This is a genomic window from Photobacterium indicum, assembly GCF_003026215.1.
In the GTDB taxonomy this organism is placed as follows: domain Bacteria; phylum Pseudomonadota; class Gammaproteobacteria; order Enterobacterales; family Vibrionaceae; genus Photobacterium; species Photobacterium indicum.
Map to the genome: position 1 here is coordinate 865070 of NZ_PYOC01000001.1, position 230686 is coordinate 1095755.

Below are 230686 nucleotides of genomic sequence, written 5' to 3' on the forward strand. Positions count from 1 at the left end.
GTCGATTCAGGTAGTGGAAACGTCACTATCGAAAACCACAGAAATGGTTACCAGTGAACAAGCGGATATCGCTATTATTAATCTGCCTATTACAAATTACCCTGCAGAAGCTTTTGGTATTACGACTATGGTTCCAGTGGTTGCGGCACATCATCCGTTAGCGCAAAAGGCCTCTCTTAGCCTTACTGATATGTCTGCAACCAGTCAAATTGTGATCAGGGATTTAGGCAGCGAAACAGACAGAAGCAGCAAGCAAGATGTCGGCTGGCTCAAATCTCGCCAACGTATTACTGTAGATAATTTCGATCATGCTTTTCGTGCCATTGAGCAGGGTGTAGGATTTTGTCGCTTACCAGAGCACATAGTGAAAAGTCGTGCGAACGATAAAATAGTGGTACTTAAGATTGAAAATGCTGAGCGCTACCAAGTACCTCTGCACTTAACCTTACCCAAGGGTGTGAAAACTGGGCTAGCAGCAAAATGTTTTTATAATATGCTGCAAAATGCCGCCAGTAAGAGAATGTAAAATCAGTAATAACTCAAATAGACGGTGAAGAAATGTATAGCTTTGAACAACTTAAAATATTTGTAGCCGTGTGTGAGTGTGGTTCTTTTTCGGCAGCTGCCAGGCAGTTAAAACGCGCACAATCGGGAGTAAGTCAGTCTGTATCTAATCTTGAAATTGCACTTAACCAACAGTTGTTTGACCGTAGCCGTAATGTTCCAGTGCTTACTGCACAAGGCACTGCATTATTGCCAATTGCGAAATCTATTTTGCATCAACAACTTCACTTTGATCAAAAGGTAGCATCGCTCGATCAGCAACATGAGCACGAATTAGTACTCGCCATTGAAGAAAGCTTGGTGGATGCAAAATTGTTAGAAAAGCTAAGTGAACTTGCTGAGCAATTTCCTATCACCAATATTGAGATAGTTTCTGCTTCTACTTTTGATGTTGAAAAAATGGTGAGTGAGGGTTCTGCGCAAGTCGGTATTATTTACGCCGATGGAAAGATGCAAAACGAAATGGACTTTTTCACATTGGGTTATAACCGCTTTATTACGGTTGTGTCACCAGCTCATCCACTATCACGCTTAGAAAGCGTGAAAGATTCTGACTTAAGGAATTATCGTCAGATTGTGCAACGTTCTTCGCAAGGTAAAGAGCTCTGGTTCAGCTATGGAATAAGCATTAAAGCTTGGTATGCGAGTAACCATTTGATGCTACTTCATCTTGCTCAGCAAGGTATTGGATGGGCGGTAATTCCTGAAAGCTTGGCTACTTCAGCTATACGAGAAGGAAAGTTGGTATCGCTAAACCTAGAATATGAACCGAATGGTTGGATCAACACAATAGATTGCATAACCTCGAGAAGGCACCAATCTGGCCCTGTACTTCAAGCGGTGTGCTCAATGCTTAAAACGTACATGAAAGGCGAAATATTTATGTGATTGTTGGCATGATTATGATTGTGACTGTTTTTTTTAATTATTTTTCTGTTCGTTTTTTATTACCATTTTTCTTATAGGTTTAGAGTGATGGATATAACCATCACTTTGATTGTTAACGTTTTACTTCATGAGTCATTCTTCTATTTAATCCTACTCTCAATCCCATACTGTTTTTTTCATGGTTACTACAGGTGATTCTAATATTCCACTATTGTTGCATCTGCAACAAAAAGGAGTACACTTTCCATATCGAAATATTGTTGTATGGGTAACAAAAATGAAAAAAGATAAAATTTATCAATACGCCATCTATGTAGTTCTAAGTATCACCATTGGGTTTTCTGCTTTTCTTATCACTTCTGACAATGTTGCCCCTTTTACGACTCAAGCAAGTATGCAGAAAACGGTTGCAAATATTGCCCCAGAAGTAACTGGCGTTGTCACGCAGGTAAATGTTGAAAATGGTGAAACAGTAAAAACTGGGGATGTATTGTTTTCAATTGATAGTCGCAGTTATGAATTAGCAGTGCGCCAAGCACAGGCTGAGTTGCACCAAGTACAAGAATCGAATTCGGCAAAGTGGCAAGAACTACAAGCGGCTAACCAAACATTAGCACAGCGAAAAATTGAATGGCAGAACGCCAAAACAAAATTGACACGTTACCAATCGCTTTTATCTAAAGGGTTGATTACCCAACAAGAATTTGATGACGTGCAGATGAATGACAGTGTTGCAGAAAGGGTGGTTCAATCTGCGCACGCTGATAGCTTACGTATTCAGGCTGAACTTGCAACAGAAGATAATAATGCTGCAGTTGAATTGGCAAAAGCCAAATTAGCACAAGCTCAGCTGGATTTATCACATGCGGTTGTTGTAGCAAAAATTGATGGCACTGTAAGCAACTTACAGCTTCAAGCGGGTACTTACATGAATAAAGGCACCGTTGCCATGTTTTTGGTTAATGAAGCGAGTAGTTGGTTAAAAGCCGACTTTAATGAAAAAGGCATTTCACACCTAATGGTTGGTACCCCTGTGCTAGTTGCTTTTGATGCGATGCCCGGCCAATTGTTTGAAGGTCAGGTTATCAACCGTGATAGTGCTATATATGACGCATCTAGTCAGAACAGTATGTTATCAGACGTTACCAATGACAGCCGTTGGATTCGAGAGCAGCAAAAAATTCGGACTCGTATTCAGGTTGATGGCGTCGACTCTGCGTTAATTTCAGGTTCTAAGGCAAGCGTTATTGTTAAAAATGGTAATGGCTTGATTGATGCGGTTGGTCATAGCTGGATTCAACTCGTCGCTTATTTTCGCTATATCTATTAATTGTAAAGCGTACGTTTAAGGAGGTGCTATGTCGAAAATAATGACCAGTTTGAGTACTGGTGGTGGCTTTAGTGCTAGCACGAATGAAGCGCTTAGAATCGCCTTTACCATTACTATTTGTATGTTGGCGGGTAAATTGTTGGATTTAGACTCAGCCGTATACTTAGCATTATATCCATCAATAGTAATGACAAAAGCAAAAGACTATTCGCTTAAAGGGCTAGTGAAAATGTTCACGCCCACTTTTCTTGCGGCATCAACAGCGTTACTTGTTGTCGAAGTGTTTCAGGATCATCCTTTTATCGTGTGGACAATAAGCCTCATTTTTATTGACCAATTACGACGTAGAGCAAATACGCCTGCAAAGTTAGGTGGAATGTTAATGCCGACATTTAACTGGATTTTGGTTGTTGTATTTGCACAAACAACGACCATGGATATGCCAGATCGTATCCGAGAAATACTCTTATCCATGATCATTACGATTATCGTGACAAAAGTGATGGTATGGATATTTCCCATGAAAAAAGGCAACAAGCCACCAGTATTTACACCACAATACGTTACGTATCAAAACCGCTTGGTATCAATGGGGTTAATTGGCTGTGGCTTAGGCTTTTTAATGATTGTGGATTTGATCTCTGCCACCTTCTGCATGGTGCCTGTTATTGCCGCTGCCACGCAGTTTTCACGCAGTAAATTCATTGATGTTGTTGAACGTCGTTTCATCACTCAGGTTGGCGGTTGTGCTGTCGCGGTTATTTTCACGCTATTAATGGCTGGGCATCAAAACATCATTGGGTATTACGCATTAGGGTTAGGGTTAACCGTTTTTATTATCGCGAGATTAATGACAACCTCTGAAGGCGTATCAAGAGATATTCATGGTGATGCATTATTGGCCACTATGCTGCCTATTCAGCTGTATATCGGAAATAATACCCTAGGTTTGGAAAGTACCTTCTTACGAGCATGGGAACTTACCGTAACTTTAGGTATATTATTTGTTGTTTATCAGCTTACCAAATCGCGCGTGAATCAAAATGCTTCGTTAGCATAACGTCGCAATATTTATGAAGTATGAGATTACCATGACCAAGCCAATTACAATGATTCCTGAGTTAGAGAACAACACATCTTTTATGCTGGGTTTAGCCTATAAACAGTTTAGAACCATTGCTAACCAAACATTGGCGGTAGAGTGTGATATCACATTGGAAATGTTGGGTGCATTGCGCGTACTGGCGCATTTGGGTGAAGTACCTCAGCAAGCATTAGCAGAAGCATTACGCCGTGAACGCTCGGTAACTAAGCGTTTAGTGGATAATTGCATTAAACGTGGTTTGGTTGAGGTGCATAAGAGTGAGCTGAATAAGAAAGCCCGTTACCTTGTATTAACCCCTAAAGGGGTTGAAGTGAAAGACAAAGCGCACCAGCAACTGAGTGCGCTTGTCGACGATTTTTACTCACCGCTAACAAAGGAAGAACGAGGGTTGATTCTGTCTTTATGTAAGAAGCTTATTCGCGATGATATCTTTTTGACGGGGGAATGACGTTTCCATCGCTTTGGTATAAATTAACCATGAGTTAAAGAAAAGGGGCAATATCCATCTGCCCAATGTGCTTTGTATGAATTAAATCATTAGTATTGCAAAAGCACTAAACATAAATAGAACTCCCAGCATTAAAAGAGCACTATCTACAAAAGAACGTTATTTATAAAGAACGCTATCTATTAAAAGCGTTGGGCTAATTAAAGCGTAATATGCAGGGTACGCCGTATTGATTGGCAACGCTTTTTATCTAAAGGATCATTGAGGTAAATACCTTTATCTTCGGCACTTTTGCGATAAATAAGGGCTTTAGCTCGGTCGCCACTGTCTAAACGGTCATATTCTTTTAATGTGCGAATTTTAAGCAGGTTGTATTTAGAAGAATCGCTAGAGTCGATATTTTTACAATATTCCATTGCACCAGCATTGGCACCTAGTTTTGCAGCATCACTGAATAGGGCTGCTTGAGATGAAAACGAACTTAATAAAAGCGCACTAAGACCAAGAATAGGAATATATTTTTTCATTTGATTCTCCGAAACATTAATTATCAGACAGGTGCAGTTTGCCCAATTCGGTGAACCTTTATTTACCTTTATACGCCATCTTACGAAAGAATAGATCAGTGATTTTGTACTTATCCAGAATAATATTACTCAGCAGGGTATTTTAATTTTAGTGCTCGGCTTACTTTCATTTTTACCGATCGCCAGTGAGTTTTGGGTACTTTGGGGGCGCAATTCAATAAGTGTTGGAATTCTTGTTCTGAAGGTTGTACTTCACCACCATGAGCGAGAATAATGGAATCTGGCTTTAAGGCGATAATTTTATGTAATGAATTACGGTAGCGATTAGGGTAAAAAACGGGGAAGGGTGGAATATAGTTCCCTTTAACTTTTACCATTAAATCAGCAACATAAACACGGTTGCTTGGTACGTGATGTAACGATATATCCCTGTCAGTATGGCCTTGAGTAGCAAGAGCAACCCAGTCAGGAAAGTTTGGTAAGGCATCACCATCATTAAGCTTATAGTCTGTTTTTAGCTTGCTCGAATACCAGATATTGCGTCGCGGTTTCTTCATGCGCTTTGCCACCCATTTGGCAAGTAGCATATCGGTTAAATGCATGAGTACCCCTTCAAACCCCTTATACCATTGACCTGGTACATTCGCTGCTGCAATTTTACAGCCTGTTAAAGTGCGTAATTTATGCGCCGCCCCTGCATGATCAGGGTGCATGTGGGTAACAATGATCAGGTTAAGATCGCTCATTGGCCTTTGTAGTGTTCTGATAATAAAGTGTTTTAAAACAGGTATATCCGCTCGGCTACAGCCATCGAGTAATAGAAGTTTATCCTGGTATTCAACTAAATAAATGGATTGAATATAACCGTCTAATTTATGTAGTTTCATCGTAAAAGGGGCACACTTCAGCTTAATGATTAGTTGAACATTTATAATAGCCCTAAGAATGCATATTGCCCAACTGATCTGACCATTAAGGTTTTAAATAGTATCTGACTGTACTAAAAGACTAAAGACTAAAGACTAAAGACTAAAGAGATAAAGGAAAGAAGGAAGGAGAATAACGCCAACCAGATGGTCAGCGTATTTTGAATATCTTGAGTGCTTAGCGCAATAAGGAAAATCTATCGACGTCGAGGTCCACGTGATCTTTCTTTATGGGCAGAAGCCGCTTTTGCTTGAGAAAGCTCAATCGATTCTACAGTCAACACCATTGGCTCTCGTGGCAAGATGCCTACTGCAAAAGTACGCTTACGAGGCGGTAATGAAAACTCTGCTTCGCTTGCTCTTGGCATACGCTTAAAGCGAGATAAATAAAAGTTTTCTAACTTCTCTCTAGCCCATTCTGTTTTACGAAAGAATTTAACGCAACCTTCTAGGGTTGGGTTGGTGTTAAAGCAGTGAAAACGCATAGCAGTTCCAAGGATCTCCCAGCCATAAAAGTCGATAAGTTCTGTTAGTAAAACCTCTAACTTAAGGCCATGTAACGGGTTGTTTTGTTGTTCTTCTATCATTGCGATTCCTAAAACGGGTATTTATAGCGTGATCTCCGCCTATTATACTGTGTACTTGGGTTGAATGAATACAATTTAATCCACTATTCATCAGCAATCGCTATCCGTACGTTTCACCGCATAAATGCCCGCTACTCGTGCTGCGCTATTACTGACTTATTCAAATCACTAGCTTGCTCAAAAGATAAAATATTCGTATCAAACTCTCGACCCTCTATTTCTTCGTTGGCTGATGGTTATTCTCATAATTCGAGATTTAATGAGGTTAATAACATTTAAATTCTCACTGGGTGGGAATTGTATTTGTGTTTTACTTTAAAGAAGATTAAAAATGTCTGAGAAGACAACATCGAGTAGATATCTCTTGAGCCCAAATCAACGGTTATTACAAATTTTACTGACGATCTCCTCATCTCCTGCGCCACTATCAGCACAGATGATCAGTGAACAGACAGATACGCCGGTTAGCTCGGTATATCGATATATTGCGACGCTGCGTGAATGGAACTTTATTGAAGAACAACCGAGTGGTAAGCGTTATACGGTTGGTCCTGCTGCACTGCAACTCATGCGTAACTTTCACACGTTTTCGCCCTTGTCGGAAGGTGTTAGACCTGTACTAAAGCGCTTACAAGATCAAACTGGCGAGATGTCGGCCTATATGGTGCCGGTTGGCTTTAATGCTTTATGTGTCGAAATGGTAGATAGCCCTTATGCGTTAAGGTGTAGTTACCAGCAAGGCCAAAGCCAGCCGCTTATTTTAGGCGCTTCATCAAAAGTGATATTAGCGCAATTTAATGAGAAGCGATTGCTTAGTACGTTAACGCATTTCGGCATTGCGGATGAGCATGAAAAAGCAAAGTGGTTTAATGAATTGAGGTGTATTAAAAAAGAAGGTTACGCGTTAAGTACGTCTGAATTTGATCTGGGTGTATCCAGTGTGAGTGCCCCAGTGTTTTTGAATAAAAAAGTGGTGGGTGCGATTAGTGTAATGGCACCTACAGAACGCATTAATAATAAAAAAAACAGCATCGTATTTGCTGTATTACAAGCTGCTCGAATGCTGCCTCCTGAATGGTAATGCAATAGTCCGGCTATATTAGGAGGCACAATGTTTTTTAAACAGTTAAATCAGTGGTTTGTTCGAGTTATTCCTAATAGCTACCATAGCTCAACATCTTTCCGTTCTTACACTGAACAGTCTCAGGTTGGGGCGGTGTTATTTGGTGTCGCTTCAGATTTGAGCCTTGGTCGTTTTCGTGGCCGTCTAAGTGACAGTGATGGACCTGAAAGCATCTGCCGGGCGCTAAAGAAAGAGTATAAAGGTTCACCTTCTTTTCCATTGTATGATGCGGGTATAATTGATGAACTAGATGGGCTTGAATTCAATGAATTACAAACTTTGCAATATCAAAAAATAGTCGGTTTTTTCGAGAAAGGGCATTTCCCTGTCGTATTAGGTGGTGGGCATGAAATATCTATTTCTAGTTATCAAGCACTGTCTGATTACGTTAATCAACCAAAACATATTGCACATCAGGTTCATGATAATAATGAAGAGAAAGGGCGTCAGGCTCGAGTAGGTGTTATTAATTTCGATGCACATTTCGAATTACGACCAACATTATCACCAAAAGTCGGATCAGTATTCCATTCTATTGCGAGTTACTGTACAGAACATCATCGTCCTTTTCATTATTTAGGCTTAGGTATATGCAATCGAACTAATTCACAATCATCATTTGAATATGCTGAGCAATTAGGTTGTCATTGGCTATTAGATAAAGAAATGACGATGCGGAATAAAAAGATTGTGCAGAACAAAATTGATCGTTTCTTGAGCGAGGTTGATTATATACATATTAGTTTTGATCTGTCGGTTTTTTCTGCAACTGTCGCTTCAGGTGTTAATTTGTCGCGGGTTCAAGGGGTTGAGTGGTCGATTATTGAGTATGCGCTTAAGCGAATTATCAGCAGCGGAAAAGTGAAAATATTAGACGTTGTTGAATTAAATCCAGAGTTTGATTACGAGGATCAAACAGCACGCATAGCGGCAAAAGTAGTGAGTACAGTTATAAGCAAACAAGCCATGTTGTGATAAATGAAAACTTATGACTTATCTGATTATTAAAAGGTGTAGACGTAGTTTGAGAGTATATTCACCGATACAGCACAATAACACTTCATCGGCATCGGCTGATGAAGTGTATTTGAAAATCGCGATTGCTAGCACACGAGCGGTGAAGGCAAGATCAATCAGCTAATTAGTGCAATTTCATAATTGATAACTTGATTGCCAATATGTACATCGACGTCGTCGTGTAATTCTCGCCCAATTAACGCTTCCCCTAATGGAGACGTAGGGGTAACAACAATAATATCTTTTTCATCAAAGCGAACTTTTAAACCGCCAGCAGATGGAGCAAAAAAGACGTATTTGTTGTTATCATCTTCATCGATAAGTTGTATTAAACACCCTAAAGTGACAACTTTCTTTTCTGTATCATCTGCTATATTAAGCTTCTTGAAGGCAAGAATATCGGCTTCACATTCTGCTACTCGTTGAGCTTGACCATGCGCTAAATACGATGCTTCTAACGCTAATGTGTCATATTGATTTTCAGCCACATTTTCATCATTCGTTGCCGTATTGTAAGCACGCAATGCCGCTTCAACAGCACCTTGATGCGTTTCCTCTAAAGCGGAAATCATCTGTTCGAGTAACAAGGTTTTATCCATACCTACACGTTTAACCATTTTGGATATAAGTAAAGGCTATATCCTAGATAGTCAAACGTGACGAGTAAAGAATAAGCGTATAAATATTACGATGCGGCAACCATTGGAATGAATCGTGAGCGGATAGTGTCATAACACCAATTATACACAATGGCATAAACAAGAAAAAAGATGACCACGCCAGCATCCATTATTAATACCGTCCAAAAATCGAGCTGCAGTACCCACATCATCAGCGGAAAACTAACAAAGACTAAGCCCAATTCGAAACCAAGACCATGACCAATTCGCATCTTTAATCCGCGAGATGCACGGTTTTCACCGAACACACGGTCAAAAATAAGGTTGTAGATATAGTTCCAAGTCATTGCGATCATAGAAAGCCCGATGGCTAAACCAGCAACAGATTTGGTGTCTGCTGTCGTTACAAAAGATGCGGCTACCATGAAACAAAGTAGTGCAATTATTTCGAATAATACACTATGGAAAATACGTTCTTTAAATGACATTTGAAACCTTCTATACATTATGGGTAAATCATGTGGTATATAATCATCAATAAATAAGATGATTGATAGTTAGTTATTATCAGGAAAAGTGATATGTGTAATTTAGAACAGCTAAGAATGTTTGTGGTTACAGCACAGTTGGGTTCATTTTCTGCTTGCGCGCGTAAACTTGGGAAGGTGCAATCAGCAGTTAGCCAAGGAATAGCAACACTAGAAATTGATTTAGATACGCAGCTCTTTGACCGTAGTACCCGCAAGCCATCACTGACGCCTGAGGGGCAACGTTTATTATCATTCGCACAGGCTATTTTGCAGCAAACGAATGAGTTAGAAAATGCGGCAAATGCGTTGAATAAAAACAATGAAACCCAATTAAAATTAGCGGTAGATGATGCATTATTATTGCCTGCGCTATGGAAAATTTTGTCTGACTTTTCGGAGTTATTTCCTGCCACTATCTTAGATTTTTATACTGTTTCTACGCCTGATGTATATGCATTGGTTCATTCGGGTAGGGCAGATATAGGGTTAATGTTCGCAAACAGTGGTTTCCCTCAAGATGTTGATCTTTGTTACGTGGGTAGCTTGCCTTTTCATGGTGTTGTTAGCCCTTCGCACCCTTTAGCTTTGTTAGAAACTGTAAAAGCGGCTGATTTAATCCCTTACCGTCAGTTGTTGATCAAAGGTATTGAGGGGCAAGAATTGTCTCACTTTCCTATGATTTCGGCGCATTTATGGTGGGGGAATACATTTAATGGGGTAAATCAGTTAGTTAAAAATGGTATCGGCTGGGGGTATATTCCAAGCCATATGTCTGATGAGGGAGTTGCAGAGGGGAAGATGGCTCGGTTGAATTTAAGCTTTGATCATAAACCTTGGCGCGTTCCCATTGATCGTGTGATGTCTAAGAAAAAAGCCAAAGGTCCTGCTTTAACGTGGCTAGCCGATGCTCTAACCTGTTTACTTGAAGACTAGAAAAGGCTGACCACCTATTCAATGATCAGCTTTAGCTATCTAGCTTGTTTATAACGCTTTATTGCTGACTGTATGCAATTAAGCTTTCACGATACAGCTTTAAAAGTGCTTGATCGTCAACGGCAATGCCCACGCGTTGATTGGGCATTGATGACCATTCATCATTCATATATTTACGGTTATCAAATTTTTGAATTGTCATGCCTTCAGCAGGTCCATCTGTTACAACTCGTACAGCGCCTTTACGTAATGTAAATAATTCGGGGTTGATGACATACGCGATAGCAGAAGGATCATGAACATGGCAACCATTCAGCCCAACTTTTTGAGAGTAGAAACGCAAATAATAACTGCTTACATCCCAGATAAATTGACCTACTTCGCCGGCATCATCACGTAGTTCATCGAGATATTGACCAGTGAAAAAGCTTTGTTCAGTAACATCTAAACCAATAATAACGACTGGCCATGAGGCGCAAAATACAATATCGGCCGCATGTGGATCATCATGGATATTGGCTTCAGCATACGGAGTAACATTGCCACGGTGATCATTCATTCCAAATGCACCACCCATCACGACAACCTCTTTGACTAAGCCAGCGATCTCGGGTGCAGCTTCAAGTGCTAGGGCAATGTTGGTTAATGGACCCACGGTGACTAATGTAATTTCGCCGGGGTTAGCTTTAACTGTGTCGATTATGTATTGGTAAGCAGGGCGTGGGTCTGCTTGCTCTGTAATGTCATCAGGTGCGGTGAGGTCGCCAAATCCAGTTTCACCGTGTACAACAACGGTTGCGCCAACAGGTGGGCGATGAAGCGGCTTACTTGCCCCTTTTGCGACATCTGCGGTGAAATTGAATTTCTGTTTTAAATAAAGCGCATTACGGGTGGCATTGTCGATAGTTGCATTACCATAAACTGTTGTAATTGCAACTAAATCTAATGCTGGGTGTGCTTCGGCAAATAAGATCGCCATTGCATCATCAATTCCAGGATCGGTATCTAAAATAATTTTTGTTGTCATGTACTTGTTACCTAGCTTTTTACAGAATAACTATTAAAACAAACCTTTTGTTATCAATGGAGATATAACAAAAGTGTCAATAAATGATGTGCCTTATAGTAACGATATTGTGGTGTGTTCCTGTGATTGTTATCACAATCAGTGCAACTCAAATTTTTACGAATACCATCGAGTCTTAGCTAGTTTAGAAGCCCCAATGTCATCGGTGATGTTTGAATACTAGATATTAGGATCTGTGTCTGTCTATTCCTGAGTAAAATAAAGCAGAAAGCCTACCAATGGCAGGCCTTCATTCATGGTGTATCGAATAGCAGTTACGCTAAATCGATTTATGCATTAAGTGCCTGTTCTAAATCAGCAAGAATATCATCGATGTGTTCTATACCTACAGATAGACGGATCATTTCAGGGGATACGCCCGCTTGCTTTTGTTCTTGCTCACTGAGTTGTCTGTGTGTCGTAGATGCAGGGTGACAGGCTAAAGATTTTGCGTCCCCGATGTTGACCAATCGTTTGAAGATATTCAGTGCATCATAAAAACGAACGCCAGCCTCATACCCATCTTTTAATCCAAAGGAGAGGATCGCAGATGGCTGACCTTTCATGTACTTTTTAGCTAAAGAATAATGTTTTGAATCAGGAAGACCCGCATAATTAACCCATTCCACTTTATCGTGCTGATTGAGATATTCAGCGACTCTAAGGGCATTTTCAGTATGTCTTTCCATTCGAAGCGATAAGGTTTCTAAGCCTTGCATTAGCATAAATGCATTCATAGGAGATAGAGCTGATCCGGTATTACGCAATGGTACCGTGCGTGCTCGCCCTATGAAGGCCGCTTCACCAAATGCTTCAGTGTATACCACACCGTGATAAGACGGTTCGGGTTGGTTAAATACAGGGAACCGATCTTTGTGCTCAGCCCAAGGGAATTTGCCTGAGTCGATAATCATGCCGCCGAGTGTTGTTCCGTGGCCCCCGACGTACTTTGTTAAAGAGTGCACAACGATATCAGCACCAAATTCGATAGGCTTACATAGTACGGGGGTTGCGACGGTGTTATCTACAATAACAGGTACACCTTGCGCATGAGCAAGCTCTGCTACTCGCTCTAAATCAATAATGTTACCCGCGGGGTTACCAATACTTTCGCAGAATATCGCTTTTGTTTTTTCATCGATAAGTTCTGCTAAGCTTTCTGGTTTATCGTCTTTCGCGAAGCGTACTTCAATACCTTGATTTGGCAACATATGAGCAAACAAGGTGTAAGAACCACCGTAGAGCTGTGGTGTCGCAACGATATTATCGCCAATTTGTGCCAACGTTAGAATGGCATAATTGATGGCTGCACTACCTGCACTTACCGCTAATCCTGCAATGCCTCCTTCTAGTGCTGCCATGCGCTTTTCCAGCACATCGTTGGTTGGGTTCATAATACGAGTATAAATGTTCCCCGGCACTGCTAGGTTAAAAAGATCAGCACCGTGTTGAGCGTTATCAAACTCATAAGCGACAGTTTGGTAAATTGGCGTTGCGACAGATTTAGTTGTTGGGTCGGTTTCATAACCAAAGTGGATCGAGAGTGTTTCGTCTTTCATTGTTCTTCCTTGAATATATTGAATGGACAATTTTTTATTATGCCAAGTTTTTTAGATAAAAACTGATAGAAAGGGAGTTTTTGCTACTTTAACGAAGAGCAAATTGATTTTCTTAAATAAGCGCCTTGCTAATTACCTCTGTAGATAATACTGCGTGAGATATGCTTACTTGGTTGCTTTGTGTTTTAAGCCACATTTCTTTCAACAAATTACTTCTATACTAATGGATAATCCGACTGAAAAGGGAATGCCGATGCTAAATGAAAGCCATGCCTTTATCTTAGATTTTCCTGAACTTACATCAGATATTGTTCAGCTCAACCACGATGATCCAACATTCAAAGCCGATCTTCAGCAGTATCATCAACTGGATTATGATATCCGCCAGCTGGAGATATCGGGTAGTCCGATTGATGATGACAACATGAACGATCTAAAGCTTAAGCGTGTTGAGTTAAAAGACATGTTATATAAGCAACTAACCAAGCATCATGAGCAAGCAAGTAATTAACCCATTTGAACATACAAACTGTTTGTGTCGTTAAGGCTTGTCTTGATGGCACAATCTTAATCCAGATTAAGGATTTTGCTCTAGAAAAGTGAGATATTGTCGATAATATTTACTATTGCTCATTGCACATAAAAAATGCACAGAAAAGAACAGCCATGCTTATTGTATGGCTGTTCTTTTTTATTTCTTTATAACGCAGATGAATAAGACGAAAAAACGATTTTTAAGAGGATTAGACTTGAGCACTTTGTTTACAGAAACCCGCATTGGCAGCATGGCATTAAAAAACCGTTTTATTAGAAGCGCTACGTGGGAAAATATGGCAACAGAAGATGGCCATATGACGGATAAGCTATACGCTATCTACGAAGAGCTAGCTAAAGGGGAAGTCGGCCTAATTGTGACGGGTTATGCGAATATTGTAGAAGAAGAGAAGCCAAATGCAGGCATGATGGGAATGTACAATGATTCCTTTATCGATGAATACAAAAAACTGACCGAGTTAGTCCACATTAATGATTCTAAAATAGTGATGCAGCTTGCTTATGGTGGCACAAAAACCACGCATAATGTTGGTGAAAGGGTGATCTATGCGCCGAGTGAAGTGTGCGAAAAAGGCACACAAACATTAGGCAAAGCGATGACTAAGGATGAAATAGATTACATTATTCAGGCATTTGCTCAAGCAAGCCGAAGAGCCCAAGAATCAGGTTTTGATGGGGTCGAAATACACGCAGCACATACCTATTTAATTAATCAGTTTTTAAGTCCTTATTACAATCGAAGAGAAGATCAATATGGTGGCAGCCTAGACAATCGAATGAGATTGTTATTAGAGATTTATGCTGAAATAAGAAAGGTTGTCGGTGATGAGTATCCAATATTAGTTAAATTGACGGCATCTGAGTTTTTTGAGGGTGGCTTAACGTTTGATGAAACACGTATTGTTTGTCAAAAATTAGAAGCGATTGGCGTTGATGCAATCATCATCTCAGGTAATATCCATGGTAAAGCTAATACCATGATTGGCGAGGCTTTTGATGGATATACTCTTCAACAAGAAGGCTATTTCCATGAATATGGGCATATTATTAGCGAAGAGGTGAATGTACCCGTTATTACCGTTGGCGGATTAACGGATATTGATGCGATAGAAGAGATTGCGAATAATACCAATATTCAATACTTTGCTCTCTCTCGACCTTTGCTGTCTGAACCGCATTTAATTAAGCGTTGGAAAGAAGGTAACAGAGCGCCAGTTGAGTGTGAAAGGTGTTCAAAATGCCGCACAAAACGTGGCAATTTCTGTGTTGTTAATAAGAAAAGAAAATCGCAATTAGCTCGCTTATAAATAAGCAGTGACACATTTCTGTTTAGAACCGAGTCAGTAATACCAATATTGATAAGTAAATGGTCATAAATTTGTTCAGGAAAAATGGGTAAGAACAAGGCAGAAATTGAAGTAACTAGTGGTTCTAATTATAAAATTTCTAACGACGTTATTAGCTATTTTAACCAACAAGAATGAACAGATACTTATTTAGCTTGGTATAAATCATTGCTGACTCATTCCCGCAAGGTTGAGGTCACGATTTCAACGCTCATTTATCGCTTAAGCTTGTAAAGGTTACCATTATCTGTGCTGAAGAAGATCTCTCCTTCTGGAGATACTTCAATGTCTCTGATACGTTCGCCGAGTTCAGAAAGGATCCGATCTTCAGCAATAGCTTCACCCTCGTTATTAAGGGTGACTATATTAATGTGGGTTAACTTTAGCGCCCCCGATAATAATTTCCCTTTTAACTCGGGAAATTTTTCGCCTCGATACAACACCAAACTGCCAGGAGCGATTGAGGGTATATAAACCTTAATTGGTGATTCGATGTCTTCTTTTTCTGTGGCTTCGCCTACACTGACTGGTCCCCAATATTCTTTACCGTGAGAAGTAATAGGCCAGCCATAATTAGATCCTTTTTTGATTAAGTTAATTTCATCACCTCCACGCGGCCCGTGTTCAATTGACCAAAGTCTCTGGGTTTTAGGGTCAAAGAATAAGCCCTGAGGATTTCGATGCCCGTAGCTCCATATCTCATCCAGAATGGCTTTGTTGTTTACATAGGGGTTGTCTATAGGTGTGCTGCCGTCTGGATTCAAGCGTAAGATTGAGCCTGCATGATTCATGGTGTTCTGACCATTTTCTCGCTCGCCACGGTCACCTATCGAGAAGTAGAGGCTGTTATTATCAAACGTAATTCGACTGCCGAAATGCCTGCTAGTACCGGTTTGGGAGATTGAAACAAAGACATCTTCCCAATCTGAGAGTGTCTCATTACGGTACTTCGCCGATGCAAGCGTTGTGACGCCTTTACCATTGATATTTTTACTATAAGTAACGTATATGTTGTTTTTATCGAAAGGGGAGAGCGCAACGTCAAGAAGCCCACCTTGTCCCTTAGCCCAAACATTTGGAATCTCAGCCAAAGTCTGCTGTTTACCTGTTACTAGATTGATGTGTTTAATTGCTCCATTTCTCTCTGTGATGAGCATAGTGCTGTCGTCAATGTAGGCTAATCCCCATGGTATGTTTAACCCACTGGTCACTTTTTCTGCTTCATATGCATGAGCGGTATTTACAGCCAAAAGGGTAAGTATTAACACACTTATTCGTTGGGGTATTTTCATCGACTTAGCAGCCTTCTTGTATTGGTTTTCTTGAAGCTTAGTGTTTTGATAGCGATGCCGTAGAGAATATTTTCTAAACTGTAATTTAATCGACCACCGAGTCAAAATTGCACAAAAAAACCTTTAAAAAATGCTAAGTAGTTAAATGGAACCGATAAGGTACTGCTTATTTAATCAGGACCAAGATTTTGTTCAGCAATAATTTCCTCTACTTCATGGTAGTTAAGTTTATAAGCAAGGTAATAACGAACAGACCATAGCGTCATTTCTGAAGGAAAGTGCCAGCCTAAAAAGTGTGTGGGGGTGTAGTGGCATAATGATTAAAGTAATGAGTGCTGATGAAGATCATTACACAGCACTCCGTTTGCAGCAAAACCGAGGAGCTTTGCCGATGGTCATTTAACTTCTGTAAATAAGCATGACTTCTTGGTTATTCATGAGCGTCTGTTAAGCATCTTCTTCTTTGCCATTAACGTATTCGAGAATATCTCCGGGTTGGCAATGTAAGTGCTTACAAATAGCATCCAACGTTGTAAGACGGAGTGCTTTAGCACGGCCGTTCTTAAGTACTGACAGGTTCTGCTCGGTGATGCCAATCTTTGCTGCAAGCTCGTTCGAGCGCATTTTTCGCTTTGCTAGCATCACATCTAAATTAATGATAATTGGCATAAAATCGCCTTAGATTGTTAATTCATGATCTTCTTTCATGTCTTTCGCGAGTACCATAACATGTGAAGTTACACGCACCATGAGACCAATGACAAAAATTGTCAACTCAGAATCTGAAAAATAGAGGCCAGTATTCAACTCTTCTTCACCAATGGATAAAACTGCACCTAATAACAGATCGGAAATTGCACTGATAAAGGGTAAAGCAATCATAAAATTGGCGGTTTTCTTTAGACAGGAAACATTATTTAGAGTGAATACACTTCCGGCTCGATAAAGACGGAATAGTTGTATAAGTTGCCAGATCATCGCCATATAAATAACGGTAGGTAAAATGGCGAAAGGATAGCCCATTAACATTTTTGTTGGTGTTAACGGTAAGTTCACTGGGTAGGCGAATGATACGTTGATAACATCGCCTGATTCAACCATCGTGCCGTAAATCCACATAAAGGAATCGTAAAGAGGGGCTGTGATTAATATGGCCCAAAGTAAAATTAGCAGTTTTTTGCTTAGCTTCTGGATGGCGTGTTGGTGATGCATGATTCATTCCCCAAATAAGTTGTGGGCAATAGATTGACATGGCTGATTGTATTTGGCAATAATAAGTTACCTTAAAACGATAATTTATTATTAATAAACAATGAGAAATTTATGTGGAAACGCGCCCTATGTATGGTTACGTTGGCTCAAATGATTGGCTGCTCAAGTATGTCTGTCGAGGAGTGTAAAGCGGCGGATTGGCATGCTGTCGGGGTGATGGATGGTCAAAATGGTGTTCCGGCTACGCGAATAAATGACTATTCGAAAGATTGTAAAGAAGCAGGAATAAGAGTTGATCATGCTGCTTGGTATGCCAGTTATGACTTAGGGTTATCATATTACTGTATGCCTGATAATGGTTATCGTATTGGTCGCTCTGGGGGGAGATACTTTGGTGTTTGCGATAGTTCTTTGTTTGTTGAGCAATACAATCAGGGGCAAAAAGAGTACAGGGTTGAACAACATATAAGGAAAATTGATAACGAGCTGAACTCGATAAAGCGCGAATTAAAACTTTTGGAAAAGCACGATAAATATAATAGTGATGAAGGTAAACGTCTTCGTAGACGTGAAGTCATGCTTCACTCAGAAAGACGTTCATTGATGGTGCCTACCATACAGTACCACTTCACATTTTGAGGTCGTTTTATTACTGTCCTTTCGTTACTACTGGACATCGTGTACGAAGAAACCTGTGGCTTATTCGTGGCGAATGGACGAAACGTATATCAACGGAAAAGACCATAGGTCTGCATGGTCTAACAGAAAAAGTGGTTATTGACGGTAGCCATTCCAAAGCGTTTAAAGGTGCTTTAGTGTAGACACATACTCGTGTGGTATCAGCAGATTATCGCATAATTGGTAGAGATGTTGATTAGTTGACATGTGCCCATATTTGGGAATTTAAGCAGTGCTATAGTTAAAATCCAATCACTAGGGAGGTGTTTATGACTTTCATTCAGTCATTTGGTGCCGCGGAGACGGTTACTGGTTCCTGCCATTTTTTACAACTCAAAAACGGGCCTAATATACTGGTCGATTGCGGCTATTTTCAAGGTGAAAATGAAGAGCAGACCTATGCGCCTTTTGATTTCGATCCTAAAGATGTCGATATTGTTTTACTTACCCATGCTCATTTGGATCATGTAGGACGCGTTCCGAAACTCGTTAAAGAAGGATTTGATGGTAAAGTTGTCGCCTTGCGCGCGACAATGGATTTGGCTGAGGTTATCTTAATGGATAGCGCCAAAATTGCAGAAGAGGATTATAAAACTGCATTGAAAAAAGCCAAAAGAACAGGTAATGAAAAACAGGTTCCTCCACCTATCTATACCAGTGACGATGCGAAAGCGGTGTTTGATTTAATCATTCAATACGCCGACTACAATAAAGCCATTCAGCTTGTGCCTAGCGTTAAGGTTACCTTTAGAAACGCGGGACATATTCTTGGCTCTGCAACTATTCAAATAGAAGTAAGCGAAGAGGGGAACACAAAGTCGCTAGTGTTCAGTGGTGATCTTGGCAGCCGTCGCGATATTATTATGACACCTCCCTCTTTTGTTAAAAAAGCCGATGCACTTTATATTGAATCGACTTATGGCGATCGTGAACATCGTCCTTTAAAAGAGACTATCGATGAGTGTAAAGAGATTATTATCAATACCTTAAGAAATAAAGGTAATGTACTTATCCCTTCCTTTGCGATTGAACGGACGCAGGAGATCCTGCTACTTATTAAGCAGATGTATTACGATAAAGAGCTGCCCATATGTAAAGTGTTTTTAGACTCGCCCATGGCAATACGTGCAACACAGATCTATAACAATTACCACGCAGAATTAAATGCTTCCGCCGACAAACTATTGTTACGCGACGGCACTGTTTTTGACTTTCCTTATCTGCAATATTCATTAAAAGCTAAAGATTCTAAGCTCATTAATAAGGAGGAAAGTGGCTGTATTATTATTGCTGGTAGCGGAATGTGTACTGGTGGGCGTATTTTGCATCACTTTAAACACCGTTTATGGGATGACCGTAACAGTGTTATCTTTGTTGGTTATCAGGTGAAAGGTACGCTGGGGCGGCAAATGATCGACGGAGCCGAGTCCATTCAGCTTTATCATGAAAAAATTAATGTGAATGCCAAAATACACATGCTCAGTGGATTTTCAGCACATGCAGACCAAAGCGATCTGCTAGCTTGGATGAGTGAATTTGAACAGCTAGAGAAAATTTATTTAATACACGGCGAGTCTGACAAGCAGGCTGTGTTTAAAGACGTGATTAAAGAACAGCTGCATAAATCTGTCCATATTGTTAAATATGGCGAGAAAATTTACGTTTAGAACATACAAAATAACCCCATTTTATCATTATAATTTGGGGTTATATTCTATCCCGTAATCTATCGGTAATTTATCCTTTTGCTGAAGTGATGGTTGCTATTTGTTACTGATACCCCAATGATAAGCCTATTAATTGTACCTTTGCTTGCTAATGATTGAGCCAAAGATCCAATTCCAATATTCGTCCCAATTGAAGCGGGCAAAACGAAAGGCGTATCTATGCAAACTCAACCTACGTCAAATGAAACAGTTCAAAGTTCAAGTTCTCAGACAAATGCTAAAGGTAAAAATCTAAGTATTTTATTTGAATTAGTGATGTTTATTCGACCCTATAAAGGGAAAGTCTTGGCTGCACTCGTCGCACTTATTTTTACAGCTTCTTTGACTTTATCTGTAGGGCATGGAGTGCGAATCTTGATTGATGAAGGGTTCATCCAACAGTCGATACACGATCTTGAACGTGCTATTCAATTTATTCTTACAATAACGGTGCTTATTTCAATCGGGACATTCTTTCGGTTCTATTTAGTCTCTTCAGTGGGTGAGCGAGTCAGTGCTGATATAAGGCTCGCGGTGTTCAATCACGTCATTACCTTGCATCCAAGCTATTTTGAAATCAATGGTAGTGGCGACATCATGTCGCGCATCACCACTGATACTACCTTGCTACAGAGCATTATTGGTTCTTCATTTTCGATGGCGATGCGCAGTGCATTAATGTGTGTAGGTGCAATCATCATGTTATTTGCAACCAACATAAAACTAACATTAATTGTATTAACATCGGTGCCATTTATTCTTGTTCCGATACTGGTATACGGACGCCGTGTGAGAGCTTTGTCACGCAAGAGTCAAGATTCGATGGCCGATGTTGGGAGTTATGCGGGTGAAGCGATTGAGCACATTAAGACCGTTCAAAGTTACAGTCACGAAGCGCAAGAAAGAGAGTCGTTCTCTAATGAAGTAGAAAAGGCATTCGAAATTGGACGCCAGCGCGTTAAGCAGCGTGCCATTTTGATCTCAGGCGTGATTGTGATTGTTTTCAGTGCCATCGCAGGCATGCTTTGGGTGGGTGGTAGCGATGTAATCAACGGTACTATGTCGTCTGGTGATTTAGGTGCTTTTGTCTTTTATGCGATCATAGTCGCTTCTTCATTGGCGACTATTTCAGAAGTTTTAGGTGAATTACAACGAGCTGCAGGCGCAACAGAAAGGTTAATTGAAATACTCCAAGTAGAAAGTCATATTGTGGCTCCTAGCCAAAACATCACTTCTCCTCAAGCGCTGTCTGCTGAGGTCGCGTTTGACGATGTCACTTTTCATTATCCTTCAAGGCCAGACCAAGCTTCCGCTGAGCATCTAACTTTGACAGCCAAAGAAGGCAAAGTTCTTGCGCTTGTCGGCCCTTCAGGTGCAGGCAAAACGACACTCTTTGAACTATTGCAACGCTTTTACGATCCTCAATTAGGCAAGGTCACACTAGGTGGTGTCGATATTCGTCAATTTGATCCGCATGAACTACGTAAACAAATGGCACTTGTACCACAACAGCCTGCGCTATTTAGTCATGATGTCTTCCATAATATTCGTTATGGCAACTCACAAGCGACAGATGAACAAGTTATTGAGGCGGCTAAAAAGGCGCATGCACATGAGTTCATCATGAATTTACCTGAAGGGTACAATAGTTTCCTTGGTGAGCGAGGGGTAAGGCTTTCTGGTGGTCAACGTCAGCGTATTGCCATCGCAAGAGCCATTTTAAAAGATCCGAATATATTATTACTTGATGAGGCCACCAGCGCATTAGACAGCGAAAGTGAACATCATGTTCAGCAAGCTTTGAAAGAGTTGATGCGTGGCAGAACAACGTTAATTATTGCTCACCGTCTTTCAACTATTCAACATGCCGACCAAATTGCAGTATTGGATCAAGGGCGTTTGGTTGATGTTGGTGATCATCGAACACTACTGAAAAGCTGTGATTTATACCAGCGCTTGGTAGAACTACAATTCAAACGTATGACTGGTTAACACCGTTACGCATTAATGCGCTGGTGGGGTGCTCTTATTGCGTAAAAGTTTATGGCGTACGCTATAAATAAGGTGTATAAGTAGCATATGCCAATTATGGAGGCTTCATGCCAAGACCGAAAATCCCGAGAAATATTTGTGGTCATCCCGCTGACAGTTGCTTTAAACCCAACAGGATACCAATGAGTCAGCTTGAAAAAGTTCAACTTGCCGATGATGAGTTTGAGGCGTTGCGACTGGTTGATCTATTGAAAATGCAGCAACAAGAAGCAGCTATCGAGATGGGTGTCTCTCGGCAGACTCTGGCCAATATTCTGAAATCAGCCCGTTTTAAAGTAATGGACTGTCTTACTCAGGGCAAGGCTCTCATCATGCACCACGAAGAAGAAAAAGAAGAGTAAAACATGAACAATACGGAAATAAGCATTTTACAGAATGAGATAGATAAATTCGACTTATTCAAGTCAACGTCTCTCTTGGAAAAAGTGAATAAACGAAATAGTCATCAACACTGCATGTTATGTGGCACACAATCAACCTTTGGTTTGAAACTTGATTTTTATAATGATCAAGAGGGTGTTGTTTGGGCAAAGGCTAAAGGGAGTATTCATCAACAAGGTTATCAAGGTATTTTACATGGTGGTTTTATTGCTGCGTTACTCGATGCTGGTATGTGTCACGCGATTTTTAATCAAGGTGTTGAAGCTGTAACCGGTGATATCAATATCCGCTACCTTGCAGAGATTCCACTCACAGCAGATATTATTATTCGAGGGAAAATAAACTCTTCCTATTTAACACTTTATAAAGTTGAAGCTGATATTTATGTTGAGCAACAACTTATGGCAAAAAGTACAGCACGTTTTATGAAACGCTAAATTTGACTGAATATATTGCCAAACACCACGATGGCCGACGATTTATCGCCAACTAAACGAATATCTGTATTTAGTATTCTATTGCTCTATAAAGCTTACCTATAACAGCGTAGGATCAAGCAACTTTAGATAAGACCAGGTTTGCACTCAGGTGCACGAATATAAAAATCATGAAACTAACAGAAAAAGCATCACTTACTAATGCTTTACTTATTTCTATTTGCACACCGCAGTTTAAAGGCGATGAGGCAAAAGACTCACTTGCAGAACTTGCTCGCTTGGTGACTACTCTAGGGTTTAAAGTCGTTGGCACGCAGTCGCAAAAGCAAAGCTCGACCCAAAGAGTGAATGTTTTGGGAGCTGGCAAACTGGCTGAAATTGCACACCTCACTGGTAATCAAGGCTCGGTTGATGACGCAGATACTGAAGATTTCTTTGATGAGACAGAATTTGAGGATATTCCTTCAGAAAACCTGCCATTTGCATGTGCTGATGTGGTGGTATTTGATTGCGATTTAAGCCCATCACAGCTGCGTAATGTGGAGAACCAACTAGGCGTACAAGTGTATGATCGTACGGGGATTATCATTGAAATCTTTAGCCGTCATGCTCGTACCCGAACTGCACGATTACAAGTTGAGATGGCTCGCCTTAATTATGTCGCACCACGACTTAGAGAGTCTACCGTTGGTGATAATGAACGCCAAATGGGTAAAGGCGCAGGTGAAACAAACCTAGAGCTAGACCGCCGTAAAGTACGTGATCAATTAGCTGAATTAAAGCGCGAGCTGGCTAGTGTTCAAGATGAAATGAAAGGTCGACGTACACAACGTTCTGAACTTTTTTGTGTCGCTTTAGTTGGTTATACCAATGCGGGCAAGTCATCAATGATGCGCGCAATTACGGGCAGTGAAGTATTAGTAGAAGACAAGCTTTTTGCAACACTTGATACCACCGTACGTGCGTTGTACCCAATCACTCAGCCTCGAATCTTAGTGTCAGATACCGTCGGTTTCATCAAAAAATTACCTCACGATTTAGTAGCCTCATTTCATTCAACCTTAGCAGAAGCCCATGATGCTTCATTGTTGCTGTATGTGGTTGATGCTTCAGATTCTTCTTTTCGTTCACAACTTGATGTTGTACATGAGGTATTGGAAGAAGTGGGCGTTGAAGGGGCTAAAAAACTGCTTGTACTAAATAAATCAGATCAATTGAGTACTGAGCAACAGCAGGCACTGATGGAAGAATTTCCTGATGCCATGATGACCTCAACCCGTAACCCTCTAGATATCGCTAAACTGCATAAATATATCGTTGGCGTTTCTGAGCACGGAATGATTGAAGATGAAATCATTGTTCCTTATACCGCGAAAGGTATTATCGGTGAAATTCGTTCTAGCATGAGTGTGACTAAGGAAGAGTATGAGTATAGTCATATTAAACTCACCGTACGCTCAAACGAGATTGATTTAGCAAGATTAAAAAAGTTGATGCTGAATTCATAAAGAGAAAAGTGTGAACTGCTACCGCCTTAATATAAAACCTCCCACTTTAGGTCGTTATTTAGCCTTAATTGAGAGGTTCTGATTTATCATTTTGATCCTTTATTCAAATCTTCTTTCATTTGAATAAAGGGATTGATGCTGCTTAATCCAACTATTTTTGTGTCGTTAGCAATATGAACGGTCCATGTTGCACCGTTGCATTCCCAAGTAACGCCACCAGCTTGATCTGCTGTGATCTTTACATAACCTGATTTAAGAAAGCGGAATAAATACAGCGGCATGTTGACCAAATTCGTTGGCCTATTAAAAATCAATGGAACAAGATAACTTTCACGATCGCCAGCACGTAACGCTTTTAATTTTATAAGCTCGACGCCGTGCCCGTCATATAATTTTATAAATAGTAATACGAGAATTACATAACAAGTGAACGTAGCTATAGCATTGAATATACCTAATAATTCTTGCATTTTTCCTCGCTTAGAACCTAACGGTTTGGTGAACTGTCATACCCCTTACTCTCGTATTCTCTACTATCACAAAATTAAAAAAACGCGCAGGTGTCTCATAATATAAAGAAAGTTGCTACCGACGTGCATCTACATCGATGTTGGCAATGTCAGCCTTTCCCACTATGCAAGGTGGCGCTTAAAGATTGCACAACTAGTACGAGTTGACTTATAACTCATCAATAAATGCCTAATAAATTAGACTTTCATCAAGTTGCAGATCAAATCAATTGGTATTATACGGCCTATATTTTGCTACTACGCATGCTGGGCGTACCCGAAGGCGGTAGCGTACCTATACGTTCTATATTATTGACGTTGTTGCGTGCGGTTTAGGTGATTTTTGAAATGGTATATACGATTACAGATCGTAAATCTTGTGCGTATATCTACGGATTTAGTGGGGATATACGAAATCATTTCGTAGAATAAAATGTTAGGCGAATAAAGTGGAGATAAAATAGATGGTAGTGGAATATGTTTCGGGTATCAAAGCTGCTTGGGAAGTAGCTAAAAGTGTAAAAACTGCAACTGATGCAATTGATGATGCTCATTTAAAATTGCAAATGGCAGAACTTATTAGTGCTTTAGCTGATGCAAAAATGGAGGCAGCAGAGAACGCAGAAATTATTGCTGAACTCAAAAGACAAATTAATACTAGGACTTCACTCAAATACATTGATGGAGTATATTTTAAGCCAATAGATGGTGCTGATGATGACGGCCCATTTTGTCCTACTTGCTTTGATTCAAATTCAAAAGATATAAGGCTTAAAGATATCGAGGGGGCTATCGGTGGTGATTGGAAGTGCCTTGTCTGTAGTAACTATTTCCAGTGATACCAATTCGCCTAACAATTGCATCAACACGATTTGCTACACTCGGCATTCTAGGTTTCTTTTGGTTTACCGTGTTAAGTGGTAAATTTGAGCTTAATCTCCATGGTAGCAAACGTGTTATGCAGGCGTTATGCGCTAAGTCTGTAATATTAAATGCGGAGGAGGTTCTATGAATCAAAAGCAGTTTAATCGTTGGGCTAAGATTAAGGAAAAAGGTCAGCTTAGATATGTTGTTGTTCAAAGTTTAATTATGTCGTTAGCAATATTTATTGGACGATTAATTGGGTTTTTCATTATGGATGACAATGTTTGGCCGGGTTCATTTTTCTATGACAATATGAGTAATTTCATTTTTATTATTTTATTTTCACCGTTTATTGTATTAGTTTTCTGGTACATACAGGAATCAAGTTTTAAAAAAGAATTGAAAATTAGAGAGCGCACATCAAAAACATGAAGTTGATGCGTTACACTCCGCGGTTTTGGTGTGAAGTTCGGTGTGCTTGGTAAAGTTGTCGTGGCACACCTTCTGGCTGGCGCTGGGGAATCCCCACAAAATCATGAATGATTACCACCAATTAGGTTTGTTATATCTGTTGATTTACTTGGCTCATGGTATTGATTGTCCGAAGGTTAGTGTAATGTTTGAACATCAAACAACTTGCTTGTGAATTTTTGTATTTGGAGCGAATTCATTAGATTTGTAGACAAGCTTTGTGTCTACTTATTGAACTACAACGGTATTTTGTGGGGATTCGTAAGTACCAAGCGTTAGCCCTAAAAGGTAGTTTTGAGTATGAATGGTAAAATCATTGAGTGGAACGATCAAAAAGGGTATGGATTTATTGCTCCGAATTTTGGCAATGAGCGCTTTTTCTTCCATATAAAATCATTAAAAAACCGTAATGTTCGTCCTAAACTAAATGATGTGGTCAGTTTTGAGGTAACTCAAGATAAGCAAAAACGAATAAATGCAAGTAATGTAGTTCTGACCGACGCAAAGTTGAATGGATTACCATTATCCATCATGTTCTGTTGTTCTTACTTAGTTTTTGTCGCTGGTTCTATTTTTGTTCTAGGTACATCAGTCTTGTTACTGACAGTATATGTTCTGTTGAGTATTTTTACATTCGCTATATATGCTTGGGATAAGAGTGCAGCCAAAAAAGGTGAGTGGAGAACATCAGAAAATACTCTACATTTTTTTGCCTTGATTGGCGGTTGGCCCGGAGCATTAATTGCTCAAAATCAGTTACGTCATAAATCTCAGAAGCAACCGTTTAAGGCAATACTATGGATGACAATTGTTTTAAATTGCTCTGCATTTATTTGGCTGTTAACGCCGGAAGGTGCAGTTTATATAAAAATATTGCTCAATGAAGTAATGAGCATAGTGCATTAATGGGCAAACAAAACATCAAGGTGACGCGTTTTACTCCGCAGTTTTGGCTTGGAGTTGTGTGTGCTTTGTAGGTTAATCGTGGCGTAATTTATAGCAAGCGTTATATTTTCGATGAATTTTAGTGATAGTTTTGGAAGATGTAATGAGTGAATTTAATAAGATGATTTCGGGTGAAATTTACGACCCGAGTGATGATATGTTGTCACAAATGCGTACAAGTGCGAGAGAGATTACTGCTAAATATAATGTAACAAGCAGAGGTCAGAAATCTGAAAGGTATGAATTACTCAAAGGTTTGTTGGGTCGCACGGGTAATAACATTAAAATTGAACCCAATTTCAATTGTGATTATGGGCAAAACATAATTGTCGGTGAAAACTTTTATGTGAATTTTGGTTGCGTAATCTTGGATTGTGCAAAGGTTACAATTGGTAGTAATTGTATGATTGGCCCTCAAGTTGGTATCTATACGGCTTGTCACCCGATTGATCCAATTGAGCGAATAAGTGGAATTGAGTTCGCGAAGCCAATAACTATTGGTGACAACTGTTGGATTGGCGGTCATGCAATTATAAATCCCGGTGTGAAGCTAGGTGATAATGTTGTGGTTGCTTCTGGTTCCGTGGTGACTAAAAATTTTCCAGATAATGTTGTTATCGGTGGGAATCCAGCCCGAGTAATAAAAGAAATATAACAGATAAGGATATGTGTCGCGAAGCCGACACCTATCCGAAGTGTTGAACAAGCCCGAGCTACCTTATATAGGGAAATATTACGAAGAAGTGGAAGGGGGATTATTGATAAGCGGTTATATTGACGCGAACACCTGCCTTGGCTTAAAGCCCATAAACATAATTGACTGATTTAAATGTTTAATTATGGTTATCTCCTCAAATTAAAGCTGAACCATTATCCTTATATAACCCAATCTTATGTCGGTTGAAAGGGGGGCGAAACTTATGGCAAGCGTTATAGCTCTCGAAATCTTATTTTTCATATGCAAGGTGAGTGTATGGGTCATACATCACACTTGGCGTAAATATGATGTGATTAACTTGATTTTTATTAAACCTAATACGATTAATCATGAATAAGAAAGAATTTATAGAGATTTATTTGCGCCAAAAAGGCGCGAGTAGAACAGTAGTGAGGCCTTATCCTTTTTTATGGTACAAGCTATTTAGTTCGAACGCGAAGCCTTGTTTATTTGAATCGCCATGGAAGCTCTTTGTTTGGCAATTAGTTCTGGGAACGGTGACTTGGGGGGGAGGTATGTGGCTAATGGTATGGCGGTTGCAAGAACCAAATATTAGGAATCTATATATATCGCTACTTTTTGGTTTCACTACAGGTTTATGGTTGAGCTTGGAAGTTTTGTACTACTCAAAGAAGCTTAAAATCACATCATGGTCAAAGTGGTTAAGCGATCATTCTTTAGCTGAATAGCCTAAAACATTAAGTTGACACGTTTTTCTCCGTAGTTTTGGTATGGCGTCAGTGCGCTTGGTGAATTAACCGTAGGGCAACTTATGCATGGCGTTATATATTTAGGAGAATTCAACGGCATTTGCCAATTTGGGCACAGATGAGAATAGACGACTAAAAAAATTATGGTGGTGGCCGCAAACAACTAAATCGATATCCATTTCGATTTAACACTCGCTTACGTGTCGATTTACCATGAGTTGTAAGCCTGTATACCGATAAATGATTACAGACTGTGCTTAATTAATAACTAATATAATCCATCATTTGTATGAGCTGAATTCGAATTTCATTACTGGTTTGACTGTGCCAAAAACCACTAGCAAAAGCCAATAATGGTATCCCAAACATAATAATAAATATTACCGTCATTAGCTGCTTACTTGAAAGGTGCCAGCCGTTACGAGTTTTAAAGCCTAATGCTTCTTTTTTAGGGCAAGCCGAAACACAACGCATACAAGCTTGGCATTCATCGGTACGAATTTGTGTTGCAGTATGAATTATGATATTAGAGGGGCAGGCACGAGTACATTTATCACAATTCATATCACCACGTTCATTTAAGCAGTGACTCTTTTCACGACGAATTTTAAAAAGACTGACAAAGCTCGCCAAACCTAAAAGTGCACCATAAGGACAAAAATAGCGACAGAACGCTCGTTTACGCCAAGCAGCCATGAATAACATAATACCTAGCACCACTAACGTGATAGTGCCCGGTGCAACAAATAGCCATGCAGTTTTTACATCTGCAATTTTGTGGTAGTTACCGTTAAGGTAATACGGAATATTAGTAGGGTGCATACCAAGTGAAATGAAGGTGAAAAAGGCTAATAACAGATACTTAATCATTCGCAAAGGCCAATCTAACCATATTGGTGCTAGGTAGGCTTTTTTAATAAATTTTAGCCGCCAGTTATAGATGTATTCACCCACTAAGCCTAAAGGACATATCCAACCACAAAATGCTCGTTTACAAATAATCCCAGTAACTAAGACTGTAAATAACATTACCGCACCAGCTGGATGCGTTTGATCCCAAAAGCCAAGGCTAACAATTGCCTTTATTTCAATGGCGGCGGCGATAGGTAAGAAAGCATCGGTCACATCAGGGCGTAGAAAGCTCGGTGAAATTTGTGCGGTTAATAGTGCCGTATGGATTACATATTGAATGGTGACAAAAAAGAAAGATAACGCCATAGCATGCTGACAAACTACACGAAGAATATTTGGTCTTTGGTTTGCTTGTGCAGTTTCAGGACGAATTTTGTGGAAGCCGGTGATAATAATCACAGCTAAGACTAATGCTAATAATAAGGGCCAATATAATGAGGCTAAAGTTGCGCAGATTACAATGATTGTGACAGCAGCTGCACCCAGCTTTTTGCCACTGGTATAAAGCAGGCTTACGCTATAGATTAAGGCAAGCATTAAAGTCATTGATTCAATAAAAGTCAAAACGGCACCATTCGAAGTTTTAGCCGCATTATATAAAGTTCTTAGCAGCAAATCTGATGGTAAAATCAACTTCTACACTTTCTTTGATACGCATTAAATTTAACGCAAAATAGAGTACTACTTTAGAGCTAAAAAGAACAAATAAAGATTAAGTAGGCTTTGTTTCCTAAACTAGAAATACCGCTAATACATTTTTCACTATTGTGTATATGTGCCACTAATCCGCGGTTAACTAAGGCTTGCCACTCCCAAAGGGCGAGTTTTGTTGGGATCAATGCCGTGTTACAAATGTTCGACTGGAAACACGACCACTACAGCTATTATCGCATTATACCTATTGTCGCTTAGGTTAATGCCTGTAGCGATTCAGTAGAACTATTCACGGCTTTATCTGAAAAATAATTGGCTAAATGGATTCAGTAACGTCGCGAGCCCTGATGTAAAATCCATAATATAATTAAGGGCTATTTAACAAAACTGCAAGATAATATCCCAATAAACGATATTTAAACTGATAATTATTATCATTAGTATTGGCGTCAAATATCTTTATTGTTGTTAAATAACATGAAAAACGCGTTTAAATTACTTTGTCTCTCTTCTGTGCTGTTATCATTCTCATCAATGGCTTCGCAATTTCCCGTCACTGTTACTGATGTTTCTGGTCGTCAGGTTACGATTGAATCACAGCCCGAAAATATCGCTTTATCGACAGGTCGTGTTTTTCCATTACTAGAAATTATTTATCAGCAAGAGGCTGCTGACCATCTTGTTGCTTGGCGTGATGATATGCGCCTTTCTGCCCCGAGCATGTACGCCAATTACATCAAAGATTTCCCACAGCTGAAAGATGTTCCACATATTGGAAAAATTAAATCAGGTGAATTTGATACCGAACGCTTTATTAATATGAAGAACCGACCGGATCTTTTTGTTGTCGATATTTCCAATATAAAACTAGCAGAAGAAAAGGGGCTTATTGCTAAATTAGACAAGTTAGGCATTAAGGTTATTGCCATTGATTTCCGTGAAGACCCTGTAAAAAATACTGTGAAATCTGTGACAACGTTAGCGAAAGCACTGGGTAAAGAAGAGCAGGGCAAAGCATTTGCAGAGTATTATCAACAGCATGTGAAAAGCTTAACGAATATAGTTGCAACGCTACCTGCGTCAGAACGTAATAAGCGTGTATTCATCGAGCGTGCGGCAGGTTATGACGGTTCTTGTTGCCAAACATTCGCGACCGGTAATATGGGCGCATATATCCCTTATTTAAAAGCAACGAACATTGCAGATAAGCCGCTTAAAGGCGCGATTACAGGGCAGATGTCACCAGAAAGTGTGATCAGTGCTCAACCCGATGTATACATCATGCAAACAACGGGTTGGATTGATAAAAAAGGGAATGTAACGAGCGGTGTTCCATTTGGTTATGCTCCTTTAAATCAGGCTGCAATTAGCAAAGCCACAAGTAAATTGATGGACCGTTCATGGTTAAAGGCCATAAATGCGTACCAGAATAAGAACGTGTATTCTATTTATATGCCTTTCTATAACTCACCGTACAATTTAGTGGCAATGGAATATTTTGCTAAATGGGTTCACCCAGAACAGTTTAAAGATCTGAACCCAGAAAAAACATTTGAAGAAATGAACCTGAAGTTTGCGAACCGTAAAGCGACAGGTGTATTTGGTCAAAATAACTTCGAGGCAATGAAGAAGTGAGTTCTATTGCACTTGAGTTAACCGCTCATCGTGCTCGTAACCAGAAAAAGAAGATTGCCTTGGCAGTCTTCTTTGTTATGAGCATTATTTGCTTAGTTGCAGATATTCTTATTGGATCGCAAGGTTTGACCCTTGACCAAGTATTGAATGGTATTTTTCATCCATCGTCGAGTGATATTGCTAGCCGTATCATCATTTGGGATATTCGTATGCCAATGTCATTGATGGCACCTTTAGTGGGTGGGGCTTTAGCATTAGCAGGGGCGCAAATGCAAACCACGTTGAATAATCCACTCGCCGATCCTTATACGTTCGGCGTGTCGGCTGCTGCTGGTTTTGGTGCGTCTTTAGTTATTACTAATGTGATTGCTATTCCATTTATTCCGGTCGAATACCAAGTTGCATTCATGGCGTTCATTATGTGCTTGTTAACGACATTCATGATTGCTGGCGTGTCTTCTATAAAACGCGTGTCGATAGAAGGTGTAATGCTATTTGGTGTGGCAATCATGTTTGCCTACGACAGCATGCTAACTATGATGCAATACATCGCGACAGAGACACAGTTGCAGACATTAGTGTTTTGGCAAATGGGATCATTAGATCGTGGTAGCTGGGAAAAGATTACGGTTCTAGCGATTCTATTACCTATCGTACTTGCCATTATGATGAAAGATTCATGGAAGTTGTCGACACTTAAAATTGGTCAAGAACGTGCAGAATCAATGGGGATCAATGTTAATCGACTACGCGTTAAAACCTTATTATTAGTCTCTGTTATTACATCTCTTTCGGTTTCTTTTGTTGGTGCTGTTGGTTTTGTTGGGCTTGTTGCACCGCATATTGCCCGCATGATATTAGGTGAAGATCAGCGTTATTTCTTACCTGCCTCTTTCTTGCTGGGCGCGGTCTTATTAGAGCTGGCTTCTATTGCCAGTAAATCAATTATGCCGGGTATTATTCTGCCATTAACCGTTGTGATGTCGATGGTGGGTATACCATTCTTTATTTTCTTAATTGTGAAAAAGGGCGGTAAGTTCTAATGGCACTTAAAATTAGTAATCTCTCTGTGTCGTTTGGTGGTAATCGTGTGTTGAATGACCTGACAATTCCAGAAATTCATGCTGGTGAAATGGTCTCGTTAATTGGTAAGAATGGGGCAGGGAAGTCGACGGTGCTTAAACAGATGACCAAGCTGATCCGGTTTAATCCTCACTTGATCACCTTAGCTGGCAAACCGTTGGTTCTTGATGAAATTGGCTATCTGCCGCAAGACCACCGTATTACCGCAAGTATCAGTGTTGTCGAATTACTTATTACGACCATGCATGTTGGATCAAATTCATTATTTACTAAAGCCGATAGTGCAGAAAAAGCATTAGCTTTATTACATAGTATTGGCATTATTCATTTAGCGAATAAAATTTGTACTGAGTTATCAGGAGGTGAAAGCCAAATGGTAGGCTTAGCGCAAGCGGTTATCAATAAACCCAAAGTGTTAATACTGGATGAACCGACGTCAGCACTGGATATGAGTAATCAGCTTAAACTGCTTGAGTATGTAAAATTGTATACGCGCCAGTATTCAGCGTGCGCTTTAATGGTGGTACATGATTTGAATCTCGCTATTCAGTATTCTGATAAAGTGGCAGCATTACACGACGGACGACTTTTTGCGTATGGTGAACCGACGCATATTATTGATGAACAGCTGATCAAAGACTTGTTTAACGTGAAGTCCCAAATCATTCAGCTGGATGACTATCCCGTGGTTGTCGTGCGTTCGTAGTTTTTTGCGATAACACTTAATCAAAAAGAAAAGCCCACATAACTCCATGTTTTAATCGGTTATGTGGGCTTTAGTATTTTTAGCTTTCAAGATTACCGCTAGCGTTGTTGTTCGTTGCTATTGGCTTCGAATTCTAGAATATCACCAGGCTGACATTCTAATACCTCACATAATTTAGCGAGTGTCGAGAAACGGACGGCTTTCGCTTTTCCGTTTTTTAATACAGATAAGTTGGCTTCGGTAATTTCTACCAGCTGGGCTAAGGTCTTTAAGCGCATTTTCCGTTTTGCCATCATCACATCTAAGTTAATACGAATAGTCATTATGACTCCTTAAATCGTGTGGCTGTTTTCATCGGCAAGTGTGTATCCTTCCTTCATCACCCATGAAATGATCAGAACAATAAATCCGAATACTATAGTCAAAAAATCCATACCAACAAAGCTAATTGCTAGCATGCGCTCACCAGGAGGGTTATTAAACGATAAAACTACCGACATTAACGTGCCATATACTACAGAAGCGCCAACCCAATAGAACACGCTGTAACCTAACTTTTGATAGTAGTTGGCATTTTCAAGGGTGAATATTTCGTTTTGTTCGTAGTTGCGAAATAAACGAATTAGTACTTTTAAGGCATACATAATGATACAGCATAGTAATAAGCTAGTGACCATCGCCAAAATTCGCGTTGTGAGTGTGAACGGCAGCTGCGTGTAACTGTCGAAGTCATAACTGAGTTGAATAATACCGCGCGAGGTTAAAAAGTCGTACGGTGTTTCAACGGTTAGCCAGTAGTAACACACCGCAATAGGTGTAAGTGCAAAAAAGAACTGAAATAACAAACGGGCACGGCGACTTTGTTTTTGAATCTTAGACATAACGAACTTCCTGTTAAGTGGATGTGCAAATACTAAGATCATTCCAATCGAAGATCAATGTATAATTATCGTTTATCGATATGAAATTATTGTTTTGGTGTGTTGGAATATTCTGCTTATGACTTTACTCTGTAAGATATCCTCTACTTATTAGTACTGTGTGCTGAGTGAAGTAGTTGATTTATATAAATAATCAATTTGCGTTGAAAAAAGCATTTCAATATGCAAATCATGACATAAAGTTACGACATAGCAGCTGTTAAAACTTGGTACAGAAAATGCTTTATAGTATGCCTTATCTACTAAGGGAATGTTGTATATGAGTTTTATCATCGATAGACAGTTAACTAATAAATTAAAGAACAGTTATGCAAAGCTCATTCAATTCAGGGAAAAGCATCCAGAACTCGAAGAGGTAAATGCTGCTAAAATATTATTAGTTAAAGAAGAACATTTGCTTAAAGCGTTTCTTCAGGCTTATAACGGCGAAATACAAACAAGTAATGATATTAAGCCATTACCAGAAGTTAATATGGGTACAAAAATTCATGAATGCAGAAGCGATCTTTAATTAATTGATTTGTTGATTGCGCCATCGTATGAAGTATGGAAAAATTCAGTAGTAACTTTACCAAAATGATTAAGCTGTTTAGTGCTTGTAATAATTGGTAAAGTTACTTCGTATAACCCCACTTATAGGGTGTGGGGGTCTCTACCAGAATCCGTAAAATTCTGATTACGAAGAGTTGAGTGATTGATCGCTTTTCTCTTTGTATGTCTAAAAACTGCTGAGTAGAAAGGCTGTTAATCTAAACCCCATTAGATTAAGAGTATGATATGAAAGACTTTATTAACGGATTGCCAAAAGTTGAGCTTCACCTTCATATAGAAGGTTCGCTAGAGCCTGAACTTATGTTTGAGTTAGCTAAACGTAATCAGGTACAGATTCCCTTCCAGTCACCACAAGAAGTTCACGACGCGTACCAATTTCATAATCTTCAATCGTTTCTTGATATCTATTATCAGGGGGCAAACGTACTGATTCATGAGCAAGATTTCTTTGATCTTACCTGGGCATATTTACTTCGCTGTAAAGAAGATAACGTCGTACACACCGAAATTTTCTTTGATCCTCAAACTCATACCGATCGTGGTATCGCTTTTGATACAGTAGTAAGCGGAATACACCGTGCCCTTGAAGAGGCTAACAAAGTGCTGGGTATTTCGAGCCAGCTAATTATGTGTTTCCTGCGCCATCTAGATGAAACGGCTGCGTTGGCAACGCTTGAACAAGCTATACCGCACAAAGATAAAATCATCGGTGTGGGTTTGGATTCTTCAGAGCAAGGTCACCCCCCAGAGAAATTCGCGAAGGTGTTCCAAAAGGCATTGAATGAAGGGTTTTTAACAGTGGCTCATGCCGGTGAAGAAGGGCCAGCTCAGAATATTCACGATGCACTTAGTATGTTGGGTATTACGCGTATTGATCACGGCGTTCGCTGTGTCGAAGATCACGCATTAGTTGCAAAGCTGATTGAAGATCGTACGCCATTAACGGTATGCCCATTATCGAACATTAAGTTAAAAGTATTCGATAAAATGGAACAGCACAATATTGTCGATTTATTGCGTAAAGGCATGTGTGTAACAATTAACTCTGATGACCCCGCGTATTTTGGTGGCTATATGAATGCGAATTTTCATGCGGTGGCGGATGCACATTCAATGACAAAGAATGAGATTGCACAGTTTACAAGGAACGGTATCGAAGCAAGTTTCATTTCGGACGATGAAAAAGCCCGTTTAGTTGTGCTGGTAGATACATATATGATGAAAGGGTAAGAAAGAGTGCGCCGTTATTATCTGAAATCGAGGGGATCTATAGGCGCATCCAAATTTGCATATTAATTAATCAACAGCCTATGCTTTTAATTATAAAAACAGATAACACCCGCATTCAAGTTGATATAGAGGTGATTTTTTGTAAAGACAAAGATACTATCATTCACTATATCAATAATCTCGTGCGTCACCATTTGATTTGGGGTGGGTGATACGAGGAATGTAACATTATTTTGAAATACATAATTTAAAGACAAGGGATTATCATGAAAAAGGCAGTTGTGCTATTGGCGCTATTAGCGCTTGTTGGTTGTGATGAAGACGATGTTAAAGACATTCTGAATGGTCAAACAAAAGTGTTTGCTGTTTCTGGTGTACAAGTGGAAAATTCATCAACGGGTTTACCTAATGGTTATTATAAATTAAGTGATCTTAATGATGGCACGAAAGCTTCGCTACCTGATAGTTTACCTGATGGTATTAAAGCCGATCTGACTAACGCAGGCATCACAGTACATGCACAATCATGCGGTCAAATTGTGGTTAGTGATGAAGGTTTGTGTTTTGAAAGTGGAAATAAAGCCTGTGTACCAGATGAAATAAAAAAAGTGGGTTTAGACGTCTACAAAATTGATTTAGATGACATTAAAACAGCGAAAAATTTAGACTTTTACCCGACGTTAGCAGCTGAGTTGGGTGGTTTGTTTGTTCAAATCGATTATGATGATGTTAACTGCGCGACGTTGAAATAACGATAACGAACTAGTATCGTCGAACTTTATAGCCATATCATAATGATGTGGCTTTTTTGTTTTTATGACGTTAAATGAGAGCGACTTATCTTTCTTATTTGTCGATGTAATACCTTTAATGTAAAAGGATGAAGTCAATCGCACTCCAATCTTTCAACTCTCTTTGTATTTTCCTGTTTGTGCTTATATTGCCAAAGTTGTTTATAAACAAGGAAAGTGCGATATGGGCAAGGGAGACTCGGCATTTATCAGAAAGGCGATCAGTGGAAGTCTATTGAGTATGTGTTGCTTGGTAGGCGCTTTCAGTATTCATGCAAGCGAGATCACACCATACGTCGTCGGGGGAACTGATGTACCTGTAGGCGAGCAAAATTGGATGGCGACAATACGGGTAAGCGAACTGAATGACATGCCGATTTGTGGTGCAACGGTCATTAATGAAAATTGGATTTTGACTGCTGCGCATTGTGTTGTGATGAGTTCAGGCTCTTCTATTGATGCTGGAAGTTATTTCGTATTAAAACCGAGTCGAATCAGTATTTCTGCTGGTATTAATGATTTAACCCTGACGGATATAGAACATTTTTATTCGGTTTCACATGTTGTTGTGCATCCTGACTACACCCCCTTCGCGTTTCATGACACTAGCTATGAGTCAGACGGTACTAAAGTGACTGAATTGGTGCATACCGCATTGGATAGTGACTTAGCCTTGCTAAGAGTTAACCGTGTATTTAGTGATATAACACCAGTAGAACTTGCTAATGCGCCGAGTGCTGACGAAATTGACGCAAGATTAAGTGCACAATGGCAAGAGCATTCTCGTCCTAACAATATCAAAGTTTCTGGTTGGGGAGCCACAAACTCAGAAGGGACAGAGCAGTCCAACGTACTTAAAGAAACAACATTATCTTTTTTACCCATGTACGAATGTTATGAACGTTTAGAAAATGGTAACGATACGCCTTTTATTATTGACACCCCTTTTAATAAAACGAAAGTATGTACTTTGCCGTCCGAATTATTAGAGGTTGGTGGCTCTGTTGGTAATGACTCATGTAAAGGTGACAGTGGTGGACCACTAAGGGCGTTAAACAGTAATAATGCGTGGGTTCAGCATGGTATTGTGAGTGGTTCACCTGTTGGTTCGCCGGTGTGTGGCTCGATCAATCGTCCTACCTTTTACACCCGAGTGGGTACTTATTTTGATTGGATTCAATCTTATATGGGCACTGTACCAAACGATTCTATTCAAGAGCCTAATTTTATTAAAGACAGTCGAAAGCAATGCCTTAATGGGGTCGATTCTATTTCGCCAAATAATTGTAATTTGATTGAACATGAAGATAACGGTGGAACGTCATCATGGTTAAGTTTACTGTTGTTAGCGTTAATTACAGCCTTTAGACGTAACGCCAATAGGGTTAAATGCTAAATTAAGCAGAAGTCACATTAAATAAAAAGCCACCATAACTGTTCGGTAGGAAAACCCAATACAATCGGTGGCTTTTATATTCTTTAGTAGTAAAAACTAGCGACGGAAAGTCACACTTTCAGTTTCTTCTAGATTAATACTTGTTACTGCTGGTTGTGTTTCTGCCAGTATTTTGCCATGTCGAATTGAGTAACGAACAGGTACTTGGCGACGAACAGCATCAAAACCATTCTCTGCAGGTAGAATAAGTAAGCTAGCAGCTTTACCTTCATCGAGTCCGTAGGTATCAAGAATGTTTAATGTACGCGCTGATTTAGTACTAATCAGATCGAGTGAATTATTTATTTGATCGTAGCCCATTACTTGGCACACATGCAGACCCATATGTAAAACTTGCAGCATGTTAGCAGTGCCTAAAGGATACCAAGGGTCAAAGACATCATCGTGACCAAAACAAACATTAATATCAGCGGCTAGCATTTCTTTAACGCGTGTAATACCACGGCGTTTTGGGTAATCATCAAAACGGCCTTGAAGATGAATATTCACCAATGGGTTAGCCACAAAGTTAATACCAGACATCTTCAATAGGCGAAACAAGCGAGAAGCATAAGCACCATTGTATGAGTGCATCGCCGTTGTATGACTTGCCGTTACTTTATCGCCCATATCAAACTTATGCGCCAATGCAGCAACAGTTTCGACAAAGCGTGATTGTTCGTCATCAATTTCGTCACAATGCACGTCGATCAAACGGTCATATTTACGGGCAAGCTCAAACACATAATGCAGAGATTCAATACCGTATTCACGGGTAAATTCGAAGTGGGGAATTGCACCAATAACATCGGCACCTAGCTTTACTGCTTCTTCCAGTAACTCTTTACCGTTAGGGTAAGAAAGAATACCTTCTTGCGGGAAAGCAACAATTTGAATATCAACCCATTGTTTCATCTCTTCTTTTACTTCAAGCATGGCTTTTAGTGCAATAAGAGTCGGATCTGAAACATCAATATGCGTACGAACATGTTGTACACCATTGGCGATTTGCCATTTTAGCGTTTGCTTGGCGCGCGTTTTAACATCTTCAATAGAAAGCAGTGATTTACGCTCAGACCAGCGCTCGATACCTTCAAATAAAGTACCTGAGATATTCCAGCTGGGCTCGCCTGCTGTTTGTGTTGTATCTAAATGGATATGAGGTTCACAGAAAGGCGGCACGGCAAGGCCACCTTCACCATCAACAATGGCACTGTCGGCATTAACGGTTAGTTCGTTATCCATTGATGTGATTGTCTTAAAACGTCCATTTTCAATCAGAATTTGATGCAGGCCTTCCGTGCCTTGTAATGTGATGTTTTTAATTAGCATATTCGAAGATTGCATCTTGTTATCCTTATGCGTTTCTCTGACGTTTATAAATACTTCTGATAATCTATTTAAGCTTGTTCTGGTGCTGTTTCAGCAACACGGTTTAAAAGCGGATTCAGAATCAGGTAGCTGATAGCACCACCTAAAACCGCATTTATAGGTACGATTCCTGGTAAGTAGTGACCTGCTGCAATACCAATTGCCACACCCGCAATAGCAGCCCAGTTTACTGTTTTAAATTCAGCATTCGCAAAATCTTTGTAACGATGACGGTTTTTCAAGAAATCTGCAATAATAATGCCGCCAATCGGTGGAATTGCCGCTGATAGGAATGTTAACCAACCAACAAAGTTATTGTATAACCAAAGTGCACATAGTGTACCGACTACACCATTAATCATCGATAAGTACTTACTTGGCAGCCCTGTAATGTTAGAAAAACCTAAACCTGATGCGTAAAGTGCATTGTCATTGGTTGTCCAGATATTCAACCCAAGAACAATGATGGCAGGAATAAGAAGACCTTGTGCAATCATAACTTCTGAAATATCAGACTGGCCCGTTGCAGCAGCGCCAGCAGCACCGAATAAAAACATTAATGAGTTGCCCACAAAGAAAGCAGCCATAGTGACGAAAACTGCGCTTCTTGGTTTCTTGCCAAATCGAACAAAGTCAGCTGTTAATGTACCGGCTGAAATGAATGAGCCCACCACTAAAACTAATGCTGTTGAAAACTCCATCGGTTCTGCTGGTGTAACGGCTCTTAATCCATCGATGCCGCCCACACTATTGACCGCTTCATTGACAGAGTAACCGCCTAGAATAGCGATAGCAGGAACAGCAATTGCTGAAAGAATCATTAGGGCAGAGATGCCGAAGTAAACAGTGGCGGTCATTAGAAGACCAGAAACGAGGATGAGGATGTTGGTGTCAATGCCAGTGGCTTTATGAACGGGGATAGAAAACATTGCGACGCCAACACCAAACCAACCAACTTGTGTGCCGCCGAGAATGAGTGAAGGAAGCCAAGAGCCTTTAGAACCAAAGGAGAATCGAGCGAGAAGGTGAGTAGATAAACCGGATGAAGCGCCAATATAACCGAGACAGGAAGTGTATATACCGAGAATTAAATTACCAATAAGAACAGCGAGGAGGAAATCATCAAAGGAGAGACCAGTACCGAGTGTCCCACCTGTCCACATACTGGCAGAAAAGAACGTTAATCCCAGCATCACCATGGTAAGCGACGCAACGCCTTTTCTTGCTGAGTTAGGAACCGGACCCAGACTATAGTTATTATCGCTAGCCATTTTATACCTCTGCTAAGTAGTTTTCGTAAATATACCCAATTACGAAAATAAAAAGTCAATATTATAGGTGTTGCATACATTGTGAAAATTAAGCGATCACAATATGCATTGTTATTCTTGCTACCTTAATATAGGCAAACGGCGCGTATTGTAGTGGCTAAAATAATGCTGTCAATCTAAGTTTTGTACTTTAGGTGGGGTTTAAGCTTTGTTGTGAATATTAAGTCAATATAAACAATGTATTATGATTTTTATTTTTATTATTTATTTCCCATGAAAACGATTGCTTGTGAGAGTTTAGGGGCCGTAAGTTGATTATTTTATGTCAATATGAGCATTTAGTGGAATAGTTGTGATTTTCCCGTTTTTTGCTTAATCATTGCTGAATAAACACTGTTCAAATAGCATAAGTAAAAAAAACTGTGCATAAGTTTTTAAATGTTCTAAGAAACAAACAGGCTTACACGTTTTGTTTAATAATTATGTTTTTAATACAAAAATAATAAGAAAATGACAAAATAAATAAAGAGAATAACAATAGTTGTAATGGTGTGGGTAACTCTGAGTTATTACGTTATCCACAGAAGTTGTGTATAACTCTGTGGGAAATCCTGCAAGGCTAGAAATGATGCTGGCTCTGACAATGTCAATACATTAAAAGTGAAATAGATATGAAATAATAGTAATTTTGATTTAGTTCAATTCTTGGTAACTATGAGTAAAGTTACGTCATTTATTTAGACCTATAGCCATTTTTTTTCAAGCCAATTTCCAAATTCTAATAGCGTTTTGTGACTGTCACTAAAATGAATCATTAGTGTTCCTATTACGGATGTGATTGATTTTGTTTGATAAGGGTATCCGATAATCACTTTAGAGAAGTGCGCTAGAAGAGGCTCAAATAGAGAGGGGGCCTTAAAGCGAACATACTGGATTGTTCCTTTAATCACAGTGATATCTAGTTCAACTTTCCCCCATGAGAAGTGCCCAATTAATTGGCGGTTAAATTCAGGTGATTGACCATAATTCCAATCCCAGCTTGATATCACATGAAGTTTTTTACCCAGACCAGGCAAATTAGGCAATGGGTTAATATTAAGTCTTTGACCTTTAGTTGAGACATTAAGGTGCTTACAGCATGCATTCATTAATGCTTGCTCTATGGTTTCATGATTAATAAACGGTTTTGAGTCTGATAAATTGCCATATTTTTGTAGCAGTCTATACGGATCTGATTCTTCATATTGTCGATTAGTAAAAAACTCAACCACAGAGATATCTGTGTTTACCCGAATAGTGCAATGTTGAAGGAATTTGTTATCAACAATTGTATCAACACTATTTGATATCTTCTTTTCTGAAATAATGATTTCGTTCTTATTGTTGACCCGACCGATTAGTTTTAATTGCTCAAGAAATAATGTGAGTATTGTATTTACCGTGGTTGAGTTAATCGCTAATTGATTACCCATGATGGAAAAATTTGAGTGGTCTGGATCTTGGTATACGGCACCACCATAAGTTTGTCGCCGAACAATACTTAAGTTGCTCTTATGTACGTTTTGAGTATTACAAACGAGCCATGGATTTTGGTCTTTACCTATATTGATTGATGGGCGGTCTCGCCATATCAGTAAAATAGCTTGATTTTTCTTGAGAGAATTAAACAACACATCTTCAACCGCTTGGTTAAACCAAGGATTGGTCGATAATGATAGGTAAGTCTGCAATTCCATTATCAGTGTCCAGTAATCAATACAGTGAGCGGATTGTACGCATAGGTGTGTATGTTTGAAACATATTTTTATACATAAATTAAATGGTTATGCTTGATGCTGTTTTTAGACTATGTCGTAAGTGTCTGAGAATGAAGACGGTGAAATAGCACAGACCCGAATGAACTTTGTCAAAATCATATTTTCCGCGCAATTATGGGGTTTTATTTAGCTCTTGCGCAAACAGCTGTTACACAGCATTTAGCAACATTTAAAGAGTGGCCACCTGTAACCCCAGCAGAACAAATTGATGGTGTAGGTAATTAGACTGATTCAATATGGCTGGTGACAGCCGTGACCGTGATGTTTTCGATTATCTTGTTCCTGAGCTAGAGAAACGTGATTTAGCTTTTTTACATATTGGCATTTTCGATGATGCTATGGAGTTTGACTATTTAGGTGGTCGAGCTTCAAGTTATGTTCGCAGCATTTATAGCAAGACGTTAGTGGGGGTCGGCAGTTTTACCGCTGAAACAGGTAGTAAAGCAATTTCGGATGATAAATTTGATCTGCTTGCGATTGGTCGACCATTTATTGCCAACCCTGATTATGTAGAGCGTGTTTGTGATGGGAAAGAGTTAGTTGAATATTCAGATGAGATGTTGACGAGTCTGATATAATCCTGAGTATTAGTTTGTTGTTGATAGCGATAAAGAAAAATAGGGTTTTGATAAGGTCAGATACAAAAAAGCCGCTCAATGAGCGGCTTCGTTGTTGTTTGGAGCGTGCAGCGGGAATCGAACCCGCTGCAGAGGTATTTTTACTTTTTATAGATCAAGGTTTTATCCAATAGCATCAATGTGATACAAATTTCATGGTCGCCTTATATCGTCTAGAGTAGCCTCTAAAAAGACCCCATTTTTACCGTATTTTTACCGACATTAAAATTGTCATCCAGTTAGATACGAGCGGATATTGACGAAATAACTAATAGTACAGGCATCAGCAAACTGTTGAACCCTGAAATTTTGGGTATAAAGGTATCTATTCACCAACCACCTCCGTCTTTATATGTATGCTAAGCAAGTTCTTTTCCATATTTTTATAAGAATATCTTTAGTTATTTTTTACAAAACAATCAAAGAAGTTATTCAGTGTTTTCTTACTTTCAGCGTTCAATTTGTGATAATCAATAATAAAGGAAGCTAAGTTTTCATCATTACAATAGAAATAGCATAAAGGTACATCAAATGTTGATGCAATTTTACTCATCACCGCTATAGGCGGCTCATGGGTTGATGTTTCGTATTGAGATATATTTACTCCAGGTGTATTTGCTCCTGGGTGAATATGTGTCCCTAGTTCATTTTGCGTCAGATTGTTTTTTTCTCTAAGATTTTTTATCCTTCTTGCGTACACTTCCATATCACTTCCTTTTAATACATCCACTATTAAGTATTACTTAATAACTATCATTAGATAATTATAGTAAATTTAATAAATTACAACAAAAAAGAATAGTGGTTAATTTTGTTAATTATTCTGGTAGGCAGGATAAAATAAACTGCAATTTTGTTTTAGAGTAAAAAGTTATATTAAAAAAACTTATAAATTATCATGAGGGGGTTTTTATGTATTTCTGTTTTTTTGAAAAATAAGAAAGCTATAAAGGATGGTGCTTAACCATATTTAATTATATAACAATTAAATATATTATTTTTGGTTATAAGTAAATCATTACTAAGTTAACATTTGAACTTCGTGAAAACCATCCCTACATTTAAATCACACGAGATTTGTTGAGGAAATATAAATGAGATGGGTTAGAGCATGTATTGTTTTTAAAGAAATAGGCATTACTAAATATTCATTAGATAAGTGGAGGTATAAAGCAGTTTTTATTGAAGGCGTACATTGGGTAAAAGCCCCTGATAGAAAAATTTATTACAATATGAAGGAGATTCAAACCTGGATTGAATCCTAATATGTGAAAAATTAATAAGTATAAACCCCAATACTTATAATTGTGAGAGGTGTCCTGTGTCTAAAAAATATACTGGGATTGTTCCCAATGAAAATTCAATATCAATGAACTTTACGTACCATTCAAAGTTGACGAAGCGTACATTAAAGATGCGACCAACGGCTGCAAATCTTCTACGCGCATTTTTAATACGATGTGAAATCGTTGCAAGCATAGAGAAGGGAGAGTTTGATTTAGAAGAGTTTGATAGATCTAGGGATACAAATAAGATCCGAAAGGAAACAAAGAAAATTGAAACTGTTAAGTTTTATTTAAAACAGTTTATTTTCTTGGAGTCTCATAAGTTATCTCTAGCTGCAATTAGAGATTATACTTCGCGTGCTAACGGTTTATCAAAAGAGATTGGTGAATTACCTATTCGTAAATTAACCCCATCAAAGGTCAAGGAGTTGTTTTCCGGTAACTATAGTAAATTTAGTAATAAGTATAAAAATCATCATGTAACAGTTATCAGAGGGGCGATTAGAACTGCAAGGGAGTCTGGTGTAGATTTAAAATTTACAGAAGATGATTTCCCTTGTTATAAATTTACGGTTCCTGAACCTAATCCGATGGAATATAAAGATCTTGATAGCTTAATGGAGTTGACGGCTGAAGATGACTATATTATGCATTCGTTTATTTTTGCTAATCTTACCGGTGTTAGGCCTAGTGAGCTTGCTGGACTTGATAGGGGGAGCGTTGATATCGAAAATGGTACTGTAACAATAGATAAAGCAATTACTTTAAAACGTAAATTTAAAGTGCCTAAAAGTAAAAGCTCTGAACGGACTATTTCTTTAAGTGAAACGGCACTGTTTCATGCAAAAATGATATTTGAGTACAGCCCAGAAGTTAAACCTTATGATATTGTTGTAATACAGAGAGATAACAACGAAGAAAAAACAGTGTCTTTTAATCCATTGATTGTTAACTCAAATACGAATAAACATTTTCATGACTTAAGGAAACTTAATATGAAAATTAAGGATAAAATGACCAAGCTGGGTTTTCGATATATCCCTTTGTGTTTTGCTCGACATTCGTTTGCATCTAATGCTCTTTCTCTTGGAGCACCAGCATTTTCTGTTGCAAATGACATGGGGCATAGTAACCCTGCATTGCTTGAAAAACACTATGCAAAATTCATTTCTACCAAGCCATCTGCAGGTGTTATTGATGATTATTTCAGTAAGAAACGTAGAGGTAAAAAATAGTACTTTCTAATGGTTATTTTTAAAGCTGAAGATTTCGTATGATATCTTCAGCTTTTTTTGTATCTTACTGCTCTTGGCTCTTTCATGCTGTTTACGGATAAATCTGTTATTAAAGGAAGTTAGTCTCAGTCACACCACTATACATGGTGATTAAGTTTTTAGTTTAGTTGAACCCTATCACAAAGCCAGCTCTTTCGTGATGTACAGTGACTTTTTTTTACGGGTCACTGCTTTGCAGCACGCTATCAAAATGAATTAACTTAAGCTTCGTTTTATCAAACCCCAAAGTTATTGATGTAAATTAGGAAATAAAGCTATTGACGAAAAGTAATAGATTATAGTAAGTTATATTTACGCGCTGGCGGCGTAGGATCTCCCTCAGATCAAAGTCACTTCAATCTAAATTTTCTATATGATTTGTTTCATTGTAAAGAGATGCATTAATAGTTAAGAGGGCAGTTGGTGCTGGAGATTTTACAATGCTAAACTTATATATGGATAATTTTCATCTTATCGATACAGATCAATTCAAACAGATTATCGTCAACGTCAGAAAAGATCTTATAGATCTTGGAGAGTTGGACAAGCAAGTATCGTTAACAAACTTCAAAGATACCATAGCCATTAAACTTGGAAAAGCAATCGGTGTTGAGTTCAAAAATTATGCACATTTTATTAAACAAATAAATTTGTGCAAAAAATACTCAGAGTATGAAGTATTCAGGACAACAAAGGTTACTAATCCTAGCAATGGTGGTTACCTTATTGCTGTCGTACATCTTTTGATTTGCCGTCAGTTTAAGCTAACACCCAGAATAACCAAAGCTGTTATTGATCGTCACATTGGCAGAACTCAGCGCAAGAATATTTTTGTTGTTTATCAGGGTAATCCTTATTCAGAAGAGAATATAGAGCAATTTCAAAATTCCTATGACTGTACTCAACAAGATATTGCTGTCATATGCCTTGCTCACGATAAAAATGATGCTGTCAGTATTTATAATACTGAACTGGTGAATGGTACCGCTTCTGCAGGCGCTATGAACTTTATTGATACAACTGAAGCTGGGGATGTTTTTGCTTTTGTTCCAGGCCATTTGCTACCAGTGAATGGACTGCAAGTAGATCATGAATTAGATGATAACAAGCAGTTACTATTCCCTAATGAAGCAATTTTCTATCAATTAGAACGCTCGACTCACAAAAATGCAGACAGAATACGTCAGATCTTCATGCAAGCATATACTGATCGTAACTTTAGAATGCGAGTGTACTTGGATGAAATGGCGATGGATCTATTACTTGACGAGAACTTCCCGATAAAGGTTAGATCAAATCATTGCTTTGAACTTTTACTTGAAAATGGTGTAGCGTACGGTGCTGGGAATAGTATCTACAATTATTTTACAAAAGAGGAATGCTCGGAAGCACTTTATGTTGAAGATCTGATTAAGGAGAGTAATCAGCTATCTTCCTATTTGTCAGGTGAAGGGAAAATATTTCAGGTTAATGTCATCGCTCATAATAAGAGCTTTCTTGCTCATGTATTCAGACATAACTTCTACTCTTTGCAGGAAGTTGTATGTATGACCACTGAAGATATAAATCTAGAGAAAATTGAGGATATTTTTGGTATACCAAACATGCGAAAATACCTATCAAAAGAGTTCCAGATAAAATATTCAAAAGACAAAAAACTAAAGTTTATGAAGAAAGAAATAGTTGATTAAACTTATAACTCGAGTGGCCTGAAAGGCCACTCATCATTGTATAATAGTTCACTTCTAATGTGCAGCGCCAGTTCGACAGGCGTGGAATTGCTTAAGATTTTACCAAGTGTCATATAAATCAGTTAATTACCTAGATAGAATTTTACCTCAGCTGTATGCTACCCCTAGCATTTCGACATATTGCATATTTTATTGAGGTAACAAATGGAACCTATCGGTAGTCGTTGGTTTAAAGTCGATTTTCATTGCCATTCTCCAGGCTCTGATGACTATCCAAAACCAGACTCTCAAGATGCTCTGAATGGCTGCTCTCCAGAAGATTGGCTACTTGCTCAAATGGCGCAAGAAATAGATTGTGTTGTGTTGAGTGACCATAACACTGGTCGATGGCTAGAAACAGCCCAAGTGACGTTGCAGCAATTGAAAGATCGACATAATGCAGGTGATCTAGTTGGCTATCGAGATTTACATATAATTCCTGCCGTTGAATTAACAGCAGCAGGTAATTGCCATGTGCTTGGTCTATTTGATGAAACAGCTACTGGAGAAACAATCAGCCACGTTGTTGGAAGCTGTGGTTCAAGGCCAGACCCAGAAAGAGGTAATCACCAAACAATCCTAGGTTCAGGTGTTCCTGAGGTTATATCTAAAATTCACGACGCACATGGTATTGCAATACTCGCTCACGTTGATAAAGCTAAAGGTATTTTTCAAAATACAAACCAAGAAGAAGTTCGGGCTGCGTTTAATGTAGCTCCCGATGCTATCGAACTAATCGGTAGCTATGATGGCCTTGGCGGCTTTGAAAAGGCTCTTGTCAAAGAGCTAGCACAAGTAAAAGGCTCTGACGCCCACTGTCGTGAGCGTATGGGTCACTCATACACTTGGGTGAAAATGGCTACTCCTTCATTCGAAGGAATAAAAGTCGCCTTAGCAGACCCTCAACACTGTATTATCAGAGATGCTGAACCTCCTCGCTCTCCTAACAACAAAATTTCCAAGCTCACGTTAAAAACTCGCATGTGCAAGGATGAGGCTGGCAATGCAATAACTATTAATCTAAGCCCTTGGTACACAGCTATTGTAGGAAGTCGAGGTTCAGGAAAGTCGACTTTAGTTGAAGCAATTCGTCTTGCTTTAAGTCGTGATACACGTGTAAATGAGCCAAAGCTTCCTGCTGATATTGAAAGGCGTCTTGTTGATTTTAAGAATACGGTAGACGGAGCCGTGACTTCAGATTCAAGCATAGATTTAGAATATAACAAGGATGGTTATCAATATAAGCTCAGTTGGACTCCTAATTCATTTGGACTATCAAAGGTTGACTCGGATTCTGGTGAGTGGATTGAGGATCCCACATTCGATATAAGTCGATTTCCAATTTCAATTTATTCTCAAAAAATGCTATTTGACATAGCAACAAAACCAAATGCATTTTTGAAAGTTATTGATGATAGTGAGGTTGTTCAAATATCCGAATGGACAAAGCAAAATGAGCGACTAAAAAGTGATTACAAAGCATTTGGTCAACAAACTAGAGAACTAGATAGGCAACTAAATGAGATTCCTAAACTTCAAGGAAATCTAACAGATGTCGAAAATAAGTTGAAAACATTAGAAACATGCGGTCTATCTGAAAAGCAACAACAGCTTACTTCCTATCAGAAGAAAATGACACAAGCCAGCACCGCGATTAATACACTAAATTCCAACATTACTGATATTAAAAATTTAGTGAATGGATACGATGCAATCTCAGTAACAGAAGAGGATGGCAATCTCAAAGAATGGCAACTATCTGTACATGAGGCTCAAAAAGTATTTGTTACAAACATTTCTGAGCAAGTAAAACAATCCGAGGATGTATTAAGCACTATAATCCAGCAAAAGTTCTTCGTTGAGCTTAGTGCTAATATTACTACCTTAACGGAAGAAATGAAAACAACTCTAGAAGCTTTAGAAGGTGCTGAAATAAGCCCAGATGAACTCGACCAATTACTCATTTCAAAAGAAGAGCTTACCCAAGAAATAGCTAAAGAAGAAGCTCTCCGAAATAGAAGAAATGATATTGCTGAGAAGCGAGATACCGCACTATCAGACCTAATAGCACATCGCTCAGAATTAACAATACAAAGAAAAGCTTTCATTGATAGCCTAGAACTAACAGACCTCCATATTAAAGTACTTCCGTTAGCCTGTAGTGCAGATGACCTAGTTTCTAGCTACCAGAACGCAACAGGCATTGATCGATTTTCCAGCCATATTCTAGACAAAGACCGTCAAGTTGGGCTTTTGCACTTACTTGATGAATTTGAACGTTTCAACCCTCGAATGGAAGAGCGGAGATCTAATGAACTGGAGAAACTAAAGCAATTCCACAGAAAGTGTAAAGGAAATCCAAACTGTGCTGACTACGATATCCACGGTGCATTAAAAACTCGCATAAGCCAACTTTCTGATGAGCAATTAGACAATTTTGATTGTTGGTTCCCTGACGATGGAATTGATATTAAGTTTTCAGATGAAAGTGGAAACAAGCGTCCATTAGATAAAGCATCTCCAGGCCAGAAATCAGCCTCAATGCTGACTTTCTTGATGTCTTATGGAAGTGATCCCTTGGTCTTAGATCAACCAGAGGACGATTTAGACTGTGCAATGTTGGCCCAAACAGTTATTCCTGCAATCTCTCAAAACAAACAGAGAAGACAACTCATAGTCGTGACACATTCGGCACCAATTGTTGTGAACGGTGATGCAGAATATATCGTAGGTATGAAACAAAACCAAATGCGTCTCATATCTCATATTGACGGTGGGATCCAACAACAAGAAGTTAAAGACTTTATCTGTTCCCAAATGGAGGGGGGAGAAAAGGCATTTCGAAGTCGTTTCAAACGAATAGTCGGATAGTCTGCCTGAAAGCTAGGTAGTTAATTTTTGGTGTTTCACATTACCTTCTGAATGAAAGTGTGATGATTTACACAAATTAGACTTATCCCAAACGAACGACTTAGAGTGACTATCTAAGTCGTTCTTGCCCCATTCCTTCTTTCAGGCGATTAACCACTCACTTCACCAAAGCGTCATTTTACTTACTTTTTATAATGCCATTAACCTGTCTATGGAATTGGGGTAACATCAGTTTAGTGGATGTGATATAGCTATTGAAGACTCTGTTACTTCTTTTGTTTCTGTTGGTAGATAGAGAATATGGTCTGATATGAATAATTATAATGGTAAGAAGTTTTCGTGTGAGTTTGTAATTGGTGATTGTAAAGCCTTTGGTGAAATTATCTTTAATGGTATGAATACAAAGGCTGAGATATGGTCTAGTGAGCCAATTATAATTAATAATGTAAGTGACAATATTTATGGTCTTATATATGACGGGATGAAACATATTACACTTATGGACTCCATTTTCCTATCCCAACATGGTACATCGAGTGTCAGACAGGGTGATAAGTATGTCAGTCGGTATAGTTGTGTCATACATCCAAGATTTGTTGTTATCGGTACAGAATGGCTTGAAAACACCGCTAGTATAGAAAAAGTATGGTTCTCTACTGATAAACTTGAGAAGGTCTTTCATGACCATCACGCATTTAGGTCGGTGATTCATGTCGATGAGAGTTTAGTTAATGATTTGATTAAGCAAGACCTAGAGCGTTCAGAGTGTAAATTCGGCTATCAAGCCAATATTAATGATCATACTGTTAAAAAATATCACGATATGGGTACTCCTCCTTCTCTCTATATATACACTGGAAGTAAAGAAATACTCTCGTTCAAAACCAGCTTTGGTGACTTTTCTTTATACCATATTGAAGGTCAAAGCTCGTATGGTGGTAGTGGGATAAAATCTGACATATCAACGCAATTTTATATATCTTTGAATGAATCGGTTAGTGTAGAGAAAATAGTTTATGAGTGTTGGAAGGTTCTTACCTTTATTAATATCCTTAGTGGTAAAGAAGACTATCTATCAAAAATAGACATCAAAACAAAGGGAGATGACAAAGGTGGCTATTTTGAAATCTATGTATCAACCGATTATGTAGAACAATCAGATGAGCACTTTGATTCATTACTTAATACAACAATGGAAAAGGATTATTTAAGCGAAATCTTTCAAGCATGGTTTGATAGGTACGAGGATTGGAATGACTCGAGAAATCAGTTGTGCCTTACATATTCCTCCAATAAATATAATATAGATAGAGTAGTTAGATGCGCTAATGTGTTTGATTTAATTCCAGATAAGTCCAAGGTGGACTTGCCTGAAGATATTAATGAAGCAAAGGCTCAAGCTCGTAAAGTTTTTAGAGCGTTACCTGATAGTTTAGAAAGGAAATCAATCCTGCAAGCTCTCGGTAGATTAGGTACAAAAACACTTAAGCATAAAATTAACGATCGTATAGACATTATTTGCTTAAATAGTGATTTTGCATTCGATGATTTAAGGTTTGTTGCTCATCAAGCTGTAGACTGTAGGAATTATTTTGTTCATGGTGGTAATAAGAAATTTGATTATGAGTTGCATTTTGGCGTGGTCAACTTCTTTATTGACACTTTAGAATTTATATTTGTAGTTTCAGATTTAATAGAATGTGGTTGGAAGTTTGACGATTGGCGTAATCCATATATCCCAAGCCATAAGGTAGGGCTATACTTGACCTCGTATCCTCATTACCTAGCTCAATTACGCTCGATAACATCGAAGTAACTAGATAGTCTTGTATTATGATTTTGGTCTATCTGGCAGGAAGGGTTCAGAGCGGGGGGAGTTACATACAGTTATCCAAGTGCTCGCCCCCTTGACGGGGACTGCGCTAGCCTTAAACCTTATGATTATCCGAATTTCAGTACGAATTGTTAACCGAAGAAGTCGAGTTAACGAACGGTCATCAGTCTCATGATACTCATCCCATTGACTAAGTAATATAGATCAATCTAACCGCCTGAAATTTACCTTAAGCCCCTGATACTTTGTTGCATATTGATACGAAAGACTGCATGATCCATATATGAAAGACGGCTTGCGTTAGGCTTTCCTAATCATGGATACATATAGAGGTAACGATGAACATATTTATTGGTGGTAACCCTCTGACTAAAAAAGAAGATGATACGGTCATCTATACTCAACCGAAGTTCATGCCACCTTTGTCCCAATTAAAGTCATTTCCCAAGCTCAAAAAGTCAGAAGTGCCCAGTTTTGTCGAAAATATTTACTTTTTGACTATGGAGCGAAACGGTTTTTCTTATTTCTATCCAAATACTGAAACGGGTGTGAATTTATGTCGTTTTGAGTGGCACCATGAATACCAAGAAAATCCATATGAACTCCGAATTGGCCTTTCCTTCAAAGTTTTCAAAGGCTCGTTGCAAGACGTTGGTTTTTACATTGTGCCTCATGCACATTATGAGAATCTTGAAGAAAGGGTTAGCTATGAAATTGATAGTGAGGAGTATAGTCGAATAATTGAGTCTATTGACGATATAGTCTTAGAAGCTTTGTCTCGTTCAAAAAGTCAGGAGACTACAACGTTTAATGTATTATATTATGTCGAACTCAGTAGTATTTTTACTGAGGTAATAAAGTTAAATAACAATATCAGTGTGTTACCCTCTAGACTTGTTGAGGGGAAAATCGTATCCGCAATTGTTATTGAAGAAAACGGTCATTCTTATTTGTCTGCGAAACGTTTTTCGGATGAAAAGGTTAACTTCTTATGCGCAATTATGTCACTAGCCTTACATAAAGCAAAAATTACTCATATAGAAAGATTTCCCTCTCATATCACACCAGTTGATAAACCTTTTAGTCTATCGGTGGACAATATCGAAAAGTTTTACCCAGAAACATCCTCTAGTGTTTCAGGGACTAGTAATAAGATAACAAGCGAAGAAGTTGAGTTTATCTCCAGTGTGCTTCTATCAGTCAACTCGCTCTCTTGTGCTAAAAGCAATAGAAAATTAAAAAATATACTGTTCTCGTTTTACTCAGCTAAAGAGACTGAGGGGGTTAACCAAACTGTTGGGTTAGTGAGCTATGTCGCTTGTCTCGATGCAATTGCAAAAGAGATTTCCTCAACTACCAGAGACGAGCATGGTTCAAGAAAAGCTTTGGTTCAAACGATAGTTCAGCTCTTAACAAAGTCACATGAAGAATGTAATGTTGATAAGTGGTCAAAAAGAATCTATAACGACCACCGCTCAAGTTACGTACATGGTGCTAACATAAAATTCGAAGCTTTCTCCCAAAACATGGACGGAAAAAATTTTGCTGGCTTGCCTAACGCTTTGCCTACAGAGTCCAAACCTGTTTCTAAGCAGTATGAATATAACGCAGACTACATAATCTTAAAAAGAGCAACATTAGCGGTATTAATAAAGTACATCGAAACAGTTACAGATAGTTCATTTCCTGATGTATTTTCAATTGATGAAATAGCCTTTAAAATTGAATCAACCCCTGAAGCCCATGTAAGTACGCCAAATAATGGGTGGGTGCGCCTAACTTAAATACAAGCCTAACTAATAAGGGTAAAAGTTGCGTAGCCAACACTTTATCGGGGTCATCTACATCGCTAAGACTGGACGCTCAATTAAGCGACTTTTGCCATACTTCAGTTAATTCATGATTTACTAAATTAGTAAAATCGCAAACTCATTTTTGTCCAACATTGAACTAGCTATTTGTGTCTAGATCGGATCTGACTCATCCTGAGTTGCGATCGTAATAGATCACACTTTATCAAGTTACTGATGGCTTAGGCTTTGCCATACCAGTAAAGTATCTGTTAGTTTCTGGCCTTGGCACTCAATTTGAACATCTTATATTTGGACTAATTTTTCATATTTGACATAGTGTTAGGTAACTGTCTAGCTTGGGGCTGGAAATGCAATTAGACGAAGAAAAAATTGACTCCTAGTGAGGAACTTATGAATAAGCATTCAATGTTATTTGATGCTGCAAAAGCTTATGGAAGAATACTCGCTTCAGAGGTCTGTGTAACTCAAAAAGACAACGTTAATAATCTTATAAAAAGTAAGATTAATCGAAGCCCTAGTTTTTTTTTCGGAGTAATAAAAACTAGACGTGAGTATGACCAAGTAAAAATAAGCGAATTAGTTGAGCATAAAAATTATTTTACAGAATACGAAAAAAAAATAATGTGGGATGGGATTTTTGAATCTATCCAATATAGTACAACAGCAGGTGAAAACATTAATCCTTTTGCAGCCGAAGAAGAAGTACAAAGGTTAGATCCAAAGCCTCTAGTTAGAGATACTTTGGGTAGTCAATATCCATCTCATTTAGGAAGAGGAGGTTTTGGTGTGGTAGAGCGAGTGCAGTTGCAAGATGGAAATTTTGTCGCTCGCAAAACCCTTCAATTAAAAGGTGATCAAAACGAACAAAAGGAATTAAAAAGGCGTTTCAAAAGAGAGGTTAAGTATCAAAGTAGCTTTAAGCACCCAAATATAGTGCAAATTTTAGATTCAGACTTAGACGGAGATCCACCTTCATTTACGATGCCACTTGCAACATGTCACCTAGGGAATGAAAGTAACGCAGGACTAACTTTTGACTTTGATACAAAAGTAAAAGCTTTTTTAAATTCGCTTGATGGCCTAGAGGTATTGCATAACGAAGGCCATGTACACCGCGATATTAAGCCTGGGAATATTTTACGATTTGATGATCCGAATGGATCCTACAAATATGCAGTATCTGATTTTGGGTTAATTTCACCATCTGACAGAAGCAGTACTACTAATATTACGTCTACATATGGTGCTTGGGGATCAGAACCCTATATGCCAAGAGAATGCTATTTGCATGGTTTTAGAGTGGCTAACGCTCAATCTGACATCTACTCATTAGGCGTGCTGCTTCTGTTCTTATTTAGAGAAGACGATGAGTCTCTCGGAGTTCCCTATGATGAAAGGAACTCTGCAGGTGCATTTGGAGACATTATATTTAAATGCACAAAAAAAGAGCCTAAAAATAGATATGACTCAATTGCACAACTTAGGACTGCGTTTAATAAAGTAGTGAGAGGACTGTAAATGGAGCATTATCTTGAATTAGTTGAGGCAGTCGCATTTTCGCACCCTAAGAACTGTATGGAGGAAAATGAAGATGCCGTTTTACCCGCAGTAATAACAAAAAACGCAATATTTATTGCTCTTGCCGATGGAGTTGGTGGTTCTGATGGCGGTAGTACAGCTTCTAATGTAGCAATATCCACTGTAAGAAGAGAAATACTAGACAATCCTGACTGCAACTTAAAAGAATTTTTTCATAAAGTATCCAGTAATATAAATATTGAAGCTGAAAAGCAAACAAATATGAAAAATATGGCGACGACACTAGTTATTTGTAAAATTACTTCCGGTAAGGTGGAAATTGCAAATGTTGGTGACTCAAGAGCTTATGTCATTGAGGGGAAATCAGCAAAAAAACTGACCACTGATCATACTAAAAAGCAAGAGTTAATTGATTCTGGTATTTTCAAAAGTTCTGAATTAAAGGGACATCACTCGGGAAGTTTACTAACTAACTCATTGAGAGCAAACAAAAAATTCAAAATTGATGTTGATACTTACGAATCTAACAGTTGTTCAATTGTGCTTGTGTCAGATGGTGTTTACCAATCTTTTGATGGTACTAGGATAGTTGGAAATAGTGGTGCAGACAACTTACTACAACTTTGTAGCAACCTTAAAAAAAGGGTACTAAACAACGGACCTCACGATGACTTCTCATTGGTCGCTGTACGCTTTAAAAGCGGCTAGCAAGGCAATCAAATCGGATTCGTAACAGTTAGTTTGCTCCGCTTCATTTTAGCCAACTGTTACTCACCGTTTATATCGGCGCTAGCTAAAAGTTCAACCTCGTTTATGTCCAGAGGCGTTCCAGCATGGTGGCTGCTAGCTCGTTTTTGTCCAAATGCCAGCTAGTAGTTCAGTAGCTAGCGCATATAGCGTTAGCTTAATCCCCCTCTTTCATGCATGTGTAATATAGCCATTTCCATCCAGTGCGCTTCAATCTTTCGCTTGATTCGGATTACTTGTAAGCGCCCCATAAACCGCGTATTCAAAAAGAATGATGAGCCTTTTATGACCTTAATTCCGACACATGATCATGGTCAATCTACTCAATCAATTATTGCTAACAAAGTACGATCCCGTCCTGTGACACTGGTGTAGATAAGCTTGTGATTAATCCTTGCCCTAAGAGTTGAGCGTTTTTCAGCCAAACTGATAAAAGATATTGCTCTGGAAAATATCACTTTTCTTTTTATATCCATTTCATTATTATTTACTGGCTTCAGGAATAAGTACCTTACTGTTAAGTAACAAAGTTTCTCAGAGACATTCCATTAGTTACTAGCCATTACATGGCTAATATTTAAACTATTTTTAGTATGGAAGTGTTATGGAACTTTATAAAGACATTAAATTTAATGAAGCTAAAGTAAAACAAATCGTTAAGGCTCTGAAAAAAGAGTTGAAGAATGAATATCCCGAGGCCACCTCTGCTTTTTTACATGAAAGGATGGCAGAATCAAGGGGCTTTGATGAGTGGCGTGATTTTAGACGCTTTATTAAAAAATCAGGGGTTATTCCACGTGAGAAAGTTGAAGCTTTAATCGCTGAAGTTATTAAGTTAAGTGGTATTGAGAAATACTCACTTGATGATCACGAGTTTCGCGAATCTCATCAAATTCTCTTTTTAATTCAGATCTACTTTAATACTCTTTATATAAATAAAGTGTTAGCTCGTGATAACTTTTACGAAGACGGTAGAGAAATAGAGTTAACGATTATTGGAACTGAAGGAATGGCTTGCATTGGTGAGCTGTTTCTAACTGGTTCAGAAGGTTTTGGTGTCAATTACCGTAATGCCTTCTACTTGTTTGAACAAGCAGCCGGTATGGGTGATATAGACTCACATACATACCTTGCCGATATGTACAAAGACGGATTGGGTGTTGAAAAAAACTTAAACACTGCTATAGATCTTTATACTAAAGCTCTTGAACACTCTGATAGTCTCACTCGCTTGAATCATGCAAAATTCCAGGTAGCAAAGCTATCATTAGATTTGCAAGTAGACACTCAAATTGAAGCTTCAATCGCGACTCTTAATAAGCTATCGGCATGTCATGGTGATGCTGCTTTTGAGTTGGCCTCTCATTATTTAACCGGGATTTTTGTCAACCAAAATCCTGAAAAATATGTCGAACTATTAACAAAAGCCGTAAAGTTAGGCTCTCTCGATGCTGAATATGATTTTGCTAAAATATATAGACGTCAGAAAGATTTCTCAATGTCATTATCAATTTTAACGAATCTAGCCGGAAAAGGCTATGTTCAAGCAGCGAGTGATCTGGGTGTGATGTATTTCGATGGCGTTCCTGGCGTTAAACAAAACGTTCATCTGGCAAGAGAGTACTGTAACCAGGCAGCCCTAAAAGGTGATGCTGATGTTCAAAATTTGATGGGCATTTTTTATGAGACAGGTTTAGTTGAAAGGATCGACCATCACCTAGCTTTGTTCTGGTATGAGTTAGCTGCCCAAGGGAATGATAAATATCAGAAGAGTGTTGTTCGACTTACAGATTTGATTCTGAACAAGAACAGACCTTTGACCAAATATGAGCAGGTTCAAGCAAATCAAGACTTAACTCATTGGGACGATTTCTAATAAAAGTGCCTCCTTAATATAAGGGGCTATTTCCCCAACAAGAGAAATAGCCCTATTAATTTCAAATTATGTATCCTTCCCTATATCACAGCAATTACGCGAATAGAACAAGTTGTGAAAGAGCATCACATGATCATATCCATTTGGGCGACTTCTTCTTCGTAATCAGGTGACTTAATCACTGTATGCGCCCGAACCCACGGGGCATTTTAATGGGAGAAGTGCCACGGAAGAAGTGATTCGATATTAGGCGCTGACTTAGCGAGTTCTTTCATGCAGTTAACCAGGTAGTCATACACGATAAGGTCGTTAGCTTTTGCTGTTTCGATGATGCTGTAAAGCATCGCGCTAGCACCCGCACCTTTAGGAGTGTCAGAAAATAACCAGTTTTTCCGCCCAATAACCAGTGGTTTGATCGCACGTTCTGCCCGATTGTTATCGATAGATAAATGCCCATCTTCAGCATAACGTATCAGTTTAGGCCATTGACCCACGGTGTATTTTATTGCCTTACCTAGCTGACTCGACGAGATGACTTTTTGTTTACTGAGCCATTGGGACAACTCATTCAGCAGTGGGATTGCATGTTCTTGTCGCTCAACTAATCGCTCGGCAGCAGTGAAGCCTTTTATTCTCGACTCCAGTGCGTAAAGTTTCTGAATTTTAGCCAGCACAACATCCGCTTTACCTGTTTTTCCTTTCCCTTGAAGCTTCTTGGCATCCATAAATTTACGACGAGCGTGTGCCATGCATCCTAGATTTTCAACATAAGCGAGACCGTCATACGCTTTATAACCATCTGTTTGCAGATAGCCGTTATACTTCTCGAGGAAAGCCTCGGGGCAAGCCCGTGCCCGACTGTTTTGGTAGTCGAACAATACGATATTTTTCACCCCCTCAAGCGAAGCCTTGGGGGAGTCAGCACCCGAGCAGTAAACCCACATATAACATTGCTTATTTTCTTTGAGCACATTGAGTGGTGTTTCGTCGGCCTGAACGACGGTTTGATTCAGTAACGTCTCTTTTAACCGTTGATACAGCGGTGTAAAGCACTCGCTGACCTGCATCACCCAACGCGCCATTGTGGTTCTAGGTAGATCGATACCCGCCTGTGAAAACAGCGTTTCCTGACGATAAAGCGGTAAGGCATATTGGTATTTACCCAGGATAATATTGGCGAGCAAGCTTTCTGTGGCATAGCTTTTCGGGATAAGTGCTGTCGGAGCTGGTTGTTGTTTTATCGCAACGCTTTGTGCATGTTGCTCACATTGCCGACAGCCATATTTAGGGCGAACGTACTCCAGTACTTTCAATACCGCGGGGATGAACTCAAGCTTTTCACTGACATCTTCACCGATTTTGTGTAACTCGCCTTGGCAGCATGCGCAGACTTTCTCTTCCTCGGTGAGATCAAGAACGATGCGTTCGCGAGGGAGATCTTTCGGCAGAGGTTTACGCTTACCACGCACCTTCTTACCTGAAGTGGTTACCACTTCTGTCTGCTCAGGCGCCGTTGCTTCTTGCTCGACTTCATTGAACAAGTCGCCTTGTGCTTCATCATAAGGCTTAAGGGATTCTGCACGTTTAGCGAACTGGCGATCTAAGGCCAGTTTGAACTGCTCAGCAAGAGAACTCTTTTCTGTTTCTAACTGCTTACATTTATCCATGAGAGACTGCACCATCGCTTGAAGCGCAGTGACATCTTGGCTTTGAGGATTAACATCAAGCATCGTTTTTATGGTGTTTATTATACTAAAATCGGCATAAAAACACTCGGCACACCTGTCTTTTATAACGATTAACTCATTGTAAAATCGTGTATTTCAATGGGTTTATGGCCGATAATCGTGAAGCCTGCAAGTAACTGTTCAAGCTCCATTTTGCTTAAGGTAAAGACCTGATTATCCTCTTTGGAAGGCCACTTGAATTTGTTCTTTTCAAGTCGTTTGTACCAAAGCGCGAAGCCTGTTTTATCCCAGTAAAGTATTTTAATTTTGTCGCGTTGTTTGTTGGTAAACAGGAACAAAGCCCCCGTATCAAGCGGCAAATCAGTATCACTTTCAACCAGTGCAGCCAAGCCGTTAATCGATTTACGAAAATCCACAAATGCGCGGTATAGATATATCGCCGGCGGGTTGATAAGCCCATTCATGATCGCAACGCCTCAATAAGTTCAGCTAGGTAAATGGCTGGAGTTCCTTGAGGGATACTCAATTCTATATCACCAATACTCAGTGCCATATTGGCAACAGGAGGTTGTGGCACCTGATATTGCATTGTGCGCTCAGTAATTTGCGCATGAACAAAACCATTGTCTCGACGTTCATCTACGACGTTTAATTGCTGTCGTTTAGTGTAAAAAGCTGAGGTGGCCAGATGATTTTGACGACAGAACTCTTTAATGGTGAGAGAGCTTTCCTCACACTGCTGAAGTAAAGTTTTCCATTCCTGATTGCTACGCCGTGGTGCCATGATCTTGTCTCCGTTTATTGTTGAAGACAAAATTTTAAAGTGTACTGTCAGTTAATTGAAGGCGGGGTTTATGGCTCGCTTACGCTATTTTCGTACACCAATACAGGTGCGAACGCGAGTGCGATTTTATATAGTTTGGTTGAAACAGCAAAAGCGAATAATCTTCTTGTTCATGATTATATCGCAACCTGCTTGCAGCAGATTGCTGAAAAACCGAATAATATTGACGCGTTGCTGCCATGGAATATTAAGCATAGCTAGGTGTCGTTGCCCAGACGCTTACTTTGTAGCCATCCGTTTATAAATAGCCATCCGTTTATAAATAGCCGTCGTAATTACCAAGGAAGCTTTCAAGGCATGCCCTTGAACGGCCATTTTGATAATCGAACAACACGATATTTTCCACGCCTTTTAATGTCGTTTCTGGTGAGTCGGCCCCTGAGCAATATAGCCACATGTAACATTTTAAGCACATTAAGTGGCGTTTCATCGGCCTGAACCACCACTTGCTCTAACAACAGGTGCTTTTGTAGATAAATGAATTACTGATACAACCCTTTTAGCTGTGGTAATGACCAAAAATATGACTCTCTTGATTTTGAATCCTTACCTGCTGCGTTTTGTCGATACTCCGCTCTGACAAGAACACAATACTCTTCAGCCCTTGTAATTCCCACATAATGCAAATTTGTATCTTGAGGTAGGTTGGGATAATGAAGGTCATCCCAAGAGTCACCTTTTTCCATATATGGAAATGACCACTCTTCGAGGTCTAGATGAAAGACATATTTAAACTCTAATCCTTTTGACTTGTGCAGTGTCATGATTTGAACTTCATTATCAGCCTTTGCCATAAACTGCTTAAGAAACGCTTGCTCATGAATTTTTAATTTCAAGGAAGCATCGGTATTTTGTGTTTCCATGATCCCGATAAGGCTTGCTAACTCCCCAAACTTGTATATCAGATCATCTACTGATTGATCGTCTCGTAATCGTTTAATCAAAGACCTTAATTTAGCTATCGTTATCTTCTTAGGTTCAAGCAAGTCAAAGTGTTTATCTATCAAGTCTTGTATTGTAGTGATTGCACCATATCGAAATGAAAGTAAATCAGAGTACAAATCCGTACAATCAGATAAGCTGGATTTCTCCAAAGGATTATCATTGTACAACCGATAATCAATATTCATTCCTAGCGCACAGAGGGCTAAAGACTTCTCTTTTTTTGCAAGTATTGCTACATCTGATGCATTGCCTAGATCACCATCTACTATCAACTTTTTAATGTAAGTTGACAAAACACTGCCGATATCTTTTAGGTTACCTTTCAAATGGAGTCTATGAACTCTGATGTCATTAGCGTCATGTGTTAGGAGAGTAGCACTAGGATCCATTAATCTTGTTGCGTAATTTACAATAGACGGGTGACAACGATGATTTATATCGACAACAAAGTGTTCAAAACCTGGGTTTGTAGCTAATTCATTTAATAACCTGGAGTTTCCGCCTCGAAATTCGTAAATTGACTGCCAGACATCACCGACTGCTGTTGCAATCAAGTCTTGCTCAAACAGATGAAAAAAAAGTTGATGTTGAGCTAATGATGAATCCTGATATTCATCAATAAACACATGTGAATATCTAGCTTTAATGTAGCGTTGAGCTGCTTTTGAGTTTTGTAGAATGTAGAGGGCTAACGCTGCAAAGGAATTCATCCAAAGCATGCCTTCTTCATATAGTTTTTTAAAGCCTTCATCATTATTGATATCTTCGGAAGTAGGGGAAATGTACTTATCTTTTAAGTAATGAACGTAAGGCTCTTGTAACTGTTTGATCGGATTCAATTCTGTTTTTGGTGTACCCCAGATCTTCCCTATGAAAGGGATAATGATCTCTTTTAAACAAAAACTGTCGATTGTTCCGAAAAAACTCTGTTTTGTGTCATGGGCGTTATATGTACACTTTTTTTTGAGTTCACTGCTAGCTTTCTTTGTAAAGGTTATAGCTATTACACCTTTATGAGAAGGTAAGTTAGCTGTTGTTTGTCTAACTTTTTCCTTCATCACAGTTGTCTTTCCACTTCCAGGGCATGCCGTGATAATCATGCTGCCATCATAATCTATGGCAGCTTGTTGTTGAGTTGTTGGTTTAAATATAGTCACGGGTTAACCTTGCTTTTTCAACTAGCTTGTATAGAGGCTTTGCTAAATCACCAGATTCCAGTGACCCTAGTTCATCTTTAATTTTCTTCAATAAAGAGCGCATGCGAAGAGCCTTTTTACCCTGTAAGTATTTGATTGCACTAGCTTCCGTTTTTTTTCCTAGTGCAGTTAGAATTGGTGAAGATAGTTCACTAACAAAGTCAGTTTCTAAGTCAATTTTAGATAAGTAGATACCTTTACAATTAACTGCGTCTGAAATGATTTTCCATGTGCCGTTGTCAAAAGCATCTTTAGGAAGTAACTTTTTATCACTATGATATAAAGTCTTTAAACTCGCAGCTCGAAGACAGCGGTTAGCCCCAGCGTATTGCCACAGTTCTTTATCTTTGATTTTTGAAATATCATTATCTGTGCGCATTACCCAAGGAATCTCTAGGGCATCTAGAATATTTACGTATACTGCAAACGAAATACCATCAACTGACAAAATCGAAAGATTTTCAAAGTCTAGGTCTATGTCTACTCGCTTCGCTAACTCTTGATAGAAAAGCATTTCTGACGGCCCCTCAACTAAAAAGACACCATTAGAGAAAAAGGTTTCCGCAGGTAGAATACTCATACGGTAACTCATGTTTTCCCAGCCTTCTACAATACACTGGGAGCAGCCGTTACCCGCAGCTACAGTCGATTTATTTTTTGATAGTAAACGAATGATAGAATCAGGCGAAAAATTGGAAGCTATTTGAGGGGAGTGGGACGAAATTATTGTCTGACCTGGTAACTCGTCCACTAGATAACTAGCGAGTTTACGTTGTTGATGTGGATGAAGGTGAGCTTCAGGCTCTTCAATTACATAAAAAATCACTTCGTGCTCAGTATCCTGTTCGATGACACTTTTAGCTTTCCATAGAGCTAGCAAGATCTGATTGTTACGCCCATCACCACCAAGCATTACACTTGACCCGTTAGTCATGGCACCAAGCTGGAGCTTGTCTATAAAGTCGTTAACTTCAATAGCTCCCGTATCTAACTGTACTGAGTAATCTGCATTGTGGTGAGCTAATTTTTTTAACTCAGTGTTAATGTCATGAGTAGCTGAGCTAACGTACTTTAATTGTGAGATCTTACTATTTAATTGTGATAAATCCTGCCCAATTTCGGTGAGCAAAGCTTCATCTTCTACGGCATCATCTTCGCTTAAAAGTTGCTGTGCAATACGAAGTAGCTGTTTTTTCTCTCTTCCTATAAAACGTTCAAGATCACGTTGTGACTGGATATACTTTAGATTAAGGTACTTTAGGTAAAAACGGCTAGAAACCTCTTGTAATTCATCTAGTGCGTGTCCAATCCAAATCTTGTAACTAAGATCTGATTTGCTCGCTGTGTATCTGATGATCGTTTCACCGTGATCACTCACATTACCTTTTAATATTGAGAGAACTGCATCTTCCTTTATATCCTTAAAGAAAATAGTTACCTCTGCCTGATCAGCAACTCCTTCTTGACCGATATGAAAATCTAACTCAGAAGGCTCTATATCCGCATCTGAAAGCGTTTTATCAAGTAATATACGAAGAGCATGAAGCATGTTGCTCTTACCAATATCGTTTGCTCCGATAACTAGAGTGCTTGTGTTAAAGTTGATCAAAGCATCTTCAAAATTGCGATAGCCTTTTAGATGAAGAGAAGATATTTCCAATGGACTTTCCTTTGTTAACTAGCAGTTAAGAAATTATTGGTGTTCGTGTGGGGCTCCACAGAACCTGTATTTGGGAATCTAGCTGCAATACGGCTTACAGTTCTAGCAAGAATGCCAAGAGAGTAATAGCATTTTACACGATAATAAAACTTCATCAATTCAATTTGTTAGAGGGTTAATATGCTTAATATGGAATATTCTTGTCAGGGTGTATTCTCGGGTGAGGGGGAAGTCTTGCTTTGTAGATTCTAGTGACACTCCTTCTATTTCACCGTGGTGCTAATACCAAAAAAGGTGAAATGCTTCCCCCACAAAATCGGTTCTTCTCCGTTTAGTTGAGCTTGATATTTGGGTAAAAAGTAGAGTGAGTACCAGGAACAGATGTTTGCCTAATCTTAAGTTGAAGTATTCCGTATCTCTCACTCCACGAGCACTTCGTCTAAGTAAATAAAGAGAGACATTTCCTGCTTCAACTCGAGCGTTGGTTAACTTGTATTTGGCGTAGTTACAGACACCAACTTTTCTGTCTAGCAGCGCGTCGGCGAAACATCGAGTCTTGTGTTTAAACGTTTTCACTTCATCGACATAGCTACGTCATAGATAGTAGCGTGACTAGTGAGGCAAATGATAACGGAAACCCTAGGACAATATACCCGCTGATACTTGCTCTCTCGGCTCTTCCTGAAGCCAACGCCCCTACGATTAACATTGCATGCAACAATGTTGTTGCAAATACAACCGCTGATATAAATATTCCCCAATTAATCATTCTTATTACCGTTCGATCTTTGCCTGCAAACTTTGTGCCTGAAGTACAGCTCTGCTTTAAATATGTCTCGACGCCACTTAGCTAGTTTTTGCGTGTCTAGAATGGCTTGGATATGCTCAGTAGGCAGCTCTCTCAATGCGCTGATTTTGCGCCTACCTTCACCTCTACTAATCCAGAAGAAGCCCTCCCTGACATCCTCATGAGGCGCATCATCATAAAGCGAAAGATGAGCATCGTTCGTATGTGAGCGATATAGAGCTTCTGTGCCGCCACCAACTGCGTAAATAAACCCATCAGCTTGAGTATGTCTCACGTGCTCGTGTGAATAGCGACTCGTTAGTATGTTGTTGTCAGGCGTGCGTATCCTGTTGAGAATAATGTGCTGGTTTTCATCATCTTCCATGTTAGGTTCTTATTTTAACTGGCTAACACTGCTGAGAATTGTACTTGGTATTGAGTACGATTTCGTAGAAACGTAACCTCAACTGAATACATTGTTGCTCGGATGTACGCGTTATCAATGATGAGTAATGCATAGTTTTAGTGTGTTGCACGATACATCTCTAAAAAGGTGAATCGAATGTTGCGATAACCCTTTCCCTGAACAGACCAAGAAGCTCAAGCGAATGGTTTACCGTACTCTCTAAAGATACTATGCTGTCATCTATATTATTCTGTTCAATCATTGTGATGTCTGGTTGCGGTTCATCATCAGTAGGTTCAATTAATCTAGAGGTTGTTTTTCTTGGTTTATGCTTTTCTGGCTGGTTTGGGGCTTCTTCAAAGCATTCGCTCTCTTTAATAATTACGGGAATATCAGGTAAATCTTCGCTTATTCTGTTTGCAAACTCTGTTAATTGACATTCAGCGAAAGTAAACAACCAAGCATCTTGATTTGGCGCATCACTGAATCGCAGAATACGACCTAAGACTTGCCGAAAGTATAGCTCGGTTTTGATTCGACTAAGATGACAACAGACTTGAAGTCTGGGGATGTCAGTTCCTTCACTGACCATTCCAACACTTACGATCCACTCTGTTTCACTATGGCGAAATTCATTAATAACCATATTGGGTGAATTTTCTTGGTAAGTAGCTATCACGGCAGACTGGTGAAATTCATTACAAAGAATATGACGAATTTCTAAAGCATGCTTTACTGATGAGGCAACAACTAACCCTCCAGAAGTTGGATTCTGTCGACGAATATCAGCGAGCTTTCTACATCCTAGTGACAAGATGTGACGAATCGCTTTATCATTGGTAATTAGTGATTGGTAAGTAATCATTGATTCTTTTAGGAGTTCAGAAATACTTCCGAAGGTATCGGTTTGATTGCCTTCATCTGTTACCGAAATTTTTTCATTATCAACGAGAACTATCTTGGGTTTACGACAGACATTGTCCGAAATTGCTTTTTTCAAGCCATAGATATAGTTACATCTAATTTTGTTATTCGGTTCAAGATACTCGGACAGAACAATAGGGGCCTTATCTGAGCGCCAAGGTGTACCAGTTAGCGCTAACGTATAAGTTGCCAATGATTTTATGTTAACAAGAATCTCTTCACCCCATGCATTCGCATTTTCTAATGTTGTGCCAGCACAGTGATGAATCTCATCAAAAATGACAAACACTCGATAATTTTTCAGAAGTTGCCAAAAATCATCTTTAAAATAGAGCATGTTCTGGTAAGTATATGAGCTTCCTGCTGCACCAATAACGCCATCAAATCGTTGATTAAACCTGCGAGAGAAGGTGCTCTGGATGCTCTCAGAGATAGAAATTGATGGTGAAAAGCACAATATGAAATCAATTTTATCGTCCGTATACAGACTAGCTGCCACTTCAGCTGCCATTATTGTTTTACCGGCACCTGGTGTCGCAAGACACAAAAAGTTTTTATTGATATCACGATAGTGATTAAGCACTAACTCGACACACTCAACTTGCCAACTTCTTAACTTCATCTAATTACGACTTCTTATAATGGGACTGAATTGTTTTAATTGCTTTAATTTGCCCAAGTAGCTTTGAGCTACGTTCACGAGCTTGATGGTATTGCATTTCTAAATGACTTTTCATTTCAGGTAAGGTTTCATACAAGCGCATATATTCTTCTGATTCTCCGATGCTGGCGAGTAAATCGACCTGGTATTGTTTAAGCTTTTTTTCAAGTTCATGAATAATGCTTTGAGTCTCGATCACCGGTTCTGGCTCTATAGAGTTAGGTATTGCTTTTACTTGTTCAGGTTCTGTTCTTTTTATTCGTGGCTGCAGTTCAGCTTTGTAAAACAATACTGTCTTTGTGTAAGTTGGTTTCTTTAAATTCTCAGTTTCATTTTTGTCCAATAAACCCAAGTTCCATAATCGTAAAACCTGCCTGTAAACAACCTTACGAGCCTCTACTATGTTGTTTGTTGTCTCTTGGCAAGAAAGGTAAGTATCCCTTAGCTGTAAAACTGTAAAGTTATCAAACTGCTCATCCATTAGGATGTTACAGATATGCTCATTGATTACGACAGACACATTTGACATCACGTTTACCAAAGTAAGATCCGCTTAAAAAAGGGTCGGCATTAACGAAATAGTATGCCAACCCCAAGAAAAGAGGATTATAATCCGTTGTTTTGTGCCGCGCAACTACGGATAGTTCTCGTCTTAAGGAGAGAGACGAGAAATGAAAGACTTAGCGATCAAATTAGGTATAAAAATTAAAGAAAGACGGAAAATATTGAAGATCTCGCAAGATAAACTTGCTCTATTGACAGATATTGATAGAAGTTACGTTGGGCGTATAGAGCGTGGAGAGGTCAATGTGACCTTAGAAAAGGTCTATCAGATAGCTGAGATTTTGGAGTGTAATGCCAAGGATTTATTGCCCTAGACTTATTTTTAGTCGTTACATTGAAGTACTATCGCTAAACTAGAAATATCTTCTTGGGCCATCTATAAAAGTGGGTGAAGCCTGTTGCTTATTTATCTGACTTTAAGAAAGGCTTATGTGTTTCGGCATTTTAGAATTCTATGTTAGAAGAACAGAGTGATTATATTGATATAAATAAACCCCAAAAGAGGATTATAGTCCTCTTTTGGGGTTTGGTAAAGCTAAAGCAGATTATGTTCTGTTCGTGATTTATTAACTGTTTGATTTATAAGATTCTTATAATCGAGTTCGATTTTCTGGCTGGAGGGGAAAGGTTAATGCAACACTTGAGGGACTGTACCAACTAGCCAATGTGATCCGATTACTGTCTCGTAGTTGCTCAATGTTATGTGTTGGTAGGCTATTTTGCTTTTTTGTAATTACTTACTATAGTTAGGGGTTGTAGTAATTTTCTTGAGAAGATCAGGCATTTCTAAATTTACCGTATTTTTACTGCATACAGAAAAGCCCACACCTAAGTGTGGGCTTTTCTTGAAGAATTATTGGAGCGTGCAGCGGGAATCGAACCCGCATCATCAGCTTGGAAGGCTGAGGTAATAGCCATTATACGATGCACGCAATTTGTGACTTAAAAGCGTATCGCTTACAAAGTAACAAAGTTGTAGATGGTGGAGGGGGAAGGATTCGAACCTTCGAAGGCAGAGCCGTCAGATTTACAATCTGATCCCTTTGGCCACTCGGGAACCCCTCCAGGGGTTTTACTAATAAATGGTGCCGACTACCGGAGTCGAACTGGTGACCTACTGATTACAAGTCAGTTGCTCTACCTACTGAGCTAAGTCGGCACACTTTATTCTGTTTGTATTCACGCTTACGCCTAAATACCAATATGGCGGAGAGATAGGGATTTGAACCCTAGAAGGGCTATAAACCCTTGCCGGTTTTCAAGACCGGTGCTTTCGACCACTCAGCCATCTCTCCTGATGCGAAGAATAATAGTGAATACCGATTGTGTTGTAAACCCCTTACATTTCTAACCGGCTAATATGTAAACCATTTGGAGGTATTCGCAATTAAATCGCTCTGATTTGGTCAATTTATTTTAGTTAAGATTAAATAAGTATTCGTAAAGGATAAATTTCAAGCGATAGATTGGGTGGTTTAAGCCTTTATACCAAGCATCTTGAGGTATATATGAGTGGGTTTGTCATTTTATTAAAGCAATTGCCTAAAACGACAAGGATGTTTATGCTCTTTAGCTGTTGTAAAAACGATTATAAAAAGGAAAAACAATGACTGGCTTAGTATATTCGATTGGTACTCCTGGGAAAAAATGGGAAGCAGAAGAAAAAGCGGCTTGGTTAGCAAACCAGACGATAGAGCGCTCTTACCTTGAGGAAGTGGTTACTAAACTTGAGCCCCTTAAAAAAAGCTTAGAACTGGTTCAATACGGTGCGCTTTCTTACGACGTCGAAAAATACCCACTCTTTGCTGTTAAATCATTAGAGTGGGATCTGACTAAGCCGACAATTTTAGTCACAGGTGGCGTGCATGGCTATGAGACAAGCGGCGTACACGGTGCAATTAAATTCCTAGAAACTGAAGTTCAGAACTACAGCGACACATTTAATATTGTTGTTGCACCGTGTGTTAGCCCTTGGGGTTACGAAATTATTAATCGATGGAATCCAAACACTGTCGATCCTAACCGTTCGTTTTATAAAGATAGCCCTTCAGAAGAATCGGCTGCTTTAATGCAATTTGTAGCCTCACTTGATGTAAGTATTATGGCGCATATTGATTTACATGAAACGACCGATTCTGATGAGTCTGAATTTAGGCCTGCACTGGCTGCTCGCAATGGTATTGAGTACGACGCAGACATTATTCCTGATGGTTTTTATTTAGTGGGTGATGCTGAAAACCCAATGGATGCATTTCAAAAAGCCATTATTGAATCAGTAAGAAAAGTGACTCATATTGCTCCTGCAGATGCTGATGGCAACATCATTGGCGAGCCTATAACGCAAGAGGGTGTTATTAACTACGCAACCAAAGCGTTAGGGCTGTGTAGTGGTTTTACTGATTGTACGTACGCGACAACGACTGAAGTTTACCCTGATAGCCCACTGGTTAATGATGAGGAGTGTAACAACGCACAAGTTGCAGCAATAACGGGTGCGCTTAATTATATTAAAAGTGTAATGTAGCTACGTTATCGTTATCTCGTTCATTCTGAATCTACAAAGGTCGCTAATAGCGGCTTTTTTTATAAGTGAAAGAAATGTATGTTATTTTCAAAAGTAAAGTACTAACTCGTTTATAAACAAAGTATTGGATTCACACGATATAACCAGTATTTGTTTCATTTAAATGTAATAAAAAGCGCATATATTCCATCTACAAAATTTAATGATAGTAATGGAATGAGTCATGAAAATGAACAAACTGCTCGTGCTAATGGTACTGGCAAGTTCTAGTGCGACAGCATTTGAATTGTCAGCCCCTTCACAAAATAACACTGATAATTTGGTATGGACGGGACACCTAAGTCCAGATACAGATACGATGACCTCAGCAATACTTGCTGCTCATATTTATGGTGGTACGGCTGTTGTACCAGAAGCTATTAATCCTGAAAGCCAATTTGTCTTGGAATATTGCCAAGCAGTAGCACCAATACAGCTGAATGATTTTAGCCAGAAAGCCGTAGGCTTAGTCGATTTTAATCAAAAAACGCAATTGCATAAAAGCATAAATGAAAGCAGTATTGTTGCCATTATCGATCACCATGCGATTGGTGGAAAACCCGTTAATATGTCTCAAGTTGCTGCAATTGATATTCGAGCATGGGGTTCTGCTGCGACCATTTTGGCTGATCGCGCTGAAAGTTTAAATCTTCAATTACCAAAGTCCGTCGCTTGTACAACTCTAGCGGGTATTCTATCTGATACTGTTGTTTTCCAATCGTCTACGACCACTCATTATGATCATACTTACGCTGAAAAAATGGCATTGCAAGCTGGTATCAAAGATATAGAAGCGTTTGGTCAAAAAATGCTGGAAGCTAAATCTGACCTAAGCCATGTTAGCGCTGAAGATATCCTGACAATGGATTATAAAAACTTTGAATTTGGTGGTAAGAAAGTGGGTATTGGTGTCGCTGAAACATTAACCGCCCAGCAATTGCTTGATCGACGTGATGAGTTTGTTACTGCCATGAAATCATACAAAGAGGCTAATCAACTTGATCACCTCTTTTTCTCTGTAACCGACACAAAGAATAAGCGTGCTAACCTTTTGTGGATTGATGCCGCTGATTTGTCGGTAGCAACATTAGCGTTCGACAGTGATGTTAAAGAAGGGTGGTTATCTCTTGATGGTGTTACGTCACGTAAGCGTCAGATTGGCCCTGCAATTCAACAAGCAATCGAAGCCGAGTAAGGCTTATACCCATTAGTATCTTGGTATTAAAGAGGCCGCTGTTTAAAATAGCAGCCTCTTTTTATTGGTTACAGCCCGAAATCAACTATCAAGTGCATTCAGGTTTTGTGTGTAAATTCTCTGCCCCTAGCATTAAGAGGCTCTTATAGCGCAGTACGCTTGTATTTTAAGTATTCCGGCTTCCAGAAATAACTTTCTATTTTTTCAAGTAATTGCTCTTCTGTACGTTGGGGCGCTTTATTTTGCTCAACAGCTTTTTTGGCCACGGCCAGAGCAATACAGTGAGAAACCTGATGGATATCTTTTAAAGGGGGCAGCAAAGCACCATTGCCACTTTGGGCAAGCGGTGAACATTCGGCTAAAACACGGCTACTCTCCATCAACATTTCATCCGTGACACGGGTCGCGCCGGATGCCAGAACACCAAGACCAATGCCAGGAAAAATATAACTGTTGTTGCACTGGGCGATAGGATAGGTTTTGTCATTAAAAATAACAGGATCAAATGGGCTGCCTGTTGCGATCAGTGCATCACCTTCTGTCCAGCGAATAATGTCTGAAGGTGTTGCTTCAACGCGGCTGGTAGGGTTTGATAGCGGAAGCACAATCGGGCGCTTACAGTGGGCATGCATTTCCATGATCACCTCTTGGCTGAACAGGCCGGGAACACCGGAAACCCCGATCAGGACTGTTGGCTTGCCATTGCTTACTACATCTAGCAGCGAAATGTTACCAGTCTCATTCCACTGACTGACGCTGGCACTTTTCTGGGCTAACTTTTGCTGGAAGTCTAGTAGGTTTTGCATGTTGTCGGTTAGTAGTCCCCAGCGGTCAACCATAAAGATACGCGCGCGCGCAGCACTGTCACTTAGCCCTTCGGCGATCATCTGTGCCACAATGGCCTCAGCAATCCCGCAACCAGCTGAACCAGCACCAACAAAGGTAATACGTTGTTCGGAAAGTTCGGAACCGGCGGCCTTGCAGGCGGCAAGTAAGCTGCCTACGGTAACAGCGGCTGTTCCTTGAATATCATCATTGAAGCAGCACACTTTATCTTTATAACGGTTGAGTAGAGGCATGGCATTTTTCTGAGCAAAATCTTCGAACTGAATTAATGCATTTGGCCAGCGGCTCTTTACTGCCTGAATAAATTCTTCTACAAAGTCATCATACTCCTGCCCGGTAATGCGTGGATGGCGCCATCCCATATACATAGGGTCTGATAAAAGTTGAGTATTATTGGTGCCAACATCCAATACGATTGGCAAGGTGTTGGCAGGATTGATACCACCACAAGCGGTATATAGGGCCAGTTTGCCGATAGGAATACCCATGCCGCCAATGCCTTGGTCGCCCAGACCAAGAATACGTTCGCCATCGGTAATAACGATAATCTTCACATCCTGACGAGCGGCGTTGTTTAAGATGTCAACGATGTTGCCTTTATCGGGGTAGCCAAGGAACAGACCACGGCCACGACGATAAATATTGGAAAATTTTTCGCAAGCAGCACCTACCGTCGGGGTATAAATGATCGGCATCATTTCTTCGATATGATTATCAATCAAACGATAGTAGAGAGTCTCGTTGGTGTCTTGAATATTGCGTAGGTAGATATGCTTATCCATATCATCATTGAAAGTTTGATATTGGCTGTATGCCCTTTCTTCCTGTTCGGTAATGGACTCGATTGCTGCTGGTAGCAGTCCCATCAGGCTGAAGTTTTGTCTCTCTTCCGGCGAAAATGCACTGCCTTTGTTGAGTAGGGCATTTTCTAGCAGAGTAGGGCCTGCATAAGGGAGGTATAACGTTTTATTATTTTCGTACATTTAACCGCGATCCTGTTTATTTTTAAAATAAGAGTTGCCTGAAACAACTCTTATTGTGATATTCAATGAATAAATTAAAGCCTGATTAGATTGTTTCTTCTACCAGCTCCAATCCTTCTTCTGCTTCGCCAGACATCTTGTCAATCAACAGGGCAATCACGCCATCACCGGTCACATTACAGGCGGTACCAAAACTGTCTTGTGCTAAGTGAAGAACAATTTGCAGTGCAATCATTTCTTCGGTAAAGCCAAGCATTGAGCCAAGCAAGCCGACAGAAGCCATAACTGCACCACCTGGCGCACCCGGTGCTGCAACCATAGTGATACCTAACATCGCGATAAACGGTAGGGCTTCGAGCAGACTTGGTACAGCACCTGCACCTGTCATAAGAATGACTGCTACAGCTACACTTGCGATACTGATCACCGAGCCTGACATATGGATGTTGGCACACAATGGCACGACAAAATTGGCAATTGAATTTGATACGCCATTGCGTTTAGTTTGTTGCAAAGTGACCGGAACGGTCGCGGCAGAAGACATGGTACCAACAGCGGTAAAGTAGGCTGGCATCATGGTACGAAGGATCTTTAATGGGGATTGCTGTATAGCAATACCTGTAGTGATGAACTGGAAGGTCAACCAAACCCAGTGCATGGCGACGACAGCAAGTAACACTAGGCTAAAGGTTTGCAAAGTGGCAAATACGGTGCCTTTTACTGTCATATCGGCAAATACACCAGCGATATAAAAAGGTAGTGCCGGAATTAATACTTTATTTAAAAACAGTTCAATGATATCACGGCCCTGATCACTGACTTTTTTCAGCTGATCAGCTCCGGTTGTGGATATACCCAGACCAAACATGAAGGCAATAGTCAACGCCGTCATTATGTTCATTAGTGGCGGAATTTGAATTGCTAAAAATGGAGCGAGAGCGGTTTGAGCCTCGGGCAGTTGGCCTGCCCCCTCAAGTAAAATAGGGAAGAGGTTCTTGGCTACCATGAACGCAAAAATACCAGCACCTAACGTTGACATATAAGCAAGGCCAACTGTCTTACTCAATAGTTTTCCAGAGTTTTTTGGCAGGCTTGCTATACCGCTGGTGACATAGAAGAGTATTAATAAGGGGATGGTAAATTTAATTAACTGGCTAACTAAATACTTTACAGTAACAAGACTTTGAATAAGTACATCTGGTGCAAACATACCCATCAGTATGCCTACTAATATTCCACACAGTAATTTAATGATTAAGTTCATTTTATTGACCTTTAATTTATTAGGATACGAGTTTCTTATAATAATATGTTGACTTGTTTCTAATTTGGATCGAGAGGTTAATATTGAATCTGTTTTTATCACTCATTGCATTTGTTAATACAATGGTTGTGTTTTTCTTATAATGTTACAACTGGATATTATTATTATCTGTCATTCTTGGGAAATGCTGAAAAGAAAGACTTGGTTATTAATAAGCATCAGACTAAATTTAAAGTATGCGATCAACTTAATAGACAAATGCTCATAACTAATTGATCCTTACTGCCACCGGCTAATGGCCTATAATTCTATATAAGCACTTATTTTCATAAAGGGTGATTTTGGATTATGACGGCAGTAGAATTTATAGTATTGAGGAAGATTAATGAAAAATATAGAAACAAAATGGCTACAAGATTTTCTTATTCTTGCTGAACTACAAAATTTTTCCCATGCAGCTACTGTCCGCAATGTTACTCAACCTGCATTTAGCCGACGAATAAAATCGCTTGAAGCAGAATTAGGTTTAATCTTGATTGATCGCAGTAAATCACCTATCGAACTGACGTTATGCGGGAAGCAGTTTAAAACCACAGCGCAATCTATTATTCATCAAATAGATGAAGAAGTTAGTCGTTTAGCAGGAAGCTCTTTTCATGGTAGGCATACTGTGCGGTTGAGCTCTGCACACTCCGTTGCTATCAGCTTGCTGCCTAAATTACATTCTTGTCTGTTTAACCCAAAATTGAATACAAGTTTATCTGTTGATGCCAATGAAGTTGATGATGCCGTTGAATTACTCATAGACGGAAAGTGCGACTTTTTATTCTCATTTTATGAAGATAGGCTGCAAGTTGCCCCGTATCGATCAATATATCTTGGCCGTAGTTTTTTGTATTGCGTTTCAGCTGTGGATGAAAGTGGAAATACGCTCTATGACCTGGAAAATAATGATGATGTCCCATGTTTGAATTATACTCCTGAGAGCTATATGGGAAGAGCGCTTCATCGAGCCAATGCCAAACTTACCCCTAATACGGTATGTTCATCTTCAATGACTGATTTTATTAAGGCTTTAGTTTTGCAAGGTAAAGGAATTAGTTGGCTTCCTGATTATGCAATAAAAGAAGAGTTAGCATCTGGCCAATTGAAAATATTAACAGAGAGAGAGCCAGTTCCATTAGATCTGTATGTTTATCGCTATTATTCTAAGCTGCACTCATCATGTGAAGTTATGTGGAACGAGTTAAGTAAAGTGAGCCCGATAAAAGAGTTGAATGGCTAATTAACAGGTGAAGTTTAAACTTCCATCAAGCATGAAAGCGTTTATTTGGAATATATAGGCTCAATGCAAGCTAAGGGAAAGAATTAATTAAAAGGGCTAGTATCTAGCCCTTTTATTGTTGGTGTTATTTCTAATCTATATTAGTTATATAGTTTTGCTTTGTATTCAGGGTGCATCAAGTTTTGCACGGAGAATATTTCGTCCAAGTGTTCTTCTGTTAGTAGCTTGCGTTCCAATATCACTTCTTTAACACTTTTACCTGAATCAGCACAGATTTTACCGACAATATCACCTTCGTGGTGGCCAATAAACGGGTTCAGGTAGGTAACGATACCGATAGAGTTAAAGACGAAGCTTTCGCACACTTCTTTGTTTACTGTGATCCCTTTGATGCATTTGTCGGCAAGGTTAATACAAGCATTGTTCAGCAATTCAATGGATTCAAAAATAGCCTGACCGATCACCGGTTCCATCACATTGAGCTGTAGTTGACCGGCTTCAGCGGCAAATGTGACCGTCGTATCGTTGCCGATAACTTTAAAGCAAACCTGATTTACCACTTCAGGAATAACCGGGTTAACCTTGGCTGGCATAATCGAAGAGCCGGCCTGCATTTCAGGCAGGTTTAGTTCGTTAAGACCGGTTCGTGGGCCGGAAGAAAGCAGGCGCAGGTCATTACAGACCTTAGACAGTTTGACTGCCAGACGTTTTAGCGCAGCGTGAACGGTGATATAGGCACCACAGTCAGAAGTGGCTTCAATCAGATCTTCAGACGGTACACAGTCGAGTCCGGTTGCTTCGGCAAGGTATTTTACAGCCAGCTCCTGGTAACCCGCAGGTGCATTAAGACCAGTACCAATAGCAGTAGCACCAAGGTTCACTTCCAGAAGCAGAGAGGCTGCATACTTTAGGTTTTTGATTTCTTCTTTTAGCAAGATGCTGAAAGCATGAAACTCCTGACCCACAGTCATTGGTACGGCGTCTTGCAGTTGGGTTCGGCCCATTTTCAGGATGCCTTGGAACTCCTCGCTTTTTGCATCGAAGGCTGCTTGAAGATATTCGATTGAACCGATCATCTTGATGATGCTGTTATATACAGCAACACGGAATCCTGTTGGATAGGCGCAGTTGGTCGACTGGCTCTTGTTCACATGATCGTTCGGGTTGATGATGTGGTACTTGCCCTTTTCGTGACCTTTCAGTTCCAGTGCCACATTGGCGATCACTTCATTGGCATTCATGTTGACGGAAGTACCGGCACCGCCTTGGTATACATCCGAGATAAACTGATCCATGCATTTTCCGGTATCGATGATCAAGTCGCAGGCTTCAATAATGTACTTGCCAACATCGCTAGGGATAGTGCCTAGTTCCATGTTTGCTCTGGCGGCTGCTTTTTTAGTAAAAACCATACCGCGAACAAACTCAGGTACATCTGAAATTGTCATCGATGAGATAGAAAAGTTCTCATAGGCGCGCAGAGAGTGGATCCCGTAATAAGCTGATGACGGAATTTCCAGTTCACCTAGTAGATCTTCTTCAATACGTACCTTATTAGAGTTGTTGGTCATAGCCGTTACCTTTGATGATGAAAAGACACCGACACAATGGTCTTTTCACAATCCAAAGTGAAATGCTTAAATGTATGTTACGATACTTTTATTGCATAAGGATGGTATTTATTTAAATAGATCTGAAATCGTAAATTATCCACTAGCTTATTAACTTCTTGGCCAGAGCTAATTATCACATAGTTATTTTTGTCACGTTGATTATCATCGAATTGGTTTGCTAATATTTCGATTATATATGCTGCTTATTTTTTTTCTCCAGGATTTTTATAATATTTTCGGTGTTATAATTAGCCATCCATTTTATGGATGGCCCCAACAGCTGTTTCTTATACACAAATCCCCAGTTTAGAAACTGTTTTTCTTAGCTTCATTTCAATATCACGAACTGCTCCTTTGTTACTAAACCAAGTTGAGTCATTACCCAATGAAGCCTTTAGTATTCGCAGGGCTTACCGACATTAGCTTAATTAACCTCAACTTAGGATAAGAAAGTCTAAAATTAATTGGTTTCAAACGATTAGTCTATTGCGATGATTTTAATGCAGTGAGGCGTTAAAGGGCACTGCTGAGCGGCTTCAATTATCCCGATCTGAGGTTAAATTAGCCGTCTCTTTTGTTTGTAACGTCAAAATCATACTTCAAAGTATAAAAATGCCCTTTTAAGCAGCTGCTAACCACTAAACGTGGTGAGAGCGTTCGTTTTTAATATCGATATGTAGTAAGGTATATATCGAATTGTAAATACTAGAGGATAGGATATGTGGGTAAGTAAGAAACTTAGCGTGTTAGTTGTTTCATTTGCAGCGGCCTTTTCTTCAATTACGCCCGTTCATGCTGCTGAAAAAGTAACGATTTTTGCGGCATCGTCATTAACCAATGCAATGAACGAGATTGCGGATATATATCAAGATGAAACTGGAGTGAAAACGGCAATGTCCTTCGCGTCATCTTCGACGTTAGCACGCCAAATTGCGCAAGGTGCACCTGCAGATATTTACTTATCTGCTAATAATAAATGGATGGATTATGTGTTTGAACAAGGCGTGATGGATGCTGATTCTCGACACCAGTTATTAACTAATTCATTAGTAATGGTTGCACCTAAGTCTTATCCTGATGATCATGTAATTATCAACGCGTCTTGGAATATTAAACAAGCTTTAGATGGAACTCGTTTAGCAACAGGGGATCCCGCGCATGTTCCTGCAGGGCGCTATACAAAAGAGTCGCTAGAAAATTTAGGGTTATGGCAACAAGCTGAACCTTTGTTAGCAAGAGCGAACAATGTAAGAGGGGCACTTGCATTGGTAGAGCGTGAAGAAGCGTTACTTGGCATGGTGTATAAGACAGATGCGTTAGTCTCTAAAAAAGTAAAAATTGTTGCTGATATTCCTGAATCATCACATGTACCTATTGAATACCCTGTTGCTATTGTTAAAGATAAGTCACGAAAAGCAGTTATCGACTTTTATCAATTCCTTCAGTCTAAACAGGCAATTGATGTGTTTACTGAGTACGGCTTTGGTGTAAATAAATAATCGTTTATGTTCAAAAATGATGTTGGGGTTAGAATTGAGTGTTAACTGAATATGAGTTACAAGCACTATTACTGAGCTTGAAAATTGCAGGCATAGCGGTGTTGTTTAGCCTGCCATTTGGTATTTTATGTGCTTGGGTGTTGGCTCGTTGCCAGTTTATTGGTAAGTCGATGTTAGATGGATTAATACATCTTCCTTTAGTGCTACCACCTGTAGTTATTGGCTATGTGCTTTTGCTCACCATGGGTCGCCAAGGTGTGCTAGGGAAATGGTTATATGAATGGTTCGGGCTTACGTTTAGCTTTAGTTGGCGCGGAGCTGCGTTAGCTGTGGCGGTGGTTTCTTTTCCGTTAATGGTGCGTTCAATTCGATTAGGCTTAGAAAGTGTTGATATAAAACTTGAACAAGCGGCACGCACTCTGGGCGCTAGCCCGTTAAAAGTCTTTTTCACCATTACGTTACCCCTAGCATTACCGGGCATTTTGACGGGCACCATTTTGGCTTTTGCTCGTGCTTTGGGTGAGTTTGGTGCCACGATTACCTTTGTGTCAAATATTCCAGGTGAAACACAGACCATTCCACTTGCGATGTATTCCTTTATTGAAACACCAGGAGCTGAAAATGAAGCTGCTCGTCTCTGTATTATCGCTATTGTCATTGCACTGGCTTCATTGGTTGTGTCTGAATGGTTATCGCGTATTGCTCGAAAGCGTTTGGAGGCAGCATGCTAACAAGTCAGAAAATGTCGCCATTACATGTAGCCACAGTTAAAAAACAAGATCGTATTACTAATGATGTCTTGACCATAAACGTAAAGCAGAAACTTGGTGATCTTGATCTTGATATGAATGTCGAGCTACCGATGCAAGGGATTACGTCTATATTCGGTCGTTCTGGTGCAGGAAAGACCTCCCTTATTAATATTCTAAGTGGGTTAACTCGCCCTGATGAAGGCTACATATCGTTGGGAAAACGGGTGTTATACGACAGTACAAATAATGTTTTTCTGCCACCCGAAAAGCGACGTATTGGTTATGTATTTCAGGATGCTCGATTATTTCCTCACTACACGGTAATGGGAAATTTACATTACGGGTGCGATCATAAAGATCCTGAGCATTTCAATGATATTGTGACCTTGTTAGGTATTGAACATTTATTAAATCGCTACCCGTCTTCTTTATCGGGTGGGGAAAAACAACGGGTGGCGATTGGGCGAGCATTACTGATAAAGCCAGACATGCTTTTAATGGATGAACCACTAGCATCGTTAGATTTACCGCGTAAACAGGAACTAATGCCATACCTTGAAATGTTAGCGAAAGAAGTGAATACCCCGATTGTATACGTTACCCACAGTCTTGATGAAATATTACGTTTGGCTGATCACATGGTAATGATCAACCAAGGGAAAGTTGTCGTTTCTGGCAATGTTAATAGCGTGTGGGGCTCGCTTGAAATGCGACCTTGGTTACCAGCAAAAGAGCAAAGCTCGCTGTTAACAGCCCGTGTAAATCTCAATCACCCTAAATATGCGTTAACGCAAGTCATGCTTAGCCATAATGCCTATTTGTGGGTGAGTCGACTGAATCAAGAACGGGGTGAGTGGATAAGAGTACGTATTCACTCAAATGATGTTTCTTTAACAAGAGTGAAACCAGAACAAACCAGTATTCGAAATGTGTTACTGGCTCGTATTGATAAAATTCACCACATTAAAGATGATCAAAAAGTAGAGATTAAACTGCGAGTTGGTGAAACTCATCTTTGGGCGAATATAACGCTTTGGGCTGCAGATGAATTAGCATTAAAAGTCGGTGATGAAGTATATGCACAGATCAAAGGTGTGAGTGTAACGAAAGATGATTTAGCGTAACTCAACACGGCCTAAAGTGATTTGAGAAAAAGGGGGGTATATTCTTTTTGCCAAGAAGAATATACCCCCTTTGTTTGTTAAATAAAATCGATATAACGAGGCTCGAAATGTACAAGGTTAGGGAATAATTCCAGTATTTGGGCGTCATTAAGCCCAAACCATTTACACAGTGAAGCGTTAACTTGGTCGGCTGCAATACCCGGGATGATACGTCCTTTGTTATAGTCATTTTCACTGTTTAAGGTCAGGTCTGGCCATTGTCCGTAGGCTTTTCCGCCTGATATCGCACCGCCTGTGACTATTTGATGCCCAGCCCAACCATGATCCGTACCCGACGCATTTGCTTGTACTCGTCGCCCAAAATCAGACATAGTGACGCAGGTAACTTGCTCTGCTAATCCTTCATTTTCCATATCGGTATTGAACGCAGCAAGAGAATCACTCAGTTGTGCTAATAGATTATGATGTGGCACTTTTTGATCTTTGTGGGTATCAAAACCGCCCATACCAACAAAGAACACTTGTCGCTGGTGGGTTAGATCACCACGCGCTTTTATTAAACGTCCGACCATTTTTAATTGTGAGGCTAAGCCACCTTCAGGGTATTCTGCGTTAGCTGGGTGTTTATCTAGAATGACTTTTAATGCTTCGTTTTCAGCAATACTCTTTTCCATGCGGTCAGAATAGTTTCGCATGTATAGGTTATTGTAATCGCGTTGGGTAAAGTGGTTAAAGTAACCATCAATACGTACATCGGTATTCATTCCATTGTAATTGCCAACCCCAGCACTACTGATGATAGTTTGATTTGCATTTTTACTGCGTAATAGCTTTTTATCGCTGCCTATCGATATTAAAGGTGATATGTCGCCACTTGAACCTAACATATCCATCATTCGACCCGCCCAACCTAATGGGTTAGCCAAGTTTTTTGCACCTGATTGCCACATTTCTTGCTGCATGTTGTGGGCCATTAAAAACTCAGGCAGCTCTACGATATGTTGGTCGATTAAACTGCGCGTTGTTGGCTGTATTAACTGACCTGTGTTGACTAACGCAGTGGCTTGACCGTTTTGAAATAACGGCAGTAATGATGACATCGCATGATGAAGACCAACCTCAATATCATTGTCTGTTAGTAAGCCTGTTGTGTTGATTTCGTCTAGTTTTAGTCCTAGATCAGGCCGCGCAGCAAGGTAGTTGGTATAGGCGTTGTCTGTTACTGGTACAACCATGTTGTAAGCATCATTTCCGCCAAACAAAAATACGCAGACTAATGCTTTATGATCTGATGGCGCTGTTGTTATATCAGCGGCAGAAGTGATTGAAGGAAGCGTTGCTGCTGTTGCACTTAATGCTGCACTGCCTTTTAAGAAGTGTCGACGAGATAATTTCATGTGATTACTCCTGGCAGAAAAATTCAGGTGATGTTACAGCAACATACAGTGTGCTTTGAATTCGATTATCTATTTGTGTTGGGCTTATTTTGTTGATTAGCATATCGGTTAGATAGGCCGCTAGTTCATCAGACATTAAGCTCCCAAAAAATCGCTCGTTAATTAATGCAACATAATCGGTTGGTGATGCTTCAAGTTGTTCATACTCAGAACGATTCCAAACCCAATGATTATCTTTTGTGTTTTTGTAGGCAAGAATATTACTCCAGAAGCGGTTGTGGATCCGTCGCATTATATCGGTTGTCAGTATGTTGAATTCAGGTGCTGTCAGGTCAAGATCGGCAATTTCACCTTGAGGGGCAAAATCTGAGGTGTAGAAGTTGAAAACACTGGAAGCGGCGAGTGGTGCTTGCCCTAAATTATTTTCTGTTCCTTGAAAGTTCCACCAACGCTCACCGACGGATGTCATATTCAATGCTCGAGCTTGGTTGGCAACGGTAATAATAGGCTCTTTTAATAAGCCAAAGTGCTGTTTGCTGGCTTTACGTCCATTGCCTGCAGCATTTGATCTACCCTTAAAGACATCAGCATCGGTTAGTACGGCTTTTAGTGTTGCTTGAAGATCTCCTCGTATACCTTCACCGTTATCTTTGAACGCTTTTGCCACTCGTGAAATATAACCGTTACGTGGGTTACTGGTTACAAAACGCTTAATCAATAGATTTGCAATAAACATGGGGGTATTAGCATGGTTAAATAATACATCGAGTGCTTGTTGCAGATCTTGCTCGGCACTTTGACCTGCTGCAAAGCGTGTTTTCAGTACAATTTTTTCGTCTGTATCATGTCTGTTGTTATCGGCATACATAGGGTCTAAATCGTTTGTACGGCGCCAGCCAGTAAGCACCCGTGCCAGCTCTTCTACATCATGCTGGGTGTAAGTCGGAATTTTATTTCCTTTAGTATCAAGCTTAGGCTTCCCGTTACCGCGTAACTTCCATAACCCTAGCGAGAAAAGCTGCATGACTTCTCTTGCATAGTTTTCGTCTGGAAAGGTATTTTTATCTGGGTTGGCTTTTTGACTACCTTCAAGCGTTAAGTAGCGGCCCATCATTGGGCTGAGTGTTACTTTTTCTAGAATATCTCGAAAGTTACCAAAAGCGTGTCCCACTAAGATATCGTAGTAATTGGCTAATCCGGCATGTCGGTTACCTATGCCGTGTTTAGATACTACAAAAATTTGGCTTAGCGCATAGGCCATACGCTGACGTAGTTGATCATTCGCTTCAAGTGCACATTGCCACCATGCCCCAAGACGCATGTTGTCGTTCACATCATCATTGGTCAAAAGAGCAAAAGCTTGTGCTTTAGGTAAATGATAAGAGGGGGATGATGAAAACTGTTGGTTAAGCCAAGCATCAAAGCCATTTTGCTGTAGTTGGTCAATCTCGCCTTGTTGAGGTCCAAACGATCCTCGATAGAGAAATTTGGCGCATTGTTGTCTGTCATCACTATAGATTGTGGTATCGGTCATGGTGATTCCTTTCTGGCTGTCATTATTTAAAGGCTCTGTTGTATAGATAAGCACGCATTATTCTAAAGAGTAGTGCGTTAAAGAGAATGAGACTTAAATTTTTAAGAATAATATTATAATGTTGTACTTCTGGCGCTGATGTGTCATTTAAATGGCGAGTTGTTTTTTATTAGGTGACTTACTTAAGATGCTAAGTGCATGGTTATAAAGGTTAATATTCTTATTGCATTTGATGTTTAAAATCAACATAAAATCAGATATATAGTGACAGTGATTTCGATGTTGGAATAAAGGTTATGATTTTAAATTGCATGAATGACTTAGTGGCGTTTTTTTTACTTTTAAATTTGTTTATTTTTTTTTTTGATATATGGTGAATGATGAGTCATTATTTTGGCGAGTGTTCAGGTTAAATTCAGTATTACTTTTTATTTTCGAATTATTGAAAATGTGAGTTTCTGGTTTGTATCTTGTTTTTTTTGAGTGATTATAGAGGCTGTATTTAATTTTCTATATGATTTTAAAAGTGAGTACCATCAACAGCTTGTATCAGTTTTGAGACGGTAAGTTATTTTTGAGATTTAATGATTATCCCATTTTAAAACGTAATTTCTTATTTTGTTTTATTGTCTTTTGTTTGTGTGGTTTTTTTATTGTTATTTTTTGTCTTGTTGGTTTGTGATGTTTGTTTAAATGTAGAATTTTAATTGTCTACATCACTATTATATTTAATTTATTAATTCATATTCTTTGTCGTTATTTTTTGTTTTTTCTTTTGTTGCATTTTTGATTTGCAATACAGTGGTTTACGTTTTTTGTTGATGTGTTTCCTGTCAGGGCTTTGTCAGGATTTTAGTTTAAGTGGGGGCTGGGATTGAATTGTTAGATAGAAAAGAAGTATATTATTTGTGCAATTCATATATTGGTAGAAAAATAGCCTATATTTATTTAATCATTAGGTTCTAATTAAACGCAATAATACTATTGTTTAATTTGTCTACTGATACACCAAGACTATTACAAATATATTGGAAGTACTCATGCGATTAATATCATTATTACTTATATCTACATTCACGTTAGCTGGTTGCGGTTCTGGTGGTTCTGGCGGCTCTGATAGCAGTCAAGTTTCATCTGGTGCAAATTCTAATACTGGTAGTGACAGTAGTGTACCTGATAGCGGTAATGGTAGCGGTACGAATCCAGAAGGTGGCAGTGGTTCAACGCCGGCACCTTCACCAGAGCCTTCACCTCTGCCTCCACCAGCGCCTGATACTGGTTTTCAAGGTGAAATGCTGGCTGCAGTGAATGCTGCACGTGCGACACAACAAGATTGTGGTGGCACAATTATGCCACCAGTACCTGCGTTAACGTGGGATGCACAATTAGAACAAGCGGCTTATACACATTCAAATGATATGGCAAATTATAATTTCTTCAGCCATACAGGTTCAGACGGCTCAAGTGTTAGTACACGTGTTACCGCTCAAGGCTATACATGGAGCTCTGTCGGTGAAAACATTGCAGCAGGTCAGAAAGATGTTGATGAGGTTATGACCTCATGGATTAACAGCCCTGGTCACTGTTTAAATATCATGAGTGCAAACTTTACGCAGATGGGCGCATCATTTGTGACTAACTCATCGACGCAGTATGGTATTTATTGGACTCAGGTGTTTGCAAAGCCTCGTAGCTAACCTGTTGTTAAAATAGGCTGATACTTGCGATTTCAATTACATCAATTGAATTACATCAATTGAATTATATCAAGGTAATCACAGCGACTTGTCCATCACTGAAGTAGTGGCTACTTTTTGAAAATGCAGCAGGGCTTGCAAAGTGCTCAAAAGAAACCTGCCATCCATTATTTATTGCATGTTGAGCGAGGCTATCTCGCTCAACATCAACATCCGGATCGATGGCATGTAGCACTGTAATGATGCCTTTATAGTGAGCAACCTTTAAATGGTTATCGTAGCTGATTGCGCCTAGCCATATTTGTTCGCCTGTTGTTGTCAATGTTCCGACATACCACCACCGAATGTGGTTACGTTGTAGCAGGTTGCCCGTTTGTTGGTAAGCTGACCATTGTGGTTGCTGGTTCCAATACAAATCAGAAATAGGTGGTAAATCTTGCGCCATCAAAGATAAGTATTTCTTCATTGAGACATTGTCTCGTGAGAATGTCTTATTCTCAATCCAACCTAACTCTTTCATCAAGGTATTTGGCTTACTGCCAATTAAGACAACATTAATGGGTTGCGCTTGGTAGACTGGTGCTAAACCCGGATATGTTTTATATTCCAAGGTGCTTAAATCGGCTGTGGTTTGTAGGTTCGTTGTTTTATTTAGTTTCAAGCTGTCGAACGTTTCAGAATACTCGTTGTTTTTTAAGATGGGGGATTCGTATGCATACACATCACTGATAAAAAAGTGTACGTAGTTCATGCCACATAAAACAACAATCCAACATGCTGCAATGCCAAGCCATCTACTTTTATGTTTTTTTCGATAAAAAAATGCGCTACAAACAGTGGCAATAGTGACTGATATAATCAGTAAACTGTGTTCAGATAAAAACAGGGTGATTGGTGTAATGTCGGGCAATAAATTGATACCCGCCGCGAGCATATAGCCAAGAATGACGAACTGACCGACACCCAGTAACAACCCAATGAATGAATAAAGCGTAAAGACAGTCCATGACATTGCGTAGCTTCCTGCAAGAAAAGGCATGATCCAAGCAACAGGACCAAGTAGCCGCGCGACAGCAACCACTAGTGGCCCTCGTTTATTAAGCGCGAGTTTGGCTTTAGCAAAGGGGCGGCGTGTTTTAGGCATTTTGCGTGTTAGCCAGCGCCTTCCGTTATACCCCTGATACCGACCAATATAATAGCTAATCTGGTCGCCTAGAAAACCACCTAATAGAACAAAGATTGTTCCTGAAGTGAAACCATTATGAAGCGAATATCCAGCCGCTAATAGGAAGGGTTCTCCGGGAAAGAAGAGGTTAGGACCAATTAATGCGTCTAGAAAACTTCCACCAAAGAACCACCACCATGAAAATTCCATTTCTACGCCTTAGTGATTTGGTTGAGTTGTTTGAGGTTGTGCTTGTTTAGGATCTGGCGTTTTAGTCGTTTGCTGTTGCTGTTGTTCTGACTCCGTCTTTTCGTTGTAATTATCGAACTTGTATTCCATTTCTTGATTACGCATTTCTCCAAAAAATAAACGGCGTACGTTCGCTTTTAAATAGGTTAAGCCCATTTTGATGAAGCCTTCTTGTTCAAGGCGGCGTGGATCGAAAGTAAACGTGACGGGCAACATGCGGTAGCGCCAGGTTTTTGCTGCACGTTTTACATAATCACAGTCTTCACATAGCGTGATACTTTCATCAAACCCGTCAATCTCGTTGTGCACCCGTTTGGTAGAAAACAAACATGCACCTACAGACGTAGGGAAGAAGAATGATGTAGCAAATAGACCAGCATTGAATATGCCGTAGCCAAGACGATAGCTTAGTGATAGATCGTCTGCACCCATGTACACGCCAGCGACTTCTAATTTATTCTTATCGAGTTTGTGCAATGCATCGGTTAGAAATGTTGGCGAAAGACGCACATCGGCATCAAGAAATAACAGTCGCTCGTGCTTTGCAAGGCTAGCACCGGTATTTCGACCTAGGCTTGTACCTTTATTGTCCATTCGGTGAACAGTAAGTGCAGGTAAGGCCTTAGCAAAGCCTTTTGCAACGTCACATGTGTTATCGGTACTGTTTGAATCAACCACAAGCACTTCAAAGTCTTGGTGAGTTTGTTTGCTGAGATCATCCAGAAGGCGACCAATACGTTTTTCTTCATTTAGGGTAATAACAACAATACTTATAGCGTTCATAATTTATCTCCTTAGTGTTTATGGAGTTGATTATGAAAGAGAAGGGCTGAATAAAAGGTGAGGGCTTGATTCATATTTCGTTCATCAAGCCCTTATTGACGTTATTTAAGGGTATAAGACGGTTTTAGCTAGGGGAATAGCGATTAGATTAGTTACATTGAGGCTCTTTAAATTGGATAAGACGAACCAACAGATGGTGTCCTATCCAGATAGCAAGTGACGTGCCTATAACTGCAACAAATATAGAGCTGAACCGGTAACAGATTGAAAAAAAGGCGTCTTGCTGCTCAGGCACAAACGATGTTGTTAAAGGCACCGTTAAAGCAGACATTGCAGAAAAGCCAATACTGGCTTTAATTGTTCCTGATGCTAACCACTTACAGAATATACCTGCTACGATTGCGTACGCCATTAAAAATAATACTCCGTTATTAGAAAGTGTATATAAACTTAACTGCACCATCATGCCGGCTAAACAGCCTAAAAAGGTACCAATAATACGGATTTTTGCCGCCCCTAAAGAACCAATTAAAGTCATAGGGGTTAAAACGATGAATATGGATGCTTGTGCCGATAATGAATCACTTAAATCAGCAACTTGGAATAAGATGAATGCAGCCATTGCCACAATCCATCCTAATGCTGCTTGGCGTACTCTACCAATGTCATCTTTACGTTGGTTACTGATATGTATTTTTCTCTCACTTGCTGTTGAAGTGCAAGCCTCTTTATTTGAGGTATTCGCGTTCTCTTTTTCTATGGAATCTGCAGACGAAATACCAACCAACGGTGACGGCGATTTTTCAGGAAATAAATACAATGCCATCGCCACGATAGGCGCGGTAACAAGGGCTGAAGCCCATAGCCCCATTACAAATTCTTCAATATCAAAACTGTTGAAGCTACCGAAATTGAGTAGAATCGAGCCAATTAATAACCCTGTATAGCCAAATAAGTAACTACTTTTATGGGTCATCGCAATGCACTTGGCCATTAATAGAATGCCAACAGCTAGCGTCATCAATACGGGATAAGGCTGGAAGAACCCCACAATAAAGGTGACCTGTATGCTTACCCAAACAATCCCCAACACTAATTGAATTAATATGCCTGAGTTCCATTGGTCAATTTGTGTTAGAACAAATAGGGGTAATAATGCGGCAAACAAGCCGTAAGACCAACCAAACAATAATGTTACAGCTAATCCCGCGACACAACCGAACCATATGCGCATTGTTTTCATTATCGATTACTCACGTTAATAGCGATGATTTAGTAGATGTAGTGCAACATGCTGACTAGCGAAATTTGTATTTTGGCCAATAATGCCCAGATAGGGTTACCGCTAGGGTAAATAACAACAGTGGCGCGTGAGCCTACAAATAGTTGTTTAGGTAAAGGTTCATCTGTTGATAAATTCACACGAACCCGTTGGGCATCTCGTACCCATCTGTTATTTGTTTCAACAGCCGTTAATTTACCATTAGGACTTTGCTGTGCGGCGGCTACACCAAAATCACGGCTTTGAATGTTGAATGCGAATGTTTCGCCGGGAAATGCATCAAAAGTTACTAAGGCAGTTGAATGCTCATTCATTAGTGCAATGGCTTTTTCTCGAAAATCAGCCGCTACCCATAACGAATCGGTTGGAATGAATGTCAATAATGGCATGTTAGTACTTGCTGTGCTGCCGACTTCAAGCTGTAAGTTGGTAATAACGCCATCACTAGGCGCATTAACTTGGGTGTGTGATAAGTCGAGATTCGCTTGCTCTAGGGCGTTTTCAGCAGCGTGAACCATACTACTTTCTCCGGGAGTTATGCCTAGTTGCACTTGTAATGAAAGTAAGTCTTGTTGCGCTGCATGAAGGTTAGATAAAGCTACACTGTTATTTGCTAACGCGTTATCTAGCATTGATGCTGATACCAGCTTTTGTCGTGCTAATTTCTTAACACGCTGATACTCACTACGCGCATTATTATAAGATGCCTGAGTTGTCGCCACTTTTGCCTTACCTGAGCTCACTTTTGCGTACAAAGCACTTTCTTGTTCATGAGCCTGTTTAAGTGCGACTTCTGCTTTTTTTACCGCTAGGGTGTATCGACTTGTATCAATACTAAAAAGAGGTGTCCCTTTTTTTACAGCTTGGTTATTGCTCACTTGTACATCAGTAACAGTACCTGTGACTTCTGGTGCTATCTGAATAACATATCCTTGAACACGGCTCTCTGTTGTTAAAGGAGCATGCCTATCTGCAACCACTATGTAGCCGGCGAAAAGAATAAAAAGAATGATGAGGCTTTGCATCCAACGGCGAAATTTTAATTCAGCAGTTTGCATGGAATGTCCAAATGTCGATAAATAAGGTTCTATTATAGAAATTGTTGATTAGATTAAATAGAATGACAAATACAACATTTACGACCTATTAGTGAGACAATGAAAGTAAGCATGGATGATCTTTATCTGTTTGTTTTAACTGTAAGGCATGGCGGAATAAGTGCTGCTGCCAAGGCATATTCGTTACAACGTTCAAAAGTAAGCCGAAGGCTACAAGAATTAGAAAAAGCACTTGGCAGTCAACTGTTAATTCGAACCACTCGGCATATCGAGTTAACAGAAAATGGACGTTTACTGTACGAGCAAGTGAATCAGCCTCTAACAATGGCTAATCAAGCGGTAAACTTGCTTGAAAACCGACAAAAAGAGTTACAGGGTGTATTGCGAATAGCGGTGCCGGCGGCGTTAATAACGTCTAGCATGTTTGCTGAACTGATTGATAAATATACAGTCTGTTTTCCTAATGTATTACTAGAAATACAGCACTGCCAAGAAAGCATCGACTTAAAGCGAGATAATATCGATCTACAGTTATTGCCAAATACTCTGAAGATTGTTAATGAAGATTATGTTCAGCAAACCTTATTGCCATTTCCTTGCTGCTTAGTGGCTTCACCCGATTATATTGCTACACATGGTGCACCGAAAGATCTTGCGAATTTAATGGACCACCGCATTTTAGTGAGCAGGTATAATTCGACGGCATTGGCTGATGGCTTAATGATTCGATTGTGTTCTGATGATTTACGTTTAATACACCACATGGCGAAATCAGCTCATGGTATTGCGTTATTGCCGACAATATTGGTTCGTGAAGCCGTCACTGCGGGTGATCTAGTTAATGTATTATCTGGCGAACGTTTTCCTGAAATTAAGCTCACATTAATTTATCCTTCACGTGAATATTTGCCAGAGAAAACCCGTGCGATGATACAGTTGCTACGTGAAACTTTTACTAATGATAGTGTAGCGTTGTAACCTTGCTTTAAACGTGCTGACAAAACCAGCTCGTGTCGGTCTTAATGAAGATTTTTACTTAATAGTTAGCGAGATGTGTCTATTTTCACTATGTTTATTGAGTGGCACTTGTTCAATAAATTAAAACGATCGTATAAAAATACGGCAATATGTAGAGTTGTTCATTCTAGTATCAAGGAGTCGATATGAAGCGTTTGCTCTTAGCGATCGCCCTTTGCCTTGGCATGACGGGAGTCGCACAAGCAATGAAAGTAGAAGATGTAAAAACCCTTACCCTAGAAAATGGAATGAAAATATTAGTGGTAGAAGATTACACAATCCCCAATGCTAATATGTATTTATTCTGGAAAGTTGGTTCACGAAACGAAGCACTTGGCATTACGGGGTTGTCCCATTTCTTTGAACATATGATGTTTAATGGGGCAAAAAAATACGGTCCGAAAATGTTTGATCGTGTAATGGAATCTGCTGGTGGTGCAAACAATGCTTATACCACTGAAAATACCACGGTATACACCAATTGGTTTCCTTCTAGTTCGGTCGAGAAAATTTTTGATTTAGAAGCTGATCGTATTGCTCATTTAGATATCAATGAAGAAATGCTAGAAAGCGAACGCGATGTTGTGATGTCTGAACGTCGAACAGGTTTAGAGAATTCAAATTGGCGGGTGCTAAATGAAGAGGTTAAAGCGGCTGCATTCCGGGTTCATCCTTATAGCTGGTCCGTTATTGGTCATGAATCTGATATTTTAAATTGGAAGCTGGATGATTTAGTTAAATATCATAAAACGTATTACGCACCGAATAATGCCTTTGTGGTGATTACGGGTGCTGTTGAATTCGATGAAATTAAATCACTGGCAGAAGAATATTTTACTCCGATCCCTGCTCAGCCCGAGCCTCGTAAAGTAACGGCAATTGAGCCTGCGCAAAAAGGTGAACGCCGCGTTTATGTTCAAAAAAGTTCGGTGACCACACCCAATATGATGTTGGCATATCATGTACCGCAAACCACACACCAAGATTATTACGCATTATCTTTACTCGAAACCATTTTAGGCTGGGGGGGAAGTTCACGGCTAGAGCGTAATATTGTTGATAAAGGGTTAGCGATTTCTGCTGATACTCATATGCCAATGTCGATAGATCCAAATCTGTTTTATTTCTATTTGGTGGCGAGCGAAGGTACAAGTTCAGATGAACTAGAAAAAGCCTTTATTACGCAGCTAGATGATGTGATTAAAAAAGGTGTAACTGAACAAGAGCTCACTAAAGCGAAAAACATGAAGCTAATGGATTTTTATCGAGAGCTTGAAACTATCGATGGAAAATCAAACACGATTGGTACGTACGAACTCTATTTTGGTAGCTATAAAGCCTTATTTGATGCCCCTAGCGAATTTGAAAACGTGACAGTAGACGATATCAAACGTGTTGCCCATATTTACTTTCGACAATCTAACCGCACTGTTGGTGTGTTAGACGCCACTGAACAGTAGAGGAGTGGAACTAATGACGATAAAATTACCGATTTTAGTCGCTTTTAGCTTGGCACTTGTCGCCTGTACCATTCCACCAAGCGCTAATAATACCACTATGCAAGCGCCTGCCAATGAAGCAACGATGGAGCAGACGATTGCGGTAACTGAACAGAAAACAGCGATTTTTAAAACAAGGCCATCCGAAACAACAACACCGAATGCAGATTCAGAGACAAGTAACACTGCGGGAAAGGTAGGCGTAATAATGGATTCTTCGGTAACATCGAATAATGATAAGGTTTCAAGTGTGGCTAGTGTAAGTGCTTTAAAGCCAACACCACAAATTTTGGGCTTTGAAGATAAAACAGATACCGAACGTTTAGCTGGAGCTAGAGGCGATAGCTTACTAATTGTTGAAAAGAAGGGTGGTACGGTGAAAAAAGGGCAGTTTTCTTTTCCCGAATACAAGAAGGCAGTACTTGCAAATGGCATGACCGTTTATTTGCTAGAAAAACATGATATTCCTGTTATTACTGTGAAAGCGATTGTTAAAGCGGGTTCAGTGAACGATCCTATTTCTGGCTTAGCTTCAATGACAGCGGAAGGCTTGTTATTGGGTTCTAAGAAATACAACAAAGTGCAGTTAGAGCAGGTTACCGATAATATCGGAGCCGGTTTTGAAGCGGGATCGAATAAAGAATCGAGCTATATCAATGCCGACTTTCTTGCGAAAGATGCAGATGTCATGTTTGATGTGATTAAATCGGTACTGACTGAGCCGACCTTTAATGCGAAAGAATTTGCTAAATTTCAAAAACAGAATGTAGAGTTATTGGCGCAGCAAAAAGAAAGCCCAAATAAGGTTATTCGGGGGTATTACTCAAAGTTTGTGTTTGATAAACATGCATATGCCAACCCTGTAGAGGGTGATCAACAGTCAATAGCGACCATTACGCCTAAACAATTAGCCTCGTTCCATAACTCTTATTATCAGCCAGTCAATACTGCCATTACCGTGGTAGGCGATTTCAATTCCAACTTAATGAAGCTTGAATTAGAAGCCTTGTTTGCAGATTGGAATAATACCCAACCTGTTCCGCAGCTTGATTTAAATTATGCTGTTCCAGTAATGGATAAGAGTCGAGTGCTGGTGGTCAATAAAGCCAACGCAACTGAAACCACGTTTATTTTTGGTGGGGTCGGTATAGCGAAAGACAATCCCGATTATATTGGCATTCAATTAGTTAATACCATCTTAGGTGGGCGTTTTACATCATGGCTTAACGATGAATTGCGAGTAAATTCAGGATTAACTTACGGAGCAGGCTCTGGTTTTAGCGCTTGGTCTCAATCGGGTTTATTTTCAATTAGCTCGTTTACCCAAACATCAACAACAGAGCAAGCGGTTGATTTAGCAATAGAAACGTATGAACGCTTATGGGAAAAAGGTGTTGATCAAGAAACACTTGATTCAGCAAAAGCCTATTTGAAAGGTCAGTTTCCACCACGTTATGAAACGTCGGAGCAATTGGCTGATATATTAGGTGATATGTACGTTTACGGTATTAACGAAAGTTATATTAACAACTTTGAAAGTCAGGTTGATTCTCTGACGCTTGATGAAACACAAAGCCTAGTTAACCAATATTTCCCGAATAAAAACTTACAGTTTGTGATGATAGGCCAAGCTGCAGAACTTCAACCGTTTGTGAGTAAATACGGTTCAGTTGAGATGTTAAATATTGAGCAAGTCGGGTTTGGCGGTTAAAGCTAATTATATAAAACAAGAATCGAAACTATTTAGGTAATCGCACATAAAACGCGGCAGCTTGTTTACTCACCCATTCTGGTTCATCTAGAGTGAGATCGTGACCTGCCGTAGAGTGGCTAATTAATGGCCACTCAGCATGTTTAGAAAGTGCATTGCTGCATTGATGGCTGACTAGGCGATCGTTTGATGATCCAAGTAACATGACTGGTTGTTTAGGTTTATCAGTAAAGCGGAACATAGCGGATGTATACAGTTGATTGAATGCATTTTTTGCTGTTATGGGACACTCGTTTTTCCATTGCGTCCAATTTTTAATGACTTTCGCTTGTATTGGTTGGTTCGATGTCATGTTGAATATTAACGTTTCTTGTTGTTCTGATTGACTTAATAGCATACGAACAATGGTTAGGTATTGTCGCCAGTTCAAGCGTTGATAAAACGGAGACAGTGGTCGTACGCTGGTATTCATTAAAATGGCAGAGCGTATTTCAGCAGGAAAAAGCGTCATCCAGCTAATTGCAATCATTCCCCCCATTGAAAGAGCAATCAAATCAACGGGGGTGTCAGTAGTAAGCTTTAGGCGTAATTGAATACGTAAATCTTGTACCATTGCTGGAATACTTTTGGGTGATTGCAGTTTATGACGTTTTCCATTGCCAGCTAGATCGACACAGATTATTTGACGTTTAGGGAATTGCGTATTGAGTTGATTTAGAAAATCGCCCCAATGTCGCTGTTCGCGTAATAACCCTCGAATTAACACGATGGGATGTGTATTTAATGCATTCAACATTTTCATACTTACATTGCCCACTTCCTATTTCTTCACTTTAAATGTACTAGGTAGAACGATATCTAGTGCATTTTTTTTGCCATCATTAGGCGGTAGTCTTCACTGCCAATAATCCACGATGGTCGATTAATGATTTTAGCAATAATGAATGTTGGCAATATACAGATTAATAACGGTAGCGACTCATGGAGGTAAACTGAAGCCCGTGCTTTTTCATCAGATACGTAATTCAATACGGCAAGAACATCGAAAATAGCGCCTAGTAGTGCGAGAACCGAGAGAATGACGAGAATCAACCCAAGAAAATCGCGTAAATATACTTTGGAAGCGTCCATTTATAATACTCCTGTAATCATAGTGCATAATTATAGGTGATGATTTATCTTCACCCATTCCTTGTGGTGTTAAATATACGCCTAGAGGATAAGCACTAAATTGACTTACATCATACAAATGGATTGATTCAATTTGAAAAAACAAAAACGGCTTAACACCAAGATGTTAAGCCGTTTTTAAAGAAAGTGACAGATTCTGTATTAGAAGCTGTAGCGAGCACCTAGCTGGTAGCTCATTTCTTTTAGTTCGTTGTAATCACGGTGCATTAGGTTTGCTTCAATGCTCATGTGATCAGACACTTTAATGTTGTTGCCAAGGCGAACTTCGTACATTGTCTTGTCGTAATTAGCCATACGAACAGCTGGCTCAACAGTCCACTTGCTCATTAGCTGGTAACGTGCACCAACTTCACCTGTAATACCAGAGTCATCAACGCGACCCGTTACTGAAGTATTTGAGAAATTAAAGACCTCTAATTCTACTTCTGTACGAGAGTAACCCGCTAAACCGTATACGGTTAAGTCGTTATTGATTGGGTGAAAGTAACCTAAGCCTAATACGCTGTTAGAGATAGTAAGATCATCTTTAACGGTTGCGTCACCACGCGTTTCTACAAAGAAGTTGTCAGTGAAGTTCCAGCTACCACGAAGATACATACCAGCAGTATTGTCTGTTTTGCTGGTAGTCATAGTGGAAGCTGATGCTGATGAAATAAGGTCATGATTGTAAGTCGAAATCTGTAAACCACCTGAAACGTAGTTGAAATTTTGCGTCAGGTTTTGTTGTGTTGTTTCAGTCGTTTCCGCTTGTGCAGTAAAAGTTGTCGCTAAAAGAGTTGCAAGGGGAAGCAGCATGAATTTTTTCATTTTTAAATCCTAATTATATTTATGAAAACATATTAATTACTTAATGTTGTTCTTATGTTTTCAATGATGAGGATATTACCCCAGTAAAAAACATTGTGCAATAATTATTTGTACGGTGTTTTTTATTGGGATTGTTGAACATGCAGCTATGCGGGTAAGCTACATGTTTTCGTTAATGCAAATATCCATAATTAGAACTATAAGGCTGTGAGGTTTTTAGTTATTCGCCTTGAAGTACCCATCGAAATGCATCAGAGAATACTTTTTTACCATTTTCTGGAATAACTAAGCCGTGAGATAAGATTATACGATCGAAAGGCCAGGTAAGAATTTCTTGAATAGATTGGCGTAAGCGGGTCTTATCTTTGAATGATAATCGCCAATATAAAGGCATCGCTGGGCGGTAATAACATCCATTAATGAAGGCTAGTGCCAGTGTGAGTGGGTTGTGGGTATTGTGTAGCCACGCTAATGTATCGCCAACGATTAATGTTTTAGATTGTGGATCACAGAATACAATTTCTTCCATTGAATCACTGCCACGAACAATCGTTTGGAGTAATTGGTTTCGCCATAGATCGGGTGTTTTTGCGCCTAATGCATCATCGAATACTAAATCAGTTCTTTTTTGTTGTAAGCCCGGAGGGGCGAAAAAATACGCTTCAGGGTAGGCGAGCCACCATTCTGATAAAAACAAATGATGATTCATGTTGGGCGTGACGATTATTTGAATTTGCCCTAATTTCGTTAACTCTAATTGCAGTTGAGTGGTGAGTTGAACCGGAGAATGAATCAGCAATTTATCATTTTCTAGCTTGATCACAGTCATACGACTGCCTACAGGTATACCATTTACCTTCAGCGGCATATCGATGTACCAAATGCGATCTTTCGTCCATTCAATCATTGGTTATCCTTAACCAGTTAATGAGCGAGTGTATGAAAGATCATGCTTACAAACACTCGCTGAATGGGCTTTGTCGTGTAGTTTTTCTTTAAAAGCCCATTAGTTTAAGTAAGTTTTCTGCTGTATCTATTGCTTGCTGGCGATTTGCAATATTCAATTTCTGATACAAATTACGAATATGTGTTTTGATCGTTGTAGAAGCAACATCGAGTTCAGATGCAATTTGTTCGTTGCTAAAACCGGCGTAAATTAAGCCAAGCACTTGCCATTCTCGTTGAGTCAGTGGGCTTGTACGAATTAGCTCTGGTACATCCGGCAAGTTTAGAAGCTTTTCGACAAAGTTTTCATCAAAGTGTACTGAACGGTTACGTTCTTTGCTGGTCATTTCACGAAGAAGTTGCTGTACTCGATGAAGTTCTAATTCATTCAACTGCTTTGTATCAACTAATTCTTGCAGTAAATCACAAATTTCATTTGCATCACACAGAAAGTTACCGATCATGCCAGTACTGTTCGTCAGGATTAATGCCTGTTTTAGGTGTTCAAGAGCAATTTTGCGTTGGCCTTGTTTTTTACAAAGAATGGATTGTATAACAAGGTTACGATTACTATCCGTTATTAAGTTGTGTGCTTTACAATTATCCTCAAGCATAGCGAAGATTTCTTCTGCTTGATGGTAGTCTTCTAAAATGATGCTGGCACGGGCGATGTTTCGCCATTGTAATTGCTGGAAGTGGTTACAAGCGCCATCAGGACGTTCAGCTTGATGCAACCAGTTCGCGATATTGTCTTTTTCACCTTTTATCTGCCAGTAAAAAAGATTAGACAAATCGGTGTTTGCACGCCAATCAATATGATAATCAGCGCGTTCCATTAAGCTATTACACAATTCTAAATAACGTGCTGCTTTATCTATCTCACCACGACTAAGTGCAATACGTGCCAACATTGAGTAAGCATGCAATGACTTGGTGTCATCGAAAGGTGCGAGTACCTCTAAGCTTTTATGGGCACATTCTTCTGCTTCATCGAGTCGGTTCCAGCACCATAAAATCTGAGCGCGTAGGCGTAACAAAAATTCATGAAGAGGAACTTGTTGTAGATGTTGCTCTTTTACTAGGCGATAGGCTTGGTCGAGTAATTCAAATGCAGCTTGAACATAACCTTGAGCGACGAGAATTTCACTTTGTTGCAATAGAGCCCACAGGGCTTGATGATATACGTGGTACTGACGTGCCATCTTTTCTGTTTGCTGCATCATCGGCAATGCACGGCTGAGATTACCTAAACAGTGGTGTACTTCACCCACAACAGAGGTGGCAACAATGCGACTGCGGTATGTTGTTGAAGGCAACTGTCCTAATGCTTGTTCAGATAACACTAATGCATCTACTGGCTTACTTTGGTTGATGGCAACTTGAGCACGAAGTGCATTAAACTCACCTTGTAATCCATCGTCTAACACCAAATTACGTTGTTTCATTTCTTCTTCAGATTCAGCGATTAACTCACCAACATCATCATAGCGGTGCTGACTTTGTGCTAGCCAAGCGCGTAATAAGGTAAGGCGTGGTGCGCTGAACAGTTTTTCAGTACTTAGTGCAGAGATGGAATCTTCTAAGAGTTTTAATTCTCCGTGATGGTACATACTCCAGCCGTAATCAGTCAGGATCTCTATGGTGAGATCTTCATTTTTACTTTTCATTGCATGCATTAAAGCTTGTTGTGGACGGTTTTGTTTTAGCCATGCTTTTGCTGCATTGTTGTGTAACTTTGTTCGTTGCTGTGGAATTTGAGAGTAGCGCTGGTGGCGTAAAAATTCAGCGAAAAGGTTATGGAAGCGATACCAGTTATCAGCACCTTCAAGTGTATTTAAGAATAAACCAAAGCGGTTGAGTGATTCCAACATAGAGAGAGCATCGCTACGACCCGTTAAGTCAGATACTAATTCAGCATTGAAAATATCTAATACTGAACACTGTAATAAAAACTGTTGGGTTTCACGATCTAATTGGTCAAAGACTTCTTCTGCTAGGTAGTCCCACAAATGCCCTCGGTTAAAGTTTGCCATTGAAAGGGCAGACTCCGCCAGGTTATTCGGTTTTTGTTGGGCATGCAGTGCGATAAGTTGTAAAGCTGATGGCCAACCTTCGACTTGTTCTCGTAGTGAATTGAGTACTGTTGTTTCAATTTCTGAAGAGACCCGCTTGTGAAAAAAGCGTTCGGTCTCTTCTTGATCAAAAGCCAGTAAATTATTATCCACCTCAATCAGTAAATCACGCACTCGTAAATTTGCAGTGCCGAGTGGTGGTTGTGTACGGCTGGTAACCACTAATGTGACGCAATCTGGCATGTGCTTAAGGAAAAAGCGCATACCTTCATGGATCTCTTCATTATTGATCACATGGTAATCATCAAGAACTAAATACGTTTGTTCACCATAATCTGATAATTCACCAAATAATTCACTAAATAGCGTTGTTAAACACGCAAACTGGCGGCGTTCTGCCATTGCTTGGGTTTTTAAACAGGCATTATTTGTTGCTTTATTAATAGATTGCAGTAAATAGTTTGCAAACCTAAAGGTATCGTTATCACTTTCATCAACGTTAAACCATCCAGTATGTGAGTGGTTATTCAACCACTGCGCGGCCATTGTTGTTTTACCGTAACCGGCAGGCGAACGAAAAAGAACAAGGCGATAATAAGGCGCTTGATCGAGGCTTTCCAGCAATCGAGAACGAAGAATTGCATTATGAAGGCGTGCTGGTCGAGTAAGTTTCGAAGGTATCCACATAGTATTCTTTACGTCTTTTATAAGGGTTCAAGATCCGATTTGAAATCTTCCTTTGGTTACAAAGGAATAGTAAGTATGTGCTTTATGCTACTTGCTAATCAAAATCATGCAGTAAATGGGGACTACAATATTTGATCCTAACCATAACTTTACCTTTCTCATGGGTTTAAAGCGTCCTTCTATCGTCTCTCATCCCTAAAAATATGAACCACTTCACATAATATGCGTGTGACACAAAAAAATAAGAGGGTAGTTGCACATAAGTGTTTCATTCATAAGTGTGAACTAGGTTGCATGGTTAGCTTGTGATTATTCATCTACACCCTATTTTTATGGAGAGTGTCACAAAAAATCCCCGTTAATATTACCTACGCCCCTTCTACTCATCCCTCATACCCCAAAGTCAGGAGGATGTTTTTATGAATAAATACAGGCAACATAGATTCCAGTTGAAATAATCCTAGAGAGAGAATGAACCATGACTACACGTGGTCAAACACAACAATTTGATAAAGCTTTATTTAAAGCATCAGTAGAAAAACACTTAGTGACTACTTATGCGAAAACGCCAGAGACAGCAGATTCACGAAGCTGGTATCTAGCAGTAGGCAAAGCATTAGCTGAGATCAGCACCGGCAGCCTGCTAGAAACGGAAAAGCAAATTGCAGAACAAAATGTACGTAGTGTTAATTACCTTTCTTTAGAATTCTTGATTGGTCGCCTTACTGGTAACAACCTTATCAGCATGGGGTTATACGAAGAAGTGAGCGCAGCAGTAGAAGAGCTAGGGCTTAACTTAACAGATTTACTTGAAGAAGAACGTGATCCTGCATTAGGTAATGGTGGTCTTGGCCGTCTAGCCGCGTGTTTTATGGACTCTTTAGCAGCGCAAGAATACCCTGCTGTTGGTTACGGTCTTCATTACGAATACGGTTTATTTAGCCAATCTTTTGAAGGTGGACATCAAGTAGAAGTGCCAGATGCATGGCGCGGTATTGAGGGTTACCCTTGGGAAGTTGTTCGCCCTGAACTCGGCCAAACTGTTGGTCTGTTTGGTTCAGTTGAAACATACACAGATAAAGCGGGCACTAGTTGCCGCCGTTGGGTTCCAGCAATGACCGTTGAAGGTGTTGCATGGGATCTTCCTATTGTTGGTTACGACAATAAGAGCGTTTACCCTCTGCGTTTATGGGAATGTCGCTCACCAGCGCCATTCAATCTAGCTCGCTTTAACGATGGCGATTACGTTGGCGCACAATACGGCCAATTAGAAGCTGGTAACGTAACAAAAGTGCTTTACCCAAATGACAATCATGATCAGGGTAAAACATTGCGCTTAATGCAGCAGTATTTCCATTGCGCATGTTCTGTAGCAGATATTCTTCGTCGCCATTTTGCGGCTGGAAACAAAATTGAAGACCTTGCGAAACTTGAATCTATTCAGCTAAACGATACTCACCCAACAATTGCAATTCCTGAACTAATGCGAATCCTTATTGATGAGCACAAATTAGGTTGGGATGCGGCATGGGCAATTTCATCGAAAGTATTTGCTTACACTAACCATACATTATTGCCTGAAGCACTGGAAAGATGGAGCGAGTCTCTAATCGCAGATATGCTTCCGCGTCATATGGAAATTATTTTCGAAATTAACCACCGTTTCATGACGTTGGTTGAAGAGAAGTGGCCTGGTAACAACGAAATCAAACGTAAGCTTTCTATTATTGAAGAAGGCCAGCAGCGTATGGTTCGTATGGCAAACTTGTGTGTAGTCAGTACTTACGCTGTTAATGGCGTAGCGGCTCTGCACTCTGAGTTAGTTAAACGTGATTTATTCCCTGAATTCAACGAACTATTCCCAGGTCGTCTTCATAACGTTACAAACGGTGTTACACCACGTCGTTGGTTAAAGTTCTGTAACCCTGGCCTTACTGAGTTAGTGAATGAAAAAATCGGCACAGAATGGCCTGCAAAACTTGAGCAGTTGTCTGGTTTAGCTAAATTTGCGGAAGACAAGAAATTCCAGAAGCGTTACCTAGCAGTGAAGAAAGACAACAAGCAACGTTTTGCTGATTGGGTTCAAGACAACATGGGTATCGAGCTTGATACTAATGCAATCTTTGATGTTCAAATTAAACGTCTACACGAATATAAGCGTCAGCATTTGAATTTGCTTCATATTCTATCGCTTTACCATCGTTTGCTGAATGAACCTACGTTTGATATGCACCCACGTGTATTTATCTTTGCCGCGAAAGCAGCACCGGGTTATGCATTAGCAAAAGATATTATCTTTGCAATTAACAAAGTTGCAGACAAAGTAAATAACGATCCTCGCCTTGGCGGTAAGCTGAAAGTTGTATTCGTACCTGATTACCGTGTAAGCCTTGCGGAAATCATTATTCCTGCGGCTGACGTGTCTGAGCAGATATCAACAGCAGGTCTAGAAGCGTCGGGTACAGGTAACATGAAGCTTGCACTTAATGGTGCACTAACTATCGGTACGATGGACGGTGCAAACGTTGAGATCCGTGAAGAAGTGGGCGACGAAAACATCTTTATCTTCGGTTTACTGGTAGATGAAGTACTGAAACAAAAAGAAGAGGGTCACGACCCTTACCGCTACTACCACGCTGATAGCCTTCTACGTGCGTCGCTAGATTTATTGAATACAGACGAATTTACACCGGGCAACCCTGGTCAGTTATCGGCGATTCGCCAAAACTTACTGGACGGCGGTGACCCATATTTAGTGCTTGCTGATTTCGCAGACTACGTAAAAGCACATGAGAAAATTGATGCGGAATACCGTGATCAAGCAACATGGGCACGTAAAACGATTTTGAATACAGCACTTGTTGGTAAATTCAGTTCAGACCGTAGTATCCGTGACTACGTTAATAATATCTGGAAACTAAAAGCAGTCTCAGTTAAATAACTGCTTTAAACGGCAAGTGCCATCATTGGTACTTGCCGTAATCATTAACTTTCTTGCTTGTTGATGGCAGTTGCTAGTTAGCAAACAAAGGCATCGATATTTGGAAGTTAAGCGCCACTCTGTATTGGTATCAGCAAATTAAACATCGTAGCGGCATTAAGATCGCTATCGGAGAGAACGATGAAAGATGATCAAGTATTAAAACAAGTTGCAGAAATGGCTGGCCTAGCTGACAGTTATGTCAGTGCTTGGGGTGATGAAGCTCAAGTAGAAAACGAGACCTTACGTCGTTTATTATCTGCGCTTGGCTATGACACCAAAAATGATGATGCATTAATGGAATCTGCGCTAAAAAGACAGCGTCCAGATGTATTAGCACCTGTTAAGGTTGTTCGTAATGGCGAACCCATGCACATTACGTTACACCTAGGCGTAAGTGCACGAGCAAGTGATTTCAGCTGGAAACTTACTACCGAACAAGGTGTAGTAATGGAAGGTTGGTTACAGTCTCAACTTATTTCTGATGATCGTGAAAATGGCGGTCCTCTTGTTTTTGCATTACCTGATGATTTGGCGTGGGGCTACCATAAATTAGAAGTTTTCCGCAAACGCCGTAAGTCTCCATTTGAAATGACATTGATCGTAACTCCAACGTCTTGTTATAAGCAGCAAGCGCTGCTGGATGATAAGAAGCTTTGGGGCACCAGTGTTCAGCTTTATTCTGTTCGTACCAACCATAACTGGGGTATTGGTGACTTTGGCGATCTAAAACAATTAGTGGCTGATATTGCGGCTCGAGGTGGTGATTTTGTGGGTCTTAACCCCATTCACTCACTGTTTCCTGCGAACCCAGAAGGTGCAAGCCCATATAGCCCATCTTCACGACGTTGGTTAAACTTGATGTACATTGACGTTAGCTCAGTATCTGAGTTTGCCCAATGTGACGCAGCCCAACAGCTTGTTGGTAGTACTGAGTTCCAACAACGTTTAGTGGAAGCGCGTAATACTAATTGGGTGAATTATAGCGAAGTGTCTTGCTTAAAGATGGCAGTACTTCCGTTACTATTTGATACTTTTAGTGAGCGTCACTTAGATAATAATACAGAACGTGCAAAACAATTCTTACAGTTTGTTGAAGAGGGCGGTGAGAGCTTACTTCATCAAGCGGCATTTGATGCATTGCATGCAGATCTTAAGAAGAAAGATGATAATGCTTGGGGCTGGCCTGTATTCCCAGAAGAGTACCGTCATTTCGATAATGCAGCAGTTAAAACTTATATCAAAGATAACGCTAAACAAGTTCAGTTATACATGTACTTACAATGGCTAGCAGACACTCAGCTTGCTGAAGTGAACGAGTTAGCTGAAGAGAAAGGCATGGCAATGGGTCTATACCGTGACCTTGCCGTTGGCGTTTGTGATTCTGGTGCTGAAACATGGGCTGACCATGGTGCGCTTTGTCAAGATGTTAGTGTTGGCGCGCCACCTGATATTTTGGGTCCATTGGGTCAAAATTGGGGCTTACCGCCGCTAAACCCAGAAGCATTAAAAGAAACAGCTTACGAACCTTACATCCAGTTATTACGTGCAAATATGCGTAACTGTGGTGCACTACGAATTGACCACGTTTTAGGCTTGTTACGCCTTTGGTGGATTCCGAAAGGTGAATTAGCAACGCAAGGTGCTTACATGTACTACCCAGTAGATGACATGATGGCAATCTTAGCATTAGAGAGTCACCGTTTTCAGTGTACTGTCATCGGTGAAGATTTGGGTACAGTGCCAGATGAAATTATAGGCAAACTGTCAACTGCTGGTATTCACTCATACAAAGTATTCTTTTTCGAAACAGCTGAAGATGGTGGTTTCTATTCTCCGGCTCATTATCCATCACAATCTATGGCGGCATTATGTACGCATGATATGCCAACACTTCGTGGTTTCTGGCATTGTGATGACTTGAAAATGGGTGAAGAATTAGGGCTTTACCCAGATAAAGAGCAACTTGCGGGATTATTTGCAAGTCGTGCTGAAAGTAAGCAAAAAATCCTTGATAGTTTAGACTGGCATGGTTATCTTCCTGAAGGGGTAGGTCACGATGCGAGTTATGTTCCAATGGATCTGCACCTTAGTGAAGGTATGCAGATGCATTTGGCTGCTAGTTCGAGTGCATTGCTGAGCCTACAATTGGAAGACTGGTTGGAAATGGATAAGCCAGTCAACATTCCTGGTACAGTTGATGAATACCCTAACTGGCGTCGTAAGCTTTCTACAACATTAGACGATTTATTTACACGTCAAGATATTATTGATCTAACTCGTCGTTTAACAGACGCACGAGGAAAAGCAAGCCAGAAAAAATAATCAGGAGTAGTGCGTTGGACACGATCAAAGTGACACGCAGTGAAAAGGAATATATGCAGCTCGAAAGGGCTGCTTTTTCGGACCCGTTTTCGTTTTTAGGCCCACAGTATCAGTCAAAAGGCATCGCACTTCGTGTGTGGATGCCAGGGGCTGTTTCTATGGTAGTTGAAATTGAAAATGGTGAGAAATTTCCTCTTACACGCGAAGGTAAAAGTGGTTTCGTTTTAACAAGTAAGATGGATCTTACCGCTGCAGTATATAAGCTACATATAAGCTGGCCGACTGGCGAGCAAACAATTCATGACCCGTACCAGTTTCATGGGTTTATGCCTTCAGGTGATGCACTCGTATCGCCATCGAAAATGCATAGCGAGATGGGTGCACAGCTGCTCTCCCTTAATAAAGGTGGTCAGCCAATATCTGGTGTACGTTTTCTTACTTATGCACCGAATGCATCAGCAGTCAGTGTTATTGGTGAATTCAATGCTTGGGATGGCCGTCGTCACCCTATGCAACGTTTGGATGATGGCCTGTGGGGCTTATTTATTCCAGATTTAGACGATGGCACTCAATATAAATTTGAATTAAAAGATAGTTCAGGAAATAGCTTACCGCATAAAGCTGATCCTTGGGGCTACTCATCAGAACAGTACCCATCTTTTACCTCTATCGTTTACGATCAGTCTCGTTACCAATGGCAAGATAAAGCATGGCAAACACGTCCTGTTAGTGTGAAGCATCAAGAAGCATTGTCTTTTTATGAGCTTCATGCGGGCTCATGGCGTAGAAATGAGCAGGGCGATTTTCTAACATATCGTGAGCTTGCAGAACAACTGATCCCTTATTTATCAGAGATGGGTTATACCCACCTTGAATTAATGCCAGTTTCAGAACATCCGTTCTATGGTTCATGGGGTTATCAGCCTATTGGTTTGTTCTCACCAACAAGTCGATTTGGTACACCTGATGATTTTAAATACTTCGTTGATCAATGCCACTTAGCGGGTATCGGTGTCGTACTTGATTGGGTACCAGCTCATTTCCCTTCTGATGATCACGGTCTTGCTAATTTTGATGGCACAGCATTATTTAACGACCCAGATCCTCGTCGTGGTTGGCATCAAGATTGGAAGAGCTACATCTATGATTACGGTCGCGATCATGTACGCCGCTTCCTAGTATCGAATGCATTGTTTTGGTTCGAGCATTATCATATTGATGGTTTGCGTGTTGATGCTGTGGCATCTATGTTGTATCTCGATTATTCCCGTGAGCACGATCAGTGGATTCCAAATCACGACGGTGGTAACCAGAATTACGATGCAATCAGCTTGCTACGTTGGATGAATGAAGAAGTGTATTCTCATTATCCAAATGCGATGACCATTGCTGAAGAATCAACGGCATTCTCTGGTGTTTCTCGTCCTACTGATATGGGCGGTTTAGGCTTCGGCTTTAAGTGGAATATGGGGTGGATGCACGACAGCCTTTCTTATATTCAAGAAGAGCCTGTGCACCGTAAATTCCATCATAATACGATTACCTTCCCGCTGATTTATGCATTTAGCGAGAACTATGTACTGTCTTTATCTCACGATGAAGTGGTTTACGGTAAAGGTTCGCTATTAGATAAAATGCCAGGCGATGAATGGCAAAAAAGTGCTAATTTGCGTACATACATGGGTTACATGTATGGCCAGCCAGGTAAGAAACTGAATTTCATGGGTGCTGAAATAGCTCAAAGTGCCGAATGGTCACATGATGGTCAACTAGAATGGCACTGGTTAGAGTACCCTCGCCATTATGGCATGAAAAAGCTTGTCAGTGATTTGAACCATTTGTACCAAGATTTGCCAGCATTACATGAACTCGATTGTTCGCCTGAAGGGTTTGAATGGCGTGTTCAAGATGATGCTGAAACCAGTGTGTTAGCGCATGAGCGATTTGCACTGAATGGCGATAAAGTACTCGTTATTTCTAATTTCACACCTGTTCCTCGTGAAGGCTACACCTTAGGTGTACCTGCAGAGGGTGAGTATGAATTATTGCTTAATACTGATGCTGAAAAATATTGGGGTAGTGGTACACCAATACAGCAAACAGTGAAAACGCAGTTGTTAGAAAAACACGGTTTGGCACAATCTATTTCGTTGGATCTACCGCCATTATCAACGGTATTTTTAGCATTTAAAAAACACGCATAAAACGTGTGTATGGTATGAATGTGTAAAAAAAAACAGCACTGAATACCTAGTTGCTTAGCAACTTGTTGCATTTGATTCGTTAATTTTCAATAAGTTGCTGAGTAATAATGCAATAAAAAACACGTTGAGTATTGAGAAAAAAAAGCCTGTGATCATGTATCACAGGCTTTTTTTTGCTTAATTAATAGATTAAATACATGTTTCTTCTGTAAATACTAATCAGTGTCATTTTTTTGTCATTTCAGCAATGGTACGCTGAGGTTATGCGATTGTAATCACATATTTTAGATATAATAATCATTTTGTTGCATATAAAATAATAAGAGAAAAAAAATGACAAAATCTTCAAAAGAAACAATACATGAAGAGTTGGATAAAGAAGTTGATTATTCAGAAGGGATTAATCTGATATCAACTACAGATCCGGATAGTAATATTACTATCCGGATCAGCATTTTTGTGATGTTGCAGGGTATAGCGTAGAGGAAATGGATGGAAAGGCGCATAACTTAGTCAGGCATAGTGATATGCCGAAACAGGCGTTTGCTCAACTTTGGCAGTACATAAAGTCGGGTAAAAGTTGGATGGGGGTAGTAAAGAATCGTTGTAAAAATGGTAGTTATTACTGGGTTTCAGCATTTGTAACACCGATCACCAATGACAAAGGTGAGGTTGTTGAGTTTCAATCTGTACGTAGTCGACCCGATCAGGCTAGTGTCAGTCGTGCGACTCAACTCTATAAGCAATTGAATTCTGGCAAGAAGCCTACCACGTCACGCCCTCGTTTTGCACAAACCCTTTTAATTCCATGTCTTCTTTCTGTCGCTTTTGCATTGGCGATGGTACAAATATTGATGTCTGGCGTAAATATCATTTCTATCGCGATGCTTTTGGTTATCGCCTTAGCGACTGTGATCAGTGTTCAGCTGTCTCAACGTTATAAAAAATTAACGGATATGGCAAAAGAGGCTTACGATAATCCATTAATGGAATATGTCTACACGGGTAAAAAAGATGATGTATCTGTTGTTGAGTTAGCATTACGTATGCGCCAAGCAGAGCTGCGAGCTATCGTTGGACGTGCCAGTGAAACGTCGGGTGATATTCTTATTTCTGCTGAGGATGAGTTTGGTAACACGCAACAAATGCAGACCAATCTTGAACAACAAATGGCGGCAACAGAGCAAGTAAGTGTTGCGATGGGACAAATGTCTTCATCTATCCGAGAAGTGGCAGAAAGCGCAGCACAAGCATCGACGATTACCTCTGAAGCACAGCAGATGTCGTTAGAAGGACAACAGAGTGTTGAAACGACTATTAACTCTGTACATGCATTGCATCAAGAGTTAGATAACTCCAAGCAAGTCATTAATGCATTATCGGATAGCAGTAAACAAATTGAAGGCATTATGGATGTGATTGGCTCGATTGCCGATCAAACTAACCTATTGGCACTGAACGCTGCGATTGAAGCGGCGCGTGCTGGTGATGCCGGACGCGGCTTTGCGGTGGTTGCTGATGAGGTGCGTTCGTTAGCGCAAAAAACTCAATCATCTACGGGTGAAATTCAGCAGATGATTGCACGGCTACAACAAACAGCGAGCCAAGCGGTCGATGCTGTTGAGCGTGGCGGTGCATTGTCGAAACAATGTAATGATCAGGCAGCAGAAACGGGCACCTTATTAGAGCAGATTAACGAGGTGCTTAACCTAGTTACAGATAGTAGCCATCAAATAGCCTCGGCAGTGGAAGAGCAAGCGGGTGTCAGCGATGAGATCTCACGCAATGTTGAAAACATCAACGAACTAACGGTCGCAACGTCAAAAACCAGTAATTATTCTGTAGAGAATACCCGTATGCTGGTGGACCGGCTGGAAACAATGAAGCGCTTGATGGATCAATTTCAACGTATATAAACGGCGTCAGACATAAACTCCCTTACATTATCGTATTTCTCATTATGTAGGATATAAACCGATAAATTATTACGCCATTGATTATCGTTATTAAGTGATCATCAATGGCGCTTTCGTCTCTATCCCTTCCCGGTTAGTTTTCTATAAGTACTACTTAACGACTTAATAGCTATTATTTGCACGCTGTTCACAATTAACTGTACAGTGTGCATTATCATTCGGTATACTTTGACAGAATTTTCAGGAGTTGTTAGTTCGCATAACTGCTGGCTTGAGTGTTTAAGTCAGTAACGGTTCATTCAAGGTGAACATTAATGTGTAACTTGCCCTTAATTGACAAAAGAAGATTAGATATTTTGAATGTAATGGTTGAAAAGAAGAGCGGTTATTTGCGTGCGTTGCCTAAAATTGCAGACGATTTATACCCAGGAAGTACTGGATGGCGCAGAATTAAAAAGAATGCGCGTTTCTGTTTGTGGGGGATAATGAATGCAAATACGATGAAATCAATGATGACATTATTTGATAATGAAAAATTATCACCAGTGTTGAAATCTAATCCTCGTATTTTAGAAAAACCCTTGAAGCCGTACTTATGTGTTAATTGGAGTCGCGCCGAACGTGTAACACATATTCAAGATCACTTTAATTTTTGTCAGCATATTTTTGGCTCTAATTTATCAAGGATTTATGAAAACGTAGGCCTAACCATTTTGTCGTTTGAGGACTCCAAAGGTGGCTCTTACCATGTAAAGTTATGTGCAGGTGGAAGCCGGGAAGGGTCTTTAGGCTTGCAACTAATAGATGCACAAAATCGTACGATCTATTCATTAAGTTGCCATGTGTCGACACAGCCTAAAACCATTTTTTATATTGGTTCAGTGCAAGGACCAAGTGATGATATTGAAGATCGTAATGATGTGATCAAGTTGCTGACGCGCTCGGTGCATGGCTTACGAACCAAGGCATTGATGTTAGAGATAGCGTTGATGTTGGCGAAAAGCCTAGACGTTGATGAGGTTCATGGAATCTCTAATAAAGCACATATCTACCAAGCGTTGCGCTATGTGGGTTCAAAACGTAAATCGGTGACATTTGATTACAATGATCTATGGGAAGAATATGGTGCTGAAGTACTGAACAAATATTTCTATAAGATACCACTTCAGCCATTGCGCAAAGATCCAACGACATTAAAGAAAACCAAACGTCGTTTGTATGTAAAACGTTATCAGTGGTTGGAAGATAGCGAACAGACTGTCATGAAAAGTTTATGTGCTCTGAGTACTAATCTTGATTTTATTGCCCGTTTAACGTCGATGATTAAAACTGAAGAACCTCACATTGAGGATGCACAGGGCAATACAAAGTGTGACACTGCAAAGGTTACAACATTGATCAGTGTTTCGGTAAAGCCGGACATGATTAAGAAAGATATAACTAAGATGTCGACGAATGTTGCCTAGTGTATAGTCGTTTCACTTTCCCATAAACGTGCACTATCCAGTCGAAATTTCACTCTAACTTTGGTGAGCTTGAGAGATTTTTTGTTTCCATGATGGAGCCTTGACTCGCAGGCTCCAGAATTGATCATATTTATTGCTAAGTCTAAGAGGCGTGCTAGTTTTAATAGTAATAGTTGATCAACAAAATGTCGGAGAGAAACAACATGAGTGAAAATAAACAGGCATTATGGGAGCTAGAATACAGACTTGAACATCATCCCGACATTTTTAAGAAAATTGACTATATCCAGTTAATTGATTTAAGTCAGAAAATAAAGCTAGGCGCCAGCAAAAAAATAGACGACCCTGATCTTACTCCATCTGATATAAAAAAAACTTTCGATGCCTTTAAGGTATGTCTAGAGTTGGCGGTTATTGTAAAAGAGTCTGAAATTGCTACAATTTTACTTGAGCAATCAGTAAATATTAAGAAAGTTCTCGAAGGTTACTCCATTCCGGAAATTGATGCGCAAATCATTTCAAAAGATGAGCTCAAAGAGCTCGTAGAGTTTGCGGAATCAAAAGATTTAATGGAGATGCTATTAGATATAAATAAAGATAGCCTTAATGAGAAGAAGTTAGAATCATATTTAAAAATTAACTACGATGATCCGGATATAACTCCGGATAGAAATAAGCTAACTCCTGACGAACGCAGCCGTAGACTGATGGCACTTCTAATAATGAATAAAGCTCTATCAAGTGGGTTACTGACCTGTGGAAATATTGGTTTAGGGGCACTTTCTGGTATTCTTTCAACCATTCCAACGCTGACAAATCCAACTTTCCCACTTATTCCCGGCTTAATCACTTCCACTTATACTGGTATAAACGGAATACTGTCAGCCCTTGAAGACCTAAACAATTTGCCATAAGAGAGAAACCTTTCATCTGCCATAAGTTTATAGCTTCATTGTCAAATAAATCACTAATGCTAAGCCATTCTTTACTTAACCCTGTAAAAATGGCAATAAAAAAGCGAACCTTTCGGTTCGCTTTTTTGTTATCAGTCAGTCTTCAACGTAATTATCGGTTTCCAACGTGACGATCCATGATCAGCAGATCATTAATCTTCGATGTAGCTGTCGATGCTTGGGCAAGAACAAATTAAGTTACGGTCACCGAATACGTTATCAACGCGATTCACTGTTGGCCAGTACTTAGATGCTCGAGTGTGATCTGATGGGAAGCAAGCAATTTCGCGACTGTAAGCACGGTTCCACTCAGTTTCCATTAGGTCTGCTTGTGTGTGTGGTGCATGTACCAACGGGTTGTCGTCGATTGGCCATTCACCTTCTTGAACGCGTGCAATTTCTTGACGAATTGCAATCATCGCATCGCAGAAACGATCAAGCTCAGCTAAATCTTCAGATTCGGTCGGTTCAATCATTAGCGTACCAGCAACAGGGAAAGACATGGTTGGCGCATGGAAACCGTAATCCATTAAGCGCTTCGCTACATCTTCTTCAGAAATGCCAGAGGCTTCTTTTAGTGGGCGAATGTCGATAATACATTCGTGAGCAATACGGCCTTCAGTACCACGGTAAAGAACAGGGTAGTGTGGACGTAGGCGTTCCATTACGTAGTTAGCGTTCAAGATAGCAAGCTTCGTTGCTTCAGTAAGGCCTTCTTCACCCATCATCGCGATGTAAGCGTATGAGATCGGAAGAATAGAAGCTGAACCTAGCTCTGCTGCAGAAACAGCGTACTGCTGGCCTTCATCAGCAGTCGATTGAACGTGACCAGGAAGGAAAGGTGCTAGGTGCGATTTAACACCGATAGGACCCATGCCCGGACCGCCACCACCGTGTGGAATACAGAATGTTTTGTGTAGGTTTAGGTGCGAAACATCTGAACCGATAAAGCCAGGGTTAGTTAAACCAACCTGTGCGTTCATGTTTGCGCCATCAAGATAAACCTGACCGCCAGCATCGTGTACAAGGTCACAGACTTCACGTACTGCTTCTTCGTATACACCGTGTGTAGAAGGGTATGTGATCATGATGCATGATAGGTTATCACGGTGTTTTTCGATCTTAACTTTCAGATCTTCAACATCGACGTTGCCTTTTTCATCACAACCTACAACCACAACTTTCATTGATACCATTGCTGCTGATGCAGGGTTAGTACCGTGCGCAGAACTTGGAATCAAACAAACATTACGGTGGCTGTCGCCATTGTGCTGGTGGTAACGTTGAATCGCGATTAGACCCGCATATTCACCCTGTGCGCCAGAGTTTGGCTGTAGAGAGAATGCATCGTAGCCTGTTACAGAACACAGCATTTCAGAAAGCTTAGAGGCAAGCTCTTGATAGCCTTTAGTTTGATCAACTGGTGCGAATGGGTGTAATGAACCGAATTCAGGCCAAGTGATAGGAATCATCTCTGCTGCTGCATTCAATTTCATTGTACAGCTGCCTAGCGGAATCATGCCGTGTGTCAGCGAGTAGTCTTTGTTTTCAAGCTTCTTCATGTAACGCATCATTTGCGTTTCACTGTGGTGCTCGTTGAAAACAGGGTGTGTTAGATACTTACTTGTACGGCGGCAGCTTTCTGGAATTGCAGCAAATTCGTCAGCAGCAATATCTGCTGTGAACATTGATGCTTTTAATTCGTTGCCAGTAAAGATAGCCAATAGCTCTTCAACGTCAGAAACCTTGGTGGTTTCATCTAGGCTGATACCTAGTTGAACGTCAAACTTACGCAGGTTGATACCAGCAGTTAGTGCTTTTTTGTAGAAATCGTCAGTTTTCTTGCCAGTGTTAAGCGTAATTGTATCGAAGAATGTATCACTTGCTAGTTCGATACCTGAATTACGTAAACCAGCAGCAAGAATTGCTGTTAGGTGATGAACACGACGGCCAATTTTACGAAGACCTTCAGGGCCGTGGTACAAGGCATAGAATGCAGCCATATTGGCTAATAGGGCCTGTGCGGTACAGATGTTCGATGTCGCTTTTTCACGACGAATGTGTTGCTCACGCGTTTGCATTGCCATACGAAGAGATTGGTTGCCTCTCGCATCTTTAGAAACACCGATTACACGGCCTGGCATAGTACGCTTGTGCTTGTCTTTCGTTGCCATGAAACCAGCGTGTGGACCGCCGAATCCCATTGGTACACCGAAGCGCTGTGCACTACCAATCACTACGTCTGCGCCCATTTCACCAGGTGCTTTAAGCAGTGTTAGTGCTAATAGATCAGATGCAACAGCAACTAGTGTTTTTTTCGCGTGTGCTTTTTCAATGATATCTGTTAAATCAGTGATTGAACCTGTTGTACCTGGGTATTGTACTAAAGCACCAAATACATCGTGGTTATCCAGTTCTTCAACTGAACCCGTGATGATTTCAATACCAATATATTCTGCACGTGTGCGAACAACATCAACCGTTTGAGGGTGTAGGTCGTTAGAAACAAAGAAGGCTTTGCTTTTACTCTTACCTGCACGCAGACACAGTGTCATTGCTTCTGCTGCTGCTGTTGCTTCATCAAGCAAAGAGGCGTTTGCCAGTTCCATGCTTGTAAGGTCCATAATCATCTGCTGGTAGTTAAGCAGAGATTCAAGGCGACCTTGAGAGATTTCTGGCTGGTAAGGTGTGTACGCAGTGTACCAACCTGGATTTTCAAGCACGTTACGAAGCACAACATTTGGCGTTAGGTTGTTATAGTAACCTTGACCGATATAGCTACGATTAATGATGTTCTTACTTGCAATCGCTTTAAGAGAAGTCAGCATGTCTGCTTCACTTTGTGCTGGATCCAGCTTCATAGGTTCTGGCAGACGAATATCCGCTGGAACTGTTTGTGCTATTAGCTGCTCAACGCTTTCTGCAGAAATTGTTTTCAGCATAATGTCTTGCTGTGCAGCATTAGGGCCATTGTGGCGACCCGCAAAATCTTGGTCGTCGCTTAAAGCATTTAGAAGAGTCATGTCGGTCATGGTTCTTTCCTGAACAGTTGCTACCAATTACATCCATTGTGATTCAATGATCTGACGTAATTGCTATAAGTCATCGGAGTATTACTTAAAACGGCTTTTGATTGGTATCTGTAGAAGCAAGTGTCTAGAAGAAGACATTGTTCAACCAAAAGCCGAGATTTACCTAGTTTGTCAAAAGGTACTTAGATTTCGATAGAAACCTTAGTCTTCGATAGATTCTAAGTATTTGTCACCAGCAGTAAGCTTAGTCAGCTCTTCAACGTCGCTGATCTTAATTTTAGCAATCCAGCCGCCTTCGTACGGTTCTTCGTTTACAAGCTCTGGACTATCTTCTAGCTCTTCGTTGATTTCAACAATTTCACCAGTAACAGGAGCGTAAATATCAGATGCCGCTTTTACTGATTCAACAAGAGAGAATGTTTCGCCTGCTTCAACTGAATCACCAACTTCTGGAAGATCCACAAAAACCACGTCGCCTAAAAGACCTTGAGCGTGGTTAGAAATGCCCATGGTGATAGTGCCGTCACCGTTATCACGAACCCACTCATGGCTTTCAGCAAACTTAAGTGTATTTTCCATTTTAAACTCCTTGCGTAAATGTTCCGCAGATAATGTTTGTTATAAAAGCGTGCTGTTTATACAGACAGGCCATTTGAATTAATCATTTTTATTGTTTCATGCTCTCTATAACGATGTTCTTCATAAAAAAGAGGTGTTACGAGAGCATGATATGTCGGTAAATTTTGTTTTTTACTGGTAAAGCGGGAAACGGCTACACAGCTTCTGAACTTGCTGCTTAACACGTTTTTCCACTTCACTGTTGTCTTCTGGGTTAGCAGCTAGGCCGTCTAGCACATCGCCAATCCATTCTCCAATTTGCTTGAATTCGTCATTGCCGAAGCCACGGCTTGTACCTGCTGGTGTACCTAAACGAATACCCGAGGTTACCATTGGTTTTTCAGTATCAAACGGGATACCATTTTTATTACAAGTGATGCCTGCACGCTCTAGTGCATTTTCAGCAGCATTACCTTTTAAGCCCTTAGGGCGAAGGTCAACCAACATCAAGTGGGTATCGGTGCCGTTAGTTACAATATCGCAGCCACGAGTTTGTAGTACTTCTGCTAATACTTTGGCGTTACTAATCACATTTTTGATATAAATTTTGAAATCAGGTTCTAATGCTTCACCAAATGCGACAGCTTTACCCGCAATAACATGCATTAATGGACCACCCTGAAGGCCAGGGAATACCGCAGAGTTAATCTTTTTATTGATGTCTTCTAGGTTTGTTAGAATCATGCCACCACGTGGGCCACGTAATGTTTTGTGTGTTGTTGTTGTAACAACATGTGCATGTGGGATAGGGCTAGGGTGTTCACCCGCAGCAATAAGACCTGCGATGTGTGCCATATCAACCATTAGGAAAGCGCCAACTTCATCAGCGATTTCACGGAATTTTTCAAAATTGATTGTGCGAGGAATAGCAGAACCACCCGCAATAATCATTTTTGGTTTGTGCTCGATAGCCAGTTCACGCACTTGGTTGTAATCAATTTCTAGCGTGTCTTTGCTCACGCCGTATTGAACAGCATCGAACCACTTACCCGAAAGAGCAGGGCGTGCACCGTGTGTTAAGTGACCGCCAGCATCCAAAGACATGCCTAAGATAGTGTCACCCGGTTGAAGCAGTGCAAGCATAACTGCACCGTTTGCTTGAGCGCCAGAGTGAGGCTGAACATTAACGTATTCACATTGGAATAATTGCTTGGCACGAGCGATAGCGATCTTTTCTACTTCATCAACATGTTCACAACCACCGTAGTAACGACGGCCCGCATAACCTTCAGCATACTTATTGGTTAAACAAGTACCTTGTGCTTGCATTACCGCTTTAGAAACGATGTTTTCAGAGGCTATTAGCTCAATTTGCTGATTCTGGCGGTTAAGCTCAGCTTCGATGCCTGCGTTAACGGCACCGTCAACCTGTGCAAGGTTGGTTGAAAAGAACATTTCTAAATCATGATTTTGATACGAAGCTTTCATTCACGTTATCCTCAAGTCGAGCTCCAAGGCGGTTAAGCTTTTATCAGAGCCGTTCATATTTGTAGGTATGGTTTATTCTAATTTTAATAACGTTTCGTCTTGTTTTATCTTGGCAGTGAAGAGCAATGTTGCCAACAAGTACGTAACATACCTTTCTATAGATAGCCGATCAAACAAAAATTTCCAATAGTGGATTTTTATCTCTTTTAATGAGATTTATTGTACGCAAACGTTTGCGCTCTGTCATGTAAATTCCTATTATAAGACCAAATAGTTAGTCAATTTCAGTTTACAATGGTGTGTTGATAGTTTGTTTTAATTTGTGATAACCCCTTTTACAACAAGGGGAGATAGATATTTCTAATTACATTAAATTGAAATAATATCGGCGTTATAAATGTTGAATTTTTTATTAAAAAAGGTGGTGTTTCAGTTTTATATTTCCAAAGTTTCCTAAAGGAAACTTTGTTTCAAATATGATGCATGGGTCATGTTTTTTATTTGCGATAACTTTTAAGTTTCGGGCAAGCTATGCCAGAATGAAGACATAGTATTGGGCAAGGAGGGCCGTATGACCGATAAGAATGAACAAGATATTTACCCATCAATGAGCGTTGCGAAAGAGCTGGAAAGTGAAAAAATTAAACCGTTAAAGCTCGGTAAACGCTTAAAAGAAATTCGTATGGCGCATGGTTTAACACTTGAAGAAGCGAGTAAAAGAACAGGTCTTGCACGTTCAACGCTTTCTAAGATTGAAAACGAACAAATATCACCAACATTTCAAGCAATGCAAAAATTGGCTAATGGTTTAAGTGTTGATATACCGCAGCTTTTTGCACCGCCGAAGCAAATAAAAGCAACAGGTCGTCGTGATATAACACGTACGGGTGAGGGGAAGCCACATCCTACTTCAACCTATGAGCATGAGCTATTAGCAACCCAGCTAACGCATAAGAAAATGATGCCGTTTAAGTCTCGTGTTCGTGCTCGTTTTTTTGAAGATTACTCAGATTGGATTCGCCATGATGGTGAAGAGTTTTTATTGGTGCTGTCAGGGCAGATAACCTTCTATTCTGAGTTCTACGAACCCGTTGTGTTAAGCGAAGGAGACTCTGTCTATTATGATGCAAATATGGGACATATGCTTGTTTCTTTAAGTGAAGATGATGCTCATATCCTTTGGGTTACAGCCTCTTAGCCTTAATGTATGTGATGAAGATCTTCTTTTTGGCATTTGCTTTTTAATGCTATTGATAGATTAGCTAATTATTCATGATTATCGACAAGTATTTAACATTAAAGGTTTTTTTAGAAAACAAAGCAGCACATTACACGTGTGTTAGTGGCTAATTTTCTAGACGCGAACAACAGACGCAGAAAGAAATCTGAATTTCTGTGAGTGAACACGGTTTGAACTAAACTAAACTTTGTCTATTATAGGAAACTCATTAACAAAAACATAACAATCAGCATTGGTAGTTGTTGTTTAAAACAAAGCCGACTATGTTTTTGCAGAGATAGTGATAATAGCGAGGATAGTGTTCCCCATGGAAGCTTTAACGAACTTGATATCTGCAATAAATGGTGTGGTGTGGGGTGTTCCCATGCTAGTGATGATTCTTGGTGTAGGATTATTTTTAACATTTGGCCTGAAATTAATGCCAATTCTAAAGCTAGGTACTGGCTTTAAATTGTTATGGACTGGGCGAATTCCTGAAAAAGAAGAAAATGTAAAAGGTGAGATAAGCCCGTTCAACGCGTTAATGACATCCCTTTCAGCCACCATCGGTACAGGTAACATTGCAGGGGTAGCAACGGCTATCTTCCTAGGTGGCCCAGGTGCATTGTTTTGGATGTGGTGTACCGCGCTAGTCGGAATGGCAACTAAATATGCAGAAGCTGTTTGTGCGGTGAAATACCGTGAAACAGATGCAAATGGGAACCATGTTGGTGGCCCAATGTATTACATCAAAAATGGTTTAAGCAGTAAGTGGTCTTGGTTGGGCACTGCGTTTGCTATTTTTGGCTCTATTGCCGGTTTTGGTATTGGTAATACAGTGCAATCGAATTCCGTTGCAAGTGCTGTTGAATCAAGTTTTGGTGTTTCACCAATGATTTCAGGCTTGGTAATGATGGTACTGGTTGGCTTGGTATTGATGGGGGGCATAAAGCGTATTGCTGATGTCGCAGGAAAGTTAGTACCACTGATGGCTGTTTTTTATATTGCAGCTGGCTTAGTCGTATTGATGACCAATGCGACAGAAATACCGGCAGCCGTTGCTTTGATTTTTGAAAGTGCGTTTACCCCAGTTGCTGCTGAAGGTGGGTTTGCTGGTGCGGCGGTGTGGGCTGCAATTCGTTTTGGTGTCGCACGTGGTGTGTTCTCGAATGAAGCTGGTTTAGGTAGTGCACCTATTGCGCATGCGGCTGCTCAAACAAAGAACCCGGTAGCACAAGGCTTAGTTGCGATGTTGGGTACCTTTATTGACACCTTAGTGGTTTGTACCATTACTGGCTTAGCTATTGTCGTTTCAGGTGAGTGGACATCTGGCGCAACAGGCGCGGCACTTACATCTGCCGCTTTTGCTTCGGCATTGCCCGGTATTGGTAATTATCTTGTCGCGATTGCTCTATCAATTTTTGCTTTTACCACAATTTTAGGCTGGAGCTTCTATAGCGAAAAGTGTGTTCAGTATCTATTGGGTGTGAAAGCGGTAGTTCCTTTTCGAGTGCTATGGATTTTGGCGGTGCCTATTGGTGCGACCAGCTCTTTAGAATTCATTTGGTTACTCGCAGATACATTAAACGCAATGATGGCAATTCCTAACCTAATTGCTCTGATGTTGCTAAGTCCTGTGGTCTTTAAGCTGACAAAAGAATATTTTTCTAATCAGCAAAAAGGTGATGAACAAGCAGGTGAATCATAAGGTTGGAATGGTTTTATTACCAACTAGTAGTATGGATTAATTGACCGCAGGGTATGCGGTCTATGGAGTATTAAACGTATGTCTCACGAACTTCTGGTTACCCCTCTTCATGCGCTACATGTTGAAATGGGCGCAAAAATGGTTCCATTCGCTGGCTATGATATGCCTGTTCAGTACGCATTAGGTGTACGTAAAGAACACTTGCATTGCCGCGATGCAGCCGGTCTATTTGATGTTTCTCATATGGGGCAACTACGTCTGCATGGTGCAAATGCAGCGAAAGCGATTGAAGCATTGGTACCTGTCGATATTATCGATTTGCCTTCGGGCAAGCAGCGTTATGCTTTCTTCACGAATGAAGAAGGCGGTATTAGCGATGATTTAATGGTGACAAACTTTGGTGATCACCTATTCGTAGTTGTGAACGCAGCATGTAAAGATCAAGATATTGCACACATTCAAGCTAATTTGCCTGAAGATGTAACAATGGAAGTGATTGACGATCGCGCTCTACTTGCACTTCAAGGGCCAAAAGCGGCTGAAGTATTGGCACGTTTGAACCCTGCAGTGAGCGACATGGTATTCATGGACGCAACGAAACTAGAATTATGTGGCGTTGAATGTTACGTAAGTCGTTCTGGTTACACTGGCGAAGACGGATACGAAATCTCTGTACCAGCAGATACAGCAGATGCATTTGCACGTGAGCTGTTAGCATATGCAGAAGTAGAGTGGATTGGTCTTGGTGCGCGTGATTCATTACGTCTTGAATGTGGTTTGTGCTTGTACGGACACGATCTTGACCCAACGACAACACCTGTAGAAGCAAGTTTGCTTTGGGGTATCAGTAAGTGCCGCCGTGCAGATGGTGAGCGTGCGGGTGGTTTCCCTGGTGCAGAGCTTATTCTTGAGCAGATCAAAACCAAAGATGTGGCTCGCAAGCGTGTAGGTCTTCTTGGTCATTCAAAAGCCCCTGTGCGCGAAGGCAGCAAGTTATTTGATGTTAATGATGATGAAGTAGGTATCGTTACAAGTGGCACGTTTGGCCCTTCTAAAGGCATGCCCGTTGCAATGGCTTATGTTCAGACGGGTCTTGCAGTGATTGGTACAGAGCTATTTGCAGAAGTTCGTGGTAAGAAACTACCAATGACTGTTGAAAAAATGCCATTCGTACCACAGCGTTACTACCGTGGTTAATTAATTAGCATAACCCACTATCTTGCGACTAGGATGGTGGGGTTCTTGATGATGTGCTTATGAAGAACAGAAAGTGCTAGTGAGATGATTAATTAAAAAAGGAGCGATTTTAGCTCCTTTTTTTCATGCCAAATTTATGCGGATTATCAACCTGAAACAGGCTCCATATAAACAATGTAAATACGTGAGGCATGTGAACGATTACAGCGTGCGCCAACGTCTATGTTGGTTAATGGCTTTTTACCATGGTTTGATAAACAGATTTGAACATCAGGTTAAATCCGTCTTGTGAAATTTCACGTGCTGTCATCTTTGCCGCTTTTAGTCTGCGATAGCACTCACCAAGGGTAGCAAGTACGACTTCTTGTTCTTTAGGGTTCAATTTATTCATCATTGTTGGCTCACTATCAGTAGTAATAAACATTGTTTTTTTTATCACTCAAATATATCTGACAGTTTATGAATCAACTCTGAACGAAGATGAAGAAATAGTGTAATTATCTTACTCGTATTAATCGGTGTGGTATGCCTTCCAAGTTAAAAACCTTTGCTTGTGAGCGCTTCATATTAGAAACCTGTACAAGCATGGTATTTGTGTAGTGTTTTCTGTTCACCCATTACTTCGAGACATGAGTTTGAAACCCACGGCCACAGTGTTCGGATGTGAGAACTCATCATATAATTCTTTAAAACTTACTCAAAAAGAAAAGACTCATGATTATCAAGCCAAAGAGGGTACTTTGCCATTACTTTCGAAAACACGTCGCTCTCTAAGTGTTTTGCTAACCAGTCTTGAATTTTCGGATAAGATGATTGCTCAAACCTTTGTCGGTCAACATGCGCAAATTGACGAATAAAGGGGAAAATCGCATAGTCCGCGAGGGTAGGTGCCGTTCCCATTAAATAATTGGAAGTACTCAATCGCTCTTCTAGTACATTTAAAAAATGCATGCCTTGTTGGCGGTAGTACTCTTCTGGAAAGTCAGGGTGACGGTCAGCATATTTGTATTTATCTAACCAGCCTTTGAATTCGCCATCACAAGTCACAATTAATGCGTCAATGTCAGATTGAATCGATGGATTGTCGATACAGAGTAAATTCGCTGGGTCATTTTGCTGAAGTGCCCATTTCATAATATCTAGGCTTTCATCTATCACCGACCCATCATTTAAGATCAAAACGGGTACTGTTCCTTTTTCTGATGCAGCAAGCATGTCGGCAGGTTTATGTTTTAATATTATTTCACGCAGCATGACAGAACGCTTTGCTAATAATAATCCCATTCGTGCACGCATAGCGTAAGGACAGCGACGAAAAGAATACAGTATAGGATGTGGCATGGTGTTTTCCTGAATACAGAAAAGAATCTATAGCTATAGTAACGTGACTTAATGAATCCTGCACCTTGAGGTAGCTTGGGTATAAAATAATTAACGGTTAATAAATTTTTAGTAAATACTCTAAAAAAAAAGCTAACGTAAAAATCTCCGTCTATAATTTTAGTCAGTTATGTCTTGTGTGAAAAATATGGATTAACACTCAACAAAAACACACTTAATAAGGGAATAGTACTGATGGCAGCATTAACAGGCGTTACTGTTTTTATTACCGGCTCTAGCCGAGGAATTGGCCGTGAAATAGCTTTAATTTGTGCTCAACAAGGCGCTAACATTGTTATCGCTGCAAAGTCTGATCAACCACATCCTAAACTAGCAGGTACCATTCATAGCGTTGCTCAAGAAGTCGAGGAGGCGGGTGGCAAAGCATTGGCGATTAAGCTGGATGTACGTGATGAAGAAGCCGTTAACCTTGCAATGCAACAAGCGTTTGAAACCTTTGGTAGTATTGATGTATTAGTGAACAATGCCAGTGCAATAGTACTAACGCGGTTACAAGATACAGATACTAAGCGCTTCGATCTTATTAATTCGATCAATGTGCGTGGCTCATTTGTGTGCTCTAAAGCGGCGATACCGTATTTAAAGAAAAGCCGTAACCCCCATATTATTACGTTATCCCCGCCTATTAATCTCGCTTCGCATTGGTTGAAACCCTATATTCCCTACACAATCACCAAATATGGCATGACACTGTTAACCATGGGTCTAGCCGAAGAATTAAGAGATGACGGCATTTCAGCTGCAACGTTATGGCCGCAAACGTCAATAGCAACAGCGGCGGTTGAATTTGCGATTGGAAAAGAGCTACTGAAGCATTCAAGAACGCCCCGAATTATGGCTGAAGCGGCGTTAGAGATTATTAAGACAGAAGGCTTACAATTAAGTGGTCAAACATTGATTGATGAAGGCTTGCTTAAAGAAAGAGGTTTTACAGATTTCAATCAATATAAGCATGATCCTAATTGTGATGATCTGATGCGTGATCTATTTCTGGATGCTTAATGCAAACTATCTGATGTAAGCGTGATAGCTGAGCAGTTATAAAGACTAAATTGTTAGAATCAATAATTTGTATGAACTTAATCACTGCAGGATAACTCTTTGCTTGCTAATCTAATTAATAGAGCTTTAGGTTGTATCGGTTGCATCAATAGAAGGGGACGGCTTATGAATTCTCATTTAACAATTACTCTTGCAGGTAAAGATCACCCACAATTAATTAATCAACTTGCAGCAAAAACCCATGAACTTGGCGGGAAATGGCTAGTAAGTAAAATTAGCCGTTTAGACCAACAGCTTGTGGGTATTATTAAGGTCGAAATTCCAGACACTTTTGCAGAACAATTAGAGTCAGAATTCAATAAGCTTAGTGATTTTTACGTAAATATTGTAAAAAGTGATCAGCCGCAGGCATTTGTGAAAATAGAGCACGTTACATTAAAAGTTGAATCGAGCGACCGCCCCGGCATTGTTAACGATATCACCAATATTTTACATGATATAGGTATTAACATTGATCGAATTGAAAACCATCGAATTGGGGTGCCAGATTTAGGGAAAACGTTATTTTTTGCTGAACTTTCAATCGATGTACCAAGCCAAACAAATTTAGAACAATTAATCGAATCTGTTCAACAAGTTGAAGGTGATATGCGAGTCGAAGTTGTTGATTGATAAATAGTAATACTAAAGCGCATTATTGCCTTACCGTGTAAACAAATGAGTTGTTCGACATTAATTGTTGAGTGACTAAAGTACGGAGTTTCACACTGTATTCGATGTGAACAACACCAACCCACAACCACTTCAACCACAAGAAGGGTGCTGATAAATCAGTGCCCTTTTTAGTTGATGGCTTTGTATAAACACTGATCCCATTCTCATCGTTTCAATACCTTCTCGTATTCATTCTATTTTAAAATGTCGCACTTTTCACCCGTCGGTCTTAGTGAGTGTTAACTAAAGTTAAATGAATAGATTGCCATGTACAAATGTCTGGGAATTATAAACTTTAAGGTTTCGCACAAACATGAGAATCATAACGATATGGTATGTAGCCTTATATTTTTCATTCAGCTTATTACCAGCGACATTGATTAGGGCGGATGAATTACCCCCTAAAATTGGTTTAACTCTAAGTGGTGGTGGGGCTAAAGGTGCCGCCCATATTGGGGTTTTAGAAGTACTGGAAGAGTACCGAATCCCTATCCATGCTGTTACTGGCACCAGTATGGGGGCTTATGTTGGTGGAATGGTGGCTCTAGGGTTAAGTGCTGAAGAAATTAAGCGGCGGACATTTGACATTAACTGGAGCGATGGCTATTTCGATCGACAGACAAGAAAAGAATTGCAATTAAGAGAGAAAAAAAGAACCGATGAATTTCATTTTTATACTGATATTGGACTATCGCTAGACGGTGAAGTGAAGCCTTTTCCTGGGCTAGTGTTGGGACAGAAAATGGCGAGCATATTACGAAAAGCGACTGGAAACCCACCCAACTATGACAGTTTTGATCAGCTTGCTATTCCTTATCGGGCTGTAGCAACAGATCTTGAAACCATTGAACCAGTTGTACTTGATAAAGGAAACCTAGTACAAGCGATGCAGGCTTCTATGTCTGTTCCTGGGGCGCTAAGGCCAGTTCATATAGACGGTCGGCTTCTTGTTGACGGCGGTATTGTTAATAATATGCCTGTCGATCAGGTGAAAATACTGGGTGCTGATGTGGTTATTGCTGTGGATCTGAGGGATCAGATGTTTAATATTGAGGATCTTCACTCTGCCGTTACGGTTGTTAGTCAGCTCACTACCCATATGACTAATAAAGGGACTGACGAACAGATAGCTTTGCTGAAGTTGGAAAAGGATATTTATATCGTACCTGATGTGTCTTTTATGGTGGCGACCGATTTCGACTTAATGTATCAGGCCTATAGAAGTGGGCGCAAAGCTGCAATAGCTGTACTACCACAGTTAATGCGTTACCAGCTTAATGAAAATGACTATGCCCGATATAGAGGAAAGAAAAGAAGCCACCGCTGGAATCCATCAACATATTCCTTTACAAATATCACCATTATTAATCAAACAGCTTTGAGTGATCACTCTCTATATCAGTGGCTAGCATTGCAGCCAAATCAGGAATATAGCGCTGAAGAGATAGAGCAGGCAATTGACAGGCTTTATGCCAAAGGGATCTTTGAAAAGATCACCTACGAGTTTGAGAAAAACGGAAAGCAGTTATCTATTATCGTAGTGGAGAAATCATGGGGACCTGGATATCTCAACCTTAAAGTGTCTATCGAAAGAGACAATGAAGACAGACCTAATTATGGTGTGGGTGCTGAATATACGTTAACTAATATTACCAATTTGGGCGGAGAGTGGAAGTCTAAGGTTTTGCTGGGTGTTCAGGATATGCTGGTGAGTGAGCTGTACCTGCCGTTTGACTACCAGCAGCAGTATTTCACCAGTGTGGGGGCTGGTTGGCAAAAGGTGATTCGGGCGTTTCACAACGTAGACCGTTTCAACCTCGCTCCGGACGAAGTAAAGTATAAATCGTGGAACATTTTTACCGAATTAGGGTGGAACATTCACAGAGATAGCAGTCTTGCGATAGGGTTTGATGCCAGTTATAGCGATATCCAAGGTGAGCTTTCCTCGGCGCCTAAACAAGAAGTAGAAAGCTATAGTGGTTTTGGTGAGTTTAACTACGATAGCCTTGATAGTTTCTTTTTTCCAAATACTGGCAATTTGTTTGATGTACAGCTTGGTTACAGGTACTCCAATTCCGAATTAGATAGCGGCGATATTTCTGAATCGGTGCCGTATTTAAACACTCAGTTAGTTAAGCCACTATCTTTTGATGACCATACTTTAATTACCGGCCTCAAAGTATCTGGCTCAGAGTCAAATGCATTTTATCCGGTTGCGCCACAAAGCCTTGGTGGGCTCTTTAACCTTTCCGGTTTTACTCGTTTTCACTTTACGGGCAACTACAGTGCTATAGGTACGTTAATTTACCGTTATCATTTGACTGATGTAGATTTTAAACTCTTTTCGGCACCCTTATATTTGGGAGGCTCAGCTGAACGTGGTGGCGTTTGGCTAGATGAAGACGATATTAGTTGGGATTCCTCAATCACTGCCGGTAGTTTGTACATCGCGCTTGATACCTTATTGGGGCCTGTCGTTTTAGCATACGGGAAATCAGAAGATGACAATGGGTCGTTGTATTTTGCGTTTGGTAGCCAGTAAATTCAACACCTATTCTCGTACTTTACCGAGCTAGGTGTCGTTGGCTGCGTTTTTCTAAACGACTAAATAATAGTGATAGCCCCAAACATAACACCAGATACCCTGCACCCACTAGTAGCCAAATCTCGAAGATCAGCCCTGATGAATTAGCCATTTCACTGCCAACAAAGGTCATTTCTTGAATTGAGATGAGTGAGATGATCGAAGAATCTTTCACCAACGAGATAAACTGACCCGCTAACGGTGGCACTATGCCCGCAAAAGCTTGTGGAAATATCACATCACGAAAGCGGTTCCATCGTGAAAGGCCTAAAGAATCGGCAGCTTCCCATTGCCCTTTTGCAATCGCATCAAGCCCTGAACGTACAATCTCAGCAATGTAAGCGGCAGATATTAAGCCAACACAGAGTACGCCTGAAAATAGGTTTTCCCATAATTTGGACGAACCAAATAAGAAGTGCTGTAAGCCATTAGTATCGCTAGTATGGTAGCGAAGTGTATCTGCAAGCCCAATCGCAGGAACCAATTGGCTTGAAATAAAAAAGTAGAAGATAAAAACAAAAACAAGCGGTGGAATATTCCGAACAAGTTGAATGTAAGCTTGTGCCGGTAGCCGTAAAATCATCAATGATGAACGACGAGCAAGGCCGAGAAATAAACCGAGTAAACCCGCAAATATCATTCCCCATAAACTTAGGCGAATAGTGGTCACAAATCCTTGAAAGAAGTAGGGGAGCTCGCCTGGTTTGCCTGCCGAGAATATCAGCTCTATAGCTTTATGCCAGCGCCATTGATAATGAATGCCAGCAGAAGATTGAACATAAATCCAACCAATAAATACGCTGATAATAGCAAGTAACATCCAATCAAGTTTATTGAGTTTAATTCTTGAAAAGAATGGCAGCAGCGCCGAGATATTGCTTCTCGGCGTGCTTTTTTTGAATGTGTTTTTAATGTTGCTTTGCGACAAAGTTATTGTCCCTCAGAGATCTGGTTTTGCCAATCAAGTGTTGTGAACCAGTAATCGTGACGCTCTTTTAACCAGCCATCTTCGGTACGAAGTAAAATCCAGTTGTTGAAGAAATTAAGTAGGTCAAATTCACCATGACGAATGGCAAATGCTTCAGAGCCACGGCTTAAACGATCGGTTAATGGAATAAAAAGCTTTTCATTATACTGAATAGCCATTTGCTCTGGCTTAGGTGATGATGCAAGAACAGCGTGTGCGTTGCCATTAAGTACTTCTTGGAATGCTTGTGCATCATCATCAAACTGACGAAGCTTGGCTTTTGGAAAGTATTTTTTTGCTGTTTCTACCGTGAAAGCACCACGGCGAACAGAAAGTGTAACACTGCGCTTGTTGTAATCGGCAATTGTTAATTTGTCTGCAGATTTTTCTTTATTTGCTGCTAACTGCACGCCAGAGTGTGCATAAGGCGCGGTAAATAAAACGCTCATATTACGTTGTGGTGTAATTGATAGACCACCGATGATGACATCAAACTTACCTGCAAGTAGGGCTGGAATAATACCATCCCATGCAGTAGGGATGAACTCAACTTTTAAGCCTGCATCTTTAGCAAGGCGGCGAGCAACATCGACTTCAAAACCGACAAGTTCACCTTGTTTATCACGCATGGCCCAAGGAACGAATGTTGAAAGCCCCACACGTAATGTACCGCGCTCCTTTATATCAATGAGTGTACTTTTTTCTGCTGCAAAGGCGTTTGTGCCCATCATTAATGTTATTACCGCAAGACAAGCGGCGAGTAATTTTTTCATGCTTCCTTTCTCCTTTAAATACGATGCTACATCATGTGCTCGGATATATTCTTATTGTGTTGGTACGTTCATTTTATGTTCTAACCAAGCCGCAAACCCTGATAGCATTAAAGTAATGCATAAATAAATGCCAGCAACGGTAAACCAAACTTCAAATGGCATTGCGGTATCAGCAACAATATTACGACCTTCCGTTGTTAAATCAAAGATAGCCATGATACTGACAATTGAGGAATTTTTTACTAAAGAGACGGTTTCATTTGTGAGTGGTGGCAATATTCGACGGATCATTTGCGGTAGTATAACGAAACGATACCCGTCTATTGCTGATAATCCTAAACTACTACAAGCTTCAAATTGTCCTCTGGGAATGTTGTTTAAGCCAGCCCGAAAAATTTCGGCAGTATAAGCACCTTGAAACAGCGAAAGGGCTAAAACTGCAGTGGTAAATCGCTCTAATCCCAATACAGGACCAAAGACAAAGTATAAAAGGTAAATTTGTACGAGCAATGGTGTATTGCGGATCAGTTCAATATAGCCTCGTGCTAAACCTCGTCCTACTATTGAGTCAGATAAGCGTAATAGTGCCGTTACCAGCCCAATGAGCAAGGTGAAAATAAGGCTAACAGCTGATATTTTTAAGGTAACGAATAAACCTTCGAGCAATTCAGCTGGAAACCATTCGCCATCTTCTATAAACCAGAGATATTGTGGAATGCGATACCACTGCCATCTATAATTCATCGCTTCAGCGCCAGCGTTTAATAGCCATATTAAGCCAAGTGTTACTACCGCTATTTGCAAGAAACCAGAGAGTACAGGCTTTAGAATCCTATAGCCTACTGAGGGGGTTGCTGTAGAGAACATCTTATTTAACATCAAATAAATAATATCTAGTATAGAGAATCGACTAACGAGTTAGTAACTTAGTATCTGTTCTAAGAACTGCTTGGTTCGTTGTTGTTTGGGGTTATCAAATAACGTTGCTGGTGGCGCAATTTCAACTATTTCACCTTCATCCATGAATACCACACGATCAGCGACTTGACGTGCAAATCCCATTTCATGAGTCACGCACACCATAGTAATCCCTTCATTAACAAGTTCTTTCATAACATCGAGCACTTCCCTTATCATTTCGGGGTCAAGCGCAGAAGTCGGCTCATCAAACAGCAGAATGTCGGGTTTCATGCATAACGAACGGGCAATAGCGACACGTTGTTGTTGTCCACCAGACAGTTGTGCAGGGTATTTATCCGCTTGGTGACCGATATGTACTCGCTCTAGGTAATCGCGAGCTAACTTTTCTGCTTCAATTTTCGACATTTTTAATGTTCGACGTGGAGCGAGCATTAAGTTTTCTAGCACGGTCATATGCGGGAAAAGATTAAAGTGTTGAAACACCATACCGACTTTGCCACGAATAGCTTTTAAATGTTTACCATCAAGAGATTGGCCCACAACATTCAATTGACCTGAATTATATTTCTCCAGACCATTTATACAGCGAATGAGTGTTGATTTACCAGAGCCAGACGGACCACAAATGACTAAACGTTCGCCACGGTTAATCGTTAAGCATATGTCTTTCAAGGCGTGAAAATCGCCATACCACTTATCAACGTGTAAAAAAGAAATAATGGGATCATCTCTTAAGGTTTCAGATTCTTCAGCTAACAAGGGAGATCTCTGTAAACTAGAATGTTGTCACCATGTTATTGCTTTAAGGTGTATTATTCAAAGAAATAGCTCCTAAATACTGAATAAAAAAGTAGAAAACATTTAAGCAGCCATGATTGTACAATAAATGTTGTACAGTATTTATACAGTACTTTAGAAAGGCGATCTAATGAGGCTTCCAGCTAAGGATAATAACATTTGGGTTATATCTTATGGCTTGAGATACCTGGTTAATATTTGATCTGCTTGTTAGCAGTATTATGAGGTTTTGTAAGCAGATTTGGTCTAATTAGGTATTAATGCGGAAACAATGTGTAATTTTATTTCAAATAGCGTTTGCACATGCGGAGTGAAGGCGATAAGTTAGTTTAATGTTTATTGGAGTATGAAAACACTATGGGTATTGACCGATACTTATCATAGTGTTGTAACGCGGGAAGATGAGAAACAATGCAAAAAACAGATGACGTACGCATTAGCGAGATCAAAGAACTTTTACCACCAGTTGCTGTATTGGAAAGATTTCCAGCCACTGAACTGGCGGCTGAAACTGTATATCAGTCACGTAAATCGATTCACAACATTCTGAACGATGAAGATGATCGTTTGTTGGTTGTTGTTGGGCCTTGTTCAATTCATGACACTGAAGCTGCTATCGAATACGGTAAAAAGCTGAAAGTATTACGTGAAGAATTAAAAGGTGACCTTGAAATCGTAATGCGTGTTTACTTTGAAAAACCACGCACCACAGTAGGTTGGAAAGGGTTAATTAACGACCCGTATATGGACAATAGCTTTCAGTTAAATGATGGTTTACGTATTGGCCGTAAGTTGCTACTTGATTTGACCGATATGGGCTTACCAACAGCGGGTGAGTTCCTTGATATGATTACCCCACAATACATGGGTGATTTGATCAGCTGGGGCGCAATTGGTGCTCGTACGACAGAATCGCAAGTTCACCGTGAGCTATCTTCAGGACTATCTTGCCCTGTTGGGTTTAAAAACGGTACAGATGGCAATATTAAGATCGCGACCGATGCGATTGGATCGGCAAGTGCACCTCACCACTTTTTATCAGTAACTAAGTATGGTCATTCAGCCATTGTTTCTACTTTGGGTAATGAAGACTGTCATATCATTCTTCGTGGCGGTAAAGAGCCTAATTACAGCTCAGAACACGTTAACGCGGTGACATCACAGCTGGGTAATGCTGGTCAGCGTAAGAAAGTAATGATTGATTTTAGTCATGCTAATAGTTCGAAGAAGTTTGAACGTCAGATTATTGTTTCTGAAGATGTCGGTCAGCAAGTTGCTGGCGGTAACAAAGATATTTTTGGTGTTATGGTTGAAAGCCACCTTGTTGAAGGTCGTCAAGATATCGTAGAAGGCACAGAGCCAACGTATGGTCAAAGTATTACCGATGCATGTATTGGTTGGGCAGATACAGAAACAGTACTTCGTCAATTAGCACGTGATGTTGCTAAGCGTCGTCAAGCATAGACTGACTCTTTGAGATACTAGATAGCCCAGTTAATTTACTGGGCTTTTTTATATGGTTAGTATTCAAATTGTTTAGTTCCGATTGAAAAGTTGTCGTTATTTTATTTACAGTAACAAAGTGTAATATCCAAATAAGGCAATGAGAGCTAAGAAAAGAACGAACTACATAGTATAAGCCCTGATTTTTCAATGAGCTAACGGCATAATGAATCCCTTGTTTTAACTGTGTTCATTGAGTAATTGTTTGTACGAAGAACTGAAAAGCAACCTTTTCCCTTCAGGTGAAAGGTCATTTAATTCAAAACCAGTAGTCTTTAAACGACGATCACATTCTTCTAAAATATCAGTGATAAACATTTGTTGTGCAGTGGGGGAAAGTTTTTGTTCCATCATTAATACTCTACTTTTAAAAATTCAAATAGCTGCTTATTCTAGTAAGAAATACATTCATTTTATTCAGTAGGAACTTGTTTACTTTTAGTAATCAGTTCTAAGTCTTGCGCTTTAGTGCAATGTGCAAATACCTCTGCGCCACAATTACAGCATTCATACTTTACCCAAAGCTTTCTTGTCATGTATCTTTCTACAAATGTTCTATGCACCTGTTTTAGATTAACGTTTGTTTTACAAGAAGGACAAAACCGATTAAACATCATGTTGCAATACTCCTTTTGCATATAAAGCCATGAGCATATTAACGCACATCCGACCAGTTGCTATTGGGATTGGTGTCACACATATGATGAGTGATGAATATGTAGAGTAAGCGGGTAGTCTTATTAATAGCATGGTTAAATTGTTAACAGTGGAACAACTTAAATCGAAGGTTACTGTGGTGGGTAAGTTTTAAACATTTCACTAATCTGCTCATCAATAAAGGTTATTCGTGACTGTGGTGTCATTTCATCCGTCAATTTACGTTGAGAAGTTGAACGCCATATAACCTGATTTGATGTGTTTTGGATTAATTCTACAATCAATTTGCCATATCTAGTTTCTTTATATCGTGTTGGTGATCTGAAGCCTACACCGACGTTGCTAGCGCCGTAACCAAAACCAACACTCGTCCCGTAAGACTGTAACTCTGATTCTGCTTGTATATAATATTTAACCGTTAGATCTGTTTTTTTATCTGTGCCCAGTTTTAGCCCTTTATTTGTTAATTGGTAATTTAAAGCATCTTTAACTCGAGCTGCATCTAGGCTTGTTGCTGTTTTATTCGCATTTTCTGCAAATTCGTAAGTATGAAATTGGCTGTAATTTACATTTTCTTTAAAATCGGTTGAGACATCAGAGCTACATCCTACAAGGAGTAAGCTAAAAAATGGCATACCTATGAACATCTTAATAAAGCGCGGCATAGAATGATCCTTAAGGTGTCTGATTACAGTATAGCCATGCTTTTTGATTTTAACGTTGAAGTTCATGGTCAGTCTGATTCCTTTTAATCATTGACTCATATTAAGTTAATACATATTATCGTTAATCGACGATTTGTAGATGAAGTACTCTGATGAATAAAGAAAAGCAGGCATCAAAGCAAGAAGAGTTGAACTGTGAAGATGCAGGCTGTATCACTGTTTTGAATGACATCGTCATTGATGAAGCAAAAGAACAAGCGATTGCAACGGCTGCTAAAGCGATATCTCACCCGGCACGAGTTAGAATTTTGCGTATATTAGCTCGCCAGCAAGGTTGTCTTAATAGTGATCTGGTTGGTGAACTTGGCTTAGCTCAGTCGACGGTTTCAGAACATTTACGCATTTTACGGGAAGCTGGTTTCGTTATTGCTGAACCTAAACCACCTAGAACATGTTTCACTCTAAATAGAGTAAAACTTGATGAATTTGGTGCATTACTCAGCTACCTATAAATTATCTAACTCACATATCTTATAGCTATATACCTAAGCCACCTCAAGATGCAGGATTCTCGCTGAAACGAGAATCTTGAGTATGAAGCGTTGGGCTATTGGTTTCCACATCGATACCCATCGTTAAATTCAATGTATTTAGCTTCGTTCAGCTCAAAATCGTAAAGCTTTTGACTATAGTGCGGGAATTGACAGTAGATGGCATACTCCCTGTGTAAACCGTTATCGAGAAATGCCTCAAAAACATCTTTAGTATCAGCAATCAGTGTTTTATTTACCATCTTTGCTCATTAATAGTAATGCAGTGAACTTGATCTTATTAAAGCTATTGAGCGTAAATTTGAATGTCTTATTTTTAAGATTTTAAAATTATAATTGTTATCGTCAGCACTAATTAGCTTAGTCTAAATAAAATAAAGGACAAACACTCCTGTTTATGTAAGGATATTTAGATATTACCCTATAGTGATTTCGTGACTGTTTTTTATTATTAACAACTAAATATCATTAAAATCAAAAATATATTTAGAATATCTCTGCATATTGGTAAATTTTATCTAAACCTATTTCCTCTATATTTAGCTAACATCGTGCTTTGAATCTATGCTTATAACAATTAATTATTGGATGCATTATGTTTGGTTTTAAAACCAACATAATGATTTGATAGTGTTGTTGTTATCGATACAGTGAAGAGAGGTATTATGAACGGTTCGCATTTATTGATAGTGCTGTCGAGCATAATGACAACTGCGTGTATTAGCGACTTGTATTCAAAACCTATAGCAAAACGAAATGTTGATATATCAACCATTTCAGAAGAATATGTAAAAGCGACCCGTGGTGGTATCTTAGATTTTACCGCGGCAATACCGGGTAAAGTTTATCATCCACGTGATGGTTATATTGCCTATGAGCGCTTCTGGTGTTTAGACGAAGAGAAAGGCTCTGTTGATGATTATCAATTACTCATCAATGAAGTATGCGAACTCAAAGGTGGTGATATGAGGGGGAGTTGGTGTAGTGACAAGCAGAGCCAGCGAGCTCTATTCAGCGCAACAATAGAGCAGAACCAAACAACCTGTACCGGTGGTTACAACACGACTATTATTCATACCCTCGAACCGATATCTTCATCGATTGCATCGGAGTGGATTGCGGCATCAGAAATGTTGGGGTATGAACGTTAGGAGCCGCTAAACTTTACTCCACTGTTCACGTAACCTTCCATTTAGCTTTTCTGTTAGCGATTTACCACGGCGCAATATTACGTTTGAATCGCCTGCTTTAATCACCACTGGGAACGATGTTGTGAGTATACCTTGAAAAGCGAGATACTGTTGATTGTGATGAAAATCAAACACAAGCTCTTGAGTTCTATAGCTAAAAGGTAGGCTAAAAGCGCCAGTATGAGAAACAGTAAATATTAACTCAGAAGGATAACATTGAATTGTTTTTTTAGCATAAGCCCGAATAAAGGCGTTTGATAAATTAGGATCATGGAACTTTTGTGCAAACGGTTTAATTGGGTTCTTCACATTCGTTTGTAATCTTTGGAAGCTTTGAACAAAACTGCTTTGATTTATATCGATTTTTCTATCATGTGTCAGCAATGGGTTATCAAGAATATTTTGACGCTGATTTTCTAGCAAAGAGATTTGCGTTTGATAATTCTCAACAAGCTTTGCAATATCAATATGTTGAATGTTTTGTTTATCTCGCAGATCTTTTCGTGCTGTTGAAAGCTGTTGGCGTAAACTATTTTCAAAATACTGGACGTTATTATTTGTATCAAAGAAGCCGTTTAAAGATATCAGTTGATTCCAAAGTCGAGGAGCAAAGTTATCAATATGACTTGATACCTTGATACGATCTTCTTCATTAAACCCAGAGAGTATTTGCTCTTTGTTGATATAAACACAATTTTCTAATACTTTGTTCAGTAGTTCATCCATACCTTTATAACGGCTACACAAAGTATGAGGGCCTTCTACAAAGCTGAATCTCAAATCATATAAATCGGAAGATGATGTAATATCGTTATTAATTATCGTCGTGAGTGATTTATTGTATTTATTGCTTAATTGGCTGTATTTTTTTGTTGCCTGCTTTATATCATTAATTAAATGTTTAATGTTGTCTTGATACGTTTTTTCGGGTGTTTCAAGTAGCGTAAGCTCACGAGTCAGAACCTGGATAGCCTGGTCATAATCATTTAAAGTGTTGTCGAGATCTTGCTGCATAAAACGTGCTTGCGATCGAACGGCGACCATATTTTTCAGATAACGTTTTTGTGCTATTTCTAAAGTGGTTATATAAGTGTTTGCTTCAACGATGTTAGTTGATTTGAGAAGCATTTTTAAATCAGTTATTTGAAGAATGAAGTTAGGATTTTCTAACCAGTGCTGATTGATCAACTTAGCAGACAATGATTGGATTTTAAGAAATTTTTCTGGCACATCCAAGGGGTTGTGACTATTTGTAATAATAAAGCCGTTAATTGCGTCTGTTTTTTTTACAGGGCTGTCTATATCAAAAGATGATAAATCAAGATGACTTTCTGAGTTACAAGAAACCAGCATATAGATGGTAGATAGTAGGGCAAATTTATATGTGAATTTCATGACTATTTCTTTTGTTTCAACTTTAAAACTTACCGATGAGTGTACTAACAATCGACCTCTATGCAACTGGTTTCTCTGCTTGTGTGGCGCTATATAGCAAAATTGGTGTCTATTTATATAAAATTTGAACGATTACGCTAAATTTCACACTATACAAAAACAACTCTGTAAGTGTTTTTGTAGAAAAATACTTATCAAATTGAGCTGTTTTGTTGAATCTGTGTTAAGTTTTACTGGACTGACCAGATAAGGATTACCGTCATGACGTGGAATAAGTTGGACGTAACAGAGCACAAAGGAGTTGTTACTGTCGCTTTAAATCGACCTGAAAAGTTGAATGCGATCGATAAAGAAATGTTCGATGAATTAGATACGATAAGTAAACAGCTGCGTAAACGAAAAGATATTCGAGCCGTTATTTTGACTGGAAATGGCGGAACATTTAGCAGTGGAATTGATATCAAGAGTATTGTTTCTGATAAATCGAAGGTATTGAACTTATTAGCTAAGCTTTTACCCGGCAATGCGAATTTAGCACAACGCGTATCTCGCAACTGGCGGATGATCCCCGTACCTGTAATTGCCGTTATTGAAGGCCGTTGCTACGGTGGTGGGCTTCAAATTGTTATGGGGGCAGATATTCGCATAGTCGCCCCTAGTACTGAATTGTCGATAATGGAGGTACGATGGGGATTAGTACCTGATATGGGCGGCTTATTGGCGCTACGCGAGGTGGTGTCGAAAGATGTTGCATTAAAGCTAACCTTAACCGGTGATATTATCACTGCAGAAAAAGCACTAGAATTTGGTGTAGTCACAGAGGTTAGTGAACAACCGATGCAAGCAGCGCAAGCTTTATGCGATAAAATTACGAAAGCTTCCCCCGATGCGATTGCCGCCATTAAGCACACTACAAACCGGTGCTGGGTAAGCAGCGAGCGTAGCTTATTAGCAAAAGAAACGTTTAGCCAAATCCGTTTATTGCTAGGTAAGAACTTTTCTATTGCTGTAAAGCGTCAGCGTACTTCAACTGACATTGAATATAAAGACCGCCAATCTTTTTGGTAATGAGTCTCTTATTTTTGTTCGATGTAGTCTGAATTAAATAAAAAGGTGTTAAAGGCGCCTTACCCGATAACTTGTCGGGTATTCAGGCTGCTTTGTTTGAGAATGTACACAGGCAGAGGGGGGCGGAATAAGCGAAAGTTGGGTGGGGTGGAGAATTGCCAAGGAAAACTTAATTTCACCTAATGGATTAAGTATATCTTCGAACAAAGTATTAACTGGTACAGCCATTTTAGAGATAGGTGCGGTGCAGGATAGCCAGAATCTATCTCTAATCATTAAAACAGCAAGGTCGCTTAGAAAAACATTAAAGAGCTAATAATTAATACTGAGTACGCTAACAGCCCTTAAAGTGAAGTCTGTTAGTGAACCTCATACCAAAACTGCCGAATGTAACGCATCACCTTGATTGTTTTATAACACGCCACCTAGCGCTGAAATTATTATCGCCAAGACAGCTAACGTTGTGGTTAAACGAAAATTTAGAGTGCTTTCTACTTCCGTGATATCTTTCTCAAAAGATGAGAGACTTTGAATGAACATTTCCCTCGCCTTTGATACAACAGTGATTTCAGCTGCTTGTCTTTCCATTTCTGTAGGCCCAGCGGCAGGAGAATAGGTTACTCGTTTAATAACTAAATGTTTTAAATATTTATCATCAGCTTCATTCAACCACTTGTAATAGGTAGTTATCTTTTCTTGAGTTTGTTTAACTTGTTGTTTAGTAAAAATATCTTTAAATGTTCGCTCAGTTGAAGTTAACCTCTCAGTGGCAGATTTAATTTCTCTAGCTTTATCAAAATAAAAAGATACAAGTTCATTTAACTCATTCATATGAGACCTTTTAGTGTTATAACATTATACTCAACGAACATAGCTCGCATATCTCACCGTAATAGCGTAATCACTTAACTCTAAGTAGTAGGGTACATACCAAACCTTTCCCCTTATTACTAGACGGGGGTGTATCTACGGCATCTAATTTTCAATGCTGACACCTTGTTGCTTAAGCATTGAAATAAATGGAGGGAACTTTGTATTTACAACTGCACCATCGTTGGCTGGGCCAAATGAAGATACTGTATATGTGTCAATTTGATAAACTTTCATTTTTACATCTTTCCCTTCAGCTACTTTAATAAAGTCACTTATAGGCATAATTAAACGTCTTGTTGACCAATCGCCATACTTTGTTAATGTGCTTGCAGCCTTTATGTTTTCTATGACTTCACCATCCACATTAAAAGCAACACCCATTACATTAGTGATGCCGTTAACACCGACCTCTAAGAATACGACGTCTGGATATTTTTCATTCCAATCAAAACCTAAAGTATTCCAACCTTCAGAAAGACTTGAAGCTGCACTCACCGGTGATTGAGTCAGTAAAGTTGAACCATCAAATGAGTCCTTGGTCACGGATAAAGATGGTGTTAATGAATCGTTTATGCCTGCACAGCCAGCTAGTAGCATTACAGTAAATAAGCTAGAAATTAGTTTTTTCTTCATTGTTTTCTCTACTTCTTTATAAACAACGCCAATGATATTTAAAGCATTCACTTGTTAATCTTGTTATAGGTCTATTTCGTCAAAAATCTTTTCAGCACGCTTCGTCAGTACTTTTTTCGATATATCAATAACAGCAGAAATACCTTCTTTCTTAATGCGATTATTTATCTTTAATATAAGCCCTGGGTCATTTAAAGCGCATGAAAAGTCATGTCCATCACTAGTAAGGCGCCAAGGCTTTAAATCAACCAAATAATTATCTGATAACCCACGAACACCATAACTGTGGTTTGATAGTGATGTTGCTATAAACTGCTTATCTATTAAAATTTCAAAGTGGAAGATAAAGTTTTCCTCATTTTCACGAAGATGTTTAAAATCATTCCATGTTACAGTTGCTTTCTCACTGTCTAAGAAAACGTCTAAAAATTCTTTTAAGTAGCCATAATCAATACGCATTAATACCTCTAACACAAACATCATAAATATAAGTACGTAAAATAGCCGACTAAGCAGGGTAAAACACCACGCTAAGCCCCTTAACGCTTACTGCCTGCTATTTTAGCTTGTTATGTATGGTAAATAATACAAAATGTGTCTGAAAGTTTGTGACAGCTTTAGCATATATTGTTGATGTAAATTTCTAGGGTCTAGCTTGAGGGAGAAAAGTGAATGAAAGTGAGATTAGTGATACTTTTTATTTAGCATATTCAATGCATTATTATTCTTTTGAAGGCGCTAAAAACGACTTGCTCGATTACTTGTCGGGTAAGCCAGCTTTGCATAGTCCAGTTTAACGGCGCTTCATGCCTATACATTTGCATGTGTGCAATGTATTAGTCATAGTATTTCCTAATCTGAAATTGCCAACAAAAATGTTTGAAGAGGTTGATAAAATGGAAGAGTTGTATTTTGCGGGGGGGTGTCTTTGGGGCGTTCAGGAATTTATGAAGACGCTGCCAGGTGTTGTTTCGACAGAGGCTGGACGCGCGAATGGTTCTACCTACAATACCTCTGGTGAGTATGATGGCTATGCCGAGTGCGTTTGTACTCAATTTGATCCAACTGCCGTTTCTGTTGAGCAGCTAATGGATTATTTCTTTGAGATTATTGATCCTTATAGCGTTAATAAGCAAGGGGAAGATGTAGGAGAAAAGTATCGAACCGGTATTTACAGCAAGAACCCAAAACATCTGGTTCTAGTGACTTGCTATCTTCAAGCGAGAGAAGATGCTGACAAGGTTGCTATTGAGGTTCTGCCGTTATCTAACTATGTAAAAAGTGATGATGAGCATCAAGATAGGCTAACTTTGCATCCTAATGATTACTGTCATATTCCGAAAAATATCTTGTACAAATACAAAGATGAGTAAATGCATTAGGTATAAAAAAACCGACATACAAGGCGTCGGTTTAATATTATTTCAAGGTTTCAAGGTTTCAAGGTTTCAAGGTTTCAAGGTTTCGTGCGATTAGTTAACCAATTTTTCGGTGACAAACGAGCGATTTTTTGCCAGTAACCATAAGAACCCACCAGTGATACCAACAAAAAGTTGAATTGCACCGAGATTTTCGATCAAAGATTCGGGGCGAACGGACACCAATACCATCCCTAACGAACCACAGATCATACTGCAAAATTGAATCAATGCCACGGCAGAACCCGTGTCATTATCTTGTTGGTCAAGCATTAAGTTAGTACCCGGTACACGCATCGTGATAACCATTAAGGTCGCGGGTGCTGCAATGCACGCAAAAACCCAAGGCGACATGTGGCCAATTGTAATGGTCAACATACCTGCTATGGCGAGTAGCAAGAAACAAAGCGTTATGATTTTTTGAACCGGAATGTAGCGAGATAGCTTCATGTAAATCGTTGGGCCAAATGAGGCACACAACGCATTAAAAGCAAAGGCATAGCTAAACTGCTGTTCGGTGAGCCCAAACCCATTAATATAGATGTATGAACCTGCTGCAAGAAATGCCATCAACGCCATTGGTGTAATGGAAAAAATCATCAGTAATGCGACAAATCTTGGATTTTTTAAAACTACCCCGAGTCTTCCCCAAGAATGCAGTATTGAGCCGTCGTATTTTGTTTCGAGCGTTTCTTCATAGCAGAATGCCAATACTGAGGCGAAGGCACCAAAAATTGCAAGCGTTACGAACATCATTCTCCATGACGCGATCTGAAGCAAAAATGCGCCAAGAACAGGGGCGACCATAGGGGCAATGATGACCAATGACATAATTGTTGCCATGATTTTTTGGCGCTCTCGACCATCATAGAGATCTTTGACAATAGCGGTTGCGACTACCGTGATGGCACTTCCAGCAAATGCTTGAAGTATTCGGGCGCCAATGAGTTGTTCGATATTTCCTGCTAATGCGCAAAAGATACTGGCTAGCATATAGCCGCCAATGCCAGCTAATAAGATAGGTTTTCTACCAAACTTTTCACTTAATGGTCCCCAAAATAGGAGGCCTACGGCGTAAGTGACGAAATAGCTGCTGAGCGTTAAGTTCACCATTGCCTGATCGGTGTTGAATACGTTGACCATTTGTGGAAGTGCAGGCAAATACAGATCTATAGTAAGCGGTGGAAAGGCACTGATGATGACTAAGAAAAATAACATACCGGTTTTACCCAATACTGATTGTGGTTTTTTCAAATGGATACTCTCAATGGTTTGCTGATGATGGTTCGAGTCAGGGGCGTGTATTTAACAGGCTAACTACTTTTTTAACCTCACAATATGAATGTATATTAGCGACATGAAACTATTTATCTTTTACTGCATTTTTCACTGTGCTTTTTAAATTATGCATAAATGCCTTAAAATGAGGCATAAAATCGACAAACAGTGCATGTTTGCGATTTGCCATCATTACAGGACCCAACAGACGCAATGCAACACCTACTTTGGTTGCGAGAGACTCTTCTAAGCCACTGCCTTGCTTTAAATTTTCTACAATCTTGAACAAATCTTCTCTGTCTTGAAATTCAAACTGTAGTGTTTTTCCAGTATCTTGTTCCGAGTTAACGTCTTCAATGGTGATACGATAACAATTTTCTTTTCTAGTTTTAGGGGGCATTGTTGCTCTCCTGACTTGAAATATCGTTGAATTAAGTTGATAATGTCAACTATAAATTATAATGGTTGATATTGTCAATCACTTTCGCATAAAGAGAATATCAATGTCTGACTACAAATCATTAGAAAGCTTGTTTAACTTAGTCCATGTACTAAAGCGTCAGCTGCATGATCAAATAGAACAACTCGATTTGGGTATGGCCCCAATGCATGTTCGAGTGATGAAGATAATTGATAAGAAAAAGCCTTGTACTGCAATTGATATCGCAAGCTTTTTAGATCGGGATAAGGCTCAGGTAACACGTTTAGTGAGTACGTTGATTGAGAACGGCTTGATTACTAAAACGCCAAATCCAAACGACAAACGCAGTCATTACTTGTCTATCACAGATACAGGCATGGATATTATCAAGACAATTTCAAAGGTTGATACCGAAACACGTCAAATAATGATGGAAGATCTCAGTCCTGAAGAAATTACTGAATTTCAACGAATTGCAGATATAATGGCTAAAAACCTTCGCTCGCGCCGAACTTGATAAAATATGTGGCTAAGTGTAGCGCTGGCATAACAAGTGGTACTGTTAATATGAATTAAAAGAGACCACAACAGTGGCCTTTTTTATTCTTACTGAAAGCGTGAATGCATGTTATCTATTACCAGTGCTTATTCAACTTAGCATCGATGCTGAGTTTTCCAGGGCCAATAGCAACAAGTGCTAAGAAGCCACCTGCGATTGAAATGTTCTTCATAAAGTTAATCATTTGACCGCTGTTTGATGGGTCGTAATGAAAAAGAAAGGCTGAAATAACAGAAAATACTGCAATTGATAGGGCACTAAAGCGTGTTAATAAGCCAAATAAGATTGCTAAGCCCCCGCCTAATTCAAGTAAGATCACCAGTGGCAACATTGCGCCCGGTACACCCATTGAGTCCATATATGCTTGGGTGCCTGCATACCCACCAATTTTGCCCCAACCAGCATTGATAAAAATGGCAGCAAGCAGAAAACGAGAAATAAGTAATATGTACGGCTGTAAGGTATTAATCATCTTTTCCATTAGGGAGTCCAAACTGTTTATCGAGAGTGAGTGAATGATAAAGAAGAGCTCGGATCTTGAACACGTTAAAGATTAGGACAAGTTGTTCAAGAAATTAGATGAAACTAATATTTTGTTACTTAGAGTGGGTTAACATTTAGTATAAGTATTTATAATAATTGAACTTACCTATTAATCGTTTGTTCAGGTACAGTAGCGAGTAATGAGCGTAAGCTAGCTATACTTAGCAATGCCGTTTGGGTATGTTGTTGTTTTTTAAATGGGGAGAATTCTATTGAACCAACAAGATAAAGATGCATTGAAAGTCATTGGCTTCATTGGTTTGTTCTGTATTTGCGTACATATCATAAATGTATTCTTGAATGGTAGCCTGAACAGTTACGGTTTATTGCCTCGGCACATTACGCACCTTACTGGCTTAGTCGCTTATCCGTTCATACATGGCTCTTGGTCTCATTTAATAGGTAATCTATTTTCTTTTTCTGTATTAGGCTTACTAGTATCTCGATCGGGTGTGTCGCGCTTAATCGTGGTGTTTATTGTAAGTTGGGCGATCAGTAGTATTGGCGTCTGGTTTTTTGGACGAGCCAGTTACCATATTGGTTTAAGCGGCATTATCTATGGCTTATGGGCATATTTATTGGTTTATGCGTTCATGTACCGAAGCCTTAAGTCTATCGCGATTGCTGTTATTGTAATGTTTTTCTATGGGTCCATGGTATGGGGGGTATTTCCGATTCATCGATGGATGAGTTTTGAAAGCCATTTATTTGGTGGCTTTGCTGGGGCTATTGCTGGCTACTGGTTAGCCAAGCGAGATAAAGCGAGAGAAAAAGACATAGCAACGTTATCTTAAAAATACGTAATTGTATTAAATACGTGTTTGTATTATATGCGGCAGGGGGAATAATTATGTTGATCACTTTTAGCTGTAAAGCGAGCGGGAATGTCACAATGTTTGGTGATATTGCGACTCAACTAATCAAGATGATGGGGTATTGTGACAACGTTCCTGGTGCAATTGACGCCAAAGATGTACCAACAGCTTTAGATAATTTAGAACAGGCAATTCAAGCAATCAAGCAACAGCAAATCGAAGCCAAAAAAGCCGGAACTCTAGAAGAAAAAAACGAAGATGAGCTGGATGATGCCGATTATGAGCCAGAGATAAGTATTTCTATGCGCGCAATGCCTTTAATTGATTTCTTGAAAGCAGCAGTGAAAGGGCAGTGTCATGTTATGTGGCAGTAAAACATTATTCAATACGTTATAAATGTTTAACGTACAATATGAAGAGGCGCAAAAGGGTCATCATTCGGGTCATTTTGCCATAAATATTCTGCGTGAATGGCTACTTTTCTCGCGACTTCTTCGCTGTACTGTTCGGCGATTAATGCCAAGCTCATATCGATGCCTGCTGCTGTGCCTGATGATGTAAAGACAGTACCATCTTGCACCCAACGCGCAACGGGCTGCCAGTCAATATCTTTTCCGTAGCGGGTAACCCAGTGGTAGTGTTTCTTATTTGTGGTTGCTTTGCAGTCTTCTAATAATCCTGCGTTTGCAAGTATTACGGCGCCAGTACACACTGAGCAGATATACTGTATGTTAGGTGCTGTTTTATTTAGCCATGCCAATAAATTCGAGTTATTGACTTCATTTTTTATGCCTTCTCCACCGGGAATAATAAGTATATCCGTTAAAAAAATATCTTGAAAAGAGTAATCAGTCAGTACTTTTATACCTTGTGAACTGCTTATAGCTCCTCCTTGCTCAGAGACTAGCTTGAGCTGATATTTGTCAGGTAACAAGCCAAACATCTCTAAAGGTCCAAATACATCCAGTAACTCAAACTGTTCAAATAATAGGGTAGTTACAGTCAGTTTTAATGGCATAGTCATCCTCAGGTCTGCACGTCGATTGTTCACTCGCATAGCTCATGTTATTGATAATCGAATGTTCTTAATTAATAAAGACATAACGCGGTTTACTCTTCCTAAGCATAGTTAATTAAAACTAAAAAGAGGTAATGTAATTAAGAATAGAGAGCAATACTGCGTAGAGTAACGGTATATGCTTACTCAACGTACCCATTTCAATGTCAAAACCGAATTGAATACGCTGAGCCCACTTTATGTACTTAAGCTATTTGCTTTTTAAGCTTTAAAAATTAGCAAGAAAGTACGGAATGATTAATGCGTTAGCTAAGTCGATAAAGAACGCACACACCAAAGGCACAATAATAAAAGCTTGATGTGAATTACCATAACGTTGAGATACCGCAGACATATTCGCCATGGCTGTTGGTGTTGAACCTAGCGAGATACCACCGAAACCTGAACAGACTACTGCTGCATCGTAGGTTTTACCCATTGCAGGGAAAACAATAAAGAGATTCACTAGCACTGCAACAATGAATTGCGCACTTAATATGGCAAATATGGGGCCTGCGAGATCAACCAATGTCCATAACTGCATACTCATTAAAGACATTGCTAAGAATGTACCCAATGAAATATCAGCAATTAGGGCAATAGCAGGCTTTCGTGATGGCCATTTTGTGCCTGAAATACGAGGTAAAGATTTAGGAATAAGGTTAGTAATAACGATACCAGCAAATAGGCAAGTTACAAATAATGGTAATTGAAGGCCTAATTCAGAAATAGCTTCATTGAGTATGAATCCAACAATGGCACAGATGTGGATTGCAAAGATAGCATCAAGAAAATCGAAGCCTGTAATTTGCTCATTGCCTTCTGTATTTGAAATACCTATATCAAGCTGTTCGTCTTTATTGGGTTTGAGTTGATAACGGGTAATTAAGAATTTAGCAATAGGGCCACCCATTAAGCTTGCTAAGATCAGCCCAAAGGTCGCACTTGCAATGCCAATTTCCATCGCATTTGATATACCAAACTCTTCTCCGATTCTTGGTGCCCAAGCGATTGCCGTTCCATGCCCACCAATTAACGAAACACTACCGCCAAGTAAACCGACAGCAGAATCTAAACCAAATAGCTTGGCAACGCTTATACCGGTTAAGTTTTGTAAAACCATGTAGCCAATAGTAATAGCCAGCAAGACAAGAAGAGGCTTTCCACCTTTTAGTAGATCTTTAAGGCTGGCGTTGATGCCAATCGTGGTGAAAAAGTACACCAGTAAAACATCACGAGCGGCAAGGTTAAATTCTATCTCTATAGATGTTGTTACATACACAAGGGCAATAAGCAGAGAGAAAAGAATACCACCAGTAACGGGTTCTGGAATACTAAATTCTTGCAGTGGTTTAAAAGCTGCGTTTAATCGCCGCCCGACAAATAGCACCAAAATACCGATAGTGACGGCAAAAAAAGAATTGAAGTAAAGTACTCCGTTATTAAACACTATTTCCATGTGTCCCCCTTAAGCTTTTAAATATTAAAATATGAGCGATTTGGGTAAGGTTAGCGCAACAAACTGTATTCAGGCTTAATTAAATCAATTCATGAACCTTATCTTTCTATTTTATAGAAGCAAGTCTAGACAAATTAGGACTGTTGCATAGCTTGAGAAATTACGAGGTTTTAAAAGTGTGAGTGATAGCAGTAGAGTTAGCCATAAACAACATAATTGATGTGCAGCCATTGTCATTTTTGGTATAAAGAGGGAGATGAGGTTCTGCTGTTAGCACGATAAGCGAAGGTGAAATAAAATAGTAAAAGCAGAGCAATAATGCCTTACTCTGCTTTGTTTATGTTGATAAAGTATTGTTAAATACTGATAGTAAAGCCTAAGGTTGCATTCAGGGTACTATCAAGAATACGTGGCGTTGAAAACGGACCAAAGTGGTTGATTTCTACGCCGGCGCGTAATCCAAAGGTGTCAGTTGCTTGATAGATATAACTGGTCGAATAACTTATGCCGTCAGATTTATAATGTTCTTTCGATAAGTTATTGTAGTTGTAATAACGCCCTGAATATTTAGACATACCAAGTTCTATCTGAACCTTATGCACATCTGCACGATCAAAGGCATATTGCCCCCCGATTCGATAGGTGTAAACCTTTTCTTTGCGATATGAATTGGCGTAAATACCTGCAGTTTCCCCTTCGAGCTTTCCTACGCTGATGAACACGGCATCTAGCCACATGGTGTCTTTAACGCCCAGCTGTAAACCATAGCCATCAAGTTCACCGAGCCGTATATCTGGTGAAATATGAATAGTTTTCGCTTGAACAGTGCCTGTCATTATTAATAATGTGATGGGCAGTAACAGTGCAGGTGACTTCATTTTTTTCTCAACAATTATTCGTTTCAGTCGAAAGGCTAGGTGTTAATTGTGTCGTTATGCTGCTACCTAGAAGCGGTAACCGACAGTGAAGGAATATTGTTCAGTATCAACATGTTCAGTAAGTACGATGTTAGCGCGTAAATCTGCGTATAAACCAAAGTCAAAGCCCATACGAACACCAGTTCCTAACGCGAGGGAAGTCTCTGAAGATTTATCGCTAGCGCCTGAGTTATATGTGAATTTTTCATTTATGCGAGAAAGACCGATTGCACCATAAGGTTTAATGTCGAAACCATTGAGTAAAAACGCATAACCAATATCAGAATCGATTTGGAAATTTGAGCCATCAAGCTTGCCGAAATACCAGTCTTCATTATTCTGGGCATAAGAAACATTTAGACCAACAATACGGTTGAAATCATAGCCATATTCGACTTTGATTCCGTCACCATAATCGGTTGACAAGCGATAGTCGCTATTGCTGATTGATGAAAGTTGAGTCCATGAATAGCCGATACCTACGCGGTGACCTTGGTAATTATCATCGGCAATTGCACTTGAAGCGAATGATGAAATAAGCAGCGCTGATGCGATAGGTAATAATTTATTCATACGGATACTCTCTTTAATCAATGGTTTAAATACAGTGTTTTATTTGATGCGAAGAGTGTACTGAGAGCGCTTAATTACTGCTAATAGAGTCTAGTTATATCGATAATAAGCAGGGGTTATTATCGATATTATAAGTGATAGATTGTAAGGATGAGCACGATGAAAACTAAATGATGTGAGGGAATCGTATTTCTGCATGTAACGTTTTTTGTTCGGTTAATAGATCAAATATAAGTGTGTGTAGCCAATTGTTCAGATCACTTTTTCGGTTCCGTTGATGTGTATAGCTATAGAGTGTCTGTTGGATAATTTCGCCATCGACCTTGACAGATATCATGCGTAGGTTTGGGTGTTGATGAATAGGGAAGTTGGTTGAACTAGGGAAATACATATCAGTATGTTGGACGACGTCAATCAGCGCCATAGGAAATTCTGAGCGAAAACCGACTTTATGTGGAATTCCCTTTTTCGCTAAAATTGCGGCAGTGTAACTTACACGATCATTCCAGCCTGGAATGAGCATCGAGGCTATTTCATACCCAGAAAAGTCTATTGGTGTGGCTTCTAAAAGTGTGATTGGGTGGTCTTTACGCACAATAACAGCGCCATCGAGCTTGATGAGTTCTTTGGAACTAACTTCTTTTGGTGCCGATGGGTAATCATAATTAACCCCAAGATGAATAGTGCCTTTTGCAATATCTTCGAGGGTAGTACTTGTCCAATTGAGTAGATGTAGATCAGCATTGGGGGCTTCTTTTTTCAGGTGCTGAACCAAAGTGCCAGACAACGTACATAATACCTGTGCGGGTAACGCAATTTTGATGGTACGGTTTAGCTCTAAGGGATTAAAGGTGTCCTGGGTATTGAGTGCGTGAGCCAACCCATCTAAATAGGGTGTAATTCGCTCGGCTAGATCTTCTGCATAGGGTGTGGCTTTTAATCCATTGATCGACTTTAGAAATAGCTCATCACCAAAATGGTTTCGAAGTCGTTGTAAGGCTTGGCTAATCGCTGGCTGCGAGACATAGAGACGCTCTGAGGCCTTACGCATATTCAGTTCTTGCGAAAGTACTAAGAAGGTGCGTAATAAGTTTAAATCGAGGCTATAGAAAAGATCTTTCATGCACTTACTTCCTGAACGAGATGTTGTCATCATACACGATCTAATTGGCAAGTTTTGTTTGGGAGTATTACGGAGTTGCAAAATCTGTGGGTTGAGCGGTAAAGAAAAAAAAGCCCCCAAGCAAAGTGCATTGCTGGAGGCTTTACATTTAATGCAGTGAAATATTATTTATTTAGTGCCTTGGCAATAATAATATCACGTTGAATCTGCGCTTTTTCAATGTCATCAGCCGCCACATTCAGTTTTTGTTCTTGCGCTGTGATGTACGCATTAAACGCTTCTTTATTGTTAAAGATTTTGTCTTTAACATTGATAGAGGCAACGTTTGTGTAGCGACCATCGCTGCTAGTAGGTACTGAAATCTTTCCTGAGTTGATTAGGGTTTTGATTACCGCTCTTTCTGCTTGATAGCCTTCAAGACCGCTTAGGTGCCAGCGGTTCATCGGCTTTCCTTCGTAAGTCCCTTTTTTGACTTCTGTTAGATAGCGAACTGTAAGGTTACGGATTGTACCTTCATCTTCGCCATACTCTTCTTCAGTATCAAAGATAACAGGGAAGCTTTGGCCTTCAAGAACGCCGCCAGCTTTGGTTAGGTGTCCCATACGGTAGCTATTCATACCCAGAGTGATTTTTGTGGCGTCAGTGACTTTTTGGCCATCAGCAAACTGCAGATCAGTAATGCGCTTGCCTGCTGGTTTTGTTAAGTCGATGGTATACGTTACACCCGCAAAGAAATCATTGGTTGAGTATTTAGACGAACGGCGTTCAGGGTTAAAGCTGTATGTTACATCACCTTCTTTAACACTGTTAAAATAGCCAGCAGACCATTCCATGTAGGTTTTTAATTCTTTACCTGTCATGGCGTATACCGTAATTTCGCCACCTGCGTATTGGTAGTTAAAGGCAATATCTTTTGCTTTAATCTGACCTACATCGAGCTCAGCTTTATCGTTATCTATTTGAAGAGCAATAACATTCGCTTTAGGTGCGTAGTACATACTTGCTTCTTGATAAAGTGTGCTAATACCGGTGTCTTGAATATGTACTTGCGGAATACCTTTAATTTCATTCTCAGGAACAAGATCAACACCTGTTAGCTCTGCCACCACGCGATTTGCATTTTCACGTAAACGTTTGTGATAGGGTGCATACAGTTCTTCCATCTTTTCATCAGAAAGAGTGCCTTTGATTTTGTAGGTATAGCTGTCTTTATTGATTAGAGTGAATTCACCGTCTCGTTCTTCAAATTGAAGGTCAATACGAGATAGGGCACGACCATACTTATCTGGTTCTGTCACAATAACGCCGTTAATTACCGCTTTATCAACCAGCGTATGCATGTGACCCGCAACAATTGCATCAATCTCTGGGTTTGCTTCTGCAATATCACGCACGCCTGTGTCTTTGATGTTATTTTCATTATCAATACCCATGTGAGCAACAAGAATTATTGCGTCGACATCGTTCTTGATTTGTTGAATAACTTTTTTCACTTCCAAAGATGGGTTGGTGAATGTCATCCCTTCAAGGCGGTTTGTGCCTTCAGCAAATACTTGTGTCATTGGTGTATCCATACCAATAACACCGATTTTTATACCATCACGCTCAATAACTGTGTGTGCCGGTAAAAAAGGATTGCCGTCGGCTCGCTTAATATTACCGCCCAAAGGTTGGCCTTCAAATTGAGTAAGTGAACGGTTGAGAACGTTTAAGCCAAAGTCGAATTCATGGTTACCTGGTACCCATACATCGTACTTCATTTCATTGAACCCCAGCATCATAGGGTCAACGGGCTCATCTTTAAATGTTTCGACAAAGTTACCCTGAATCGTATCACCTGCGTCAACAAGAATGATGTTGTCATTGTCTTTACGAATGTCTTTTACCTTAGATGCGATTTGGCTCAGGCTACCCTTCATGTTTGCTTTATCACTGGCATAATCCCATGGCATAAAATGCCCGTGAATATCGGATGTGCCTAAAATTGTAACGTCGGTAATGTCGCCATCTGCAGAAAATACAGGGCTGCTTATTAGGGAAAAGAGAATAGCAGAGGCTAATAAATGCTTTTTCATTGTGAACTCTCATTATTATTTATGGGGATGCGAGGGCATAGTAGGCGTTAAACAAGGGTGAGTGCGAGAAGTTTGTCACAAAATTTATGATGCAATTAATCACTGTACATAATTTTGTGAGGCATTACGCAGTACTTGCGTGTGGTGTAAACAGAATAATAACTAAATAATTGTTTAACAATGAGTAATTATCGAACGTTAGCTATTTCAAACGATGCATTTTCAATCAGTACATGTTGTTTCATTCGTTAAATGGATGTTCGTTTTAAGCCAATGTGTTGATCGTTTATAAAAGCAACAATGCAGAGGCGAGCGCTTATACGAAAATCTATTCTTAGAAGAATGTGAAATCTTACTTGTTATTAGGCTAAGAGCCTATACAATCTGCGCATTGAAATTTGTTCGTTATGAACCTTTAGAATGTGACCGACAGAATACGATGAATAGAAAGAAAAAAGTAAACCAGATACTAAAGAAGCGATTAAAGCAGGCGAATGCGAAATTACAAACAAGTAATAAGCCGCGTTACATTTCTAAAGCTGATCGAGCAAAAATGGAATTAGAAGCTGCACAACAAGTGCCAGAAGGTGTTGCTGCAGAAGCGCAAGCTGTTGATACAGAAAACACAGATGAGACTGCGAAAGAGCCTGAAACTAAATAGTCAGGTTTTACATTACCTACCTTTAGGTAGAGCATGCATTCCAATGTGAGAACATGTTCAAAAACACCATAAAAAGGCGTTAGATAACGCCTTTTTTTATGGGTTTTCAGTAGCTTTCATGACGGTAAACTGAGTATTAATGGTACTTGGTCGCGATATCCTGTAGGCTACACGCCCCCCCGTCCTCAAGACGGTCTAAACTATGAAAAATAATGACAAGAGATGATCTTATGAGCTTTGCCTCCCTGGGCCTATCTGCCCCAATCCTTGAAGCTGTAGCTAAACAAGGCTACGAGACACCTTCGCCAATTCAGGCTCAAGCAATTCCAGCTGTGATTGAAGGTAAGGATGTAATGGCAGCGGCCCAAACAGGCACTGGTAAGACAGCAGGTTTCACACTTCCTGTCTTAGAGCGTTTATCTAATGGTCCACGTGTTAAGCCTAATCAAGTGCGTGCGCTTGTTCTTACGCCTACGCGTGAATTGGCGGCACAGGTTGCTGAAAGTGTTGCGTTATACGCTAAAAATCTTCCATTGAGTTCGGCTGTAGTATTTGGTGGCGTTAAAATTAACCCACAAATGATGCGATTACGTCAAGGTGCTGATGTTTTGGTTGCAACGCCAGGTCGACTACTTGACCTTTATAACCAAAGAGCAGTTCGTTTTGACCAGCTAGAAGTATTGGTTTTAGATGAAGCAGACCGCATGTTAGACATGGGTTTTATTCGTGATATCCGTAAATTATTGGCTGTAATGCCAAAGCAACGCCAGAACTTACTTTTCTCTGCAACGTTTTCTGATGAAATTCGTCAGCTTGCAAAAGGTCTGGTTCATAATCCGGTAGAAATTTCTGTTACGCCACGTAATGCAACGGCGCCAACAGTTAAACAGTGGATTTGTCCGGTAGATAAAAGCCGTAAAGCGAACCTATTAACCAAGTTATTGAAAGAAAATAACTGGGGTCAGGTATTGGTATTTACGAAGACAAAGCACGGTGCGAACCGTTTAACTACGCATCTTGAAGGTCGTGGTATTAAAGCTGCTGCGATTCATGGTAACAAGAGTCAAGGTGCACGAACTAAGGCACTGGCGAACTTCAAGAGCAACGAAATTCAAGTACTTGTTGCGACAGATATCGCCGCACGTGGCCTTGATATTGAGCAATTACCACAAGTGGTTAACTTTGAATTACCGCACGTTGCTGAAGATTATGTTCACCGTATTGGTCGTACAGGCCGTGCTGGTTGTGAAGGGCAGGCCATTTCATTAGTTTGTGCTGATGAATACAAAGACCTTGCGGCTATCGAACGTTTAATTAAGCAAGTATTACCACGCGAACAGGTTAGTGGTTTTGAAGCGGTGAATAAGCTGCCTGAGTCTCGTTTAGATACGCGTCCGATTAAACCAAAGAAGCCAAAGAAAGATCACCGTGACGGTCAACGTTCTGGTGAGAATGCTAAAGGCCATAAGCCACAAGGCAAGAATAAGCGTCATGTTGGTGGTCAAGGTAAAAGCCAAAACGAAAGCGCGGGTAAACCGTCAAATCGTTCAGGTGCTGGTACTGGCGCACCTAAAGCAAAACCTGCAAAGCGTCGTGCTCCTCGCCCTGCGAGCGTTACACGATAAGCATGCAATAACGTAAAGTATAACAAAAGCCCTGATCTTCTATTTTGAAGGTCAGGGCTTTTTTGATCCGCTTTATTTACTTTTTGCAGAAGTAGGGGATGTAAGCTTCTATACAGCTGTGAAAGTGTAATCTGAATGGGCTAAAACGCTTCTTAGACATTTTCGCTAAATGTCGTCGATTGTTTGTCATCAATATCGACAAACCGCTTTATTTTTGCCAGTCATATTTTGACTGGCTTTTTTATGTATAAAAGGTAGTCATTAGGCACGCAAGGCGAGTGTGATACACACTATGCCATGATCGGTACTTTGACTATCACGCTCAAAAGAGGGGTTGATCAAGTGTCTGTCGTAGGTGTCATGCTCACTGACTTCGAAGAGACTAGAATGGTACTGAGCATCGAACTCACAAGATAATAAAATATAATCTAATACCGATTTTTTCACCCCGTAATAATGGGTTGGTGTACGATGAGCCATTTCAGTACAGTTATCTGTGGCTTGGTAAAGATCCCATGTATCCTTTAATCGGTATTTTGCTAGAATAACATCGCTTTCAGATTCTGAAATGAAGCGTAGTGAGCCTGTTAAGAGGTGAGCTAATACGCCATCTGATAGTGAATCGTTAAAATCACCCATAAGCATCATTGGCAGCCCCGTTTTCTCGCGACGTTCAATGATACTCATTAATAGCAGTGCAGCTTCCGAACCGCGTTGAATCGACGATCCCCAACTACCCGTTACTTCTGCTTTTAATGTTTGAATAATTGTTTGTGTACGTGATTCATCATTATCATTGTTTTCATGCTCTATCATCGGACGTTTTGACTTGAAGTGCACGACATAGCAATCGCATTCGCCAATATGAGGGAGTTCAATAGTGGCGCGAAGAGGCTGGCGACTGAATGTAAAATCATCTTTCAACCCCATAGCAACCGCCAGCTCTTTATCGGGTACAACGGCTTCTATGTGAGTGATTGGGTAGCGCGATGCAATTGCCACAACTGGGCTACGGCAAATAAAATCATCAATGACTTCTGCTTCATCAACCACCTCAAAATAGCCATAACCTTGTGCAGCGACTAAGATTTTAAGCGATTCAGGGCTAAATACTTCTTGAAAACCAATAACATCAGGCTTGTATTCTATAAGGTATTCTGCAATCCAATTCTGTTTCTTTTGCCATTGCTCAGCAGTATAAATACGCTCGAAATCATAAAAGGCGAAAGGAGGTTCAAGATAATTGAAAAGATTGAATGTCGCGATTTTAATCGTATCAGACAGAATTAGGGGGATAGCATCTTGTTCTATAGCGAGCAGATTATCTTGTGACAAATTAGGCGTCTCGAATGATGTTTGACGTAGGCAGTATAACGGAAATCATGTTTGATGAGCGGTAACTCATCAAACATATACTGAGTTATTTTTTATGCCTTTGCTATTTTATGTAAAAATGTAGGCACAGCCGCTTTCGTTTTTTTTGATACTTGCTGCATTAAAGTAAATGAAGGCTGAATTATATGGAATTGATTTCGCATATCTTCAAGCATTTGTAGCCATAGTTTAGCCGTCATTTCTGAATCGGCTAATGCACGGTGAAATACGCCATCGTGATCAATGTTTTTATAGGCAACTAAGCTGCCCAATTTATGATTTGGTGCATTTTGATATAAACGACGCGCAATAAGCATAGAACAGGCGAATTCTCCGCCATAGCCTCGATTAATGATGTCTAGTTCAGCATCTAGAAATCGTTTGTCAAACGATGCATTGTGAGCAACAAGGTTATAATCGCCGATAAAATCGGTAAATTGATCCATTACTTCATCGCAGGGGGCTGCAGTGCGAAGCATATTATTAGTGATACCAGTATAACTTTCGATAAAGCTGCTCACTCTAAACCCCGGATTCATTAACTTTTGAAAGCGATCAACCACTTCGCCATTTTCCATTAATACTGCACCGATCTCAATTGCACGGTCACCTTGGGTTGGTGATAAACCCGTGGTTTCGAAATCGAGAACGATAACAGTGTTTGCATTATCAGAGTGTTGAGTCGAACCAGTTTTCACTATTATTGCCTATTGTTGTACGTCATTTTATCGCCCATTGTAGCCTTGATAGCATTTTTATAAAATAACCTGTTTGGCCACGTATTTAAAATACAGCTAGGCGCGTCACGTATATTGACCTTTTTGTGGTTTTAAACAAATTCTCGCTGAAACGAGCATCTTGAGGTAACTTGGGTATACATATTTAATGCTTAGTGAGAAACGATGAACGTTTATAAGATAAATAACGCGCATTCAAGTTTACTTCAAACCTATGTGAAAGAGTTAACCGTCGCTTCTAAGCATGGGCCGATACTCGACTTAGCATGTGGAAGTGGTCGAAATGGACTGTATCTTGCTCGCTTAGGTCTTCCTGTTATTTTTGCTGATCAAGATAAAGAAAAGTTACAGAATATTGAACGTATAATAAAGGAAGAAAAGCTTACATCAACAACATGGTTGGTTGATCTTGAGTCTGGTGACGATCACCTAATCGACAATCAATACGGCGCTATTATTGTTTTCCGTTATTTACACCGTCCATTATTTAATTCACTTAAACGTAGCGTTAAGCCTTCTGGCGTTGTGATTTATGAAACATTTAATGAAGCCCAACGAAAATTTGGCCGTCCACAAAATCCAGACTTTTTATTACAAGAAAACGAATTAATTGATACTTTTAGTCATTGGTATATTTTGCATCAGTTTGAAGGTGAAGTTGGGGATCCTACTTGTTCAATTTCTCAGGTTGTTGCTCAGCGTAACGCTGAATAATTGATATAGAAGCCATTAACATTAAGATGTTAGTGGCTTCTACTTTTATCGCTACTTACCTGCGATTTTAGCTGTGAGTACACCTTGCATCGCGTAGATATTGGTTTTGCCATTAAACTCAAGGCTAATGGGCTCTGATTGCCCTGAAACCCATACTTTTAATTCTGCATCTAAATCGAAGTGACCAGTAGACTCAACGGTATACATGGTGATCGCTTTATAAGGAATCGAGCGATATTCAACTTTTTTCCCGGTTAATCCTTGTTTGTCGATAAGCAGTAAACGCTGGTCGGTTAGCACAATCATATCGCGAACTAATTTGTATGCGATCTCTATGTGTTCGTTAGGCCCTAGAATGGTAGAAAGCTCTTCTGTTGCATCTGCGATGCTCATTTCACCAGCATTACCTAAAATAGCGTCAAATAGTCCCATTACGTGATCCTTTATCTTTTGTATTGTTGTACCTAAGTTACCTCAAGATACTCGTTTCAGCGAGAATTTGTTGGGCTCTATGCAAGGCACTTATTTATTGACCTAGTGGTTCTACGTTTTAAATAAGTAACCACTCATTTCTAGTTAAAGGTAGCGTTGGATATATTGATGCAGTAACCTTTCTGTTTACTTAAATAAAGTTCTTTCATGTCTAGAAGCCAACATTTACTTTGCCTCCGTTGATGTTTTCAATGGAAGAGTTAGAAGTTCTTTTGTTGGGGGCTGAGCATGGTGCGAAGCGCAATGAAGATGTCATGCGTGTCGCTTCTATTATTGAAGTGCCAGAATTAACGACAGGGTTATCTGATATTCGACATGCCATTAAACAACAATATAAAGCTGAGAGATCATATTTGATCGGGATTATTTGGGCGCTACGTAATTCGTAGTGCCCAAATAAATGAAATTACGGACGTGTCGGTGAGATAGTTAATGGCTCTAACGTTACGACGGCATTACCAGATGCCGCCGGGTGGTCAACATAAGAAGTATCTTGCAATAGTGTATAGTAAACATCGACAAAATCATCATCATTAACTAGCACTCCATCAGGGATTGCTTCAATGATTTTTCCTGTAATTTGTGGAATCACAGCGTAAGCTTGAACTTCTGGATCCGGGATCATTTTCAATACTTCTTCTGCGACTTGTACTAAAAGTTTGGCCAGTTCTTTGTAATCAGTGCCGTCATCTTGTTCCATCAAGATCATATCGGCAGCCCCCCAGCGATAACGAGACCAATGAATAACAACCTGGTTAGGGTAGTAATCTTTATTATCATAATCTAGGTAGGGCATTTCTACTAAGTCGATAGTTGGTTCGTCTCGGCTCGGATTAACTCCGGTTACGATTGCGTACACTTCGGCTTTACCAGAAATCCACGGTTCTTCATCATCAGATAAACGAATCTTCTTAATGACAGTGGTTGAGATAGGAGCTGCTGAAAGGCTGCGAGTACTGCTCTTCAATTGAGCTTGTTGTGTGTTTTCATCATAGCTATGCAATGCAGCAGGTTGCCCTAATTTGTTCATTTCAGCCTGCATTGCTTGCAGCCCAGCTTTGAGCTCCTTAGCGCTATTGTTGTCAACTACAAACACTGGTACTTCTGGTATTTGGTATACATCAAGTTGGTGAAGCTGACCATAGACATCATAGGCTTCAATGTACTGCCATGACTCGTCATCCCCTGTAGGCTCAAAAGCAAACAAAGGACTTTGGCCTTCCTTCCATTCCTGTACCATGGATGTGTCAGCAAGTCTCAGCTCAAGCAGTTCATTAGTGAAATTCGACACCCCTTTTACTGTTCGAATATTGGTGTCGGTTTTTTGCATTTGCTGCGTAAATGGCGATTGTGGTTCTTCCGCCAGCAGCGTTGATAGTGAAATAGTTAATTTCTGATCGGATATTTGTGATTTGAGAGTTTGCTCAATATCCGTGTAATTTTCACTTAGCTGTTTGGCTAATTTTTGTTTTTGCTGTGTAATCGTATCGGCATTTTGACTAGGTGATTGATGGGAGGTTGTGTCATCAGACTGACATCCAGCAAGCACTAAACTTAATAATAAGCATGTTGGTGTTATTTTATTCATTGTATACCCCTAAGGTATTTTAATAATAATGATATTAAAGTTAAAGCTCTAATATGATTAGACTATCACGACATAAGTCATAATTTATATGAATACTTTCGCGAAAATAAATATCGCAGGGGTATCAAATGAATACTATTCATTAAAAATGGGAGGAACATCATAAACGTTTTTTGATGCGAATGAACATATCGATTGTGAGTAGAAGAGAATTGAGCCACTTGGTAATAAATATATCTGTAAATATATATTCATACTAAGTGATAGTTAATAAACACATTAACGTATGCCACCAACAAGAATGCACAGCGATAACAGCTCCTGTATGATCTAAGAACTGAATCAAGCGTTGAACACTGCTCTTGTCTAGCTTAATCGCTTCAAATTTTCTCTCATTGTATTGTTGAAAATTGTACTGCCTTAAATATTCGTTATTGAGTATTAGTACATCTTCGATATTGATGAACAGTACGCATTTTTGTTCGATATGTAGGTTTATAGAAAAGAAGCCAAAATCATCGCTGTTGGGATCATAGTGTGTAGTGGTACGGTGAATATGTAAGTTAAGTAATCTTCTATCGAAAGAGGCATTCTCATGCGATCACCATCTTGAGTTAATTTCCCTAACGCCATTTTGGGAATGCTGTCTGGATGCTTGGTGTCTCTTGCATGCGATATGCCATCGGCTCAAATTGGTTAAGAGCCTGTTGAGTTAGGTAAAGGTAACCATTGGTCTGTATCCTGTACTTTATATGTCATTGAATTTCAGCTTATAATTTATTACTTAGTTCCCATACTAAATCGAGTCTTTGCTTGGAAAAATAAATAATAATCAAAAAATTTGCATCCTTTTGGCATCTCATACGTGTTGATAGTAGTGAACACGTTTTAAGGGTGCAGTAATGTTTGAATTTTTCACTCAGTTAGCGGATTGGCTAACCTATACAATTATTGGGCTCGACCCCAATACCGCTATGGGTATCGGCCTACATTTTTTTATTGAAGATACCAGTAAGATCTTAGTTTTATTAGTGTGTTTAATCTATGGTATTTCATATCTGCGTGCGAGCCTTAGCGTAGACAAGGTTCGTGATTATCTACAGGGTAAGAATAGGGGAGTTGGGTATTTTTTAGGATCTCTTTTTGGTGCGATTACGCCCTTTTGTTCTTGCAGTTCTATTCCTCTATTTATGGGTTTTGTGTCGGCACGTATTCCTATTGGTGTAACTATCGCCTTTCTTATTACCTCACCGCTTATTAATGAGGTAGTGGTGATTATGTTGGGCAGTATCCTTGGGTTTAAGTTTACTCTTATGTACATAATCATAGGTATGTTATTGGGTATATTAGCTGGTGTGATCCTAGATATGTGCAAGGCACACCGTTGGTTGCAACCCTTTCTTGCCAAGGCTTATCAACAAGATGAAAACACTAGCACCCAAGTAACTCATGACATCCAAACTATCGCTATGACCTATAAGGAACGTCACGAGTTTGCCGTCAACGAGACTAGCGCCATTGTTAAACGTATTTGGAAATGGGTAATTATTGGGGTGGGCTTAGGTGCATTTATCCATGGCTTTGTTCCGGCGCAATGGTTTGAGCAAAATCTAGCGAATGGAGAGTGGTGGACAGTGCCATTAGCGACATTGAGTGCGATCCCTATCTACACCAATGCATCTGGGGTTGTTCCTATCATGGCCTCTCTTATTGATAAAGGAATGCCTTTGGGCACTACACTCGCTTTCTGTATGGGGGCGGTGGCGGTTAGCCTGCCCGAATTTATGATGCTAAAGCAGGTAATGCAGTACCGTTTATTGGGGGTGATTGCAGGATATTTATTCGTTGCCATCTCCATTACTGGGTGGCTGTTTAACGCTTATTACTAAATTAAACTAACGGAGTATATTATGAAAATTGTTCAGGTTTACGGTTCTGGTTGTAAGAACTGCACAGTGACAGCAGAGCGTATTGAAGAGGTAGCGAAAGAGCTTGGTCAAGAAATTCAGCTTCAAAAGGTAACGACCCTAGAAGAGATCATGAAGGCAGGTATCATGAGCACCCCTGGCGTTAGTATCGATGGTTTTGTTAAGCACACAGGCTCTGTGCCTAGTATTGTCCAAGTTCGTGAACTTCTTGCTTAAGATATAGTAACTTACGCGCATTAGAGCCTATACTCAGCTATAATGAGTAAAGTCGCGCACCCTTGTTTGCGGTGTCGCGACTTTTGTTGTTTTGTAAAAGGATAAAGGCAGTGAAGTGTTTGATGAAGGCATGGGACGAGACTGAATCCGTGCTTTATGGATGGTTAATGAAGCAAACTCAAAGCCAACATGAAACAGAAGATATCATGCAAGAGGTGTTTTTGAAGGCAATGAGTAATCGTGAGCGCTTTTGCACCTTAGACGATAGCAGGTCTTGGCTTTTTAAGATCACTAAGAATCACTTCATCGATTATTTACGCCGTAAGGTTGATTGTAAGGACATTGGTGAGTTTGTTGCTCCGGATAATGTTCTACCCGTAATGACACAGTTGCAAACTTGTCTTCCTCGTCTTTTACCTAAGTTGTCAGCAAAAGACAGGCATATTATCGAAGAGTGTGATCTTAATGGATTAACTCAGCTTGAGTACGCTAAACGTAATGAGTTGAGTCTTCCTGCTACCAAGGCGCGCCTGCGTCGAGCGCGTTTAGAGTTAAAAGATAAATTGATTAATGAGTGCATGGTGAAACAAGATCACACTGGCGTGTGTTGCTTTAAACGAATTCAAGCATAATAAGTTGGAATCTGTCAGATCAAGCTCCAAAACGTTTTTCCTTGATTGAGTCAGCAATATTTTCACTGACTCACCTTTAAACGCTATCGCTAAAATCTCAGCTGTATTGCCTGCTGACCACGGTGCGAAGTGCAATGAAGAAAGTCATGAGCGTATTGTTACTGTTGAACCATCGCCTGAATCATTAACCTGATAACCTAAGTCATGTATTTGATTACGAATCGCATCGGCTTTTTTAAAATTTCCTTGCCGTTTCACCTGTGTTCTTAACTCCACCAGTCTTGAAATATGTTCTGGTATTTCAACCGTTTCGATTTTATGAATATCCAACCCTAAAATACGGTCGAAGAATAAAGCTGTCGCTCTCTTGTTTTCTGGAAGTAGTTCGCTATTCAAAATGTCCCAAACTAAAGCAAGTGCTTGAGGCATATTGAGGTCTCGGTTAATGTGCCTCATAAATAATTCGCGGTAACTTTCATCGACGTTGCCGTTACTTGGTAACAATGCCACTTTGTTACGTAACCTGTGCAAAGCTTTCTGTGCTCCACTTAACCCTTCCCACGTGAAGCTCAGATGGCTGCGATAATGACTAGTCAAAGTAAGATAACGATACGCCATTGGTTCATAACCTTTTGCGACCAAAGCGTCCAACCGTAGTGAAGTACCTGATTTAGAAATCTTCTCTTTCTTCAATTGTAGGAAGTATCCATGCAGCCAATAATTGGCTTGAACATGACCATTTTTCGCTTGGCACTGCGCTATTTCATTAGTGTGATGAACTGGGATGTGGTCTTCACCGCCAACGTGAATATCGAATACATCTCCTAGGTATTTTTCTGCCATGGCGGAACACTCAATGTGCCAACCAGGGAAACCAATACCCCAAGGGCTTTGCCACTCCATCTGTCGTGGCTTATCACCGCTGAATTTCCATAAAGCAAAATCGGTAGGGTGTCTCTTTTCTGCCATTTCGACTCGAATCCCTGCTTCCAATCCCTGTTTATCAAGTCTGGCGAGTTTGCCATAGTCGGCTAATCTGTCGGTGTTGAAGTAAACACCATCAGAGGTTTGATAGGTAAAGCCTTTGGTTTCTAACTCTTGGATAAATTTAATTTGTTCTTGAATATGCTCCGTCGCACGGCAAGTAACAGAAGGCGTTGAGATATTCAGCAGCTTGAGATCATCGAAGAAGGCTTGTTCAAAAAATTGAGCTATTTCCCAGGCCGATTTATTCTGTTTTCGAGCCCCTTTCTCCATCTTGTCTTCACCGGTGTCGGCATCAGATACCAAGTGTCCAACATCGGTGATGTTCATAACGTGATTCACTTCATAGCCATTTATCTCAAGTGTGCGCCGTAATACATCCACAAAAAGATAGGTTCGCAAATTGCCTGCGTGAGCATAGTCATAAACGGTCGGGCCACAAGCATACAGCCCCACTTTATTTGCCCGAATGGAATTGAATGGGCGTAGTTCGCGTGCCATCGTGTCGAATAGTAGAAGTTCTGGTTGGCTCATATTTTATTCCTTTAAATACAAAAAGGCCGCAGATGAAAAACATCAGCGGCCTCGAAGTAATGTGATAATTTTTTGCTAATTAATAGCTACACACAGGCCGCCGTAAATCAAAATGATTACAGCAGCAACAAACTGGGTGAGTGAACGTAGCTAAATATGTCATGTAATTCATACTAATAAACAGTACCTTTCAAATCAAGCCCTACCTTAAGCTTTGTACATGTGTTGATACATATCGTAAATGATTTACACCGTTAAGACAGGGCACGCCGTTAAGCAATTTTTCTATGCCTGAGTTAATTTATGTTGCTGTTATGCGTTTAACCAATATTAAGGGATGTGATTACGTTGGCAAAGTGTGAGGGTAGGGTTGATTATAATGATTTAAATTCAATGATTTATAGTGGTTTTATGTATCATAAATTTTTTGTGTTAATGCTCGCGACAGTCAGTTTCACTGGCTACACATCTCCACTGACTCCTTCTGGTGACGATTGGTTAAATCATGCAACTCAAGGCCTAGCACCTTATTGGATGATGGAGAGTGCACAAGGGATTCCTGTTGGAAATTTTCCGACCTTTCGTTGTGACGATGGCACCATACTGGACGCACAACATCCCTGTTCTGAATTAAATATGGGGTGGATAAGTCCGGACTTCAATCGCGAATATACACGAATGAAGTCGCGCCAAACTTACGCCTATGGAGTCCTTTTCCACCTCACTGGAGATAAGCAGGCATTAGAGCTTGCAAAGAAGGGCTCGTACTATTTGATTAACTATCTGCAAGATAAGCAAAATGGTGGTTTTGTTAGCTATACACAAAACGGTAAGCCAGGGCTTGATTGGCAACAGCGTACCTCTCAAGATCAAGCTTATGCATTAGTTGGTTTAGCGATGTATTACTATTTGACGCAAGACCCTAAGGTAGAACAAGTACTCATAAAACAGCAGGCATTCATTTTTGATAAATACCGCCTTAAAGATAATCGGGGGCTAGCATGGGTGTTAAAAGATGGTGATGGATACAGTACGAAACAGAGAGAACTCGTCGCTCAACTCGATCAAATTAACGGTTATTTATTACTTGTTGCCCCGTTACTTCCTGCACCCGTAGAAGCTAAATGGAAAGAGGATTTACGATGGCTAACACAGGTGTTACTAGAAGATTATCACTCCAATGAAGAGCAGCGCTTTTATGGTGCTGTACATCATAAAGCGGTAATGATGCTGGACGCCAAACATAATGATTTTGGCCATACTATTAAGGCATACTGGATGACGTATTTAAGTGGGCGACTGCTTGATAATTCAGACTGGGTTCAGCGTGGGTTCAAGGGTATGAAGCACACCCTAAAACAAGCGCAGTATCAACAAAATTTCGAGGTGGTACAGCACTTATTCTCTGATGAACTGAAGTATCAATGGCAAGGTTCATCAATTCCAGCATGGAAATCCAGGAAATACTCTAATGGCAGCTCTTCGTGGGAGTGGGCTGAGTTAGATCAAGCAGCGATGACGGTTTCGCTTGTTGATGGGTCGATGAAAGATACGCTTAAATATACTCTACCTACATTTATGGATGCTTGGGTGGATCATGTTTATGGTGGTGTGGGGCTCAACCCGAAATCGACTAAAGCATTCCACTGGGGTAATGGCTACCATCAATTCGAGCACGCATTGATTGGTTACCTTTATGCCCAGCAAAGTGACGGAAAACCTGCCGAGCTTTATTACGCGAGGCCAGAGAACAGTGCCATGCCACTCAACCCCTACTATTTTCAAGCAGATAGGGCAGAAAAACTGTCAGTAGACGGCCTAATTAAAAAGGTGCGATTTACGCGTATTCAACCATGATGCTCTTATAGTTAGAGTTTACCCAAGTAAGCCTGAGCACTAAATTGGTTTGCCCCAGAATAACTTAGCGACGCAGTTTTTTTCTGGGGTATGCTTACACTGTTTTCATATATGTTGGTTTTAGTATCTGTTAGTAATGCTATATTCTGATAAATGTAATATTTCGTTTATTGTTAAATTTAAACCCATGTGCAGTGAGTGTAATGAATTGCTGTGATTTAATTTACGTAAACTCCTGTTGGTGGTGGTTGTTAATGATTATGTATAAATATTATTGTGATTGTTATCATAAAAACAATGCGCTAGGGTTTGAGTTGAAGTTATGAGCAACTAAAGGTGGTTGCTTTATTTAAAGGATTGCGTATTCTATAATCTTAATTTTCCATTGTAAGAGAGTCACAATACCTATTGAATTCTACTAATCTTATTGGGTTATATTTGTTTTGTTTAATTGTTTCTTTGTATCTAGCCATTAACGGTTTGTTTGTTTTATCTCTAACGTCATGAAAATAATTAGTATTCCTCTGTGTTGCTACTGTTTTTTGATTTGAATGGTTGTATGATGGTAAAATTCGCCTGTTTTATTTAAGTTGTTTTTCTGTGATGCGTGAACCAAGTTTGGTTACGAGATGAATCATTCCGCCTATATTATTGTCGGTAAGTGATGGTAGAAAGAAACGGGTCACTTTTGAAAGATAGAATTTTATTAATGTATAATATTTCTTTTGATATGTAAGTTATTATTTTGCAGCTTAACACCAATGATATATCTTGATCCTAGTGCTATCGGTTGGATATATGCCAAGTATGTACGTACCATATTAAATAATTGTGTCGACATTCTATGATCCTTTTTAATTCCTGTTTGGTGATGCTTAGTAATATAGCCTATGAGCAATTATTATGTATAATGATAATAATTGTTTTAAGTATGAGCCAAACTAATAATGAAATTACCTCCTTTGCGATCGCTACAATGCTTTGAAGCGGTGGCTCGTTTAAACAGCTTTTCAAAAGCGGCCGATCATCTAAATGTGACTCAGAGTGCGGTTAGTCATCAGGTTAAGTTGCTGGAAGAGTATCTAGGTGAAGCTATGTTTAATCGTCAGGGGCGATCTTTCTCATTGACCGAGGTTGGTAAGTGTTATTTTGATGAGGTCAATCAGTCATTGGGGTCTTTATCGAATGTAAGCCAACAAATCCGAGAAGGTAAATCGGGTAAAATTCGCTTGGCGTTATACAGCTCACTGGCAGTAAAATGGTTGATCCCACGATTAGACGATTTACGTAAACAACATCCAGAAATTGAATTAACCTTGAATATGGTAGCAGATGAGCCGGACTGCACTGATTCGGTCGCTGATTGCTTTATCACCGTGAATCCGCCGAAACGTAACTTCGTTAGCCAATTTCTATATGCTGAGCGCCTCTATCCAGTATGTGGACATAAGCTTTGGCAACAGATCAAAGATAAACCACTTCCCGATACGTTATGGCAGCATCCTTTGCTTTCGGTGCAATATTCGTCTTTTGGTGAAGATCTAGGTGAAGACTGGTTACGCTGGTCTAAGAGTGGAGGATTTGAATTACCGGAGCATGCCAAAATAAATCACTTTAGTCATATGTTGCTGGCTGTCGAAACGGCTCGCTATGATCATGGTATTGCCTTGATTAATAATTACTTAATGACAGATCATGATCGTGAACATAATTTTGTTCGTATTCCTATGCATGAACTACTTACCGGCGATAATTTTTATTTTGTTTACAAGAAAACACGGGAAAAACAACCTGCTATTGTAAAATTAGGCCGCTGGCTCAAACAACAGAGCTATGAGCAAGAATTTTCGATGCTACCGAGCGATTGAGTATGGTTGCATAGTCAACTTCCTTTAGTATTTCTATATAATGGAATACATAGGGAAGTAATTATGTTCACAATTTCAGCTTCACGTCGCACTGTATAACGTGGCGTTTTACATCCCTTCTTATGGTGCTGGGGAAGAATTACCATCCCAAGTCTTCGTGCTTTTATTCTGTTGTTATACCAATAGTTTTTTATTGGTGGCAGATTCTATTTTTTGATACAGCATTAATCATTTCATCTGTGATTTCTTCTCATTTTTATACATATAAGTTTTTATGGTACGCCATTTTGTTTGGTGTATAATGTGCGTCGCATTATGTCGCATCCATAATGATAATAATTTTAGCAACCAACGATGTAGAGTATTTCCTACTTTGTGGTGATAGGTCAGATTGAGCAGTATGGCTAAAAGATCAAGTACACAGGAGTCAGTAGCATTAGCGTTTGAATTGCTAAAACGCATACCTCGCTCCAGAAAAGTAACGGCAAGTGAATTGCGAGAACAGCTAGAAAGTATTGGTATTAAGCGAGATATAAGAACGATACAGCGCAACTTAGAAACACTGTGTGAACATTTTAATATTACTCGTGATGAACGTGGCAAGCCTTATGGCTATTCATGGAACAAAAGTGGGGAAGGTTTAGCGTTACCTAATCTTAGTTCCCATGAGGCGTTATTATTGAGTATGGCTGAGGACTACTTAGCAAATCTATTACCCTCAAGCGTAATGGCATCGTTAGATGGATTCTTCTTGGAAGCGAGGTATAAGCTCAACCCAACAGACGATAATACTAAAGATCGTGATTGGTTGAAAAAGGTAAGGGTAGTGAGTGAGACTCAGCCTTTGTTAGCACCAACATTAGACCACGATGTGTTTAAATCGGTGAGTGAAGCTTTATACAACGATAGACTGCTTGATGTTGAATATCGAAATGCGCAGCATGCAGTACGTAGAGCAGTTGTTATGCCGTTAGGTCTTGCACAGCAAGGTTGTCGGATGTATCTGGTGTGTCGGTTTGATGGTTATGACAATGAGCGTGCTTTAGCTATTCATCGGATCACCAAGGCGACTGTATCTACTTTTTGTTTTGAGCGCCCTAAAGGTTTTCGGTTAAGCCAATATGATGCTGATGGGCGATTCGGTTTTGGTGAAGGTAAAAAGTGCAGAATTGTATTTTGTATTACTAAACAAGCAGGTTATCACTTGTTAGAAACACCGCTTGCAGAAAATCAGACAGTCGAAGAATTTGATGAACATTATACGATTGCTGCCACAGTCATAGACTCATTAAGATTAAAAATGTGGGTGAAAGGCTTTGGTTGCGATGTTTGGAATATAAGTTACGAATAATAGATATAAATATAAAAAGTTAACTTAAGCAATGAATTAAATCACTTAATAATAACTGATTTATTCATTTCAAAATAACTCATACCTAAAAAGATCACTACTCTTTGCGACCTTTAAAGCAATTGGAGAGTGAACTAATAAAACTAACGTAAACAAAAAGGGACGTATTATGCCACTACCATTTATTCTCGCGGGTGCAGCTGCAGCGGTTGCAAGTTATGGCGCGAAAAAAGGCTATGACGGTTATCAAGACAAATCACTAGCCAATGATATTTTAGAATCGGCAAAAAGCGATTACGAAACTGAAAAAGAACTTTTCGATAAAGTAAACGAACGTACTAGTAATAGTCTTACTCAATTGGGTGAACTTCAGCTTAAAGTCGGTGAGGATTTTAAAGAGTTTCGCACCATTGCAGATAAGTTATTAGAAAAAATCAACCAAGCTAATTCTAAAGATCTCGTGATTGATTTCCCTCAGCATAAGCTAGATAAAATAGATGGCTTGGCGTTATCAACAACCGCATATGTAAGCAAAGTAGCTGGTGCAGGTGTTGCTGGCGCTGCGGCTGCTTATGCGGTGTATGGTGGTGTAATGGCACTGGCGGCGGCTTCTACTGGTACACCCATAGCTGCATTGTCTGGTGCGGCTGCGTATAACGCGACAATGGCTGCGATTGGAGGTGGCTCACTCGCTGCTGGTGGTTTTGGTATGGCGGGTGGTGCAATGGTGCTTGGTGGTGTGGTTGCTGCTCCTATCATGGCAATTGCAGGTTGGGCATTTGCTTCGCACGCAGAAGAAGCATTGAGTGACGCTCGAAAAACACGAGATGAAGTTGAAGATGCAATTTCAAAAATGACAAAAGGTCGCAATCAGCTGAATAAAACGCGCGACTATGTTGACCAAATTTTTACTGAGACACAACGCATTTATAAGGTATTCCTAGGTTACTTCGATAGCTTAAAAGCGATGGAACAGTTGTTAAAAATCGGTACTAATATTGAAGCATTTGAAAATGATCTTATTCAAATCATTCAGAATGGTTACCAAGTTGCCGCAATTCTAACGGATATTATTACCACTCCGTTATTTAAGCCTAAGTTTGATGAGAACGGTAAAGTTGTTGTAAATAAAGACAACGTTGTTGAAATTGAAACAGACAAAAATGGCATGCAAGTTATTAATGTTATAGCTATTGATGAAGTGCTAGCAAAAGCGAAATTTGATTCAAAACAATTCAAATAAAAATTTAAAGGTGGCTATACACGCCACCTTTTTAGTTCTGGAGTATTTTATTCATGTCTGCAACATCTGCATCTGTTCGTACCGACTTTCATTTAACAGAAGAGCTCAATAAAACCGTCATACAAAGTTTAGTGAGCTCTTTTGGACTCGATTTCTTACTGTTTGAAGATAAAAAAGGGGGTGACGTTGCTACCGTCCATAATGTGCGTAAGCACCACAAAGGTGAATCCGATATTTACCTTTCTGAACAGGTAAGACAGGAATACGAAAACCGAGGTGCGTATAAACCGACGAAAGTGGGGACTGATGGAAATCAGGTGTTCAATAGTAAAGGCAAAGCGATAAAAATCGATAATTACCATTCAGATGCGGGCTACAAAAGCAGAGGTGCAGAAGATAAAAAGCGGCAACAAGAAGGCAATCTTTACGATGCGTATCGTGATCAAAATATGGCGATAAATGAAAACCGTCAACTTGATCATATTATCGCATCGCATGAAGTACACAATGACGCTGGGCGAGTATTAGCTGGTCTAGATGGGGTTGAACTTGCTAACCAAAGCTCAAACTTTCAATCCACTCATTCGTACATCAATAATCTTAAATCTGCGCATTCCATGGATGATTTTTTAGGGGATGTATTACCGCGCACTGTTGAAACAAAAAAAGAGCGGATCAAACAGAGCCAAGAAAAGCTTGTGATGATGCCAACATCAACGCCAGAACAGCGCCATGAAAAGCGCAAAGTTGAAGATAAAATCGCTAAAGATAAAGAGCACATTGAAGTACTAGAAAATCTTGAACATGACAAGATGCGCGAAGCAGATAAGCAAGCTCGCCAACAATATGATGGTCAAATCAATGCCAAGTATTACACCAGTAGTAAGTTTCTTAAAAGCACAGCCTTAGAATCTGCTAAATCAGGTTTAAAAATGGGTATGCGCCAAGTATTGGGCATGATTTTGGCCGAAGTGTGGTTTGAACTGAAAGAACACATTCCATCGCTCTATAAAGATTCACAAGGTAACTTTACGTTAGAGCGTTTTCTCGAACGCCTCAAAACCATGGCAACGGATATCTGGAAGCGCATTAAAGCCAGGTTTAAAGATATTCTTACCGAATTTAAAGATGGTGCGATTGGTGGCGTATTATCTAGTTTAACTACCACAGTAATGAACATCTTTTTTACCACTCAGAAATTGGTTGGTAAGCTGATCCGTGAAATGTGGACTAGCCTAGTATCAGCAGCAAAAATGGTGTTCTTTAATCCAAGCCAATTATCTGCTGGTGACTTGGCACGTGAAGTCACTCGTATTCTGTCGACAGGTGTTGCTGTAGCCATGGGCGTTTTCTTAAACCAACACCTTGCTACCATAATGACATTCCCATTGGGCTCAGAACTCGCGGCATTTGTTAGTGCGATTGCGACGGGCTTAATGACGTTAGGTATCACGTACTTTTTAGATCATAGTGAAATGATGCAAAAGGTATGGAACTTCCTCGATCAATTCAAAAGTGAAGCGCGTAGAACATTGGAATACTTTCAAAAAGTAAACGCAGAATTAGATCGTTATTTGATAGAGTTAGCAGCGCTGGAATTTAACTTAGCGCCACAAGAAATGACGCGTTTCACGGACAGCTTAGTTGCGGTAAACAGCGAATATGAAAAGGGATTGATCCTCACACAAGAAGTCGAAAGACGTGGCATTGAGTTACCATTTGAAGCGGGTAATTTAGATAGTACCCGAAGCTGGTTGAAGAGCTTATGCTAAATGTAAGTGAGAGCCGTAATGACTCACAGAATTTAAAACCGTTCCCGTGCAATGCGTGCGGGAAATGCTGTGCCAATGTTCACCTGTCGGAGATTACTCAACCACTAGATAGAGGTGATGGTATTTGCCGTCACCTTGATAACGATACCAAACGTTGTCAAATTTATGATCAAAGACCCGACATTTGCCGTGTTGAGTTGCAATATCGAACTCACTACTCTCACCAGTTTTCGTGGGATGAGTTCATTACTATCAACTTAACAATTTGCGAAAGCTTACCCGATAGGAAAGGTGCATTTGTTAATGAACCCGAGAGTAAATAATGTTAGATAAAATTGAATCAGCCCTCGATAAATTTAATGCATCCGCGACTGAAGCTAAAGCTGTAGTGGAAAAGACACAGAGTTTAGATTTAAGTACTAAGCAGCTAGAGCCCATGCTAGACCTACTTGATGAAAGAATTGAAAATGCATCAAGAAAATTAAAAAGAGAGATACTTGTAACCATAGACGAAGCACATGCTAAACAGAAAAAAGAAATGGAACTGAGATTTAAAGCCGAACGAAGCCATGAAAAGAAAGTGCTATTAATTAATGTTGGTATAGCATCGATGGCAGTTGTTACCTTTATCTTTCAACGCGTTTTAGGTTAGGAGTATGTTCAAGGTTATTGGATTGTTTATCTTCCTAATATTTTTAGTCTGTGTTATCTCAACCATATTCAAAATTAGAAGCACATTTTCAGATAAAGAGAAATAGATGGTTTTTCAAAAGATTAAGACATTAAAAGCGTCGCTTTACCAGACTGATTTGATCGGGAAAAATACCGAATTGAAAAATAATGACTCTAATAAGATGACTGGTAATGCTGTAAAATTACATACCATTCGAGAAGGAAATAGCCCAGCAGTATTCGTTATTAATGGCTTCCTATCAGGAAAGGGTAATGATGTATCGGATTGGCTTGAAGTTGTTGATGAGCTTTACCCATTGAACAAGGTTATCCATGTTCAATGGAGAGCTGGCAATATTAGTGATCTTGTTTTTGATGAGGGTTTAATTAAGGCTGCACCAAGTATTAATAATCAAAACTCAATGCTAAAAAAATTAGGAGCAGTAAGCTTAGTTGCGGCCAATAAAGTATCAGGACACTGGCGAAAAGCATTTACTGAAACAGCGATTGTAGGAACTGAACTCGCAGCAATGTTAGATGTAGAAAAAGGCTATGACGGATGTATTCTTATGGGCCACTCCTTAGGTGCACGGATTATTCATCATACACTTGATAAGCTACCAGCAAATAAAGTGAGCCAATGTTACTTACTCGCTGGGGCTGTGTCATCTGGCTCAAAATTGTGGAATACGATATTTGAACTCCATCCACATACACAGTTCATTAATTGTATGAGTAAAACTGATTCTGTACTGAAGTATGCTTATAAAGTGGGAACCCTTTTACGCGAAACACCAATTGGATTGCACCCACTTGGTCATAAATCGCACCCTTTAATTATCAATCAAGATGTAACGGAAGTCGCTCAAAAACACACTAAGTTTAAACACAAAGCGCTAGGGCTTTTATTGCAGAATATTGTGCGTGCTAAATAAGTATTTTCCCATGTGAAACTATCGCTGAATTTTAGTTCAAAGCGAGAGTATTCACTATTTACCAAGATGGAGTTTAGTCGAGTGACTAATGAAATGTGTCTGATAGTTAGCTGAAAGTTAGTATTAGTATGAAGCTGTACTGGTAGAGTGAAATTGGCCACAAAAAGGAAGGCGTATCATATTCAGATTTGTCTTCCGTGAAGGTGTCTTCACCATACCTGAGTTAATTCCTGTATTGCTAAATTAGCAAAATCGCTTACTCATTTTTGCCTTATTACAAGTTAATGCAAAAATTCATTATTAGTTTATTAGTTTATTAGTTTATTAGTTTATTAGTTTATTAGTTTGAGTTTGCCTTAACATAAGTTATCCAAAGTTGCGTGCAAATGTGAAAAGTAAAGCTATCTCTAATGGCGCGGAAGGCTCGCATCGAGGAAAAATGTACTATGGCAGAACGCAAATGGAGACAATAGAAGATGGGACATAAATCTGGATTGAAAAGAATCTAGCCCAGACTCAATCTGACAGGCACCAAGCACAAAGTGGGTAGCTGTCAGATCAGGTATAAATTAGTACACTTTAAAATAACTCTACTGACGAGCGTTGCTTATGGTATTCCTGAAGAAGAATATAAGCATTTTGTGGTGGTGTAGCTGCTTGTAAGTTAGCAAGGTACTGTTTAGGTTGAGCTATTTCATCGGCTTCATACTGAAAGTAAGTATCTTGAAGGCCGAATGTAAACCAACTTACTATATATTTTCCGCTTTTATTGTTACACACTTTGAAACCAACCTGCTTACTATACTTTTTGGAACCTTGCTCTACACATTCACCAATTGGTAGTGCTGAATAATCTTTGCTGATCATTCTCTCTAAGCCGCTGACTTGTTTAGTAAGTAATTCTATAACATCAGCACGGTCATCATCATCAAGCGTGATGCCATTGATATCCCAGTACTCGCCAATACTTCCATCTTCGTACATAGCAAGGTAGCTTTTAACGCCGTTCTTGGAGTAGAAAGTTACCATTTTTACGTCCACTCGTTGACCTGGGAGTAATTCAATTCTAGTGGATTTAATTTCTAGTTTATCCAAATGTCCGCTCATTGGATCTGCAGCTTTAGTTGCTTCAATATCCTTTTGTTCTTTTCTGCGTGCAGTTTCAATGGCCTTCTGTTTATTCATATGATCTTCATACTCTTGAGCCGTTGCGAATCCCGCCTCAGTTGCAAGTTCTTCTTGGGTAGGCTTGGTTACCACTACAATAATTGCAATCAGAGCAACTAACACGCTGCCACCGATCATCGCTTTCTTACGAACTTCAGGGCTTAATTTCTTCATACCCCAAAGCATAATCATCAATATACCAAGTGGTGGAAATGCAATACCAACAATTACTTTTACAATGTTTTTTAGCTTTGACATTTTTGTTTCCTGGATAGAAAGTACTAAGAGCTTATCTTGTTAACGGTATGTTGCTCCATTAAATGGGCGTCATTCCTTTTTTTGCGTCGAACGTTGTGTTGCTCTGTAAGCTCCTTTCAATTTCACTGCAGTTTTTAAAGTATTTAGCATCAAAATTTAAAATTCCGCCTTTCTCCGTCCAGTTTTGCGCAAGATTAATGATAATTAGCACTCCTTTCACTTTTCGAATAATAATCGATATTTTCAAGCTTTTGTTTTAAAAGAACTTACTTAATATGAGTTTGGCTTTATAGCCATTTAGACGTCTTTCCGCGCTTCCAATCACTTTTCCGCTCTTATGCCTTCCTAGCCAAAAATATGGCATTTACATAACTTTACGAATGCAAAGAATGTAAATTAAATGCAAATGCTAACAATTATCACTTATATTCCATCCCGAATTTAGCAGTGGTCGCCGGTAACGGCAGTAATGGGTCATTCGTTTAGTTTCTCAATAAATATAACGAACTTAAGTTCACTAAGAGAAATTGAATACCTCATTGAAATATTTGGAGATAACGGAATATGTTTTTTAAAAGTCACCTGACTTTATTGATTGGCGCAATTCTAGCTGCGCCAGTTGTTCAAGCACAAAACGAAGTTCAAAACACAGCCTCAGAAACAGATGAGCACATGGTTGTTACAGGCCGAGATTATGGCTTTAAAGTTGATACCAACTCGACAGCAATGCGAGTAGAAGCAACACAACTAGAAACTCCGGGACAAGTTACTGTTATCGATGAGCAGCTTATCGATGAACAACGTGCAAGCACATTAGGTGACGTACTGAAGAATGATTCCAGTATTTCAGCTGGCGGCGTAAGCCGAAACCGCGAGAGCTTCTCGTTACGTGGCTTCTCTCTAGACAGCGGCAGCGGCTTCTTACGAGATGGTAAGCAGCATTGGTCTCATTATCGCCAACCAATTGAATTATTAGAACGCGTTGAAGTATTAAAAGGCCCTGCTGGTTTGCTTTACGGTAAATCTGCACCAGGCGGCCTTGTGAACATGGTGTCTAAAAAACCGACCTACGAAACACAAGTACGCGTAAGCCAAGATATTGGTTCAAATAATGAATCTCGCACTATTGCGGATGTGAGTGGTTCATTAAACGATGCACAAACATTACGTGCACGTGCCGTTGTTTCTAAGCAAAGTTATGACTCATGGCGTTCATACAGCGATGGCAGTACGCCTTCGACTGAACGTTTTGTGGGTGGTCTATTTGTTGATTACGATATAAACGACGATGTAACTGTGTCTTTCCATTACGACAAAACGAATGACAACGGCAGCGTTGATTCTGGTGCTTACATTGTTGACGGTAAGCCAGTACTTGGCCGTGATTTCATTTGGGATGCGCAATGGTCAAACATTGAAAACGATGTAGAAAATGTTGGGTTCGATGTTGCTGCAATACTATCAAGCGTATGGAGCATTAAAGGTGGTTACAACCATCAAGACTTCGAACGTCATGATACCGAAAGCTTCTCTAAACCCGATACGTATAACGCGGCAACGGGTACTTATGAGTACCAAGGTTACGATCGTTGGGATAACTGGCAGTTTGATACCGCTTACATCGATTTAGTGGGTGAGTTTGATGCACTGGGTGTAAGCCACCAAATGCTGATAGGTGCAAACTGGTTAGGTTACTACTATTCAAGTCAGCGCGATTCAATCAGAGGGCAAACAGCGACAGTAGGGCAGCCGCTTGAAAAACCATCTGGGTTAGATTACCACAATGGTAAAAAAGGCGATGCGACCGAGCGTGATTCATACGGTATCTACGTACAAGATATGATTACGTTCAACGACCAATGGCAAGTACTTGCTGGTTTACGTTTCGACCGTGAAGAAAATGATACAGATACGTACAACAATGTTTTACCTAAAGCTGGTGTGATTTATCACCCAGCCTCGAACGGTTCGATTTACGTTACGTACTCTGAAAGCTTTGAGCCAAAAGATCCGATTGATGATGATCAAGATATCAACAATGGTAAAGCATTAGACCCTGTTAAAGGCCGTTTATACGAGCTAGGTTCTAAGTGGGAATTGATGGACAACCAGCTGTTCGTATCGGGCGCAGTGTTTGAAATTACTCAAGAAAACAAAGTGATCTCTCAAGATATCACTAACCCTGATTTCGAATCTGAAACAACGCAGGCGGGTAAACAAGTTCACCGTGGTGCTGAATTAAGCACTATGGGTTATGTAACAGAGGCCTTTTCGTTAAGCGGTTCAATGACTTACTTAGACGCTGAAATCCAAGACGAATTTGATGCTTCTATTGATGGTAACCGTCCTGCTGATGTTCCTGAGTTCTCTGCTAACGTGTGGACGCGTTACTCGTTTGAAAATAACACAGACGTAAACCTAGGTGCTATCTACGTGGGTGAGCGCTTTGGTGATGAGAAGAACACATACAAAAAAGATGCTTACACACGTTTCGATGCAGGTGTTGCACATACCGTTAAGTATGATGAGAATCTAGACATTATTGCTCGATTCAATGTTGAAAACATATTCGACAAAGAATACCTAGCGGGTGGCAGTCAAACAAAGACCGTGCTTGGCGAAGGTCGTAACTACATGGCAACGCTTCAGTTCCGTTACTAGTTAAATGATATGGGGGAAAGTTAACGCTTTCCCCTTTTTCCGTTTTTTCTTATTAATACTCACTCTACTTAGAGTGCTTTTTTATTTTTACTCTTTATACAATGATTGATGAACGCTATGAACATAATAAAACCTACTTTGGCATTCTTAGCACTCAGCATTACAGCGGGTGTTCATGCTAATAGCCTTGATGCCGCTCGTGCAATTGAAAGCAAAACAAACTTAACCTCTTCTTATAGCCAGCAAAAAGTCGATCGCAGCGCTGAAGCTGCACTCACGATGAAAGCTGAAATAGAGCAGTTACAGGAAGAGGTCAAAAATCTGGCTGTTTATCGTGATCATTTAGCGCGTTTGGTTGATAACCAAAACCAAGAAACAGCAAGTTTAAACCAGCAAATTCACGGTATAAAAGAAACACGTCAGGGTGTTGTACCGCTGATGTATAACATGATCGAAGGATTAAAGACGATTGTTGCCCAAGATAAACCCATTAAACATCAGCAACGTTTAGCGCGTATCGAAAAGTTAGAATTGATGATGGGTAAAGCTGATATTAGTGATGCTGAAAAATACCGCCGTATTTTAGAAGCGTATCAAATCGAGATGGATTACGGCACTAAGTTGGGCGTGTATCAAGGTCAAATTGCTTTGCCGGATCAGCAAAACATTGAAGCTGATTTACTTCACCTTGGTCGAATTTCATTGGTTGCACGTAGCCTTGATGGAACGCATTACTGGGCATGGAATGAACAGCAACGCCAGTGGCAGGGGTTAAGTAATAGTGATTCCTCTTCAATAGATAAAGCCTTCGCAATCGCAAGTAAGCAAACAGCGCCAAGCCTTATTACGTTACCTGTTTCTGTAAAGCTTGCCGCATCAACTAACGAAGAGAGTAAGTAAAAATGAAAATGAAAACGTTAGTTGCTGCATTATGTTTATTCAGCTTGCCTTTTACGGCATCTGCTACCTCAACATTAGTGGATGCAACGCAAGAAGCCCAACGTATTCAAGGTGCGCATAATGTGCAACGGGAATCGGGTTTTAAGCAAACAGAACAATCTATTCGCGCCCAGCGTGATGCTTTGATCAAACAGCGTGTTCAGTTGCAAACTGAAACCGACCAACTAAGCCAAACATTCAGTAAGAATGAAAATAACCTAGCGATATTAGAAGAACAATTGCGTTTAGAAACGGGCAGTTTAGGCGAACTGTTCGGTGTGGTTCGACAAGCCGCTAAAGATTTACATCAAGAGCTTGAGGCATCGGTAACCGTGGTGGATCGTGCGAAATACGCCCCTGTTATTGATCAAATAGTCGATGCAAAAGCACTGCCATCGATGGTTCAGCTTAACGGTTTATGGTTAGGCATGGTTGAACAAATTGAGGCAAGCGCACAGCTGGCATCCGTTTCTGTTCCGTTCATTAATGCTGATGGTCATCAAGCTAACATCAATGCCTATCGTCTAGGTAGCATGGGTCTGATTGGTGAACAAGGTTATCTAGCATGGAATGGTGATCGCATTGTCGCTAAACCGTATTTGAAACAGCCTGTAAATGGTCCGGTTTTATCGGGTTTAGCATCGATGTCGCAAGTGGGCATTATGTCTGTGGTGGTCGATCCTTCACGTGGCGTCATGCTTGAACAGTTAGCGAATGCGCCAGAATTGAAAGATCGTTTAGAACACGGTGGGGTTGTGGGTAAAGTGATTTTAGGGTTACTTGCGATTGGTGCCATTATCACCTTATTCCGCGGATCGAAACTCTTCATTATTCGCCAGAAAATAAAAGCACAGCTTAAAAGACCCAATGAGCCGGGTAATAACCCACTAGGCCGCATATTGAACGTGTATAGCCTTGGCGTAAACCAAGCTGACTTAAATATAAAAGAACAGCCACGTAGTGTCGAAGCATTAGAATTACGTCTTCTTGAAGCTATTGTTGATGAACAACAAGAGCTCGAAAAAGGGCTGTCTATGTTAAAGCTATTGGCGGCATTGGCACCAATGTTAGGTTTGTTAGGTACAGTTACTGGCATGATTGAAACATTCCAAGTTATTACTCAATTTGGTAATGGTGACCCGAAAGTGATGGCTGGTGGTATTTCAACGGCATTAGTTACAACGGTGCTTGGTCTTATTTCTGCTATGCCATTGTTGCTTGCACACAATATTCTGAGCACTCAGGCAGATGCTGTACGCAATATTCTTGAAAAACAGGGTATTAGTTTAGTTGCAGAGCAAGCTGAAAAAGTAGGAAGCGCAGCGTAATGGAATCGAGTCTTTTTGAAGCGTGGTGGTTTTCGCTATCACACTTCATGGATCAAGGTGGCCCCATTTTATTATGGTTAGCTGCCACTGTTGTACTGTGCTGGTTGTTAGTTGTCGAGCGAGTCATATTCCTATATTGCTATTACCCTAAACAGAAAAGGGTGTGGCTAGAAAAATGGCAGCAGCGTGACGATCAAACCTCTTGGTATGCCCATGCAATTCGCAGTGGTTGGTTGAATGAAGCACGTACTGCACTGAATCAAAATTTGAACTTGATAAAAGTGCTGGTGGCGATTTGTCCAATGCTTGGTTTGTTAGGCACGGTAACAGGTATGATTTCAGTCTTTGATGTAATGGCAACACAGGGCAGCAGCCAACCACGTTTAATGGCATCGGGTATTTCACTAGCTACTTTGCCGACAATGGCGGGAATGGTAGCGGCACTAGCGGGGATGTTTGTTCATGCGCGTTTGGCAAAAGCCTGTTATTGGCGTGAATTGAAGTTAGAAAAATTATTAAGGAGTCAGCAATGAGATTAAGCCGTCCATCTTCAGCCCGTGAAGAAGCACAAATTGATATGACTTCAATGCTCGATATTGTTTTCATCATGCTTATATTCTTTATTGTAACGAGTTCATTTGTGCGCGAATCAGGCGTAGAAGTGAACCGTCCGCAAGCCAGTAATGTGGTAAGCCAGAAAGATGCGGGTATTTTTGTTGCGGTTACATCTGCGAATGACATTTTTATTGATAAGCGTGTAGTTGATGCTGAACGCGTACAAGCAGTACTAGAGCATTTGTTACTTGAACAACCAGACGCTTCATTAGTGATTCAAGCCGATGAACATGCGTATAACGGTACTGTGGTTAAAGTAATGGATGCGGCAAAAGGGGCGGGTGTGAAGAATATTGCACTGGCTGCGGAGAAGCGTTAATGGCATCAGATTCAGTATCAGCTAGAACATCTGTTTCGGTATTTCAAACCGGAGTATCTCAAACACCGGTATTTCGCTTAGTGTTAGCGTTGCCTATTTCGATATTTGTCGCGTTAGGTTTGTTTACGTTTATGGCATGGATGGTCGATAACGGCCACCAAGGTTCACCAGAACAAAGCCAGAACCTCGCGTTTGATATGGTGATGGTTGAACAAGAACAAGATGCGCAGCGCCGTCAGCGAACAGTGCCAGAAAAGCCTGAAACCCCAGAACCGCCACCTGAAGCTGTACCTAAAAGTTCACAATCTGCGACTTCAACCCCTGTGCCATCAATGCCGAATTTAGGATTAGACACTGCGGTTACGGGGCTAGCCATTAATTTACCGACCTTTTCTGACTTTGGTGCAAATCAACAAGCGATGCTTTTATACCGTGTTGAACCGCGTTATCCTGCACGGGCTATGAAGCAAAAAGCAGAAGGTTATGTTGTTTTGTCGTTTACGATTGATCCGCAGGGGCGTCCTACAACAATTGATGTAATTGATGCTAAACCGCGAAGGTTGTTTGAAAAAGAAGCTGTTCGAGCCCTGCGTAAATGGAAATATCAACCAAAAGTCGTTGATGGTAAATCAATCGCACAAGTCGGTCAGACGGTTAGATTGGAGTTTAAGATAAGCCAATGATCAATATGAAGAAAGTCGTTATTGCCCTCACTTTAATGCTGTGCATGCAAGTTAATGCCAGTGCTGAAGAGTTGTCTCAATTTACAGCCGGCAAGGTGCAGCGTGCACATAATTTACAGCAAGAAGAAAAACTGAATGAAGCCATCGCTGTATTGGCTGATTTAAACCCGAGCCGATCTTATGACAAAGCGTTTGTTAATCGAATGCTGGGTATTTTCTATTGGCAGAAAGGTAATACAAACAAAGCCATTCAGAATCTTACATTGGCCGTCAACAGTAACCTATTAGTCGATGAGCAAGCATGGGTAACTCAACGCATGCTTGCCGATATTTTATTATCAGAAGAGGCGTTTAAAGCCGCCTTACCGCATTATTACGCGCTCACTCATGCGATACCTGAATTTCAAAAAGCGGATGAATTGTGGCTTCGTATTGCGCAAACACATTATCAAATTGAGCAATGGCCTAAAGTACTAACTGCATTGAAACGCCATGGCGTATTCAGTAAAAAAGCAGAAATTCAGCCATTGACGATTAAGCTTGGAGCTCAGTTACAGCTCAAAAAGTGGAAAGCGTCGATTCCGACTTTAAATGCTTTGATTTTACTTGAGCCCAATAAAACCGTTTGGTGGCAGCAGTTAGCGGGAATTCAATTGCGTATTGGGTGCTCTAACGATGCATTAGATACATTGGCATTAGCGAAACATCAAGGCGTGGCGTTACGTCAGCAAGATTTGAAAACATTGGCTCAGCTTTATGCCCAACGAGGCATTCCAGAACGTGCCGCACAGATCATCAATGAACTAGAAAATGCGTACAGTGATGCCAAATTATTATCTGACCAAGCAATGTATTGGCAGGTAGCAAAGGAGTGGGATAAGGCGATAGCGGTGTGGTCGAAAGCAGCACAGCTAAACGCTAAATACCGTTGGGAACTCGCGCAGTTGTTATTACAAGAAGGGCATTACCATAAAGCCTTAACAGAATTAGAACGGGTTAAACGTAAAGATAAACAAGCAGATGTTGAATTGGCAAAAGTTCGGGCTTATTACAAGTTAGAGAACTTTGATAAGGCGATTATTCATGCGAAACAAGCGAATAATATCACCCCATCTTCGGCATCGAAAAGTTGGGTTAAGTACCTAAGTCAGATCCGTAACATGCAAAGCTAAGCGTTAACGCGACGCTTGGGTAAGATGAAAATAAGAACGGCAGCCTTAGGGTTGCCGTTTTAGTTTGCTTTTTATTCGTTACAAGTTGGAGGGAAACGCCGCCAAAGTAAATAATGTAAATTGAATGCCAATGAAAACGATTATCAATTAAGTTGTGTGCACTCAATATACAACGTCACGATGCAGCTGTTTACATGTCATCAAATAATAAAACGATGTTAAAAAATAAAGCCGTTCAGGTTTGGGCTCGTCGCCTACATATTTACATTTCGATGGCTTTGCTATTAGTTGTGCTGTTTTTCTCTGTGACAGGAATAACGCTAAATCGCCCTGAAATTTTCGTGAAAAGTGAACCTGATAGTCGTGAACAGGTACTTTCATTGCCTGCTGATTTATTCCAGTCCGTAAAAGGTCCATTTGTACCTAATGAACCTGCGATTGTTGACTACCTAACTAAGCATGCTCAGCTATCTGGTAAGCCCTCTGCGCTACAAGTTTTCACTGAAATAGAAGATGGAGAGCTGATCGAAGGTGAGATCTCTATGGACTATAAAGGACCAGGTTATAACGTTGCTGTATTTATCGACATGTTAGCAAGAGAGGCGGTTGTCGAGAAATCACATTATGGATTGGTTGCCGTTCTTAACGATCTTCATAAGGGGCGAAATAGCGGTGATGTGTGGAAGTGGTTCATCGATATTACTGCGTTATTGATGGTGCTTTTTGTGCTCACCGGCGTGTGCTTACTTGTACCAAAGAAGAAGACGTTCAATACCGCAATTAAATGGACGTTGTTTGGCTCAATTATATCGTTGCTGATTTTCTTTGTTGCTGTTCCTTAATATCAAAAAACGTAATTTGGTAATGATTTTAAAAGGTTTGTTATGTCATCTGTTTTTTCTCAAAGAATTAAAAAAAGTCGGCTTATAGCTGCATTTGCTTTGGTATTCCCCCTTGTTATACAAGCTGCCCCTATTCCTGAAAATGCAAAGATAGAGGTTGAGTTTGAGCTTCCTAAAATAGATACCGCCATGTACGCCCGACCATATGTTGCTGTATGGATTGAAGATGCGAACCGTAAATCAGTACGAACCGTTGAGTTATGGGTGGGTAAAGACGAGTGGCTAAAAGATTTACGCAGCTGGTGGCGAAAAGTGGGTCGTTATGATCGTGAACTGGTTGATGCAGTTACATCGGCAACCCGCCCGGCTGGTGAATATCGCTTTGTATGGGATGGTTTAGATGACCAAGGTAACCGTGTAGAGCAGGGTGACTATACCTTTTATGCTGAAGTTGTTCGTGAACATGGTGGTCGAAATTATTTACGTCAGAAGCTGCAATTAAGCAATACCGCATTTGTTCATAAGATTGCGCCAACAGAAGAAACTGGCGATGTCTCGATTAGTTATAAAGTGCGTTAACTCATTTTTTATTTACCGTACTCAAAATTTCCGTAACAAGCAATTTAAGTAAGGGACTCGATAAAAGTTGCTTACGTGATTATCAAATTAATGAATTAGAGAAAACATGATGCTTACTAATAAAAAGCTTAAAGCGTTAACCATGGCTTGTACTGTTGTTGCAGGTTTAGCGGCTACTGCAACTGCGAATGCACACCCTCGCTGGGTATTACCTTCACACTTTACAGTGTCGAAAGAAGGTGGTGATTGGCTAACGTTTGACGTTACAGCGTCACACGGCACGTTTGTGTTTGATAAGCCTGCAGGTAGTGAATCAGCGCAAGTAGTAATGCCAGATGGTCGTAAAGAGCGTCCTAACTTTGTTATTCGCGGAAAACGTCGTTCAATCTTTGATTTCTATTTTGAAGAAGAAGGCACACACAAAGTTCAAATTAACAATGTGCCAAGTTACTACACACAATACAAAGCAGGTCGCCGCGATACAGTGAAATGGGCACCAGCCAATAAAGCAGAGCGCGATACATTATTGCCAGAAAAATCACGTGATGTTGTTACCCAACTTAGCTTTACGCGTGCCGAAAGTTACATAACTGTAGGTAAGCCAACTGACAAAGCATTAGAAATGGATGGTAAGTACCTTGAATTACTGCCTATTACACACCCTTCAGATATTGTTGAAGGTGAAGAGGTTAGCTTCCAGTTTTACTTCAATGGTGAACCTCAGCAGGGTGTAACAGCAGAAATTACACGTGAAGGTACGTTATACCGTAATCAACAAGAACAGATCGATGTGATCAGCGACAACGAAGGCAAAGTAACCTTTACACCAGACGTTGCAGGTCGCTATTTGATGAAAGCGAACTATAAAGGTGAGTTGAAAAACAACCCATTAGCAGATACTGCAAGCGTGAATGTTCACTTTACGTTCGAAGCCATGCTGAAGTAATTCTGTTTATTGATAACCTAGCTAGCGTACAGATGCGCCAAGCTAGGTTATATATTTTTTATCAAAGTTATTTATAAAACGTATTTATAACAATCGTTATAGCGATTAATAGATTGTTTATAACGTTGTTGAGGTTTTCATGAAAAAACACATCGGTCTGTCACTTTTATCTTTCTCTGCACTGTCTTTATCTGTCCTTTTTTCGTCTGCGGCAAGTGCCCATTTCCCTTTAATGACATGTTGGTTTGAAGGCGACAAAGTCGCTTGTGAGGCGGGCTATAGTGACGGGAGTAAAGCAATCGATTATGACGTCAACATGTATGATTACGATGATAACTTGGTCGCGAAAGTGACGACAGATAAGCGTTCAATTGCTGAATTTACCAAGCCAGAGTCAGATTTCTATTTAGTTTTTGATGCTGGGCACGAAAACCCTGTTGAAGTGGATGTTGTCGAGATCTCAGAAAAATGATCATTCAAATGGTACGCAGTGACGATGGTGGTCGAGAGGGTAAATGGATAGCGTTATCCATTGCATTGATCCTCGCTGTTGCGACTTTATTGTTACCTTATCATCAGGCTGCAATAGCGCAACAAGCCGTAAAAAGTTATCAAATTTCGATTAAAGATCTTGATACCGAATCATTAGCGATGATCGCTGAACTACGGTTAGCACATGAAGAAATTCGCAACATTTACCAAGACGGTGTTGATTTTGAAAACCGTGAAATATGGGCTGACATTTCAGAACTTGAAGCCTTGTGGATTGCGCCCTTTATTCAAGATAAAAGCTGGGAACGTAAAGGTAAACATGCGTGGAGCAAAGTAGCACCTGCATTCTATCAAGGTATTCCTGAACTGGATTCTGGCACGGTATCGACCATTCTACATACTGCTCAGGCAGATCCTGATATTTGGCTGAATCTTTCAGGAACAGCGAAGCCTTTCATGTCTGCTGGTAGTCAATTAGACAAAGCGTGGTTAATGAATGCTGGTTGGAAGCAGGTCGTTTTTGCAAATGCAGCTAGCCATCAAGATGAACAAGCGCATTAACAACATGCATTTTGTTTTCAGTTAATCACATATGTTCTTTTCTTTTTAAGAAACACGGTAGTGACTCATGATTTCCAAATTTATTAAAGCGGCAACGACCGTTATTTTCGTTTTAGGTGCAAGCCTAGTACATGCGCAAGATTCTACTCAGAATGCTATTCCGGATTTTTCGAATAACCAAGGCAACGATAAGCTGACCATTGGTATTACACTTCAACCTTACTATAGCTACGTTAAAGCGGTTGTGGGTGATAAAGCGAATGTGCTGCCATTAGTTGATGCTGGTTTTAACCCTCATAACTATTTACCACAGCCGAATGACCTGCGCCGTTTAAAGCAGATGGATGTGATTGTCGTTAACGGCATTGGTCATGATGATTTTGCTCTTAAAGTGATAAAAGCAGCCAATCGTGATGATCTTATCGTAATCGAAGCCAATAAAGATGTACCGCTATTGCCTGCACTGGGTGAATCGGTGGGAGACGGCGCTGTAAATCCCCATACGTTTGTTGGCCTTTCGACAACCATTCAAAAGGTTTACACCATTGCCAGTGAACTGGCGAAAATTGACCCAGATAATGCACGTACATATCGTAAAAATGCCCGCACTTATGCAACGCAATTTCGCATGATGAAACGTGAAGCGATGTTGACCTTGGGTGATCTTGATACTGCAGGTATGAAAGTAGCCACAACACATAATGCCTATGGTTATATTCTGCAAGAATTTGGTGTCGATGTCGCGACAGTGATTGAACCTGCGCATGGTGTCGAGCCGAGTGCAAGCCAGCTGCAAGGTACTATTGAGAAAATTCGCGCATCCGGTATCGATGTTCTTTTCTATGAATTGAATATGCCTAATCGATACGTAGAAACCATTGAAGAGGCAACGGGTGTTCAGCTATATCGTTTTTCTCACATGACGCATGGAGAATATGAAAACGATAAAGTTGCCATTGAAATGAAAGAGAATTTAACAACATTGGTTGAAGCAATGAAATTTGCCGCAACGAAGCAAGGAAACTGATTGTGGGTCCAAGTATTCGTTTAAACAATGTTGGTCTGAAATATGGCGATAATGTGATTTTGCAGGGAATTACCCATCAGCTTAAAGCGGGTCAGTGCCATGTTGTAATGGGGCCTAATGGTGGTGGCAAAACATCATTATTACGCTCTATTCTTGGTCTAACCCCGTTTAGTGGTGATATTCAAATTGAATGGCCAAAACAAAAAGGCACGATTGGGTATGTTCCGCAAAAAGCGACGTTTGAATCAAGTTTACCTTTTACGGTAATGGATTTTATTCTGCTTAACCAAAGTCGTAACCCTCTGTTTTGGCGTAAACGTAAGAAAGAACAAGATTATGCCTTAGTGCAACTTGATCGCGTGGGCATGGCAAGCCGTGCAGAGCGTCGCATGGGGCAACTTTCGGGTGGTGAGCAACAACGTGTGCTATTTGCCCAAGCATTATTAGATAACCCTGATTTACTGGTTTTAGATGAACCAACAACTGGTATGGATGAACAAGGTGTGCGTTACCTTGAAGGTTTGATCCATGAATTAGTGCAAGAGAACAAAACAATTCTAGCAGTGCATCATGATGTAAGCGCTGTTCGTCGCTTAGATGGACATGTGCATGTTGTGAATCGCCACCTAGTTGATAGCGGTTCGGTTGCTGAAGTATTAGTACCAGAGAAAATCGAGCGTTTGTTCAACCATTACAGTATTCAGCCAGCACCAATGGTTGAATCTGAATCAGTTAAAGAAAACCAGAAGGAGGTCGCGTAATGGAATATATCCGTTTATGGGCTCAACTGGGTGTTGATGCGGGCTGGCTTAGCGACAGCTTTTCCTATTCATTCATGGTGAATGCTGTTGTTGCCGCTTTATTGTTGGGCCCGCTGCTTGGTGGGTTAGGCACTCTTGTTATCGCCAAGCGTTTAGCCTTCTTTTCAGAAGCAGTAGGGCATGCGGCATTAACTGGTATTGCATTGGGTGTATTACTGGGTGAGCCACCTGAAAATCCTATTATTGGCTTGTTTTGCTTTTGTATGATCTTCGCTCTGTTACTGCATTTCGTACGAAATCGTACCAATGTGCCATACGATACTCTGGTTGGTGTGTTTTTGGCATTGGCGCTAGCAGTTGGTGCTGCATTACTGATGTATGTGGCACGCAAGATTAATATCCATATGCTTGAGAATGTACTGTTTGGCTCAATACTTACTGTGACTGATTATGACTTATTGATATTAGCCGTAAGTTGCGCGCTAATCGTCTTGGTGTTAATTCCAACCTTCAACCGCATTTTACTGACTTGTATTAGCCCTGATATTGCCCGAGTACGTGGATATGCCACTAACTTTTATGACTATCTGTTTGTGATGATGATTACATTAGTAACCATTGCGTCAGTAAAAATTGTGGGTGCTGTATTAGTGGGTGCTCTGCTATTGATCCCCGGAGCAACAGCACGATTGTTAACGAAAAATATGGGCAGTTTTGTATTGATGTCTGCCTTATTGGCCACGATAAGTTGCTTAATCGGTACTGTATTACCAATGGAATTAAAACTGCCTGTTCCTTCTGGTGCGGCAATTATTATTGTGTCGGCTTTCTTCTTTTTAATTGCAACCTGTTACCGTATCGTTCGCAAGGGATAACTTAACGTGTTTTACATTCCAATGAAAAATCGTCTAATTAAAACAACTGTCTCGCTTTTAGCACTCAGTACTCTTTTAACTTCTACGATTGTGAAAGCAGACGATATATTAACGGCAACGCCCGTTACGTATATGTTGGCGACTGAATTAACCAAAGGCACTGAAATAACCACGCGTTATTTACCGCCAAAACGTTATGGTGTTTCTCGCTTACCTAATTGGTTTAGTGGCAAAGGTGCAGCATCAACAGTGAAAGCAGGTGAAAAAGCCACTGTGGCAATAACTCTAGGGGCTATTTGGCCACAAGATGCATTGTATGTTCATGCGAGGCAAGGCAACATCGGGCTAATTGAGATCGATGCATCACAAGCTATTTCGCCAAGGGCGCAGGGTGTTGCTGCATTACGTCTTGATGATGGGCGTATGTCATTATTTGCATGGTTGAACCCAGCTAACCTAACGAGAATGACCGCGATTGTAAGCCAAGACTTACAACGTGTTTGGCCACAGCAAGCTAAAATAATCGAGAAAAATCAGCAGCAGTTAATGATTGCTGTTCGTCAGTTAATCAACAAGCAGCAGCAAGTACTTATCGAAAAAGAAATCGATTCTGTTGTTTTATTGTCTGAAGAGCTAGAAGATTTTGCATCGGGTAATCAGTTGTTTGTTGTTGAGCGCCTTACAAAGCCAGAGCTTGAATGGACTGAAAATGATAAGCAAACACTTATCAGGTTAATGAATGAAGATGAAACCTTATGGTTGTTAACCTCTAAAAAGGTGAGTAAGCAACTGCAAACAATCGCCCCGAACCCAGAGCGAATCATGGTCATTGATAGCGTAGATCGTTGGGGAGGAAAGGGCATTACACCTAGCAACCCACTTGAGCGCTGGGAGCTAAAGCTGTAGCCCATTAGTCAAAACACTGCGTATTTAAAGCCCATTATCAATGTTAACGCATTTAGATAATGGGCTTTTTGGTTTATACCCAAGTTACCTCAAGATGCTCGTTTCAGCGAGAATTTATTGGGCTCTAGGCAAGACGCTCATTTATAGACCTAGGGTTCTACGTTGAAAATGAGCAACGTCGTATAGAGCCCAACAAAACTCGCCCTTCGGGAGTGATTCAGCGTATCTACTTCTGTGTCAAATGTGTTTGAAAGGGAATGCCATTCCTACACACATTTTCCTTGAATTAAATACGCTGAGATCACTCTGAATCCTGCATCTTGAGGTAGCTTGGGTATATATATCATCAAAAATGTGCGCTGTTATAACCAATACATTGATCTACTTAATGATTTTTGCTGTTTACCATAATGTTTGATAGGTCGTTACATACATATTTGTTATGGTATGTGAAATTGTGCAACTAAACGTGATGAGTCTGGTTTTCTATACTTTATGGGCGGTAGCATGGAAAATTATCGGTCTAATGGGCTGATTACACCGCTATGATGTACACCCGCTACATGGGTATAAATTTGCGTTGTTTTTATATCGGTATGCCCGAGTAATTCCTGAATATTTCGAAGGTCGGTTCCTGCTTCAAGTAATCGTGTCGCGAAAGAATGCCTGAAAGTATGGCATCCTGCTTTTTTGACGATGCTTGTTTGCAGTAGCGCTTTTCGTACATAGCCTTGAAGTGTTCTATCCATCACGTGGTGTCGCATTTTTCTATCGGAACGAGGATCAATGCTTAGCTTGTTAGCCGGAAATAAATATTGCCATCCTAGACTTTTACTCCGTGCAGGGTATTTACGCGCAATAGCATTTGGCATGTATACATTGCCAAAACCATTATTTAAATCTTCATTATGAAGAAGCTGCACCTTATTGATTTGAACTTTCAGCGCATCATGCAATGATCGAGGAAGTAAACTTTGTCGATCTTTATCGCCTTTACCACTTCTTACCGTTAATGCACTATTTTCGAGGTCGAGATCTTCAACCCTTAATCTAAGGGCTTCATTTAAGCGCAACCCACTGCCATACATTAATTGCGTTGCAAGCTTAAAAGGGTAGGGAATATGATTAATAACATCAGTAGCTTCTTGATGAGTAAATACGGTGGGTAATTTAGATGGCTTTTTTGAACGTTTAAATTTCAACTGAGCAGTATCTTGCTGTAAATATTCACGGCAAAGAAAGACTAATGCATTAAGCGCAGTTTTTTGTGTATTGACCGTAACATCAAGCTTCAACGTAAGGTGTTCGAGAAAACTGGCGATATCGTTAGTACTGATTTCATCCATCGAACGGTATTGATTAAATAAGATGAATCGCTTCACCCAGTGTAGGTACGTTTTTTCTGTAGCATAGCTAAGCCCTCGCACTCGTATGAAAGCGGTAAATTTTTGTAAGAACTGGCTAGATGTTGAATTCAGCGGTTTAGGTATGTCCATAATGCCTGTCTTTTTATACAGTAATGGAATTAGAGTAGAAGTTACTTTTCACTTATTCGAATACACGCCTTTAGCAATGTACTGATTTTTGAGGTAAATCTTATTGTGAAAAAACATTGGATAAATCAATTACATAATTACGTGATAAAAATCATGATATGCGATGCTTGATCGTATATTTATTACTCTTTATCGGATGAAATGTGAAAGTTGTTTTTGTTTAGATGTACATAGGTAAGAAAGTTCAAGAAGGAATATACGAGCAAGATACACGCGATCTTTGTTCGTTGAATAAAATGTTAACTGCTTCTCGGTTTAAATTAGTTCACCGATACTAGCTCTAATGTCTGCAATTGTAATAAACAGTTTGTTATCAGCGTCTTTGAATGCGGTAAAACCGTATTTTTCATAGAAATATTCAGCGCCATCTTTTGCATCAACAATAACAACAGGGAAGGCCACTGTTTCACTTGCCATTAATAGTTTTCTAAGCGCATCAATCAAAAGCCACTCACCGAAACCTTGACCTTTGTATCTATGGTCAACGGCTAAGCGGGCAATCAAACCACCAGAAGTTACACTGTGATGTTTCTTTTGTAATTTAGAAGGTAAAGCCTGAATATCAATAGGTGTCATGGTTAATGTGTAATAACCAATAATATGTTCAGGACATTGTTTATCCTCAAGAACAAAGGTACGAGTATTGTCTTTCTTAGCTTGTTGGCTTGCCATAACTTTTAAGTAATTATTGAGTGCGGTAATACCACAATCAAAGCGATTTCGGTCATGTTTAGCTTTTTCTAATTGGACAGTATTCATTATTGAGTTTTATCCATATAACGTGAAGCAGCTTTTTGTAACTTGCTATTTGATTTAGCTGGTTGATCTAACGCAGTCATTAACGTCATAGCATCTTGTTGACTTAGTTGTAGGGCACGTTCACGTTCCATAATAGTTTTAGCTTTTTCTACAGCTGCACTAAGCACAAATGAGTTAATGCTAGACATACCGGCAATAGCCGCAGCTTGAGACAGTAGTTCTTGTGTATCAATATCTACACGTGCTGTAATACGAGGTAATGCAGTAGCCATAATAATCTCCATTCAGTGTCAAAGTGGCACAAGTGAATTGTAGTTTAAATATTATACGCTGACAAGTATTGTGTCACTTTGGCACGCAGTTAACAAATGCATCAACACGATTTGCTACATTCGGCATTCTAGGTTTCTTTTAGTTTACCAAATTTAGGCTTAATCTGCATGGTAGCAAACGTGTTATGCAGGCGTTATGCCAATCACTATTTAATTATGTGGTTATAAGGAGTAAAAGTGCTTGAAAATTCAATAAAGGAATCAGCTGAAGCTGTTGAGGTTGCTTTAGCTACAGTAAAACTAGAAATGGAAAATATGAATAGATATTGCGCTTCACAGGCTGAAGTTATCCGTTCTTTAATTTCTAATGGAGAAACATTTCAACGAGCTAATGAAATCTCAAGTGACATCTTAAATGGACATATAGAACGAAATGTTGAAGCATATAAAAACTGGCTTGAACTAAATAGAAAACTTAAAGAGTTATTAAACGAGAAATAGGGTATTTATGGGTAATTATAATAATTTTGAGCCAGACTTTGTTTCTAGAACAATTGATCTTATTGAACAATATTATGCAATGATCGAGCAGTTGGAGGTTCCATTTGAAAAACAGTTCAACTATACATTAACACTGAATTGTTTACTCGGTCTTATTGTTATGCCCAAAGAGCGAGAAATACGCTGCGTTCCAAACACTCGTCTAACTGCTGACTTTAAGAATGAAATGGGTCTTAATCGTTCCATACTTCCTGACTCTCAAACGACTTTACGTAGATTAATAGAGATGATGAGGCATTCCGTTGCACACTTTGATATTGAAGTAGAGTCAACAGATGAACACAATTTGGTTAACTTTGTTAATTTTAAAGATACTGCTTCTAAAGAGGTCTACGCGCGCTTCAGTTCAGATGAAATTTTACCATTTTTAAAGTTTTATGCAGAACGTTTAGTTGAGAATATTCATCAAAAACAACAGTATCGCGAGTTGGCATAACAAGGCAATCAAGGTGATGCGTTACACTCGGCGGTTTTGGTTTGGAGTTCGGTGTGCTTTGCTGGTTCTGTGGGGCACACCTTATTGCTGGCGTTAAATTTTACGGGAGGCTTTAATGCATCACGATACAATGCAGTACAAGAAAATATTTGATTCAATGTCTCCTGAATATATTGAGGAAATGAATCAACGCCAAGAAGAAGAGCATATCAAGCAAGCTCAGGCTTTTAAAATTGGCTATGAACAAGATATTTGCTATCTGTGTGGAAAACCTTTTAAAACTATAAGCAAAAATGAACCTTGCTTACATTGGTTATTGCGCCAATGCAAATTCAAAAAGAAAGATTTTCCATTGGTATATGAGAAGTATGGGTATGGAAACATTGCTGCATTTCTACGCTGGTGTGCAAACCAAGAACGGTTTCATTCAAACATTAATGATCTCGAAGAAGAAAAGGCAGACAGAAAAGTTATCTCATACACAATAAAGTGGAAAAATATTGAATGGACATTTGATTGCTCAAAAAATGACTACACTGGTCATGAAAGTACATCAATAGATTATCCCCATTACCATTTTCAAATGAGAATTGATGGGCGGCAGTTTATTAATTTTAATGACTTCCATGTGCCGTTTCACGATCAGGATCTGTTTGTTCTTAGTTTGAGTCAAGAACAAGGAGAGTGGTTTCATCATAACTTTGGCAGTATTGGTTCAGGTATGGAAGAGGCTGTAAGTGTAGACCCCGAAGTAGCTCTCGAGCATATGAGTAGCGCTGATGAAGATGATGCGACATATCATCTATCAACGGTCATAGAAGCAATCGACCAACCAATTCCTGGCGAATTGATTGATGAAATCCGTGAAGAATCAGAGAAAACTGGTCAACCAATGAGCTACATAGCAAAAGAGAAATTAGCTGGTATAGCTAATGTCCGTACAGTGATAACTCCTTCAGAATCAATTCCAGACATTGCATCTCGTACTGAACATAAGCGTAGGTAAAATTTAACAATGCAATCAAGGTGATGCGTTACACTCGGCGGTTTTGGTATGGAGTTCAGTGCGCTTTGCTGGTTCAGTGGGGCACACCTTATTGCTGGCGTTAGGCATTTATTGAAAGGAAATATATGAGTAAATACTCAGAATGGGGTCCTACCGAATTATTTGGTTTGATCGATAATCCAATAGCAAATATCCATAGTATGTTAGAAATAGATGCTATGTATCTTCAGACTGCTATTACAAATTTGGAAGTTGCGAAAGAGCAAAAGACACAAATAGAGTTAGCAGTGCATGATTTAACTAATCATCATGATGTTAAATTGTTAGAGGCGTATGATTGGGGTGACGAAATTGATCTTATTGATGGCAGTGATTTGCCTGGATACATAAATGCAATTGAGCGCTTAGAGGAAGCATATAGTAATTATCTTCAGTCACTTGCCACCGTTCATATATTTTGCGCATTGAGCTTGGAAGCTCATATTAATCAACAAGCTATGAAGTTATTAGTTGGTAGAATGCGAAATGAATTTGACAGGTTCTCTTTAGAAGCGAAGTGGCTAACACTCCCCGTACTTCTTGGTCATGAATCTTATGATGCAGGTGCAGAGCCATTTCAGGGCTTTTCCAAATTGGTAAAGGTTCGAAATACCTTGGTTCATTTTAAATCTTCTTCAGATAAATGGCAGCGTTCTATAAAACCAGCAGAAAAGGCTTCTTTTGGTTTGTCCCTTGAGGAGGCGCAATCATCTGTAGATACAGCTAAAAGGATGTTGCTTCAACTCTCAGATTTATTAGTCGTAGATAAGCCATTATGGCTAACCGCAGAGAGCAGGCGTTTTTTCCAAATTAATGTAACGAGTGTTGAAGGCTGCAAGACTCCTGTCGCCGAAGGATAGTAATTCTTGGTGGTAATTAAATGCCTAACAAAAACATCAAGTTGACGCTTTTTACTCGGCATTTTTGGTATAGAGTTCGGTGCACTTGGTGTGTTTTGCGTAGCGCAACTTATGTTCGGCGTTAGTTTGCAATAGTAGAAAAGCGTTTTTGGTCAAAGAGCCTAGTCCGGTTTCTGAGCTTTACACCTGTTCGTTTTTTGATCTCACGAACTTTCCGGTGGCACTATATTGGAAGTTTTTGTGGCAGGTTAGTCGCTTACTGGTTCTAACTTTTTCGTAATGGTTCTTTGGCGCGGCTTCTTTGGTGTTTTTAGCTAATCACATTTTTCCAAGGTTTGCCGTGTTTGGCTGTAAGCATTATCGAAAGTCTTCTTTGCCAAGTTCGTTTGGTGATTGGGTTTGAATTTCGAACTATTCATTTTACTTATGAGTTTAAAGCCAGTAGTTTTGTAACCAATTCAGCACCTTGGCGCTAAGCCTTTGGCTTCATCGCGGTGGCAAACTAACAAAGCGCTTAAGCCGGACTAACAAACGTTTGGCGTTTTTAGTTTGGTTTAGTTGTGTGTTTAAGGTGGGTTAATTTAGTAGGGTGGTAGGTTTGTTAGCCACTTAGCTTGGCGTTAGTTTGCAATAGTAGAAAAGCGTTTTTGGTCAAAGAGCCTAGTCCGGTTTCTGAGCTTTACACCTGTTCGTTTTTTGATCTCACGAACTTTCCGGTGGCACTATATTGGAAGTGTTCGTGGCAGGTTAGCCGATTACTGGTTCTAACTTTTTCGTAATGGTTCTTTGGCGCGGCTTCTTTGGTGTTTTTAGCTAATCACATCTTTTCAAGGTTTGCCGTGTTTGGCTGTAAGCATTATCGAAAGTCTTCTTTGCCAAGTTCGTTTGGTGATTGGGTTTGAATTTCGAACTATTCATTTTACTTATGAGTTTAAAGCCAGTAGTTTTGTAGCCAATTCAGCACCTTGGCGCTAAGCCTTTGGCTTCATCGCGGTGGCAAACTAACAAAGCGCTTAAGCCGGACTAACAAACGTTTGGCATTTTTAGTTTGGTTTAGTTGTGTGTTTAAGGTGGGTTAATTTAGTAGGGTGGTAGGTTTGTTAGCCACTTAGCTTGGCGTTAGCTTACTAGTCGAAAACTCATAACTTACCCAGTTAAAGACCGGCAAAATACTCGTCTTAGGATTGTGAGGTTTGGTATTAGATCAGATATTAGGTCTTAGTATTCGCAATATAGCGAGTGAGTATAGGTCAAACTTGGCATTCGTCCGATACTCACTCTTACAACTTGGTTGTAATGATTTGCCTTGACTTAGTAGCTAGATACAAGACTTTGTACTACCTGAGTTTGGTGTTCTATCTCTTTTTTTATGCTCATAACATATTCAAGAGCGCTACGAGCCTTTTCATCCCTTACCTCTTCGATACGCTCGTCATTACCAAGGTAATTTGCTGAATGCTCAACCGCCTTGTCGTATGCACTCTCGGCGTGCACTAGTTTATCAATTAGCTCTGACAGTTTTGCTTTCGCCGCATTAAGTTCGCTAGCCTTATCACTCATCTATTTTCCCTTATCATTATTGATTTATCTTGCGTACCTTGCCAGCCTGCAAATGTTGCAATTACTTTATGGTGGCTTAAAGGTTTGTTTAGTATACAGTAAATGGTTTAAAGTAAGCTAACAATCGCTTCAACATGACTGCCAACCTGTGGCATTTTTGGTTCGGTTTGGCTTCAGTGATTACGGTGGTTCATTTGAGTGCGGTGCAGTTGGCAGCAAGTTAAGCGGGCGTTACCCGACTTGGTTGAGTTCTTTTTGCTTACTTTACTCCGCTGTCGCTATGAGTTGGTCAATTCCAGATAAATCCGTATGCAGCTAGAATCATTCGTCGTTTGTAGCGGCTTCTTGTTTTTAAACCTCTCAATGACTTGCGTGAGTGTTCACTGGTAACCGCGCCAACTTCTTTACTTGGTTTAACCATGGTTCGGCCGTGGCGGTTGATGCTCTGCGTACTCCCAGCTCTTAAATTTCTCAGCTATTGCCGCACCATCATCGAGGAATGCCGCTTTCAACATTGTGGTCGGTGCGCTAGCAGGGAAGTGGTTACATTTTGGTGGTTGTCGTAAGCAGTAGCATTGTGGGCGATGTTCGCGGCTGTAGTGTGGGCTGCCTTTTAATCAATATTGGTGAGCGTTTTTGGCTCATCTTTTCTAGGTAAACCATAGTGCTAACTTCATCGTAGCCGCTATTTTGTGGTAAACGCGCAGTAATTTTCGTGGTTATAGTTTTGAATTTGTCTGCTTTGAATTAGGTGTTTGTCGCGCCTAATCAGCGCAGTTTTTCATTGCACTTCATCATGGCAGGCAAGCTGCTTTGGCAAAGTCGAACGGCCGGGTAACAAGGGCATTAATGTGACGCCTGACACTCGGCGGTTTTGGTTTGAAGTGTATTTGTTTTAGTAAGTTCAGCGTTAGCGCACCTTATGCCAAGGCGTTATAAATTTAGGAAAGTTATTAATATGGATTTTTTAAGTTGGACTATTTCTGAAGAAGCAATATCAGGAGCTGCGGCTGGAGGATTGGTGTCATTTCTATTGAAATCTTGGTTCGAAACAAGATTAAAGAAAAGCATTAAACATGAGTATGATAGTCGGTTGCTTAAGTTGAAATCAGATATAGAAAAAGAATCTAATTTGATTAATATATTACAGAGTAATTATAGTAATAAAAATAATGCTAGCCACGATCGAATACTTACCTCTATCGAGTCTATTTGGGCGGGTATCTTGTACATGAAGAAATTCAAACCTACCTTACTTGGTATTATTGATTTATTGCATGAAAGTGAATTGGGTACCGAGCTAGGTAGAGATGAAAATCCTCGTATTATTGATATTAATCAATCAGATATTGACTACCTTTTTTGTGATGAGCTAGACGGTAAGTTACAGGATAGATTATATGCTGGAGAATATTTATGGTCTTTATTTTTTAGTTACAGGCAATTAATCGGTCGTATTTCAATTGTTAATAAAAAAGGACGAGAGGAAAAGGATGTACCAATATGGTGGGAAGATAATATTTGCAAGAGTGTTATTTCGGCTCTTTGTTCTAAAAACGAACTATCGGAATTTAACAAGTTAGAATTTGGTCGAGTTAATTGGATCTTGAATCATATAGAGTCTAAATACCTTGAAGCATCGAAGAGAATTATTACGGGAGAAGAGTCTATTAACTTAGAAGCAGAATTAGCGACTAAGGTGATTAAGGCATTAGAGAAAAATGGAAATACAAATTTATAACAAATGCATCAACACGATTTACTACAATCGGCATTGTTAGTTTGCCGAGTGTTTCTCGTTTTAGGGCATCAATTTTAAGTATGATTGTAGAGTAGTAAACGTGTTATTCAGGCGTTAGCACTCAGGAGTAATGATGACATATCAGATCAGAGAAAACTGCATATTCGAGCATGTAGATGTATTTGAGACTGAAGAAGAATTACTAAAATATCTACACGAAGTTAGCGCTCCTCTTGGGCAACTAATGATGGAATTTAATGCGCTTGAAGATGAGATTACAATGTTCTTAATGGAGGCTTATGAAATACTGGGGCTTCCTATCAATGTAGAGCTACTTCAAAAGTTTTATAGTCGTAAGTCTCAGGAGCTTATCAAGTGCTACAAGCAATTATCAGCGGGGTCTACTGACTTAAGAAAGTCTGTCTCCAAGCTAAATGACTTGCTAAAAAGCAGTGCAGATACTAGAAATCAGTTCATGCACGCTAGTTGGTTGTATGCATCTCCCACCAAAGGCGTTGCGTGCTCGGAGATAAATCGGTTTACCGTAAGTTTAAAGTTTCAGATATCCAAGATAGCCACAATATGGTGACTAAAGCTCGGGCACATCTTTTACACTTGCATAACCGTTTAAAAGAGTGCTAACAAGGCGCTCAAGCAGACACATTACACTCGGCATTTTTGGTCTGGAGTCTCGTTGGTTTGGTAAGTTAAGTAGATGTGCTGCTTAGCTTAGCGTTACATGCTCAGTTTTTTTAAGGTTTCTGGCTTCGGCGATTGTTGATTTTTCAGTGGTTCCGGCGGTGATCGTAATGCAGATAGAATCGTTCATCGTGAGAGATATTCATTGGTCTAAACGGCATTATCTTTCGCAAATCCATGAAGCCGCACTATTGAGTTCAGTGTTGGTCGGTTATGATTTAGGTGGTTACTAAGTCGCTGTTTTTATAATGCCAATTGAGATTTGTGGTTGGCGGTAGCGTATCGCTTGGGTTGCATCAGGCTCCGCGCTGTTGAGTGTTTTTCTGTTGCATCGGTGGGGCGGACAAGCCGCATTAACTTCAGCGCCAGCACGTAACAATGCAATTAAGGTGATGCCATTACACTCGGCATTTTTGGTTTGAAATTCGGTGCGCTTTGCTGGTTCAATGGGGCACACCTTATTGCGGACGTTATATGCGTTAAGTTTGTCGATGAATATATTGAGGATTATATGGGTAAGCAAAAGTTGTCTGAAAGTTTTGGTTTTATTGGTTTTGCTCTATCAGAAGATGAGATGATTTGGCAAGGAAAGTTTGCTAAGGAAGTTAATAATGAAACTGTAAGAGGCTCTGTTCTAAATATAGCCTCATTTATAGATGAGTTACTTTCAAATTTATTAAAAGCTTACTTTCCTAATGAGAACAAAGCAGAAAATTTATTGAGTTCATTGGACGGGTGTTTGAGCACAATAATTTATAAAGCAAATATTGCAAGCGCATTAGGTTTAATTAAAGATAAAGAGTTAGATAATATAAAGCACATTGCAAGAATTAGAAATTTATTTGCCCATAAATGGGATGGACTAAGTTTTGATGATGAAGATGTCATTAAATCTGTAAGAAAGCTTAACAACAGAGTACTCGATCAGTTGGAGTACACACATAAAGCAAAGTTCAATTTTGTATGTGGACAAATTATTCAAGAGTTAATTCAAAGAAAGTACTATGCAGAAAACATAAAAAAACACTTACCCAAAGAGTATAAGTATCTTGATGAACTATCTCATGAAGAGCGCGTTAAATTAGTAGAACAAAATTAGATTCGCAGCATATAACAAAAGAATCAAGGTGATGCGTTACACTCGGCGGTTTTGGTTCTAAGTTCGGGGTGCTTGGTTCGCTCATCGTGGCACACCTTATTCTAGGCGTTAAGTGTTTTTATGGAAATTCAGTTACTTAAATCTATTTGTCTCGGTATACCCACAATGTTCATTGCAATGGTAATGTATATCTATTTGTTACTAGGCATTGCAAAGGTGTTTTCTGGTGCGATGAAATTCATGCTTAGTATGATGCTGTTCTTGGTATTTTCTGGTGTAGTCGTTTCGCCTATGTTTTACCTAATCAGCAGCAATCAGCCTGCCATACAAGAGTCAACTTACACCTTGGTAGCTGTACTATTGAGCTATTTTGCTATCATGACACCTGCAGTGTATTACCTTGTAAAGGTAAGAATTAAAGAATTGCAACGTGCGGGTTATTTTCTACCACGTCGGTAGTCAACACTTAACAAAACAATCAAGGTGATGCATTACACTCGGCAGTTTTAGTATGAAGTTCGGTGTGTTTGGCTAGTTCAGTGTTGGCACACCTTATTGTAGGCGTTATATCGTTTTTAAGTCCATCGTTTTAAAGGATTAGACATGATTCAGCTCAGACCAATGACCTCAAATGAATACCCTGCGTATTGTGATTATTTCATTGATGATTACAGCCGTGAAATAGTTGAAAACTATGGTCACTCAATGGATAGGGCGCTCGAATTGGCTAATCAGGATCTTCTTCGTAGTTTTCCTAATGGTTTGGAAACTAATGACCATGAATTATTATGTATTGAATCAGGTTCAGAGTTGGTTGGCTATTTGTGGCACTCGATTAACGAAAATGATAAATCGACCTTTATTTATGATTTCTTCATTTTTCCAAACTGCCGCAATAATGGTTATGGGAAATTGGCAATTACTGCTCTTGAATCACAATTGAAATCGATTGGTATTGAGCAAATTAAATTACGAGTTGCGTACCAAAATCAAAGAGCGTTAAAGCTGTATCAAGAGGTTGGTTTTGCTATTTCTGGCTACAATATGTCAAAGAAAATAGTAAGTTAGCATTCTCGATATAACAAATGCATCAACACGATTTGCTACATTCGGCATTCTAGGTTTCTTTGAGTTTAGCGTATTAAGTGGTAAATTTAAGCTTAATCTGCATAGTAGCAAACGTGTTATGCAGGCGTTAGGCACTAGAAAGGATTCAAATGAGGCAGCAATATCATTTTCGTGATTCAAGCGATGGATTACTTGCTTGGGATGTTTTTCGTTTGTTGAAGTTATCTCAGCATTTAACTGTTCAAAATATTCCTCTATCAGATATCAAGGAGCTAGATGAGCCATTTTGGTATGAATTGGGAGGTGCTGTTCCAACATGCAGAAATGTCCTTGAGCATTCAGTTTTAATTGAAAAAGCTGATCTAAGTTATCCAATCATTTTGTGTCATGAAGGTCGTGTGATGGATGGTATGCATCGCGTCTGTAAAGCGGTGAAAAATGGCGATACTTACATCAAAGCCGTTAAGTTCGATGAATACATTTCACCAGATTATGTTGGTGTGGATGCAGATGACTTGCCTTACTAATCATGTGCCTAACAAAGGCATCAAGGTGACGCGTTACACTCGGCGGTTTTGGTTTGGAGCTCAGTTGGCTTGGTGAGTTGGTCGTAGCGCACCTTATGCCCGGCGTTAAGCATAAATAGGTGAAATGATGAAAAAAATTCTAATGTCAGTTTTGATTATAACTCCTTTGATGGGATGTAACGGTGATCAGGTCGAAACGGTTAAACCACTTGAATTATTGTATCAACAACCTTTCAAGTTTATGGGGCAGAGTGTTAAATCAGTTTCTGAATCTGTATCTTCCACACCAAATAAAGTTGGTAATATAATTGTAGAAAATGAGCGTAACCATATACTTTTTGAGTCTAACAATAATATTGTTGGTTATGTTGAAATTGACTTTAAAGAAACAATACCGTGTAATCAAAAAAAGAAATTCAATTCAAAACCATTATTAACCGCCTTAGGTATTGACCCCTCTGAACTTGAATTGGCACGCGAAAAGACACATTTTCATACATATTATGATCACGCTAATAAACTAAAAGTAGGTGTTTCTTGTCTATATGACGGTGGTCCACTTTCGGTTTCATTTAGTAGTAAATACTACGGAAAATAACGACAGCTATTGCGACAATATGCTTAACAAAGCCATCAAGGTGATGCGTTACACTCGGCGGTTTTGGTATGGAGTTCGGTGTGCTTTGATGGTTCAACGGGGCACACCTTATGGCAGGCGTTAGGTTCTTTTGAGAATCCGCAAATTTAATGGTGGGCTTGTCGTTTACTTGCAAAGAGGTTTTTCCATTGCATTTGAGTGAAGCTTTGTTTGTGTAAATGTTTGCTGAGTTTGAATTTCCAATTTCTGCATTAATTCACAAGTTACGTCTAAATCAATTTTATGTTGTAGCTTAGTTCAGCGTTTAACTTTAAAATTCAAAGTATTAGCTAGTAGCTCATTAACTGATTTGCTCAGTTTTTATAGCAAATTCGTCAGTCAGCGGGTTACTAAAATCATAATAATTAATAGGTTTACGCCCGCTGTTGTGGGTTCAAACCTAACAAGTCATTTAAATGGAAAATTAACAGTTTGCCATCGCTTCGCGATTATAGCCAACCATTAATTTCCACTTAATGAGGCTACATGGACTCCCCCGATTGTCAACAACAGCGTCAGGTAATATAAGGTTTGGGACTGCCGCTCTACATTCGGTCTGTTTATTGGCATATTTGCCATGACCCTGATGAAACTACGCGGTTGCGGTTCCTCATTCGTTAGAAGGCATCTAAAGTGCCCGCCGCATTATCAGGTTTTCCCGCAAATGGTCTTAACCATATATCATCATTGGCTATTGCAATGACCCGGTGAAGCTTGTTACTCCTTTTTAAATGGGATTCTACAGCTGTTAGCTTTTAATCGGTTCGTAGTCGGTATCGTGACGAAGTATCGACCAGATAATTCGTGCATTTTTGGCTGCGAGTGCCACAGTCGCTCTTTTGAAGCCACGTCGCTCAACTAAGCTTTTACACCAGAGACTAAGCCGGTCGGTTTTGTCACCTAGACTGGCAATCACTGCTCGTGCACCATGTACCAGCAACGTTCGAAGGTACTTATCGCCTCGCTTAGTAATACGCCCTAGCCGAGGTTTACCGCCGGTCGAGTATTGGGAAGGAACGAGGCCCAGCCAAGCAGCAAAGTCGCGGCCTTTATCGAATTGCTCACCCTTGCCGATACTGGCGATAACTGCCGTAGCCGTGATTGGGCCGATACCAGCTACTTTCATTATTTTCTTGGCATTATGGCTACGTGATACCAACATATTGAAGCAGTTTTCTTGATCTTCAATGCGTTGGTTGAGTGTTAAAAGATGGTCGTAACAATCGGCGATAATCGCCCTCGATAAATCAGGTAGTTGGTTTTCGGCATCTTCCAATGCATCGGGAATTGCGCGTTGGAGAGCATGCCGACCGGTAGGGGCGATGATACCGAATTCGGCCAGCATAGCTCGAACTTGATTGAGCAATCCAGTACGTTCATGCACCCAGTTCTCACGTGCTCGGTGAAGTAACAGTATGGCTTGTTGGTCTGCGGATTTGATTTTAATGCAGCGCGTTGAAGGACGGGCGACCGCAACACAAATAGCAACGGCATCATTAAGGTCGTTTTTGGCGCCCGTTCTGAAAGGTGCAACATATTTGGCTGCCATAATTTTTGGCGTGTGACCGAGTTTAGTCAGTTCACGAGCCCAATAATGCGAAGCACCACAGGCCTCCATACCGATGATAGCCGGTGGGATATTGGCAAAAGTAGTTAAAACTTTAGACCGCGTTATTGTTTTGTGGATCAACATGTTGCCTACAGAATCTTCGCCGTGGATACTAAAGCTATGTTTGGCTAAATCAATGCCATAGATAGAGAGTGACATAGTGGCCTCCAAGTAATTTGGTCGTCAGACATTACCAAGTGTGGCAGAGCCTGATGAGGGGGAGTCCATGCCATTCGTTAGGTTTTCGTGAAAATCCGAAATTTTACTGGTGGGTTTGTTGTTTAATTTCCAAGTTATTTTTTCATCGCATTAAATTGAAATTTTGTTTGTGTAATGGCTTAGTAGTTTTGATAATCCAATTTCTGTATTAAATCACAAGTTACGTCTAAATCAGTTCTATGTTGTAGCTTAGTTCAGCGTTTAACATTAAAATTCAGTCAATTAGCTAGTGTCGGCTTGATTGAATTGTGCAGTTTTCTTTGCAATTCGTTAGTCAGCGGGTTTATTGGCTTTAACAAAGTGAATAGGTTTACACCCGCTGTTGTGGGAACAAACCTAACAAAATGTTCAAGCAGACAAAAAACAGTTGGCCATCGCTCCGCGATTATAGCCAACTATTTTTTGCAGCTTAACAAGGTCGTTAAATACTTCAAGGGCTCTAAAAGGAAAATGGCTTGATTCAGTTTAAACAAATATCAGCAAAGTTAGCTCCAATGGAATTACTACTTGAAGCTGATCCTTCTGAAATGTGCATCAAAAAATATTTAGACGGCTCAGATTGTTTTGCTGCATTTGATGGTGACGTAATAGTTAGTATTTGCGCAACTAAGCCGCTGAACGAATCAACTTCCGAAATCTATAATGTTGCAACAGATCCGGAGTATCAGAAAAAGGGTATAGGTTCAAAGTTACTTCAATTTGCATTAAAAGAATTATCTACAATTGGTTACAGTAAAGTTGAACTTGGAACTGGCACTTTTGGGTATCAATTATCGTTTTATCAACGGTACGGTTTTAGAGTGGATTCTATTTTGCAGGATTTCTTTCTCGATAATTACGATGAACCAATCTTTGAAAATGGTATTCAGCATAAAGATATGTTGCGGTTAGTGTGTAGATTACGTTGAATCGCATTTAACAAAAAACATAAAGTTGACACGTTTTACTCCGCAGTTTTGGTATGAAGTTCGGTGTACTTGGTGAGTTAGCCGTGGTGCAACTTATGTTCGGCGTTAAGTGTTTATTGCACAACCACCTGATTTTAATCAAAATTGTGAGCGGCATAGATAAAACACAATGATTAAAATGTTGTAATGCTAGTGTTTTTCTATGTTCAGAGAGATTTATGACTAAAGATAATAAGTTGAAAACTCAAAAGTTAACAATCTATCTGGCAAAGAAAAAAGATGCCAAAGATAGTTCACTTATTGAAGTCTCAAAGTCAGAACCAGCTAAAGAACTGAAGATAGAAAACGCAGTATGCCGACTTTATATTAAAACTCAGAAAGAGAGCTCACCTCCGTGGTCAAGCTTGTTGATTGAGTCAGGTCAAGTAACAAAAGAAGAACTTGGATTCAGTAAAGGAACTGGCGCAGCTTTAATAATAACTGTACCAGAAGCAACTTTTATTATTACGTTTGGTCAAGGTTTCCATCTGCTTAACGCAGAAGCTATTGAAAGAGATTTTGGTTTGCGTGTAGCACTAAATTCTATTGCACCCAGTGACATTCATAGTTTAGATAAGGCGACAGATGAGAAAACGCCACTTAATTCACGAACACAGAGTGGTATAGGTGTCGATATATTTGATTTGCTAATTGACCCTGAACGAGATTTACTTTATGCAATTACGGGAAAAAGCGCAGTAAAAGAGTTTGGTAAAGCAGTAACTGGAAGGGATTCACTACAAATTAGTGTTCCAGTAGACTTACAAGGCATTCCGGATTTACTCAGAAAAGCTTTAGTTCAATACAATCAAAAGCTGTCTTCTGACTTTAAGTGGGTCGATAATATTAGAAGGATCAAAGATCCAGAATTAAATGAAGATCTTGATATCGAGTTGGTTAAAAGAATCAAAGCTAATAACTTATCTAAAATTTGGTTAGCAGAGCCAGAAATAGTTGACTACGAAAAAATTGATGGGTATACATTTGATAGCACGATTAAATCTGCTAGATATCAATTTCTGTCATTAGATAGACTTATATCGTGGCTCGCTAATGGATCCAAAGCCTATACGATCGACAATATAAAAAATAGCTCGATCTATTGCAGAGACCTTAACCATGAAATATATACTTCATGGAGTGCATATAGATGTCTAAATGCTGAAGTAGATCTCTTAGGAAAGCTTTATATTTTACGAAATGGTATTTGGTATAAATTAGATGCTAATTTTGTGTCAACTATTGATCTTGAAATTTCAAAAATTCCGAAAACTACGTTCCAATTACCTGATTTTAACCATGCAAATGAAGGTGATTACAATGAATATGTTTGCAAGAGTGATGTATCCTTCTCTTTGATGGATAAAAAAATGATTCCATTAGGTAATGGAAAAAGCACAGTTGAGTTCTGTGATTTAATAAAAGATAGTACTCATTTAATACATGTTAAAAAATATACTGGCTCAAGTACTCTTAGTCATCTTTTTTCTCAAGGATTGGTGGCAGCAGAAGCATTTCGTAAAAGTGAAAAATTCAGAGATGAATTAAATTTAAAGTTACCTAAAAAATTGAAGTTGGCTGATACAACAATTGAACCTAACCCTGCAAATTACGAAATCGTATATGCGATTTATGCTGATAAACAATTACCTGATGAATTACCATTTTTTTCGAAAATAACATTGAAAAATGCTTATCAAAATTTAAGAGCAATGAGCTATAAAGTATCTATTGCAAAAATTGATATACATAATAATGTTAAACAACTCGGTAAACTTAAGGCACAAAAAAAGAGAGCAAACAAGAAGAAAGCAGCTTAATTAATTCAGCTATCATCACACTTAACAAAAGAATCAAGGTGATGCTTTACACTCCGCATTTTAGGTAAGGAGTTCACTGCGCTTGGCAAGTTAAGTGGACGCACACCTTATTCTAGGCGTTATAAAGCAAAAGGAAGTTTAACTATGTTGAAGCAAGTAGGGAAAACCCATATTCAATCGAAACATAAAGCAACCTGTCATTGTGGATCTGTTGAGCTTGAATTCTTGTTACCAAATGGCATTGAAAACCCTAGACGTTGTGACTGTTCAATTTGTCGTAGGAAAGGTGCAATTGTCGGCTCAGTGAATCTCGATGGTATTAGTATCATTAAAGGTAATGAGTTTCTCAAGTTATACCAGTTTAATACCGGCACAGCGAAACATTACTTCTGCTCGAACTGTGGTATCTATACTCATCATCAACGTCGTTCTAATCCGCATGAATATGGATTTAATATTGGCTGTTTAGAAGGTGTAAATCCTTTCGATTTAGGTGATGTTGTAACTAATGACGGGGATAATCACCCAGCCGATAGGTAGCTTTATAACAAAGCAATCAAGGTGACCCGTTTTACTCCGCATTTTTGGTATGAAGTTTAATGTGCTTTGTTAATTCTGCGCGGGGCACCTTATTGCAGGCGTTACCCGACTTGGTTAAGTTCTTTTTGTGTACTTTACTCCGCGATCGCTGTGAACTGGTCAATTTTAGTGAAATCTGTATGCAGTTAGAATCGTTCGTCGTTCATAGCGGCTTCTTATTTTTAAACGTCTCAACGACTTGCGTGAATGTTCGCTGATAACTGCGCCAACTTATCTATTTGGTTTTAACCATGGTTCGGCCGTGGCGGTTGATGCTCTGCGTACTTACCAGTTCTTAAATTTCTCAGCCATTACCGCACCATTATCGAGGATAGCCGCTTTCAATAATGTAGTCGGTTCGCTGGCAGGGAAGTGGTTACATTTTTGTGGTTGCCGCAAGCAGTCAAATTGTGCGCGATGTTCGCGGCTTTAGTTTTGGCTGCGTTGTTATCAATTTCATCGCAAATGTAAGGTGCGGCTTCACTAGATAAACCATAGTGCTAACTTCATCGTAGCCGCTATTTTGTAGGTAAATGCGCAGTAATTTTCGTGGTTATAGTTTTGAATTTGTCAGCCTTGAGTGGGGTGTTTGTCGCGCTTAATCAGCGCCATTTTTAATTGCACTTCATCATGGCAGGCAAGCTGCTTAAACCAAGTCGAACGGCCGGGTAACAAAGGCATTAAGGTGACGCCTGACACTCGGCGGTTTTGGTTTGAAGTGTAATTGGTTTAGTAAGTAATGCGTTGGCGCACCTTATGCCAAGGCGTTAGGCACTACAAAGAAGTAATCTCAGGATAGATATATATATGTCAACAAAAAACAAAGATTATTATTTAAATAAAATTAAATTACTAGAAAGTGGTAATTTACCTCCAATCGATGCTGAAAGGATTTTAGGTGATGTTATTACCCCTTTACTCAACGAAGAAGGGTATGAAATAAAAGCAACACCTATGAGGAATGATGGTGGTGTTGATTTCATTGGAAGTAAAAACCAAGAAAAAATCGCAATCGAGTACAAACATTATAAAGGTCCCGTTGGAGCGGAAGCGGTAAGAAACCTTATAGGTGCAAGTGTTCTTAATAACTTTGATCGAACTATTCTTGTAACTAATTCTAGGTTTTCTAATGCAGCATTACAGTCAGCGCAGAAGAATTTACCGTTTAAGTTGGAATTAATCGATGTTGATTCATTACGATCTTGGATAGACCGTGTTGAAAAAACTGAAGATTATGACTTAAATCTTGTAAATATTCTTCGTAGAGACCTAAGTGATAAACTAGCTAGGTGTATTGCAGAAAATCCTAGATACCTAGACGACATTGAGTGGCGGGAATTGGAGCGTGTTGTTCAACATACATTTGAAGAATTAGGTTTTTCTTCAGAAGTTACTCCTGGAAGTAAAGATGGCGGAAAAGATGTAATACTTAAGTGTAAAGTTAATAATGAAGAACACACTTATTATGTAGAGCTTAAGCATTGGCGTTCGGGACAAAAAGTTGGGGGTGTTGCATTAAAGGAGTTTCTTCAAGTAGTAATAAATGAAGAGGTTAACGGTGGGTTATTTTTATCTTCCTATGGATATTGTGCTAATGCATTTGAAATGCTAACCGAAATTCATCGCCAACCTTTAAGAATTGGTGGGCAAGAGAAGATATATTCACTCTGTAAACAATATGTAATGTCTAAGGCGGGGATTTGGTCGCAGACAGATAGTCTGATAGATACATTATATGAAAACACAACCCTCCCCCAAAGTGCCTAACAAGGCAATCAAGGTGACCCGTTACACTCGGCGGTTTTGATATGAGGTTCGGTGCGCTTTGCTGGTTTTGCGAGGGGCACCTTATTGCAGGCGTTACCCGACTTGGTTGAGTTCTTTTTGCTTACCTAACTCCGCTGTCGTTGTGCGTTGGTCAATTCCAGATAAATTCGTATGTAGTAAGAATCATTCGTCGTTTGTAGCGGCTTCTTATTTTAAAACGTCTCAACGACTTACGTGAATGTTCGCTGATAACCGCGCCAACTTCTGTACTTTGTATTAACCATGGTTCGGCCGTGGCGGTTGCGACTCCGTGTACTCACCAGTTCTTAAACTTCTCAGCTATTGCCGCACCATTATCGAGGATAGCCGCTTTCAATAATGCGGTCGGTGCGTTGGCTGGGAAGTGGTTACATTTTGGTGGTTGTCGTAAACAGTAGAATTGCGGGCGATGTTCGCGGCTTTAGTTTGGCTGCGTTGTTATCAATTTCATCGCAAATGTAAGGTGTGGCTTCATTAGGTAAACCATAGTGCTAACTTCATCGTTGCCGCTACTTTGTGGGTAAACGCGCAGTAATTTTCGTGGTTATAGTTTTGAATTTGTCAGCCTTGAGTTGGGTGTTTGTCGCGCTTAATCAGCGTACTTTTTCATTTCACTTCATCATGGCAGGCAAGCTGCTTTAGCCAAGTCGAACGGCCGGGTAACAAAGGCATTAATGTGACGCTTAACACTTGGCGGTTTTGGTTGGAAGTGTATTTGGTTTTGTAAGTATGGCGTAAGCGCACCTTATGCCAAGGCGTTATACGAACTCTGAGAATGCAGTTTTTTGGTTCAGTCCAGCGATTGAGCCATTAGTTTTTTAGGTGTGAAAGTAGGGTGGTTTTCCTTTTTCTTTGTTGCCTTTTGGTGTTCGTTTCGTCAGGTTCGGCATTGAACTATTATTGCCCCAAATTCAGGCGTTTCAGAGGCTAATTCACGCTTCAATTGTTCTTTGGTTATGCCTCATTTTAGCCTGCATCAGTGTTTTCCTCTCAGCATTTTCAATCCCAATTGTAGTTAGGATATTTGGTTTATCAGTTCCAAACTTGCTGAAACCAAGTCGTAGAAATGGTGTTAGAAAAAAGGATTGTTTCGTTTCACAGTTATTGTTGTTGATTGGATGTTTTGCTCGCTTAATTGAGCTAGTCTAATTAAACTTAGTTTACAGTAAATCTTGGTAAATCAGTTCTTTACCAAGTTAATCGGAGCGAAAGCAAGGCTCGTATAACAAAGCAATCAACACGATGCTATTACACTCGGCATTCGTGGTTTGGAGTATAATTGGTTTTGTAAGTCGGTCTTTCGCACGTGTTATTGCGGCGTTATGTTTTATCACTAAAATCATTTAAATCAATGAGTAGTGTCTGGATATGCATCATGATACTATAGGTTGTATCAAATGAAGTATGCGGGTTTGGCTGTGACAACAGTAGCACATAAAAACGAGCACATAGGTGCCGATAAAAGACGCACAACTATTAAAGATTGCGGTACTGTCGAATTTAACGATAATGTTACTAAGGTGTTTAAGTTCGGTAGCATTGAGTGGGGGCAAGCAGGTATGGTTGGTTTAACCGAACTACTCGCTTTACACTTGCAAGGCTTAAATGTTAAAAACGAAATTAGAGCTTTTTGTATGTGGTGTGACGCACAAAAAGTTGATTCAGAACGCGTTGTCGGACAAGTATTAGTCTACAATGACGGTAAAAGATTTATATTGCAGGCAGGCGCAGAATTGCTAAAATCCGGCACTACTATCGAAAGTGCTGATATCCCGCTACCATATTTTTCAATTGGTTCTGGGGCAGAGCATGCATTTCCTGTCTTACTAAGAGATGGCAACATTGATGAAGCGATTCAAGAAGCTATGAAACACGATAAAGGAACTGGAGGAGGAATTGATATGGCGCATGAGCAAAAAGACAGAAATAATGTTGTAACGCTACCTCAACCAAAGGAAGTTGCTGAAGCGTTAAAAAATGATGGATACCTTGATTCAGACGGAAATTTTACCAAAAAATCTTTGGGATATACGTCGACAAAGTTACTTGATCTCAATGCGTTAGCTAAAATGGGTTTGGTTAACAACGTTTCAAGTATCTAAAGTTGTTTTGAATTGATTCAAAAAGCACCTATCTAGGTGCTTTTTTTGTAGCTAACGAAAACATAACAGATAAGGATATGTGTCGCGAAGCCGACACCTATCCGAAGTGTTGAACAAGCCCGAGCTACCTTATATAGGGAAATATTACGAAGAAGTGGAAGGGTGATTGCAGATAAGCGGTTATCTTGAAGCGAGCACCGACCTTGGCTCAGGGCCAATAAATATAATTGACTGATTTTAATATTTAATTATGATTATCTCCCAAGTAAAAGCTAAACCATTATCCTTATATAACGCTATTTCATCTCGGTCGAAATACACCAAGACACCGCATTAAATGGTGACAACAAGGACAAAAGTAATCCGCTTTTCGGCTGATGGGTTTATCTTCCAGTGCTGGCAACGTCAGTTGCCCAGCAATCATAAAGGCGAATTGTATTTGTTGAAGTTGATGTTTTGAGTGACCACGAAGTAAACCATAATCTCGTACACGTCTTAACCCCTTAGGTAATACATGCTGCAATATCAGCCAGAGAAATCTCACGACAGGTAATGTTCGAGTTTGATACGTTTTCGTCTGGCTATCCAAATAACGAAAAGTGATATTCCCGTTGTCTTCATAAAGAATATCGTTATCGGCTAATACGCCACGGTATAGGTATTTAGATAAATACAACAAAGCTGATTTTCCCCGCCCAACATGACGACAATCCACAACCCATTTGGGGGGTAGCTGACGAGGTATCGTCAATTTTAGTGTGTCAGTGATATGGCTGAGTAAACGTGCTCGCCACACGTTAGCCAAAGCAAACGCGTTGAATAAATACTGATTTTTACAGTGTATCCATTGCCGTTTATTGGTATCAAAACCGCCGCCAGTGACCACCATATGAATATGCGGGTGTAAATCTCGGCGTCGATTATGGGTATGAAGCACCGACGTAAATCCGATAGTCTCACCCATGCTCTTAGCACGATCCGCAAAGTCTTTTATTATTGAGGCGCTGACCGTAAACATCGCTTGGTAAATCTGTTTGGGAAAGCCTTTCGCTAAGGGGCGAAGCTCAGCGGGTAAGGTAAACGTCACCATAAAGTAGTCGATGGGTAAGAGCTTACGTTGTTGTTTTTCAAGCCAATCAAACGTGGTTCGGTGCTGGCAATGCCACTGGCTATAACCGTTTTGTTCGGTGTGGCAGGTAAGCATAGCGTGAATCGCCAAGCGAATATCAGACGTCATCGTTGAAGAATATGTTGCCATCAACTCATCAAGATGGTCGTATAAAAGCGATTGGAACATCATACTTTCATCTCCCACATGAGGGTTAACTCGTTAGCGAGTTGGTTAATCGCCTGTGAGGTGTTTTTACGTGATATCTCGGTGAGGTGATGTAATGGACGCCTCAGCACCCAAGTTTCGCAGCATATACCAAACTTGAAGCTGATAAATAAATTCAGGGGGCTTTCATTATGGACATCAAAATTGTAGGTATCGACTTAGCAAAGAGTGTTTTTCAAATTTGTGTTTGTCTTGTCGACAATTCCATTAAGAGTAATCAAAAAGTCAGGCGAAATAAGCTATTAGATAAAATCAGACAGTTTCCTAAAGGCACTTTAATTGCGATGGAAGCCTGCGGTACTTCTCATTACTGGGGGCGTCAATTTCAAGAGTTGGGTTACCAAGTTCAGTTAATTCCAGCTCAACATGTAAAGCCATTTGTATCAAATCAAAAGAATGATGCAAACGATGCACTAGCAATATGTGAAGCTGCCTTCAGGCCAAACATTCACAGAGTTCCAGTAAAAACAATTGAACAACAAGATATTAAAGCATTACGCTGTGTACGCAGTCGTTTAGTGCAAAATCGAACCGCCATCGTTAATCAAACCCGAAGCCTAGCTGGGGAATATGGCGTTATTTTTTCAGTGGGTAGGTTGAAACTACAAGCTTCACTTATGGACGCTTTGGAAGATGGTGATAATGGGCTTTCTCATACCCTTCGTAATCTCCTTAAAACTTTATATGATGACATGTGTGCTTTAAATGAACGGATTGAGCAGATTGACCGTGATATTAAAGCCTTATGTCAAACCCAGCCTCGTTATGATGCTTTGCTTTCAATCCCTGGTTTTGGGCCTATCGTGACAGCTAGCTTTATGAGTGAATTAGGTTCAGGCCACCAATTCAAAAACGGACGGCAATTATCTGCATGGTGCGGGTTAGTACCATCTCAATCAAGTTCAGGTGGTAAAGTTCGTTTAGGATCGATAACGAAAAACGGTAGTTCTGAATTGCGCGTTTTACTCATTCATGGAGCAAGAGCTGTCGGTCGTTTTGCAAACAAACGAGATGATAAACTTGGACAATGGTTTAATGCTCTTGCACTCAGACAGGGAAGGCATAAAGCTGTCGTAGCACTAGCAAATAAATTAGCGCGTATAGCATGGAAAATACTGACTGGTAACAATAGCTTTGATGTTAATAAAGCATTTTCGTAAGGTGATAAATCAAGAGTTTACACGCACTGATGAATAAACGGTCAACCGTACCTATTGGAGCCTGACTTGACCAAGGCATTTAATGCCGATGTAGTGATAAGGAAATAGGTTTCGGATTTACATCATGGCGCTGGCAAAAAGCCTATTAAGACGCCGAATATATGGTAGTGAGCCAATCATTCATAAGTGTTGTAAAAGCTGAGGCGTCCATATATGGTCAAGGAAAACTGGTCTGTGCTTTAGAGCTTTCATTAAATAATCGCTCTGATTCATTTGGTGTTAAATCACCATTATATTGGTGCGGTCTAATCTTGCTATAATAACCAATAATATATTGAGTTATGTCTTTCTTAGCATCTGCAAAATGTTCATATCCTGTTGTTGGTACCCACTCGGTCTTTAAGCTTCGAAAGAAGCGTTCCATCGGGCTGTTATCCCAACAATTACCACGTCGACTCATACTTTGTTCTATTTGATTGCGCCAAAGTAATTGCCGATACTTGATGCTTGTATAATGAACCTTGATCACTATGGAACAAGATATTTTTAGGGTGTTCACGTAGCTCAACAGCCATTGATAATGCTTTACCTGTCAGTTGTGTATCAGGCGATAATGACATTGCCCAACCAATAGGTTTTCTTGCGAACAAGTCCATTACTACCGCTAAATAAGCCCAACGCGTTCCTACCCAAATGTATGTGACATCACCAACCCAAACTTGGTTTGGCTCGGTTACTGCAAATTGTCGCTCCAGTTTATTGGGTACTTGAAGATGCTCATTATTTGCTTTTTTATAACTATGTTTAGGTTGTTGGCAGCTGACTAAATTGAGTTTTTTCATTACGTTACTAGCACGATAACGGCTAAGAGGAAAACCTCTTGCCGTCACTAATGCTGATATCGTTCTAGCACCAGCGGAGCCTTTACTGATTAGGTAAGCCGCTTTGACTTCACTACATAATTGAACGTATTCAGCATCTATTTTTTGATTCCGATTACGCCAACATTTATAGCTACTGCGGTGGATATTAAAGACCTCACAAATAATGCTAACACTATGGCTCTGCTTGAGTTTTTCTATTAATGTGAATTGTTCAGTGAGTCTGACATCAATAGAGCCGTGGCTTTTTTTAGTATTAAATTATGCTCTTTCAAACGAGCTAGCTTCTTTTTTAACTCACGGATTTCTATCTGCTCTGGTGTCATTGGAGAAGCTTTCGTTCAACAAAGGCATCAAGGGTGACGCGTTACACTCGGCGGTTTTGGTATGGGTTCGGTGTGCTTGGTGAGTTCATTGTGGCGCACTTTATGCCCGGCGTTAAACCTACGAATCAGTTCTACGCAGGGCATTCTTGTATACTTCGCTTCGTTCACGTTTCCCAACAGCAAGAACGGTAACAGTGATGACACCATCGTTTACTTCATAAACTAAGCGGTAACCAGATTGTCGTAGTTTGATTTTATACATATTATCGGCTCCAGACAGTTTTGAAGCCGATACATGTGGGTTTTCCAATCGCTCAATCAGCTTCTTTTTAAACTGTTCACGAAGTGTAGCACCAAGTTTTTTCCACTCTTTTAGGGCTGATTTCTTGAAGTCTAACTTATAGCTCATTGATATCTACTGTGATGCTTGGCTCATCTTGACGTTCTTTTGCAATTGCAAGCAGCTCAAGATCTTCTAAACGATCCATAAGTAGTTCGTAGGCTTCAGCTGGTACACAATAGAATGCAGGTTCATTTCTATTCAATACAGCAACAGGTTCACCATGAGCACTTGATACGACTTTCATTGGGTTAGCTTTAAGCTCTGTAATGCTAGCAGCAACATCAGCAAGGATACGTGCGGTCATCTTAAAGGTCTCTTAATTGGTCTTCTATTCGGTCATTATAGTTTGTAGTATTGAGTTTTACTATTAGTAAAATGACTGTTTGTACTTATACGAAATGGTAGGTTTAACAAAAACATGAAGTTGACACGTTTTACTCCGCAGTTTTGGTATGAAGTTCAGTTTGTGGTTAGCGTTAGGCGTATTGAGGTGAAAATTGTTTATGAAAATAATAAAAGTAGATAGTAGTAATAAGCATGTTTATATGAACTTGGCACAAGCTTATGAAGCTGAGTTTTCAAAAATCATGCAGAAAAAACCTGATGAAAACGGTTTGTTTCCATTAGACACTCAGATCGAAGGTAACGTTTCTGGTTACTTGTTATATATGGATGGGGTTCCAGCTGGGCATACAGCGATAGCCAATGAAACGCCTGCTAACTATGAAGTTTGTGATTTCTATGTAGTACCGTATTTCCGAAAAAACAAAGTTGGTAAAAGCTTCATTACTGATGTTTTCAAAAGTTTAGGTGGTAGTTGGGAAATCAAACAGGTCGCAGGTGCTGAACATGCAGTCAAATTTTGGCGCGATGTTCTTGATGATTACACGGCAGGCAATTACGTTGAAGATGGCTATGAAGATGAAAAGTGGGGGGTAGTAACGAGGCAGCGATTTGTTCATACCATAAAAGTTTAGCAAGGCATTCAAAAGGGCTTATTGTTAAGGAGATATATGAGTCAGCAATCCATTGAAACAAAAAGACTAATACTTAGGCGGTTTAATCTAAGTGATGCGACACGAGTGCAAGAGTTAGCTGGTGATAAACGTATTGCAGAAATGACGGCTAACATTCCTCATCCATATAAGAATGGAATGGCTGAAGGTTGGATTCGGACTCATTGTGATTTGTGGGAGCTGAAACAATCGGTAATTTACGCTATTACTTTAAAAGATAGTGGCCAACTTATTGGCGCTATAAGCTTAACAGAAATAACTGCGAACGATGGTAATCTTGGGTATTGGTTAGGTGTTCCATTTTGGGGTAAAGGGTACTGTACTGAAGCAAGTCTGGCTTTGGTTGAATTTGCATTCAAACATTTGCAACTCCCGATGCTATATGCTCGGCACTTACCTGAAAATTCCCCTTCGGGTTCAGTGATATTGAAATCAGGTTTTTCGTATAGATATGATGTTGAGGTTACAGCATCAGGGAAAGTACGCAAAGTAAGGCATTATGAGTTACAACGAAAACATATTTAGCTGATGAGATCTTACTTAGGTAGGTAAGTAAGATGTTAGTTGTTAAAATTGTTTTGTGTGTTCAAATAGGCAGCAAAAATTGAAAATTTTAATTACAGGTACAGCAGGTAGAGTCGGACGTGCAATTTATATCAACCTAATGAAAAAACATGAAGTTGTTGGGATAGATAGAACACCATGTTCAACCGCTGATTTTGTCGGGGATATTCGTGATACCGCTTTATTGACTACAGCTTTAGAAGGCGTAGAGGTCATTATTCATACTGCGGCGTTGCATGCTCCTCATGTTGGGTTAGTATCCGATAATGAATTTGAAGACATTAATATAAAGGCAACAGAGCAACTTGCATTATTGGGTATAGAAAAGGGCGTTAAGCACTTTGTATTCACGAGCACCACCGCCCTTTATGGTTTTGCATCAACACCTGAGGGCACCGCGGGCTGGGTTAATGAAACTGTTACTCCAAGCCCTAAAACGATTTACCATAAATCAAAGATTCAGGCTGAACAGATACTTGGAAACATCTCAAATTTGTTCAATTTTCCTGTCACAGTTCTTCAAATGTCTCGTTGTTTCCCAGAGCCTGCACACTTAATGGCTGTTTATCGTTTAACTCGTGGTATTGATGCTCGAGATGTTGCTAGTGCTCATGCTTGTGCTGTAGATAAACGTCGATCGGGTTTTAGGCGCTATATCATTTCAGGACAAACGCCATTTAACAAAATATCTTGTGAACAGCTATACCAAAGTGCTGATGATGCTATACGAGAATATGTACCTTGCTTGGCAAGTGACTTCGCAAACCGAGGATGGCGTTTGCCTCAAACTCTTGATCGTGTTTATGACTCTACACTGGCGCAACAAGAGCTTGGTTGGTTGCCCAAATATGGTTATGAAAGCGTATTAAGCATGTTAGATAATGAAATTGCAGAAGTTCTTCCAGCAACGAGGCATCGCTAATTTTTTTTATGGTCAATCGTTAGCTTAGGTATAGGTTCGTGTTTACTCATTGAATTTTAGAGATATTTGTAGAAGTGCATAAGTTGCAGGCGTTGTATGCTCTTACTGTGATATTAGCCCTATTGGGTCGCTACCTTTTTTAACAAACTCAGTTATCATCACTTCAATTATCTACATGAAAGGGAAATATCATGACAAGTCGTGTGTATGTTTTAGCTCAATTTAAGCCAAAAGCAGGTAAAGAAGCAGAATTGTTTGAAATTCTAAAAGCGCTTGAACCAGATTCTTACCGAGAAGAAGGTTGCATCCAATATATGCTTACTCGTCAGATTGATCACCCAAGTGCATCTCGAAATGAATACCCCATTGTTTTTAATGAAATTTGGGAAGATGCCGACTGTTGGGCGGCACATGGACGCAGGAAGCAAATTCAACATTTTTTTGAAACACAGGTGAAAGCTGAAGCCGGCTTAGTTGAAGATGCGATTGTAACGGCTTATTCAGATGAAGGTTATAATTACGACGAACCTATTTTTGAATAATAGAATGACTGGCACAGCCATTGTGCCAGTATTTATTATTTAGGTTAGATGCGTTTTCTTTGTGCATTCGTTGCTTAAGTTAGTTAGTCATTTGGCTAATTAATCCACGAAAATATAAGGTTATATTGTAATGTCAGATTCTCATGAAAAGGTAGCAAAATGCTTGTGCGGTGCAGTAAAAATGACCGTTGCCGCCGTCGATCCTAAATTTACTGTATGTCATTGTGATACCTGTCGTACTTGGGGTGGCGGCCCTTTCTTCGCTGTACAGTGTGGGACAGAAGTAACTATTGAAAGCGATAAAAGTGTGAAGGAATATGATTCTTCACCATGGGCCTCTCGTGGCTTTTGCTCTGAATGCGGAACGCATTTATTTTATCGTTTAAAGAAAACGGGAAGTTATAATATGCCCGTAGGTTTGTTTCCGCAGCTAGAGGGGTTGGTCATGAATATGCAATATTTCAGCGATCAACGGCCTGAATACAATTGTTTTTCTAATCAAACTGCAGAGATGACCGAGGCTGAGATAAAGGCTTATTTTGCCTCTCAGGTGTAGGTATATAGAACAATATTTTTTCTACTCAATCGCTTTTTATTGGCGTGTATGCATGGTCGATTTATCGTGGCACGCCGAATAATGGGAGCATGATCACCTATAGAAGTTGCTAAAGTTCTATGTTGTAAGCATAAGTGTTTTTTTATGACAGATTGCACAAAAATAATAAATCTATATTATTGAAAATACTGTTTTTTTAATATCGCGACTTGATGCTGGTTGCATATGGTGGAGGAAGTTTTGTGCTTAATTTAGATCAAATTGACCACATCCAATTGGATGTAAACAATCGAGCTTTAGTTCAGAAAAGATACTTAGAAAGTTTAGACTTCACACAAGTCACGAGTCTAGTGCCGTGGATTGAAAGTATCCCATTCGCTGTTGACAATGGTAGTGAACATCTCGGTTTATTTGAATCAAAATCTATATACAGTACAACTGTCGCTTTTAGCGTAACAAGCAGCCAATTCAGCAATTGGCAAAAGCATTTATTTGAACACTCCATCGAGTATGTGCTTATGGAACATGACTTATTTTGGTCTATGCACTTTAGTGATCCAGGTGGAACGCCATTTGAAATAAAAAGCTATGACTGTATAGCTTAGATTTGAGTTAAAAACTAAGCTTAATAACGTATTTAATAGCCACCAGTCCATGAATTAAATTCGGTAATATTGTTTATTCAGTACAAAGAAGTCACGCATTGTATTAATTTAGTAATGTTATTAATAGAGGCGATTCTCGAACCTGTGGCGATATTCAATTAAACAGGAGGCTTTATATTTCTTGCCGATAAGACAGAGATGAAGGCAAAGGTAGCACGTTGGTACTTTGATGAGTGGGGGCCACTCGTTAAAGGAGCGACCGTTGAATCTTTTGATAGAAAGCTAGATGACTATCTTAATTCAAACCAAATTCCTCTTATCGTCATGGCTGTTGATGGCGAAAAAGTACTAGGTGTTGCTCAACTTAGATGCCACGAAATGTCGATTTATCCTGATAAAGAACATTGGATTGGTGGTGTTTATGTTGATAGTGAATTTCGGGGCAATAATGTGGCGTCCTCACTTATTCTTAAAGTACAAGAGGTGGCACTATCACTAGGTGTAAAAAAAATTCATCTGCAGACCGAAAAATTGAATGGAGGTTTATACGCGCATTTAGGCTGGAAAGCATTAGAGCAAGTCAATTATCGAGGGGTTGATGTTCTTGTTATGTCTAAAAGTATAAAGCGCTAATTTAACGTTTACGTGCGGTACTATACCAAAGGAATGAGTATGCATAATTTACAATTTCAAATAGCCCCTAAATGACTGTAAGACTGTTTTTTTTGCTTTTTCACTGCCTTAAATCATCACTTCCAATTATGTGATTTCTTTTATAAGATCATGCCTCTAATTTACTGAAATAAAAAGTATTCATGCCTACTCACTTTATAAATCATGTCCCTGTCGGTGTTAGGTATATGCTGATGTCAGCTTTTGCTTTTGCACTTATGTCTAGCTGCGTTAAATTGGTCAGCACTTATGGCATTCCTGTGTTTGAAATTGTAGCTGCTAGGGCTGTTGTTTCACTAATCATTAGCTATGCAGATATTAAAAGGAAACGGATTTCAGTTTGGGGGAATAATAAAAAATTACTGATAGCAAGAGGCGTCGCAGGCTCGCTTGCTTTGATATGCGTTTATTTTGCAGTCGCGACTTTACCTTTAGCTGAAGCGACTATTCTTCAATACCTACACCCTGTGTTTACCGCTTTGCTGGCGTTAGTGTTTCTTAGAGAGCGAATTCAGCTCTCAACTATTATTTGTATTGTTTTTTGTATCGTAGGGCTACTTGTAATGGTTAGTCCGGGGTTAACATTTGATAGTACTGCTGCATTACCTTGGCTAAGTGTAACCGCTGCTTTACTGGGCGCTCTGGGAAGTGCTATTGCCTATGTCATTGTAAAGCGACTCAGTAGTAGTGAAGATAGCTCTGTTATTATCTTTTATTTTCCGTTAATTGCGCTGCCTCTGTCTGTGTTATTTCTAGGTAATGACTTTGTAATGCCAGATACAGAAGCGCTGCTACTATTGCTCTTTGTTGGCATTTCCACTCAAGTAGGGCAAATCGGGCTGACAAAAGCGATGCAAACTGAAGTTGCGAGTAAAGCCACTGCATATTCTTATGTACAGGTGGTTTTTTCAATCATTCTAGGGTGGTTATTCTTTAGTGAGCTCCCATCAATATGGACTTGGGCTGGTGGAACTCTGATTATTATTGGTGCTTTCATCAATGTATTTGGAAGCCTCAAGTTTAAAAAATTAAAAACGAGCCAAGCAAGCTAACTATACGCAAGTTACCTCAAGATGCTCTGAATCCTGCATTTTGAGGTGGCTTGGATATATTCAACTAACCTTAAGTGAACGAATAATAAACTTAAGTGAAAGCCTCTATGCAGGTAGTGAAAGCGTGAATAATGACCCCCAAAAGGAACCTTTGGGTATTTTCCCTCACTCATGGACTGAATTAAGGGCGGGAAGAGTTCCAGGTAATATTCCTATTTGGGTGGGGATTTTGTCTGAACTGACCGAATTCGGAATTTTTTTTGTAGCCTATTTTATTGCCAAATATCATTATCCCGAAGCTTTCTCCCTTGGTCCTCAGAGCGTCAGCACTGCCTCAGGCGTTTTAAATACCCTTATATTGCTGTCGAGTAGCTACTTTATGGCAAAAGCCATGATCAATATTCGTTTGGATGATCTACGGAAGTCGGAGCGTTACCTTTGGCTGACTTTTAGTTGTGGCTGTTTGTATTTGATGGTGAAAACGGGTGAATTTTATTGGAATGACTTGCAGGGTTTTAGTACCAATACCAGTGAGTTTTTTACTATCTACTACTACATGACCTTTAATCACTTTCTTCATGTTGGTTGGGCAGCTTGCGCGATATTGTGGGTGATTTTCCGCTTGCGTAAAGGCGCCTATTCAGCAAAGCAGCACTCAGGCTTAGAGGCCTTGGCCATGTATTGGCATATGATTGATCTTATGTGGATCCTTATATTCCCATTGCTGTATGTATTGAGGTGATTGCTGATGAAGTCATTTGGGAAAATTGAATATTATTGGTGGGCACTGATTGGAATTACCCTGTTTAATACATTCTTGGGTGAACATTTTGAGTCCTCGGCACTTGTGAGTGTTTTGGTGGCACTGACTGTGATGTCCAAAGGGTTGATGGTTATCGACCATTTTATGGAACTGCGCCAAGCCCATAAATACTTGCGTTTAATGATGCGGATCTACATTATTTTATTTCCCTCACTCATTATATTGACCGCCTTTTTTTGACAATGAATGGGTTAAGTTGACTAATTCTATGGTCAAATCTTTGATAAGAACTATATTTATTTATACCCAAGCTACCTCAAGATGCAGGATTCAGAGTGATCTCAGCGTGTTTAATTCAAGGGAAATGTGTGTAGGAATACTTTCTTTTTCGACTAGTGCCGAGTCTTAGGGAATAATATGACCTCTTCAACTACCTCAGCTATTCCCATTAATAGTGATATTTTTTATCAGCCACAAGATAATGAAGTTCAACTGTTTGAGTATGCGTATGCGCATCAGTTGCCATTGCTGATTAAAGGGCCAACAGGGTGCGGTAAGACTCGCTTTGTCGCTCATATGGCCGAGAAACTAGGCAGACCATTGTACACCGTGGCATGTCACGATGACTTAACTGCAGCGGATCTCGTTGGGCGCCACTTGATTGGGCCTAATGGTACGTATTGGCAGGATGGACCATTAACTAGAGCGGTGAGAGAAGGCGGCATATGTTATCTCGATGAAATTGTTGAAGCGCGTAAAGATACCACGGTGGTCCTTCATCCTCTTGCTGATGATCGACGCCTACTACCGATAGAGCGAACGGGGGAGGAGCTTGCCGCTGCGGAAGGCTTTATGTTGGTGGTGTCTTATAACCCAGGCTATCAAAATATTCTCAAAGGCATGAAGGCAAGCACTCGACAGCGCTTCGTCGCATTGCGGCTTAACTATCCCGACCCTCTGCTTGAGAGTCAAATTCTGATAGCTGAAAGCCAAATAGAACAAAGCTTGGCGGTCAAGTTGATTGAATTGGCCGGTTCACTGCGTCGATTAGACAGTGACTTGGATGAAGTGGTGTCCACTCGCTTGTTAATTTATGCGGCTCGAATGATGTCTAGTGGCATGTCACCGCTTGCTGTGTGTCGGTGTTGTCTTGCTGAGCCCCTATCAGATGATATTAGTACTGTTGAAGCCTTGATGGATGTTGCACGCTTATATTTTGATTGTTGAGGTGCCGCTTTTTAATTTTGCTTGTAGCCCATCTTGTTGCCTGCCCATGCCCGTACTAACATCCATACGGCAATCAGAATAAATACAGTATGGATAGAGATAAAATAGGTAATCACAAATACCCACGTCATCCCAGATTTGAAGCCTCCCAATAATATCATTAGTGCCGTGACCAGTATTAATGCCGCAGCAGCGGCTAGGTTCAGCTTGATGGCGAAGTTCAGGTGGTAAGCGGAAAACGACTCAGTGGTACATTTATTGATTTTGGTTAGTAACACGATAAACGAGAACACAGGCAAAAAGGTGAGGTTTAGTAAGGACCACAAGGCAATTGCAGATGCTTGCTCTATTTGTTCTTTATCGTATTTTTTAAAATTCATTGTTATATACCTGTCTGCTGTAGTCCGTTATCTAGGCAAATAAATGACCATAATAAAACAAAATAATGCGATAAATACAAAGGCCCACAAAAACACCTTAGTCTTATAGCGGCGACTGCTTGGATGAGCCTTGGGTAAAGCCATACCACAATGATGGCAGACCTGAGTTGGAGCTGACCTGCCACCAACATCTTGCTCAATGGTATTTTCAGTCTGACAATACAAACAGGGCACTTTCTCGCTCATTTAGCTCTCCTAATGTGGATAACGTCTAGCAAGAAGACTGGGTGAGTTGATGATACAACTGGGGCAGCTTTGTGGGTAATTGGCTTGGATCGAAAATAACAGTAAAGCCATTGTTTCCAAAGATATAAGGCAGATACTGGTCAGCCTTTTGATCTATGGTGATGCAAAATGGAATGAGTCCAAGGCGGCGGGCGGCAATGATGGCTTGCCGGGTATCTTCAACCCCATGTCTTCCGTCGTAATTATCGATATCATTTGGTTTGCCATCGGTCAAAATAAGTAATAGCTTTCGATGTTGAGTTTGCTCGACCAAAATGTTGCTGGCTTGGCGAATCGCCGCTCCCATGCGGGTATAAAACCCAGGACGTAGGCTGAGTATGCGACCACGTATATGGTCATCATAGGACTCGGCAAAATTCTTCAACAGCGTGAACCTGACATGATGGCGTTTTACTGATGAAAAGCCATAAATAGCAAAAGGATCTCCCACTGCCGCTAAGGCCTCACTAAATAGCAACATACTGTCTTTGATGACATCAATTACTCTGTACTCATTATTGATATAGGCATCTGTAGACATGGAAAGATCTGATAATAATAGGGTGCTGATATCACGTTGGCAGTTCTGAAATCGAAGGTAGAGTCCAGTATCGTGCGCCATTGATGTTTTACTATCAATATGGAAATCCAGCCAAGCAGTTAAATCAATTTCATCGCCAGTCGACTGAGCTTTTTGCCAACTTTTGATACTTTGTAACTGCTGGAATTGTTGACGGATTTTCTTGGCTGCAGGGGTTAATGATGCTGGTAAGGCGAGTGGTTTGCTGTCTTTAGGTAACATAGGTTGCAATAAGCAGCGCTTGGGTATTAATTGATTGGACTTATAGTTCCACTCTGGCAACGTGATGCCTTTTCCCAGCGGTAAGTCGTCTTCAATTGCAGAGGGTAAATCTAGATCTAGCTTAAGTTTTGCGGTCTTTTGCCGCGAACCCTTTGCCACCGTAATAATATCAAGATCCTCAGCAACTCTTTGAGCGTCGTCATCATCAGTGTCGTCTTCCGCGCGATTCACCCGAGAAAACTCGCTCCAGGAAAATAAGTTTTCTAAGCGAAATACCATCAAACTATCTTTAGTGTCATCTTCATCAATTCGCTCTGATTTTTTTCTAGCTTGTTGGCTTTTCTGGTGAGTCATTAATGATGAAATTTGTTCCTCATCACCATTAACCTCTGCCGCTTTGAACGGATTGGCTTTGATATTTTCATTGGGGTATAACCAGAGATAAATCGCTTGAGGGGCATAGTTGACCACCGGAAAATCAATGATACTTTCAGGGTGAATTATCGCCTGAATGACAGCTCGTTCGAGCGGTTGCAAAGGCTTGGGTAATGTCTCTACTGGTTGGCGTAGCTTAAGTACCGCAGTCGCGAGTTGTCGATAGCGCGGTCTCAACGCTGGGAATGTAGTTAATATTCTAGTCACGACGGCCTGATTGTCTTTGGCCCAGTGAATGAAATGGTTAGGGCTATGAGCGGCGAGTGCCACTAGCCAGAGGTAAAGTTCTTTATTGAGTTGTGGTGTGTCAAAAATGGCGATAGATTGCGGCAGCCGTAGGCTAGTTTCATCTTGCCAAGCAAGGCTAATCTGTTGCTTGCTACCTGAAATCTTATCGAGTAGTTTTCTGCGAGCGTAATAGTCACGAGGTACTGCTGCTTCGACGCGTTTAGTCGGCGCACCTCCTAGCGCTCGAAAGACCACTCCAGCAGATTTTTTGATCTCATCAAATTCAACTCGGGCATGATCAAATTCTGTGTGGCTCTTTTGCACAATAAACTTATGCCAAATACTACCAACCCATTCTTCCATAAGTGGTTAAATAATCTCCTTTGTACCGTGATTTGATTTAAATCGAAGCTGACGGCAATCGACGCGCCAGCTTCATTTCAATTTCCAGTAAAGCGAATGGATGTTGTTAACTCATCATTTAACTGCCTTCTTGTCGACAAAGAAGTTGGATAGGTAGGTGATCAGGCCGATTAAGAATATGACGCCTGCGGCTTCTCGTGCCCAATAGAAAATAGAGAGTTTATCTTGGGTTGCCATAAAATTAAGTGCCTCACCACTTTCGGGGAGACGCTGTAACCAGACCTGCAAAATTCCGGCACCAGTCAAAAATAGAGTGATAAATACCATGGCAACAGTCATTAACCAGAATCCCCACATTTCAATCACTTGAGCCTTATTACTTGATGCCTCGCCAACACCCCGTAACTTGGGCATAGCGTATGAGATGATAGTGAGAACTATCATTACATAGGCTCCGTAGAAAGCCATATGACCATGTGCTGCCGTGATTTGTGTACCGTGAGTGTAGAAGTTGACGGGTGCCAAGGTATGTAAGAACCCCCAAACACCAGCCCCTAAGAATGCCATTACCGCAGTGCCCAATGCCCAAAGTGTGGCGGCCTTATTGGGGTGCTCGCGGCGGCGATTATTGACCATATTGAATGCGTACAGCACCATAGCAAAAAAGGGTAAGGGCTCAAGGGCTGAGAATACCGAGCCTACCCACTGCCAGTATCCCGGAGTCGCTAACCAAAAAAAGTGGTGCCCCGTCCCCAACAAGCCAGAGATCAGTGCCATCGCGATAATGACGTAGAGCCACTTTTCAATGATCTCTCTATCGACGCCAGTAATCTTGATCAGAATAAAGGCTAAGATGGCACCCATAATCAATTCCCATACACCTTCAACCCAAAGATGGACAACAAACCACCAGAAAAGCTTATCCATAGCAATATTTTCTGGGTTATAGAATGAGAATAGGAAGAATACTGCAAGACCAATGAGGCCTGTGATCAGCACCATATTGATGACGGTCTTTCGGCCTCGCAATATCGTCATACCAATATTAAACAGAAACCCAAGACAGACAATAACAATGCCGATTTTAGTAATGGTCGGTTGTTCTAAAAACTCCCGCCCCATAGTGGGGAAATATTCATTACCGGTTATTTGGGCAAGGGTAGAGTAGGGTACTAATAGGTAACCTAATATGGTTAATGTTCCGGCTACGGCAAATACCCAAAACAGCAGAATTGCTAACTTAGGGCTGTATAACTCAGTTTCAGACTCTTCCGGTACAAGGAAGTAGGCGGCGCCCATAAAGCCAAATAATAACCAAACAATAAGCAAATTAGTGTGGACCATACGGGCCACATTGAAAGGGATCGCCCCCGCGAGGAAGTCTCCGACAACGTATTGAAGCCCCATTACGAGACCAAAAATAATTTGCCCAGTAAATAAGATCAAAGCAAAAATAAAGTAGGGTGTTGCCACAGATTGTGATTGGAATTTTAAAGTACTCATTGTTTACCCCTCAATATTCGGTGGCCAACTGTTAACATCCATTTCAGCTGTGAACTTTAAGAACTCCGCTAAATCATCAACTTGTTGCGCCGTCAAATTAAATTGAGGCATTTGGCGACGCCCCGGCACGCCAAGCGGTTGAATTCTCATCCAACCTTGCATAAAGCCTTTAAATGCCGCGAGATTGCCGCCCCCACGACGAAAGTAAACATTACCCAGCTCAGGGGCGTAATAGGCGCCTTCTCCTACGAGCGTATGGCAACCGATACAATTATTGTCTTCCCATACCGTTTTACCTCTTGCGACTGATTCAGTGAGGTTTTCGCGATGGTCAGATTTGGGCATTTCTCTCGTGGTATGCATGGTGAGTGCAGCAAACAACAGTAGGAAAAAAACACTGCCGCCATAATAGATATTTCGAGCCATGCCTTTCGTAAAAGTGTCTGACATATTGCTACCCTTTATTCAGTTTTACTTTAATTTTTTGATTAAAGACCTGCTTAGTATAGGTTAGGTGAATGCATTTACCTGATTTCATAGGCTGGCTATTTAGGGCGTTATCGCTGGGAGCAAAGCCAGCCAGATATTGGCTAGTTGTGGGGATCGTTGATCGTGCCGAGGACGGAAATTTTGAATGGAAGCTGGACGTTTCCTGCGGCTAAGCTTGCTGAATGAGCTTTATCTGGGTTTTAATGTAATGAATAGAGCTGGCCTAACAGACCAGCGTCTCTTATTATTGTTGCAGTAGGCTAGTGAATTTGGTCATATTCATATGCACTGGAATTACTAGATTTCCTTCATGGCAGAAATGACCGAAGGCTCATTGATCAGATTAAATAACAAGCTCTTTGCTGATGCTCTTTGGGCATCAGATAATACCTTCTTTGGGTTCTCTCTGGACTGTGTAAGTATATTTGTGACGAACTTGCTGTTAGTACCAGATAGTTCATACACAAATCTGAGGGTGTCTAGTAACTCCCCCTGAGGAAAACTATACACAGCCATCTCACAGCTAAGTTTATCCATGGAAAGTAAGTTGTTCACTACCACCTTACGCTCAGCCTTGAACTTCTCTTTGGCTCCATAGGCATCAATCAAAGTCTGCACTCTATCTGCGATAGCGACAGGTACTTCCATTGTTTTTGTTTCATGAGTCATTACTGGTTCTCCTGCTCTAGCTGAGATTTTATCACTGGGTCATTGAATAATGCCGATACAAATTGGTTTTGCTTGGCCAGCACAAAAACTATAAATGTAACGATTTTCTTCGGCATGAGAATACTTCCCATATCCAATACGGCTAATTTTTATCATTCCTATATTATTAAGTGAAAGCTTTGAAATTACTTAATAATTAATGTGTTGTCTTTTGTTGTGCAGTCGGCAATGAAGATATGTTTATAATATTGAAGCATTGGCGATTGACTAAATCTTTTGCTTCTCCGACCTTAATTGCCACATCATCTGACTCAGATATTATATCCGAATTTCATGGCATAAGGTTAAAATCAAACGAAATATCTGGATAATGTCTAGTAAATTCAACTAATCAAGGAAGGGAAGACATTGTGATAGAAATTGAAAAGCTCTCAGAGAAATATGTTGAACAAGCCTTAGCACTCAAGGTGTCAGATGAACAGTTGATGTTTGTTGGATCTGTTCAAGAAATATTCGAAAGCATTCCAGAATCAGGGCATAAGCATGTCGTGTTGGTGGGTGATGAGGTTGTAGGTTTTTTTGTAATAGATACAGCGTATTCGAAAAATTATGATTTTTGTTCAGAAGGGGCTTTGGGTTTAAGGGCGTTTTTTATTGATAGTCTACATCAAGGCAAAGGTTACGGTAAATCCTCTGTTGCAGCTCTTAAGCCATATCTTCAGCAAGCTTATTCTCAAAACAGCAAAATATATCTTACCGTTAACTGTAAAAACCTTTTGGCTTATCGATGTTACTTAAAATATGGGTTTACTGATACTGACGAGCTGTACTGTGGTGGAGCTGCTGGGCCGCAGTATATAATGCTGATGGTTTAGGCTTGATTTGTTTCAGTATCCTGATTGTATAATATGGCAGGGGTACTTTTTTCTACGATTGATTATCATTATATAAACTTAATACATGGTGTTAAGTTTTTTTTAATACCTTGTACAATGTAAGTGAATTTTCTTTTCTTATTGATAAGTTATTATTATTTAGCGAATAGAGTTGGTGTAGATATACTCTCAACTGTCGAGTGTTTATGTGGGTAATAATATTAAAATTTTTAATTATGAAAATATTAATTATAAAAGAAGCAGGTAGTACCTCAAGTTTTGATTGTTTTTTGGGAGTGCTTTCAAAAAAATTATCTTATGCGATATGTAAGAAGTTATATGCGTATAGTGAACTTGATAAGTTGTATTCTTGTAATCGATTGAAAATACTTAACCCCAAAATATGGGGGTATTCTGGTGTGATTTATAAGCTTCGAGTTGATTGTAAAAAAGAATCGGTAAGAATACTTTTTGTAAAAACGGAAAGTAACAATTTAGTTATGTTACATGGCTTTATAAAGAAAACAAGAAAAACACCTAATAAAGAAGCTAAGATCGCTATACATAAATTTAATCAATTAGGAGTGGGTGAAAACCTGAGACCTTTAAATTTTAATAAATATTTTTTAATGCATGACGATGTTAAAAGTGTAAGTATTTGAAATGTAAATTATACGTGAATGTCCAATATTGATTGTTTGGGTTGCTCTAGATATGTTGATGTTGCACTTAAGTGCGTAATAGTTTTATTTTAAATGTTAACTCTTGGTGTTTATGTTTTAAATTCTGCATTCTAACGTTTTAATCTATTTGTCTTGGATATTATTCTCAAATTAAAATCTATTTAATGTTGTTATTGATCTGAAGATTAAAGTCCATGTCTTAACACATAAAGGAACAGATATGTCTGCAAAGCAAATTGTAAGAAAGTCAGATCTTTTCAACCTTACAGGTACTGGGCCAAAGCCTGCGATACTACCTGTGTATAAAGACTATTTACCACCTTGCAATCAAAGTTGTCCTACCGGCAATGATATCCAAGGCTTTCTTGCTTTAGTTCGTGAGCGAGAGTTTAAAAAAGCATGGCAAAAACTGGTAATCAATCAACCTATGCCAGCCATTCATGGCCGTGTTTGTTACCACCCTTGCGAAACAGGTTGTAATCGAGTTAACAGTGACTCTTCAGTATCAATTCAACAAGTTGAACGTATGCTTGGCGATTTGGCATTAAATCAAAATTGGTCATACCCTAAAATCACTGAAGAATCAGGGCAAAAGGTACTGATTATTGGTGCTGGTCCTTCAGGCCTAGCTGCTGCTTATCATCTACGTTTGGCGGGACATCAAGTCGAAATTCGTGATGCAAATCCAATTGCTGGCGGCATGATGAATTATGGCATTCCAGCGTACCGCTTACCTCGTGACATCTTACAAGCTGAAATCAAAATGATTACAGATATGGGTGTCAAAATAACGCTAAATCATAAAGTTGAAGATGTGCTCAAAGAGAAGCAAGACGGTGGGTTTGATGCTGTTTTTCTGGCAATTGGCGCACAAATTGGTCGTCATCTTGATATTCCAAAGCAAGATTGTGGCCCAATCATGGAAGCTACTGAGTTTTTAAACCTTGTTGGTAATAATCAACCACCCAAATTAGGGCGTCGTGTTGCCGTTCTTGGTGGTGGTAACACTGCAATGGATACTGCGCGAGTTGCGAAACGACTTGGTGCGGAAGAAGCCATGATCATTTTCTTTTCTGATCGTAACAATATGACAGCGCATGAATTTGAAGCGGCTGAAGCAGAAGCTGAAGGTGTAAAAATTCATTGGCTACGCAATCTTATTTCAGTGAATGCTAATGACTATAAAGTTGAAATCATGGCACTAGATGAAAATGGTATTGCTCAGCCGACAGGTGAATACGAAATATTACACGCAGATGCAATGGTACTAGCTATTGGTCAAGATATTGAAAGCCAGCTACTTAGCCATGTTTCAGGTGTAACTATTA

General features: G+C 39.9%; 213 protein-coding genes, 4 tRNA genes, 8 pseudogenes and 1 riboswitch (2 of these 226 cut by a window edge). Of the genes and pseudogenes, 133 read left to right on the forward strand and 92 right to left on the reverse strand.

All coding sequences use genetic code 11. The annotated features are described in order from the left end of the window. The 5 genes from C9J47_RS03755 to C9J47_RS03775 all read left to right on the forward strand — a co-directional run. Positions 1–526, forward strand: the 3' portion of a protein-coding gene (locus C9J47_RS03755; RefSeq protein WP_107252313.1) for a LysR family transcriptional regulator. It extends 371 nt beyond the left edge of the window; 526 of the gene's 897 nt are visible here — the last part of the coding sequence; the start codon falls outside the window, past its left edge; the stop codon is at positions 524–526. A gap of 32 nt (positions 527–558) precedes the next feature. Beyond that, positions 559–1452: a LysR family transcriptional regulator gene (locus C9J47_RS03760; RefSeq protein WP_107252314.1), complete on the forward strand. Its 894-nt coding sequence runs from the start codon at positions 559–561 to the stop codon at positions 1450–1452. Between the two features lie 277 nt (positions 1453–1729). Continuing rightward, positions 1730–2782 (forward strand): HlyD family secretion protein, encoded by a 1053-nt coding sequence (locus C9J47_RS03765; protein ID WP_107252701.1) that lies wholly within the window; start codon positions 1730–1732, stop codon positions 2780–2782. Between the two features lie 28 nt (positions 2783–2810). After that, a complete protein-coding gene (locus C9J47_RS03770; protein WP_245903271.1) occupies positions 2811–3842 on the forward strand; it encodes a DUF2955 domain-containing protein in 1032 nt (343 codons plus the stop codon). Positions 3843–3873: 31 nt separating this feature from the next. Further along, entirely contained in the window at positions 3874–4335 is a 462-nt protein-coding gene (locus tag C9J47_RS03775) for a MarR family winged helix-turn-helix transcriptional regulator (RefSeq protein ID WP_107252315.1), read from the forward strand. Positions 4336–4535: 200 nt separating this feature from the next. Here C9J47_RS03775 and C9J47_RS03780 read toward each other — a convergent pair whose 3' ends face one another. From C9J47_RS03780 to C9J47_RS03790, 3 genes are all read right to left on the reverse strand, one after another. Next, a complete protein-coding gene (locus C9J47_RS03780) occupies positions 4536–4862 on the reverse strand; it encodes a hypothetical protein (protein WP_107252316.1) in 327 nt (108 codons plus the stop codon). Between the two features lie 125 nt (positions 4863–4987). Beyond that, positions 4988–5749 carry an MBL fold metallo-hydrolase gene (locus C9J47_RS03785; protein ID WP_107252317.1) on the reverse strand — a complete coding sequence of 254 codons (762 nt, stop codon included), beginning with the start codon at positions 5747–5749 and terminating at the stop codon, positions 4988–4990. A 236-nt stretch (positions 5750–5985) separates the two neighbouring features. Continuing rightward, positions 5986–6375 carry a VF530 family protein gene (locus C9J47_RS03790; RefSeq protein WP_006230267.1) on the reverse strand — a complete coding sequence of 130 codons (390 nt, stop codon included), beginning with the start codon at positions 6373–6375 and terminating at the stop codon, positions 5986–5988. Between the two features lie 331 nt (positions 6376–6706). Between C9J47_RS03790 and C9J47_RS03795 the strand changes: the two genes are divergently transcribed. Together C9J47_RS03795 and C9J47_RS03800 are read left to right on the forward strand one after the other, a co-directional pair. Then, positions 6707–7456 (forward strand): IclR family transcriptional regulator, encoded by a 750-nt coding sequence (locus C9J47_RS03795; RefSeq protein ID WP_107252318.1) that lies wholly within the window; start codon positions 6707–6709, stop codon positions 7454–7456. Between the two features lie 30 nt (positions 7457–7486). Continuing rightward, entirely contained in the window at positions 7487–8473 is a 987-nt protein-coding gene (locus C9J47_RS03800) for a formimidoylglutamase (RefSeq protein ID WP_107252319.1), read from the forward strand. 158 nt (positions 8474–8631) lie between these two features. Here C9J47_RS03800 and C9J47_RS03805 read toward each other — a convergent pair whose 3' ends face one another. After that, complete coding sequence (locus C9J47_RS03805; protein WP_107252703.1) at positions 8632–9114, reverse strand: GreA/GreB family elongation factor; 483 nt, start codon at positions 9112–9114, stop codon at positions 8632–8634. A gap of 86 nt (positions 9115–9200) precedes the next feature. Continuing rightward, entirely contained in the window at positions 9201–9623 is a 423-nt protein-coding gene (locus C9J47_RS03810) for a PACE efflux transporter (RefSeq protein ID WP_107252320.1), read from the reverse strand. A gap of 93 nt (positions 9624–9716) precedes the next feature. On the opposite strand from C9J47_RS03810, the gene C9J47_RS03815 reads away from it, so the two are divergent. Further along, complete coding sequence (locus C9J47_RS03815; protein WP_107252321.1) at positions 9717–10598, forward strand: LysR family transcriptional regulator; 882 nt, start codon at positions 9717–9719, stop codon at positions 10596–10598. 58 nt (positions 10599–10656) lie between these two features. Here the strand turns inward: C9J47_RS03815 and C9J47_RS03820 are convergent, their stop codons facing one another. Together C9J47_RS03820 and C9J47_RS03825 are read right to left on the reverse strand one after the other, a co-directional pair. Next, positions 10657–11625, reverse strand: a complete 969-nt coding sequence (locus C9J47_RS03820) for a nucleoside hydrolase (protein WP_107252322.1) — start codon at positions 11623–11625, stop codon at positions 10657–10659. A 329-nt stretch (positions 11626–11954) separates the two neighbouring features. Then, positions 11955–13223: an O-acetylhomoserine aminocarboxypropyltransferase/cysteine synthase family protein gene (locus C9J47_RS03825; RefSeq protein ID WP_107252323.1), complete on the reverse strand. Its 1269-nt coding sequence runs from the start codon at positions 13221–13223 to the stop codon at positions 11955–11957. Between the two features lie 253 nt (positions 13224–13476). Between C9J47_RS03825 and C9J47_RS03830 the strand changes: the two genes are divergently transcribed. Together C9J47_RS03830 and C9J47_RS03835 are read left to right on the forward strand one after the other, a co-directional pair. Then, a complete protein-coding gene (locus C9J47_RS03830; protein WP_107244727.1) occupies positions 13477–13734 on the forward strand; it encodes an HP1242/YdcH family protein in 258 nt (85 codons plus the stop codon). A 238-nt stretch (positions 13735–13972) separates the two neighbouring features. Then, positions 13973–15085, forward strand: coding sequence for an NADH:flavin oxidoreductase (locus tag C9J47_RS03835; RefSeq protein ID WP_107252324.1), 1113 nt, complete (start codon positions 13973–13975; stop codon positions 15083–15085). A 254-nt stretch (positions 15086–15339) separates the two neighbouring features. Here the strand turns inward: C9J47_RS03835 and C9J47_RS03840 are convergent, their stop codons facing one another. The 3 genes from C9J47_RS03840 to C9J47_RS03850 form a co-directional block, all read right to left on the reverse strand. Further along, positions 15340–16416: a PQQ-dependent sugar dehydrogenase gene (locus C9J47_RS03840; RefSeq protein WP_107252325.1), complete on the reverse strand. Its 1077-nt coding sequence runs from the start codon at positions 16414–16416 to the stop codon at positions 15340–15342. Between the two features lie 447 nt (positions 16417–16863). Next, positions 16864–17085 carry a helix-turn-helix domain-containing protein gene (locus tag C9J47_RS03845; RefSeq protein ID WP_107244724.1) on the reverse strand — a complete coding sequence of 74 codons (222 nt, stop codon included), beginning with the start codon at positions 17083–17085 and terminating at the stop codon, positions 16864–16866. A 9-nt stretch (positions 17086–17094) separates the two neighbouring features. Then, the gene (locus tag C9J47_RS03850; protein ID WP_107252326.1) at positions 17095–17628 is read right to left on the reverse strand and encodes a DUF2975 domain-containing protein; all 534 of its coding nucleotides are present in this window, start codon (positions 17626–17628) and stop codon (positions 17095–17097) included. Between the two features lie 111 nt (positions 17629–17739). Between C9J47_RS03850 and C9J47_RS03855 the strand changes: the two genes are divergently transcribed. The 6 genes from C9J47_RS03855 (at position 17740) to hflX (ending at position 24390) form a co-directional block, all read left to right on the forward strand. Beyond that, the gene (locus C9J47_RS03855; protein ID WP_107244722.1) at positions 17740–18267 is read left to right on the forward strand and encodes a DUF2799 domain-containing protein; all 528 of its coding nucleotides are present in this window, start codon (positions 17740–17742) and stop codon (positions 18265–18267) included. 308 nt (positions 18268–18575) lie between these two features. Further along, positions 18576–19973: an MBL fold metallo-hydrolase gene (locus C9J47_RS03860; protein ID WP_107252327.1), complete on the forward strand. Its 1398-nt coding sequence runs from the start codon at positions 18576–18578 to the stop codon at positions 19971–19973. A gap of 219 nt (positions 19974–20192) precedes the next feature. After that, positions 20193–22004 carry an ABC transporter ATP-binding protein/permease gene (locus C9J47_RS03865; RefSeq protein ID WP_107252328.1) on the forward strand — a complete coding sequence of 604 codons (1812 nt, stop codon included), beginning with the start codon at positions 20193–20195 and terminating at the stop codon, positions 22002–22004. Between the two features lie 107 nt (positions 22005–22111). Beyond that, entirely contained in the window at positions 22112–22405 is a 294-nt protein-coding gene (locus tag C9J47_RS03870) for a DUF134 domain-containing protein (protein WP_107252329.1), read from the forward strand. 3 nt (positions 22406–22408) lie between these two features. Further along, positions 22409–22882 carry a PaaI family thioesterase gene (locus C9J47_RS03875; protein ID WP_107252330.1) on the forward strand — a complete coding sequence of 158 codons (474 nt, stop codon included), beginning with the start codon at positions 22409–22411 and terminating at the stop codon, positions 22880–22882. Between the two features lie 170 nt (positions 22883–23052). Next, entirely contained in the window at positions 23053–24390 is a 1338-nt protein-coding gene (hflX, locus tag C9J47_RS03880; RefSeq protein WP_107252331.1) for a GTPase HflX, read from the forward strand. 86 nt (positions 24391–24476) lie between these two features. Here hflX and C9J47_RS03885 read toward each other — a convergent pair whose 3' ends face one another. Next, complete coding sequence (locus tag C9J47_RS03885; protein ID WP_107252332.1) at positions 24477–24860, reverse strand: hypothetical protein; 384 nt, start codon at positions 24858–24860, stop codon at positions 24477–24479. Positions 24861–25363: 503 nt separating this feature from the next. Between C9J47_RS03885 and C9J47_RS03890 the strand changes: the two genes are divergently transcribed. The 5 genes from C9J47_RS03890 (at position 25364) to C9J47_RS27565 (ending at position 28586) form a co-directional block, all read left to right on the forward strand. After that, a complete protein-coding gene (locus C9J47_RS03890) occupies positions 25364–25738 on the forward strand; it encodes a hypothetical protein (RefSeq protein WP_107252333.1) in 375 nt (124 codons plus the stop codon). Between the two features lie 169 nt (positions 25739–25907). Next, positions 25908–26195, forward strand: coding sequence for a hypothetical protein (locus tag C9J47_RS03895; protein WP_107252334.1), 288 nt, complete (start codon positions 25908–25910; stop codon positions 26193–26195). A gap of 339 nt (positions 26196–26534) precedes the next feature. Further along, positions 26535–27140: a DUF1294 domain-containing protein gene (locus C9J47_RS03900; RefSeq protein WP_107252335.1), complete on the forward strand. Its 606-nt coding sequence runs from the start codon at positions 26535–26537 to the stop codon at positions 27138–27140. 142 nt (positions 27141–27282) lie between these two features. Further along, positions 27283–27834 (forward strand): sugar O-acetyltransferase, encoded by a 552-nt coding sequence (locus tag C9J47_RS03905; RefSeq protein WP_107252336.1) that lies wholly within the window; start codon positions 27283–27285, stop codon positions 27832–27834. A 392-nt stretch (positions 27835–28226) separates the two neighbouring features. Then, positions 28227–28586 carry a DUF6404 family protein gene (locus C9J47_RS27565; protein ID WP_107252337.1) on the forward strand — a complete coding sequence of 120 codons (360 nt, stop codon included), beginning with the start codon at positions 28227–28229 and terminating at the stop codon, positions 28584–28586. 101 nt (positions 28587–28687) lie between these two features. Here the strand turns inward: C9J47_RS27565 and C9J47_RS27285 are convergent. Then, positions 28688–28789 (reverse strand): annotated as a pseudogene (locus C9J47_RS27285) (universal stress protein); the annotation flags it as partial. A 79-nt stretch (positions 28790–28868) separates the two neighbouring features. Then, positions 28869–30083 carry a 4Fe-4S binding protein gene (locus C9J47_RS03920; RefSeq protein WP_107252704.1) on the reverse strand — a complete coding sequence of 405 codons (1215 nt, stop codon included), beginning with the start codon at positions 30081–30083 and terminating at the stop codon, positions 28869–28871. Positions 30084–30650: 567 nt separating this feature from the next. Between C9J47_RS03920 and C9J47_RS03925 the strand changes: the two genes are divergently transcribed. Genes C9J47_RS03925 through C9J47_RS03935 form a run of 3 tightly spaced genes read left to right on the forward strand, consistent with a single transcriptional unit; the run spans position 30651 to position 33597 of the window. Then, complete coding sequence (locus C9J47_RS03925) at positions 30651–31808, forward strand: ABC transporter substrate-binding protein (RefSeq protein ID WP_107252338.1); 1158 nt, start codon at positions 30651–30653, stop codon at positions 31806–31808. Further along, positions 31805–32851, forward strand: a complete 1047-nt coding sequence (locus tag C9J47_RS03930; RefSeq protein ID WP_107252339.1) for a FecCD family ABC transporter permease — start codon at positions 31805–31807, stop codon at positions 32849–32851. Before C9J47_RS03925 ends, C9J47_RS03930 begins: the two co-directional genes overlap by 4 nt. Then, positions 32851–33597, forward strand: a complete 747-nt coding sequence (locus C9J47_RS03935) for an ABC transporter ATP-binding protein (RefSeq protein WP_107252340.1) — start codon at positions 32851–32853, stop codon at positions 33595–33597. Before C9J47_RS03930 ends, C9J47_RS03935 begins: the two co-directional genes overlap by 1 nt. A 98-nt stretch (positions 33598–33695) precedes the next feature. On the opposite strand, the gene C9J47_RS03940 is transcribed toward C9J47_RS03935, so the two are convergent. Beyond that, the gene (locus tag C9J47_RS03940; RefSeq protein WP_107242396.1) at positions 33696–33920 is read right to left on the reverse strand and encodes a helix-turn-helix domain-containing protein; all 225 of its coding nucleotides are present in this window, start codon (positions 33918–33920) and stop codon (positions 33696–33698) included. Positions 33921–33929: 9 nt separating this feature from the next. Beyond that, positions 33930–34478 (reverse strand): DUF2975 domain-containing protein, encoded by a 549-nt coding sequence (locus tag C9J47_RS03945; protein ID WP_107252341.1) that lies wholly within the window; start codon positions 34476–34478, stop codon positions 33930–33932. A 319-nt stretch (positions 34479–34797) separates the two neighbouring features. On the opposite strand from C9J47_RS03945, the gene C9J47_RS03950 reads away from it, so the two are divergent. The 4 genes from C9J47_RS03950 (at position 34798) to C9J47_RS03965 (ending at position 38507) form a co-directional block, all read left to right on the forward strand. Continuing rightward, entirely contained in the window at positions 34798–35049 is a 252-nt protein-coding gene (locus C9J47_RS03950; protein WP_107252342.1) for a hypothetical protein, read from the forward strand. An 88-nt stretch (positions 35050–35137) separates the two neighbouring features. Beyond that, positions 35138–35237: riboswitch (purine riboswitch) on the forward strand. A 78-nt stretch (positions 35238–35315) separates the two neighbouring features. Continuing rightward, the gene (locus C9J47_RS03955) at positions 35316–36320 is read left to right on the forward strand and encodes an adenosine deaminase (RefSeq protein ID WP_107252343.1); all 1005 of its coding nucleotides are present in this window, start codon (positions 35316–35318) and stop codon (positions 36318–36320) included. A 266-nt stretch (positions 36321–36586) separates the two neighbouring features. Next, entirely contained in the window at positions 36587–37072 is a 486-nt protein-coding gene (locus C9J47_RS03960; protein WP_107252344.1) for a hypothetical protein, read from the forward strand. Between the two features lie 223 nt (positions 37073–37295). Then, positions 37296–38507 (forward strand): S1 family peptidase, encoded by a 1212-nt coding sequence (locus C9J47_RS03965; RefSeq protein WP_107252345.1) that lies wholly within the window; start codon positions 37296–37298, stop codon positions 38505–38507. Positions 38508–38603: 96 nt separating this feature from the next. Here C9J47_RS03965 and C9J47_RS03970 read toward each other — a convergent pair whose 3' ends face one another. From C9J47_RS03970 to C9J47_RS03980, 3 genes are all read right to left on the reverse strand, one after another. After that, on the reverse strand, positions 38604–39893 hold the full coding sequence (locus tag C9J47_RS03970; protein ID WP_107252346.1) for a cytosine deaminase: 1290 nt from the start codon (positions 39891–39893) through the stop codon (positions 38604–38606). Positions 39894–39946: 53 nt separating this feature from the next. Next, on the reverse strand, positions 39947–41188 hold the full coding sequence (gene codB, locus C9J47_RS03975; protein ID WP_107252347.1) for a cytosine permease: 1242 nt from the start codon (positions 41186–41188) through the stop codon (positions 39947–39949). Positions 41189–41931: 743 nt separating this feature from the next. Beyond that, positions 41932–42924, reverse strand: a complete 993-nt coding sequence (locus tag C9J47_RS03980) for a lipoyl protein ligase domain-containing protein (protein ID WP_107252348.1) — start codon at positions 42922–42924, stop codon at positions 41932–41934. A gap of 311 nt (positions 42925–43235) precedes the next feature. Between C9J47_RS03980 and C9J47_RS03985 the strand changes: the two are divergent. Continuing rightward, a pseudogene (locus tag C9J47_RS03985) lies at positions 43236–43583 on the forward strand (oxidoreductase); the annotation flags it as partial. Between the two features lie 436 nt (positions 43584–44019). Here C9J47_RS03985 and C9J47_RS03990 read toward each other — a convergent pair. Beyond that, entirely contained in the window at positions 44020–44328 is a 309-nt protein-coding gene (locus tag C9J47_RS03990) for a helix-turn-helix domain-containing protein (protein WP_107252349.1), read from the reverse strand. 615 nt (positions 44329–44943) lie between these two features. Here C9J47_RS03990 and C9J47_RS03995 point away from each other — a divergent pair. The 8 genes from C9J47_RS03995 to C9J47_RS04030 all read left to right on the forward strand — a co-directional run bounded on the left by C9J47_RS03995 (position 44944) and on the right by C9J47_RS04030 (position 58593). After that, complete coding sequence (locus tag C9J47_RS03995; RefSeq protein WP_146150833.1) at positions 44944–46143, forward strand: tyrosine-type recombinase/integrase; 1200 nt, start codon at positions 44944–44946, stop codon at positions 46141–46143. 479 nt (positions 46144–46622) lie between these two features. Next, positions 46623–47873, forward strand: a complete 1251-nt coding sequence (locus tag C9J47_RS04000) for a hypothetical protein (RefSeq protein WP_107252351.1) — start codon at positions 46623–46625, stop codon at positions 47871–47873. Positions 47874–48077: 204 nt separating this feature from the next. Then, positions 48078–50783: an anti-phage protein Ppl gene (ppl, locus tag C9J47_RS04005; RefSeq protein ID WP_107252352.1), complete on the forward strand. Its 2706-nt coding sequence runs from the start codon at positions 48078–48080 to the stop codon at positions 50781–50783. 310 nt (positions 50784–51093) lie between these two features. Continuing rightward, a complete protein-coding gene (locus C9J47_RS04010; RefSeq protein WP_107252353.1) occupies positions 51094–52599 on the forward strand; it encodes a HEPN domain-containing protein in 1506 nt (501 codons plus the stop codon). A 356-nt stretch (positions 52600–52955) separates the two neighbouring features. Further along, positions 52956–54401 (forward strand): hypothetical protein, encoded by a 1446-nt coding sequence (locus tag C9J47_RS04015; protein WP_107252354.1) that lies wholly within the window; start codon positions 52956–52958, stop codon positions 54399–54401. A 420-nt stretch (positions 54402–54821) separates the two neighbouring features. After that, a complete protein-coding gene (locus C9J47_RS04020) occupies positions 54822–55949 on the forward strand; it encodes a serine/threonine-protein kinase (protein ID WP_107252355.1) in 1128 nt (375 codons plus the stop codon). Beyond that, complete coding sequence (locus tag C9J47_RS04025; RefSeq protein ID WP_107252356.1) at positions 55950–56678, forward strand: PP2C family protein-serine/threonine phosphatase; 729 nt, start codon at positions 55950–55952, stop codon at positions 56676–56678. A 643-nt stretch (positions 56679–57321) separates the two neighbouring features. Next, positions 57322–58593, forward strand: coding sequence for a tetratricopeptide repeat protein (locus C9J47_RS04030; protein WP_107252357.1), 1272 nt, complete (start codon positions 57322–57324; stop codon positions 58591–58593). A gap of 209 nt (positions 58594–58802) precedes the next feature. Here C9J47_RS04030 and tnpC read toward each other — a convergent pair whose 3' ends face one another. The 3 genes from tnpC to tnpA all read right to left on the reverse strand — a co-directional run bounded on the left by tnpC (position 58803) and on the right by tnpA (position 61065). Beyond that, positions 58803–60323 carry an IS66 family transposase gene (gene tnpC / locus C9J47_RS04035; protein ID WP_425440588.1) on the reverse strand — a complete coding sequence of 507 codons (1521 nt, stop codon included), beginning with the start codon at positions 60321–60323 and terminating at the stop codon, positions 58803–58805. 68 nt (positions 60324–60391) lie between these two features. Then, positions 60392–60745, reverse strand: a complete 354-nt coding sequence (tnpB, locus tag C9J47_RS04040; protein ID WP_107252359.1) for an IS66 family insertion sequence element accessory protein TnpB — start codon at positions 60743–60745, stop codon at positions 60392–60394. Next, positions 60742–61065, reverse strand: a complete 324-nt coding sequence (tnpA, locus tag C9J47_RS04045) for an IS66 family insertion sequence element accessory protein TnpA (RefSeq protein ID WP_107252360.1) — start codon at positions 61063–61065, stop codon at positions 60742–60744. Before tnpA ends, tnpB begins: the two co-directional genes overlap by 4 nt. Positions 61066–61149: 84 nt before the next feature. On the opposite strand from tnpA, the pseudogene C9J47_RS04050 reads away from it, so the two are divergent. Beyond that, positions 61150–61326 (forward strand): annotated as a pseudogene (locus C9J47_RS04050) (transposase domain-containing protein); the annotation flags it as partial. A gap of 58 nt (positions 61327–61384) precedes the next feature. Here C9J47_RS04050 and C9J47_RS04055 read toward each other — a convergent pair. The 7 genes and pseudogenes from C9J47_RS04055 to C9J47_RS04090 all read right to left on the reverse strand — a co-directional run. Continuing rightward, positions 61385–61583: pseudogene (locus C9J47_RS04055) on the reverse strand (IS66 family transposase); the annotation flags it as partial. A gap of 24 nt (positions 61584–61607) precedes the next feature. Further along, the gene (locus tag C9J47_RS04060) at positions 61608–63227 is read right to left on the reverse strand and encodes a UvrD-helicase domain-containing protein (protein WP_107252361.1); all 1620 of its coding nucleotides are present in this window, start codon (positions 63225–63227) and stop codon (positions 61608–61610) included. Further along, positions 63214–64926, reverse strand: a complete 1713-nt coding sequence (locus C9J47_RS04065) for an ATP-dependent nuclease (protein WP_107252362.1) — start codon at positions 64924–64926, stop codon at positions 63214–63216. The genes C9J47_RS04060 and C9J47_RS04065 overlap by 14 nt, the downstream gene beginning before the upstream one ends. 331 nt (positions 64927–65257) lie before the next feature. Further along, positions 65258–65472: pseudogene (locus C9J47_RS04070) on the reverse strand (transposase); the annotation flags it as partial. A 215-nt stretch (positions 65473–65687) separates the two neighbouring features. Continuing rightward, the gene (locus tag C9J47_RS04080; RefSeq protein WP_107252364.1) at positions 65688–66098 is read right to left on the reverse strand and encodes a hypothetical protein; all 411 of its coding nucleotides are present in this window, start codon (positions 66096–66098) and stop codon (positions 65688–65690) included. A gap of 160 nt (positions 66099–66258) precedes the next feature. Next, positions 66259–67665: a DEAD/DEAH box helicase gene (locus C9J47_RS04085; protein WP_107252365.1), complete on the reverse strand. Its 1407-nt coding sequence runs from the start codon at positions 67663–67665 to the stop codon at positions 66259–66261. A gap of 4 nt (positions 67666–67669) precedes the next feature. After that, positions 67670–68185, reverse strand: coding sequence for a response regulator (locus C9J47_RS04090; RefSeq protein WP_211321682.1), 516 nt, complete (start codon positions 68183–68185; stop codon positions 67670–67672). A gap of 190 nt (positions 68186–68375) precedes the next feature. Between C9J47_RS04090 and C9J47_RS04095 the strand changes: the two genes are divergently transcribed. Continuing rightward, positions 68376–68582 carry a helix-turn-helix domain-containing protein gene (locus tag C9J47_RS04095; protein WP_107252367.1) on the forward strand — a complete coding sequence of 69 codons (207 nt, stop codon included), beginning with the start codon at positions 68376–68378 and terminating at the stop codon, positions 68580–68582. 543 nt (positions 68583–69125) lie between these two features. Here C9J47_RS04095 and C9J47_RS04100 read toward each other — a convergent pair. From C9J47_RS04100 to C9J47_RS04115, 4 genes are all read right to left on the reverse strand, one after another. Further along, positions 69126–69200: transfer RNA gene (locus C9J47_RS04100), tRNA-Gly, on the reverse strand. Between the two features lie 48 nt (positions 69201–69248). Beyond that, positions 69249–69333, reverse strand: a tRNA-Tyr gene (locus C9J47_RS04105). Positions 69334–69351: 18 nt separating this feature from the next. Next, positions 69352–69427, reverse strand: a tRNA-Thr gene (locus C9J47_RS04110). A gap of 45 nt (positions 69428–69472) precedes the next feature. Continuing rightward, positions 69473–69563, reverse strand: a tRNA-Ser gene (locus C9J47_RS04115). A gap of 311 nt (positions 69564–69874) precedes the next feature. Here C9J47_RS04115 and C9J47_RS04120 point away from each other — a divergent pair. Both C9J47_RS04120 and C9J47_RS04125 read left to right on the forward strand, forming a co-directional pair. Further along, positions 69875–70792, forward strand: coding sequence for a M14 family metallopeptidase (locus tag C9J47_RS04120; protein WP_107252368.1), 918 nt, complete (start codon positions 69875–69877; stop codon positions 70790–70792). A gap of 223 nt (positions 70793–71015) precedes the next feature. Further along, a complete protein-coding gene (locus C9J47_RS04125; RefSeq protein WP_107252369.1) occupies positions 71016–72026 on the forward strand; it encodes a manganese-dependent inorganic pyrophosphatase in 1011 nt (336 codons plus the stop codon). A 143-nt stretch (positions 72027–72169) separates the two neighbouring features. On the opposite strand, the gene C9J47_RS04130 is transcribed toward C9J47_RS04125, so the two are convergent. Beyond that, complete coding sequence (locus C9J47_RS04130; protein ID WP_107252370.1) at positions 72170–73855, reverse strand: NAD-dependent malic enzyme; 1686 nt, start codon at positions 73853–73855, stop codon at positions 72170–72172. A gap of 85 nt (positions 73856–73940) precedes the next feature. Further along, entirely contained in the window at positions 73941–75119 is a 1179-nt protein-coding gene (locus tag C9J47_RS04135; protein ID WP_107252371.1) for a dicarboxylate/amino acid:cation symporter, read from the reverse strand. Positions 75120–75504: 385 nt separating this feature from the next. Between C9J47_RS04135 and C9J47_RS04140 the strand changes: the two genes are divergently transcribed. Beyond that, positions 75505–76404 (forward strand): LysR substrate-binding domain-containing protein, encoded by a 900-nt coding sequence (locus C9J47_RS04140; RefSeq protein WP_107252372.1) that lies wholly within the window; start codon positions 75505–75507, stop codon positions 76402–76404. A gap of 140 nt (positions 76405–76544) precedes the next feature. Here the strand turns inward: C9J47_RS04140 and aspA are convergent, their stop codons facing one another. Beyond that, positions 76545–77975, reverse strand: coding sequence for an aspartate ammonia-lyase (aspA, locus tag C9J47_RS04145; RefSeq protein WP_107242376.1), 1431 nt, complete (start codon positions 77973–77975; stop codon positions 76545–76547). A gap of 761 nt (positions 77976–78736) precedes the next feature. Here aspA and modA point away from each other — a divergent pair. From modA to modC, 3 genes are read left to right on the forward strand one after another with little or no spacing between them, the layout of a single operon-like run. After that, positions 78737–79516, forward strand: coding sequence for a molybdate ABC transporter substrate-binding protein (gene modA / locus C9J47_RS04150; protein WP_107252373.1), 780 nt, complete (start codon positions 78737–78739; stop codon positions 79514–79516). A 38-nt stretch (positions 79517–79554) separates the two neighbouring features. Continuing rightward, the gene (gene modB, locus C9J47_RS04155) at positions 79555–80247 is read left to right on the forward strand and encodes a molybdate ABC transporter permease subunit (RefSeq protein ID WP_107242374.1); all 693 of its coding nucleotides are present in this window, start codon (positions 79555–79557) and stop codon (positions 80245–80247) included. 11 nt (positions 80248–80258) lie between these two features. Next, positions 80259–81392, forward strand: coding sequence for a molybdenum ABC transporter ATP-binding protein ModC (gene modC, locus C9J47_RS04160; protein WP_170107455.1), 1134 nt, complete (start codon positions 80259–80261; stop codon positions 81390–81392). A 77-nt stretch (positions 81393–81469) separates the two neighbouring features. Here the strand turns inward: modC and C9J47_RS04165 are convergent, their stop codons facing one another. Together C9J47_RS04165 and C9J47_RS04170 are read right to left on the reverse strand one after the other, a co-directional pair. After that, a complete protein-coding gene (locus C9J47_RS04165; protein ID WP_107252374.1) occupies positions 81470–82789 on the reverse strand; it encodes a DUF1501 domain-containing protein in 1320 nt (439 codons plus the stop codon). Positions 82790–82793: 4 nt separating this feature from the next. Beyond that, a complete protein-coding gene (locus tag C9J47_RS04170) occupies positions 82794–84323 on the reverse strand; it encodes a DUF1800 domain-containing protein (RefSeq protein WP_107252375.1) in 1530 nt (509 codons plus the stop codon). 1040 nt (positions 84324–85363) lie between these two features. On the opposite strand from C9J47_RS04170, the gene C9J47_RS04175 reads away from it, so the two are divergent. After that, positions 85364–86020: a CAP domain-containing protein gene (locus tag C9J47_RS04175; RefSeq protein WP_107252376.1), complete on the forward strand. Its 657-nt coding sequence runs from the start codon at positions 85364–85366 to the stop codon at positions 86018–86020. Positions 86021–86084: 64 nt separating this feature from the next. On the opposite strand, the gene C9J47_RS04180 is transcribed toward C9J47_RS04175, so the two are convergent. The 4 genes from C9J47_RS04180 to C9J47_RS04195 form a co-directional block, all read right to left on the reverse strand. Then, positions 86085–87395, reverse strand: coding sequence for an LssY C-terminal domain-containing protein (locus C9J47_RS04180; RefSeq protein WP_107252377.1), 1311 nt, complete (start codon positions 87393–87395; stop codon positions 86085–86087). 9 nt (positions 87396–87404) lie between these two features. Further along, complete coding sequence (locus tag C9J47_RS04185) at positions 87405–88217, reverse strand: glycosyltransferase family 2 protein (RefSeq protein ID WP_107252378.1); 813 nt, start codon at positions 88215–88217, stop codon at positions 87405–87407. Between the two features lie 148 nt (positions 88218–88365). Further along, a complete protein-coding gene (locus C9J47_RS04190) occupies positions 88366–89460 on the reverse strand; it encodes a DUF2955 domain-containing protein (protein ID WP_107252379.1) in 1095 nt (364 codons plus the stop codon). 29 nt (positions 89461–89489) lie between these two features. After that, the gene (locus tag C9J47_RS04195) at positions 89490–90557 is read right to left on the reverse strand and encodes an HlyD family secretion protein (RefSeq protein ID WP_107252380.1); all 1068 of its coding nucleotides are present in this window, start codon (positions 90555–90557) and stop codon (positions 89490–89492) included. 111 nt (positions 90558–90668) lie between these two features. Between C9J47_RS04195 and C9J47_RS04200 the strand changes: the two genes are divergently transcribed. The 3 genes from C9J47_RS04200 (at position 90669) to C9J47_RS04210 (ending at position 94784) form a co-directional block, all read left to right on the forward strand. Then, entirely contained in the window at positions 90669–91535 is an 867-nt protein-coding gene (locus C9J47_RS04200) for a LysR family transcriptional regulator (RefSeq protein ID WP_211321683.1), read from the forward strand. 185 nt (positions 91536–91720) lie between these two features. Next, positions 91721–93034, forward strand: coding sequence for a M16 family metallopeptidase (locus C9J47_RS04205; protein WP_107252382.1), 1314 nt, complete (start codon positions 91721–91723; stop codon positions 93032–93034). Positions 93035–93047: 13 nt separating this feature from the next. After that, the gene (locus C9J47_RS04210; RefSeq protein WP_107252383.1) at positions 93048–94784 is read left to right on the forward strand and encodes a M16 family metallopeptidase; all 1737 of its coding nucleotides are present in this window, start codon (positions 93048–93050) and stop codon (positions 94782–94784) included. Positions 94785–94812: 28 nt separating this feature from the next. Here C9J47_RS04210 and C9J47_RS04215 read toward each other — a convergent pair whose 3' ends face one another. From C9J47_RS04215 to malT, 5 genes are all read right to left on the reverse strand, one after another. After that, positions 94813–95586 carry an alpha/beta fold hydrolase gene (locus C9J47_RS04215; protein ID WP_107252384.1) on the reverse strand — a complete coding sequence of 258 codons (774 nt, stop codon included), beginning with the start codon at positions 95584–95586 and terminating at the stop codon, positions 94813–94815. 56 nt (positions 95587–95642) lie between these two features. Further along, positions 95643–95915, reverse strand: a complete 273-nt coding sequence (locus C9J47_RS04220; RefSeq protein ID WP_107252385.1) for a D-fructose-6-phosphate amidotransferase — start codon at positions 95913–95915, stop codon at positions 95643–95645. Positions 95916–96116: 201 nt separating this feature from the next. Next, positions 96117–96782 carry an outer membrane beta-barrel protein gene (locus C9J47_RS04225; RefSeq protein WP_107252386.1) on the reverse strand — a complete coding sequence of 222 codons (666 nt, stop codon included), beginning with the start codon at positions 96780–96782 and terminating at the stop codon, positions 96117–96119. A gap of 220 nt (positions 96783–97002) precedes the next feature. After that, positions 97003–97689, reverse strand: a complete 687-nt coding sequence (locus tag C9J47_RS04230; protein ID WP_107252387.1) for a DUF4336 domain-containing protein — start codon at positions 97687–97689, stop codon at positions 97003–97005. Positions 97690–97777: 88 nt separating this feature from the next. Continuing rightward, positions 97778–100486 carry an HTH-type transcriptional regulator MalT gene (gene malT, locus C9J47_RS04235; protein ID WP_107252388.1) on the reverse strand — a complete coding sequence of 903 codons (2709 nt, stop codon included), beginning with the start codon at positions 100484–100486 and terminating at the stop codon, positions 97778–97780. Positions 100487–100964: 478 nt separating this feature from the next. Here malT and C9J47_RS04240 point away from each other — a divergent pair, with 478 nt between their 5' ends. The 6 genes and pseudogenes from C9J47_RS04240 to C9J47_RS04265 all read left to right on the forward strand — a co-directional run bounded on the left by C9J47_RS04240 (position 100965) and on the right by C9J47_RS04265 (position 112291). Then, positions 100965–103427 (forward strand): glycogen/starch/alpha-glucan phosphorylase, encoded by a 2463-nt coding sequence (locus C9J47_RS04240; protein WP_107252389.1) that lies wholly within the window; start codon positions 100965–100967, stop codon positions 103425–103427. Between the two features lie 180 nt (positions 103428–103607). Then, entirely contained in the window at positions 103608–105791 is a 2184-nt protein-coding gene (malQ, locus tag C9J47_RS04245; RefSeq protein WP_107252390.1) for a 4-alpha-glucanotransferase, read from the forward strand. Between the two features lie 53 nt (positions 105792–105844). After that, on the forward strand, positions 105845–107995 hold the full coding sequence (gene glgB / locus C9J47_RS04250; protein ID WP_107252391.1) for a 1,4-alpha-glucan branching protein GlgB: 2151 nt from the start codon (positions 105845–105847) through the stop codon (positions 107993–107995). A gap of 333 nt (positions 107996–108328) precedes the next feature. Continuing rightward, positions 108329–109911: pseudogene (locus C9J47_RS04255) on the forward strand (methyl-accepting chemotaxis protein). Between the two features lie 314 nt (positions 109912–110225). Continuing rightward, positions 110226–111377 (forward strand): VirK/YbjX family protein, encoded by a 1152-nt coding sequence (locus tag C9J47_RS04260; RefSeq protein ID WP_107252392.1) that lies wholly within the window; start codon positions 110226–110228, stop codon positions 111375–111377. 203 nt (positions 111378–111580) lie between these two features. Further along, a complete protein-coding gene (locus C9J47_RS04265; protein WP_107252393.1) occupies positions 111581–112291 on the forward strand; it encodes a hypothetical protein in 711 nt (236 codons plus the stop codon). Between the two features lie 191 nt (positions 112292–112482). Here C9J47_RS04265 and gcvP read toward each other — a convergent pair whose 3' ends face one another. The 3 genes from gcvP to C9J47_RS04280 all read right to left on the reverse strand — a co-directional run bounded on the left by gcvP (position 112483) and on the right by C9J47_RS04280 (position 117408). Continuing rightward, positions 112483–115362, reverse strand: coding sequence for an aminomethyl-transferring glycine dehydrogenase (gene gcvP / locus C9J47_RS04270; RefSeq protein WP_107252394.1), 2880 nt, complete (start codon positions 115360–115362; stop codon positions 112483–112485). 201 nt (positions 115363–115563) lie between these two features. Next, complete coding sequence (gene gcvH / locus C9J47_RS04275) at positions 115564–115941, reverse strand: glycine cleavage system protein GcvH (RefSeq protein ID WP_011221375.1); 378 nt, start codon at positions 115939–115941, stop codon at positions 115564–115566. A 171-nt stretch (positions 115942–116112) separates the two neighbouring features. Beyond that, positions 116113–117408 carry a serine hydroxymethyltransferase gene (locus C9J47_RS04280; protein WP_107252395.1) on the reverse strand — a complete coding sequence of 432 codons (1296 nt, stop codon included), beginning with the start codon at positions 117406–117408 and terminating at the stop codon, positions 116113–116115. 571 nt (positions 117409–117979) lie between these two features. Here C9J47_RS04280 and C9J47_RS04285 point away from each other — a divergent pair. From C9J47_RS04285 to gcvT, 3 genes are all read left to right on the forward strand, one after another. Then, positions 117980–118606: a helix-turn-helix domain-containing protein gene (locus C9J47_RS04285; protein WP_107252396.1), complete on the forward strand. Its 627-nt coding sequence runs from the start codon at positions 117980–117982 to the stop codon at positions 118604–118606. 349 nt (positions 118607–118955) lie between these two features. Next, the gene (locus C9J47_RS04290; RefSeq protein WP_107252397.1) at positions 118956–120335 is read left to right on the forward strand and encodes an alanine/glycine:cation symporter family protein; all 1380 of its coding nucleotides are present in this window, start codon (positions 118956–118958) and stop codon (positions 120333–120335) included. Positions 120336–120413: 78 nt separating this feature from the next. Further along, positions 120414–121532, forward strand: a complete 1119-nt coding sequence (gene gcvT / locus C9J47_RS04295; protein ID WP_107252398.1) for a glycine cleavage system aminomethyltransferase GcvT — start codon at positions 120414–120416, stop codon at positions 121530–121532. 229 nt (positions 121533–121761) lie between these two features. Here the strand turns inward: gcvT and C9J47_RS04300 are convergent, their stop codons facing one another. Next, the gene (locus tag C9J47_RS04300) at positions 121762–121926 is read right to left on the reverse strand and encodes a hypothetical protein (protein ID WP_227876360.1); all 165 of its coding nucleotides are present in this window, start codon (positions 121924–121926) and stop codon (positions 121762–121764) included. Between the two features lie 299 nt (positions 121927–122225). Continuing rightward, positions 122226–122873 (reverse strand): glutathione S-transferase, encoded by a 648-nt coding sequence (locus C9J47_RS04305; protein ID WP_107252399.1) that lies wholly within the window; start codon positions 122871–122873, stop codon positions 122226–122228. 234 nt (positions 122874–123107) lie between these two features. Between C9J47_RS04305 and C9J47_RS04310 the strand changes: the two genes are divergently transcribed. The 3 genes from C9J47_RS04310 (at position 123108) to C9J47_RS04320 (ending at position 127191) form a co-directional block, all read left to right on the forward strand. After that, entirely contained in the window at positions 123108–123935 is an 828-nt protein-coding gene (locus tag C9J47_RS04310) for an SDR family oxidoreductase (RefSeq protein ID WP_107252400.1), read from the forward strand. 165 nt (positions 123936–124100) lie between these two features. Further along, complete coding sequence (locus tag C9J47_RS04315; RefSeq protein ID WP_107252401.1) at positions 124101–124607, forward strand: glycine cleavage system transcriptional repressor; 507 nt, start codon at positions 124101–124103, stop codon at positions 124605–124607. Between the two features lie 355 nt (positions 124608–124962). After that, positions 124963–127191, forward strand: coding sequence for a patatin-like phospholipase family protein (locus C9J47_RS04320; RefSeq protein WP_107252402.1), 2229 nt, complete (start codon positions 124963–124965; stop codon positions 127189–127191). Between the two features lie 22 nt (positions 127192–127213). On the opposite strand, the gene C9J47_RS04325 is transcribed toward C9J47_RS04320, so the two are convergent. Genes C9J47_RS04325 through C9J47_RS04340 form a run of 4 tightly spaced genes read right to left on the reverse strand, consistent with a single transcriptional unit; the run spans position 127214 to position 130653 of the window. Further along, positions 127214–128146: an amino acid ABC transporter permease gene (locus C9J47_RS04325; RefSeq protein ID WP_425440592.1), complete on the reverse strand. Its 933-nt coding sequence runs from the start codon at positions 128144–128146 to the stop codon at positions 127214–127216. 17 nt (positions 128147–128163) lie between these two features. Next, positions 128164–128973, reverse strand: coding sequence for a transporter substrate-binding domain-containing protein (locus C9J47_RS04330; protein WP_107252404.1), 810 nt, complete (start codon positions 128971–128973; stop codon positions 128164–128166). A gap of 51 nt (positions 128974–129024) precedes the next feature. Continuing rightward, positions 129025–129852 carry an amino acid ABC transporter permease gene (locus C9J47_RS04335; RefSeq protein ID WP_211321684.1) on the reverse strand — a complete coding sequence of 276 codons (828 nt, stop codon included), beginning with the start codon at positions 129850–129852 and terminating at the stop codon, positions 129025–129027. A 39-nt stretch (positions 129853–129891) separates the two neighbouring features. Next, the gene (locus C9J47_RS04340) at positions 129892–130653 is read right to left on the reverse strand and encodes an amino acid ABC transporter ATP-binding protein (RefSeq protein WP_107252405.1); all 762 of its coding nucleotides are present in this window, start codon (positions 130651–130653) and stop codon (positions 129892–129894) included. 450 nt (positions 130654–131103) lie between these two features. On the opposite strand from C9J47_RS04340, the gene aroG reads away from it, so the two are divergent. Then, positions 131104–132156, forward strand: a complete 1053-nt coding sequence (gene aroG, locus C9J47_RS04345; protein ID WP_107252406.1) for a 3-deoxy-7-phosphoheptulonate synthase AroG — start codon at positions 131104–131106, stop codon at positions 132154–132156. A gap of 219 nt (positions 132157–132375) precedes the next feature. Here the strand turns inward: aroG and C9J47_RS26975 are convergent, their stop codons facing one another. After that, complete coding sequence (locus C9J47_RS26975) at positions 132376–132549, reverse strand: hypothetical protein (RefSeq protein ID WP_157134411.1); 174 nt, start codon at positions 132547–132549, stop codon at positions 132376–132378. A gap of 434 nt (positions 132550–132983) precedes the next feature. Beyond that, positions 132984–133583, reverse strand: coding sequence for a DUF4136 domain-containing protein (locus C9J47_RS04355; RefSeq protein WP_245903275.1), 600 nt, complete (start codon positions 133581–133583; stop codon positions 132984–132986). 86 nt (positions 133584–133669) lie between these two features. Here C9J47_RS04355 and C9J47_RS04360 point away from each other — a divergent pair, with 86 nt between their 5' ends. After that, complete coding sequence (locus tag C9J47_RS04360; protein WP_107252408.1) at positions 133670–134029, forward strand: ArsR/SmtB family transcription factor; 360 nt, start codon at positions 133670–133672, stop codon at positions 134027–134029. A gap of 704 nt (positions 134030–134733) precedes the next feature. After that, a complete protein-coding gene (locus C9J47_RS04370; RefSeq protein WP_011221313.1) occupies positions 134734–135219 on the forward strand; it encodes a hypothetical protein in 486 nt (161 codons plus the stop codon). A 6-nt stretch (positions 135220–135225) separates the two neighbouring features. On the opposite strand, the gene C9J47_RS04375 is transcribed toward C9J47_RS04370, so the two are convergent. Continuing rightward, complete coding sequence (locus C9J47_RS04375) at positions 135226–136653, reverse strand: hypothetical protein (RefSeq protein ID WP_245903278.1); 1428 nt, start codon at positions 136651–136653, stop codon at positions 135226–135228. A 261-nt stretch (positions 136654–136914) separates the two neighbouring features. Between C9J47_RS04375 and C9J47_RS04380 the strand changes: the two genes are divergently transcribed. Beyond that, positions 136915–137721 carry a crotonase/enoyl-CoA hydratase family protein gene (locus tag C9J47_RS04380; protein ID WP_107252410.1) on the forward strand — a complete coding sequence of 269 codons (807 nt, stop codon included), beginning with the start codon at positions 136915–136917 and terminating at the stop codon, positions 137719–137721. 142 nt (positions 137722–137863) lie between these two features. Next, a complete protein-coding gene (locus tag C9J47_RS04385) occupies positions 137864–138037 on the forward strand; it encodes a DUF3653 domain-containing protein (protein WP_245903280.1) in 174 nt (57 codons plus the stop codon). Positions 138038–138132: 95 nt separating this feature from the next. On the opposite strand, the gene C9J47_RS04390 is transcribed toward C9J47_RS04385, so the two are convergent. The 3 genes from C9J47_RS04390 to C9J47_RS04400 form a co-directional block, all read right to left on the reverse strand. Beyond that, on the reverse strand, positions 138133–138552 hold the full coding sequence (locus C9J47_RS04390) for a hypothetical protein (protein ID WP_107252411.1): 420 nt from the start codon (positions 138550–138552) through the stop codon (positions 138133–138135). A gap of 144 nt (positions 138553–138696) precedes the next feature. Beyond that, the gene (locus C9J47_RS04395; protein ID WP_107252412.1) at positions 138697–139278 is read right to left on the reverse strand and encodes a hypothetical protein; all 582 of its coding nucleotides are present in this window, start codon (positions 139276–139278) and stop codon (positions 138697–138699) included. A gap of 12 nt (positions 139279–139290) precedes the next feature. Next, complete coding sequence (locus tag C9J47_RS04400; RefSeq protein ID WP_170107423.1) at positions 139291–139686, reverse strand: DUF2513 domain-containing protein; 396 nt, start codon at positions 139684–139686, stop codon at positions 139291–139293. A gap of 437 nt (positions 139687–140123) precedes the next feature. On the opposite strand from C9J47_RS04400, the gene C9J47_RS04405 reads away from it, so the two are divergent. Beyond that, entirely contained in the window at positions 140124–140600 is a 477-nt protein-coding gene (locus tag C9J47_RS04405) for a peptide-methionine (S)-S-oxide reductase (protein ID WP_041395854.1), read from the forward strand. A gap of 99 nt (positions 140601–140699) precedes the next feature. On the opposite strand, the gene C9J47_RS04410 is transcribed toward C9J47_RS04405, so the two are convergent. Further along, positions 140700–141899: a multidrug effflux MFS transporter gene (locus C9J47_RS04410; RefSeq protein WP_456107139.1), complete on the reverse strand. Its 1200-nt coding sequence runs from the start codon at positions 141897–141899 to the stop codon at positions 140700–140702. 109 nt (positions 141900–142008) lie between these two features. Beyond that, positions 142009–142323 carry a DUF3861 domain-containing protein gene (locus tag C9J47_RS04415; protein WP_011221304.1) on the reverse strand — a complete coding sequence of 105 codons (315 nt, stop codon included), beginning with the start codon at positions 142321–142323 and terminating at the stop codon, positions 142009–142011. Between the two features lie 103 nt (positions 142324–142426). Here C9J47_RS04415 and C9J47_RS04420 point away from each other — a divergent pair, with 103 nt between their 5' ends. Further along, positions 142427–142861: a MarR family winged helix-turn-helix transcriptional regulator gene (locus tag C9J47_RS04420; RefSeq protein ID WP_107252414.1), complete on the forward strand. Its 435-nt coding sequence runs from the start codon at positions 142427–142429 to the stop codon at positions 142859–142861. Between the two features lie 118 nt (positions 142862–142979). Here the strand turns inward: C9J47_RS04420 and C9J47_RS04425 are convergent, their stop codons facing one another. Beyond that, on the reverse strand, positions 142980–143384 hold the full coding sequence (locus C9J47_RS04425; RefSeq protein WP_281258897.1) for a DoxX family protein: 405 nt from the start codon (positions 143382–143384) through the stop codon (positions 142980–142982). Between the two features lie 274 nt (positions 143385–143658). Here C9J47_RS04425 and C9J47_RS04430 point away from each other — a divergent pair, with 274 nt between their 5' ends. Together C9J47_RS04430 and C9J47_RS04435 are read left to right on the forward strand one after the other, a co-directional pair. Then, positions 143659–144240 (forward strand): rhomboid family intramembrane serine protease, encoded by a 582-nt coding sequence (locus C9J47_RS04430; RefSeq protein ID WP_041395199.1) that lies wholly within the window; start codon positions 143659–143661, stop codon positions 144238–144240. A gap of 56 nt (positions 144241–144296) precedes the next feature. Next, the gene (locus C9J47_RS04435; protein WP_011221300.1) at positions 144297–144635 is read left to right on the forward strand and encodes a DUF1840 domain-containing protein; all 339 of its coding nucleotides are present in this window, start codon (positions 144297–144299) and stop codon (positions 144633–144635) included. A gap of 26 nt (positions 144636–144661) precedes the next feature. Here the strand turns inward: C9J47_RS04435 and C9J47_RS04440 are convergent, their stop codons facing one another. From C9J47_RS04440 to C9J47_RS04465, 6 genes are all read right to left on the reverse strand, one after another. Further along, the gene (locus tag C9J47_RS04440; RefSeq protein ID WP_107252415.1) at positions 144662–145279 is read right to left on the reverse strand and encodes a DJ-1/PfpI family protein; all 618 of its coding nucleotides are present in this window, start codon (positions 145277–145279) and stop codon (positions 144662–144664) included. A 268-nt stretch (positions 145280–145547) separates the two neighbouring features. After that, on the reverse strand, positions 145548–146777 hold the full coding sequence (gene gltS, locus C9J47_RS04445) for a sodium/glutamate symporter (RefSeq protein WP_425440589.1): 1230 nt from the start codon (positions 146775–146777) through the stop codon (positions 145548–145550). A 356-nt stretch (positions 146778–147133) separates the two neighbouring features. Further along, positions 147134–147655: a hypothetical protein gene (locus tag C9J47_RS04450; protein ID WP_107252416.1), complete on the reverse strand. Its 522-nt coding sequence runs from the start codon at positions 147653–147655 to the stop codon at positions 147134–147136. Positions 147656–147721: 66 nt separating this feature from the next. Beyond that, a complete protein-coding gene (locus C9J47_RS04455; protein ID WP_107252417.1) occupies positions 147722–148267 on the reverse strand; it encodes a porin family protein in 546 nt (181 codons plus the stop codon). Positions 148268–148433: 166 nt separating this feature from the next. Continuing rightward, positions 148434–149390 (reverse strand): LysR family transcriptional regulator, encoded by a 957-nt coding sequence (locus C9J47_RS04460; protein WP_107252418.1) that lies wholly within the window; start codon positions 149388–149390, stop codon positions 148434–148436. 164 nt (positions 149391–149554) lie between these two features. Next, on the reverse strand, positions 149555–151465 hold the full coding sequence (locus C9J47_RS04465) for a bifunctional metallophosphatase/5'-nucleotidase (protein ID WP_107252419.1): 1911 nt from the start codon (positions 151463–151465) through the stop codon (positions 149555–149557). A gap of 439 nt (positions 151466–151904) precedes the next feature. On the opposite strand from C9J47_RS04465, the gene C9J47_RS04470 reads away from it, so the two are divergent. Then, positions 151905–152126 (forward strand): DUF2986 domain-containing protein, encoded by a 222-nt coding sequence (locus tag C9J47_RS04470; RefSeq protein WP_211321685.1) that lies wholly within the window; start codon positions 151905–151907, stop codon positions 152124–152126. A 230-nt stretch (positions 152127–152356) separates the two neighbouring features. Beyond that, positions 152357–153751, forward strand: coding sequence for a DEAD/DEAH box helicase (locus tag C9J47_RS04475; protein WP_107252709.1), 1395 nt, complete (start codon positions 152357–152359; stop codon positions 153749–153751). 261 nt (positions 153752–154012) lie between these two features. Here C9J47_RS04475 and C9J47_RS04480 read toward each other — a convergent pair whose 3' ends face one another. Then, positions 154013–155038: an endonuclease/exonuclease/phosphatase family protein gene (locus C9J47_RS04480; protein ID WP_211321698.1), complete on the reverse strand. Its 1026-nt coding sequence runs from the start codon at positions 155036–155038 to the stop codon at positions 154013–154015. A 140-nt stretch (positions 155039–155178) separates the two neighbouring features. Next, positions 155179–155823 (reverse strand): 3'-5' exonuclease, encoded by a 645-nt coding sequence (locus C9J47_RS04485; RefSeq protein ID WP_107252422.1) that lies wholly within the window; start codon positions 155821–155823, stop codon positions 155179–155181. A gap of 204 nt (positions 155824–156027) precedes the next feature. Between C9J47_RS04485 and C9J47_RS04490 the strand changes: the two genes are divergently transcribed. Further along, positions 156028–156576: a methyltransferase domain-containing protein gene (locus C9J47_RS04490; RefSeq protein WP_107252423.1), complete on the forward strand. Its 549-nt coding sequence runs from the start codon at positions 156028–156030 to the stop codon at positions 156574–156576. Positions 156577–156627: 51 nt separating this feature from the next. Here C9J47_RS04490 and C9J47_RS04495 read toward each other — a convergent pair whose 3' ends face one another. Continuing rightward, entirely contained in the window at positions 156628–157008 is a 381-nt protein-coding gene (locus tag C9J47_RS04495) for a PH domain-containing protein (protein ID WP_006230040.1), read from the reverse strand. Positions 157009–157223: 215 nt separating this feature from the next. Here C9J47_RS04495 and C9J47_RS04500 point away from each other — a divergent pair. Beyond that, positions 157224–157421 (forward strand): annotated as a pseudogene (locus C9J47_RS04500) (transcriptional regulator); the annotation flags it as partial. A 53-nt stretch (positions 157422–157474) separates the two neighbouring features. On the opposite strand, the gene C9J47_RS04505 reads toward C9J47_RS04500, so the two are convergent. Further along, positions 157475–158656, reverse strand: coding sequence for a DUF3103 domain-containing protein (locus tag C9J47_RS04505; protein WP_107252424.1), 1182 nt, complete (start codon positions 158654–158656; stop codon positions 157475–157477). 902 nt (positions 158657–159558) lie between these two features. Between C9J47_RS04505 and C9J47_RS04510 the strand changes: the two genes are divergently transcribed. From C9J47_RS04510 to C9J47_RS04520, 3 genes are all read left to right on the forward strand, one after another. After that, positions 159559–160545 (forward strand): permease, encoded by a 987-nt coding sequence (locus C9J47_RS04510; protein WP_107252425.1) that lies wholly within the window; start codon positions 159559–159561, stop codon positions 160543–160545. Between the two features lie 21 nt (positions 160546–160566). After that, positions 160567–160800 carry a thioredoxin family protein gene (locus C9J47_RS04515; protein WP_107252426.1) on the forward strand — a complete coding sequence of 78 codons (234 nt, stop codon included), beginning with the start codon at positions 160567–160569 and terminating at the stop codon, positions 160798–160800. 122 nt (positions 160801–160922) lie between these two features. Continuing rightward, on the forward strand, positions 160923–161432 hold the full coding sequence (locus C9J47_RS04520) for a sigma-70 family RNA polymerase sigma factor (protein WP_170107459.1): 510 nt from the start codon (positions 160923–160925) through the stop codon (positions 161430–161432). A gap of 144 nt (positions 161433–161576) precedes the next feature. Here the strand turns inward: C9J47_RS04520 and cysS are convergent, their stop codons facing one another. Continuing rightward, the gene (gene cysS, locus C9J47_RS04525) at positions 161577–162950 is read right to left on the reverse strand and encodes a cysteine--tRNA ligase (RefSeq protein WP_107252428.1); all 1374 of its coding nucleotides are present in this window, start codon (positions 162948–162950) and stop codon (positions 161577–161579) included. A 411-nt stretch (positions 162951–163361) separates the two neighbouring features. Here cysS and C9J47_RS04530 point away from each other — a divergent pair, with 411 nt between their 5' ends. From C9J47_RS04530 to C9J47_RS04565, 8 genes are all read left to right on the forward strand, one after another. Next, the gene (locus tag C9J47_RS04530; protein ID WP_425440590.1) at positions 163362–164807 is read left to right on the forward strand and encodes an AGE family epimerase/isomerase; all 1446 of its coding nucleotides are present in this window, start codon (positions 163362–163364) and stop codon (positions 164805–164807) included. Between the two features lie 947 nt (positions 164808–165754). Next, positions 165755–166675, forward strand: a complete 921-nt coding sequence (locus tag C9J47_RS04535) for a LysR family transcriptional regulator (protein WP_107252430.1) — start codon at positions 165755–165757, stop codon at positions 166673–166675. Between the two features lie 400 nt (positions 166676–167075). Then, positions 167076–168026, forward strand: coding sequence for a helix-turn-helix transcriptional regulator (locus C9J47_RS04540; protein WP_107252431.1), 951 nt, complete (start codon positions 167076–167078; stop codon positions 168024–168026). Between the two features lie 169 nt (positions 168027–168195). After that, positions 168196–169269: a chemotaxis protein gene (locus C9J47_RS04545; protein ID WP_107252432.1), complete on the forward strand. Its 1074-nt coding sequence runs from the start codon at positions 168196–168198 to the stop codon at positions 169267–169269. A gap of 53 nt (positions 169270–169322) precedes the next feature. Beyond that, on the forward strand, positions 169323–171041 hold the full coding sequence (locus C9J47_RS04550) for an ATPase (RefSeq protein WP_107252433.1): 1719 nt from the start codon (positions 169323–169325) through the stop codon (positions 171039–171041). Then, positions 171035–171364 carry a YkgJ family cysteine cluster protein gene (locus C9J47_RS04555; protein ID WP_107252434.1) on the forward strand — a complete coding sequence of 110 codons (330 nt, stop codon included), beginning with the start codon at positions 171035–171037 and terminating at the stop codon, positions 171362–171364. Before C9J47_RS04550 ends, C9J47_RS04555 begins: the two co-directional genes overlap by 7 nt. After that, positions 171364–171693: a hypothetical protein gene (locus C9J47_RS04560; protein WP_107252435.1), complete on the forward strand. Its 330-nt coding sequence runs from the start codon at positions 171364–171366 to the stop codon at positions 171691–171693. The genes C9J47_RS04555 and C9J47_RS04560 overlap by 1 nt, the downstream gene beginning before the upstream one ends. A 106-nt stretch (positions 171694–171799) precedes the next feature. Beyond that, the gene (locus tag C9J47_RS04565) at positions 171800–172648 is read left to right on the forward strand and encodes a DUF726 domain-containing protein (RefSeq protein WP_107252436.1); all 849 of its coding nucleotides are present in this window, start codon (positions 171800–171802) and stop codon (positions 172646–172648) included. Positions 172649–173227: 579 nt separating this feature from the next. On the opposite strand, the gene C9J47_RS04570 is transcribed toward C9J47_RS04565, so the two are convergent. Further along, entirely contained in the window at positions 173228–174073 is an 846-nt protein-coding gene (locus C9J47_RS04570) for a hypothetical protein (RefSeq protein WP_107252437.1), read from the reverse strand. 564 nt (positions 174074–174637) lie between these two features. Here C9J47_RS04570 and C9J47_RS04575 point away from each other — a divergent pair. The 16 genes from C9J47_RS04575 (at position 174638) to C9J47_RS04650 (ending at position 188779) form a co-directional block, all read left to right on the forward strand. Beyond that, entirely contained in the window at positions 174638–176734 is a 2097-nt protein-coding gene (locus tag C9J47_RS04575; RefSeq protein ID WP_107252438.1) for a TonB-dependent siderophore receptor, read from the forward strand. Positions 176735–176851: 117 nt separating this feature from the next. Then, entirely contained in the window at positions 176852–177634 is a 783-nt protein-coding gene (locus C9J47_RS04580; protein WP_107252439.1) for a DUF3450 domain-containing protein, read from the forward strand. Positions 177635–177636: 2 nt separating this feature from the next. Beyond that, positions 177637–179001: a MotA/TolQ/ExbB proton channel family protein gene (locus tag C9J47_RS04585; protein WP_107252440.1), complete on the forward strand. Its 1365-nt coding sequence runs from the start codon at positions 177637–177639 to the stop codon at positions 178999–179001. After that, a complete protein-coding gene (locus C9J47_RS04590) occupies positions 179001–179534 on the forward strand; it encodes a MotA/TolQ/ExbB proton channel family protein (protein WP_107252441.1) in 534 nt (177 codons plus the stop codon). Before C9J47_RS04585 ends, C9J47_RS04590 begins: the two co-directional genes overlap by 1 nt. Next, positions 179531–179935 (forward strand): ExbD/TolR family protein, encoded by a 405-nt coding sequence (locus tag C9J47_RS04595; protein WP_107246177.1) that lies wholly within the window; start codon positions 179531–179533, stop codon positions 179933–179935. The genes C9J47_RS04590 and C9J47_RS04595 overlap by 4 nt, the downstream gene beginning before the upstream one ends. Further along, positions 179935–180618, forward strand: a complete 684-nt coding sequence (locus C9J47_RS04600) for an energy transducer TonB (RefSeq protein WP_107252442.1) — start codon at positions 179935–179937, stop codon at positions 180616–180618. Before C9J47_RS04595 ends, C9J47_RS04600 begins: the two co-directional genes overlap by 1 nt. 5 nt (positions 180619–180623) lie before the next feature. Then, positions 180624–181790 carry a tetratricopeptide repeat protein gene (locus C9J47_RS04605; RefSeq protein WP_107252710.1) on the forward strand — a complete coding sequence of 389 codons (1167 nt, stop codon included), beginning with the start codon at positions 180624–180626 and terminating at the stop codon, positions 181788–181790. 194 nt (positions 181791–181984) lie between these two features. Further along, positions 181985–182632: a PepSY-associated TM helix domain-containing protein gene (locus C9J47_RS04610; protein ID WP_245903284.1), complete on the forward strand. Its 648-nt coding sequence runs from the start codon at positions 181985–181987 to the stop codon at positions 182630–182632. A 42-nt stretch (positions 182633–182674) separates the two neighbouring features. After that, positions 182675–183211 (forward strand): DUF2271 domain-containing protein, encoded by a 537-nt coding sequence (locus C9J47_RS04615; RefSeq protein WP_107252443.1) that lies wholly within the window; start codon positions 182675–182677, stop codon positions 183209–183211. Between the two features lie 109 nt (positions 183212–183320). Then, positions 183321–184157 carry a DUF4198 domain-containing protein gene (locus tag C9J47_RS04620; protein ID WP_041395838.1) on the forward strand — a complete coding sequence of 279 codons (837 nt, stop codon included), beginning with the start codon at positions 183321–183323 and terminating at the stop codon, positions 184155–184157. Positions 184158–184296: 139 nt separating this feature from the next. After that, positions 184297–184629 carry a hypothetical protein gene (locus C9J47_RS04625; RefSeq protein WP_011221268.1) on the forward strand — a complete coding sequence of 111 codons (333 nt, stop codon included), beginning with the start codon at positions 184297–184299 and terminating at the stop codon, positions 184627–184629. Further along, positions 184626–185210 (forward strand): DUF6162 family protein, encoded by a 585-nt coding sequence (locus tag C9J47_RS04630; RefSeq protein WP_107252444.1) that lies wholly within the window; start codon positions 184626–184628, stop codon positions 185208–185210. Before C9J47_RS04625 ends, C9J47_RS04630 begins: the two co-directional genes overlap by 4 nt. 67 nt (positions 185211–185277) lie before the next feature. Further along, on the forward strand, positions 185278–186237 hold the full coding sequence (locus tag C9J47_RS04635) for a metal ABC transporter solute-binding protein, Zn/Mn family (protein WP_107252445.1): 960 nt from the start codon (positions 185278–185280) through the stop codon (positions 186235–186237). Beyond that, complete coding sequence (locus C9J47_RS04640; protein WP_211321699.1) at positions 186237–186998, forward strand: metal ABC transporter ATP-binding protein; 762 nt, start codon at positions 186237–186239, stop codon at positions 186996–186998. Before C9J47_RS04635 ends, C9J47_RS04640 begins: the two co-directional genes overlap by 1 nt. Then, entirely contained in the window at positions 186998–187873 is an 876-nt protein-coding gene (locus C9J47_RS04645) for a metal ABC transporter permease (RefSeq protein ID WP_006229498.1), read from the forward strand. Before C9J47_RS04640 ends, C9J47_RS04645 begins: the two co-directional genes overlap by 1 nt. 21 nt (positions 187874–187894) lie before the next feature. After that, a complete protein-coding gene (locus C9J47_RS04650) occupies positions 187895–188779 on the forward strand; it encodes an ABC transporter substrate-binding protein (protein WP_245903286.1) in 885 nt (294 codons plus the stop codon). 515 nt (positions 188780–189294) lie between these two features. Here the strand turns inward: C9J47_RS04650 and C9J47_RS04655 are convergent. From C9J47_RS04655 to C9J47_RS04665, 3 genes are all read right to left on the reverse strand, one after another. Then, the gene (locus C9J47_RS04655) at positions 189295–190275 is read right to left on the reverse strand and encodes an integron integrase (protein ID WP_107252448.1); all 981 of its coding nucleotides are present in this window, start codon (positions 190273–190275) and stop codon (positions 189295–189297) included. A 315-nt stretch (positions 190276–190590) separates the two neighbouring features. Beyond that, positions 190591–191097, reverse strand: coding sequence for a GNAT family N-acetyltransferase (locus C9J47_RS04660; protein WP_211321700.1), 507 nt, complete (start codon positions 191095–191097; stop codon positions 190591–190593). Further along, positions 191094–191366 carry a type II toxin-antitoxin system TacA family antitoxin gene (locus C9J47_RS04665; protein ID WP_107252450.1) on the reverse strand — a complete coding sequence of 91 codons (273 nt, stop codon included), beginning with the start codon at positions 191364–191366 and terminating at the stop codon, positions 191094–191096. Before C9J47_RS04665 ends, C9J47_RS04660 begins: the two co-directional genes overlap by 4 nt. Positions 191367–191603: 237 nt before the next feature. Between C9J47_RS04665 and C9J47_RS04670 the strand changes: the two genes are divergently transcribed. From C9J47_RS04670 to C9J47_RS04685, 4 genes are all read left to right on the forward strand, one after another. Further along, a complete protein-coding gene (locus C9J47_RS04670; RefSeq protein WP_107252451.1) occupies positions 191604–191867 on the forward strand; it encodes a hypothetical protein in 264 nt (87 codons plus the stop codon). 7 nt (positions 191868–191874) lie between these two features. Then, positions 191875–192363 (forward strand): HEPN family nuclease, encoded by a 489-nt coding sequence (locus C9J47_RS04675; RefSeq protein ID WP_107252452.1) that lies wholly within the window; start codon positions 191875–191877, stop codon positions 192361–192363. 115 nt (positions 192364–192478) lie between these two features. Then, on the forward strand, positions 192479–193369 hold the full coding sequence (locus C9J47_RS04680) for a hypothetical protein (RefSeq protein ID WP_107252453.1): 891 nt from the start codon (positions 192479–192481) through the stop codon (positions 193367–193369). Between the two features lie 125 nt (positions 193370–193494). Next, the gene (locus C9J47_RS04685) at positions 193495–194268 is read left to right on the forward strand and encodes a hypothetical protein (RefSeq protein WP_107252454.1); all 774 of its coding nucleotides are present in this window, start codon (positions 193495–193497) and stop codon (positions 194266–194268) included. Between the two features lie 1311 nt (positions 194269–195579). On the opposite strand, the gene C9J47_RS04690 is transcribed toward C9J47_RS04685, so the two are convergent. Continuing rightward, positions 195580–195828 (reverse strand): hypothetical protein, encoded by a 249-nt coding sequence (locus C9J47_RS04690; RefSeq protein ID WP_107252455.1) that lies wholly within the window; start codon positions 195826–195828, stop codon positions 195580–195582. A gap of 958 nt (positions 195829–196786) precedes the next feature. Here C9J47_RS04690 and C9J47_RS04695 point away from each other — a divergent pair. The 8 genes from C9J47_RS04695 to C9J47_RS04730 all read left to right on the forward strand — a co-directional run bounded on the left by C9J47_RS04695 (position 196787) and on the right by C9J47_RS04730 (position 201560). Then, positions 196787–197569: a hypothetical protein gene (locus C9J47_RS04695; protein ID WP_107252456.1), complete on the forward strand. Its 783-nt coding sequence runs from the start codon at positions 196787–196789 to the stop codon at positions 197567–197569. 133 nt (positions 197570–197702) lie between these two features. Continuing rightward, positions 197703–198158 (forward strand): hypothetical protein, encoded by a 456-nt coding sequence (locus tag C9J47_RS04700; RefSeq protein WP_107252457.1) that lies wholly within the window; start codon positions 197703–197705, stop codon positions 198156–198158. A gap of 220 nt (positions 198159–198378) precedes the next feature. Next, the gene (locus tag C9J47_RS27430; protein ID WP_281258901.1) at positions 198379–198501 is read left to right on the forward strand and encodes a hypothetical protein; all 123 of its coding nucleotides are present in this window, start codon (positions 198379–198381) and stop codon (positions 198499–198501) included. Between the two features lie 278 nt (positions 198502–198779). Next, on the forward strand, positions 198780–199367 hold the full coding sequence (locus C9J47_RS04710; RefSeq protein WP_107252459.1) for a hypothetical protein: 588 nt from the start codon (positions 198780–198782) through the stop codon (positions 199365–199367). A 120-nt stretch (positions 199368–199487) separates the two neighbouring features. Beyond that, on the forward strand, positions 199488–199826 hold the full coding sequence (locus C9J47_RS04715; RefSeq protein WP_107252460.1) for a hypothetical protein: 339 nt from the start codon (positions 199488–199490) through the stop codon (positions 199824–199826). A gap of 144 nt (positions 199827–199970) precedes the next feature. Then, positions 199971–200435 (forward strand): GNAT family N-acetyltransferase, encoded by a 465-nt coding sequence (locus C9J47_RS04720; RefSeq protein WP_107252461.1) that lies wholly within the window; start codon positions 199971–199973, stop codon positions 200433–200435. Positions 200436–200584: 149 nt separating this feature from the next. Continuing rightward, positions 200585–200962 (forward strand): hypothetical protein, encoded by a 378-nt coding sequence (locus C9J47_RS04725; RefSeq protein ID WP_107252462.1) that lies wholly within the window; start codon positions 200585–200587, stop codon positions 200960–200962. A gap of 127 nt (positions 200963–201089) precedes the next feature. After that, positions 201090–201560 carry a hypothetical protein gene (locus tag C9J47_RS04730; protein ID WP_107252463.1) on the forward strand — a complete coding sequence of 157 codons (471 nt, stop codon included), beginning with the start codon at positions 201090–201092 and terminating at the stop codon, positions 201558–201560. Between the two features lie 787 nt (positions 201561–202347). On the opposite strand, the gene C9J47_RS04740 is transcribed toward C9J47_RS04730, so the two are convergent. Beyond that, positions 202348–203367 (reverse strand): IS110 family RNA-guided transposase, encoded by a 1020-nt coding sequence (locus C9J47_RS04740; protein WP_107252464.1) that lies wholly within the window; start codon positions 203365–203367, stop codon positions 202348–202350. A 515-nt stretch (positions 203368–203882) separates the two neighbouring features. On the opposite strand from C9J47_RS04740, the gene C9J47_RS04745 reads away from it, so the two are divergent. The 5 genes from C9J47_RS04745 (at position 203883) to C9J47_RS04770 (ending at position 210681) form a co-directional block, all read left to right on the forward strand. Then, positions 203883–204335, forward strand: coding sequence for a GNAT family N-acetyltransferase (locus C9J47_RS04745; protein ID WP_107252465.1), 453 nt, complete (start codon positions 203883–203885; stop codon positions 204333–204335). Between the two features lie 218 nt (positions 204336–204553). Continuing rightward, positions 204554–206194, forward strand: coding sequence for a TIGR04141 family sporadically distributed protein (locus C9J47_RS04750; protein ID WP_107252466.1), 1641 nt, complete (start codon positions 204554–204556; stop codon positions 206192–206194). Between the two features lie 147 nt (positions 206195–206341). Further along, positions 206342–206734 carry a GFA family protein gene (locus C9J47_RS04755; RefSeq protein WP_211321701.1) on the forward strand — a complete coding sequence of 131 codons (393 nt, stop codon included), beginning with the start codon at positions 206342–206344 and terminating at the stop codon, positions 206732–206734. Positions 206735–207580: 846 nt separating this feature from the next. Further along, complete coding sequence (locus C9J47_RS04760; RefSeq protein ID WP_107252468.1) at positions 207581–208540, forward strand: restriction endonuclease; 960 nt, start codon at positions 207581–207583, stop codon at positions 208538–208540. A gap of 1436 nt (positions 208541–209976) precedes the next feature. Then, a complete protein-coding gene (locus C9J47_RS04770) occupies positions 209977–210681 on the forward strand; it encodes a hypothetical protein (protein ID WP_107252469.1) in 705 nt (234 codons plus the stop codon). 301 nt (positions 210682–210982) lie between these two features. Here C9J47_RS04770 and C9J47_RS04775 read toward each other — a convergent pair whose 3' ends face one another. Next, positions 210983–211981 (reverse strand): IS91 family transposase, encoded by a 999-nt coding sequence (locus C9J47_RS04775; protein WP_107252470.1) that lies wholly within the window; start codon positions 211979–211981, stop codon positions 210983–210985. Between the two features lie 167 nt (positions 211982–212148). On the opposite strand from C9J47_RS04775, the gene C9J47_RS04785 reads away from it, so the two are divergent. Beyond that, positions 212149–213177, forward strand: a complete 1029-nt coding sequence (locus C9J47_RS04785; protein WP_011221656.1) for an IS110 family RNA-guided transposase — start codon at positions 212149–212151, stop codon at positions 213175–213177. A 217-nt stretch (positions 213178–213394) separates the two neighbouring features. On the opposite strand, the pseudogene C9J47_RS04790 reads toward C9J47_RS04785, so the two are convergent. The 3 genes and pseudogenes from C9J47_RS04790 to C9J47_RS04800 all read right to left on the reverse strand — a co-directional run. Further along, positions 213395–214396: pseudogene (locus C9J47_RS04790) on the reverse strand (IS3 family transposase); the annotation flags it as partial. A 106-nt stretch (positions 214397–214502) separates the two neighbouring features. Then, entirely contained in the window at positions 214503–214793 is a 291-nt protein-coding gene (locus tag C9J47_RS04795) for a type II toxin-antitoxin system RelE family toxin (protein WP_107252471.1), read from the reverse strand. Continuing rightward, a complete protein-coding gene (locus C9J47_RS04800) occupies positions 214783–215031 on the reverse strand; it encodes a type II toxin-antitoxin system Phd/YefM family antitoxin (RefSeq protein WP_107252472.1) in 249 nt (82 codons plus the stop codon). Before C9J47_RS04800 ends, C9J47_RS04795 begins: the two co-directional genes overlap by 11 nt. 199 nt (positions 215032–215230) lie before the next feature. Between C9J47_RS04800 and C9J47_RS04805 the strand changes: the two genes are divergently transcribed. From C9J47_RS04805 to C9J47_RS04855, 11 genes are all read left to right on the forward strand, one after another. After that, complete coding sequence (locus C9J47_RS04805) at positions 215231–215704, forward strand: GNAT family N-acetyltransferase (protein ID WP_107252473.1); 474 nt, start codon at positions 215231–215233, stop codon at positions 215702–215704. A gap of 36 nt (positions 215705–215740) precedes the next feature. Beyond that, complete coding sequence (locus C9J47_RS04810) at positions 215741–216268, forward strand: GNAT family N-acetyltransferase (protein ID WP_107252474.1); 528 nt, start codon at positions 215741–215743, stop codon at positions 216266–216268. Between the two features lie 79 nt (positions 216269–216347). Beyond that, positions 216348–217229, forward strand: coding sequence for an NAD-dependent epimerase/dehydratase family protein (locus C9J47_RS04815; protein ID WP_107252475.1), 882 nt, complete (start codon positions 216348–216350; stop codon positions 217227–217229). A gap of 191 nt (positions 217230–217420) precedes the next feature. Beyond that, the gene (locus tag C9J47_RS04820; protein WP_006229977.1) at positions 217421–217771 is read left to right on the forward strand and encodes a putative quinol monooxygenase; all 351 of its coding nucleotides are present in this window, start codon (positions 217421–217423) and stop codon (positions 217769–217771) included. 130 nt (positions 217772–217901) lie between these two features. After that, positions 217902–218327: a GFA family protein gene (locus C9J47_RS04825; protein WP_107252476.1), complete on the forward strand. Its 426-nt coding sequence runs from the start codon at positions 217902–217904 to the stop codon at positions 218325–218327. Positions 218328–218569: 242 nt separating this feature from the next. After that, the gene (locus C9J47_RS04830; protein ID WP_227876353.1) at positions 218570–218932 is read left to right on the forward strand and encodes a VOC family protein; all 363 of its coding nucleotides are present in this window, start codon (positions 218570–218572) and stop codon (positions 218930–218932) included. A gap of 198 nt (positions 218933–219130) precedes the next feature. After that, positions 219131–219565: a GNAT family N-acetyltransferase gene (locus tag C9J47_RS04835; protein WP_107252477.1), complete on the forward strand. Its 435-nt coding sequence runs from the start codon at positions 219131–219133 to the stop codon at positions 219563–219565. Positions 219566–219747: 182 nt separating this feature from the next. After that, the gene (locus tag C9J47_RS04840; RefSeq protein WP_170107424.1) at positions 219748–220656 is read left to right on the forward strand and encodes a DMT family transporter; all 909 of its coding nucleotides are present in this window, start codon (positions 219748–219750) and stop codon (positions 220654–220656) included. A gap of 124 nt (positions 220657–220780) precedes the next feature. Further along, positions 220781–221398 carry a cytochrome c oxidase subunit 3 family protein gene (locus C9J47_RS04845; RefSeq protein WP_107252479.1) on the forward strand — a complete coding sequence of 206 codons (618 nt, stop codon included), beginning with the start codon at positions 220781–220783 and terminating at the stop codon, positions 221396–221398. A gap of 6 nt (positions 221399–221404) precedes the next feature. Beyond that, positions 221405–221659, forward strand: a complete 255-nt coding sequence (locus C9J47_RS04850) for a cytochrome C oxidase subunit IV family protein (protein ID WP_006229971.1) — start codon at positions 221405–221407, stop codon at positions 221657–221659. A 177-nt stretch (positions 221660–221836) separates the two neighbouring features. Beyond that, complete coding sequence (locus tag C9J47_RS04855) at positions 221837–222646, forward strand: CbbQ/NirQ/NorQ/GpvN family protein (protein ID WP_107252480.1); 810 nt, start codon at positions 221837–221839, stop codon at positions 222644–222646. Between the two features lie 11 nt (positions 222647–222657). On the opposite strand, the gene C9J47_RS04860 is transcribed toward C9J47_RS04855, so the two are convergent. From C9J47_RS04860 to C9J47_RS04885, 6 genes are all read right to left on the reverse strand, one after another. Continuing rightward, positions 222658–223026, reverse strand: a complete 369-nt coding sequence (locus C9J47_RS04860) for a hypothetical protein (RefSeq protein ID WP_107252481.1) — start codon at positions 223024–223026, stop codon at positions 222658–222660. 27 nt (positions 223027–223053) lie between these two features. Continuing rightward, positions 223054–223272 carry a DnrP protein gene (locus C9J47_RS04865; RefSeq protein WP_081450083.1) on the reverse strand — a complete coding sequence of 73 codons (219 nt, stop codon included), beginning with the start codon at positions 223270–223272 and terminating at the stop codon, positions 223054–223056. A 25-nt stretch (positions 223273–223297) separates the two neighbouring features. Beyond that, a complete protein-coding gene (locus tag C9J47_RS04870) occupies positions 223298–225139 on the reverse strand; it encodes a nitric oxide reductase activation protein NorD (RefSeq protein WP_107252482.1) in 1842 nt (613 codons plus the stop codon). Positions 225140–225253: 114 nt separating this feature from the next. Beyond that, the gene (locus tag C9J47_RS04875; RefSeq protein ID WP_107252483.1) at positions 225254–226642 is read right to left on the reverse strand and encodes a cbb3-type cytochrome c oxidase subunit I; all 1389 of its coding nucleotides are present in this window, start codon (positions 226640–226642) and stop codon (positions 225254–225256) included. A 3-nt stretch (positions 226643–226645) separates the two neighbouring features. After that, on the reverse strand, positions 226646–227092 hold the full coding sequence (locus C9J47_RS04880; RefSeq protein WP_107252484.1) for a c-type cytochrome: 447 nt from the start codon (positions 227090–227092) through the stop codon (positions 226646–226648). Positions 227093–227428: 336 nt separating this feature from the next. Continuing rightward, positions 227429–227800, reverse strand: a complete 372-nt coding sequence (locus C9J47_RS04885; RefSeq protein WP_107252485.1) for a hypothetical protein — start codon at positions 227798–227800, stop codon at positions 227429–227431. A 410-nt stretch (positions 227801–228210) separates the two neighbouring features. Between C9J47_RS04885 and C9J47_RS04890 the strand changes: the two genes are divergently transcribed. The 3 genes from C9J47_RS04890 to C9J47_RS04900 all read left to right on the forward strand — a co-directional run. Continuing rightward, the gene (locus tag C9J47_RS04890; protein ID WP_107252486.1) at positions 228211–228675 is read left to right on the forward strand and encodes a GNAT family N-acetyltransferase; all 465 of its coding nucleotides are present in this window, start codon (positions 228211–228213) and stop codon (positions 228673–228675) included. A 236-nt stretch (positions 228676–228911) separates the two neighbouring features. Next, positions 228912–229337, forward strand: coding sequence for a type II toxin-antitoxin system RelE/ParE family toxin (locus C9J47_RS04895; RefSeq protein WP_107252712.1), 426 nt, complete (start codon positions 228912–228914; stop codon positions 229335–229337). A 241-nt stretch (positions 229338–229578) separates the two neighbouring features. After that, positions 229579–230686, forward strand: partial view of an NAD(P)-binding protein gene (locus C9J47_RS04900; protein WP_107252487.1) — the 5' portion only. 545 nt of this gene lie beyond the right edge of the window; 1108 of the gene's 1653 nt are visible here — the first part of the coding sequence; it begins with the start codon at positions 229579–229581; its stop codon lies off the right edge, out of view.

Coding starts and splice junctions, on each gene's coding strand:
- C9J47_RS04725 (WP_107252462.1), top strand. CDS start 200,585: ATGAGGCAGCAATATCATTTTCGTGATTCAAGCGATGGATTACTTGCT.
- C9J47_RS04030 (WP_107252357.1), top strand. CDS start 57,322: ATGGAACTTTATAAAGACATTAAATTTAATGAAGCTAAAGTAAAACAA.
- C9J47_RS04380 (WP_107252410.1), top strand. CDS start 136,915: ATGACGTGGAATAAGTTGGACGTAACAGAGCACAAAGGAGTTGTTACT.
- C9J47_RS04575 (WP_107252438.1), top strand. CDS start 174,638: ATGTTTTTTAAAAGTCACCTGACTTTATTGATTGGCGCAATTCTAGCT.
- C9J47_RS03800 (WP_107252319.1), top strand. CDS start 7,487: ATGTTTTTTAAACAGTTAAATCAGTGGTTTGTTCGAGTTATTCCTAAT.
- C9J47_RS04085 (WP_107252365.1), bottom strand. CDS start 67,665: ATGAAGTTAAGAAGTTGGCAAGTTGAGTGTGTCGAGTTAGTGCTTAAT.
- C9J47_RS04120 (WP_107252368.1), top strand. CDS start 69,875: ATGACTGGCTTAGTATATTCGATTGGTACTCCTGGGAAAAAATGGGAA.
- C9J47_RS04225 (WP_107252386.1), bottom strand. CDS start 96,782: ATGAAAAAATTCATGCTGCTTCCCCTTGCAACTCTTTTAGCGACAACT.
- C9J47_RS03830 (WP_107244727.1), top strand. CDS start 13,477: ATGCTAAATGAAAGCCATGCCTTTATCTTAGATTTTCCTGAACTTACA.
- C9J47_RS03885 (WP_107252332.1), bottom strand. CDS start 24,860: ATGCAAGAATTATTAGGTATATTCAATGCTATAGCTACGTTCACTTGT.
- C9J47_RS04090 (WP_211321682.1), bottom strand. CDS start 68,185: ATGGATGAGCAGTTTGATAACTTTACAGTTTTACAGCTAAGGGATACT.
- C9J47_RS03815 (WP_107252321.1), top strand. CDS start 9,717: ATGTGTAATTTAGAACAGCTAAGAATGTTTGTGGTTACAGCACAGTTG.
- C9J47_RS27430 (WP_281258901.1), top strand. CDS start 198,379: ATGCAGATAGAATCGTTCATCGTGAGAGATATTCATTGGTCTAAACGG.
- C9J47_RS04720 (WP_107252461.1), top strand. CDS start 199,971: ATGATTCAGCTCAGACCAATGACCTCAAATGAATACCCTGCGTATTGT.
- C9J47_RS03990 (WP_107252349.1), bottom strand. CDS start 44,328: ATGGAAGTGTACGCAAGAAGGATAAAAAATCTTAGAGAAAAAAACAAT.
- C9J47_RS04795 (WP_107252471.1), bottom strand. CDS start 214,793: ATGAGCTATAAGTTAGACTTCAAGAAATCAGCCCTAAAAGAGTGGAAA.
- C9J47_RS04230 (WP_107252387.1), bottom strand. CDS start 97,689: ATGATTGAATGGACGAAAGATCGCATTTGGTACATCGATATGCCGCTG.
- C9J47_RS04010 (WP_107252353.1), top strand. CDS start 51,094: ATGAATAATTATAATGGTAAGAAGTTTTCGTGTGAGTTTGTAATTGGT.
- C9J47_RS04875 (WP_107252483.1), bottom strand. CDS start 226,642: ATGAGTACTTTAAAATTCCAATCACAATCTGTGGCAACACCCTACTTT.
- C9J47_RS04400 (WP_170107423.1), bottom strand. CDS start 139,686: ATGCGTATTGATTATGGCTACTTAAAAGAATTTTTAGACGTTTTCTTA.
- C9J47_RS03945 (WP_107252341.1), bottom strand. CDS start 34,478: ATGTCTAAGATTCAAAAACAAAGTCGCCGTGCCCGTTTGTTATTTCAG.
- C9J47_RS04470 (WP_211321685.1), top strand. CDS start 151,905: ATGAATAGAAAGAAAAAAGTAAACCAGATACTAAAGAAGCGATTAAAG.
- C9J47_RS04785 (WP_011221656.1), top strand. CDS start 212,149: ATGGACATCAAAATTGTAGGTATCGACTTAGCAAAGAGTGTTTTTCAA.
- gcvT (WP_107252398.1), top strand. CDS start 120,414: ATGTCTCACGAACTTCTGGTTACCCCTCTTCATGCGCTACATGTTGAA.
- C9J47_RS03940 (WP_107242396.1), bottom strand. CDS start 33,920: ATGACTATTCGTATTAACTTAGATGTGATGATGGCAAAACGGAAAATG.
- C9J47_RS03970 (WP_107252346.1), bottom strand. CDS start 39,893: ATGCAATCTTCGAATATGCTAATTAAAAACATCACATTACAAGGCACG.
- aroG (WP_107252406.1), top strand. CDS start 131,104: ATGCAAAAAACAGATGACGTACGCATTAGCGAGATCAAAGAACTTTTA.
- C9J47_RS04645 (WP_006229498.1), top strand. CDS start 186,998: ATGGAATATATCCGTTTATGGGCTCAACTGGGTGTTGATGCGGGCTGG.
- C9J47_RS04330 (WP_107252404.1), bottom strand. CDS start 128,973: ATGAAAAAATTACTCGCCGCTTGTCTTGCGGTAATAACATTAATGATG.
- C9J47_RS04710 (WP_107252459.1), top strand. CDS start 198,780: ATGGGTAAGCAAAAGTTGTCTGAAAGTTTTGGTTTTATTGGTTTTGCT.
- C9J47_RS04335 (WP_211321684.1), bottom strand. CDS start 129,852: ATGTTAAATAAGATGTTCTCTACAGCAACCCCCTCAGTAGGCTATAGG.
- C9J47_RS03950 (WP_107252342.1), top strand. CDS start 34,798: ATGAGTTTTATCATCGATAGACAGTTAACTAATAAATTAAAGAACAGT.
- C9J47_RS04020 (WP_107252355.1), top strand. CDS start 54,822: ATGAATAAGCATTCAATGTTATTTGATGCTGCAAAAGCTTATGGAAGA.
- C9J47_RS04510 (WP_107252425.1), top strand. CDS start 159,559: ATGTTTGAATTTTTCACTCAGTTAGCGGATTGGCTAACCTATACAATT.
- C9J47_RS04555 (WP_107252434.1), top strand. CDS start 171,035: ATGCTAAATGTAAGTGAGAGCCGTAATGACTCACAGAATTTAAAACCG.
- C9J47_RS04285 (WP_107252396.1), top strand. CDS start 117,980: ATGACCGATAAGAATGAACAAGATATTTACCCATCAATGAGCGTTGCG.
- gltS (WP_425440589.1), bottom strand. CDS start 146,777: ATGGAAATAGTGTTTAATAACGGAGTACTTTACTTCAATTCTTTTTTT.
- C9J47_RS03925 (WP_107252338.1), top strand. CDS start 30,651: ATGAAAAACGCGTTTAAATTACTTTGTCTCTCTTCTGTGCTGTTATCA.
- C9J47_RS27565 (WP_107252337.1), top strand. CDS start 28,227: ATGAATAAGAAAGAATTTATAGAGATTTATTTGCGCCAAAAAGGCGCG.
- C9J47_RS04635 (WP_107252445.1), top strand. CDS start 185,278: ATGATTTCCAAATTTATTAAAGCGGCAACGACCGTTATTTTCGTTTTA.
- C9J47_RS04630 (WP_107252444.1), top strand. CDS start 184,626: ATGATCATTCAAATGGTACGCAGTGACGATGGTGGTCGAGAGGGTAAA.
- C9J47_RS04290 (WP_107252397.1), top strand. CDS start 118,956: ATGGAAGCTTTAACGAACTTGATATCTGCAATAAATGGTGTGGTGTGG.
- malQ (WP_107252390.1), top strand. CDS start 103,608: ATGAAAGATGATCAAGTATTAAAACAAGTTGCAGAAATGGCTGGCCTA.
- C9J47_RS04800 (WP_107252472.1), bottom strand. CDS start 215,031: ATGACCGCACGTATCCTTGCTGATGTTGCTGCTAGCATTACAGAGCTT.
- C9J47_RS04240 (WP_107252389.1), top strand. CDS start 100,965: ATGACTACACGTGGTCAAACACAACAATTTGATAAAGCTTTATTTAAA.
- C9J47_RS04840 (WP_170107424.1), top strand. CDS start 219,748: ATGCCTACTCACTTTATAAATCATGTCCCTGTCGGTGTTAGGTATATG.
- C9J47_RS04185 (WP_107252378.1), bottom strand. CDS start 88,217: ATGAACGCTATAAGTATTGTTGTTATTACCCTAAATGAAGAAAAACGT.
- C9J47_RS04690 (WP_107252455.1), bottom strand. CDS start 195,828: ATGAGTGATAAGGCTAGCGAACTTAATGCGGCGAAAGCAAAACTGTCA.
- C9J47_RS04000 (WP_107252351.1), top strand. CDS start 46,623: ATGCTAAACTTATATATGGATAATTTTCATCTTATCGATACAGATCAA.
- C9J47_RS04260 (WP_107252392.1), top strand. CDS start 110,226: ATGTGTAACTTGCCCTTAATTGACAAAAGAAGATTAGATATTTTGAAT.
- C9J47_RS04315 (WP_107252401.1), top strand. CDS start 124,101: ATGAATTCTCATTTAACAATTACTCTTGCAGGTAAAGATCACCCACAA.
- C9J47_RS04135 (WP_107252371.1), bottom strand. CDS start 75,119: ATGAACTTAATCATTAAATTACTGTGTGGAATATTAGTAGGCATACTG.
- malT (WP_107252388.1), bottom strand. CDS start 100,486: ATGTGGATACCTTCGAAACTTACTCGACCAGCACGCCTTCATAATGCA.
- hflX (WP_107252331.1), top strand. CDS start 23,053: ATGAAACTAACAGAAAAAGCATCACTTACTAATGCTTTACTTATTTCT.
- C9J47_RS04425 (WP_281258897.1), bottom strand. CDS start 143,384: ATGGAAAAGATGATTAATACCTTACAGCCGTACATATTACTTATTTCT.
- C9J47_RS03775 (WP_107252315.1), top strand. CDS start 3,874: ATGACCAAGCCAATTACAATGATTCCTGAGTTAGAGAACAACACATCT.
- C9J47_RS04675 (WP_107252452.1), top strand. CDS start 191,875: ATGGGTAATTATAATAATTTTGAGCCAGACTTTGTTTCTAGAACAATT.
- modA (WP_107252373.1), top strand. CDS start 78,737: ATGTGGGTAAGTAAGAAACTTAGCGTGTTAGTTGTTTCATTTGCAGCG.
- C9J47_RS04540 (WP_107252431.1), top strand. CDS start 167,076: ATGGCTAAAAGATCAAGTACACAGGAGTCAGTAGCATTAGCGTTTGAA.
- C9J47_RS04210 (WP_107252383.1), top strand. CDS start 93,048: ATGACGATAAAATTACCGATTTTAGTCGCTTTTAGCTTGGCACTTGTC.
- C9J47_RS03860 (WP_107252327.1), top strand. CDS start 18,576: ATGACTTTCATTCAGTCATTTGGTGCCGCGGAGACGGTTACTGGTTCC.
- C9J47_RS03965 (WP_107252345.1), top strand. CDS start 37,296: ATGGGCAAGGGAGACTCGGCATTTATCAGAAAGGCGATCAGTGGAAGT.
- C9J47_RS03820 (WP_107252322.1), bottom strand. CDS start 11,625: ATGACAACAAAAATTATTTTAGATACCGATCCTGGAATTGATGATGCA.
- C9J47_RS03810 (WP_107252320.1), bottom strand. CDS start 9,623: ATGTCATTTAAAGAACGTATTTTCCATAGTGTATTATTCGAAATAATT.
- C9J47_RS04580 (WP_107252439.1), top strand. CDS start 176,852: ATGAACATAATAAAACCTACTTTGGCATTCTTAGCACTCAGCATTACA.
- C9J47_RS04200 (WP_211321683.1), top strand. CDS start 90,669: ATGGATGATCTTTATCTGTTTGTTTTAACTGTAAGGCATGGCGGAATA.
- C9J47_RS04465 (WP_107252419.1), bottom strand. CDS start 151,465: ATGAAAAAGCATTTATTAGCCTCTGCTATTCTCTTTTCCCTAATAAGC.
- C9J47_RS04180 (WP_107252377.1), bottom strand. CDS start 87,395: ATGGAATTTTCATGGTGGTGGTTCTTTGGTGGAAGTTTTCTAGACGCA.
- C9J47_RS03905 (WP_107252336.1), top strand. CDS start 27,283: ATGAGTGAATTTAATAAGATGATTTCGGGTGAAATTTACGACCCGAGT.
- C9J47_RS04025 (WP_107252356.1), top strand. CDS start 55,950: ATGGAGCATTATCTTGAATTAGTTGAGGCAGTCGCATTTTCGCACCCT.
- ppl (WP_107252352.1), top strand. CDS start 48,078: ATGGAACCTATCGGTAGTCGTTGGTTTAAAGTCGATTTTCATTGCCAT.
- C9J47_RS04860 (WP_107252481.1), bottom strand. CDS start 223,026: ATGAATTTTAAAAAATACGATAAAGAACAAATAGAGCAAGCATCTGCA.
- tnpA (WP_107252360.1), bottom strand. CDS start 61,065: ATGGCACCACGGCGTAGCAATCAGGAATGGAAAACTTTACTTCAGCAG.
- C9J47_RS03765 (WP_107252701.1), top strand. CDS start 1,730: ATGAAAAAAGATAAAATTTATCAATACGCCATCTATGTAGTTCTAAGT.
- C9J47_RS04140 (WP_107252372.1), top strand. CDS start 75,505: ATGAAAAATATAGAAACAAAATGGCTACAAGATTTTCTTATTCTTGCT.
- C9J47_RS04420 (WP_107252414.1), top strand. CDS start 142,427: ATGTCTGACTACAAATCATTAGAAAGCTTGTTTAACTTAGTCCATGTA.
- C9J47_RS04770 (WP_107252469.1), top strand. CDS start 209,977: ATGAAGTATGCGGGTTTGGCTGTGACAACAGTAGCACATAAAAACGAG.
- C9J47_RS04685 (WP_107252454.1), top strand. CDS start 193,495: ATGAGTAAATACTCAGAATGGGGTCCTACCGAATTATTTGGTTTGATC.
- C9J47_RS04620 (WP_041395838.1), top strand. CDS start 183,321: ATGCTTACTAATAAAAAGCTTAAAGCGTTAACCATGGCTTGTACTGTT.
- C9J47_RS04560 (WP_107252435.1), top strand. CDS start 171,364: ATGTTAGATAAAATTGAATCAGCCCTCGATAAATTTAATGCATCCGCG.
- C9J47_RS04775 (WP_107252470.1), bottom strand. CDS start 211,981: ATGATGTTCCAATCGCTTTTATACGACCATCTTGATGAGTTGATGGCA.
- C9J47_RS04545 (WP_107252432.1), top strand. CDS start 168,196: ATGCCACTACCATTTATTCTCGCGGGTGCAGCTGCAGCGGTTGCAAGT.
- C9J47_RS04585 (WP_107252440.1), top strand. CDS start 177,637: ATGAAAATGAAAACGTTAGTTGCTGCATTATGTTTATTCAGCTTGCCT.
- C9J47_RS04455 (WP_107252417.1), bottom strand. CDS start 148,267: ATGAATAAATTATTACCTATCGCATCAGCGCTGCTTATTTCATCATTC.
- C9J47_RS04650 (WP_245903286.1), top strand. CDS start 187,895: ATGAAAAATCGTCTAATTAAAACAACTGTCTCGCTTTTAGCACTCAGT.
- C9J47_RS04015 (WP_107252354.1), top strand. CDS start 52,956: ATGAACATATTTATTGGTGGTAACCCTCTGACTAAAAAAGAAGATGAT.
- C9J47_RS04750 (WP_107252466.1), top strand. CDS start 204,554: ATGACTAAAGATAATAAGTTGAAAACTCAAAAGTTAACAATCTATCTG.
- C9J47_RS04310 (WP_107252400.1), top strand. CDS start 123,108: ATGGCAGCATTAACAGGCGTTACTGTTTTTATTACCGGCTCTAGCCGA.
- C9J47_RS04615 (WP_107252443.1), top strand. CDS start 182,675: ATGTCATCTGTTTTTTCTCAAAGAATTAAAAAAAGTCGGCTTATAGCT.
- C9J47_RS03825 (WP_107252323.1), bottom strand. CDS start 13,223: ATGAAAGACGAAACACTCTCGATCCACTTTGGTTATGAAACCGACCCA.
- C9J47_RS04535 (WP_107252430.1), top strand. CDS start 165,755: ATGAAATTACCTCCTTTGCGATCGCTACAATGCTTTGAAGCGGTGGCT.
- C9J47_RS04700 (WP_107252457.1), top strand. CDS start 197,703: ATGACATATCAGATCAGAGAAAACTGCATATTCGAGCATGTAGATGTA.
- C9J47_RS04810 (WP_107252474.1), top strand. CDS start 215,741: ATGAGTCAGCAATCCATTGAAACAAAAAGACTAATACTTAGGCGGTTT.
- C9J47_RS03790 (WP_006230267.1), bottom strand. CDS start 6,375: ATGATAGAAGAACAACAAAACAACCCGTTACATGGCCTTAAGTTAGAG.
- C9J47_RS04195 (WP_107252380.1), bottom strand. CDS start 90,557: ATGCAAACTGCTGAATTAAAATTTCGCCGTTGGATGCAAAGCCTCATC.
- C9J47_RS04715 (WP_107252460.1), top strand. CDS start 199,488: ATGGAAATTCAGTTACTTAAATCTATTTGTCTCGGTATACCCACAATG.
- C9J47_RS04265 (WP_107252393.1), top strand. CDS start 111,581: ATGAGTGAAAATAAACAGGCATTATGGGAGCTAGAATACAGACTTGAA.
- C9J47_RS03785 (WP_107252317.1), bottom strand. CDS start 5,749: ATGAAACTACATAAATTAGACGGTTATATTCAATCCATTTATTTAGTT.
- C9J47_RS04360 (WP_107252408.1), top strand. CDS start 133,670: ATGAATAAAGAAAAGCAGGCATCAAAGCAAGAAGAGTTGAACTGTGAA.
- C9J47_RS04215 (WP_107252384.1), bottom strand. CDS start 95,586: ATGAAAATGTTGAATGCATTAAATACACATCCCATCGTGTTAATTCGA.
- C9J47_RS04450 (WP_107252416.1), bottom strand. CDS start 147,655: ATGAAGTCACCTGCACTGTTACTGCCCATCACATTATTAATAATGACA.
- C9J47_RS03770 (WP_245903271.1), top strand. CDS start 2,811: ATGTCGAAAATAATGACCAGTTTGAGTACTGGTGGTGGCTTTAGTGCT.
- gcvP (WP_107252394.1), bottom strand. CDS start 115,362: ATGACCGACATGACTCTTCTAAATGCTTTAAGCGACGACCAAGATTTT.
- C9J47_RS04520 (WP_170107459.1), top strand. CDS start 160,923: ATGAAGGCATGGGACGAGACTGAATCCGTGCTTTATGGATGGTTAATG.
- C9J47_RS26975 (WP_157134411.1), bottom strand. CDS start 132,549: ATGATGGAACAAAAACTTTCCCCCACTGCACAACAAATGTTTATCACT.
- C9J47_RS03955 (WP_107252343.1), top strand. CDS start 35,316: ATGAAAGACTTTATTAACGGATTGCCAAAAGTTGAGCTTCACCTTCAT.
- cysS (WP_107252428.1), bottom strand. CDS start 162,950: ATGAGCCAACCAGAACTTCTACTATTCGACACGATGGCACGCGAACTA.
- C9J47_RS03805 (WP_107252703.1), bottom strand. CDS start 9,114: ATGGATAAAACCTTGTTACTCGAACAGATGATTTCCGCTTTAGAGGAA.
- C9J47_RS04825 (WP_107252476.1), top strand. CDS start 217,902: ATGTCAGATTCTCATGAAAAGGTAGCAAAATGCTTGTGCGGTGCAGTA.
- modC (WP_170107455.1), top strand. CDS start 80,259: ATGTCGCCATTACATGTAGCCACAGTTAAAAAACAAGATCGTATTACT.
- C9J47_RS04625 (WP_011221268.1), top strand. CDS start 184,297: ATGAAAAAACACATCGGTCTGTCACTTTTATCTTTCTCTGCACTGTCT.
- C9J47_RS04730 (WP_107252463.1), top strand. CDS start 201,090: ATGAAAAAAATTCTAATGTCAGTTTTGATTATAACTCCTTTGATGGGA.
- C9J47_RS04760 (WP_107252468.1), top strand. CDS start 207,581: ATGTCAACAAAAAACAAAGATTATTATTTAAATAAAATTAAATTACTA.
- C9J47_RS04595 (WP_107246177.1), top strand. CDS start 179,531: ATGAGATTAAGCCGTCCATCTTCAGCCCGTGAAGAAGCACAAATTGAT.
- C9J47_RS04530 (WP_425440590.1), top strand. CDS start 163,362: ATGTATCATAAATTTTTTGTGTTAATGCTCGCGACAGTCAGTTTCACT.
- C9J47_RS03890 (WP_107252333.1), top strand. CDS start 25,364: ATGGTAGTGGAATATGTTTCGGGTATCAAAGCTGCTTGGGAAGTAGCT.
- C9J47_RS04205 (WP_107252382.1), top strand. CDS start 91,721: ATGAAGCGTTTGCTCTTAGCGATCGCCCTTTGCCTTGGCATGACGGGA.
- gcvH (WP_011221375.1), bottom strand. CDS start 115,941: ATGGAAAATACACTTAAGTTTGCTGAAAGCCATGAGTGGGTTCGTGAT.
- C9J47_RS04390 (WP_107252411.1), bottom strand. CDS start 138,552: ATGAATGAGTTAAATGAACTTGTATCTTTTTATTTTGATAAAGCTAGA.
- C9J47_RS04570 (WP_107252437.1), bottom strand. CDS start 174,073: ATGTCAAAGCTAAAAAACATTGTAAAAGTAATTGTTGGTATTGCATTT.
- C9J47_RS04475 (WP_107252709.1), top strand. CDS start 152,357: ATGAGCTTTGCCTCCCTGGGCCTATCTGCCCCAATCCTTGAAGCTGTA.
- C9J47_RS04505 (WP_107252424.1), bottom strand. CDS start 158,656: ATGAATAAAATAACACCAACATGCTTATTATTAAGTTTAGTGCTTGCT.
- C9J47_RS03895 (WP_107252334.1), top strand. CDS start 25,908: ATGAATCAAAAGCAGTTTAATCGTTGGGCTAAGATTAAGGAAAAAGGT.
- C9J47_RS04565 (WP_107252436.1), top strand. CDS start 171,800: ATGGTTTTTCAAAAGATTAAGACATTAAAAGCGTCGCTTTACCAGACT.
- C9J47_RS03845 (WP_107244724.1), bottom strand. CDS start 17,085: ATGCCAATTATCATTAATTTAGATGTGATGCTAGCAAAGCGAAAAATG.
- C9J47_RS04515 (WP_107252426.1), top strand. CDS start 160,567: ATGAAAATTGTTCAGGTTTACGGTTCTGGTTGTAAGAACTGCACAGTG.
- C9J47_RS04130 (WP_107252370.1), bottom strand. CDS start 73,855: ATGTACGAAAATAATAAAACGTTATACCTCCCTTATGCAGGCCCTACT.
- C9J47_RS04405 (WP_041395854.1), top strand. CDS start 140,124: ATGGAAGAGTTGTATTTTGCGGGGGGGTGTCTTTGGGGCGTTCAGGAA.
- C9J47_RS04095 (WP_107252367.1), top strand. CDS start 68,376: ATGAAAGACTTAGCGATCAAATTAGGTATAAAAATTAAAGAAAGACGG.
- C9J47_RS03900 (WP_107252335.1), top strand. CDS start 26,535: ATGAATGGTAAAATCATTGAGTGGAACGATCAAAAAGGGTATGGATTT.
- C9J47_RS03960 (WP_107252344.1), top strand. CDS start 36,587: ATGAAAAAGGCAGTTGTGCTATTGGCGCTATTAGCGCTTGTTGGTTGT.
- C9J47_RS04495 (WP_006230040.1), bottom strand. CDS start 157,008: ATGGGACTATTTGACGCTATTTTAGGTAATGCTGGTGAAATGAGCATC.
- C9J47_RS04870 (WP_107252482.1), bottom strand. CDS start 225,139: ATGGAAGAATGGGTTGGTAGTATTTGGCATAAGTTTATTGTGCAAAAG.
- C9J47_RS04190 (WP_107252379.1), bottom strand. CDS start 89,460: ATGAAAACAATGCGCATATGGTTCGGTTGTGTCGCGGGATTAGCTGTA.
- C9J47_RS04835 (WP_107252477.1), top strand. CDS start 219,131: ATGAAGGCAAAGGTAGCACGTTGGTACTTTGATGAGTGGGGGCCACTC.
- C9J47_RS04165 (WP_107252374.1), bottom strand. CDS start 82,789: ATGAAATTATCTCGTCGACACTTCTTAAAAGGCAGTGCAGCATTAAGT.
- C9J47_RS03980 (WP_107252348.1), bottom strand. CDS start 42,924: ATGGAATTGCAGACTTACCTATCATTATCGACCAATCCTTGGTTTAAC.
- C9J47_RS04600 (WP_107252442.1), top strand. CDS start 179,935: ATGGCATCAGATTCAGTATCAGCTAGAACATCTGTTTCGGTATTTCAA.
- C9J47_RS04080 (WP_107252364.1), bottom strand. CDS start 66,098: ATGGAAGATGATGAAAACCAGCACATTATTCTCAACAGGATACGCACG.
- tnpC (WP_425440588.1), bottom strand. CDS start 60,323: ATGCTTGATGTTAATCCTCAAAGCCAAGATGTCACTGCGCTTCAAGCG.
- C9J47_RS04305 (WP_107252399.1), bottom strand. CDS start 122,873: ATGCCACATCCTATACTGTATTCTTTTCGTCGCTGTCCTTACGCTATG.
- C9J47_RS04855 (WP_107252480.1), top strand. CDS start 221,837: ATGACCTCTTCAACTACCTCAGCTATTCCCATTAATAGTGATATTTTT.
- C9J47_RS04280 (WP_107252395.1), bottom strand. CDS start 117,408: ATGAAAGCTTCGTATCAAAATCATGATTTAGAAATGTTCTTTTCAACC.
- C9J47_RS03840 (WP_107252325.1), bottom strand. CDS start 16,416: ATGAAAATACCCCAACGAATAAGTGTGTTAATACTTACCCTTTTGGCT.
- C9J47_RS04170 (WP_107252375.1), bottom strand. CDS start 84,323: ATGACCGATACCACAATCTATAGTGATGACAGACAACAATGCGCCAAA.
- C9J47_RS03780 (WP_107252316.1), bottom strand. CDS start 4,862: ATGAAAAAATATATTCCTATTCTTGGTCTTAGTGCGCTTTTATTAAGT.
- C9J47_RS03875 (WP_107252330.1), top strand. CDS start 22,409: ATGAACAATACGGAAATAAGCATTTTACAGAATGAGATAGATAAATTC.
- C9J47_RS04880 (WP_107252484.1), bottom strand. CDS start 227,092: ATGTCAGACACTTTTACGAAAGGCATGGCTCGAAATATCTATTATGGC.
- C9J47_RS04655 (WP_107252448.1), bottom strand. CDS start 190,275: ATGGACATACCTAAACCGCTGAATTCAACATCTAGCCAGTTCTTACAA.
- C9J47_RS04375 (WP_245903278.1), bottom strand. CDS start 136,653: ATGAAATTCACATATAAATTTGCCCTACTATCTACCATCTATATGCTG.
- C9J47_RS04355 (WP_245903275.1), bottom strand. CDS start 133,583: ATGAACTTCAACGTTAAAATCAAAAAGCATGGCTATACTGTAATCAGA.
- C9J47_RS04550 (WP_107252433.1), top strand. CDS start 169,323: ATGTCTGCAACATCTGCATCTGTTCGTACCGACTTTCATTTAACAGAA.
- C9J47_RS04370 (WP_011221313.1), top strand. CDS start 134,734: ATGAACGGTTCGCATTTATTGATAGTGCTGTCGAGCATAATGACAACT.
- C9J47_RS03795 (WP_107252318.1), top strand. CDS start 6,707: ATGTCTGAGAAGACAACATCGAGTAGATATCTCTTGAGCCCAAATCAA.
- C9J47_RS04605 (WP_107252710.1), top strand. CDS start 180,624: ATGAAGAAAGTCGTTATTGCCCTCACTTTAATGCTGTGCATGCAAGTT.
- C9J47_RS03865 (WP_107252328.1), top strand. CDS start 20,193: ATGCAAACTCAACCTACGTCAAATGAAACAGTTCAAAGTTCAAGTTCT.
- C9J47_RS04885 (WP_107252485.1), bottom strand. CDS start 227,800: ATGACTCATGAAACAAAAACAATGGAAGTACCTGTCGCTATCGCAGAT.
- C9J47_RS04175 (WP_107252376.1), top strand. CDS start 85,364: ATGCGATTAATATCATTATTACTTATATCTACATTCACGTTAGCTGGT.
- C9J47_RS04220 (WP_107252385.1), bottom strand. CDS start 95,915: ATGGACGCTTCCAAAGTATATTTACGCGATTTTCTTGGGTTGATTCTC.
- C9J47_RS04125 (WP_107252369.1), top strand. CDS start 71,016: ATGAAAATGAACAAACTGCTCGTGCTAATGGTACTGGCAAGTTCTAGT.
- C9J47_RS04805 (WP_107252473.1), top strand. CDS start 215,231: ATGAAAATAATAAAAGTAGATAGTAGTAATAAGCATGTTTATATGAAC.
- C9J47_RS04865 (WP_081450083.1), bottom strand. CDS start 223,272: ATGAGCGAGAAAGTGCCCTGTTTGTATTGTCAGACTGAAAATACCATT.
- C9J47_RS03870 (WP_107252329.1), top strand. CDS start 22,112: ATGCCAAGACCGAAAATCCCGAGAAATATTTGTGGTCATCCCGCTGAC.
- C9J47_RS04695 (WP_107252456.1), top strand. CDS start 196,787: ATGGATTTTTTAAGTTGGACTATTTCTGAAGAAGCAATATCAGGAGCT.
- C9J47_RS04435 (WP_011221300.1), top strand. CDS start 144,297: ATGTTGATCACTTTTAGCTGTAAAGCGAGCGGGAATGTCACAATGTTT.
- C9J47_RS04590 (WP_107252441.1), top strand. CDS start 179,001: ATGGAATCGAGTCTTTTTGAAGCGTGGTGGTTTTCGCTATCACACTTC.
- C9J47_RS03760 (WP_107252314.1), top strand. CDS start 559: ATGTATAGCTTTGAACAACTTAAAATATTTGTAGCCGTGTGTGAGTGT.
- C9J47_RS04820 (WP_006229977.1), top strand. CDS start 217,421: ATGACAAGTCGTGTGTATGTTTTAGCTCAATTTAAGCCAAAAGCAGGT.
- glgB (WP_107252391.1), top strand. CDS start 105,845: ATGCAGCTCGAAAGGGCTGCTTTTTCGGACCCGTTTTCGTTTTTAGGC.
- C9J47_RS04415 (WP_011221304.1), bottom strand. CDS start 142,323: ATGCCCCCTAAAACTAGAAAAGAAAATTGTTATCGTATCACCATTGAA.
- tnpB (WP_107252359.1), bottom strand. CDS start 60,745: ATGAATGGGCTTATCAACCCGCCGGCGATATATCTATACCGCGCATTT.
- aspA (WP_107242376.1), bottom strand. CDS start 77,975: ATGACCAACAACTCTAATAAGGTACGTATTGAAGAAGATCTACTAGGT.
- C9J47_RS04460 (WP_107252418.1), bottom strand. CDS start 149,390: ATGAAAGATCTTTTCTATAGCCTCGATTTAAACTTATTACGCACCTTC.
- C9J47_RS04320 (WP_107252402.1), top strand. CDS start 124,963: ATGAGAATCATAACGATATGGTATGTAGCCTTATATTTTTCATTCAGC.
- C9J47_RS04895 (WP_107252712.1), top strand. CDS start 228,912: ATGAAAATATTAATTATAAAAGAAGCAGGTAGTACCTCAAGTTTTGAT.
- C9J47_RS04490 (WP_107252423.1), top strand. CDS start 156,028: ATGAACGTTTATAAGATAAATAACGCGCATTCAAGTTTACTTCAAACC.
- codB (WP_107252347.1), bottom strand. CDS start 41,188: ATGGCTAGCGATAATAACTATAGTCTGGGTCCGGTTCCTAACTCAGCA.
- C9J47_RS04665 (WP_107252450.1), bottom strand. CDS start 191,366: ATGGCTACTGCATTACCTCGTATTACAGCACGTGTAGATATTGATACA.
- C9J47_RS04610 (WP_245903284.1), top strand. CDS start 181,985: ATGTCATCAAATAATAAAACGATGTTAAAAAATAAAGCCGTTCAGGTT.
- C9J47_RS03855 (WP_107244722.1), top strand. CDS start 17,740: ATGTGGAAACGCGCCCTATGTATGGTTACGTTGGCTCAAATGATTGGC.
- C9J47_RS04740 (WP_107252464.1), bottom strand. CDS start 203,367: ATGTCACTCTCTATCTATGGCATTGATTTAGCCAAACATAGCTTTAGT.
- C9J47_RS03850 (WP_107252326.1), bottom strand. CDS start 17,628: ATGCATCACCAACACGCCATCCAGAAGCTAAGCAAAAAACTGCTAATT.
- C9J47_RS03935 (WP_107252340.1), top strand. CDS start 32,851: ATGGCACTTAAAATTAGTAATCTCTCTGTGTCGTTTGGTGGTAATCGT.
- C9J47_RS04300 (WP_227876360.1), bottom strand. CDS start 121,926: ATGATGAATAAATTGAACCCTAAAGAACAAGAAGTCGTACTTGCTACC.
- C9J47_RS04680 (WP_107252453.1), top strand. CDS start 192,479: ATGCATCACGATACAATGCAGTACAAGAAAATATTTGATTCAATGTCT.
- C9J47_RS04850 (WP_006229971.1), top strand. CDS start 221,405: ATGAAGTCATTTGGGAAAATTGAATATTATTGGTGGGCACTGATTGGA.
- C9J47_RS04440 (WP_107252415.1), bottom strand. CDS start 145,279: ATGCCATTAAAACTGACTGTAACTACCCTATTATTTGAACAGTTTGAG.